Raw genomic sequence first — 188,700 nt, 5'->3', positions numbered from 1 at the left:
GAGCCGACCGGTACTAATCGCCCGATTGGCTTGATCGCTCTCGTGATCCGTGTCCGGACTGGTTCGGCAGCCGCAAAGGCTGGCGAAGCCAGAGATACGGTCATAAACAGACCAGCAGCAGACGCTGCCACCAACATGCTTGCCGAACCGGACACACGCGCCTCGCAACCCGCGACGGCCAGGTCCGAAACGAATTGCGATGCGCCGGTCTGGTGGCCTGAGCGGCGTGCCCAGAACCCGATCCCATCTCGAACTCGGCCGTTAAACACGCCAGCGCCCATGGTACTGTGTCTCAAGACACGGGAGAGTCGGTCGCCGCCAGACCCGCCCATCGCAATCATCATTCCCTCGACACGAACACCGATCCGGCCCCCGGACACGGCGCACGCTCACACAGAGCCCGCGTCGACCCGGACCAGCCGCACAGACTTGGCGCGGGGTGGAGCAGCCCGGTAGCTCGTCAGGCTCATAACCTGAAGGTCACAGGTTCAAATCCTGTCCCCGCAACCAACGTCATCCGAGAAAGCCCGCTGCGCCGAACGCGCAGCGGGCTTTTTTCATGGCCCGATGCCGCGTCTCACCGCGCCCCGACAGGTCGCCGGCTGCGCCGCTCCGCCTTCCGGGTCGCTGTCTCCCGCAGGTGCTGCTCAATGGCGTCGTTGGCGCGGCCGCGCATGTGGCGGATGGCGTCCACGTCGTCAAAAGTCTCGGGGAAGCGCCGCGACAGCCACAGATAGGCGCTGGCGAGCTTCACGGTCCGCTCCTGGTAGTCGAGCGCGCCCGAGAGGTTGCCGCGCAGAGCCGGGACCGTGAGGCCGGCGGCGCGCGCCTGGCACCAGCGCTCCAGCAGCCCCATGGCGATCTCATCGCGCCGGTCGATCGGGCAGACCGAGAAGGCGAACTTCTCCTCGATCGGCAGCCGCGCCCGGTCGACGATCCGGGCGACCTCCAGCACCTCCTCCAGGGCTGAGGGCTGGAACGGCGAGCCCGCGTAGAAGGTCGCCCGGGCGAAGTGGGTCAGCACCTCGTGCAGGCTGTGCGTGCGCATCTCCTCGGCCACCGAGCGGATCGCCCCGAGATCCGGGCGGACGAAGAAGCGCGTGTCGGCGGCCGGCGCCGTCGGGGCACCCGAGAGGGCGGTGCGGATCGGCTCGGCGGCGTACGGGTCGGTCGCCGCCACGTAGCCGACATCCTGGTGGCCGTAGCGGCCGGCCCGGCCGGCGATCTGCCGGATCTCGGAATGGGTCAGCGCCCGCTCGGCGGTCCCGTCCCACTTGCGCACCGCCGAGAACACGATCCGCTTCAGCGGGCCGAGATTGAGCCCCATGCCGATCGCGTCGGTGGTCACCAGCACGTTGGCCTCCCCGCTGCGGAAGCGCGCGGCCTCGGCCCGGCGGACCTCCGGCGACAGGGCGCCGTAGATCGTCGCGACCCGGTGACCGCGGGCGACGAGGACCTCGCGATTCTCGTGCACGGCCCGGCGCGAGAAGGCGACCACCGCGTCCCCGGCCTCGACCTTCTCCAGCGGCACCGGCTCCTCCAGCAGCAGGAGCGGCGACTTGCGGGTGAAGGGGATCACCTCCAGGGACTCGTTGGCGGCCTCGGCGGCGCGGCGGACATAGGACAGGGCGTCGTCCGAGCCGCAGACGATCACGGTCCTGGCGGCGACGCCGAACAGCGCGTTGGTCCAGGCCCAGCCGCGGTCGGGGTCCGACAGCATCTGGATCTCGTCGATCACCGCCACGTCGATCGGCCGGGTCAGGTCGGCGGTCTCGATCGTGCGGGCGATGTGGGTCGGGTTCGTATCGCCCAGCACCTCCTCCCCGGTGACCATGCCGGCGCGTAGGCCACGCTCGCGCAGGGTCTCGTAGTTCTCCAGCGCCAGCAGCCGGAGCGGCGCGAGGTAGGCCCCGGTCTCGGCCGCGCTCAGGTGCTGCAGCGCCGCGTAGGTCTTGCCGGAATTGGTCGGCCCCATGTGGAACACGATCTTCCGGTCGAGGCGCCGGGCGGCGGTGAACCGCTCGATATAGGCGCCGAAGCCGACCTGATCGCGCAGCCGCCGCAGGCGCGAGCCCTCGCGCGCCACCGCCTTGGCGTGGCGGCGGACGGGGGTGAGCGTGTCGTTGAGGCCGCGGGCGAGCTTCGGGCCGTACGTGAAGACCCGCGACCGGAGCGAGCGGTCCATGTGGGCGATGTAGGCGGCGGCGTCCGCCCCGACCTCGCGCAGGTCGACGAGGAGCTGCGCCCGCAGCCGGTCGACCGGCTTGTGCAGGGCGCGGGTCGCCTGGAGGGCCGTGCGCGCCACGGCGTCGCGCAGGGCCTCCAGGCGGTGCGTCGGGTCGTTCCGGGCGGCCATGCGGGCGAGGATCTCGGCCGCCTCCGGCTCGGGGGCCACGTCGAGGCGCAGGTCCAGGCGGCCGTTGTCGAGGAGCGGGATCTCGGTGCGGATCAGCCAGGTGATGCGGTGGTCCTTGGTGACCACGGCCCGGAGATTGGGGATCGCCTTCCGGATCGCCGGGATTCCGGTCTCCGCGAAGGCCCGGGCCGCCCGCATCTCCCGGAGCGCCCGGGCGACGCGGTCATCGTCGACCTCGGCGCCGTAATCGGGCAGGTCGAGCTGGGCGAGCAGCCGGTCGAGGTCGACCGCCTCCGGGGCGACGCCGAGCCGCCCCAGGGACTCGATCAGGCTCTCGATCGTCGGGCGGAGACGCTTGCGCGCCATGCGGTCACCTTCGGCAGAAGCGTCTGACGCCAACCCCGACGCGGTCGGGGGCGTTCCGGATCCGATCCATGCGCCGGACGGAGGCGGCACGCCATCCCTGATGCGCGTCTCCGCCGTCTTTGGGAGCGCAGCGAAGCAATCCAGTCGGTGCCCTCCGGACGGAAGGCGCGCAGCCCTGGGTCGCTTCGCTGCGCTCGCGATGACGGAGCGTTACGGATGCCGCGCCGCCTCGGCGAGCCAGCCGCAGAAGGCCCGGACCGCCGGATCCTCCGCCCGCGGCTCGGGGACGTAGGTGTAGTAGCTCCGCGCGGGCAGGGCGGGGCCCGGGAAGGGCAGGGTCAGGCGGCCGGCCGCGACGTCGTCGGCGATCAGCCGCTCGGGCCCCATGGCGACGCCGAGCCCGTCGAGGGCGGCCTGGAGGGTCAGGTAGAAGTGCTCCAGCGTCACCGTGGCCCGCGGCGCCAGGTCCGGGACGCCCGCCGCCCGCAGCCAGTCGGGCCAGACCCGCGGCAGCGTCGCGGCGTGCAGCAGCGTGTGCTGCCGGAGATCCTCCGGCACCCGGAGCGGCAGCCGGCGCAGCAGGTCCGGGCTGCAGACCGGGATGCGCCGCTCGGACAGGAACGGCTCCGCGCGGTGGCCCGGCCGGCTGTCCGGCCCGCCCCGGATCGCCACGTCGAACGGCTCCGCCAAGCTGGCGAGGGGCACGTTCGAAGTGGTCAGCCGCACCTCGATCGACGGGTTGGCCCGCTGGAAGCCCGACAGGCGCGGGATCAGCCAGCGGAGTGTGAAGGTCGCCAGCGCGTTCACGTGCAGCAGGCGCGGCCGTCCGCGCTCGGCCTGCCGGGCGGTGGCCAGGGCGATGCGGTCGAGGGCGGCGCCGATCTCGGTGGCGTAGGCCGTGCCGGCCTCGGTGAGGACCACGCGGCGGTTGTGGCGCTCGAACAGCGGCAGCCCGAGCCAGCCCTCCAGCGCCTGGACGTGCCGGCTCACCGCCCCGTGGGTGACCCGCAGCTCGTCCGCCGCGCGGGTGAAGCTCCCGTGCCGCGCGGCCGCCTCGAAGGCCTTCACGGCGTTGAGCGGCGGCAGGCGACGGTGCATGGGTCAGGTTTCCTCACGCGAGCGTCAGCATAAGTCGTTTGTCAGCTCCGGGCCAGGGCGCCATCCTGATGCCGCACCACGAAGGATGGCTGGATGTCCGTCGCGTCCGATCTGACCGCGTCTTCCGAAACCGCGTCTTCCGAAACCGCGTCCTCCCGGGCCGCGTCCCTGCCGGACGCCCGGCGCACGCTGGTGGCCACCGGCGTGAACCACGCGCTGCACGACGGCTACACGGACCTGATCTACGTGCTGCTGCCGGTCTGGCAGGCGGAGTTCGGCCTCGACTACGTCGCCCTAGCGTTCCTGCGCTCCCTCTACAACGGCGCCCTGGCGGCGCTGCAGATGCCGGCGAGCCGCCTCGCCCAGGCCTGGGGTGCCCGCACCGTGCTGGTGCTCGGCACCGTGCTCAGCGCGGCCGGCTACGCGATCGCCGGCGCCTCGGGCGGCCTCGTCGGGCTCGGGATCGGGCTCCTGCTCGGCGGCGCCGGCAGCAGCACCCAGCATCCCCTGGCGTCCGCGGTGATCGCCCGGGCCTACGGGCCCGGGGCCCGCGGCCCGCTCGGCACCTACAATTTCACCGGCGATCTCGGGAAGGCGGCGGTCCCGCCCCTGGTCGGCCTGCTGCTGACCCTGACGGGCTGGCGGCACGCGCTCTGGGTGATCGCCGGCGCCGGGATCGTGGTCGCGCTCGCGGTCGCGCGCCTGCTGCCGCGTGAGCCGGCGTCACGCAGCGGCGGCGCCGCTGCGCGTCCGGCGCCCCATCCGTCTGCGACCGGGTCGGGGAGCGGCACGGGCTTCCGGCTGCTCGTCGCCATCGGCATGCTCGACAACGCCGCGCGGCCGGCCTTCCTGCTCTACCTGCCGTTCCTGCTGCAGGAGAAGGGCGCGGCGCTGACCACGGTGGGCCTCGCCCTGTCGCTGGTCTTCGTCGGCGGCGCGCTCGGCAAGGCGGTCTGCGGGCGCCTCGGGGAACGCCTCGGCGTGACCCGGACCGTGATCCTCACCGAGACCGGGACGGCACTGGCGATCCTGGCGGTGATCGTGCTGCCGCTGGCTCCCGGGCTGATCCTGCTGCCGCTGCTCGGCGTGATGCTGAACGGCACCTCGTCGGTCCTCTACGGGACCGTCCCGGAGCTGGCGCCCGGCGGCCGGGTCGAGCGGGCCTTCGCGGTGTTCTACACCTGGACGCTCGGCGGCAGCGCGCTGGCGGCACCGCTGCTCTACGGGCGGCTCGGCGACGCGGCCGGCCCGCACTGGGCGGCCGTGGCGGCGGCCGGGACGGCGCTCGCCGTGGTGCCGCTGATGCTGGCCCTGGCGCCGCGCCTCGGGGCGGCGCACCGGCAGCGGGCCTGAGGCGCGCCGTCCGCTCGGATCACCCGTCATCGCGCGCGCAGCGAAGCGACCCGGGGATGCGCGACGCCGAGAACCGCGGTACAACTCTGGATTGCTTCGCTCCGCTCGCAACGACGTTCGCGTCAGGCGTTTCCGAGGGTGCTGACCCGGACGGCCTCGGACCGGCCGTCCACCGCCACGTCCCGGATCTCCGCCGGCGCCACGCGGGCCGCCGCGTAGACCGCCTCCGACACCACCGCCACGCAGCCGAGGACCTTGGTCAGGCCCTGGAGCCGGGCCGCGACGTTGACGGTGTCGCCGAGCGCCGTGAACCGGGCATCGGTGGCGTCGCCCATCTCGCCGACGATCGCCGGGCCGGCATGCACGCCGATCCCGTACCGGAGGGTGTGCTCCAAGTCGGCCGCCAGGAGCCCGTTCAGCGTGTCGACCGACTCGGCGATGAGGTCGATCGCCTTCAGGGCCTCCCGGGCGGCCGCCTCGGCCTCCGTCTCCAGGCCGAACAGGGCCAGCAGGCCGTCGCCGAGGAACTGGTTGGTCGAGCCGCCGGCCTCGCGCACGGCGTCGCCGACCGCGCCGAGGAAGCGGTTGATGATGAACACCGTGTCGTAGGGCAGGCGCTCCTCGGCGAGCCGCGTCGAGCCGCGCAGGTCGACGAACATCGCCACGATGAAGCGCTCCTCGCCCGACTGCGCCCGGTCGAGCAGGTCGGCCTGGCGCATCCGCGGCTGCGGCGGCAGCAGCGGCACCACGGCCATGTCGGTCTCCGGCCGGAACTGGCAGGCGAGGCGCACCCCCGGGCCGGCCGCGATGCGCTCCAGCACCGCCCGCTCGGTGCGGCCGGGCGCCGGCGCCCCGTCGCTGCCGTCCGTCACCCGGATCCGGCAGGTCGAGCACCGGCCGCGGCCGCCGCAGACGCTGGCGTGGGGGATCCGGTTGCGCCGGCTCGCCTCCAGCACGCTCGTGCCGCGGGGTACCCGCACCACCCGTCCGTCCGGGTAGCTGAGCCGGATCGTGCCGCGCTTGATCTCGGCGAGCGTCCGCGCGCCGCGGGCCGCGATCACCGCCGCCACGAGGCCCGCGTAGGTCCCGAGCAGCCCGTCCCGGACGGCGGCGAGCCGCGCCACTTGGTCGGGCAGCCCGACATGGACCGGCTGGAGCGCCGCCGCGCGCCACGCCGGATCCTGCGCCAGGGTCATGACCATCCGGCCGCCCTGCGCGAAGCCCAGCAGCGACAGGACCGGCACCAGCACCGCGAGCGCCAGCAGCCAGGGCGCCATGCGGTCGAAGCCGGGCTTCAGCCGCAGCCAGAAATACAGGCCCATGCAGCCGTGGATCCAGGCGACGACCAGGACCGTGACCTGCATCAGGCCGAGGATCGGCGAGGCGATCCAGAAGGCGTAGAGTTCCTGCGCGTAGCCCTTGTCGAGCCCCTCGGTGACGAAGGAGACCCGGGTCCCGACGATGTGGCTGATGAGCAGCGGCGGGATCAGCAGGCCCGAGACCAGCTGCAGGGTCTCGGACGGCCGCCAGTGGAAGAAGCGGGCCGCGTAGAGGGCCTGGAGCCCGAGCAGCAGGTGGACCACCAGGGCGCCGTAGAGCAGCGTCAGGCCGACGGGGTTGAGCCAGACGGCCGTGACGAGGTCGAGGCCGTCCTCCATGGCGTCGAGGGAGACGTTGCCCAGGGCGTGGTTCAGCAGGTGGGTCAGCACGTAGCCGAACAGGATCAGGCCGCTGGCCAGCCGGAGGCGCCGCAGGTTCAGGCGGAGCCGCGCGGCGCGCGGGGCCGATCGGGGTTGCGCGCTCGACTCGGCGGACCGGAGCGTCGCGATCGAGGCTGTGCGCACCATGCTGGAGGTCCGAGGGGATCGGTTCTGGGCCCGCCATTCACGGGCCCCTCGTACCAGCAAGACTTCCGTTGCGTCCGATTTATTTCTAATCGCCCGCGTTTCGCCGGATCCCGGCGACGCGGATCGCGCGGGGCCGCCCGCGCCGGAGCCCCGATGCTGGACACCTTCTTCGCCCGCCGCGCCGCCGCGGTGGCCTCCGACCTGATCGGCGCCCGCCTGTTCGTCGGCGCGGCCGGCGGGATCATCGTCGAGACCGAGGCCTACGACAGCACCGATCCGGCCTCCCACAGCTTCCGCGGCCCGACCCGGCGCAACGCCAGCATGTTCGGCCCGCCGGCCCACGCCTACGTGTACCGGTCCTACGGGATGCACTGGTGCCTGAACCTCGTCTGCGAGCCCGGCAGCGCCGTGCTGCTCCGGGCCCTCGCGCCGACCGAGGGGCTTCCCGCCATGCGGGCGCGCCGCGGCCTGGAGGATCCGCGCCTCCTCTGCGCCGGCCCCGGCCGCCTCTGCCAGGCCCTCGGCGTCACCGACGCGCTCGACGGAGCACCCCTCGCGCGGGCGCCGTTCCGGTTCGAGCCGCGCGCCGCGGGCGATTCCGGGGGCGTCGACGTGGTCAGCGACCGGCGCATCGGCATCACCCGCGGCGCCGAGACGCCCTGGCGCTTCCTGCTCGCCGGCTCCCGGTTCGTGAGCCGCCCGGCGCGGAAGGCAGGGCCGGCCATAGGGTGAGGGCGGCCGCCCGCCGCGCGTCACCTCGCGCCCCGCCGCGGCTGCCGGGAACTTGGGCATCCGCCTGCGGTTCCCCGGTCGTGGACGAGGGAGCCCCAGCATGCTGGCGATGAACTACCGCGGGCCGTACCGCGTGCGCGTCGATCGCCAGCCGATCCCCGTGTGCGAGCATGTTGAGGATGCGATCATCCGAGTTACGCGAACCTGCGTCTGCGGATCTGATCTTCACCTGTACCATGGAATGGTGCCGGATACGCGCGTCGGCACGACGTTCGGCCACGAATTCACGGGCGTTGTTGAGGAGGTCGGCTACGGCGTGCGCAATCTCGCCGTCGGCGACCACGTGCTGGTCCCGTTCAACATCGCCTGCGGCCGCTGCCATTTCTGCAGGCAGGGGCTGTTCGGGAACTGTCACGAGGCGAACGCGCAGGCGACCGCGGTCGGCGGCATCTACGGATACTCGCACACCGCCGGCGGCTACGACGGCGGCCAGGCCGAGTACGTCCGGGTGCCCTACGCCGATGTCGGCCCGTGCAAGATCCCCGCGACGATGGACCTCGACGACGCGGTGCTGCTCACCGACGTCGTGCCGACCGGCTATCAGGCGGCCGAGATGGGCGGGATCCAGCGCGGCGACACCGTCGTGGTCTTCGGCGCCGGACCGGTCGGCATCATGGCGGCGCGCTGCGCGTGGCTGTTCGGGGCCGGCCGCGTGATCGTCATCGACCACGTCGAGTACCGGCTCGACTTCGCGCGGCGGTACTGTCCCGCCGAGGTCTACAATTTCCGCTCGATCGGGGATCCCGTGGTCTTCCTGAAGAAGACCACCGATTCCCTCGGGGCCGACGTCTGCATCGACGCGGTCGGCGGCGACGCGGCGGGGAGCGCCCTGCATACCCTGATGGGGACCAAGCTGAAGCTCGAGGGCGGCTCGGCGGTGGCGCTCCACTGGGCGATCAACTCGGTCAAGAAGGGCGGGATCGTCTCGATCGTCGGGGTCTACGGGCCGACCGGCAACCTGATCCCGATCGGCAACGTCCTGAACAAGGGCATCACCATCCGGGCCAACCAGGCCTCGGTGAAGCGCCTGCTGCCGAAGCTGATCGCCCATATCGAGGCGGGCCGCCTGAACCCCAAGGAACTGATCACCCACAAGGTGCCCCTCGAGGAGGCCGCGGATGCCTACCACCTCTTCTCGGCCAAGCTCGACGGCTGCATCAAGCCGGTCCTGGTCCCCCCGACGGCACGCGCGTGAGGAGGGGGCGATGAGAAACCGTCCGATCGATCCGTCGACGGTCCCGGGCTGGGGCGTCGACGCGGATCCGCAGAACGATCCGACCTACCCGATGCGCGACATCGCGCGCGACGACAGCCGGGGCATGAACTGGACGCGGCCGCCGCAGCAGCGGGCGCGTGTCGAGGTCCTCACCTCGATCGAGTACAACGCCCGCCCGGCGGTCGTCGGCACGTCGACCCCGCCGCGCGGCGTGAGCGGCGTCATCCGCCGGCAGGCGTTCCGCTACAGCGAGTCCTAGTGGGCGCACTGGCTGATGCTGATGGCCGCCGACCGGGTGAACGTGGTCGAGGGCGTGGTCGACGACCTCGCGCGGGGCCGCGTCCCCAACGTCCCGGCCGAGATGGGCGCCCGGGCCGAGCTGGCCCACAACCGGTCCGGGCTGGCGGCGAAGCTCGCGCTGACCGGCGCGGCGATCGGGCTCGGGATCCTGGTCTCGCGCCTGGCCCGGGCGCAGCGGCGCTAGGGCTGCCCCGGAGCCGCTCCGTCCCGGGTCCGCCCCCGGCGCCCCGGGACGACGGCGCGGGGAACGGCTTTCGCGGCGGGTCCTCCCTCGGCTAGGACAGCGGGGCGCGCAGCCCTCCGGGTGCCTGCGGCGAGCCCGGGGGGACCATGGCGGCCAAGGATGAAGCGACGTGGCGGGTCGGCGTCCTGTTCTCCCGCAGCGGGGTGAGCGGCATCACCGAGACCGAGCACTTCCTCGGCACCGCCCTGGCGATCGAGGAGATCAACCGGGCCGGCGGCGTGCTCGGGCGCCCGATCGAGCCCGTCTGCTACGACCCCGCCGGCGACAACGACGCCTACCGCACTCTGGCCCGGCGGATGCTCGCCGAGGACGGGGTCGAGGTGGTGTTCGGCTGCTCGCTCTCGGCGAGCCGGAAATCGGTGCTCTCAACCGTCGAGCGGCACAACGGCCTGCTCTGGTACCCGTCGATCTACGAGGGCTTCGAGTACTCGGAGAACATCATCTACACCGGCGCGACCCTCAACCAGAACGTCTTCGCATTGGCCGACTACCTGATGCAGGAGCACGGGCCGCGGATCTTCCTGATCGGCTCCGACTACATCTACCCGCGGGAATCGAACCGGGTCATGCGCGACCTGATCGAGGCGAAGGGCGGGATCATCGCGGGCGAGCTGTACGCGGCCCTCGACGCGGACGACGCGGCCCACGCCGCCATGATCGCGGCGATCCGCGACGCCGCCCCGGACGCGGTCTTCTCCACGGTGGTGGGGCGCGGCGCCGAGCGGCTCTACCGCGCCTACGCCGCGTCCGGCATCGACCGCGCCCGCTGCCCGATCGCCAGCCTCACCCTGGCGGAGGGCCAGATCCGCGCGATCGGCCCCGAGCACTGCACCGGCCACGTCCTCGCGGCGCCGTATTTCGGGGCGCTACCCGGCGAGGAGAACCGGCGCTTCGTCGCCGCCTTCCAGGCCCGGTTCGGGCCTGAGCGCCCCACCAGCATGTGGTCGGAGACCGCCTACGCGCAGGTCCACCTCTTCGCCCGGGCGCTCGCGGAGGCCGGCACCCTCGACGCCGAGCGCCTCGGCGCGGCGGCCCTGCGGCAGCGCCTCGCGGCGCCGGAGGGCGAACTCGCCTTCGACGGCGAGACGCGCCACATCTGGCTCACCCCCGGCATCGGGGTCGCCCGCGCGGACGGGCAGTTCGACGTGGTCTGGCGGGCGCGCCGGCCGGTGCGGCCCGACCCGTACCTCGCGTGGTCCCGGTTCGAGACGAACTGGCTGGAGGAGGGGCTCGCCGCGTGACCGCCCCCGCCCGCAAGATCCTGGACGACCTGCGGCGCGCCCGCGCCCTCGTCATCCATCCCCGGGACGAGGAGGCCGCCGCTTTGCTGGAGCAGCTCCGCCGCCTCGGCTGCGCGGTCTCCCTGGCGTGGCCGCCGCCCGCCGCCCTGCCGGCCGACATCGACACGCTGTTCATCCAGCTCGACGACGCCCAGGTGATGCACCTGCTGCCGTCGATCGAGGCGATCGAGCCGGCGGTCATCGCCATCGTGGCCTACGAGAGCCCGACCTCGCTCAAGGCGATCGCGGACGTCAACGCCCACGGCGTGCTCAACAAGCCGCTCCACCCGCGGGGCGTGCTCACCCAGTTCGCCCTGGCCCGCTACCGGCGCGGCTACGAGGGCCGGCTCACCAGCAAGATCAACCGGCTGGAGGAGACCATGAAGGGCCGCCGCACCGTCGAGAAGGCGGTCCGGCTGCTCGTGGACCTGAACCGGATCGACGAGGACGCCGCCTACAAGATGCTCCGGGACCGGGCCACCGCCGCCCGTGTGCCGATGGCGAGCGTGGCCGAGAGCGTGGTCTCGGCCCACGAGGCGATGAGCGGACTCGGCCTGCGCATCGCGTTGGCGGAAAAGACTTGATCGCAGCAGCCTGCCGCATTTATGGTCTTGCGGTCTGTTTCGGGGTGCGTATCGTAGTCTAACCGGGCAAGGTTGCCCCGCAGCAGCAGTGCTGCACGACATCACGGCTTTGAAGCCTCTGGTTCGCGGATGATCTGTCTCCGCGCCCAGGGGCTTTTTGCGTTTCGGAGCTCTCATGGTCCAGGCGAACGATCCCGCGCGCCCGCCGATACGGGTGTCGTGCATCCAGTTCGAGCCGGAATTCGGCGCGGTCGACGCGAATATGGCGCGCGCGTCGGACCTCGTCCGCGCGGCCGCCGCCGAGGGCGGCCGGCTGATCGTGCTGCCGGAACTCGCGAGCACCGGCTACGTGTTCGAATCCGCCGCGGAGGCCGCCGCGCTGGCCGAGCCGGTGCCGGACGGCCCGACCACCCGCGCCTGGGCGGCGCTCGCCGCGGAACTCGGCGTGCACATCGTGGCGGGGATCGCCGAATCCGCCGGCGAGACCCTCTACAACGCCGCCGTGATCGTCGGGCCCGAGGGCTACATCGGCACCTACCGCAAGGCGCATCTCTGGGATCAGGAGAACGTGTTCTTCGCCAGGGGCGATCTCGGCTTCCCGGTCTTCGACACGGCGCTCGGCAAGGTCGGCGTCGCGATCTGCTACGACGGCTGGTTCCCCGAGACCTTCCGGCAGCTGGCGCTCGCCGGCGCCGAGATCGTCTGCATCCCGACCAACTGGGTGCCGATGCCCGACCAGCCCGCGGGCGAGGCCGCCATGGCCAACACCCTGCACCGGGCCGCCGCGCACTCGAACGGGATCTTCATCGCCTGCGCCGACCGGGTCGGAATCGAGCGCGGCCAGCCCTTCGAGGGGCAGAGCCTGATCATCGGTCCCAAGGGCTGGCCGCTCGCCGGACCGGCGAGCCGCGACCGCACCGAGACCGTCTCGGCGCTGGTCGACCTCGACGCGGCCGGGCGCAAGGACCTCAACGCGTTCAACTCGCTCCTGCGCGACCGCCGCGCCGACATCTACGGCTGAGCCCGCTTCGCACCGTCGTCATCCAAGGAGTTCGTTCATGGTGAAATGGTCCCTCGTCGGCGCCGCGGCGCTCGCCCTCGCCGCCGCGCAGGCCGCCACGGCCGCGCAGGCCGCCGACGGCAAGCCGATCGTCATCGGCATCCCGATCGGCCTGTCGGGCGCCAACAGCGTCGTCGCCCCCTCGGTGGTGCAGTCGGCCGAACTCGCCGTGGAGGAGATCAACGCCAAGGGCGGCGTCCTCGGCCGCAAGCTCGTCCTGGAGGTGGCCGACGACGCCTCGGGGGCGGCCGGCGCCCAGAAGGCCTTCGACAGCCTGATCTACCAGAAGAAGGTCGACGTCCTGATCTCGATGGAGACGAGCGCGGCCCGCAACGCCGGCCTGCCCGCCGTCACCAAGGGGAAGGTGCCGTACATCTACACCTCGTTCTACGAGGGCCATTCCTGCAACAAGAACATGTTCGTGGACGCCTGGGTGCCGGAGCAGCAGGTGCCGCCGGTGGTGGACGCCTTCAAGGCGAAGGGCGCCAAGACCTACTTCCTGATCGGCAGCGACTACGCCTTCGGCCGCGGCATGCTGGGCTTCGCCAAGAGCTACGTCGAGAAGACCGGTGGCAAGGTGGTCGGCGAGGAGTACCTGCCGATGGACGGCAGCGACTGGACGGCGATCATCTCCAAGCTGAAGGAGGCCAAGCCCGACGCGCTGATCACCTCGACGGCGGGCGGCGCGCCGAACGTGACGCTGACCAAGCAGTTGCGCGGCGCGGGCGTGTCGCTGCCCTTCGCGAACCTCGCGCTGGACGAGGGCACCGCCAAGAGCATGGGCGCGGACGCCGAGGGCGTCTACCTCTCGGCCTCCTACGTCACCGGGATCGACAGCCCGGAGAACAAGGCGTTCCTGGCGGCGATGCAGAAGAAGTTCGGCGCGGAGCTGCGCACGCCCAACGACCTCTCGGTGCCGGAATACGAGGCGATCTACCTCTACAAGGCCGCCGTCGAGAAGGCGGGCGGGACCGAGACCGCCAAGGTCCTGGAGGCGCTGCCGAGCGTGAGCTTCACCGGGCCGCGGGGCACGATCACCATGAGCAAGCAGCACCACGCGCCGCTGACCATGTATCTCGGCCAGATCCAGAAGGACGGCACCGTGAAGGTCGCCGGCACCTTCAAGGACGTCGATCCCGGCGAGCAGTGCCCGAAGCTGCAGTGAGGGGCGGGGCACGAGGCCTCGCCCGGGCGGGCGACGATATCCACCCGTCTCGCGCCGACGTCGATGACGGAGCGCCACGTGCCCCCTCTCCCGTGCGGGAGAGGGTTGGGGTGAGGGATTAGACGCTCCAGGATCGAGCGCGCCGTCGTCGCGCTGTCTTGGACGAGACTTCTCCGGAGAGGTCACACCCCTCACCCTGTCCCTCTCCCGCACGGGAGAGGGGACCCGCGCCCGGTCCGGAAGCCGCGGTGCCGTGGTCGATACGTGACTCGGCAAGCCCGCAGAGGGGGAGGGGACCGTCGTCACCCGCCAAATCCCTCCCTCAGCCCGCGACGACACGCGCACCCGGAAACCCCGATGCTGCTCACCCTCGACATCCTGACCACGGCGGCGATCCTGTTCATCGTCGCGATCGGCCTCCTGGCGATCTTCGGCGTGCTCAAGATCATCAACTTCGCCCACGGGGCGTGGCTGACGGTCGGCGCCTACTGCGCGGTGGTGACCGCCCGGCTCGGGCTCAACCCGTGGCTGGCCCTGCCGCTCGCCTTCGTCGTCGGCGCGGCGCTCGGCGGACTGGCCGAGCACTTCATCATCCGCCCGCTCTACCGGCGGCCGCTGGACGCGATCCTCGCCACCTGGGGGCTCGGCATCGTGGTCGGGCAGCTCATCACCCTGGCCTTCGGCCGGGACGTCCAGCTCACCCCGAACCTCTACGCCGGCACCGTCGCGTTCCTCGGCGTCGACTACTCGGCCTACCGCCTCGTGGCGCTCGGCATCGCGCTGGCGATCGGCACGCTGTTCGCGCTCACCATCGAGCGGACCCGGCTCGGCCTCTCGGCCCGGGCGGTGATCATGAACGAGACCCTGGCGCGCAGCCTCGGCATCGACACGGGCCGGGTGCGCCTCGTCGTGTTCATGCTCGGCGCCGGCTTCGCGGGCCTCGCCGGCGTCCTGCTGACGCCGCTCACCAGCGTCGACCCCAACATGGGCGTCTCCTGGCTGATCGGCGCCTTCATGCTGGTGATGGTCGCCGACGCCTCGTACCTGGCGCTCGCGGCGGCCTGCCTGGTCTTCGGGGCCGCGCAGGTCCTGATCAGCACCTTCGTGAGCCCGATCCTGGGCAGCATCGCCGTCGCGGTGCTCGCCGCCCTCGTGCTGCGGATCAGCCCGAAAGGTTTCTCCCGTGCTTGAGACCCTGCCCGCCACCGAGCCCGCCACCGAGCCCGCCACCGAGCGCGCCGCCGCGGCGCCCCGCGGACGCCGCCTGTCCCGCGCCGCGCCCTTCGTGGTCGCGGGTCTGGCGGCGCTGACCCTCTGGATCGCGCCGCTCGTCCTCGACACCTTCGCGGTCAACGTCCTGACCCGCTCGATGATCTACGCGGTGCTGGCCGTCACGGTGGACCTGCTCTGGGGCTTCGCGGGGATCCTGACCTTCGGCCAGGCGGCGTTCTTCGGCATCGGCGCCTACGCCACCGCGATGATCCTCGCCGCCTACGGGGCGACGCCGCTCGGGATCGCCGCGGCCATCGCGGCGGCGCTCGTCGCGCCGGCCCTGCTCGGCCTCGCGGTCGGCTGGCTGTCCTTCTACCACCGCTCGACCCCGCTCTACGCCTCGGTGATCTCGCTCGTCGTCCCGATCGTCGTCGTGCAGCTCATCTACGCGGGCGGGGAATGGACCGGCTCCAGCAGCGGCCTCGTCGGCTTCGACGTGCTGCCCTTCGAGACCGAGGGCTATTTCCGCCTCGCGGCCCTGTTCCTGATCGCCGTCACGCTGGCGGCCTGGATCCTGGTCCGGGCCGATGCCGGCCGTGCCCTCGTGGCGCTCCGGGACAACGAGGCGCGCTGCGCCTATCTCGGCCTCAACCCGCGGCGCCTGCAGATCCGGCTCACCGCGTCCCTCGCCGCGGTGGCGGGGCTCGCGGGCTTCCTGTTCGCCAACGCCTCGGGCGTGGTCGCGCCCGAGAATGCCGGCTTCCTGTTCGGCACCGAGCTGGTCATCTGGGTGGCGCTCGGCGGCCGCGGCACGCTGCTCGGCCCGGTGCTCGGCACCGTCGCGATCGACTACCTCGCGGCGAATCTCTCGGGCGACCTGCCGTTCCTCTGGCAGCTCCTCCTGGGCTCGGCCTTCGTGGTCATCATCATCCTGCTGCCGGGCGGCCTCGCCGACCTCGTCGGCCGCCTCTGGCGGGCGCTGCCGGTGGGCCGGCGGCAGCCGGCGCCGCCGCGCCTCGTCGCGCGGGCGGCCGGGACCGAGGCGGCCGGGCCGGAGGTGACCGGGACCGAGGCGACCGGGACCCCGATCCTCAAGGTCGAGAACCTCGCCAAGGCCTACGGCGCCCTGACGGTGCTGGAGGGCATCGACCTCGAGATCCGGGCGGGCGAGCTCGTCAGCCTCGTCGGGCCCAACGGCGCCGGCAAGACCACGCTGATGCGCTGCCTCAGCGACGGCACCGAGCCGTTCAAGGGCGCGATCGCCGTCGGCGGTACGCCGATCACCGGGCTGACGCCGAACCGGATCGTCGGCCTCGGCGTCGGGCGCAAGTTCCAGGTGGCGAGCGTGTTCGAGAGCCTGTCGGTGGCCGACTGCCTCCGCCTCGCCCGGGCGTCCCACGACGGCCTGAGCCCGGTCGGGCGGGCCGAGACGCTGGGCCTGCCGCAGCCGGCCCTCGACGTCCTGCGCATGACCGGCCTCGACCGCCAGCTGACGCAGCCGACGCGCCTCCTGTCCCACGGCCAGAAGCAGGCGCTGGAGCTCGCCATGGTGGTGGCGCTGGAGCCGCGACTGATCCTGCTCGACGAGCCCACCGCCGGCCTGACCAAGGCCGAGCGCACCACCATCGGGACCGTCCTCAAGGCGCTCACCGCCGAGGGCCGGATCGCCGCCGTGCTGGTCGAGCACGACCTCGACTTCGTGCGCGAGATCTCGTCCCGGATCGTGGTGCTGCACCAGGGCCGGCTGGTCCTGGACGGCACGGTCGAGGACGTCGTGGGCTCCGAACTGGTCCGGACCATCTACTCGGGAGGCGCCCATGGGTGAGGCAGCACGGCAGATCGCGCCGGCGGGGGCCGCCCTCGCCCTCGACGGGGTGTCGAGCGGCTACGGCGCCGTCGCCATCGTGCGGGACGTGTCCCTCTCGGTCGGGCCGGGGGAGATCGTGGCGCTGCTCGGCAAGAACGGCATGGGCAAGACCACGCTGCTCAAGACCGTCCTGGGCATGGTGGCCCTGCGCGGCGGCGCCATCACGGTCGGGGGCCAGGCGCTCGCCGGCCTCGCGCCGGCCAAGCTCAACGCGCTCGGCGTCGGCTACGCGCCGCAGGAGCAGCCCCTGTTCCAGGACCTGTCGATCCGCGACAACCTGCGCCTCGCGGTGCCCTCCGACCGGATGCTGCCGGAGGCGCTGGAGCGGCTGTTCGGCCATTTCCCGTTCCTGAAGGATCGGCTGGCCCAGCGGGCCGGCACCCTCTCGGGCGGCGAGCAGAAGATGCTGATCCTCGGGCGCGCCCTGATGCTGCGCCCGCGCCTCCTACTGATCGACGAGATCTCCGAGGGCGTGCAGCCCTCCATGGTCGAGCGCCTGCGCGGCGTGCTCCAGGCCGAGCGGGCCGCGGGCGTGTCCATGCTGGTGGTGGAGCAGCACGTCGCCTTCGCGCTGGCGCTCGCCGACCGCTACGCGGTGCTCAAGCTCGGCGAGATCGTCGACAGCGGTCCGGCGCAGGCGCCGGACGCGCGGGCACGCGTCATCGACCATCTGGCGGTGTGAGGTCGACCCGGATCCGCCACCGTCATCGCGAGCGCAGCGAAGCGACCCAGGGTCGCGCCACGCTCCCGGACGGGGCGCTGCTGGATTGCTTCCCTGCGCTCGCAAAGACGGTGGTGGATTGGGAGCAGGGAGGAGGAAGCCGAAAGCGCATGAGAGAACTCAACACCTTCTCGATCGCCGCCCGCTGCCCGCGGACCGGCCAGCTCGGCGTCGCGGTGGCGAGCGCAGTCCCGGCGGTGGGCGGCCTGTGCCCGTTCCTCAGGGCCGGGATCGGGGCCGTCACCACCCAGTCCTGGGTGAACCCCTACCTCGCCGCCCGCATCCTCGACGGGCTGGCCGGCGGGCAGGATCCCGACGCCGCGCTGGCGGCGGCCCTCGCCACCGACGACCGTCCGGACCTGCGCCAGCTCGGCCTCGTCGACGGGCAGGGGCGGGCCGCCGCCTGGTCCGGCGCCGGATGCACGCCGGCGGCCGGCCACCGCACCGGGGCCGGCTACGCCGTCCAGGGCAACATGCTCGCCGGGCCGGGCGTTGTCGACGCCATGGCGGAGGCCTTCGAGGGGAGCGACGCCCAGGATCTCGACGAGCGGCTGATGCGCAGCCTGGAGGCCGGCGACGCGGCCGGCGGCGACCGGCGCGGCAAGCAGTCGGCGGCGCTCAAGATCGTCGCCGGCGAGGATTACCCGCACCTCGACCTGCGGGTCGACGAGCACGCCGAGCCCGTGGCCGAGCTGCGTCGCGTTCTCCTGGTCGCCCGCCGTCAGCTCGTGCCGTTCGTGGCCGGCATGCCGCGGAAGGACGGCCCGGCCGGCGCCCTGCCGGACGACGTCGTGGCGATGCTGCTCAGGCCCCCCGCCGAGCGGCCGGGCGCCGCCGGGGATGCAGCCCCCGACCTGCTGCGCGACGTCGTCGGCCTGCGCCAGGAGCCCCGGCGGGTCGCGCACCTGCTGGCCCAGTTCGCGCCGGTGCTCGCCGAGATCGCGCGGCTCCGCGACCTCGACCTCGCGGACATCCACCCGCCGGTCGTGTTCGATCCGACGCTCCCCTACCGCCGGGTGCCCCATGACGACCGCCGCGACTGACCCCCTCTGGCAAGCCCCGATCACCGAGCTCGCGCGGCGGATCGCGGCGCGGGAGCTGTCGAGCGCCGAGCTCGTCGGCGCCAGCCTCGACCGGATCGCGCGCCTCGACGGCGCCCTGAACAGCGTCGTCCACCTCTCGCCCGCGGCCCTCGACGCCGCGCGCGCGGCCGATGCCGAGATCGCCCGGACGGGGCCGCGCGGCCCGCTCCACGGCATCCCGATCGCCGTCAAGGACAACTACACCACCGCCGACATGCCGACCCGGGCCGGCACGGCGGTGGAGGCCCTGACCTTCCCGGCGGCCGACAGCCACGCCGTGGCGCGGCTGCGGGCGGCCGGCGCGGTGATCCTCGGCAAGACGCGGATGCACGAATTCGCCTGGGGCATGGTCACGCCGCCGACCCGCAACCCCTGGGACCCCGACCGGGTGCCCGGCGGCTCCAGCGGCGGCTCGGGCGCGGCGGTCGCGGCCCGCCTCTGCCCGGCCGCCCTCGGCTCGGACACGGGCGGCTCGATCCGGATCCCGGCCGCCCTGTGCGGGATCGTCGGCCTCAAGCCGACCTACGGCCGGGTCGGCCGGTCGGGGATCGTGCCGCATTCCTGGTCCCTCGACCATGCCGGGCCGCTGACCCTGACGGTGGCCGATTCCGCCCTGATGCTGCAGGCGCTCGCCGGCCCGGATCCCGGCGATCCCGCGGCCAGCGCGGCCCCGGTCCCCGACTACACGGCCGGGCTCGACCGGCCGATCCGGGGCCTGCGGGTCGCGGTGATCCGCAACCACTTCTTCGACGCAATCGACGACGACGTCGCCGCCGCCGTCGAGGCGGCGCTCCGCTTCCTCGAAGACCGGGGCTGCGCGGTGCGCGACGTCGCGGTGCCGTCCCTGCGCCACGGCCTCGGCGCCATCTACGCCATCGAGCTCGCCTCCTCGACCGCCTACCACGACCGCAGCCTCGCCCGGGGCCACGTGGCGGGCTTCGCCGCCGACGTCCGCGACCTCGTGGAGATGGGCCGGCTCGTGACCGGGCCGGACTACCTGCGGGCCGAGCAGGTGCGGGCCCTGATCATGGACGAGATGGCCGCCGTCCTGGCCGAGGCCGACGTGATCGTCGGCCCGGCCTCGCCGCTGACCGCGTGGCGGACGGACGAGTCCGCGGTGACGCTCGGCGGGCGCGCGGAGAGCGTGCTGGCGGCCTCCTGGCGCCTGACCTACCCGTTCAACCTCGCGGGCCTGCCCGCCATCGCGCTGCCCTGCGGCTTCGACCGGCGCGGCCTGCCGATCAGCCTCCAGATCGCCGCCCGGCCCTTCGCCGAGGCCGAGATCCTGCGCGTCGCCCACCAGTACGAGCGGGCGCACGACTGGTGGTCCCGGGTGCCGCCCCTGGCCGGCTGAGGCGCCGCTCCCGTCCCGACCAGCTGAGCGGGACGGGAGCGGTCGATTGTACACAACCAATACCGTGCCGCATCGCGAATATCCGCGTGATCTACCGATCAATGCGCGTGGAACCCTTTTTCCGCCGCTGCCGTTGCTGGCTTCGATTGAAGTCAGGAGGCCAACCATGCGGACCATCATTCTCTCGGGCGCCCTGTTCGCGGCCCTGTGCGGCGCGGCGAGCGCCGAGGAGACCACCGTCATCCGCCGCGACGGGCCCGCCGTCGTCGACCACCGCGACACCGTCGTCGAGAAGCGCGAGGTCACCACCGGCAGCGTCGATTGCGGTTCGAAGACCGTCCACAAGGAGGACGGCATGGGCAACTCCAAGACCGTCCACAAGGAAGGCTGCAACTGATCCTGGGCGGACAGCCGCGCCCTGACGACCCTGGAGATCTCAGCATGACCAACAAGCTTCTTCTGTCGCTGGCGACCGCCGGCCTCCTCGCCCTCCCGGCGGCCGCCCAGGCGCAGGGCACCCTGCGGGGCGCGGCCGAGGGTGCGGCGGTCGGCGCCGACGCGGCCGGCCCGGTCGGCGGCATCGTCGGCGGCGCGGTCGGCGCGGCGACCGGCACGGTCGGCGGCATCCTGGGCGTCGACGACCGCCCGCGGTTCCGCAGCTACGTCCGCGAGCGCGGCGCGCGCTCCTACAGCTGGGGCGGCCCGGTCCGGGTCGGCACCGTGCTGCCGGAGGACAGCGTCACCTACTACGACGTGCCCACCGAGTACCGGGTGCGTCCGGGCTACCGCTACACCATCGTGAACGACCAGCCCGTCCTGGTCGATCGCGGCCACCGCATCGTCGAAGTCATCGACTGAGGGGGGGCGGGGCGCCGGTTCGTCCGGCGCCCTCCGGCATCGTGACTCCTCCCGAACCCGCGGTGAAGGATCGGGAGACCTCGCCGTCTTTGCGAGCGCAGCGAAGCAATCCAGGGTCGCGCAGCATCGGCAAGCGTGGCGCCGACGGGATTGCTTCGCTGCGCTCGCAAGGACGGCCGACGCACGGATATCCCTGAGCGCGCGTCAGCCCCGCAGGAGTGCCGCCTCGGGCAGATGCAGCGTGATCCGGTACTCGGCGGCGTCGTGGCTGCGCGTCACGGTCGCTTCGAGCTGGCGCAGCGACATCTCCACCAGCATCGTCCCGAAACCTCGTCCGGGCCTCGGCTCCGGGACACGGGCCATCCGCTCGCACCAGTCCAGGACGAGTCCCGCCTCCTGCCGGTCCCAGGTGACCGACAGCGCGCCGTCGTCGGCCCCGAGCGCGCCGTACTTCACCGAGTTCGTCGCCCACTCGTGCAGGATCATCGCCAGCGACGACACGTGCCGCCAGTTGATCGCCACGAGGGGGCCCTCGATCACCGTGGGGACGTGGTCGCGGTACGGGCGCAGGGTCGCGCCGATCAGGCCCGCGAGATCGCTCATGCCCTGGCCGTCGGACGGGTCGGCCAGGGAATGCGCCCGCCCGAGGGCCGAGATGCGGTCGCGCATGTCGGTGGCGAAGACGCCGATCTCCCGGTGCGTGCGGGCGCCCGCCGAGATCATGCCGCCGATGATCGCGAACAGGTTCTTCACCCGGTGGTTCATCTCCCGCAGCATCAGGTCGCGGGTCTCGGCGAGCGCGTATTCGGGCGACACGTCGATGCAGACGCCGACGATCCGCTTCCGGTCGCCGCTCCGGGTCAGGCGCCCGTAACTGCGGATGTGCCGCGGCGCGTGGTCGGCGGCGCGCACGCGGATGCGCGCCTCGAACTCGTTGAGCCCGTGCGCCGCCTCGGACAGCGCCGCCTCGAAGCCGGGACGGTCCTCGGGCAGCACGCTGGCCGCCAGGGACGCGGTGGGGTGCGGGGTGTCGGGAGCGAGGCCGAACATCGTGCCGGCGATGCTGTCGACCACGACGGTCCCGGCATCCGGGCTGTATTCCCAGACGCCGATGCCCCCGGCCTTCACGGCCAGTTCCAGCCGCTCGCGCTCCGCGGCGAGCTGGCGCTCCAGCGACAGCGCCTCGGTGATGTCGGTGAGCACCAGGGTGGCGCCGTCGACGCTGCCGTTCTGCAGGCGGTAGGGCAGCACCCGCAGCGAGAGCGTGCGCTCCCCGTCCCGGGTGGCGACGCGCCGCTGGATCACCGAGCCGCCGGCGCAGACCTCCTGGGCGTCGTGCAGGTACTCGTGCCCGGCGAGCCGGCTCGACACGTCGGCGAGGGGGCGGCCGCGATCGCCCGGCTGCAGCGGGAAGATCGTGGTGGCCGACGTGGTGAAGCTGCGCACCCTCAGCTCGCGGTCGAGCACCACGACGGCGAGGTCGGTGGATTCGAAGAAATTGCGCAGGTCGGCATTGGCGATGGTGAGCTGCTCGACCTTGGTCTTCAGCTCGTCGTTGACCGTGGACAGCTCCTCGTTCGTCGACTGGAGCTCCTCGTTCATCGACATCATTTCTTCGTTGGAGCTCTTCAGCTCCTCGTTCGTCGTCTCCAGTTCCTCGACCGCCGAGCGCAGCTTGTAGCGGGTGCGCAGCAGCTCCTCTTCCAGCGCCTCGACGTGGTCGCCGCCGGCATCCATCTCGATCAGGTCGAGGTCGTCCGCCGCCCGGAAGGCGCCGGTGTCGCGCAGCACCAGGAGCATCGAGCCGTCGGGCAGGGGATCGCAGATCAGCTCCACCGGCTGGACGCCGTATTCCGAGCGGATCTCCACGTCGCGGACGACCACGCGCTTGCGCGCGTCGCGGGTCTGGCGGAGCAGCGGGCCGATGACGTCGCGCAGGCCCGGGCGCGCCAGGGTGATGGCGCTGGTGCCGCCGGTCCGGGTCACCGGGAAGTCGAAGTAGCGGCTCAGGCGCCCGTAGGCGGCGATGATGCCGCCGTCCTCGTTGAGCACCATGCTGGGCGGGGCGTAGCGCTCCATGACGCGGCGCACCGCCACGGTCTCGTCGGCGATCGAGGGCTCGCCGCGCCGCTCCTCGCGCCCGCCGCGCCGGGCCTCGCCCCGGCGGGCGCTCCCGGGCAGGTCGATCGGGTATTGCGGCGCGCCCGGCGGCCGCTCGAACAGGCGGGCGTGCTGGTCAATGACCGGGAACAGGTGCTCGAAGCGGCTGACGCTCTCCGAGGGGCCGAGGAACAGGTAGCCCCCCGGCCGGACCGCGTAGTGGAACAGCGGCACCACCGATTGCTGGAGGCGCTCGTCGAAGTAGATCAGCAGGTTGCGGCAGGACAGGAGGTCGACCCGCGAGAAGGGCGGGTCCTTGACTAGGCTGTGGCTGGAGAAGCGGATCAGGTCGCGGATCTCGGCCGCGACGGTGAAGCGCTCGGCGTGGAGGACGACGTAGCGCTCCCGCAGATGGGCCGGGATGTCGGCGAGCGCGGCGGCCGGGTAGGTCGCCTCCCGGGCGATCTGGAGCATGCGCTCGTCGATGTCGGTGGCGAAGATCTGGACCGCCGGCGGCAGCCCGAGGCGGCGGGCGGCGTCGGCGAACAGCATGGCGATGCTGTAGGCCTCCTCGCCGCTGGAGCAGCCCGGGATCCAGACCCGGATGTCCTCCTCGGGATCGCGGGTGCGCAGCAGGGGCTCCACCACGCGCTCCCGGAGGAGCTCGAACATCTCGGCGTCGCGGAAGAAGCGGGTGACGTTGATCAGGAGGTCGCGGAACAGCGCCTCGCACTCGGTCTTGTCGGCCCGGACGCGGCCGAGATAGGCCCGGCCGGACTCGAGCCCGAGGACGTGCATGCGCCGCTCGACCCGCCGGACCAGGGTGGTCCGCTTGTAGCCGGCGAAGTCGTGGCCCACCGCCGCGCGGATGACCCGGCAGAGGTCGTCGATGTGGTCGGCGACGAGGCGGGACTCGGCGTCGACGGCGTCGGTGCCGCGGCGGCGGAAGAAGGTGGTGAGGCAGTCGACGATCTCGCCCGGCGGCCGCACGAAGTCGACGAGGCTGGTCCCGACCGCCGAGAGCGGCATGCCGTCGTAGCGGGCGGTGTCGGGCTGCTGCACCACGCAGACGCCGCCGTGCTCCTTGATCGCCCGCAGGCCGGTCGTGCCGTCGGCCCCCGTGCCCGACAGGATCACGCAGGCGGCGTTGGCCTGCTGGTCGACCGCGAGCGACAGGAAGAAGTCGTCGATCGGCCGGCGCAGGCCCCGCGGCTGGACGAAGTGGGTGAGTTCGAGGACGCCGTTCTGGATGACGAGGCCGCGCCCGGGCGGGATGATGTAGACCTTGTCGCCCGCGATCCGCTCCCCGCCCTCGCACTGGAGAACCTCCAGCTCGGTCTGCCGGTCGAGGAGCTGCGCCAGCATGCTCTCGTGGTTGGGGTCGAGGTGCTGGACGATGACGAAGGCCATGCCGGTCGGCGGCCGGGCGCGCGCCAGCATCTCCCGCAGGGCCTCGAGGCCCCCCGCCGAGGCGCCGATGCCCACGACGGGCCCGGCGAAGGGCGGGGCCGTCACCGTGCCGGCGCCGTCCAGGACCTCCGAGGCCTCGCCGCCGGGGGCGCTAAGGAAATCCTGGTGCATCGAGATCCGCGAGCGTGAGCTTGGCCTGCGCGACCGTGGCGACCGTGTTGGCGATCGTCATCAGCGAGCCCTCGATGACGAGCCCACTCTCCGCAAGCGTCGGGGTCAGCCGGGACAGGGTCCGGCCCAGTTCTGCATCGTAGGCGGAAAGCAACTCAGGTTGCGAGCGGCTGACGTCGAATTGGGATGCGAAAAGGTAGCGCACCTCGCCCGAGAGCGCCTTCAGTTTGGACATGTACAGAAGGTTGACGAAGGGCTTCCCGTCCTTGCGGAAATTCACGATCGGCGTGCGCACCGTGTCCTGACGGTCGTTCTCCAGGAAGGCGTGGATCTTGGCCCGCGCCTCCCGGTTGTCGGCGTCGCGCTGGAGGAGGCGGCAATTGCGCCCGACGACCTCCGCGCCCGTGTAGCCGGTGAGCTGGTGGAACCGCTCGTTCACCAGGAGCAGGACGTTGTCGTCGCCCGCCGCGGCCAGCGCCAGGGCGATGTGGGATTTCTCGAAGAAGGTCGTGAGTTCGGCCGGGATGGTCTGCGTGTCCACGGTAGCTTCCCTGTCGCCTCCGTTCGGCGCGGCCCTGCCGGTCCGCTCCCGGGCCTGCCCGCCCGCCGGGCCCCGTGCCGAGGACGCCCGCGATGGTGCCCGCGAGGTCGCCCTCATGGGCGCGCCGGCGCGGTATGGCAATGACGCCCGGGCCGGAGAACCCGTTCCGCGCGGGCCTGCGACGCCGTGTGCCGGAGGCGAACCGCCCGCCCGGGCCTCCGGGCCTCAGCCCTCGCCGCCGATGATGCCGCGGATGCGGGTGGCGAGCGCCTCCAGGGCGAAGGGCTTCGTCATCACCTGCATGCCGGGGCCGAGATGGCCGTGGTTGAGGGCGGCGTTCTCGGCGTAGCCGGTGATGAACAGGACCTTCAGGTCCGGGCGGTGCTGGCGGCCGGCATCGGCCATCTGGCGGCCGTTCATGCCGCCGGGCAGGCCGACATCGGTGATGAGCATGTCGACGCGCACGTCCGACTGGAGGACCTTCAGCCCCGAGGCGCCGTCCGCTGCCTCGATCGCCGCGTAGCCGAGATCCTCCAGCACCTCGGTGACCAGCATCCGCACGGTCGGCTCGTCGTCCACAACCAGGACCGTCTCGCCCTGCTCGGCGCGGGGCGCGTGGGCGAGGTCCGGCAGGCTCACCTCGGCCTCCGCCTCGCCGAGATGGCGGGGCAGGTAGAGGCAGACCATCGTGCCCTGGCCGACCTCCGAGTAGATCCGGACCTGCCCGCCGGACTGCTTGGCGAAGCCGTAGATCATCGACAGGCCGAGGCCCGTGCCCTCGCCGATCGGCTTGGTGGTGAAGAACGGGTCGAAGGCCTTGGCGACCACGTCGGGGGTCATGCCGGTGCCGTTGTCCGAGACGCAGAGCGTCACGTACTGCCCCGGCTCCAGCTCGCGCTCCTGGGCGGCCCGGTGGTCGAGCCAGCGGTTGGCGGTCTCGATGACGATGCGCCCGCCCGCCGGCATCGCGTCCCGGGCGTTGATGCAGAGGTTGAGCAGCGCGTTCTCGAGCTGGCTCGGATCGACCAGCGTCGGCCACAGGCCGCCGGCCCCCACCGACTCGATCGCCACCGCGGGGCCGACCGTGCGGCGCACGAGCTCCATCATGCCCTCGACCAGGCGGTTCGCGTCCGTCGGCTTCGGGTCGAGGGTCTGGCGGCGCGAGAAGGCCAGCAGGCGGTGGGTCAGGGCGGCGGCGCGCTTGGCCGCGCCCTGCGCCGCGCCGATGTAGCGGTCGAGGTCGCCGACCCGCCCCTGCAGCATCCGGGTCTGCATCAGCTCCAGCGAGCCGACGATGCCGGCCAGCATGTTGTTGAAGTCGTGGGCGAGGCCGCCGGTGAGCTGGCCGACCGCCTCCATCTTCTGCGACTGGCGGAGGGCCTCCTCGGCGCGCATCAGCTCGGCCGTCCGCTCGGCGACCCGCTGCTCCAGGGTCTCGTTGAGGCTGCGCAGCGCCGCTGCGACGCGATCCCGCTCGGCCTCGACGGCGCGGCGCTCGTCCACGTCGATCAGGACCCCGGGGAAGCTCAGGGGCGTGCCGTCGGGCGCGTGGTCGACGCGGCCGTTGGCCTCCAGCCAGTAGTAGCGCCCGTCGGCGCGGCGCACCCGGTACTGGTGCGCGTAGGCGCCGCCCCGGGCGACGGCCGCGTTGATGGCCGCGGCCAGCCCGGGCTGGTCGTCCGGATGCACGGTCGCGACGATCCGGGCGAGCGGGATGCCGTCCCGGCCCAGCGCCGGGTCGAGGCCGAAGCTGCGGGCGAAGCCCTCGTCGACCGTGAACCGGTCGCTCGGCAGGTCCCAGTGCCACGTGCCGATGATGGCGCCGGCCGCGAGGGCGAGCTGCACGCGCTCGATGTTGGTCCGGGCGAGCGCCTCGCTGGCGCGCAGGGCGTCCTCCGCCTGCCGGCGCGCGGTGATGTCCCGGAACAGCACCGAGACCTGGCGCCGGCTCGCCGGCCCGATCCGGGCGGCCGAGACGTCGATGAAGCGGTCGGCCTGGGCGAAGAAGCGCTCGAACCGGATCGGGACACCGGTGCGGAGCACGCCGCCGTAGAGTTCGAGCCAGGCCTCCGCGTCCTCGGCCGACACGAGGTCGCGCAGCGTCCGCCCGACGATGCCGGCGATGCCGGTGTGGCGCTCGTAGCCGGGATTGGCCTCGACGTGGACGTAGTCGCTGAGCGGGCCGTGCGGGCCGTCGAAGAACTCGATGATGCAGAAGCCGTCGTCGATGGCCTCGAACAGCGTCCGGTAGCGCTCCTCGCCGGCGCGCAGGGCGTCGCGGGCCTCGCGCTGCTCGGTGATGTCGCGCGCGACCCCGGAGAACCGCACCGGCCGCCCCGCGGCGTCGCGCTCGATCTCCCCCTGCCGGGCGATCCAGCGGATCTCGCCGGTATCCGGCCGCCGGATCCGGTAGGCGACGTCCCGCGGGGCGTCGCCGCGGCGCCGGCTCGCCGCCGTCGAGACGAGGGCCTGGTCCTCCGGTAGGATCAGCGCCTCGACCAGCTCGGCCGGGTAGGTGTCGCGCTCCGGCAGGCCGTAGAGCCGGCAGAATTGCGGGGTCGGGTGCAGGAGCCCGTCCGCGACCCCCACGGTGAACAGGCCGATCCCGCCCGCCTCCTGCGCCCGCAGCAGGCGCGCCTCGGCCTCCCGGAGGGCGAGGCCGGCCCCGGACAGGTCGGCGGGGGGCTGCGGGAGCGTCGGGGCGTCCGCCTCTGCGCCGGTGGCGGCCGCCCGCGCCCGGAGTCCGGCGGCCTCCGCCTCCAGCGCGCGGGCGCGCCGCAGGAGCGCCTCGGTCCCCGTCTCGTCCACGCTCAGGGCCCGTGCGTCGCGATGGACTCCCCCGCCGGCCGCGCGGGGCGGTCGGGGCGGATCGCCAAAATCGGGAGGGCGGGGGATACGGGCACGGGGCTGGCGCTGCGACAGAGGGGCGGGGCGTGGGCGCCTTCTGCCGGAAACGGACCTGGGACGCCACGGGACCGGACCATAACGCGCGGAAACCGCTAAGGCTGCGTCGGCCGGCCCGGCGGGCGACGGGGGCCGCCGGCTACGGCTCGGCGAGGCGGCAGGTGGCGCTGCTCGCGCGGGGCCAGCCGTAGTAGATCGTCTCGGCCTGCACGTCGGCGAGGCTCACGACCTCCGGCACCGAGGCCTGCTGCGTGTCGAGCACCGTCCCGCCGGCCCCCGTGAAGGTGCAGAGCACGGTCACGTTCGTCGCGAGGTCCGGGCCGGTGTTGCGCAGGTTGACCATCGCCCGCTGCGGCTCGTGCGAGTCCGGCGGCGTGTGCAGCCGGGTCTCCCGCAGGACCAGGGCGGCGTCGGCCCGCGCCGGCGGGGCGAACGCGACGATCAGGCCGGCAGCCAGGAAGGCGCCGGCCCACCGCGACGACTGCATCCTGCGCATGGTCGGTCCATCCTCTCTTCGTGCCGGGCCTCGGTGCCGGATCCCGGTACAGGGTCCCGGGCCCGGCACCCGCCTCGATCCAACTTGTAACCCGGGTTCCGGGTTCGGCGTCAGCCGCCGCGCGCCCGACGCGAGGCCGCCCCTGGGACCGGGCCGATCCATCCTCAGTTGCGCAGCGGCTCGGCGTCGATCTGCATCCGGTAGATCGTCGTCGGGAACTTGACCGTCGAGGCCGCGCCGCCGCTCATCGCCGGCGTGCGGTTCATCTGCGCCGCCGGGATCCACAGACCCCCCTGCTCGTCGATCCACATCGCGTCGACCCAGACGAGCCGCGGGTCCTGCACCAGCGTGCTCACGGTCCCGTCCGGCGCGATCTTGAGGATCCGCAGGCCGTCCGTGTCGCTCGCGTAGATGGTGCCGCCCGCGTCGATGGCGGTGCCGCCCGTCGCCACCGTGGCGGCGTGGAGCTTCACGTGCCGGGCGCGCTCGTCGTCGCTCACGGCCGCGTCGTCGAGGTACCGGGTCTCGATGCTGTAGAGCGGCCCGGTGCACGCTTGGTAGTAGAAGGTCTTGCCGTCCGGCGAGACTTCCAGCTGGTCGGCGTGGATGAAGAGCAGCTTGTCCTTGTCGTCCCGGAGCACGCGGCCCTGGCCGGTCAGCGGGCGCTGCGCGATCGTCGACCAGTGTCCGTCGAGCACCCGCCGGAGGCCGCCGGTCTCGCGGTCGAGGACGATCAGACCGGGCTGGCCGGCATCCGTCAGGTAGATGTGGCCGCCGTTGAACCGGAAATCGTCGATGAAGCTCTTCTCGGTGGTCGCCGCCTGCAGCGGGTAGACCCTGCGCACGGCGTTCGTGGCGAGGTCGATCTGCACGAGCTTCGGGCCGCCCGGCAGCGGCGCAGCGCCCATGCCGGACGCGCCCTTGTCGACCACCCAGAGATTCCCGTCCGGCCCGATCCGGATGGCGTTGACCGCCACGAAGGCCTTGGCCGGGTCGTCACCCGTCTTCCAGGCGTTCCAGGCCGCGTCGGGGTACGGGACCGCCTTGCCGTCCCGCCACTCGCCGAGCTCGATCCCCTTGTCCTTGCTCTGCCGCTGGAACGGCGAGAACAGCCGGCCGTCCGCGGACCGGGTGATGCCGTTGAAGACGAGGTCGTTCGACTCCACCATCGGCTTCAGGGCGTCGGACCCGGCCGGCGCCTCGGCGGCGCGGCCGGGCGCGCCGAGGCCGGCGGCCAGCAGGAGGGCGAGGAGCGTGGCGCGCATGGTGGGTTCCCGGTCCGGCGGTGAGGCGTCTCGCCCGGTAAGCCCGCGGGGCGCGCGGTGTTCCGGGCCGATCCCATCGGCCGCAGCCGGAAGGCCGGACGCGGGCCGCGCCGAGGCCGCCTGCGACGCTTCGCCGGGGCTGGATCCCGCCGGTTTGAGAACATATAGTGAACAAAGGAGCAGCGCCGCGCGGGGCGGCCGAGGAGGAGCGAGGGATGGCCAAGTACCGGTTCCACTGCACCAACGGCCTCGAATGCGTGTTCGACGCCCGCGGCACCGAGGTGCGCGCGACGGCGCGCCTCGTCGACCGCGCCCGCAAGGTCGCCTCCGACGTCCGGCGCTCGCTGGCCAACCGCACCGACTGGGCCGAGTGGCGGGTGAGCGTGCACGACCTCTCGGGCCGGCGGGTCCTGGTGCAGCCCTTCGTGCAGCCCTTCGAGAAGGCGTCGGGTCGCGCCAGGGCGGCCTGAATGGCGACGCCGATCAGGACGGTCGCGCAGGGGTCCGGTGCCGCGGCCGCGGAGCCGGATCAGACGATCCGCCCGCTGAGCCTTGCCGAGTTCATCGGTCAGCGCGCGGCGCGGGCGAACATGCAGGTGTTCATCGAGGCGGCGAGGAAGACCGGGCAGGCGCTCGACCACGTGCTGTTCGTCGGTCCGCCGGGGCTGGGCAAGACCACGCTGGCGCAGATCGTGGCGCGCGAGCTCGGCGTGAACTTCCGCTCGACCTCCGGGCCGGTGATCGCCAAGGCCGGGGATCTGGCCGCCCAGCTCACCAACCTGGAGGAGCGCGACGTCCTGTTCATCGACGAGATCCACCGGCTCAACCCGGCGGTCGAGGAGATCCTCTACCCGGCCATGGAGGATTACCAGCTCGACCTGATCATCGGCGAGGGCCCGGCGGCGCGCTCGGTCAAGATCGAGCTGCCGAAGTTCACGCTCGTTGGGGCCACGACGCGGGCGGGGCTGCTGACGACGCCGCTGCGCGACCGGTTCGGCATCCCGATCCGGCTGGAGTTCTACGAGATCGATGAGCTGGAGCAGATCGTGGCGCGCGGCGCGCGGGTGCTGGGTCTGGGCATGTCGGCGGAGGGCGCCAACGAGATCGCCCGTCGGGCGCGGGGCACGCCGCGGATCGCGGGGCGGCTCTTGCGGCGGGTGCGGGACTTCGCGGTGGTGGCGGAGGCCGAGACGGTGACGCGGGCGATCGCCGACCGGGCGCTGCAGCTCTTGGACGTGGACGGTGCGGGTCTCGACGTGATGGACCGCAAGTACCTGAGCCTGATCGCGCGCGCGTTCGGGGGCGGGCCGGTGGGGATCGAGACGATCGGGGCGGCGCTTTCGGAGCCGCGGGACGCGATCGAGGACATCATCGAACCCTACCTGATCCAGCGCGGCTTCGTGCAGCGCACACCCCGCGGACGCGTCCTCACCCGACACGCCTACCGGCATCTCGGCCTGCCGGAGCCGGAGCCGGCCCCGGTCGCCGCCTGAGCGCCGGCCGAATTGCCGGATCCCGTCACGGGCCCTAGCTTCCCTCGGCACAGCGGAGGCGCCCGCGATGATCGATCTCTACGCCTGGAACACCCCCAACGGCCGGAAGATCAGCGTGGCGCTGGAGGAGATGGCGCTGCCCTACCGGGTCATCCCGGTCGACATCACGCAAGGGGCGCAGCACGCGCCGGACTTCCTGGCGATCAGCCCGAACAACCGCATCCCCGCCATCGTCGATCCGGACGGGCCGGACGGGTCCCCGATCCCGGTGTTCGAGTCCGGGGCGATCCTGCTCTACCTCGCCGAGAAGACCGGCCGCTTCCTACCCGAGGACCGGCGGCAGCGCGTCGCCGCCCTGGAATGGCTGATGTGGCAGATGGGCGGCTTCGGGCCGATGCCCGGCCAGGTCCACCACTTCCTGTCCGTCGCGGAGGCCGACCGCGCCTACGGGCTCGCCCGCTACAGCAAGGAGACGCACCGGCTCTACGGCGTGCTGGACCGGCGCCTCGCGCAGGTCGCGTACGTCGCGGGACCGCTCTCGGTGGCGGATTTCGCGATCCTCGGCTGGGCGTGGCGCCACGAGCGCCACCAGGTCGACCTCGCCGACTACCCGCAGGTCCGGCGCTGGTACGACCGGATGATGGAGCGCCCCGCCGTGCAGCGGGGCTTCGCCGTCCCGCTGAGCTGAGGCGGGGCGCCCCCTGGTCCGGCGTTTGCGACGCCGGGATCCACCGTTCGGGGAGTGACTATGAGGCGACGCACCTTCCTGGCCGCGGGGGCCGCGGCCCTGGCGGCCCCCTCCGTCGGGCGGGCGCAGGGCGCCCGGGTCCTGCGCATGGTCCCCCAGGCGAACGTCACCTCCATCGATCCGATCTGGACGACGGCGATCGTGACCCGCAACCACGCCTACGTGGTCTACGACACGCTGTTCGGCCTCGACGCCGACCTGCGGCCGCAGCCGCAGATGGCGGCCGGCCTCAAGGTCGAGCAGGACGGGCGCCGGGTGACGATCCCCCTGCGCGCGGGCCTGCGCTTCCACGACGGCACGCCGGTCCTGGCGCGGGACTGCGTCGCCAGCATCCGGCGCTGGGCGGCCCGCAACGGCTTCGGCCAGACCCTGATGGCCGCCACCGACGAGCTCGCCCACGACGGCGACACCGACATCGTGTTCCGGCTGAAGGCACCGTTCCCGCTCCTGCCGCAGGCGCTGGCGAGCGTGAGCCAGCCGGCCTTCGTCATGCCCGAGCGGGTCGCCCAGACCGACCCGTACAAGCAGATCACCGACGCCACCGGCTCCGGGCCGTTCCGCTGGAAGGCCGACGAGTTCAACTCGGGCAGCCTGATGGTCTACGAGCGCCACCCCGGCTACGTGCCGGCGCCCGGCACACCGAGCCTGACGGCCGGCGGCAAGGTCGCCCATTTCGACCGGATCGAGTGGCGGATCATCGCCGACGGCGCCACCGCGGCGGCGGCCCTGCAGAACGGCGAGATCGACTGGTACGAGCAGCCGCCGCCCGAGCTCCAGCAGCTGCTCGCCCGCAACCGCGACATCGTGGTGGAGGGCCTCGACCGGCTCACCAACCCGGCGATCCTGCGGATGAACCACCTGCAGCCGCCCTTCGACGACGTCGCGGTGCGCCGGGCGGTGCTGCCGGCGATCGTCCAGAGCGACTTCATGGCGGCGATCGTCGGCGACGATCCCGGGGCCTACGACGACCGCTGCGGGATCTTCACGCCCGGCACACCGATGGCGAGCCAGGTCGGCCTGGAGGCGCTCACCGGGCCGCGCAGCCTGGAGGCGGCCCGCGCGGCGCTCAGGGCCTCGGGCTACGACGGCGCGAAGATCCGGCTGATCGGCCCCACGGACCTGCTGGCGCCCGCGGCGCTGACCCAGGTCGCGGCCGACCTGCTCCCCCGGATCGGCTTCAACGTCGACCTGGCCCTGAGCGACTGGGGCACGGTGATCCAGCGGCGCGTCTCCCGCGAGCCCGTCGAGAAGGGCGGCTGGTCGGTGCTGCTCACCACCTTCTCGTCCTTCGACAACGCCGACCCCGCCGCCCTGCAGCCGCTCCGGGCCAGCGGGCCGAACGCGTGGTTCGGCTGGCCGTCGGTGCCGCGGCTGGAGGCGCTCCGGACCGCGTGGTTCGCGGCCCCCGACGCGGAGGCGCGCCGGGCGATCTGCGCCGACATGCAGCGGATCGCCCTCGAGGAGGTCGTGTTCGTGCCGGTCGGCTCCTACCGCTCGATGACGTCCTACCGGCGCGACCTCACGGGCCGCCTCCCGGGCTTCCCGATCCTCTGGAACCTCCGGCGCGCCTGAGGGCGCGGCTCCGCCTCGCGCCGGGGCCGCCTCAGGCCCTCCGGCGCACCGTGCCGGCCGCTGCCTCTGCCGCTGCCTTCGCTTCCGCCGCGCCCTCGCGCTCCAGCCGCTCCAGCAGGTCGCCGAGGGGCATCGGGCGGCCGATGTGGTAGCCCTGGGCGTAGCGGCTGCCGTGCCGCCGCGCCACGTCGAGCTGCGCCTCCGTCTCGATCCCCTCGACGATCCCGTCGAGGCCGAGGTTGCGGCACAGGTCCAGGATCGTGGAGACGAGGCTGCAGCCCCGGTCGGTGTCGATGTCGGCCATGAAGCCGCGGTCGATCTTGATCTTGTCCAGCGGCAGGCGGTGGACGTAGCCCAGGCTGGAATAGCCGGTCCCGAAATCGTCGAGCGCGATCTTGATGCCCAGGCTGCGCAGGGTGGTGATGGCCGCCTTGGCGTGGTCGAAGTCGCGCATCAGGGCGGTCTCGGTCAGCTCGAGCGTCAGGCGGCGCGGGTCGATGCCGCTGCCCCGCACCGCCGCCAGGATCGACAGGACGGTCTCGGGCGAGGCGAGGTCGTGGGCGGACAGGTTGAAGGACAGGCCGGTCCCGGGCGGGAGCTGCGCGCAGTCGGCGAGCGCCTTGCGCAGGAGCAGCAGCGTCACCGTGTGGATCATGCCGCCGCGCTCGGCGGCCGCGATGAAGCGGTCCGGCGCGACGCGGCCCAGCGTCGGGCTCGTCCAGCGCGCCAGACCCTCCACGAAGGCGGTCCGCCCCGTGGCGAGGTCGAGGACCGGCTGGTAGTGCAGCACCATCTCGGCGGCGAGGTCCGCCGTCCGCAAGGCCGTCTCCACCGCCTGCTCGGCGCGGATCGCGTCCTTGTGCTCCTGCGAGAACAGTGTCGTCGCGCCGCGCCGCTGCTCCTTGGAGTGGTAGAGCGCGTAATCGGCGCGGTCGAACAGGGCGTCGGCGTCGTGCGAGACCCGGCAGGGCAGGGCGAGCCCGCCCGAGCAGCCGGTGACGACCTGGATGTCGCCGATCCGGATCGGCCGCTGCAGCGCCGTGCAGACGCCGTCGCAGAAGGCGAGCGCCGCCGCGGCCGAAGCCGGCGCGCGCAGGATCACGCCGAACTCGTCGCCCCCCAGCCGCGTCACCACCACGTCCGCCCCCGCGAAGGCCGCGAGGCGCCGGCCGGCCTCCGCCAGGACGCGGTCGCCGACATTGTGCCCGTAGGTGTCGTTGATCGGCTTGAACCGGTCGAGATCGAAGATCGCCAGGGCGAAGGCCATGTCCGCCCCGGAGGACGACCGGAGCGCCTCGTCGAGCTTCTGGAAGAAGTAGCGCCGGTTGGGGAGGCCGGTCAGGCTGTCGGTCTGGGCGAGGCGTGCGTTCTCCTCCGAGAGCCGGCTCGCCACGGCCTGGGACGCGACGAGGGCGACGAAGGCCCGGTAGTTGGTGTTGAGGATGCGGACCATCACGGCCGTGACGAAGGCCGTATTGGCCGCGATGGCGAGGAACACGTGGTTCCCGCTCGTCACGCAGCAGAACAGGAACACGCCCATGACGATGCCGGTGACCAGGAAGGCCGCCAGCGGCAGGTAGGTCAGGCAGAAGATGCAGGCGATCACCGTGACGGCCACGAAGATCGCGACGTGGCCCTGCTCGTAGGGGCCGCCGAACGTGTTCAGGACCATCGCCCAGATCACGAAGGCGACGGAGAAGAAGACCGTGAGCACCGTCGTCCGCCGCAGGTGGCGGGCGGCCTGCGCCTCGTCCAGGGCCTCGGGCCTCAAGCGCCACCAGTGGATCGCGCGCAGGAGGCACAGCGCGATCACGGTCCCCGGGATGCCGAGGGTCAGGTAGGCGGGCGCCAGACCGTAATGCGTCACCGCGAGGGCGCCGGCATTGACCGAGAGCAGTCCGTAGAGGGACGGGATATGCTTCTGCAGTTCCGCGAGCTGACGCATGGCCGTCAGACCCGGGGCGGATGCGGTCGACCTCCCGATCAATATCGAGAAAGGATATTTCGGACGGTTCATCGAAGCTGCGTCTGAGAGATTGCCATATTATTATACTCCTAACATTAAAGAGATATTTAAGCCGCGAGCTGTCACGGCGGTCGTCCACGGCTCTATTCCCCGCGCCGGACCGCCGCATCGCGGCGCTCGGGAGACAATCCGCCGGGCGGGCGAGCCGACGATTTACCGCTTTCGTCCCAAGTTGAGCGGGAAGTGATCCGGTTCGACTTGTATCGAGGATCGTACAATTGCCTCGCTGCTCCATCTGCTCTTCCAGGGACTGGTGGATGGGGGTCGGCCGGCCGCCTCGCGTGCCGTCGGCGCCGATTGCCCGGACAGGACATCCCGGCGATGATCGTCGTCGCGGCCGCGGCCGCGGGGCTCAGGAGAGGCCGATGAGAATCCGTGTCCGCGTCGCCCGGCTGGCGATCCTCGTCGGCGGGCTGCTCGTGGCCGCCGCGCCCGCGCAGGCCGAGACGATCGACGTGACCTTCGCCTGTCCGAACGGTCGGACGCTGGCCGTCACCTTCCTGAACGCCGCGGGGCCGGAGCGGGCGGTTGTCCGGCCGGACAACGGCGCCGCCGTCACCCTGCCGGTGCAGCTGAGCGGGTCGGGGTTCCGCTACGCCGACGCCACGCACGAGCTGCGGGGCAAGGGGCGGTCGGTCACGTGGACCGACGGCGCCGGCACGCCGGTCACCTGCACCGACCGGACGCCGGCCGACGCCAAGCCGCGCTAGGCTGCCCGAGGGATGCTCGGGGGGGCTCGGGGCGCGTGCCGGACCCTGGCCCGGCAGCGCCGGACCCGCTAGGAACCGCCCGTCCCGGAGATTGAGGCGTCGGCGTCCCGCCGCGCGTCGCCCGCGACGCGGAGACGTTCCTTGCCCGCGCCCGCGCCCCCGTCGCGCTTCGACGCCGTCCTCCTCGACCTCGACGGCACCCTCGTCGACAGCCTGGCCGATCTCCGGACGGCCCTGAACGCCACCCTGGCGCGGGAGGTTCTGCCGCCGGTCGGGACCGCCGCGATGCGGGCCATGGTGGGCGACGGCGCGGTGGCGCTGCTGCGGCGCGCCCTGCGGGCTTCGGGCGGCGATCCGGAGCGGGCGCCGGACCTGCTCCCGGCCTTCCTGGCCGTGTACGAGCCGCTCGCGGCCGCCGGCACCGCCCTGTTCCCCAACGCCGCCGCGGCGGTCCGCGACCTCCGGGCGGCGGGCTACGCGCTGGCGATCGTCACCAACAAGCCGGCCCGCGCCACCGGCCTGATCCTCGACGCGGTGGGGCTGGCGCCGCTGATCGACACGGTCGTGGGCGGCGACACGCTGCCCGAGCGCAAGCCCGATCCCGCGCCGCTGCGGGAGGCCCTGCGTCGCCTGCGGGTCGAGCCCGGGCGGGCCGTCATGGTCGGCGACATGCACCACGATATCGCGGCCGCCCGCGCCGCCGGCACCGCCGCCATCCTGGCCCGCTACGGCTACGGGCGCCCGGACGACGCGCGGACCGCCGACGCCGTCCTCGACGACATCGGCGGCCTGCGGGCGATGATCGGGGCGCTGCCCGCGGGCGGCACCCCGGCCTCCTAGGGGGCTCCTAGCGGCTTGCCGCGAGGTCGAGGCGGGCGGGGGCGCCCGGCGCCCGGGCCTGCCGCTCGAGGACGGCGCGGGCGCTGTCGGCGAGGACGAGCCACGCGCCGGCCATGAGGGTGACGTCCTTGAGGACGAGACGGCCGGCGCCCGAGAGGTAGGGGAAGCCGTGCTCGGCGTCGCCGAGCGCGGCGACCCAGGCCTCGGGGGTGGTCACGAGGAACGACAGGGTCACCACCGGGGTGAGGAAGGCCAGCACCGCGCCGGCCAGACCCAGCCGCCGCGACGCCAGCCCGACGAGGACGAGCAGGCCGATCAGCAGCTCGACCGTGCCGAGTCCGCGGGAGAACGCGTAGGTGTGGTTGGCCGTCTGCCACGCGCGGGCGGCGAGGTTGAGCTCGCCCTCGTGGGTGAGGTGCTGCGCGTACTGGTCGGGATGGGCGTAGAAGAACGCCATCACCGGGCTGTTGGCGACGAAGGGCGTGATGCTGTCGGCCTCGTAGGGCACGAACTTGAGCGCGCCGATCCAGAGGAAGATGACCGCGATGGCGACCCGCATGGCCTGGAGGCCGAGGCGGTTCGAGCCCGGCCCGGAGACGAGGCCGAGGACGCGGCGAACCTGCGTGTTCATGGCACGATTCCTTGCTCAATCGGATGGGGGGAGGGGCTACGCCTCGGCGGAGGCCGCGAAGGCGTCGAGCGCGCGGGTCGCGTAGACGACCGCGGCACCGGCATTGAGGCTGGTGGCGACCCCGAGGGCCTCGGCCAGCTCGGCCTCGGTGGCGCCGAGCTTGCGGGCGGCGTCGGTGTGGACCGTGATACAGCCGTCGCAGCGCAGGGAGATCGCCACCGCCACCGCGATCAGCTCACGGGTCTTGGCGTCGAGCTGGCCGGTCTTCTGGCCCGCCGTGCTGAGGGTGCCGTAGCCCCGCACCGTGTCGGGGCTGAGCTTGGCGAAGTGTCCGACGCCGGCGGTGACCTGCTGGCGGTAGCTGTTCCAATCGATCATGTGCATGACGACCTCCTTCGTGATGACGAGGAAGGTAGTCGGGGCCGGCCGCGCCCTCGATGACCGCGCGGCGCAGGCCGATGACCGGGCGGATCAAACCGCCTGCGGGGGCGCCTCGGCCTGCCGCGCCTGTCCGGGGCGGATCCCGTACTTGCGCAGGAACGCCCGGCTGAGCGCGGGCGCGGACTGGTAGCCGACCTCCGCGGCCAGACGGTCCAGCGGGACCGTCTCGGTGCGCAGGCGGTGATGGGCGAGCCCGAGCCGCAGGTCGGTGAGGAATTCCAGCGGGGCGACGCCCGCGGCGGCGCGGAAGGCGCGCACGAGGCTCGCCCGCGACGCGGCGGCCGTCGCGGCCAGTTCGTCCAGCGTCCAGGGATGCACCGGGTCGCGCACCATCGCGAGTACCGCCCGGGCGGTGAGCGGCTGCCCCAGGAGGCGCAGCAGGCCCTCGGCCGGGGCCGACGCCTCGAGATGCGCGCGGAGCATCATCATGAACAGCGCGCTCGCGAGGTTCTCGGCGACCGCGACCGACCCGGCGCGGAGGTCGTTCAGCTCCTCGCGGATGCCCGCCAGGAGCGGCGCGAACCGGGTGGCCAGGGGCTCGGTGCCGACGCTCAGGACGAGGAGGTCGGGCAGGGCGGTCACGATCAGGGTCTGGGGCGCCGCCTCGAAGGCCAGGCGGCCGCAGATCAGCTCGACGTCCGGCTCGGCCCCGACGGTGGTCTTGAACCGCAGATCGTGCGCGTGGCGGACCGCGACGGGCAGGGGCGTCGACGGCGGCGGCCCCGCGCCGTGGAACAGGTGCGCGTCGCCGCGCGGCAGGAGCAGGATGTCCCCGGCCGCGACCTGCAGCGGCGCGCCCCCGGGCCGCCGCAGCGTGGCGCGGCCGCGCGTCACGAGGTGGAAATAGGCCTGCCGCGTCGGCTCCGGCGCGTGCGGGGCGGCCCAGTCGCCGCCGAACCGGCAGACGTCGTCCAGGTGCGGTTGCACGCGCAGCAGCGGCGCGAGGCCGCTCAGCGGATCGTCGATTCCGGCGGTTCCGTGTGCGTCCGCGCGGCGCCCGATCGGTCCGGCCATGCTCCCCGCGCTCCGGAATGCCCTCCGAGCCCGGCATAAGGGCGCGCGGCGGCCTCGACCAGGGGTGTTCGTCCGCCGCGCCGGTTCAGGCCGCCGCGATGGCCTTCTCGACGAAGGCGGTCACGCCGGCGATGTAGCGCTGGATCGGGATCCCGCGCTTCCGGTGCTTGGCCCGCTTCACGTACCAGTCCTGCAGGAGCGGCTTGATCAGCGCCGCGGTGAGATCGACGTCGGCGACCGCGAAGACGCCCGCCGCCGCCCCGCGGGCGAGGACTTCGGCGAAGATGCGCTCCGTGGCGGCCTCGCTCTCCGTCGCCATCGTCCGGGCGGGGGCCGGGAAGCCCTTCGCCTCCATGAACGCGAAGACGAACCAGGGCTGCATCGCCTCGGTCAGGCGGATATGGGTCTCGATCAGCCAGCGCAGATGCGCGGCCGGATCCGCCGCGAGCCCCGCCGGGGCCTGCCGCAGGACCGCCTCCGCCGTCTCGGCCACCTCGGTGAGGATCATCACCAGCAGCGTGTTCTTGTTGTCGAAGTACGAGTAGAGCCCGCCCATGCTGAGCCCGGAGGCCCGGGCGAGGTCGCGCAGGCTCGTCTCGTGGAAGCCCTGCCGGCTCGACAGCTTCAGCACCGCCTCGATGATCCGCGCGAGGTTGGCGACGGCGACGTGGTCCTTCCGGACGCTGATCCGGTCCCGGTGCCGCGCCAGGATCCGCGCGCAGATCGCCTCGGTGGCGTAGGCGTCCTTCGCCGGAAGGTGCGCCGGAAAGTTCGCCGGAAGAGCGTCTGCGGGGCTCATCGATCCATCGTCGCTCCGTCGTCGTTTCGTCGTCGCGCCAGCCCGCGGTGGCCACGACCGGGAGCGGCTCCCGAGGTCTAGTCCGTTGCCAGGCGCGAATCCAGGCGATAAAAAGCGAGCGCTCGCTCGATTTTCGTCGTCGGCACCGACCCAGGAGGTGGGCCCGTGGATTTCACCATCTCCCCGCGCGTCGAGGATTACCGCGCCCGGATCGCGGCCTTCGTGGACGCGCACATCCTGCCGCTGGAGGCGGATCCGGCGGCCTATGACGGCCACGGCAACATCAGCCTCACCGAGCTGACGCGGCTGCGCGGACTCGCCCGCGCAGAGGGCCTGTGGTGCCTGCAATTGCGGCCCGAGACCGGCGGCGCCGGGCTCGACAAGGTCGGCATGGCGGTCTGCTACGAGGCCATGAACCGCTCGATCTTCGGCCCGGTCGTGTTCAACTCGGCCGCGCCCGACGACGGCAACATGATGGTGCTGGAGAAGGTCGCGACCCCGGACCAGAAGGCGCGCTGGCTCGCGCCGATCGTGGACGGGCGCGTCCGCTCGGCCTTCGCCATGACCGAGCCGCATCCCGGCGGCGGCTCCGATCCCGGCATGATCCAGACCCGGGCCGAGCGCCGCGGCGGCGGCTACGTGGTCACTGGCCGCAAATGGTACATCACCGGCGCCGAGGAGGCCGAGCACTTCATCCTGATGGCGCGCACCTCCGACGACGCGCGCAAAGGTCTGACCGCCTTCCTGTTCCACAGGGACCAGCCCGGCTGGCGGATCCTGCGCCGCATCCCGATCATGGGGCCGGAGGAGCATGGCGGCCACTGCGAGCTGCTGTTCGAGGGCCTGGAGATCCCGGCCGAGAACGTCCTGATGAATGAGGGCGACGGCCTGAAGCTCACCCAGATCCGCCTCGGGCCGGCGCGGCTGACCCACTGCATGCGCTGGCTCGGCCTGTCGAAGCGCTGCGTCGAGATCGCCCGGGCCTACGCGGCCGAGCGGCACGGCTTCGGGATCCGGCTGGCCGACCGGGAGAGCATCCAGCTGATGCTGGGCGACCTCGCCATGCGGATCGAGATCGGCCGCCTCCTGGTGATGAAGGCCGCCTGGGCCCTCGACCGGGGCAGCTTCGCCCGGAAGGAGGTGTCGATGGCCAAGGTCCACGTGGCCAACCTCCTGCACGCGGCCGCCGACACGGCGATCCAGATCAACGGCGCGCGGGGCTACTCCACCGACACGCCCCTCGAGTGGATCTACCGCTACGCCCGGCAGGCGCGCCTCGTGGACGGGGCCGACGAGGTCCACAAGATGGTCCTGAACCGCAATCTCGAGGCCGAGGGCGACGCCTTCTGGTCGTGGGACGTCGGGGCCTGAGCGTCGGGGCCTGAGCGTCGGGGCCTGAGCGGGGCCGACACCGTCCGCCCGCCGCGCGGGGCGCGTCGGCAGGCCGAGCCAGACAGGGAAGCCGAGAGGAAGCCGAGAGTATGACCGAGGTCGTGATCACAGGCGCGGTGCGCACCGCGATCGGCACGTTCGGCGGCGCGCTGGCCGGCACGCCGCCCTCCGTCCTCGCCGCACGCTGCGTCGCGGAGGCGCTGCGCCGCGCCGGGACCGCGCCCGAGACGGTCGGGCACGTGGTCCTCGGCAACGTCATCCCGACCGAGCCCCGGGACGCCTACATCGCCCGCGTCGCGGCGATGGAGGGCGGGATTCCCGAGGAGGTGCCGGCCATGACGGTCAACCGCCTCTGCGGCAGCGGCCTGCAGGCGATCGTCTCGGCCGCGCAGTCCATCCTGCTCGGCGACGCCGAGACGGCCGTGGCCGGCGGCGCCGAGAGCATGAGCCGCGCCCCCCACCTGCTGACCACCGGGCGGACCGGGTCGCGCATGGGCGACGCCGTGCTGGTCGACTACATGCTCGGCGCGCTGACCGACCCGTTCGGCAACGGCCACATGGGCGTCACCGCCGAGAACGTGGCCGCGCGCTACGCCGTCCCCCGCGACGCGCAGGACGCCTTCGCGGCCGAGAGCCAGGCCCGCGCCGCGCGGGCGATCCGCGAGGGCCGGTTCCGGGAGCAGATCCTGCCGATCGAGGTCCAGCGCCGGCGCGAGACGGTGGCCTTCGACACCGACGAGCACCCGAAGGCCACGACCGCCGAGGACCTCGCCAAGCTGCGCCCGGCCTTCTCCAAGACCGGCAGCGTCACGGCCGGCAACGCCTCGGGGCTGAACGACGGCGCGGCGGCCCTCGTCCTGTCGAGCGCCGCGCGGGCCGCGCGCGACGGCGCGACGCCCCTCGCCCGCATCGTCGGCTACGCCCACGCCGGCGTGGACCCGTCCGAGATGGGCATGGGCCCGGTGCCGGCGGTGCGGCGGCTGCTGGAGCGGACCGGCCTGCGGGCGGCGGATTTCGACGTCGTCGAGTCGAACGAGGCCTTCGCGGCGCAGGCCTGCGCGGTTTCCCGCGCCCTCGACCTCGATCCCGACAGGGTCAACCCGAACGGCGGCGCCATCGCCCTCGGTCACCCGATCGGCGCCACGGGGGCGATCATCACCGTCAAGGCCCTCTACGAGCTGGCCCGGACCGGCGGCCGCTACGGGCTCGTGACCATGTGCATCGGCGGCGGCCAGGGGATCGCCATGGCCCTCGAGCGCGTCCCGTGACGCGGTCCTGAGGCACCATGCTGGACGCGGATCAGAGGACGGCGCTCTGCGCCTGGATCGGCCGGACCCTGGGGGCCGGGTCGGTCGCGCTCGACGACGCCCGGCCGCTGACCGGCGGCTCGATCCAGGAGAACTGGAAGCTGTCGTGCCGGGTCGACGGCACGCCCCGGAGCTTCGTCCTGCGCAAGGACGCGGCCGCCACCATCGCGTCGAGCCGCTCGCGGGCGGAGGAGTTCCGGATCCTGCGCGCCGCCTTCGCGGCCGGCGTGCGGGTGCCGGAGCCGGTCGGCTTCTGCGCGGATCCGGGGGTGGTCGGGGCGCCCTTCGCGCTGATGGGCCTCGTCTCCGGGATCGGGCTGGGGCCGCGGGTGGTCAAGGACACGAGCCTCGGCGGCGACCGCGCGGCCTTGGCCGAGCGGCTCGGCCGCGAGCTCGCCCGGACGCACGGCATCCTGCCGGTGGCCGGCCCGGGAACCGCCCCGGCGGACGACCTCGCCTTCCTCGGCGCGCCCGAGCCGGAGCCGGCCCTGGCCGAGATCCGCGCGCTCCGGGCGAGTCTCGACGGGATCGGCGCCGCGCGCCCGGCCCTCGAATGGGGCCTGCGCTGGGCCGAGCTCCACGCGCCGCCCTGTCCCCGGCCGGTCCTGGTCCACCGCGACTTCCGCACCGGCAACTACATGGTCGATGCCGAGGGCCTGACGGCGATCCTCGACTGGGAATTCGCCGGCTGGGGCGACCCGGTCCAGGATATCGGCTGGTTCTGCGCCGCCTGCTGGCGCTTCGGCCGGCCCGACCTGGAGGCCGGCGGCATCGCCCCGCGGGCCGCCTTCTACCGCGGCTACGAGGCCGAGAGCGGGCGCGCGATCGAGCCGGAGGCGGTGCGCTACTGGGAGGTCATGGCGCATCTGCGCTGGGCGGTGATCGCCCTGGAGCAGGGCCACCGCCACGTCTCCGGTCAGGAGACGTCGCTGGAGCTGGCGCTGACCGGCCGGATGGTGCCCGAACTCGAGGCCGCCATCCTGCGCGAGACCGCGCCCGAGCGGTGGGGAGCCCGATGAGCGAATCCTTCCCGGACGCGCCCGCGGGCGCCGCCCTCCTGTCGGTCGCCCGGCAGAGCCTCCTCGACGAGGTCGCGCCGGCCCTGTCGGGGCGCCAGCGCTACGTCCTGCTGATGGCCGCCAACGCGATGGGCGTGGTCATGCGGGAGATCGCGCAGGCGGGCGCGGCGGCCGGGGCCTGGGAGCGGGCGCTGGGCGGCGCCGGATCGCCGGCCGAGCTGGTCGCGGCGCTCCGCGCCGGCCGGCGCGACGGGGACGCGGCGCTCCACGCCGCGCTCGTCGAGACGACACGGATCGCCGCCGGCATCTGGAAGGCCCCGGGCTAGCGATCCCGGGCTCCGGATCCGGGCGTCAGTAGGTGCGGCCGGTGCCCCGGCGCCGGTCGTAGCGGCGCCCGAGATAGGCGATGAGCTTCGGCACGATGAAGGTCGTCAGGAGCTTGCGCAGCATCGGTAAACCCTCCGTCAGCGGGTGCGGCGGACGAGCCATCCCGCCGCGAAAGCGACGGCGGCGAGGCCCAGCAGGGTGTTGGTGCGGTTGGCGTCGGCCGTGCGGATCGCCTGCCGGCCGTAATCGGCGCCGCGGCGGCGCGCGTCCCGGGCGCGGTCCCGGCCCGCGTCGATCAGGTGGTCGGCCCGTCTCCGGGCGGCCTCGGCCAGATGGCGGCCGTTCTCCGCCAAGTCCTCCGTGAGGTCCTCGGCGCGGTCGCGGGCGCGGCCGTAGGCGTACTGCGCCCCGCCGGCCACTTGGTTGACGGCGCCGCGCACTTGGCGTCCCGGGTCACCGGTCAGGCCGCCCAGGGCGGTCTGGGCGCGGCCCTTGAGGTGGCGGGACGCGCCGCGGATCTGGTCGCGGTTCATGCAGCTCTCCTGGTGTCGGGGGAATGGAGCCCCGCCTCGGCCGGGGCGGCGGCGCCGGGGAGCCGGCGCCGCGGGACGGATCAGTGCTTGCCGGTGATCTTGTCGGCGACGGACTTGGCGCCGTCCTTGACGTCGCCGACGGTCTTCTGCGCCTCGCCCTTCAGCTCCTGCGCCTTGCCCTCGGCCACCAGCTTGTCGTTGCCCGTCGCCTTGCCGGCCGCCTGCTTGACGTTGCCCACCGCCTCGTTGGCCAGGCCCTTGATCTTGTCGGTCGTGCTGCTCATCGCGTGTGCTCCTGCTTCGCTGGTGAGGCCGGTCTCCCCGGCCGGTGGTGGCCCCCGCGATCGGCGCGGGGGCCGGTGAAGGTGTCAGAGGGAGGTGTCAGACGCGCCGGGTCTCGTATGCGCCGAGCAGGGTCGCGGGCTTGGGCGCACCCATCCGGCCGCCGACATACGCCGCCAGCGCACCCAGGATCAGCGCCAGCGCGGCGTAGAACGCGCCCTGCGTGGCCGCCGACTTCGCCGTCACGGCAGCGGCCTCGGCCTTCTGCTTGGCGCTGGCCACCGCCTGCTCGTACTGCTTCTGGTAGTCGTCGATCTGCGCCTTGGCCTGATCCGGCGTGATGCCCTGCGCCTTGGCCAGGGCGTCGGCGGCGCGGGTCTTGGCCTGCTCCTTCTGGGCCGGGTCACCGGTCAGGACCGCCTTCACCGCCGCCACGGCCGCGTCCTTGGCGGCCTGCGGGTCCTGGCCCGCGGCCTGCTGACGGACCTTGTCCTCGATGCCGTCGAGCGGGTTCGAGATCTTCGACAGCGACGGCGCCGCCGCCTGGGCGGCGGTCTGCACCGTGCCGCCGACGAGGTTGCCGGCGCCGCCGAGCGCGCTCGAGACGGTGCCGAGCGTGCCGCCGACCAGGCCGCTGGCGGCCGAGGTCAGCATGTACAGCACCACCAGAGTGGTGACCGCCCAGGAGACCAGCCCGTGCAGGGCGGCCGCGCCCGGAAGGGCCTTGCCCGAGAGCCGCCCGGCGATGAGGCCGCCGGCCAGCGAGGCGACGAGGCCCGAGGCGACGAACCACGCGCCCGCGCCCATGGAGACGGTGGAGGCGGAGGGATTATCGGCGGCGGTCGTGCCGACCGAGGCCAGCCCGACGCCGACACCGACGAGGTTGATGATCACCTGGGTGACCAGCGCGGTCACGGCGCCGGCGAAGATGGCGCCCCAGGAGACTTGGTTGAGCAGGACGGCGCGCGTGTCGGCGTGCGCGTCCGGGGCGAGGGGCGTTGCAACGGTCTGGATGGTGGTCACGCTGTCACTCCGGTGGTGGATCGCTGAAATTCGTGGGGCCGCCGGCCCCCGGAAGGAAGGCCCGGGGGTTGCCGGGACGCGGCTCAGTCGCGGCTCAGTCGCGGCTCAATCGCGGCGGGCGCTGACGAGCAGGCCGAGGCCGAAGCCCGCGATGCCGGCGATGAGCAGGGCGGCGAGCGGATACTCGGCGACCTGCTGGCCGACCTCGCGGGTGCCGCGGCGCAGGGCGTGGCTGCCGCGCGCGTAGGCGTCCTCGGCGTAGTCGTACGCCTCCTCGGCGGCGTGGCGGACGCCGCGCTCGGCGCGGGCGTACTGATCCTGCGCGGCGCCCTGGGCGCGGCGGGCGCGGGCCTCGACGTCGTCGGCCCCGAGATCGTCGACGGCGTCGCGGACCCGGCCGCCGAGGTCGCGGGCCGCGTCGGCCACGTGGTCGGCCGCGTCGCGCACGGTGTCCTTGGCCTGGCTGTAGAGGGTCTCGGCCTGTCCGGCGGCCTCGTGGGCGCGGCCCTCGACCGAGTCCCGCCGCGAGCCGGTCAGGTCGCCGAACGCGCCCTGCACCTTGCCGCCGAGTTCCCGGGCCGCGCCTGTGATCCGATTGGTATCGACCATGTCGTTCTCCTTCGTCGTCGCGTCGGCGACCGCCTCCGCGATCGCGCTCGTCGTGGGGGCGCCTCACCGTGAGGCGCCGGGTGACGTCCGTCAGCGCGGGCCGGAGCCCGCGGGCCCGGAGCCGGCCTTCGATCCGGGCGCGTCGCGCTTCTGGCGCCGGCCCTCGGTCTCCGTCCGGGCATCGCCGGTCAGCTTGCCGATGGCCTCCTTCACCGAGCCCTTGAGGTGCTCGGCGGACGGTGTCTTCCTGTCTTCGGTCATGGGCGCCTCGTCATGCGTGAGAAAACCCTTGCCGAGCAGAAGATGTACGCCGGGCGCGCCGGATCAATGGTGTGGTTGTACCAGTATGGCGGTATTCATCCGTCGGAGATGTTCAGGGGAAAGCCGTTCTCGCGCCCCCAAACGACTGCCTCGCTGCGCTTGTGGATGCCGATCTTGCGGTACAGGGCGGCGCCGTGATTGCGCACCGTGTTGCGCGACAGCCCGAGCTTGCGCGCGATCGCGTCGTCGCCGAGCCCCGCGCAGATCAGGTTGAGGATCTGGCGCTCGCGCACGGTCAGGTTCGGCGCCGCCGCGTCGCCGCCCTCCCGGGCCGGCCGGCGCAGGTTCGCCAGCTTCTCGATCAGCCCGCGGCTGAACCACGACGTGTCGGCCATCACCGTCTCGATCGCGTCGAACAGCTCCCGCTCGGAGTGCTTGCGCGCGGTGATGTCCTGCAGCACCAGCAGAACGAAGGCCGTCTCGTTGATCTCGACCCGCTCGGCCGAGACCAGGCAGTCGAGGTTCGCGCCGCTCTCGTGGCGCAGGCACACCTCGAGACCCAGCACGTAGCCCTGCCGCTCCAGGGCGGCCTCGACCTGCAGGCGCTGCTTCTCGGCGACCCACAGGCCGGCCTCCTCCAGCGAGCGGCCGATGACGCGGTCCCCGCCCAGGCCGAAGACCCGGCTGAACGCCTCGTTCACGCCCGTGACCTGGCCGTCCTCGGCCCGCACCAGCACGGTCGGGATCGGCGTCATCCGGAACGCCTTGGCGAAGCGCTCCTCGCTCTGGCGCAGGGCGGCCTCGGCCTTCCGGCGCAGTTCCAGGTCCGCGAAGGTGAACAGCATGCAGGGCTCGTCGCCCATCTCGATCGGCTGCCCGGCGACGATCACGAAGCGGCTCCCGCCGTCGGGCAGGTCGAGGCAGGCCTCCATCTGCGGGATCGTGCCGCCCGCGTTGAGCCGCGCGACGGCGAGGTCGCGGTTGCGCGCGCCGGCCAGGACGTCGACCTCGTAGACGCTGCGGCCGATGACGGCGTCGCGGGTGTGGCCGGTCATCTCCAGGAAGCCGTGATTGACCTTGACGTGGCGCAGGTCGGACAGCCGCGTGATCACGGCCGGGGCCGGGTTGGCGTTGAAGGTGCGCTCGAACCGCTCCTCGGCCTCGAACTGGTCGGAGACGTCCTTCAGGATCAGCGCGAGGCAGCTCGGGTTGCCGTCCCGGTCCGTGGCCACGAGGCTGCGCAGCGAGTGCACGAAGTCCATGTCGGGCTTGTCGGCCCGCCGCACCTCGACCACCACGTCGTGGAAGCGCTCGCCAGCGATCACGCGCTCGATCGGGTACTGGTTGGGCGTGATGTGGTTGCGGTAGCGGAGGCAGAAGCGGTCGCGATAGGCGTCGACGGTGGAGCCGAGCTCGTCGAGGCTCTCGGCACCGTGCATCGCCAGGGCGGCCGCGTTGGCGTAGGCGATGGTCTGGTCGGGCTCGACCAGGATCACGCCCTCGCTCAGGCCGGCGATGATCTGCCGGAGCTCATGCCTGTCGACGCCCGCCGTCACAGCTTCTGCACCCCTTCACGCGGTCACTGCCCTGTCGGCAGCGGGGCACAAACGGGTTGCGCACAAGCCGGTTCCCTCATCTAAGTTATTTTCCTGGTATACGCGCACCATTGACGCGGGCGTTTTGAGCCAAAGATAAATGCTCGCAACGCCGCGACGCCGTTCCCGTGCGCTCTCGGCCCCCCTTCCCAGAAGACGTGGCCATGCCGACCGTGCAGGATATTGACCGACTAGTGCGGGGGCCCGCCGAACACGGGGACGTGATCTCCGCACCGGGTGCGACATCATGTGCGGGTCGGCGCGAGAATTTTCCAGAAGTTGCAGAACTTGAGGAAACTTCGCGTCTAAGACGCCTGCTCGACCGCCTGTCGGAGGCCGCGGACGCCGCGGAGGCCGAGGGGCAGGTCCCGGTCGGCTTCGGGGCGGCGCTGGTCGACGCCGTGCCGGACCTGCGCCGCCGCGCGCTGACGCTGACCCGCGACGCCATCGCGGGCGATGTCCAGGGGGACGACCTCGTCCGGCTCACCCTCCTGAAGGCCTGGGAGCGCCGGGCGGCGTTCCGGCCCGGAACCGGGATGCCCGCATGGCTCGACACGTTCCTGCGCAGCCGCCCCGCGGGCGGCCGCGCCGGGCCGACCGGCCTGTCGCGGAACGGCGTGTCTGCCGGGATGGCCCGCTGAGACATGTCGGCGCGTGGCATCCCGCGGAGCCGGTGAGAAACACGGCGTACTGGTAAAAATATCTCATTCCCACGAATGTGTTAGGCCCCATATCGCGGTCGTGGAACGCGCCGTGCGCCGTCGGGCGCCGCCGGGTTCCGCGCCCCTTTTCCGAGGTTGTGCCGGGCGGATGGCCCTCTTGTCCGGCACGGCCGCGAGGCCGGGCGCCCGCGCCGCTCCGGGCGCGCGTCCGGCCCGTTGCCCTTTCACCCCGTGCTCCGGCTCCCGACGCTCCGTCGGGCGACCGCACCGACTGACGGTCCGCCCGCGCGCCGTGCCGCGCGACGGATCCGCCCGGCACGGAGGAATCCCATCCGAGATCCGAGACCATCACTGAGGAGACGATGACCCGACTTCGCGCCGCACGGCTCGCGCCCGCCCTGATCCTGACCGCCTGCATGACCGTCTGCGCCGCGACGGGAGCCTCCGCGGCCAACCGGTTCGACGGGTCATGGTCGGTCATCGCCACCGCGGAGAGCGGGAGCTGCACGGGGCCCTACAGCTATCCCATCGTGATCCGGGACGGGACCGTGGACGACGTCGGCGGCAACGGCGTCGACGCCTCCGGCCGGGCCGGGCCGGACGGCCGGATCACCGGCACGATCCGCAAGGGGCTGGCCAGCGTCTCGGTCACGGGCCGCCTGCGCGGGTCCGCCGGGACCGGCCGCTGGACTTTGTCCGGGCTCGGTGCCTGCGCGGGGCGCTGGACGGCCCGCCGCACCGGCTAGGGAGAGCGGGCGGTCGGCCCCTTTCCGGCCCCTTTCCAGCCCTTTTCCGGCCGAGGCGCGGCGGTCACACGGTCAGGACGGCCCAGCCGTGGGCCGGAAGGGTCACGCGGGCGCCGGTGCTGCCGGCCTCGGCGAGATCGCCGGTGCCGGCCTCGATCGCCCGGGCTTCCGGCACCGGCAGCGTCGCGTCCGCGTCGGCGAGGTTCAGGGCCGTCAGCACCCGCGCGCTCCCGTCGCCCAGCGCGAGCACGATCTGCGCGTTGGCGAGGTGCAGCGCCCGCGCCCGCGCGCGGTGGAGCCCGGCGTGGCGCCGCCGGAGGGCGATCAGGTCCCGGTGCAGCCGGTAGATCGGCCAGCCGTAGGTAGCGAGATCCGCGGGCGTCGGCGGGAAGGCCGGCCGGATGGCGTCGTCGCCGCCGACCCGCTCCTCCTTCACGCCGCGGAAGGCCTGCTCGTCGCCGGCGTAGATCGAGGGCGTCCCGCCGCAGGTCAGCAGGATCGCCAGCGCGTGCGGCAGGTGCCGCTCGTCGGTGAGCCGGCTCGCGATGCGCGTCACGTCGTGGTTGCCCACGAAGGTCAGGGGCGCGAACCTGTCGAGAAGGCTGTTGTGCCGGTCCAGGGCGTGGGCCAGCTCGAACAGGTTGCGATCGTTGAGGGCGCTCCAGATCGCCTTCCAGAGCTCGTACTGGGTCACCGAATCCATGCCGGTGTCCTGCACGATGCGGGCGTAGTCGCCGTGGATCACCTCGCCGACGATGTAGGCCTCCGGATGCGCGAGGCGGACCTGCCGCAGCACGCGCGCCCAGAAGCGCGGCGGCACCGCGTAGGCCGCGTCCAGCCGCCAGCCGTCGGCGCCCCGGGCGAGCCAGTGGCCCATGACGGCGGCGACGTGGTCGGCGATTCGCGGGTCGTCGTGGTTGAGCGTGACGAGCTGCCGGTGCCCCTCGAAGCAGGCGTAGTCCGGCTCGATGCCCGGGCCGGAGCCCCGCGGCCAGGACAGCCGGAACCAGCCGGCCCGCTCGGATTCGGGCCCGTGCCGCAGGACGTCCTGGAAGGCCGGGTGCGCCCGCCCGATATGGTTGAACACGCCGTCGAGCAGGACGCGGAGGCCGCGGGCCCTGGCCGCCGCGACCAGGGCGTCGAAATCTGCCGCGTCGCCGAGGCGCGGGTCGATGCGGAAATGGTCGACCGTGTCGTAGCCGTGCGTGGAGGCCGCGAAGATCGGCCCGAGCGCCAGCCCGGACGCGCCGAGCTCGACCGCGTAGTCGAGCCAGCCGTGCAGGTGGGCGAGGCGGTGCGTGACCGGTGCGGCCGGATCGGCTTCGTCGGGGGCTCCGACGAAGCCGAGGGGAAAGACCTGCCACCAGACTGCCTGTTCGATCCAGGACGCCACGCGACCTCCTCCGTCTCCGATCGGGACCGAACCCTGCCGCGCCGCGATGGTTGCAGGCTCGCCGCCGGCCCGGACGCGGCCTCGGCTCGCGGCGGGGGATCTCCGGGCAGCCCGGACCGAGACCTGGAGCCAGGCGCGGTCACGGGTCGGGATGTGGGATCGGGCAGGTGGCGCGGGGCGGGAAGAGATCTCCGCGGACCGGCGCTAAGTCCCGGCCGCGCCAGCGCTATCGCTGCGGAACCGGGACGCTGTCTTGTCACCAGGAAAGCCTGGTGGAGCTGAGGGGATTCGAACCCCTGACCTCCGCAGTGCGATTGCGGCGCTCTCCCATCTGAGCTACAGCCCCGTCGAGGCGCCGGCCTTGTAGGCGCGGGCGGCTCAGCCTGTCAATTCCCTGTTTCAACGTCGCCCGCCGCGCGCCGCTCCGGCGCTGGGGTGCGGGCGGCCCGAAGGATACGCGCGGACCCGCATGAACGCCCTGATCTGGCTCTTCGACACGGTCGTCCAGCTTTTCATCTACGTCCTCATCGCAAGCGCGGTTCTCAGCTGGCTCGTCGCGTTCAACGTGGTGAACGTGCGCAACCCGATCGTCGCGCAGATCGGCGAGGTGCTCTACCGGCTGACCGAGCCGGTGCTGCGGCCGATCCGCAACCTGCTGCCCAATCTCGGGGGCGTCGACATCTCGCCGATCATCCTCATCCTGCTGCTGCTGTTCATCAGCCGTCTGCTGCATGAATACGCCGTGCCCGCAGCTTACGTTTACACGCAGTAGGGTCGAACGCCCGTGAAGACGAATCCCGGCCGCTTCTTCGAGGATTTCCGCCTCGGCGAGACCATCCGCCACGCCACCCCGCGCACCGTGACGGTGGGCGACGTGGCGCTGTACACGGGCCTCTACGGGCCGCGCTTCGCCGTGCAGTCGTCGGACGCCTTCGCCCGGGCCATCGGCTACCCGAAGAGCCCGCTCGACGACCTGCTCACCTTCCACATGGTGTTCGGCAAGACCGTCCCGGACGTCTCCCTCAACGCGCTGGCCAATCTCGGCTACGCCGAGGGCGGGTTCCGGCGGCCGGTCTACCCGGGCGAGACGCTCTCCACCGTGTCGGAGGTGATCGGCCTCAAGGAGAGCTCGAACCGGCAGACCGGCGTGGTCTACGTCCGCTCGGTGGGCTCCGACGAGCGCGGCGAGACCGTGCTGAGCTATTGCCGCTGGGTGCTCGTGCGCAAGCGCGACCCCGAGGCGGCGATCGCCGAGGAGCACGTGCCGAGCCTCGCCAAGGTGGTCGACCCGCAGGATCTCGCGGGCGCGCTGCCGAAGCTCTCGGCCGCCGCCTACGACACCGACCTCGCCGGCAGCCCGCACCGCTTCGCGGATTACGCGGTGGGTGAGAAGATCGACCACGTCGACGGCATGACCGTCGAGGAGGCCGAGCACCAGATCGCCACGCGCCTGTTCCAGAACACCGCCAAGGTGCATTTCGACGGGCTGGCCGCCAAGGACACCCGCTTCGGCCGGCGCCTGATCTACGGCGGCCACGTGATCTCGCTCGCGCGGGCGCTGAGCTTCAACGGGCTCGGCAACGCCTTCGCCCTCGCGGGCATCAACGCCGGCCGCCACGTGGCGCCGCTCTTCGCCGGCGACACGGTCTATGCCTGGAGCGAGGTGCTGGCGACCGCCGATGTCGGCCGCGACGATGTCGGGCTCCTGCGCCTGCGCACGGTCGCCACCAAGAACCAGCCCTGCGGCGCCTTCCCGGACCGCGCCGGCGACGGCTACGACCCGGCGGTGATCCTCGACCTCGACTACTGGGCGTTCGTGCCGAAATAGGCGGCCGCGCCCCGGACGGCACCGCTCGGCGAGGCCGACGGGGGCGCGCCTCAGCGAATCCCGCCGCCAACCACGCCCGCCTCGACCGCGAGCGACAGGCGGTCCGTGACCGCCCACTCGACGCCCACGCCGGCCACCGGCCGGACCGCGATGTCCTGGCGCGCGAACGGCAGCGACCCCGGGGTCGGCCCGACGCGCAGCGTCTGGTGCAGGGCCAGGGCGCCGGTCTTGGCGTAGACCAGCACGTCCGGCGCGACGAGGGTGCCGACCTTCACCTCCAGGGATCCGGCGAAGTCGTTGGAATAGGCGAGCCGCCCGTAGCCCGGCGTGAGGTTGCCGCCGAGGCCGGCGAGATAGTCGAACCCGCCGCTGATGCCGTAGAGGATCGGGCCCTCCTGCCACATCCGGCCGCCCTCGAACCCGATGGTCGGCCCCGAATAGCTGCCGAGATGCCGGGACGTGCTGACCGCGTAGCCGGTCGACAGGCGGGCGTAGGAGCCGGTCCAGCGGCCGTACGCGTCCTCGGGCATCTGCGGCCACGCGAAGGAGGGCAGCGGCGCGAAGCCGATGGACGGCCAGAACAGCGCCTGGGCGGCGGCGGGACCGGCCGGGAGGCAGCAGGCCCCGAGCACGAGGCCGGCCGCGAGGCGGCGGAACGGACGGGAATCGGCGCGTCTGCTCATGCCGCCATCCTACCCGAAGGCACCGGATCGCGACAGGCTTGGCCGTGGCCGCCCGCGGGATCGTGCGCGCCCCGCCCGCCGCTGACCGGGCGCTCAGATTTTTCCGTCGAGGCCCATCTGGTAGTACTTGTGCGTGATCTTGTCCTGGTTCTCGAGGAGCCAGTCGATCGAGGGCTCGTTGGTCATGGCCTTGCGGATGGCCTCGGTCATGCCCCGGCGCTGGATGTCGAACAGCGCCTTGTGGTCGACGTGCTGGGCCTCGATGACGCCGGGGCTGAGCCAGACCGAGCAGATGATGCCGAGGTCGTTGGCCTTGTGCTTGGGGATGTAGCCGGCGCGCACGGCGTCCAGCACGCCGTTGGCGATGGCGAACTGGACGGTGCCCATCAGGATCGAGGTGTACTTGCTCTCGGTGACGCTGACCTTGGACACGCACAGGGTGACCGGGCGGACCATGATGTCGGTGTTGAGCAGGGCGAAGACGCGGCTGTGGCCGACGACCTGATCGCCGGTCAGCGTGGCCAGGGCGGTGCCGACCGGCCCGTCGAGTTCGCCGATGATGACCTCGGGCTCGGAGGCGGTGTTGGGCGGCCCGCCCGCGACCAGGGCCTCGCCGGCCCGCAGGATGATGCGCTCGTTCATGCTGTCCCTCGTGGCGGTCGGGCGATCCGGCTCTGCCCGACGGCGCGGCTCCTAACACCGGCCCGCCGCGCCTGTCGACGCGGGCGGGCGCACGCCACCGGCTGCGGCTCCGCGGCGCGGGAGGAGGGGGCGGCCGGAGGGGGGCGGCCGTCGCGGCCGCCCGCCCGGTCAGTCGCGCACGATGACCTTGGTGCCGACGCGGACCCGGTCGTAGAGGTCGGTCACGTCCTTGTTGGTCATGCGGATGCAGCCGGACGAGACCGCCGCGCCCATCGTCTCGGGCTCGTTCGAGCCGTGGATGCGGTAGAGCGACGAGCCGAGATAGAGGGCGCGGGCGCCCAGCGGGTTGTCCTGGCCGCCGGCCATGTATCGCGGCAGGTCGGGGCGGCGGGCCAGCATCTGCTGCGGCGGGCGCCAATCCGGCCACTCCTTCTTCATGGTGACGGTCTTGGTGCCGGACCACGAGAAGCCCTGCCGCCCGACGCCCACGCCGTAGCGGACCGCCGCGCCGCCGCCGAGCACGTAGTAGAGCCGGCGCTGGCGGGTCGAGACCACGATCGTGCCGGGCTTCTCCTTGCCGGTCCACGCCACCGTCTCGCGCGGGATCGCCTGGCTGCGGAAGATGTTGAGGAAGTCCGCGATCGGACCCCTGTCCAGCGGGTTGGCGGCCGCCGCCGGGGCGCTCCCGAGCAGCAGGCCCGCGAGCCCGAGTAGCGCGATCCGTCTCGCCATGGTCTTCCGTCCTCCGTTCGTCGCGGCGCGGGGACCCGCGGGTCTTCGCGGGTCTTCGCGGATCTCGGCGGGTCTTCGCAGATCTCGGCCAAGCCCGCGCGGAACCCCTGCGCGCATGGGGCGAGCCGGCCCGGACTTCACGGCAAGGTTGAGGCCGGGCCGCCGGTATGGCCACTTCCGGGCGCAGCTGTGTGCTGCGCGCAACACTGGGCGGGTGGCGCGACGCCGTGGGTGATTGCGCGCGGCGACAGCCGTGCTTATCTCAGACTCGTGATCCGATCCGCCGCTCTCCTGACCCGCCGCGCCGCGGGCCTGCCGGACCGCCTCGCCCGGGGCCTCGCCGCGCTGGCGCTGCTCGTGCTCGCGACGGCCGCGCTGGTGGCCGCGCCCGCGCGGGCCGAGGCCGCGCGCCCGGAGGGCCCGGCCTGCGCCATCGCGAGCCCGCGCCTGACGATCCTGTCCGGCACGCCGGACGCGCAGCCCGAGGCCAAGCGGTCCGAGGCCAAGCGTTCGGTCTTCGGCCGCACCGATCTCTGCGCCGCCGACAGCGAGATCCTCACCGAACTGGGGCTGCCGCGCCCGCCGGTCGACGCGCCGCGCCCCCGTCACACTGTCAACGCATCGTTCGACTACAGGTCCGACAGCGTACCGGCCTCCGCGCCGGACGGTTCGCCGCACCGGCCTCCACGCCGGGCCTGACGCGCGCGCCGGTCTCGCGGCCGGCATGATGGCGCGCCCGTCCTGATCTTCGTCCGACCGGCCTCGTGACCGGTCCCGGGATCTGACTCGACGATGCGCGGGCCCACGCTCCGCGCCAGCCTCAGCAGACGCATGCTTTCAGGAGCGTCGGTAATCGTGACCCGCACTTTGTCCGCCAGAATCCCGTCGTCGTTCCGCGCCTCGGCCCGCGCGACCGCCCTCCTGCCCGCGGCCCTGCTCCTGCTGGGTGTCGCCGCCTGCAACCCGAAGCAGGTCGCCGCGCCGGCCCCGCCGGTGCCGGAGGTCGGGTTCGTCAAGGTGGAGCCCCAGGCGATCCCCTACCTGCGCGACCTGCCGGGCCGCGTCGCGCCGATGCGCATCGCCGAGGTCCGCTCCCGGGTCTCCGGGCTCGTGGTCAAGCGGCTCTTCGAGCAGGGCAGCCAGGTCAAGGAGGGCGACATCCTCTACAAGATCGACCCGGCACCCTACGAGGTCGAGCTCGCCAGCGCCGAGGCGGCCCTCGCCCGCCAGGAGGCCGCCCTGGTGCTCGCCCGCCAGCAGGCCGACCGGCTCGAGCAGCTGCTCTCCCGCGCCACCGCGAGCCAGGCGCAGTACGACGCCGCCTTCGCGGCCAAGAAGCAGGCGGAGGCCGAGGTGGCCGGCGCCAAGGCGACCCGCGACCGCGCGCAGCTCAACCTCGGCTGGACCGACGTGCGCGCGCCGATCACCGGCCGCATCGGCCGGGCGCTGCTCACCGAGGGCACGCTGATCGAGCCGGGCTCTACGGGCGCGCTCGCCACGATCCAGCAGCTCGACCCGATCTACGTCGACATCACCCAGTCGGTCGGCGAGCTGAACCGCCTGCGCCGGGACCTCGCGAGCGGCGAGCTGGCGCGGCTGGAGGACAACACCGCCAACGTCCACCTGATCATGGATGACGGCTCCCTCTACCCGCTGGCGGGCCGGCTGCTGTTCTCGGACGTCACCGCCGACCCGAGCACCGGCCAGGTGACGCTGCGGGTGCAGTTCCCGAACCCGCACGACGAGCTGTTCCCCGGCATGTACGTGCGGGCGCGGATCAAGCAGGGCATCGATTCCGACGCGATCGCGGTGCCGCAGCAGGCGATCCAGCGCACCGACGACGGCCGCGCCGAGGTCTGGATCGTGCGCGCCGACGAGACCGTGATGCGCCAGCCCGTCGAGGTCGGGCCGGTGGTCGGGCAGAACTGGCTGATCCGCTCGGGCCTCAAGGCCGGCGAGCGCGTCATCATCGACGGCTTCCAGAAGATCACCGTCGGCGCCAAGGTGAAGCCCCTCGACCAGACCCCGGTCCACGGCGAGACCGGACCGAAGCACGACACCGACGAGGCGCCCGACGTGCCGGGCGACAAGGCGGAGGTCACCCCGCGGGCCGCCGCCGTCCAGCAGCGCCACTGAGTCCGGGAGAGCCCGATCATGGCACGCTTCTTCATCGACCGCCCGGTCTTCGCCTGGGTGGTGGCGCTGTTCATCTGCCTCGGCGGCGCGCTCGCCATCCCGAACCTGCCGGTGGCGCAGTACCCGGTGATCGCCCCGCCCTCCATCGCCCTGTCGACGGCCTATCCCGGCGCCTCCGTGGAGAGCCTCTACATCGGCACCACCCGGCTCATCGAGGATGAGCTGAACGGCGCCGCCAACATCATGAGCTTCGAGTCGACCACCGACTCGTTCGGCTCGGTCAACATCACCGCCACCTTCCAGCCCGGCACCGACCCGTCGCTCGCCTCGGTCGAGGTGCAGAACCGGCTGAAGCGCGTGGAGGCGCGTCTCCCGGCCGAGGTGCGCCAGCAGGGCATCCTCGTGGAGGAGGCCTCGGCCGCGACCCTCAACATCATCACCCTGGTCTCGAAGGACGGGTCGATGGACGAGGTCGGCCTCGGCGACTTCCTGATCCGCAACGTCATCAACGAGATCCGCCGCATCCCCGGCGTCGGCCGCGCGACGCTCTACTCGACGGAGCGGTCGCTGCGCGTCTGGGTGGATCCCGACAAGCTGCGCGGCCTCTCGCTCAGCGCCTCGGACGTCACCGACGCGATCCGCAACCAGAACGTCCAGGTCGCCTCCGGCTCGGTCGGCGCGCAGCCCAGCCCGACCCGGCAGGCGCTCACCGTGCCGATCATCGTGAAGGGCCAGCTCGGCACGATCGAGGAGTTCGGCGCCATCGTGCTGCGGGCCAATCCCGACGGCTCGAACGTGCGCCTGCGCGACGTCGCCCGGATCGAGCTCGGCGGCGACGCCTACCAGTTCTCCACGCGCCTCAACGGCGGCCCCGCCGCCGGCATCTCGGTGACGCTCGCCCCCGACGGCAACGCGCTCGAGACCGCCAAGGCGATCCGCGCCAAGATGGTGGAGCTGTCCCAGTTCTTCCCGCCGGACCTGAAGTGGGACATCCCCTACGACATCACCCCGGCGGTGGAGGCCTCCATCGAGAAGGTGCTGCACACGCTGGTCGAGGCGGTGGTGCTGGTCTTCCTCGTGATGTTCCTGTTCCTGCAGAACATCCGCTACACCCTGATCCCCACCATCGTGGTGCCGATCGCTCTCATGGGCACGGTCACGGTGATGTGGATCTCGGGCTTCTCGGTGAACGTGCTCACCATGTTCGGCATGGTGCTGGCCATCGGCATCCTGGTCGACGACGCCATCGTGGTGGTGGAGAACGTCGAGCGGATCATGAACGAGGAGGGGCTGCCCCCCAAGGAGGCCACCAAGAAGGCCATGGGGCAGATCACCGGCGCGATCATCGGCATCACCCTGGTGCTGATCGCCGTGTTCATCCCGATGGCGTTCTTCCCCGGCTCGGTGGGCATCATCTACCGGCAGTTCTCGATCGCGATGGTGACCTCCATCGCGTTCTCGGCGCTGCTCGCCCTGTCGCTGACGCCGGCGCTCTGCGCGACCTTCCTGAAGCCGATCGAGAAGGGGCACGGCCACGCCAAGGGCGGCGTGTTCGGGATGTTCAACCGCTTCGTCGATCGCGAGACCGCCCGCTACGGGCGCGGCACCGCGGCGTTCATCCGGAAGTCCGGCCGGGTGATGCTGGTCTACGTCGCGCTCGTGGCGGGCACGGCCTACGCCTTCGTCAACCTGCCGGAGGGCTTCCTGCCGGTCGAGGACCAGGGCTTCTTCACGGTCGACATCCAGACGCCCCCGGGTGCCTCCTACAACCGCACCCAGGAGGCGGTGCGCAAGGTCGAGGAGCACCTGCTGGCGCAGCCCGGCGTCGCCACCGTGACGATGCTCAACGGCTTCTCGTTCTCGGGGCAGGCCCCGAGCACCAGCCAGGCCTTCGTCACCCTCAAGCCATGGAGCCAGCGCGACGCCAAGAACTCGGCCGCCGCGCTCGTGGCCGGCACCAACGCGGCCCTCGCCACGTACCGCGACGCCACGGTGGACGCGCAGGAGCCGCCGCCGGTCGACAACCTCGGCAACGCGGCGGGCTTCTCGTTCCGCCTTCAGGACCGGGCCAACCGCGGCTACGCGGCCCTGCTGTCGGCCCAGGAACAGCTCCTGAAGCTGGCCTCGCAGAGCCCGGTTCTCCAGAAGGTGAAGATCGAGGGCCTGCCGCCGACCCCGCAGGCGGAGCTGGTGATCGACCGCGAGAAGGCGGCCGCGCTCGGCGTGAAGTTCGAGGACATCAACAACACGATCCAGCTCAACCTCGGCTCGGTCTACCCGAACGACTTCCCCAACCGGGGCAAGATGCAGCGGGTCTACGTGCAGGCCGAGCAGCTCCAGCGCATGAACGCATCGGACATCCTCAACTACGCGGTGAAGAACGCCACCAACACGATGGTGCCGATGTCGTCCTTCGCGGAGCTGAAATGGAGCATGGGGCCGAGCCAGATCGTCGGCTTCAACGGCTATCAGTCGGTGCGCTTCACCGGCGAGCCGAACCCCGGCTACACGTCGGGCGACGCCATCGCCGAGATGGAGCGGCTGATGCTGCAGCTGCCGAAGGGCTTCGGCTACGCCTGGACGGGTCAGTCCTACCAGGAGAAGCAGGCGGGCAGCCAGGCGAGCCTGCTGCTCGCCCTGTCGGTGCTGATCGTGTTCCTGTGCCTCGCCGCGCTCTACGAGAGCTGGGCGATCCCGGTCTCGGTGATGCTGGTGATCCCGCTCGGCGTCATCGGCGCGGTGGCGGCCGTGTACCTGCGCGGCATGCCCAACGACGTGTACTTCAAGATCGGGCTGATCACGATCATCGGCCTCTCGGCCAAGAACGCGATCCTGATCGTGGAGTTCGCCAAGGACCTCTGGAAGCCCGGCACCTCCGTGGTGCGGGCCGCGGTCGAGGCGGCGACGCTCCGGTTCCGGCCGATCGTGATGACCTCGCTCGCCTTCATCTTCGGCGTGGTGCCGCTGGCCATCGCCACCGGCGCCGCCTCGAAGAGCCAGCAGGCGATCGGCACCGGCGTGATGGGCGGCATGATCACCGCGACCGTGCTGGCGGTGTTCTTCGTGCCGGTCTTCTTCGTCGTCGTCATGCGTCTGTTCCGGCGCAAGGCGGTGGCGGAGGGCGAGGCGGCGGAGGCCGAGACGCGGCACGAGCCGGCGCGGGTGGCGGCCGAGTAGGCCGGCGCCGGCCGCGCGGTGCGGCGTCCGGTCGACGTCTTCGCTGGATGCCGCCCGCTCCGTCATCACGAGCGGAGCGACGTGACCCAGGGCAGCGCGCCGTCGCGCGGCGCCGCCCTGGATGGCTTCGGTGCGCTCGCCAAGACGGGGCGCGTCGAAGCCGCGATTCTGTAACGGGGATGAAGCGGGGAAAACGCGCTTCGGAACGCGCTTCGGAAGACACGAGATGTCGCGCCCCCGCGACAGGCTCGGCCCTCGTCTTGTATACAGATGGTCCGATGCTTGCTGACGCCGCGGTGGACACCGCCGGGGCAGCCGGCCGGTGGCGCATTCACGGTCTCGGAGATCCGCTTGTCCCGCTCAGCCCTGAAGACCCTCGCCCGCGGCGTGGCCGCGAGCACGGTCGCGACGTTCGCGTTCGCCGCGCTGCCCGCGCAGGCCGCCAACGTCTTCCGCTTCGCCTTCCAGGGTGACCTGAAATCCCTCGACCCGTACTCCCTCAAGGAGAGCTTCACGGAAGGGATGCAGCAGGCGGCCTACGAGTCCCTCGTCACCCTCGACAAGAACCTGAAATTCGCCCCCGGCCTCGCGGAATCCTGGGAGACGCCCGAGCCGACCCGCTGGCGCTTCCACCTGCGCAAGAACGTGAAGTTCCACGACGGCACGCCGTTCACCGCCGACGACGTGATCTTCTCCGCCCAGCGCGTCCGCGCCCCGGGCTCGAACTTCACCACCAACGTGCCCGCCGACGCCGAGTTCGTGAAGGTCGACGACTTCACCGTCGACATGGTGCTGAAGAAGCCGAACCCGATCGCCATCGCCCAGTTCCCGACCTGGGTGATCATGTCGAAGGCGTGGTCCGAGAAGAACGGCGTCGTGCAGCCGACGCCGCCCAGCGCCACCAGCCCGAGCTACGCCACGCTGCACGAGAACGGGACCGGCCCGTTCGTGATCACCGAGCACCAGCCCGGCGTGAAGACCGTCTTCAAGAAATTCGACGGCTACTGGGGCAAGGTGGAGTCGAACCTCGACGAGGCGATCCTGACCACCATCGCCAACCCGGCGACCCGCGTCGCCGCGCTCCTCTCCGGCGAGGTCGACTGGATCGACCCGGTGCCGCTGCAGGACCAGCAGCGGGTCAACGCCAGCGGCACCGCCACCGTGATGGCCGGCCCCGAGCTGCGCACGATCTTCCTCGGCATGGACCAGGACCGGGACGAGCTGAAGGATTCGAGCGTCAAGGGCAAGAACCCGTTCAAGAACATCAAGGTGCGCGAGGCCTTCTACCTCGCCATCGACGAGGACACGATCGCCAAGCGCGTGATGCGCGGGCAGGCGGTGCCCTCCGCGCTGATGATTGCCCCGGCCCTCTACGACCGCGGCGCCGAGTTCAAGCGCCCGGCCACCGACCTCAAGAAGGCCAAGGAGCTGATGGCCCAGGCCGGCTACCCGGACGGGTTCTCGCTGACCATGGACTGCCCGAACGACCGCTACGTCAACGACGAGGCGATCTGCCAGGCGGTGGTCTCGATGCTTGCCCGCATCAACGTCAAGGTGAACCTGAACGCCCAGCCGAAGGCCAAGTACTTCGCCAAGGTGCTGGCGCCGGCCTACGACACCTCGTTCTACCTGCTGGGCTGGACCCCGTCCTCGCTGGACAGCCACAACATCCTCTACGAGATCGTCGGCTGCCGGAAGCCCGGCGACAAGTCGGGCCGGGGCAGCTGGAACCTCGCCGGCTACTGCGACCCGAAGATCGACGCGATCGCCGACAAGGTCGAATCCGAGACCGACAAGACCAAGCGCGACGCCCTGATCAAGGAGGGCTTCGACGTCCTCAACGCCGACTGGGGCTACATCCCGCTGCACCAGCAGGCGCTGGCCTGGGGCGTCTCCAAGAAGGTCCACCTGACCCAGCGCGCCGACAACCTGCTGCTGCTCTACTGGGTGTCGAAGGACCCGCAGTAGGGGCCGGGGCGTGCTCGCCTTCCTGCTGCGCCGGGTGATCCAGGCGGCCGCGGTCCTCGCGGTCGTCGGGCTCATCGCCTTCGCGATGTTCCGGTTCGCGGGCGACCCCGTGAACCAGATCGTCGGGCCCGACACCACCGTGGCCGAGCGGGCCCAGATCCGGACGGATCTCGGCCTCGACGACCCGGTCCTGGTCCAGTTCGTCCGCTACGCCGGCAACGTGGTGCGGGGCCAGTTCGGCATCTCGTACCAATTCCGGCAGCCGGTCTCGCAATTGCTCGCCGAGCGCATGCCGGCGACGCTGGAGCTCGCCTTCTGCGCCACGATCTTCGCCCTCGTGGTGGGGATCCTGATGGGCGTCTACTGCGCGCTGCGCCGGGAGTCCTGGCTCGCCGGGCTGTTCCAGGCGGTCTCGCTGATCGGGATCAGCCTGCCGACCTTCCTGATCGGCATCCTGCTGATCTACCTGTTCTCGGTGACGCTGGGCTGGCTGCCCTCCTACGGGCGCGGCGACACGGTGCGGCTCGGCTGGTGGACCACCGGCTTCCTGACCGCCTCCGGGCTCAAGGCGCTGATCCTGCCCTCGGTGACGCTCGGCCTGTTCCAGATGACGCTGATCATGCGGCTGGTCCGCGCCGAGATGCTGGAGGTGCTGCGCACCGACTACGTCCGCTTCGCCCGGGCGCGGGGGCTCACCACCCGGGCCGTCCACCTGCGCCACGCGCTCAAGAACACCCTGGTGCCGGTGATCACCATCGCGGGGCTGCAGCTCGGCTCGGTCATCGCCTTCTCGATCATCACCGAGACGGTGTTCCAGTGGCCCGGCATGGGCCTGCTCTTCGTCCAGGCGGTGCAGAACGTCGATATCCCGATCATGTCCGCGTACCTGCTGCTCGTCGCCCTGATCTTCGTGACCATCAACCTCGTGGTCGACATCCTCTACACGGTGGTGGACCCGCGCCTGCGGCTGCCCGCCGGGCGGACGGCGTGAGGTCGAACATGACGGACTCCTCCGCCTGGCCACCCCGTCATCGCGAGCGCAGCGAAGCGACCCAGGGTAGCGCGCGTCCGGTCGGCGTGGCGCTGCTGGATTGCTTCGCTCCGCTCGCAAAGACGACAGGTGCCTCCCTGAGCTTCCCAATCGGACACGGCGTGAGAGGCGGCCGATGAGCGGATACGACCTCGACGCGGGCGACGCCCCGCCGGTCCCGCTGCCGGAGGCGAAGCCCTCGCGGCTCGCGCGCTGGCGCGATTCCGACCTGCTGGCGAACTTTTTGCGCTCGAAAACCGCTGTGGCGGCGCTGATCGCCACGCTGCTGATGGTCGGCCTCGCCTTCGCGTCGCCGTGGATCGCCCCGCAGAACCCCTACGACCCGGCCCAGCTCGACCTGATCAACTCCAACCTGCCGCCGATCTGGCAGGCGGACGGTCAGGCGCCGTTCTATCTCGGCACCGACGACCAGGGCCGGGACGTGCTCTCGGCGGTGCTGTACGGCCTGCGCCTGTCGCTGATCGTCGGCGTGCTCGGGGTGCTGACCTCCGGGATCCTCGGCATCGCCCTCGGCCTGATCGCCGGCTACGCGGGCGGCTTCCTCGACACACTGATCATGCGGGTCGCCGACGTGCAGCTCACCTTCCCGGCGATCCTGATCGCCCTGGTGGTGGACGGCGTCGCCAAGGCGAGCTTCGGCAGCGCCCTCGACGTCGGGCCCTTGATCGGGCTGATCGTGGTCTCGATCGGCCTGTCCTTCTGGGTGCAGTACGCCCGGACCGTGCGCTCCTCCGTGATGGTCGAGAAGGGCAAGGACTACGTCCAGGCGGCGCGGCTGATCGGCCTGTCGCCGCCGGTGATCATGGTCCGCCACGTCCTGCCGAACGTCACCGGCCCGGTCTTCGTGATCGCGACGATCAACCTCGCGCTGGCGATCATCACCGAGGCGACGCTGTCGTTCCTCGGCACCGGCCTGCCGGAGACCATGCCGTCGCTCGGCACGCTGATCCGCACCGGCAACCGGTTCCTGTTCTCCGGCGAGTGGTGGATCGTCGCCTTCCCGGGGCTGGCGCTCGCCGGGCTCGTCATCGCCATCAACCTCCTGGGGGATTGGCTGCGCGACGCGCTCAATCCGAAGCTGCAATGATCGGGCATCGTCATCGCGAGCGCAGCGAAGCGACCCAGGGCAGCGCGACATTGGTGACCATGGCGCCGCTGGATTGCTTCGCTCCGCTCGCAAGGACGGGAGTGGCCGTCCGACGGCCCGACGCCGGAACGGCCAAGGCATGACCGACACCATCCTCTCCGTGCGCGACCTGACGGTCGCCTTCGACACCCGCCGCGGGCCGCTCACCGCCATCGACCGGGTCTCGTTCGACATCGGCCGCGGCGAGATCCTGGGCGTGGTCGGCGAGTCCGGGGCCGGCAAGTCGGTGACCGGCTCGGCGGTGATCGGGCTGATCGACCGCCCCGGCCGGATCGCCGGCGGCGAGATCCGCCTGCGGGGCGAGCGCATCGACAATCTCTCCCCCGAGGCGATGCGGCGGGTGCGCGGCAAGCGCATCGGCATGATCTTCCAGGATCCGCTGACCTCGCTCGACCCGCTGTTCCGGGTCGGCGACCAGATCGTCGAGACCCTGCGCACCCACACCGACCTGTCGGCCAAGGCCGCCCGCACGCGCGCCATCGACCTGCTGGCCGAGGTCGGCATCCCGGCGCCCGAGCGGCGGATCGACGGCTACCCGCACGAGTTCTCCGGCGGCATGCGCCAGCGGGTGGTGATCGCGCTGGCGCTCGCGGCCGAGCCGGAGCTGATCATCGCCGACGAGCCGACCACGGCGCTGGACGTCTCGGTCCAGGCCCAGATCATCACGCTGCTGAAGCGCCTGTGCCGCGAGCACGGCACCGCGGTGATGCTGGTCACCCACGATATGGGCGTGATCGCCGAGGCCGCCGACCGGGTGGCGGTGATGTATGCCGGGCGGGTGGCCGAGATCGGCCCGGTCGCCTCGGTGATCGCCAAGCCGCACCACCCCTACGCGGTCGGCCTGATGGGGGCGATCCCGACCCTCTCGCAGGAGGCCGACCGGCTGAGCCAGATCCCGGGCTCGATGCCGCGGCTCACCGCCATCCCGAAGGGCTGCGCCTTCAACCCGCGCTGCCCGAAGGTCTTCGCCCGCTGCCGGGTCGAGCGGCCCGAGCCGATCCCGGTCGACGCGAGCCGGGTGGCCTGTCACCTGTACGATGCAGCGGAGCGCGCAGCGTGAGCGCCTACGTCGAAGTCACCGACCTGCGCCGCCAGTTCGACGTCTCGAAGCCCTGGCTCAACCGGGTGATCGAGCGCGAGCCGCGGAAATTCCTCACGGCGGTCGACCGCGTCGGCTTCGAGATCCGGAAGGGCGAGACCTTCGCGATCGTCGGCGAATCCGGCTCCGGCAAGTCGACGGTGGCCCGGATGGTGGTCGGCCTGCTGCCGCCCACGGCCGGCGAGGTGCGGATCACCGGCGTCTCGATGACCGACCCGCGCCAGGCCGCGGCGCGGCGGCGCCTGCGCGCCCGGATCCAGATGATCTTCCAGGACCCCTACGCGTCCATGAACCCGCGCTGGCGGGTCGGGAAGATCATCGCCGAGCCGATCCGGGCCTTCGACCTGATCCAGGGGGAGGGGGCGATCCGCGCCCGGGTCGGCGAGCTTCTGGGACTTGTCGGCCTCCACGCGGATGATTCCAAAAAATACCCGCACGAATTCTCAGGCGGGCAGCGCCAGCGGGTGGCGATCGCCCGGGCGCTGGCGAGTCAGGCCGAGTTCCTGGTGGGCGACGAGCCGACCTCGGCGCTCGACGTCTCGGTGCAGGCGCAGATCCTCAACCTGATGCGCGACCTGCAGGACCGGCTGGGGCTGACCTACCTGTTCATCTCCCACAACCTCGCCGTGGTCCGCCACATGGCGACCCGCGTGGGCGTGATGTATCTCGGCCGCCTCGTGGAGGTCGCGTCCGCCAGGGACCTGTTCGCGACGCCGCGCCACCCCTACACGCGGATGCTCCTCGACGCGGTGCCCGACCTCGCCCATGTCGGCCGCGCCCGGGTGCCGGTCTCCGGCGAGATCCCGAACCCGATCGACCCGCCGCCCGGCTGCACCTTCAACCCGCGCTGCCCGCTCGCCAACGACCGCTGCCGGACCGAGGTGCCGGCGCTCCTCGACGGCGTCGCCTGCCACGCCGTGCAGGAGGGGCGGGCCTGACAAGCGGGCCTGACAAGCGGGCCTGACATGCGGGCCCGGGGGCTGCCCCGGGCGGCCGTTGCGCTCGGCCCGCGCAGGCGCTATGGGCCGTCCCCGATGGGGATGGAGTTCCCCGAAACCGCCCGTCAGGGCTGATGACTCCTACCGCGAAACCGGCGGTGGGAGTGCGTCTTGCAAGCACCCGCCGCGACGGCGGGTTTCTCATGCCCGCCCGACGCACTGGAGCGCGCATGTCCTTCACCACCTGCATCCTGGTCATGATCGGCGGTGCCCTCGGCACCCTGGCCCGCTACGTCGTCTCGGTGCTGGCGCTGCCCATCAGCCGCGACCTGCCCTGGGGCACGATCCTCATCAACGTGACGGGCTCGTTCATCATCGGCCTGTTCGGCACGCTGACCCTGGCGCATGGGCGCTTCCCGGTCTCCGAGAACGTCCGCCTGTTCGTGATGATCGGGCTGTGCGGCGGCTACACGACCTTCTCGTCGTTCAGCCTCCAGACCCTCGACCTCATGCGGAGCGGCGCGGTGGTCCGGGCCATGGTCAACGTGTTCGCCTCGGTGGTGCTCTGCGTCCTCGCGGTCGCGCTGGGCCACGTCGTGGCGGCCCACTGGAACGGCGGCGCCGTGCAGATCGCCCAAGTCAGCATCGAGGAGGACGGCTGACCGGGCGGCGGCCGCGCACATCGGCGCGGCCCGGCCCTCACGCGTCGCGCCACTGGGCGAAGGTCGCCGCCTGCCCCACCGGCGCGCCATCGCGGTCGAGCTGCCAGACCACCGCCTCGTCGATCCAGAAGCGCCGGCCGTCCTTGGCGATCCGCAGGCCGCGATAGCCGCGGCTGAAGCCGTCCCGGGTGACCGCGTCGAGGAGCCGCTGCCGCTCGGCCCGCTCGGGAGCCTCGGCCGAGAGCCGCGAGGGCAGGCCGACGAGCTCGTCCCACGCGTAGCCGAAGCAGGCCTGCGCGGTCCGGTTGGCGTAGACGAAGCGCGGATCCGCGCCCCCGTCATGGGCGAGCACCGCGAACGGGGCCGCCGCGTAGAGCCAGTCCGCGTCCGCATCCGCCGGCACCAGAGGCTCGCCGAGGCGCCGCGCGTAGCTGCCGGTGAGCAGGGCGAAGAAGTCCGGGTCGTGCGAGAGGTCCGTCATGATCCGCTACAGGACTGGGTCGGCGTCGATGCGCATGCGCAGGATCGCGTAGGGCGGCTGCTGCAGGTCCCGCCCGCGGTTGAATTCCGGCCGCCGGTTGACCTGGGCCGCCGAGATATAGAGCCACCGGTCCGGGGTGATCCAGAACGTGTCGGCCCAGACCAGCCGGTCGTCGGCGGCCAGCACCTCGACGGTGCCGTCCGGCAGGCGCCGGCCGACCGCGTTGTGCTCCTGCAGGCTGAGATAGACCCGGTCCTGGGAATCGGTGGTCAGTCCCCCGGTCATGCCCTTCTCGCCGAGATCCTCGACGGCGGCGGCCACGGCCGCGTCCGCGACGCCCGGATCGCGCAGGGCCGCGGTCTCGACCGCGTAGAGCCGCCGGCTCATCAGCGGCGCGTAGTAGAGGCGGCGGCCGTCCGGGCTGATCGCGATGCCGTTGGCGCCGCCCTTCGGGCTCTTCTCGGGCGCGTCGCCCTTCCGCTCCATCACGGGGCGGCGCTCCACGAACTTGACCAGGCCCTCCTCGGACCGCGTGCTGACGTGGTCCGCGAGGCGCCGCACCACCCGCCCGCTGTCGAGGTCGACCGCCAGGATCGCGCCCGCGCCGGACTGGCCCTGGTCGGTGACGTAGGCCAGAGCCCGCCCGTCGCGCACGTCGACCCGCAGGTCGTTCAGGGAGGAATCCGGGCCGATGCCCGCGTCGAGGGGGATCGTCCGGCGGACGCTGTTCCGGCCGATATCGATCGCCAGGATCTTCGCGCCGCCCGGCACCGGCCGCCCCTTGCCCGCGGGCAGGCCGGCATCGAGGATCCAGAGGGTGTCGTCGCGGTCGAAGACGCCGTTGGGGACGTGGAACAGCGACGCCTGCGGCGCCCCCGGATCCGGGCGGTTGGTCGCCGCGTCCGGGTAGGGCTTCACCGACCCGTCGGGCAGCACCTCGCCGAGGGTGATCGGCTCCGCGCCGGTGAAGCGCGGCATCATCACGAAGATCCGGCCGCCCCGGGCGATGGCGAGCCCCGTGGGGGTCGAGGGCGCGTCCGCCGCGATGGCGAGCTCCAGCGTCCCCACGGGCCGGCTCGTCGGGGGCGACGGCGTCGCGGCGCGCGCCGCGGGGGCGGCGAGGGCCAGGAGACCGGTTCCGAGCAGGCGGCGGCGGTCGAGGCGCATGGGGATCCTGTCGCGGAGCTTGTCGGGGCGAGGGTCTTGGCGCGCCGCTCAACCTGTGGGGATGCCGGCCCAACGCGCGGGCCCGGCGCGCGATCCCGCGATGCGGTATCGCGGCGGCCTCGCGGCGGAATTCCGGGACCGGTCCCCGGGCCCGGTGATCGGGAGCCGCCTCGGGGCGGTCCACAGGTGCCGGGGCGCGACGCTGGCTCCGGCCCACGCCGTCACGCTAAGCACGGTCGTGTCGGGCGTTCGATTCGGCGCCGCACGGGCCGCGGCCCGGCTGGCAGATGTGGAGAGGTGGGACACGCATGGATCCCGAAGGATCCGAACCGGCGCCGGAGACCGCGCCCCGGCCCGCCGCCGGGCCGCTGCGGGTCCTCGCCCTGGCGGTGCAGAAGGGCGGGACGGGCAAGACCACCCTGGCGGCCTCCCTGGCCGTCGCCGCCGCGGAAGCAGGTGAGCAGGTGACCGCCCTCGATCTCGACCCGCAGAGCTCGCTGGCCGGCTGGGGGGCCCTGCGTAAGGCCGACGGCAGGAGCGACCGCGCGCGCGACGCCGTCGCGGTCGACCGGGTCCAGCCCTGGGAGATGGGCCAGCTCTCGGAGATCCTCGGCATCCTCGCCGAGCAGGGCACGACCCTCGCCGTCCTCGACACCGCCGGCAGCGCGTCCGGCCTCGCCCCGGCCCTGAAGGACGCCGATTTCGTCCTGATGCCGGTCCGCCCCTCCCGGCTCGACATCGTGGCCGCCCGGCCGACGCTCCAGGCGCTGGTCGGCCTCGGCCTGCGGGAGCGGCTGGCCCTGGTGCTGAACCAGTGCCCGCCGCCGCCCTCGCCGCGCACCAGCGCCTACGCGGCGCAGCTGCGCGCCCTGGGCGTCCTGGCCGAGCCCGGGATCATCCACCGGGTCGACCACCAGGACGCCCTGGCGACCGGGCTCGGCGTCACGGAATTCGCCCCCGGCAGCCAGGCCGCCGAGGAGGTTCGGGCGCTCTGGGCCTGGGTCGACGGGAAGATGCGGGCGGCGCCCGCCCGCTGAGATCGGGCCGCTGCCGGGATCAGCCCTGGCCGAGGGCCGCGAGGATCCGCGCCCAGGAGCGCGTGCCCTTGTGGAAGCTCGTCAGGTCGTACTTCTCGTTCGGCGAGTGGATCCGGTCGTCGTCGAGGCCGAAGCCGATCAGCAGGGTGTCGCGCCCCAGGATCCGCTTGAAGTCGCCGACGATCGGGATCGAGCCGCCTGCGCCCACGGTCACCGCCGGCACGCCCCACTCGTCCTGCAGCGCCGCCTTGGCGGCGCCGAGCTGCGGCATGTCGAAGGGCAGGCTGATCGCCCGCGAGCCCTTGTAGGTGATGACCTCGACCTGGCAGTCGGCCGGCACCCGCGCGCGCACGAAGGCCTCGAAGCTCTCGGCGAGCCGCTTCGGGTCCTGGTCGTCCACGAGGCGGAACGAGACCTTGGCGGAGGCGGTGGAGGCGATCACCGTCTTGGTGCCCTCTCCCGTATAGCCGCCGATGATGCCGTTGGCGTCGCAGGAGGGGCGGGACTGCACCAGCTCGATCGGCATCCGCCCGCGCTCGCCCGCGGGCTCCTTGAGGCCGATCGGCCCGAGCAGCGTCTCCGGCGTCAGGCCGAGGCCGCGCCACTGCTCCAGCACCTCCGGCGGGCGCTCGTGCACGCCCTCGTAGAAGCCCGGGATCGTCACCCGCCCGTCGGCGTCGTGCAGGTCGGCGATGATCTTCGACAGAACGTGGATCGGGTTGCGCGCCGCGCCGCCGAAGAAGCCGGAATGCAGGTCGCGGTCGGCGCAGGTGACCTTCACCTCGAAATAGGCGAGCCCGCGCAGCGACGACGTGATGGCCGGGGTCTTCCGGTCCCACATGCCGGTGTCGCAGACCAGCACCACGTCGCAGCCGAGTCTCTCGCGATTGGCCGCGACCCATTCGGGCAGGCCTTGTGATCCACTCTCCTCGGCGCCCTCGATCAGGATCGTGACGCCGCAGGGCAACTCGCCGTGCATGGCGATATAGGCCCGGCATGCCTCCACGAAGGTCATCACCTGACCCTTGTCGTCGGAGGCGCCGCGCCCGACGATCGTCTTGCCGCCCTGGCCGTCGTCAGCGATGTGCGGCTCGAAGGGCGGCGTCTTCCACAGGTCGAGGGGATCGACCGGCTGCACGTCGTAATGGCCGTAGAACAGGACGTGCGGCGCTCCCGGCTTCGGCCGGTGGGCCAGGACCACCGGGTGGAGCGAGGTCTCCTCCACCGAGGTCTCGAAGCCCAGCGCGGTCAGGTCCTGGGCGAGCCAGGCGGCGGCCTCGCGGCAATGCCCGGCATAGGCGGGATCGGTGGAGATCGACGGGATCCGCAGGAAGGCGAACAGCCGCTCCAGGGCGTTCTCCAGGTCCGTGTCGATGTCGTTGAGGATCGCGTCGAGCGCGGCCATCGGTGGCTCCGGGGTGCGGCGTGGACTCTGCGGGAAGGAGGGTTAGCCGAGGCGGGGTGGGGCCGGCAATGTCGGACGGTGCGGCGGCCGATATGCGCGCCGCAGGCGCGCCACCCTCGCTCACGGGTTGAGACGGCGCGCTCCGGAACAGGCGCAGATTGGAATGGTTATCGACCGGAAGCCCAGGCCGCGGCCCGCGCGTCGCTGCCGGTCGCTGCCCCGGACCGATCCGCTCCCGCCCGGCCCCGGCCGGCCCAGACCGTGGACGACATCATGCGCCTCGAGACCCAGCCGCCGGTGTCGGCGGACACACCGATCGGCATCACGCTGACGATCAACGGGCAGCGGCGCGAACTGCAGGTCGCGCCGTGGACCACGCTCCTCGACCTCCTGCGCGAGCGGCTCGACCTCACCGGCACCAAGAAGGGCTGCGACCACGGCCAGTGCGGGGCCTGCACGGTGCTGGTGAACGGCACCCGGGTGAATTCCTGCCTGACCCTGGCGGTGATGAAGGACGGCGCCGAGATCACCACGGTCGAGGGGCTGGCCGCCCTCGGCGACCGGGCGAGCAGCAACGCCCTCCACCCGATCCAGGAGGCGTTCATCGAGCACGACGCCTTCCAGTGCGGCTACTGCACGCCGGGCCAGCTCTGCTCGTCGGTCGGCCTGATGAACGAGGGCCACGCCCACACCCGGGACGAGATCCGCGAGGCGATGAGCGGCAATATCTGCCGCTGCGGCGCCTACACCAACATCGTCGACGCCATCGAGAACGTCATGCAGGGAGGCGCCCGATGAACCGCTTCGACTACGTCCGCGCCGGCACGGTGGCGGAGGCGGTGCAGGCCTTCGGGGCCGGGGCCCGCTTCATCGCCGGCGGCACCAACCTGATCGACCTGATGAAGTACGAGGTCGAGAAGCCGGGCCGGCTGATCGACATCACCCGCCTGCCCCTCGACCGGATCGAGGACAGCGGGGACGGCCTGCGGATCGGGGCGCTCGTGACCAACGCCAAGGCGGCCTACGACGACCGGGTCGCGGCCCGGTACCCGCTCCTGCGCAACGCCATCCTGGCCGGCGCCTCGGCGCAGCTGCGCAACGCCGCCTCCACGGGCGGCAACCTGCTCCAGCGGACCCGCTGCTACTATTTCTACGACGTGGCCACGCCCTGCAACAAGCGTGCGCCCGGCTCCGGCTGCCCGGCGATCGGCGGGATGAACCGCATCCACGCGATCTTCGGGACGAGCGCGCACTGCATCGCCACCCACCCCTCCGACATGTGCATCGCGCTGGCCGCCCTGGAGGCCACCGTGCGGGTGAGCGGGCCGCAGGGCGACCGGTCGATCCCGTTCTCCGAGTTCCACCGCCTGCCGGGGGATTCGCCCGAGCGGGACACGAACCTCGCACCCGGCGAGATCATCGTGTCGGTCGACCTGCCGGAGAGCCGCTTCCCGCAGCACTACACCTACCTGAAGCTGCGCGACCGCCTGTCCTACGCCTTCGCGCTGGTCTCGGTGGCGGCGGCCCTGGAACTCGACGGCGACCGGGTGAAGACCGCGCGTCTGGCGCTCGGCGGCGTCGCCCACAAGCCCTGGCGCAACCGCGAGGCCGAGGCCCTGCTGGAGGGCCGGCCCGCGACCCGCGAGAGCTTCCAGGCGGCGGCCGACCTGATCGTCGCGGAGGCCAAGCCCCAGTCGGAGAACGGCTTCAAGATCGATCTCGCCCGGCGCGCCATCGTGCGCGGCCTCGAGCAGGCCGCCGCCGGCACGCCCCAGTCGCTCAGCGACAAGCGCATCCAGTAGGTTCTGCCATGACACAGACCTTCAGCTCCACCGGCCGCGACACCTTCGTCGGCAGCCCGCGCAGCCGCATCGACGGGCCCGCCAAGGTCACCGGGCTCGCCAAGTACGCGGGCGAGTTCGCCGCGCCCGACCTCGCCTACGGCGTGGTCGTGTCGAGCTCGATCGCCAAGGGCCGGATCACCGCCATCGACGCCGCCGAGGCCGAGGCGGTACCGGGCGTCCTCAAGGTCCTCACCCACGAGAACCGGCCGCGCACTGCGTGGCGGGACAAGAACTTCCAGGACCAGGTGGCGCCCCCCGGCTCGCCGTTCCGCGCCCTCTACGACGACCTGATCGTGTTCAGCGGCCAGCCGGTCGCCCTGGTGGTGGCGGAGGATTTCGAGACCGCGCGCTACGCCGCGTCCCTCGTCCGCGTGAGCTACGCGATGGAGGAGCCCGGGACCGACCTGGAAGCCCTGCGCGGCACCGCCTACGACCCGCCCTACAAGCGCACGGGCATCAAGCCGCCGCCGGAGCCCTGGGGCGACGCCGACAAGGCGTTCGGCAGCGCGCCGGTCCGCGTGCAGGGCGCCTACAGCCTCGCCGACGAGCACCACAACCCGATGGAGCCGCACGCCTCCACGGTGGTGGTCGAGCAGGACGGCACCTACACGGTCTACGACAAGATCCAGGGCGTCTCGAACAGCCACCAGTATCTCACCAACGTCTTCGGCCTGAAGCCCGATCAGGTCCGGGTGCTCAACCCGTATCTCGGCGGCGGCTTCGGCTCGGGCCTGCGCCCGCAGTACCAGCTGTTCCTGGCGATGCTGGCCGCCCAGGAGCTGAAGCGCTCCGTGCGCGTGACCCTGACCCGCGACCAGCTGTGGAGCTTCACCTACCGGTCGGAGGCGCTGCAGACGATCGCGCTCGGCGCCGAGCCGGACGGGAGGCTGACGGCCCTGCGCCACGACGCCGTCCAGGGCACCTCGCAGTACGAGGATTACCAGGAGGTCGTCGTCAACTGGTCGGGCGTCCTCTACCGGTGCGACAACGTCGCCCTCGGCTACCGCTTGGTGAAGCTCGACACGCCGACGCCCGGCGACATGCGCGCGCCCGGCGCGGTGACCGGCGTCTTCGCCATCGAGACCGCGATGGACGAACTCGCCTACGCGACCGGGCTCGACCCGATCGAGCTGCGGCTGAAGAACTACGCCGAGTCCGACGCCACCGCCGAGGGCAAGCCCTTCGGCTCGAAGGAGCTGAAGAGCTGCTTCCGGCAGGGCGCCGAGCGGTTCGGCTGGGCGAGGCGCAGCCCTGAGCCCCGCTCCATGCGCGAGGGCCGGGAGCTGGTCGGCTGGGGCGTGGCCACCGGCATCTGGGAATCGATGATGATGCAGTCGAGCGCCATCGCGACCCTGACGCCGGACGGCCGCCTGACGGTCGGCAACTCCACCGGCGACATCGGCACCGGCACCTACACGATCCTGACGCAGATCGCGGCCGACACGCTGGGCCTGCCGATGGACGCGGTCACCACCAAGCTCGGCGACACCCGCCTGCCGGAGGCCCCGGTCGCCGGCGGCTCGTGGACGGCCGCCTCCTCGGGCACCGCCGTGATGAAGGCCTGCCGCAACGTCGGCGCGCAGGTGTTCAAGCTCGCCCGCGCCATGGAGAACTCGCCGCTGGCCAACGTCGACTTCGACCGCGCCGTGTTCGCGGACGGCCGCATCGCGGTCGCGGGCGATCCGGGCCGCAGCGTGTCGCTCGTCGAGGTGCTCCAGGCGGCGGGCGTCGACAAGGTCGAGGCCGTCGAGGAGGCCGGGCCCGACAAGGACTTCAATCAGAAATACGAGGCCTACACCCACTCGGCGATCTTCGCCGAGGTGAAGGTCGACGAGGAGCTGGGTCAGGTCCGGGTCACCCGCATCGTCTCGGCGATCGCGGCCGGCAAGGTGCTGAACCCGAAGACGGCGCGCAGCCAGATCCTCGGCGGCGTCGTGATGGGGATCGGCTCGGCCCTCGAGGAGGAGTCGATGCTCGACCACCGCATCGGCCGGTTCATGAACCACAATCTCGGCGAGTACCACGTGCCGGTCCACGCCGACATCTACGACATCGACGTGATCTTCGTGGAGGAGGAGGACAAGGCGAACCCGCTGGGCGTGAAGGGGCTCGGCGAGATCGGCATCGTCGGCACCGCGGCCGCCATCGCCAACGCGGTCTTCCACGCCACCGGCAGGCGGGTGCGCGACCTGCCGATCACCGTCGACAAGCTCCTGTGAACAGCGGATGTTTCACGGGAAACATTGACGGTTCGGCAAGGAGTCGCGCGGGTCACGCCGGGCCGCGCCGTCAGCGCGAGCGCAGCGAAGCGACCCAGGGCGACGCGACATCGTCGAGCGTGGCGCTGCCTGGGTTGCTTCGCTGCGCTCGCAAGGACGAGGATGCGTCCGAGCCCTGCGAATAGGGACGGCGTGGAAATTTCCGTGAGCCCCCTGCTGGAATCCTGGCGCTTCTGGGCGCTCGCCGCCGCCGGCTTCGCGGCGCTGACCGCGATCCTCGCCAAGGTCGGGGTCGCGGGCGTGCCGTCGGACGTCGCGACCTTCGTGCGCACCGCGGTGATCCTGGTCTTCGCCGGCGCGATCGTGGTCGCCTCCGGGCAGGCCGGCGGCCTCGCGCAGGTCTCCGGCCGGAGCCTCGTCTTCCTCGTCCTGTCGGGGCTCGCCACCGGGGCGTCGTGGCTCTGCTACTTCCGCGCGCTGTCGCTGGGCGACGCTGCCCGGGTCGCGCCGATCGACAAGCTCAGCGTCGTGCTGGTGGCGATCCTCGGCGCCACCCTGCTCGGCGAGACCCTCAGCCTCGCCGCCTGGGCCGGCGTCGCGCTGATCGCGGCGGGCGCGGCCCTCGTCGCCTCCGGACTGTGAGACCGTGCGCGCTGGCGCACCGATCCCTTAACGCGATGCGCGCATCCTGCGGTTGCCTCGCGAAAGGGGACCGTCATGGAATGGGTTTATCGCGGCTTCGAGACCTCGATGCTCGGTCTCGCTCTCTGTCTCGGACTCGGCGCCTGCCTCACGCTCGGCACCGCGCGCGTGCCGGCCGGAACGCTCTCCGTCACCCTGCCGATGCTCACGGTGACCGCCCCCGCGCCCTGAGGCGCGGGACCGGTCCGGCGGGGCGTCAGGCGGCGCCCTTCACGGCGCGGAACATGAAGCCCCGCGCCTCGGCGTCCATCTCCGCCTTGAAGGCGTGGCGGCCCTTCAGCGCCTCGGCGGCCTGGGCAGCCGGCCGCGCGTTGAGCGCGTCGAGGTGGCGCTTGACGTTGGGCAGGTCCCCGAAGGCACCCTCGCCGAGGACGAAGGGCACCATCCGGGCCCAGCCCCAGACCGCCATGTCGACGATCGTGTAGGTGTCGCCCAGCACGTAGGTGCGGTCGGCGAGGCGCTGGTCGAGGATGCCCCAGTGCCGGCGCGCCTCGAAGGCGTAGCGCTCGGTGGCGTAGGCGCCCCCGTCCTGCGCGAAGTGGCGGAAATGCACGCACTGGCCGGAGAACGGCCCGATGCCGGTCGCCACGAACATCAGCCAGGACAGCATCTCGCCGCGGACCGGCTCGCCCTCCGGCAGGAACCGGCCGGTCTTGCCCGCCAGGTACATCAGGATCGCGTTCGAATCGAACACGGTGACGTCGCCGTCGACGATCGCCGGCACCTTCCCGTTCGGATTGACGGCCGTGTAGGCCGGATCGAACTGCTCGCCCCTGCGGGTGTCGACCGGCACCGGCTCGTAGGGCAGCCCCATCTCCTCGAGGCAGAGGGCGACCTTCATGGGGTTGGGGCTGAGATTGTAGAAGAATCGAATCACGGCGCTCTCCCTGAACGACCCGGGCAGGATGTCCGGGCCCCGCGCCCGCACAAGGCGCGGCCGCGCAGGGCGGCTATTCCGCGACGATCTTGTAGCCGCGACCCGGCACCAGCGCGGCGCCCCGCTCCAGCCCGTTGAGGACGAGGAACCGGTCGAGCGCCCGGTCGGGCACCGCCATGCGGCGGGCGAGGTCCTCGGCGCTGGTCGAGGTCGCCTGGACCACCTGCAGCCGCAGGGGGCGCAGGACCGCCTCGTCGGGCGACACGGCGACGAGGGTCGCGGTCCAGCGGCGGAAGGCCGGGTCGGGATCGGTGGCGCCCTTGGCGGCCATGATCATCCGGTAGGTCGAGTCGCCGATCCGGATGGCCGCGAGGCGGAAGGTCCACTCCTTCCCCCGCGACAGCGCGAAGGCCGCGGGGTGGCCCGCGACGTCCCGGGTCTCGAAGCCGGCCGGGTCGAGGGCGTCGTTCCAGCTCGCCTTGAGCACCGCCTCGAGGGGCTGGCCGTCCTTGGCCTCGATCTGGTCGAACAGCAGGCGCCGGGCGCCGTCCGGGGTGGTCCCGAGCACCGCCGAGCGGGTGTTCTCCAGGGTGAAGCCCTCCGGCACCTCGAAGGCGATGCCGAGGCCGGGATGGATGAAGCGGTGCCCGCGCACCGCGCCGTCGCGCGGGTTGTCGCCGTAGGCGAGTCCGTCCACCGCCGCGAGGTAGGCGGCGCGGTCGTCGGTGCCGATGCCCGGCGCGCCGATGCGGCGGGCCGCGCGGGTCACCTGGGTGATGCGCTCGGCCGTGCCCGGATGGGTCGCCAGCATGTCGGGCGCGGCGGCGCTGCCGGCCTTCAGCCCCGTGGAGCGGTTGAGCGCGGCGAGGAAGCGCCCGGCCGCGAACGGGTCGTAGCCGGCCTTGGCCAGGGTGCGCACGCCGGTGGCGTCCGCCTCCAGCTCCTGCTCGCGGGAGAACCGGGCGAGGGCGAAGCGCGACTGGCTCTGCAGCTGCGCGCCGGTATCGGGGTCGTTCAGCACGTCGGCCACGACGCGGCTGACGAGCGCCGAGCGCAGCTCGAGCTCGCTGCGGGCCGTGGCGTGGTTGAGGGTCACGTGGGCCATCTCGTGCGCCAGCACGGCGGCCACCTCGGAGGTGTCGCTCGCCAGGGCCACGAGGCCGCGGGTGACGTAGAGCCGCCCGTTCGGCAGCGCGAAGGCGTTGACCACCGGCGAGTCGAGGAGCGTCACCGTGTAGGCCTGGTCGGGCCGGTCGCTGGCCTTCACGAGGCGGTCGGTCACCTCGGTCAGCATCCGCGTGACGTTGGGGGCCCGGGCCTCGCCCCCGAAGGAGGCCACGAGCTTGAGGTGGTCGGCATCGGCGGCGCGCTCGCGGCCGGTGGTGCGCGGCGCCTCCGCGGGCACCCGCACCACGGCCGGCCGCACGGTCGCCTCGGTCTGGTCGGCCACGCAGGCGCCGAGCAGCAGGGCGAGGCCGCCCAACGCCGCCGCGCCGAGGGTGCGCCGCCCCGCCGCGCGGGTCCGCCCCGCGCCGATGTGCCCCGTGATCCCGCCCATCGCGATCAGCGCCGCAATCCCCGTTCCCCCTCCGGATCGGCCTCCGGCCGGTCCGTCTCCTCGAGCGTCTCGAGCCCGTCGAGGGCGACCTCCAGGGTCGGACCGCGCCGGACCTCCAGGAGGCCGCGCACCCGCACGCGCCGGCCCTCGAGCGAGGCCGCACTCAAACCACGGGCGCGCATCATTCGCCAAGTGCGTTTCGATACCGTCACCGTGAGGCCGTCCGTGCCGCGGGCCGCGAAATCGAGATAGGTGCGCGCGCCGCGCTCGCCGACATGGCGGATTCGGCCCTCCGCGACGACGAAATGTCCGACCTTCTCCCGGAGCCCCGGGCCGTCCCCCGCCGCAGGGCGCGCCGCGCCCCAGAGGCCGAGCCCGCGCGCGCGGGCGGCCGCCTCCACGAGGCGCAGGCCGGGCCGGCACAGCGAATCGGCCTCGCCCGCGTCCGCGTATGCCAGCCCGGCCCCGATGAGGCCGCCCGCCAGATCCGCGCCCGCCAGATCCGCGCCCTCCGCGATGTCGCCCTCCGCGACCAGGAGGTCGGCCCGCGCGCGGTCCCACCGGTCGGGCTGCCCGCGGGGAACCACCGTGACCCGGGTGCCCCGCCGGGTCTCGAGCCAGGCCCGCGCGGCGGACGCGGCCTCCGGCGTGTCCGGCCAGCGCAGCGAGTCCAGCACCGCCCGGAGGCCCGAGACCATACGGATCTCCCCGCGGGGCCCGATTTCCGCCACCACCTCGTCGCGCGCCGGCCCGGTCGCGCACGCCGACGGCCCGGCGCCAGGCGCGGCGCGTGCCGGACAGGGCGCCGCCGCGGCGAGCGCCGCCGCCATCAAGGTCGCCATCGAGGTCGCCAGCGGGCGTCCCCGCACGACCGCCGCGCCCCCGCGCATCGGTTCCCCCCGCGATCGCGGGCTCCGGCACCGCGCCGCCCCACCGGTCGCGGTTGGCCTCGGCCGGCGAGAATGCTATGGAGCGCCGGTCGTCTCCGTAGCTCAGCTGGACAGAGCACAGGTTTCCTAGAAGGTTCAATTGGGCGTCGCGCCGGGAAACCGCGCGACGGATCCGCTCAAAGTCGGGGAAAGCTTCCGGCATCGACGCGCCGCCGTCCGATGCTCTGCCGATCCCGAGCCAAGCCCGCGCGGCGCCCCGGCGTTCTGCGGGAAGGTGTAGAGACTAGACGGGCGGCACCTACCGGTTGGATGCAGTCCAGCCCACGGTGAAGGGATAGTCCAGGCCACGAACGCGGACCTTCGGGGCGCGGCGGCGAAAGCCGAAGTGGTATGAAACCTGGGGTCGCAGGTTCGAGCCCTGCCGGGGACACCAAGTTGTCTATTCTTGCAGATCTCCCGGCCGCAGAGCCGTGAGCAAATCGTCCACCACGTCGAACGCCTGCCGGTGACAAGTACCGAGGGGCGCGCTAAGCTTTGCCGCCAGGATTCATGGCAGGGGGTGGACGAGCACTTCATGGCGGGCCAGAAGACCGATCAGCGCGACGTCTATGTCGGGCAACGCATCGCCGAGCAGCGCCGCAAGGCATCGCTCACACAGCGCCGCGTCGCGCAGAGCTTCGGTATGTCTGCAGCTCAGCTCCAGAAGTACGAGAAGGGAACCAACCGGATCAGCGCCGTCCATCTCGACATCTTCTCGCGCATGACCGGCGTGCCGATGGATTACTTCTTCAAAGGGATGCCCCGGAACGATGACTTCATCGCGCCGGGCTTCAGCGAGCGCGAGCAGTCGACCCTGTCGGAAGCCGGGTTGAAGGGGCTGGCGGAAGTCGTGGGCCGCCACATCACCGAGAACTTCTCCGAGGAGGCGCGCCGCGACGTGGCCGACGCCATCCGGGCCCTCGAGAGCAAGCTCGGCGGCTGAGGGCGAGGGCGGGCCCCGGGGCGCCGGGTGATCGTTTTTCCGGTCGCTTCGTCCGGTATAGCGGATCCGTTCGTTCCTCCATCTTGACCGGCCCCCGGCCGGGTGCGAGAACCCCGGCCCCATGAAGGGTCAAACGCCGCGATCGCGACGGCGTACCTCTGCAGCCGAGGCCGTCCGATGCCGCGTTCCAACTACCTGTTCACCAGCGAGTCCGTGTCCGAGGGACACCCCGACAAGGTCTGCGACAGGATCTCGGACACCGTGGTCGACGCCTACCTCGCGGCGATGCCGGAGGCGCGGCTCGGCGTCGAGACACTCGCCACGACCAACCGCATCGTCATCGCCGGCGAGGTGCGCGGACCCGATTCGGTGACCTTCAAGGACCTCGAGGCCCTGACCCGCGAGGCCGTGAAGGACATCGGCTACGAGCAGTCGGGCTTCCACTGGAAGAACAACGACGTCGCGATCCACCTGCACGCCCAGTCGGCCGACATCGCCCAGGGCGTGGACGCGGCCGGCAACAAGGACGAGGGCGCGGGCGACCAGGGCATCATGTTCGGCTACGCCGCCGACGAGACGCCCGAGCTGATGCCGGCGCCGATCTTCTACGCCCACAAGATCCTCAAGGACCTCGCCGACGCCCGCAAGGCGAAGCAGGGCGACGCCGCCAAGCTCGGCCCCGACGCCAAGAGCCAGGTCACGGTCCGCTACGAGAACGGCCGCCCGGTCGAGGTGACCCAGATCGTGCTGTCGACCCAGCACCTCGACGAGTCCCTCGATTCCGCGGACGTCCGCGCCATCGTCGAGCCCTACATCCTGAAGGCGCTGCCGCAGGGCTGGGTCAACGAGGGCACGGTCTGGCACGTGAACCCGACCGGCAAGTTCGTGATCGGCGGCCCGGACGGCGACGCCGGCCTCACCGGCCGCAAGATCATCGTCGACACCTACGGCGGCGCGGCCCCGCACGGCGGCGGCGCGTTCTCCGGCAAGGACCCGACGAAGGTCGACCGCTCGGCGGCCTACGCGGCGCGCTACCTCGCCAAGAACGTGGTGGCCGCGGGCCTCGCCAGCCGCGCCACGATCCAGCTCGCCTACGCCATCGGCGTGTCGAAGCCGCTCTCGATCTACGTGGACCTGCACGGCACCGGCACTGTCGACGAGGCCAAGCTCGAGGCCGTGCTGATGGACGCCATGGACCTGTCGCCCCGCGGCATCCGCACGGCGCTCAGCCTGAACAAGCCGATCTACGCGCGCACCTCGGCCTACGGCCATTTCGGCCGCGCCCCCGAGGCCGACGGCGGCTTCTCGTGGGAGCGCACCGACCTCGCCGGCAAGCTGAAGTCGGCGCTGGCCTGAGGGCGGCTTCCGCTCGGCCCCGGGCCGACGCGCGGGCCGGAGATCGGCGGCGCGCCGGGGTGACGTGAATGCGGTGCGGGCGGTGCTTTGAGCGCCGCCCGGTCCCGGATGCTCCGCGGCCCCGCGGCCCGCGTTCCCGATCGGGCGCTGGCGGCGCGGTGCGTTCGGCGCTGCGGCGACCGCGCGGGTGCCGCGCCACCCGATCGTGCCGCGTCGCGGCGTGCCGGGCGTGCTGTCCCGGACGGCATCCCACCGACGCGCCCCGTCTCCGGTCGTGACCCGGGACGCGTCCCATCTCCGAGGTAGACTGAGCCGGTGGACACCGACGCCCCTGGACGCTCCGACCACCCGGTCGAGGAGCTGGAGCGCGCCTTCTTCGGGCGCCGCAAGGGCAAGCGCCTGCGCGGGCAGCAGGAGCGCCGGCTCGCCGAGCTGCTGCCGAGCCTGCGGGTCGACCTGCCGCCGGGCGACGCGATCCTCGATCCGCGCGCGCTGTTCCCCGCCATGCCGGCGCCGCCGGAGGCGCTGTGGCTGGAGATCGGCTTCGGCGGCGGCGAGCACCTCGCCGCCCAGGCGGCCGCGCATCCGGCCGTCGGCATCATCGGCGCCGAGCCGTTCGTCAACGGCGTGGTCAAGCTGCTGGCGGCGATCGAGGCCCGGGCGCTGCGCAACGTCCGCATCCGCGACGAGGACGTGACCGCCCTGCTGGCGCGCCTGCCGGATGCCTGCCTCGACCGGGTCTACCTGCTCTATCCCGATCCCTGGCCCAAGCGGCGGCAGCGCAAGCGCCGGTTCGTCTCCGACGCGTCGCTCGCCGAGATCGGCCGGGTCCTGAAGGACGGCGGCCTGTTCCGCTTCGCCAGCGACATCGACGACTATGCCGGCTGGACGCTCGTCCGGGCCGCGCGGTGCCCGGTCCTCGCCTGGACGGCGCGGGACGCGCGGGACTGGACGCGGCCGTTCCCGGGCTGGCCCGGCACGCGCTACGAGGCCAAGGCGCTGGCAGCGGGCCGCCGGCCCACCTATCTGGAATTCGCCCGCCGCCCCCGCTGAGAGCCCCCGCGGTCGGGTCGCGCGGGTGCCCGGTCGCCGCAGGCGGAGCGGAACGCCTTGCCACAGTCACGCTCGGGCGCCATCCTCAGGGCCCGCCGCGGTCCGGGATCGTGGCGGGAGGGGGCTCATCTCCGGCGGGAGCGCGCCACGGCGCGTTCGAGGATTCTTCCGAGTGAATGAGAGGGTGGGTCAGGACCCGGCGGCGGAGGACCCGTTGCGCGCCGGCTTCGACGAGGCCGCGATCGGCCTCGCCGTGCTGTCGGCGGACGAGGCGGGGATCGTCGCCGCCAACCGGGCCCTGCACGATCTCGCCGGCTGGCCGCCCGGCACCCTGCCCGGGCGCGCGGCCGCCGAACTCCTGGGTGAGGGGCCGGAGGGGCTCCGGGACGGTCTCCAGGTCTGGCGCCGGGCGGACGGCACGCCCCTCGACGTGCGGGTCCGGCGCGCGGGCCGGACCCTGGCGGTCGAGACGGTCGACGTGGACGCGGCGGCCCATTCCGAGGCGAACCGCGAGGCCCTCGCGGCCGCCGGACTCGGGGAATGGCGCTGGGACCGCGCGACCGGCCTCCTCACCCTGTCGCGCCGCGCCGCCCGCATCCTCGAGCGGCCGCCGGGCCGCTCCGTCTCGTGGGAGGAGCTGAAGACCGGCCTGTCGCCGGCGGAGCTCGCGCGCCTGAGCGCGCTGATCGCCGAGGCCGACGGGACCGACGAGCCCTACCAGTTCGACACGGCCACGACGGTGGCCGGGCGGACCGTGATCCTGCGGGTGCGGGGGCAGGCCGTGCCGGGCCCCGACGGCGCGCCGATCGGCATGGTCGGCGTCCTCCAGGACATCACCACGCGGGTCGAGGCCCGGGACGAGATCCTGTCCCGCGACCAGCGCCTGCGGGTCGCCACCACGGTCGCCCGGCTCGGCATCTTCGAGTGGCACATGCTCGAGGACCAGGCGATCTGGGAGAACGAGCACATGTACGAGATCTTCGGGCACGCGCCCGAGGACGGGACGATCGGCAAGACCGAGTTTCTCAACGACATCCTCCACCTGGACGACCGCCCCGCGGTCCGGCGGGCGATCTCCAAGGCGCTGCGGGAGGACGGGGACCTGCACATCAGCGGCCGGATCCGGCGCAAGTCCGACGGCGTGTGGCGCACGATCGACATGGCCGGCCGGTTCGAGCGCGACGCCCCCGGCCGCCTGCCGCGCCGCCTGATCGGCGTCGTCGCGGACGTGACCGACCGCCGGGTCGCGGAGGAGCGCCAGAGCCTGCTGATCCGCGAGCTGCACCACCGGGTGAAGAACACGCTGGCGACCGTCCAGGCCATCGTGGGCTCCACCGCGCGGACGGCGTCCAGCATCGAGAGCTTCTACGAGGCCTTCGTCGGGCGGATCAAATCCCTGGCGCACACGCACTCGGTGCTCACCGAGGACACGTGGCAGACGGCGTCGATCGCCAATCTCCTGCGCAACGAGCTGAAGCCCTACGCGGAGGTGGCCCCGGACGGCGCCGCCGAGGGGCGCATCAGCCTCGACGGGCCGGCGATCGACCTGCCCTCCGAGATCGCGGTGCCGATCGGCATGGCGATCCACGAGCTGACCACCAACGCGGCGAAGTACGGGGCCCTGTCGAACCGCACCGGCCGGGTGGCGGTGGAATGGTCCCTGGAGCCCGGCGGCCCGGCCGGGATCCTGCGGTTCTCCTGGCGCGAGACCGGCGGGCCGCCGGTCGCGCCGCCGAGCCGCCAGGGCTTCGGCTCGCGCCTGCTGCAGCGGGTCCTGATCACCCAGGTCCAGGCCGAGGTGACCACCGACTACGCCCCCGGGGGCTTCTCCCTGACCATGCGGGCCCCGATCCCGCCGCGCAACGACAGCCTCAACCCGCTGGTGTGACGCCGCGGCCGTCCCCGGGGCGGGTTCAGGCCGCGCCGCGGGTCCCGGACTCGCCGCCGCCGTCCACGAAGGCCTTCAGCTCGTCGAGGGACGCGAAGGTGAAGCGGCCCTGCGGCGTCTCCGCCTCGATCGAGCCGTCCTCGAACATCACGTAGGTGTTGCCGCCGGAGGCGTAGCGCCCCACCACGGTGCGCGGGGTGGCCGGCTGGTCCGGCTCGGGCTCGGCGGGCGTGTCGAGGCTCGGGCGCAGGGCCGGCGGCTCCTCCGCGGCTGCCTTCTCGGGCTCTTCCCGCGGCGGCGGCTCGGGGGCGGCGAACAGGTCGTCCTCGGGCGCGATCGCGCGCTCGGTCGGCGCGTCCGGCTCGGGGCGGCGGTCCGCCTCCGGGACGAGGACGGGCGGGACCGCGTGCGCCGGCTCGGCCGGAACCGGCTTCGGCGCTTCGACCGCGCCGGGTTCCGAGAAGGGGGCGCGGGCCTCGTCGGCCCGGAGTTCCAGGCTCGGCTCGATCCGGGGACGCTCGGGATCGAAGGACGGCTCGACCACCGACGGCACGATGAAGGCGGGCGCCGCCGGCAGGACCGGCGGCAGCCGGGTCCGGGCCTCGTCGACGGGGGCCGGTGCCGGCGCCGCGGCGGGGGCCGGCCGCGCGCCGGCCGCCGGGGCGCGCCCGAGCGCGCGCTCCACCCGCCGGAACCCGAGCGCCACGACGCCGAGGCCGAGCAGCACCGCGCCCGACGAGGCCGCGACCGACCCCGCGATCACCATCGCGAGCCCGCTCTCCAGACGCACGTACGGGAAGCCCTGGATCACGGCGGCGCAGCCCCCGATGATCATGGCGGCGGCGAGCGCGAACAGCGCAGCGATCATGGTACTCTCTGACACGGGCCGGCTGACGGCCGGCGCTCAAGGCGTGCCGCACAGTAAGGCCTAGCCGTCATATTGCAAAACTCGGGACCGAGATGCGGGGGAAACCGGAATAGTCCGGATCTGCGCCGGCTATCTCCGGGCCGGCCGAGCCGCCGCGTGCCGGCGATCTGCGGAACTTCCCGCGCCGCCGTGGCGGAACGGCGTTGCCGTCCCGCGGCCACCGACTTACCTAGCGGGCTCTCGACTCGGGAGCCCCCGCCGGGGACGAGGCCGCCCCCTGCTTAGCGGAGAAAGACGCGATGACCTTCACCCTGCCGGAACTGCCCTACGCCTACGACGCGCTGGGGCCGTACATGTCGAAGGAGACCCTCGAGTTCCACCACGACAAGCACCACAAGGCCTACGTCGACACGGGCAACAAGCTGCTTGAGGGTACGGATCTCCAGGGCAAGAGCGTCGAGGAGATCGTCAAGGCCGCCTACAACACGAATCAGCCGCTCTTCAACAACGCCGGCCAGCACTACAACCACATCCACTTCTGGCAGTGGATGAAGCCGAACGGCGGCGGCGCGATCCCGGGCGCGCTGGCCAAGAAGATCGACGAGGATCTCGGCGGCGCCGAGAAGTTCAAGGCGGACTTCATCCAGGCGGGCGTCGGCCAGTTCGGCTCGGGCTGGGCGTGGCTCGCCGTCAAGGACGGCAAGCTCGCGATCATGAAGACCCCGAACGGCGAGAACCCGCTGGTCCACGGCGCCAAGCCGATCCTCGGCGTCGACGTGTGGGAGCACTCCTACTACATCGACTACCGCAACCGCCGTCCCGACTACCTGAAGGCGTTCATCGAGAACCTCGTGAACTGGGAGCACGTGGAGAAGATGTACGCCGAGGCGACCCGCTGAGGCGTATCGCCGGTGCCGCGGATCCTGTGTCCGCGGCACCCTTGAGGTGGCGCACGAAACCGGCTCTTGATGCGCGCGACGCCGGCTGACCCGGTGCAGATGGGGCCGGCCATTTCCTCTCGATCGACACGCGCGACGCTTCGACCGTGCTCCCGCCCGCCCCCGTTGCGGGGGGGGGTGGTGGGCGAGCGCCCCAACCCATGATCCGCTCGATCCTGTCGGTCGGCGGCTGGACCCTGGTCTCCCGCGTCACCGGCTTCGCCCGCGACGTGGTCATGGCCGCCGTGATGGGCGCCGGGCCGCTGGCGGACGCCTTCGTGGTCGCCTTCCGGCTCCCGAACCATTTCCGCGCGATCTTCGGCGAGGGCGCGTTCAACACCGCCTTCGTGCCGGCCTATGCCGGGCTCGCGGAGGCCGGCGAGCCCGGGGCGGCGCACCGCTTCGCCGACCGCGTCTTCACCCTGATGCTGATCGTGCAGCTCGTGCTGCTCAATCTCGCCCTGCCGGCCATGCCCTGGGTGGTCCACGCCCTGGCGCCGGGCTTCGCGGAGGACGGCGAGCGCTTCCAGCTCGCCGTGGCGCTGACCCGCATCACCTTCCCGTACCTGCTGTTCATGACGCTGGTGACGCTGCTGTCGGGCATCCTGAACGCCCACCGGCACTTCGCCGTGGCGGCGGGCGCCCCGGTCCTGCTCAACCTCGCCATGCTGGCGGCCCTGGGGTTGAGCTTCCTGTTCCCGAACGCGGCCTACGCCGCCGCCTGGGGCGTCGCGGTCTCGGGCGTGCTCCAGTTCGGGCTGCTGTGGTGGGGCTGCCGCCGCGTCCGCGTGATGCCGGACCTCGCGGTGCCGCGCCTCGATCCCGCGCTCAAGCGCTTCTTCGTCGTGCTCGGGCCCGCGGTGATCGGCTCGGCCGGCTTCCAGATCGCGGCCTTCGCCGACACGATCATCGCGAGCTGGCTGCCCACCGGGGCGGTCTCGGCACTCTACTACGCCGACCGGCTCTACCAGCTGCCCTTCGGCGTCATCGCCATCGCGGCCGGCACCGTGCTGCTGCCCGAGATGAGCCGCCGGATCGCGGCCGGCGACGTCGCCGGGGCCCACGCGGCCCAGAACCGGGCCGCGGGCTTCTCCCTGGCCCTCTCGGCGCCGTTCACCGTGGCGTTCCTGACCATCCCAGGCCTGATCATGGCGGCGCTGTTCCAGCGCGGCGCCTTCAGCGCCGAGGACGCGGCGCGGGCGGCCTCGGTGCTGGCGGCCTACGGCCTCGCCCTGCCGGCCGTCGTGCTGGTGCGCAGCGCCGTGGCGAGCTTCTACGCCCGCCAGGACACGAAGACGCCGCTCTGGGCCTCCCTGACCGCGATCGGCGTCAACGTCGCCCTGAAGCTGTGGCTCACCGGCCCCTACGGCGTCACCGGCCTCGCGCTCGCCACCGCGGTCGCCCAGTGGGTGAACCTGCTGCTGCTGCTCGTCCTGGCCAAGCGCCGGGACTGGACGGCGCCGGGGCGCACGCTCGGCCTCACCGTCGCCGGGGTGGCGCTGGCCTGCCTCGGGCTGGCGGCGGTCGCCGTCTACGGGCAGGGGCTCGTCCAGGCGCTGGTGCCGGCCCTGCCGCACGGGCGCGACCTCGTCGTCCTGGCGGTGCTGGGGCTCGTCGGGGCGCTGGTCTACGGCGGCCTGCTGGCGGGCCTGCTGCACCTGTTCGGCCTGCGCCTGCGCCGGGCCTGAGTGACCCGGCCGGGCTCGCCGCCGCGCGGGTCCGGCCCCAGATCGGGCGAGAGCACCCAGTGAGGACCGCCATGACCGACGCACCGAATCCCCTCGCGGGCGTGAAGGCCGCGGTGTTCGACGCCTACGGAACGCTGTTCGACGTGAACGCCGCGGTCCAGCGCTACGCCGAGGCGGTGGGTCCGGACGCCGCCCACCTCTCCGAGGTCTGGCGCAACAAGCAGCTCGAGTACAGCTGGACCCTGTCGCTGATGGGCCAGTACGCCGCCTTCTGGGACCTCACCGTGCGGGCCCTCGACTACGCCCTGGCGGTCCACCCGAACGTCGATCCCGGCCTGCGCGAGCGGCTCCTCGACGCCTACCGGGACCTCGAGGCCTACCCGGAGGTCCCGGGCGTGCTGGCGGCCCTGCGCAAGCGCGGCATCCGCACCGCCGTCCTCACCAACGGCAACGCCGCCATGGTCGACCGGGCGGTGGCCTCCGCGGGGCTGGCCGACCACCTCGACGCGGTCCTCTCGGTGGACGACGCGCAGGTGTTCAAGACCCATCCCGACGCCTACCGGATCGCCCTGACCCGGCTGGCGGTGGGGCAGGGCGACGTGCTGTTCTGCTCGTCGAACCGCTGGGACGTGGCGGGGGCGGGGGCCTTCGGGTTCCGGACCGCCTGGGTCAACCGCAGGGGCCTGCCCGACGAGTACGCGGATCTGGCGCCCACGACGGTGGTGGGATCTCTCGACGGGCTGCTCTGAGGGGGGATCTGCGGCAGTCGCGCCCGGCGCGGGAAGTGCCCATTCCGTCCTCGCGAGCGCAGCGAAGCAATCCAGGGACACGGCTACTTCCGGGCAAAGCGCGCTGCCCCGGGTTGCTTCGCTGCGCTCGCGAGGACGGCAGCGCCTCGCCTCGGGCCGGAGCGACCGCGGGCCGCCTTATCCGACACACAATTCAATTGGCCCACTTCGCGGATTCTTAATCCTCCCGGTGTTGGATCATCCTCAACACGAACGGGAGATGTTTCGCGTGTCCTTGAACGGTTCCTTCACGACGATCCGCGCTGGGGCCGCAGCCCTCGCGGTCACCCTGGTGCTCGGGGCGGTCGCCCCGGCCACCGCCCGCGACCAGACCGGCGCCATCGTCGGCGGCCTCGCGGCCGGCGTCGTCGGCGGCATGGTCGGCAGCGCCCTCGTCAACGGCGCGAACCCGCCGCCCCCGCCGCCGCCGGAGTACCGCCCGCGCCGGGTCGTGGTCGAGGAGCCCGAGACCATCGTGGTGCGCGAGCGCCGCGGCCCGATCTGCCACTACGAGCGCCGCAAGGAGTGGCTCGGCGACGGCGAGTTCACCTACCGCCGCGTCGAGGTCTGCGAGTAAACCGCATCCGCGGTTATCGGATCGGCGCCGCGTCCCCCGGGGGCGCGGCGCGTCTCATTTCACGACCAGCCAGTCCTCGACCACGAGGGCGTCGAGGCCGGTGGTGTAGAACATCAGGATCGCGTCCTCCGCGCCGTGGAGGATCGGCTTGCCCATCACGTTGAAGCTCGTGTTGAGCAGGATCGGCACGCCGGTGATCGCCGCGAAGGCGCCGATCAGGGCCGCGTAGGCCGGATTGCGCGCCGCCGTGACGCTCTGGAGCCGGCCGGTGCCGTCTTCGTGCACCACCGCCGGCACCCGGGCGCGGACCGCCTCGCGCCAGACCAGGGTCCGCTCCATGTAGGGGCTGTCGGCGTAATCCTCGAACCAGTCCGGCCCGGCCTCCGCCAAGATCGACGGCGCGAACGGCCGGAACGCCTCCCGGTACTTCACCTTGGCGTTGAGCGCGTCCTTGGCGCCTTCCGGCCGCGGATCGGCCAGGATCGACCGGTTGCCGAGCGCCCGGGGCCCGAACTCCGCCCGGCCCTGCACCCAGCCGACGAGGCCGCCCTCGGCCAGGATCCGCGCCGCCGCGCGGGTCGCCTCCGCGTGGCCGACGCGCCGGGCCCGGGGCTCCTGCTCGGCGAGCCGCTCCATCGGCGCCGTGGAGACCCGCGAGCCGAGATAGGGCGTGAGCGGCCGGGCGGCGGGCGGCGGACCGGCCCAGTCCGGATGGTCCTCCGCGTAGGCGAGCCACGCCGCGCCGACCGCGTTGCCGTCGTCCGCCGGGGCCGAGGGCACGTGCAGCCGGGTGAAGCCGGAGCGGCCGAGCACCCGGCCGTTGTAGGAGGAGTTCAGCCCGCAGCCGCCCGCGATCACGAGGTTCTCGGACGGCGCCAGGGCCTCGGCCTCGGCCACCAGCGCGTCCATCAAAGTCGCGAACAGGTCCTGGCCGCAGCGGGCGAGGTCGGGCCAGCCGTTCTCCAGGGCATCGGCCGGGCGGCGGGCGCGGATCTCCGCGGCGACCGCCCGGATCGTCTCCGCGTCGGCGTAGCGCAGGCGGTGGCCCTCGACCGTGCAGAGCCGGCCGAGCAGGGCGGCGAGGTCCGGGTCGGGCCGGCCGTAGGGGGCGAGCCCCATGATCTTCCACTCCTCGCCCTTCACCTGATCGAAGCCGGCGAGGTCGGTGATCAGCCCGTACAGGAAGCCCAGCGAGCCGCGCCCGCGGTGGCGGCGCAGCTCCGTGATCCGGCCGCCCTCCAGGCGGTAGATCGCCGCCGCACCGGTCTCGCCCATGCCGTCGACCACCAGGGCGGTGGCCGTCTCGAACGGGCTGCCCCAGAGGCCGTAGGCGGCGTGGCACAGGTGGTGCGGGTAGCGCCGCTGCCCGGCGATCGTCGCCCGGGGCGCCGCGCCGGTGATCCGCGCCTCCTGGTTCAGGGCCAGCAGGGTGCCGTGGCCGGCCCGCTCCTGGGCGCCGTGGAGGTCGGCGATGAACACCCGCTCGGCCTGCTCGGGCACGAAGGAGCGGTTGAGCGCCGTGGTGTGGGTGGCGAGCGCCATCAGGTCGAAGGCCCCGGCGCCGGCCTGGCCGCGCAGGAAGTCGGTGAATTGCGGGCCCCAGGTCGAGGCGACGACGAGTTCCGAGCCCGGCGGGACGTGCGCCTTCAGCAGTGCGGCCATCTGCGACGGGGCGTCCGGCTCGCAGTTCGGCGCGCGCTTGTACTGCAGGGCGCGCTCCGCCGCCTCGGCGAAGAGCAGGGTGCCGTCGGGGCCGACCAGGGCGAGGGCCGGGTCGTGGAAGGTGGTGGCGAGGCCGAGATAGAAGCGCATGCCCACGGGGGGTAGCGCATTTTCGCGCCGGACGGAGCCCGGCACGTGGAAGAGGTGCCGTCCTTGCGCCGCCGTCATTGCGAGCGGAGCGAAGCAATCTAGACGGCGCCACGCTTCCCGATGTTCCGCTGCACTGGGTTGCTTCGCTGCGCTCGCAATGACGAAGCGCGCCGCCCGCTAATGAGGGGCGACGCGGCGCTTCGCGACGAGGAGGATCGCCGCGCCGGCGAGTCCCGATAGGGCCGAGCCCGCGAGCACGCCGAGCTTCACGGCGGTCTCGTGCTGCGGGTCCGGGAAGGCGAGGCCGCCGATGAACAGGCTCATGGTGAAGCCGATGCCGCACAGGACCGCGACCCCGTAGACCTGCCCCCAGCCGGCCCCGGCCGGGCGCTTGGCCCATCCCAGCGCCACGGCCAGCCGCAGGCTCGCGAACACGCCGGCCTGCTTGCCGAGGAACAGGCCCGCCGCGATGCCGAGCGTCACCGGCTGGAGCAGGGCCTCGGGGGTGAGGCCGGAGAGGTCCACGCCGGCATTGGCGAAGCCGAAGACCGGGACCACCCCGTAGGTGATCCAGGGGGCGAGGGCGTGCTCCAGCCGGTGCAGGGGCGAGTGCGCGTCCTCCGGCCGGCCCGGGCTGACCCGGATCGGGATCGTGAGCGCGAGCAGCACCCCCGCGATCGTCGCGTGGATCCCGGAGCGCAGCACGAGGACCCACAGCACGAGGCCGAGGAGCCCGTAGGCCGGGAGCCACCCGATCCCCGCCCGGTTGAGGCCGTAGAGGGCGGCCAGCACCGCGGCGGCGAGCGCCAGCATGGTGAGGTCGAGGCCGGAGCTGTAGAACAGCGCGATCACCACCACGGCGCCGAGGTCGTCGACGATGGCGACCGCGCTGAGGAAGATCTTGAGGGAGACCGGCACCCGCGACCCGAGGAGCGCGAGGACGCCCAGCGCGAAGGCGATGTCGGTGGCGGCCGGGATCGCCCAGCCCCGCAGGGTGCCGGCCCCGAGATTGGTGAGCGCGTAGAATGCGGCCGGGACCGCCATGCCGCCGAGCGCGGCGACGCCGGGCAGGACCCGGTCGGGCCAGGTCCGCAGCCGCCCGTCGAGGGCCTCGCGCTTGATCTCCAGGCCGACCAGCAGGAAGAACCCGGCCATCAGGCCGTCGTTGATCCAGTGCTGCACGCTCATCGGGCCGAGTTCGGCGTGGAGGGCGTGCGCGTAGGTGTCCGCGAGCGGCCCGTTGGCGACGACCAGCGCCAGGGCCGCCGCCGCCATCAGGATCAGCCCGCCCGCCGCCTCGCCGGCGAGCAGCGTGCGGATGATCGAGAGGGGGCGGGGCCTCCGCCTCGGAGGGGCGCGGTCAGGGGCGGGCGAGGTCATCGCGACACGCCTTGCCGCGCATCGGAGACGCGCGCAACCGCGCGGCCGCGACCGTTACGACGTCCGCCCCAGGGCCGCGCGGATCAGCGCCAGCCCGTCCGCGCTCGACCACGCGGCCGGCCCCTTCATCACCCCGATCGTGCAGCCCTGCGCGTCGACCAGCATCGTGGTCGGCAGGCCGGGCGACTGCGTGTCGCGCTGGAGGATCGGCAGCACGCGGCCGCCGGGATCGGCGTAGAAGGCGAGGTCGTGGATGCCCGCCTGCTTCAGCCATTCCGACGGCTTCTCGAGGTTGCGCGTGTCGACGTTGATCGCGACGACCTGGAAATCGGGGCCGCCGAGCTGCGCCTGGAGCCGGTCAAGGGCCGGCATCTCGGCCTTGCAGGGCGCGCACCACGTCGCCCAGAGATTGACGAGGAGCAGCCGGCCCCTGAGGTCGGCGAGGCCGGTCTCGGCGCCGTCCGGCCCCTTGAACCGGATGTCCGGCGCGGGCCGGGCCTGCGGCGGGGCCTGCATGGCGGCGACCTCGCCCTTCGCGGCCGCATCGACCCGGGCGAGCGCCGGCTTGGCGGCGGCGCAGGGCTGAAGGGCGCCGCCCGTGTTGCCGGGCAGGAGACCGCTCCCGTATAGGGCGAGGCCGAGGACGGCGAGCGCGGCGACGCCCGCGCCGGCCAGGATGGGCGTGCGGCCGGGCATCAGGCTCGGGCCTCGGGACGGTCAGGGCGCGGAAGGATCGACATGAGCAACCGGATGTGGGGCGGCCGCTTCGCGAGCGGCCCGGCGGAGATCATGGAGGAGATCAACGCCTCCATCGGATTCGACAAGCGCCTCGCGCCCCAGGATATCCGCGGCTCGCTGGCGCATGTGGCGATGCTGGGCCAAGCCGGCATCCTGCCGGCGGAGGATGTGGCCGCGATCGAGGCCGGGCTCAAGTCCGTGCGCGACGAGATCGAGGGCGGCACCTTCGCGTTCAAGCGCGAGCTCGAGGACATCCACATGTCGGTGGAGAGCCGGCTGACCGAGATCGTCGGCCCGGCCGCCGGGCGCCTGCACACGGCGCGCTCGCGCAACGACCAGGTCGCCACCGACATGAAGCTGTGGGTGCGCGACACCCTCGATTCCCTCGACCAGCAGGCCGCCGACCTGCAGCGCGCCCTCAGCCAGGCGGCGCTGAAGCACGCCGGCACCGTGATGCCGGGCTTCACCCATCTCCAGTCGGCCCAGCCGGTGACCTTCGGCCATCACTGCCTCGCCTATGTCGAGATGCTGGCCCGCGACCGGGGCCGGTTCCGCGACGCCCGGGCGCGGCTCAACGAGTGCCCGCTGGGCGCCGCCGCGCTCGCCGGCACCTCCTTCCCGATCGACCGGCACGCCACGGCGGCGGCCCTCGGCTTCGACCGGCCGACCGCCAACTCCCTCGATTCGGTCGCCGACCGCGACTTCGCCCTGGAGGCGCTGGCGGCGGCCTCGATCTGCGCCGTGCACCTGTCGCGCTTCGCCGAGGAGCTGGTGGTCTGGACCTCGGCCCAGTTCAACTTCGTGCGGCTGTCGGACGGGTTCACGACCGGCTCGTCGATCATGCCGCAGAAGCGCAACCCCGACGCCGCCGAGCTGGTGCGGGCCAAGAGCGGCCGGATCATCGGCGCGCTCACCGGCCTGCTCATCGTCATGAAGGGCCTGCCGCTCGCCTACTCGAAGGACATGCAGGAGGACAAGGAGGGCACCTTCGACGCCCTCCAGGCCCTGTCCCTGTGCCTCGCCGCCATGACCGGCATGGTGAAGGACCTGGAGCCCAACGCCGAAGTGCTCGGCCGCGCCGCCGGCTCCGGCTACGCCACCGCCACCGACCTCGCCGACTGGCTGGTGCGCGAGCTCGGGCTGCCGTTCCGTCAGGCGCACCACGTCACCGGCCGCCTCGTCGGCGCGGCCTCCGCCAAGGGCGTCGGCCTCGAGGCGCTGTCGCTGCCCGAGATGCAGGAGGCGGAGCCGCGGATCACCGAGGCGGTCTACGCGGTGCTGGGCGTCGAGAACTCGGTGGCGAGCCGCACCAGCTACGGCGGCACCGCGCCCGACAACGTCCGGCGCCAGGCGCAGGCCTGGATCGAGCGGCTGGGCTGAGCCGTCGCGGCCGACGGCGACCGGCGCCGGCTGGCGCTTCGCGCCGCTAGCCCCTGAGGGTTGCCGGGGGCCTGCGGCCCGCCGATCCGACCGTGGGGTGGCCCCCCGGTCGCCTCGGATCGGGGAACGGGCCCCCGCTCATCCACAGGACCGCTCAAAATTGTGCATTGCAACCCTCGGCCCGCCCGCGCGTTCACCGTCTGGCTAAGTCCGCTCAGCTACAAGCTTCGCCGTCTGGATCGGAGTTCGCAGGATGCCTGTCGAGAGTTGGCTGAACACGGAGGAGGTGCCGGATTTCGCGGCGCACGCCACGGCGATGATCGACGCCGCCCTGACCGGTTCCGGCCTGACGCGCGAGTCCTACTGGGCCGCCGTGCGCAAGGGCTACAACACCCCCTACAACGATCCGCCCCGCAAGGCCGCTCCGCCGGTCCGGCCGAACGCGATCGCGGTGCCCGCCGGCCCGGCGGTCGAGGCACTGCCGGTCCCGGCCGGCGTCATCGCGGCCCGGGCGACGGAAGCCCGCGCCGTCTGATTGTCGACGGATCCCGCCTCGCCATCTTGCCGACGTTTTACGCAAGCTTCACTAATCCCGAACCCCGGTCCGGCTCCTGACGGAGCCGCCCGTCGTCAGGAAGTGAAGATGGTCCGCGTCCCCCGCTCGCTCCCGGTCGGAGCTCTCGCCCTGCTCGCCTCCGGGCTGGTTACCGGCCTCGTCGGAGGTGTGCTCGGCGGGACCTGCCTGGTCGCGACGGCGGCCCACGCCCAGGACGCGGCGGCGGCCCCGGACGCCGGCGGTGGCGACGCGGCCCCGTCGCGGCGCGGGCGGCGGCACGGCCGCGAGCGGAGCAAGCGCGCCGAGAAGAAGACCGCGACCCCGCCGGGGATGCAGCAGGCCACCCCGGTGGCGATCTTCGGCGACTGGAACGTGTTCGTGAACGGCGACGGCCGCAACAAGCTCTGCTACGCGATCGCGCAGCCGCAGACGCGCTCGCCCAAGACCCTGAAGCGCGACACCGCCTACCTGTTCGTGAGCGTGCGCAAGGGCGAGAACATCCAGAACGAGGTGGCGGTGATGCTGGGCTTCCCGTCGAAGCCCGCGGCCTCCCAGGTCAAGCCCGGCTCCGCGGCCGCGCCGACCGACCCGAGCCTCAACCTCGGCGCCAGTCGCTACGGCCTCGTGGTCAAGGACGGCAATGCCTGGCTGCAGAACCCCGCCGAGGAGGCGCGGGTCGTCTCCGAGATGAGCGCCCGCAACCCGAAGATCATCATCAAGGCCACGTCGCTGCGCGGGAACCCGACGAGCGACGAGTACGCGCTCGGCGGATTCGCGGAGGCCATGAAGCGCACCCGGGACGAGTGCAGCAAGTAGTGGGCGGGTCAGGCCCGCCGCAGCGCGGGCCGGTGCGCCCGGTCGGGGGGCCGGGTCCGGGCGCTCATGCGCGCGCGGGCCGCGCGGGCGGCCTGCTCGGCCGTGCGGAACACGGCGCCGTCGAGCCCGTCGAAATCGCGCGCGGACGAGAAGAACCGGACGCCGCGCCCCTCGGGGACGGCGATCCCGGCGGTGACCTCACCGATCTCGATCACCCGGGCGGGTTCGCTCGGGCCGAGGGCCGGGTCCGCGAGGTCGGGACGGTCTTCGGGTTTGTACTCTGCGAGGCTGTGCATCGGATCGGGAACTCCCTGGGCCGGCCGGTCGCCGTGCCGGATCGCGTTGGCTGCTGCGGAGGATCGACGGGGCTCAGCGTCGACAGCGCCGGCGGGCGGCGGGGCAGCAGGGGGCGATCGGGAGCGGGTATCGAAGGGACGATGTGCGAGTGACCATCGGACGTCCTCCAGACTGAAGGACCGCGCGGCGCGGGGCCGGCGCAGTGCTTTAGCGTTTGATCACGCGGCGCAAGCTACGCTTCTCAAAGGACCGCGGCCGGCCCTGTCGCGCACCCGAGGTGCGCGGCCGGGCCGGCACCCCTGAAGATGGGCGCTGCACGGCGCACCGTCAACGGAACGGACTTCCGATTTCGAGGGCCGGCCTGGCAGGAAGCCGGTCCCGGGCACGCGTCCGGGAGGCGGATCGTTCAGGCCGCGGCGATCACCGCGGCGAGGTCGGAGAAGTCCGAGAAGATCCGGGCCGCGCCGGCCTCCGCGAGCCCGGCGCCCGCCGGGTCGTGACCCCAGTGGCCGCCGCCGGTGAAGCCCGCGACCCGCATGCCGGCGCTCCGGGCCGCCGTGACCCCGGGAACGCTGTCCTCGATCACGAGGCAGGCCGCCGGAGCGACGCCCATCCGCTCGGCGGCGAACAGGAACAGGTCGGGGAAGGGCTTGCCCCGCGCCACCTGCGCCGAGGAGAAGACGCGGTCGCCGAACAGGGGGAGCAGCCCGGTCAGCGTCAGGGAGTGGCGCAACCGCACCGGGTCGCTGCTCGACGCGACGCAGACCGGCAGGCCCACGGCGGCGACCGCCTCGGCGACGCCGCGCATCGCCCGCAGCTCCGCGTCGAACAGCGCCAGGGTCTCGGCCTTCACCGCCTCGACGAAGCCGTCCGGGGCGGTGACGCCGTAGTCGCTCGCGATATGCGCCATGATCGAGGGCATCGCGGTGCCGGTGAAGCGCGCCCGCACGGTGGCGAAGTCGATGTCCACGCCGATCCGGTTGAGCCCGGCCGTCAGGCAGGCGAGGCTCAGGGGCTCGCTGTCCACCAGGACGCCGTCGCAATCGAAGATCACGAGGCCGAGATTCGTCGCGCGCGCGTCCAAGGTCGACCGTTCCCGCACGGCCCGCCGCCGCCGGGCGACCCTGTGGCACGGGCCCGAGGGCCCCGCAACCGCGCGGATCGACGCTCGCCCCGGGCGCTTGCACCTTGCGGCGCGGCCCCATACTCCCGGGGCGGGCGCGCCGATCCGGCACCCACGGCCCGTAAGGCAAGGCTCAGAAGGCCCCGCGATGTTCCGCTTCCTGGCCCGCGTCCTGGGCTTCCTGCTGATGGCCGGCGGCTTCGTCGCGCTGGTCTACGACGGTGCCCGCTCCATCGCCAACAACGGGCTGCGGGTGACGCCGCTCTCCGACGTGATCGCCACCCTGTTCAAGGACAAGGCCAGCGCCCTGCAGGGCAGCGTGGAGGGGGCGGCGCCCTGGCTCTGGCACATCCTGGGCCTGCCGCTCACCCTGGCGCCGGCCTCCCTGATCGGCCTCGGCCTCGGCGCGGTCCTGCTCTGGCTCGGCCAGCCGGGCCGCGAGCCGATCGGGTTCCTGACGAAGCCCTGATCCTCCCGGCGGCCTAGCGGGCGGCGAGCTTGGCCTCGGCCTCGGCCAGGGCGGCCTTCAGCCGCTCGATCTCGGCGGTCAGCGCGTAGTGCTCGCTGACGTCGAGCTGCGAGGCGAAGAAGTAGACCACCCGTCCCGCCTCGTCCCGCACAGGTCCGACGTAGAGGGCGTTCTGGAAGGTCGAGCCGTCCCTGCGGTAGTTGAGGAGGTCGACCCGGATGTCCTCCTCCCGCCGGACGGCCGCGCGGAGGCGGTCGACGGCTGCCGCCTCGGTGTCGGGCCCCTGCAGGAAGCGGCAATTGCGGCCGACCACCTCCATCCGGGTGTAGCCGGTCAGCTTCAGGAAGGCGTCGTTCACGAAGACGATCGGGTTATCGTGCTGGGCCGGATCGGTGATGATCATCGGCATCCGGGTCGCCCGCACGGCGGCCGCGAAGGGATCGCCCCGGTGCGCCTCCGCCTTGAGGTCGTCCGGCACGTGGCTCGTGGCGGTCCCGCCCGTCTCCATCCGGATCAGCCCCTCACAGCGTCGCGCAGGGCGGCCGTCCGACCCGCGTCGTCGGGGCACCAAGCCGGAATTTGCCCGCGCGGTCCAGTCTCTCGCGGCGCGGTTCGCGGAGGGCGGGCGCCGAACGTCGTCCGGCGGTCCCCGCCTTCCCGTATCGGGCGGCGCCCGAGACCGGGAGGCGGGCCGCTGGCGCACCGCTTCGCGGGGGCCTGCCACCAGCAGGCCCCGGCCAAGAAGCTGGCCAAGAACCCGGTCGAGAACCCGGTCGAGAACCCGGTCGAGAACCCGGCCGGCTGTTGCGACCCGGCGGGAACCGGCGGCGCCGCCCGAGCCTCACGGGCTCCGGCCGTCGGGCCGCGTCTGCGGGCCCGGCGCCGGGGCGCCGGCGGCGCCGCCCCGCAGGGGCGGCGTGCTGTTCGGGCTGCGCAGCACGATCAGGACGCTGCCGAGGACCGAGAGGGCGAGGGCGGTCGCGAGGAGGATGAAGAGCCAGCGGGGCATCCGGGGCGGTTAGCACATCGGAGCCGGCGCGCCGAGCGGCCCGGCCGGTGACGGGCCGAACCAGCGGCCCACCGCCTCCCGCAGGCCGTCGAGGGCGGTTGCCGCGCCCGTCCAGGCGACGCAGCCGTCGGGGCGGACCAGCGTCGAGGGCCCGTCCGGGACCGCCACGCAGGTCACCCGGCCCGTCGCCGCGGCGACCATCCGGGAGGCCGCGCCGTCGGCGCTGCCGTCGACGAGGAGGCCCCGGCCGTCCTGCATCGCACCGTAGAGCGTCGCGCCGCCGGCGCCGAGCAGCCCGTCGCCGGCCATCCGGCCGACCGCGTCCTCGGGCGAGCCGAGATCGTACCGGGCGCTCAGGCCGCGCATCAGGCCGCCGAGGATCCGGCTGACCTCGTCGCTCTCCAGGAGCCGCGCCATCAGGTCGCGCAGCGCGCCCGATTGCGGATCGGGCCGCAGGATCGCCGCCTGGGCGCGGGTGTTGGCCGTGACGGCCTCGGCCACCGGGCGCCGCTCGGCCGTGTAGGTATCGAGCAGGGTCTCGGGCATCTCCCCGCGCAGCACGGCGGCGAGCTTCCAGCCGAGATTGGCGGCGTCGCCCAGGCCGAGGCTCAGGCCCTGGCCGCCGAAGGGCGCGTGGGCATGCGCCGCGTCGCCGGCGAGCAGCACGCGGCCCCGGCGGTAGGTGTCGACGAGGCGCGTGTTGTCGGCCCACCGGTTCGCGACCGCGACCCGGGCGACGCGGACGTCCGTGCCGCTGACCCGGCGCAGCGCGGTCTCGATCTCGTCGCGCGTGACGGGCGCCTGCCGGTCGGCCGGCGGGCCGCTGAAATCCAGCATGAACAGGCGGCGCGGGAACGGCCCGTGGCCGTAGACGCCCCCCGGCCCGCGGTGCCAGCCGACCGGCAGCGCGCCGGCGGGATCGTCGAGATCGGCGATCGCCTGGTACATGGTGAGCGTCGGCGGCGTGCCGGGGAAGGCGAAGCCGGCCATCTTGCGGACCGCGCTGCGGCCGCCGTCGCAGCCGACGAGATAGGCGCAGCGGACGCGCGCGTCGCCCGTCGGCGCGGTCCAGGCCACCTCGACCCCGTCGGCCGCCTCCGTGAAGCCCGTGAGCGTGCAACCGCGGCGCAGGTCGATCCCGAGCGCCGCGGCGCGGTCGAGCAGCATGGCTTCGAGGCTCTGCTGATCGACCGCGCGCATGCGCCGGTCCGGCTCCGCCTGCGGGCCGCGGCGGATGAACAGGAAGCCGAAATGGCCGCTGAACTGCGCCCCGCGCGGGCCGCCGCCGACCTGACCCGGCAGGCGGTCCATCGCCGCGAGGCTCCGCGCCTCGGCGGCCTCGATCGCCGCGCCCATCCCCCGCCGCTGCAGCGCCTCGACGCCCAGGGGGCCCAGCCCCAGCGCCTTGATGGTGGTGCTCGGCTCGGTGAGGCGCTCCAGCACCCGGACGCGCGCGCCCCCGAGGGTCAGCTCGATGGCGGTGAGGAGCCCCACCGGCCCGGCTCCAACCACGACGATGTCGACAGGCCTGTGCATGGACTTAATCCATTTCTATACTAAGTCTATGAATGGATGTGGTATGGAGCGGCGCCTGTCAACGCCTCCCGACCGCCGGTCCCGCAAGCGCCTCGCCACCCGGCAGGCCATCTCCGACGCCGCCACGCGGCTGTTCCTGGAGCGCGGCTTCGACGCCGTGACGGTGGATGAGATCGCGGCGGCTGCGGATGTCGGCCGGATGACCGTGTTCAACCACTTCCCCCGCAAGGAGGACATGTTCTACGACCGCGATGAGGAGGGGCGCGCACGCCTGCGCGAGACCCTGCGGCAGCGCGATCCCCGGGTCGCGCCGGTCGAGACGCTCCGCCAGCTGGCGCACCGGCTGGTGACGGGCCGGAACCCGGTCGTGGAATTCTCGGCGCGCAGCGGCGCCTTCGTCGCGACGGCGGCCGGGAGCGAGACGCTCAAGGCCCGGGCCCGGGCGATCCGGGACGAACTCGCGGGCGTGGTGCGGGTCGCGCTCGCCGAATCCGTCGGGCGCGGGCCGGACGATCCCGACGCCGACCTGGCGGCCGGCCTGCTGCTGGCGACCTGGAGCGTGGCCTTCCTCCGGGCGCACCGGACCTTCCGGGCGACGCGGCGGACGGAGGCGGCGAATGCCGCCTTCCTGGCGGTCATCGACCGGGGGACGGCCAGCCTCGCGGCGGCGCTGGCCGGCACGCCCTACGCGGAGGCGGCCGCGCCCTGAGCGGCGACCATCCCCGGGGTCCCGGCCTACGGTGCCTTCAGTACCGCCCGGCAGGCGGCGGGCAGCGCCGCCATGGTCATGGCGGGCTTGGCCTTCGGCGGCGTCTTCGGGGGCTTCGGGTGGAGCACCGCGTCCGAGAACCAGTAGCTGAGGTCGTCGCAGCCGTCGCCCGGCGGCGGCGCGCCCTGGGGCTGGCAATCCTCCTGGCCGGCCGGGCAGGAAAGCCGGATATGGTAGTGGTAATTGTGCCCGTACATCGGGCGGACCTTGGACATCCAGCGGCTGCCCGCGGCGTCGCGGCAGAGGGCCTTCTTGATCGCCGCGTTGACGAAGATGCGCTCCACCTCCGGCTGCTCGGCGGTGATCTTGATCAGCTGCAGGTGCGTGGGCGTCCAGACCTGGGGATCGATGTCGAGGCGGTCGCGGCGGACCATGTCGGTGGCCGAGGTCTCCTCGCGCTCCGCCCGGCTCATGCGGTGGTCGGGCATCGGCGTCAGCCAGACGTCGGCGTCGATGCCGATCTGGTGCGAGGCGTGGCCGGTGATCATCGGGCCGCCGCGGGGCTGGGCCATGTCGCCCACGAGGAGGCCGGGCCAGCCGACCCGGGCGGCCTTCTGCGACAGCCGCTCGATGAAGTCGACGAGGTAGGGCGTGCCCCACATCCGGTTGCGGGACGGGCGCATGACCTGCCAGTTCGGCCCGTCGAGCGGCAGCGCCTCGCCGCCGGCGAAGCAGCCCTTGGCGTAGAAGCCGTAGATGTGGGCCGGACCGGAGGACGCCTTGGTGACCCGCCCGAACAGGGCCTTGGCGGGCGTCGAGGGCGCGTCCGGATTCTCCAGGGGCGGCAGCGGCTTCGGATTGACGCTGCCGCGATCCTGGGCCTGCGCGGCGGCGGGCAGGAGCAGGGCGGCGAGCACGAGGCTCTGGGCGAAACGCGGCATCGGCATGCGGGGGCTGTTCGTCCGGCTGGAGAGGGCGGGCGCGGGCGCCCGCCGGAACGTGGCCCAGGGGCGGGGCGTTTTTCGGGCAGACGGCGCGCGTCGCGCGGAAACGGTCGGGAGGCGGCGATGACGGCCTTGGGAACGGGAACGGACACCGGTCAGCCCGGCACGGCGAACCCGGCCGGCCGGGAGCCCCGCCGCCTGATCGCCAGCGATCGGGTCATCGGGACGGATGTCCGCCGGCCCGACGGGACACGGGTCGGACGGATCGAGCGGCTGATGCTCGACAAGGTCTCGGGCCGGGTCGCCTACGCGGTGATGAGCTTCGGCGGGTTCCTGGGCCTCGGCGAGGACTTCTACACGCTGCCCTGGTCGGTGCTGCGGTTCGAGCCGCAGCAGGACGCCTACGTGGTCGACATCACCGAGGCGCAGCTGCGCGCCGCCCCGGCCCGCACCCCCGAGGGCACCGATCCGGCCGCGGACGGCGCCTGGGAGGAGCAGATCCACCGCTACTACGACGCGGCGCCCTACTGGGGCATATAGGCGGCGCCGCGACCGTCTGCGGGTCTCAGCGGACGTGGCGCGTGACCGGCCCGCACCAGCCGGGCAGGTAGTCGGCGTCCTTGGACTTGGCCAGCGACATCGCCCGCTCCAGGGCCGAGGAGAAGTCGTTCTCGATCCGCTTCTCCTTGATGTTCCGCCGCAGGAAGTCGGCCCAGAGAAACTCGCTGAACGGCGTCGTGTCCTTCGCGAAGCCGCCGGCCCGGCGCAGCTCGCCGGCGAGGCTGCGATAGGGGTCGTCCACCAGGGCGTCGACGGATTTCGGGATGTCGTCGAAGTGCTGGCGCACGCCGTCGGCGTCGTAGGGGTGGGTCCAGGACTTGTGGTCGCAGACCGTCCAGAACGCGTCCTTGTCGAGGTAGTGCAGGTCGGCCACCACGGTGACGAGCACGTTCTCGACGCCCTCCTCGTGCAGGGCGCGGGACAGGTGGTGGTGATCGATGATGTAGTGGCGCTTCTTCGGCCCGAGCAGCGTCGGGATCATGTGGGCGCCGAGGAATTCCTTCTTCTTCTCGCCGTCGTACTCCCGCCAGCGCCGCCGCTTCTCCGCCACTTCCCGGTAGCCCACGGTCATCTGCGTCGGGCGCAGCTCCGCGATCGGGATGGTCTTGAGCAGCGGCTCTCTACTGGCCATGGGGTCTCCTTCGTGCGTGGATTTGTCACGCGATCGTCAGACACCTATTCAGGATCGGGAGAGCGGCCAGGGCGCGCGGCGCTCACGTTTCCGGCATCGCGCGGACGGCCTCCAGCACGAACACGCGGATCGCCGAGGACAGGTTCTGGCCGTCGCGGCCGGCGTCGATGTGCCCGATGAGGGCCTGGACCGACTGGCCCCGCGCCTCCGCGATCGCCCGCAGGGCCGCCCAGAACGGGTCCTCCAGGGACACGCTGGTCCGGTGGCCGGCGATCATCACGGAGCGCTTGGTGATGCCCGGGCTCATGGCGAGGCGGCTGCGCGTCCCGTCCTCGCGAGCGGAGCGAAGCGATCCAGGGCAGCGCGACCCTGGTCGGCGTGGCGCGACTGGATCGCTTCGCTCCGCACGCAAGGACGGTGGGGCTGCTGCATCCGGATTTGCTCTCAGTCCGCCGGATCGGGCTCGCCCCGCTCCAGGCGGTGGCCCTCGTGCCGCTCGGTCTCCAGGGCCTTGCGGCGCTGCTGGAGGGTTCTGGCCTTCTTCGGCTGCCCGAAGGCGATCCGGTTGGCCTCGGCCTTCGTGTCGGCCTCGGCGCGGGCCTTCGCCTTTCGGACCTGACGCAGGTTGATGATCTCGGCCATGGATCGCCTCCCGGCAATGGCGGCCGGCGCGGGACATCCGCGCCGGCCAAATACCCAAGAAACTAATCGGCGCTGGGGGCCAGCATGGTCTCCGGCCGCACCACGCGCTCGAACTCCGCCTCGGTCACGTAGCCGAGGCGGAGGGCCTCCTCCTTGAGGGTCGTGCCGTTCTTGTGCGCGGTCTTGGCGATCTCGGCGGCCTTGTCGTAGCCGATCGAGGGGGCGAGCGCGGTGACCAGCATGAGCGACCGGCTCATCAGGTCGGCGATCTTGTCCTCGTTGGCCTTGATGCCGACGACGCAATTGTCGGTGAAGCTCACCGCCGCGTCGGCGAGCAGGCGGATCGACTGCAGCACCGCGTTGGCGATCACCGGCTTGAACACGTTGAGCTCGAAATTGCCCTGGGAGCCGGCGAAGCTCACCGTGGTGCCGTTGCCGATCACCTGGGCGCAGACCATCGTCAGGGCCTCGCACTGGGTCGGGTTGACCTTGCCGGGCATGATCGACGAACCGGGCTCGTTCTCGGGGAGCGACAGCTCGCCGAGGCCGGAGCGCGGGCCCGAGCCGAGGAAGCGGATGTCCTGGGCGATCTTGAACAGGCCGGCGGCGAGCGCCGAGAGGGCGCCCTGCGTGAACACCAGGGCGTCGTGTGTCGCGAGCGCCTCGAACTTGTTCTCGGCCGACGTGAAGGGCAGGCCGGTCAGCTCGGCGACCTTGGCGGCGAAGCGCTCGGCGAATTCCGGATGGGCGTTGAGGCCGGTGCCGACCGCCGTGCCGCCCTGGGCGAGCGCCAGCACCCCCGGCAGGGTCGCGGCGACCCGCGAGCCGCCGAGGGCGACCTGCGCGACGTAGCCGGAGAATTCCTGGCCGAGGGAGACCGGCGTCGCGTCCTGCAGGTGGGTGCGCCCGATCTTGACGATCGCGTCGAACGCCTTGGCCTTGGCGTCGAGGGCGGCGTGCAGGTGGGAGAGCGCCGGCAGCAGGCGGCCCTGGATCTCGCGGGCCACCGCGATGTGCATGGCGGTGGGGAAGGTGTCGTTGGACGACTGGCCGCGGTTGCAGTGGTCGTTCGGGTGGACCGGCGACTTGCCGCCGCGCTGGCCGCCCAGCCGCTCGTTGGCGAGGCTGGCGATCACCTCGTTGGCGTTCATGTTCGACTGGGTGCCCGAGCCGGTCTGGTAGATGACGAGCGGGAACTCGTCGTCGTAGCGGCCCTCCACGACCTCGGCGGCCGATGCCGCGATGGCGTCGGCGAGCTTCGGGTCGAGGGCGCCGAGATCCTTGTTCACCAGGGCGGCGGCCTGCTTCACCACCCCGAGGGCGTGGACGAGCGGCGCCGGCATCCGGTCGGTGCCGATCTTGAAGTTCTGGATCGAGCGCTGCGTCTGCGCGCCCCAGTAGCGATGCGCCGGGACCTCGATCGGACCGAAGGTGTCGGACTCGGTGCGGGTGGCGGTCTCGGTGGGCGACATCGTGGCCTCTACGTCTGGTGCAGTGCGGTGCCTACTTAAATGAGGCGCGGGTGAATCGCGATGCCGGTTTTCCCCGGTGCGCCGACAAGGGCGGGGCTCTGTTCCCGCCGGACAAGGAGCCGATGAGCGCCACGATCGATCTCTCCGAACCGATGGCCGGCACCCGGTTCCGCCCCGTCGTGCCGCCGCCGCTGAAGGAGCCGCTCGGCCTGTTCGAGTTCCTGCGGGCGGCGCGCAAGAACCCGATCACCACCTGGATGGACGCGCATTTCAAGCTGCCGGTCGTGGCGGCCGAGGGCGCGATGGGCCGGATCACCCTGGTGAGCGACCCGGCGCTGATCCGCTACCTGCTCATCGAGAACCCCGACGGTTACCGCAAGGACGACCTCCAGCGCCGCGTGCTGGCCCCGGGGCTCGGCAACGGCCTGCTCAGCGCCGAGGGCGACGAGTGGCGGCTCCAGCGCCGGACGCTGGCGCCGATCTTCAACGCCCGCACGGTCCAGGGCTTCTCCGACGCGATGAACGCTGCCGGGGCGCGGCTCGGCCGCCGCCTCGTCCGCCGCGACGGCAAGCGGGTCGACGTCGCCCTGGAGATGACCCGCGTCACCCTCGACGTGCTGGAGCGGACGATCTTCACGCAAGGGCTGCCGAGCGATCCCGACGCGCTGGGCCGCGCGATCACGCGCTTCCTCGAGGCCGTCGGGCCGATCGACCCCCTCGACGTGTTCGGCGTGCCCGATTTCGTGCCGCGGATCGGCCGCCTGCGGGCGCGCCCGGCGGGGCGCTTCTTCGCCGAGGTGGTCGACGAACTGATCGCCCGGCGGAAGGCGCTGATGACGGGGGGCGAGGCGCCCCGGGACCTGCTGACGCTGCTGCTCGCCGCGCAGGATCCCGAGACCGGCAACGGGCTCTCGGACCTCGCCGTGAAGGCCAACATCGTCACCTTCATCGCCGCCGGCCACGAGACCACGGCCAATTCCCTGACCTGGGCGCTCTACTGCCTGTCGCAGGATCCCGCCGCGCAGGCGCGGGTCGAGGCCGAGGTCGACGCGGCCGGGCCGGGGGATTTCGCCGTCGAGCGCCTGCCCTTCACCCGGGCGGTGATCGAGGAGGCGATGCGGCTGTTCCCGCCGGTCCCGTTCCTCAGCCGGCAGGCGGTCCGCGACGACCGGCTCGGCCGGATCAAGGTGCCGCGGGGCTCGCTGGTGATGGTGGCGCCCTGGGTGCTCCACCGCCACCAGCTGCTCTGGGATGACCCGGAGGCCTTCGTGCCGGAGCGGTTCCTGCCCGAGAACCGGGACGCGATCCCGCGCTTCGCCTACCTGCCGTTCGGGGCGGGGCCGCGGGTCTGCATCGGCCAGAGCTTCTCGATCCAGGAGGCGGTGATCGTGCTGGCCCACGTGGTCCGGGCGGTGCGCTTCCGGCTGCCGGCGGATCACCCCGCGGTCACGCCGCTCCACCGGGTGACGCTCCGGCCGGAGCACGGCTTGCGCATGGAGGCGGCGGCGCGGGACTAGTCGCCCCGCCGCGCCTCGAGCCTGCGCGTGTTGCGGTCGTAGATCCGGCTCGCGATCCAGACACCGACGAAGATCGTCGCCGACATGGCGAGGGCCAGCGCGAGGATCTGGTTGGCATAAGCTTGGGTCATGCGATCAATCCTCCGGACGCAGGAATCTGATCATGAGCTGACCCATGAGATGTAGGACGATCGCCGCGATCAGCAAAGTCCAGCCGCCATCGGCGACCAGATCGAGATGCCGCTGCGCGAGGGGATTGATGACCGCGATGCCGATCGTCGCGATGGCCGACGAGTTCAGCAGGGTCGCGGCTAGCTTGAGACCCTCGTTGAAGCGCTTGGCGCGATGCTTCCGCTCACTCGCCGACAGCATCGGCTGCGCGACCGTGTCGTCCACCGCTTGAACCCCCCGGCCGTCGAGTCGGCCAGGGGCGATCTCAGCTCTTCTTGCGGAAGGCGTCCAGGCTCACGACCTCGGCGCTGCCCTCCTCGCCCTCCTTCTTGGCGGCGGGGCGGGGGGCCTTGTCGTCGGTCTTGCCGGCGTCCTTCTCGCCCGGGGCGGCGGGCGCGGGCAGCCCCTTCGGCGCGCCCGCGCCGATCGTCGCGAGACCGGCGCTCTTGGGCCGCACCTCGCCGGGTTCCGAGCCGGCGCCGCGGGGACCGGGCTTGGCCGGGGCGGCGTTGGCCTCCTCGGGGGTCTCGCCGGCCTCGCTGAGGTCGAACTTCAGGCCGAACTGCACGGAGGGGTCGAAGAAGCCCGACAGGGCGTCGAACGGCACCAGCAGGCGCTCCGGCACGCCCGAGAAGGACAGGCCGACCTCGAAGGCGTGCTCGGTGACGTTGAGGTCCCAGAACTGGTGCTGCAGGACGATCGTCATGTCCTGCGGGTACTTCTCGCGCAGGGCCTGCGACATCCGCACGCCGGGGGCCTCCGTCCGGAACGAGACGTAGAAATGATGCTCGCCCATCAGCCCCTCGCGGGCCGCGTCGGTCAGGACCTTGCGCACCACGCCGCGCAGGGCGTCCTGTACCAGGAGGTCGTAGCGGATCAGGTCGTCTGCCATCTGCGGTCGCGCTCTCGCCCGGTCTGCCCGGCGCCCCGCCGCGGATGGCCGGACCGAGGACTGAAGTGGAGGCTTCTGTTGCCAGGCGCCTCCGAACCCCGCCTATGCGGAGCTACCCGCTAGGACTTCAGGTCGATATTGGGGACCGCTTACGCGGCCACCGCCACCGGAGCAAAGTTGTCGTTGGCAACTATTGCAAAGGCCCGATAACGGCGGAACCATGCCGAGCGAAAGCTCAACCTTTACGCCCTCGTCGATCCTATTTCGCCCCCGCCGAAGCCCCGGTTCCGATCACGCCCCTTGCGGCAGCATGTCCTGGGCTCGGGTGGAGGCGCCGGGTACCGCCCCCGGGTCCGATAGGTTTATTGCGAAGAACGTTTATCGCCATAGCCGGCCTCGCGACCGGCTCCCGAGATATAGAGGGGATCGGTCCGGTTTTGAAGCCCGATCGTGTCGCGCCGCCGCCTCATTTGGAGCCTCCGGGGGAGGCTGTTGCCGGAAGTGCGCAGTCGCGCGCCGCCGTCCCCGGTGCGCGGGGCCCGCTCGAGCGCGCCTGGGGCGCGACGTGGCGGCTCGGCGCCCTGGTCGCCCTCGTGGTCGTCTATCTCGGCGCGGCGAGCCTCCTGTCCCTCGCCACGGTGCGCGTCGGCTTCGACCTCTGGAGCGGGATCGACCCGTTCCTGCCCCCCGAGCGGCGCCCGTTCCTGGGCGCGGTGGAACTCGCCCACCGGGCCTTCGCGATCGACGCCCTGCGCCAGGTCTACCTCGCCGCCCTGGTGCTCGGCGGCGCGTGGTGGCACGACCGGTCCGGTTGGCGCCGCCGCCTCGCCCTCGACCGCGAGCGGCCGAACGGCATGCGGCCGGTCGCGCTGCTGGGCCTCCTCCTCGTGTGGCCGGTGCTGCACATCGCCTGGGTCACCGGCACGGCGGAGCTGTTCGGCGCGAGCTTCGGCCAGCACGTGCGGCTGTCGCCGTTCATGAGCCAGGCGGCGGTCGCGGCCTGGCTCGCCTATCTGGCGATCCTGGCGCCGGTGGCCGAGGAACTGCTGCTGCGCGGCGAGGCCTTCGCCCGCGCCCGGGCGGCCGTCGGACCCGCGGGGGCGATCCTGGTCACCGCGCTCATCTTCGCCGCCGCCCACATCTCGTCCTGGGGGCTCGCCCGGCCGGTCTCGCTGCTGCCCCTCGCCCTGGCGCTGGGCTGGCTGCGCTGGCGCACCGGCCGGCTCTGGCCCGGCATCGCCCTGCACGGCTGGTCGAACCTCGCCCTGGTGACCTACCTGCTCTGGCCGGTCTGAGGGCCGGTCTGAGGGCCGGTCTGGGGCCGGTCTGGGGCCTGTCCGAGGCCGGCCTGGCCGACAGGGCGCCGCGCGCAGGCCTGCGCCGGAGCGGCTCCCGCGCGACGGCGGTGGACATATGGCGGCGGCGCGCTTGCCGGCCGGCGCGCCGGCGCGCAGGAATGGGCGATGGACGCTTATCACGACCTGCTCCGGCGCATCCTCGACGCGGGCGTCGCCAAGGACGACCGCACCGGCACCGGCACGCTCTCGGTGTTCGGCCACCAGATGCGCTTCGACCTGTCGGCGGGCTTCCCGCTGGTCACCACGAAGCGGCTGCACCTGCGCTCGATCATCCACGAGCTGCTCTGGTTCCTGGCGGGCGACACCAACGTGGCGGCGCTGAAGGCGAACGGCGTGACGATCTGGGACGAGTGGGCGGACGAGCGCGGCGATCTCGGCCCGGTCTACGGCAAGCAGTGGCGCTCCTGGGAGAAGCCCGGCGGCGGCACGGTCGACCAGATCGCCGGGGTGCTCGACGAGATCCGGCGCAACCCCGATTCCCGCCGCCTGATCGTGTCGGCCTGGAACCCGGCCGACCTCGACCGGATGGCCCTCGCGCCCTGCCACTGCCTGTTCCAGTTCTACGTCAGCGAGGGGCGGCTCTCCTGCCAGCTCTACCAGCGCTCGGCGGACGCCTTCCTGGGCGTGCCGTTCAACATCGCGAGCTACGCGCTCCTGACCCACATGATCGCCCAGGTGGCCGGCCTCGGGGTCGGCGACTTCGTCCACACCTTCGGCGACGCGCACCTCTACAGGAACCACCTGGAGCAGACCCGCACCCTCCTGGCCCGGGAGCCGCGCCCGCTGCCGCACCTGCGGCTCAACCCGGAGGTGCGCGACCTCTTCGCCTTCCGGTTCGAGGACATCGCCATCGAGAACTACGACCCGCATCCCGCCATCGCGGCCCCGGTGGCGGTATGAGCCCGATCGTTTCCCTGGTCGCCGCCGTCGCCCGCAACGGCGTGATCGGCCGCGACAACGGGCTCGCCTGGCATCTCTCCAGCGATCTCAAGCGCTTCAAGGCCCTGACCATGGGCAAGCCGATGCTGATGGGCCGGCGCACCTGGGATTCGATCGGCCGGCCCCTGCCAGGGCGCCGCACCCTGGTGCTGACCCGGGACACGGGCTTCCGCGCCGAGGGGGTCGAGACCGTCCACGACTGGGACTCCGCGCTGGCCGCCGCCGGGGCGGAGCTGATGGTGGTCGGCGGCGCCGAGATCTACGCGCTCGCGCTCCCGCACGCCGACCGGCTCCACCTCACCGAGGTCGAGGCCGAGCCCGCCGGCGACGTGCGATTCCCCGCCTTCGACCGCGCCCGCTTCCGGGAGACGTTCCGCGAGGCGCACCCGGCGGGCCCGCGGGACGAGCACGCCTTCGCCTTCGTCGACTGGGAGCGCGCACGCTGAGGCGCGCCGCCGCATTTGCGTTCCGCGCCGCGCATGCCCACCTGCCAGCCTTGACAGCACGGGGCGTGCGCCCGCAGGTGCCTGTCGGGTGCGCGCGCTCACGCCGGGCCTGCACATCCTGCGGGAAGATGCGCGTGCGGGCCCTCGAGGCCTCCAGCCGGGAGCGGTCGCGGTGCGATCGGTCCGGATGGTCGGGACTAGGCGGGCGAGCGTGGCCGTTCAGGCAGGGGGCGCCGGTCGGGACGTGGGCCGGGCGCGGACAGGCAGGAGACGACGGCTAGGATGCCTTGGAGCAATCAGAGCGGCGGCGGGGGGCCCTGGGGCCGGCCCGGCGGTAACGGCGGTGGTCCCTGGGGTGGCGGCAGCGGCGGCGGCGGTGGCAAGACGCCGCCGAACCTCGAGGACCTGCTCCGGCGCGGGCAGGACCGCCTGCGCGGTCTGATCCCGGGCGGCGGTGGCGGTTCGGGCGGCGGTTACGGCGGCGGCTCGACCGGCGTCGGCGGCGGCCGCAGCGCGGCGGTGATCGCCGTCCTGGCCGTCGCCATCTGGCTCGCGACCGGCTTCTACACCGTCTACCCCCGTCAGGTCGGCATCGAGACCATCTTCGGCCGCTACGTCGGCACCAAGGGCGAGGGCCTGCGCTACAACTTCCCCTATCCGATCGGCGGGGTGGTGAAGCCGGATGTCGGCTCCCAGAACTCGATCCAGATCGGCTTCCGCGCCGGCCCGAACGGGCAGGGCCGCAACCGCGACGTGCCGGACGAGAGCCTGATGCTCACCGGCGACGAGAACATCGTCGATCTCGACTTCGAGGTGCAGTGGCGGGTCAACCCGCTGAAGGCCTCCGACTTCGTGTTCAACCTCCAGAATCCGGAGGGCACCATCAAGGCGATCTCCGAGAGCGCGATGCGCGAGGTGATCGGCCGCCGCAACATCCAGGCGATCCTCACCAACGAGCAGTCGAGCATCGCCCAGGAGGTGAAGGAGATGGTCCAGAAGGCGCTCGACGAGTACGGCGCCGGCGTGCGCATCGAGGTGGTGCAGCTCGTCTCGGTCAACCCGCCGCCGGAAGTGCGCCCCGCCTTCATCGACGTGAACGCGGCCCAGCAGGACGCCGACACGGCGCAGAACGAGGCCAAGACCTACGCCAGCCGCGAGGTGCCGCAGGCCCGCGGTAAGGCGTCCCAGATCGTCCAGCAGGCCGAGGCCTACCGGACGAAGGCGACCGCCGACGCCACCGGCCAGGCCGCGCGCTTCAGCGAGGTCTACGCCTCCTACAAGGCCGCCCCGGCGATCAGCCGCGAGCGGATCTTCCTGGAGACGATGGAGAAGGTTCTGGGCTCCGTGAACAAGGTGATCATCGACCAGAACGGGACGCAGTCCGGCGGTGCCACCGCGGCCGGCGTGCTGCCGGTCCTGCCGCTCTCCGAGTTCGGCGCCCGCGCCCAGACCCAGACGGGAGCTGCCCGATGAAACAGGCTCTCCGCACCGGCCTGATCGTGGTCGCGGCCATCGTCGCGATCGGCCTCTACGCCTCGATCTTCACCGTCGGCCAGATGCAGCAGGCGCTCGTCCTGCAGTTCGGCCGCGTCCGGGCCGTCCTCAACGCCACCGGCGAGGACAAGCCCGGCCTGTACTTCAAGATCCCGTTCATGGAGAACGTGGTCGTCTTCGACAAGCGCGTGCTCGACCTCGACCTGCCGGTCCAGACGGTGCTCACCGCCGACCGGCAGAACCTGGAGGTGGACGCCTTCGCCCGCTACCGGATCGTCGATCCGCTGCGCTTCTACCAGGCGGTGGGCAATATCGGGCTGGCCAACCAGCGGCTCGCGAGCTTCACCAATTCCGGCCTGCGCAACGTGCTCGCCCGCTCGACCCGCGACGCGATCGTGAAGACCGATCGCGGGCAGCTGATGCACCAGATCCAGGAGGACGTGAACCGGCAGGCCAAGGCGCTCGGCATCGAGATCGTCGACCTGCGCATGACCCGCGTCGACCTGCCAGCGCAGAACTCGGCCGCCGTCTACCGGCGGATGAAGACCGAGCGCGAGCGCGAGGCCGCCGACATCCGCGCCAACGGTGACCAGATCGCCGCCACGATCCGCGCCAAGGCCGACCGCGAGGTCACGGTCATCCTGGCCGAGGCGACGCAGAAATCCGAGCAGCTGCGTGGACAGGGTGACGCGGACAAGAACCGCATCCTCGCGGACGCGTTCGGGAAGGACGCGGATTTCTTCAGCTTCTACCGCTCGATGCAGGCCTACGAGAGCGGGCTGAAGGGATCCGATACCCGCCTGGTGATCAGCCCGAACACGGACTTCTTCCGCTTCTTCAGCGATCCGCAGGGCCGGGCACCCGCCCCGGCCGCCCGCGGGCCGCGCGGGCCGGCCGATCCGAGCGCCACCACGGGCTCGACGACCGGCTCCACGGCGGGGACGGCGCGCTGAGGGGGCCCGTTGGCGCCCCGGCGCCCGGGGATTACCGTGCAGGACAACCCGCGGGCGATCGACCATCGGTCGAGGCCCGCGGGACCGGAAACGCGTTCATGAAGAGGTCGACCATGCACCCCGTCGCGAGCGCCCCCGAGGCGCCGTTCGACCGCGCCCCGGCGCGGCCCCGCTCCCGCGCCCGCGCGGTGATGGCCTCGATCCTGATCGGCGCCTCGGTCACCGTCTCCGTGGCCGCGACCGCCCTGCCGGTGCCGGCCTTCGCCAAGGGGCCGGCCTCCCTCGCCGATCTCGCCGAGCAGGTCACCGACGCGGTGGTGAACATCTCCGCGTCCACCACCGTCGAGGCCCGGGCCGGCCGTGCCGGGCCGCAGGTGCCCCCGGGCACCCCGTTCGAGGACCTGTTCGAGGAGTTCTTCAACCGGCGCGGCGGCCGCGGCGGCGGCGGCGGCGGTGACGGCGACGGGCCGCGTCAGCAGCGCAAGTCGAACTCCCTCGGCTCCGGCTTCATCATCGATTCCGCCGGACTCGTGGTGACGAACAACCACGTCATCGGCGACGCCAACGACATCCAGGTCATCCTGCACGACGGCACGAAGCTGAAGGCCGAGATCGTCGGCAAGGATTCGAAGATCGACCTCGCCGTCCTGCGGGTGAAGCCCCCGGCCGACCGCACGCTGAAGGCCGTGCCGTTCGGCGATTCCGACAAGATGCGGCCCGGCGACTGGGTCATCGCCATCGGCAACCCGTTCGGGCTCGGCGGCTCGGTCTCGGCCGGCATCGTCTCGGCGCGGGGCCGGAACATCGAGTCCGGACCCTACGACAACTACATCCAGACCGACGCGGCCATCAACAAGGGCAATTCCGGCGGCCCGCTGTTCAACATGGACGGCGAGGTGATCGGCATCAACACGGCGATCCTGTCGCCGACCGGCGGCTCGGTGGGCATCGGCTTCGCGGTCCCGTCGGGCACGGCCAAGCCCGTGATCGACCAGCTCCGCGACTTCGGCGAGGTCCGCCGCGGCTGGCTCGGCGTGCGCATCCAGAACGTCGACGACACCACGGCCGAGGCGCTCAACCTCAAGGGCGGCGCGCGGGGCGCCCTGGTGGCCGGCGTCGACGAGAAGGGACCGGCCAAGACCGCCGGGATCGAGGTCGGCGACGTGATCCTGAAGTTCAACGGCGCGCCGGTGAAGGCCTCGGGCGACCTCCCGCGCATCGTCGCCTCGACCCCGGTCGGCCAGAAGGTCGACGTGGTCGTCATGCGCAAGGGCGAGGAGGTGACGAAGCCCGTCACTCTCGGCCGCCTGGAGGACGGCGACAAGCCGCAGCTCGCCAACCTGCGCCAGCCGGAGCCCGAGAGCGCGACCCGGCAGGCGCTGGGCCTCAACCTCTCCGGCATGACCGACGAGCTGCGCAAGAAGTACTCCATCAAGGACACCGTGAAGGGCGTGGTCGTCACCCGGGTCGACCCGAACTCGACCGCCGCCGACAAGCGGATCCAGCCCGGCGAGGTGATCGTCGAGGTCGGCCAGGAGTCGGTCAGCACCCCCGCGGAGGTGACCAAGCGGATCGACGCCCTCAAGAAGGACGGGCGCAAGTCGGTGCTGCTGCTGGTGGCGGGCGCCACCGGCGACGTGCGCTTCGTGGCCGTCGGCCTCGACTGAGCGGCCTCATCGCGTTGCCGAGGGCCGTCGCTCCGCGGGGAGCGGCGGCCCTCGCGCGTTCAGGGCTCCCAGATTGACGCTGCGCCGCGGCACGGCACACTGGGGCCGCGAGTCGGTGCGGCTCGGGCGGGTTCGGACCCATGACGGCCGTTGCGTTCGACACCCTGAAATTCGCCCGCGCCCTGCGGGAGAAGGCGAAGCTGTCGCCCGAGCAGGCGGAGGGCCTGGCCGACGCGCTGGTGGACGTCTTCGACGGGAATCTGGCGACGAAAGCCGATATCCACGAGCTGCGAGCCGATATTCAGATGGTCCGTGGTGACATCGAGGCCCTGAAAATCCAGAGCCGTGCCGACACCGAAGCGCTTCGGCTCGCCACCCAGGGGGATATCGAAAGCCTTCGCGTGACGACCAAGGCCGACAGCGACAATCTCCGGCTCTCGACCGCCTCCGATATCGAGACGCTTCGCCTCTCCACGACGGCTGGCCTCGAAGGCCTACGGATGGAGATCAAAGCAGGCCTGGACAGTCTCCGCCTCGAAACGAAGGCCGACATCGAGGCCGTGAAGGGCGCGATCGCCTCCGCGAAGGTCGAGACGGTGCGCTGGCTCGTCGGCGCGATCGGCTTTCAGACGCTCGCCGTGCTCGGTGCGGTCATCGCCCTGACCCGCACCCTCCACTGAGCCTCACCCCACGAACTCCGCCGCCGCGTAGCCCTGCAGGTACAGGAGCGCGGTGAGGTCGCCGTGCTCGACCCGGACCCGCGCCGCGGCCGCGACCGCGGGCTTGGCCCGGAACGCCACCCCGAGGCCGGCCTCGCCCAGCATGTCGAGGTCGTTGGCGCCGTCGCCGACCGCGAGGGTCTCGGCGGCGCCGAGGCCCAGCTGCCCGCGCAGCGCGATCAGCGTCGCGCGTTTCTCGGCCTTCCCGACGATCGGGTCCTCCACCAGGCCGGTGAGCCGCCCGTCCGCCACGCCCAGCACGTTGGACCGGTGCTCGTCGAAGCCGATCATCGCGGCGATCGGGCCGGTGAACAGGGTGAAGCCCCCGGAGACCAGGCAGGTCTGGGCGCCGTGCGCCCGCATCGTCCGCACCAGCGTGCCGCCGCCCGGGGTCAGAGTCAGGTGCTCGGCGATCAGCCCGTCGACCGCGCCGACCGGGATGTCCTTCAGGAGCGCGACGCGCTCGCGCAGGGCCGGCTCGAAGGCGATCTCGCCCCGCATTGCCCGCTCGGTGATCGCCGCCACGTGGTCCTTGAGGCCGAGCGTCCCGGCGAGCTCGTCGATGCATTCCTGCTCGATCATGGTGGAATCCATGTCGGCCAGGAACAGGCGCTTGCGCCTGTGCGCGTCGGCGGGCAGCACCGCGAGGTCGATCGGCTCGCCGGCCAGCGCCGTCCGCAGCCGGTCGGTGAGGGACGCGGCGGCCGCGGGCTCGCCCGGCACCAGCAGCTCGGCCGCCACCTCGCCGTGCAGGATCCGGGGCTGGTGCTCCGTCCGCAGCACGGCGCGCGTCTCGGCCAGCACCGCGTCGGTGATGGACGGCCGATCCGGGTTTGCTATCAGGACCGCGACCAGCATCGTGGAGTTTCGCCTTGCCGCCAGACCGGGGGGAAGCCGGGGGGCGCCCGGCCGCGGTCCTCATCGCAGGGCCCACCGCGTCGGGCAAGTCGGCGCTGGCCGCCCGGCTGGCGGAGCGTCACGGCGGCGTGGTGATCAACACCGATTCCATGCAGGTCTACGCGGACCTGCGCCGCCTGACCGCCCGGCCCGACCCGGACGAGGAGGCGCGGGTCCCTCACCGGCTCTACGGCCACGTCGACGGCGCCGTGAACTATTCCGCGGGGCACTTCTCACGGGACGCGGCGGCGCTGCTGGCGACGCTCGGCGGGCGCCTGCCGGTCTTCGTCGGCGGCACCGGCCTGTACTTCCGGGCGCTGGAGCAGGGGTTTTCGGAACTGCCGCCGGTGCCCGACGTCGTGCGGCGGCAGGTGCGGGACGCGGCCGAGGGCCGCCCGACCGAGGCGCTGCACGCCGAACTCGGCCGGCACGATCCCGAGGGGGCTGCCCGCCTGCGGCCGAGCGACCGGATGCGGGTGATGCGCGCCCTGGAGATTTTTCTCGCGACGGGCCGGCCGATCGCCAGCTTCTACGGCGATCCCGTTCCCGGCCCGCTCGCCGGGCGGAACCTCCAGAGAATCTTCCTGGCACCCGACCGGGCGGTGCTGCGGGCCCGGATCGACGCCCGCTTCCGGACCATGATCGCCGAGGGGGCGCTGGACGAGGTCGCCCGCCTGCGCGCGCGCGATCTCGACCCGATGCTGCCGGTGATGCGCGCCCACGGCGTGCCGGGCCTGATCGCCCACCTCGACGGGGCGATGAGCCTCGAAGCGGCGATCGTCCGGGGGCAGGCGGACACGCGGGCCTACGCCAAGCGCCAGGTCACGTGGTTCCGCCACCAGATGGGGGAGGCGTGGCGCTGGGTGGATCCGGAGGCGGCGGAGGTCGAGGCGCTGTTCTGAGGCGAGCGCCCGACCCGCCGGGCGAGCCCGGCGCGCCTTGCGCCGCGACCGGTGCGGCCCCCTCTCGCGCGGGAGAGAGGGCCTGTCGCGTCCGTCTTGCCCGGTCCTCGGGCTCCGAAGGCTGAGAGCCCTCAGCGCTCCAGCCGCGCCACGAGGCTCGACGTGTCCCAGCGGTTGCCGCCCATGGCCTGCACCTCGGCGTAGAACTGGTCGACGAGGGCCGAGACCGGCAGCTTGGCGCCGTTGCGGCGGGCCTCGTCGAGCAGGATGCCGAGATCCTTGCGCATCCAGTCGACCGCGAAGCCGAAGTCGAACTTGCCCGCGTTCATGGTCTTGCCGCGGTTCTCCATCTGCCAGGAGCCGGCGGCGCCCTTGGAGATCACGTCGAGCACCGCCTCGACGTCGAGGCCGGCGCGCTTGGCGAAGTGGACGCCCTCCGACAGGCCCTGGACGAGGCCGGCGATGCAGATCTGGTTGACCATCTTGGTGAGCTGGCCGGCGCCGGCCGGGCCCATCAGCCGGCAGGCGCGGGCGAAGGACCCGATCGCGCCCTCGACCTTGGCGTAGGTCGCCGCGTCGCCGCCGCACATCACGGTGAGCACGCCGTTCTCGGCGCCCGCCTGGCCGCCGGAGACCGGCGCGTCGATGAAGCCGAGCCCCTTGGCCTCGGCCGCCGCGGCGAGCTCCCGGGCGACCTCGGCGGAGGCCGTGGTGTGATCGACGAACACCGCGCCGGGCTTCATGCCGGCGAGCGCCCCGTCGTCGCCCAGCACGACGCTGCGCAGGTCGTCGTCGTTGCCCACGCAGGCGAACACGATCTCGGCGCCCTCGGCGGCCTGCCGGGGCGTGGGCGCGTGGGCGCCGCCGTAGGTCTTCACCCAGGCCTCGGCCTTCGGGGTGGTGCGGTTGTAGACGGTGACGTCGTGGCCACCCTTCTTGGCGAGGTGTCCGGCCATCGGGCCGCCCATCACGCCGAGACCCAGGAATGCGACCTTCGCCATTGTCGTGCGCTCCTCGCGGGCCCGACCGCGCCGGCGCCCTTCCATCTCCGACGGCGGGCGGCGACGGAGCTCGGCAGCCGGGCCGTGAAGGGGGTCGGGGCCGTGCCGGGGGACCCGATGTGACAGATTGGGCGTCGTGCCGCCGCCGACGCTGCATCACAGCTCGGATCGCTTGCGTCAACGCCGGACCAATAGGATAACCCGCCCGTGTAGCCCGGGACCACGAAGTCCCAGCCGGAGCCCCCCGCGCGTGGCCCCGCGCGCGAGGCGTTCGGTCAGGGAGTGGGACATGGGTTCGGCGATCGGCAGGCACGGGCCCTGGGCCCTCGTGGGGGCGCTCGGCGCCGCGGCGCTGGCGATCGTGGCGAGCCAGCGCGGCGAGACGATCAATGCCCTCTGGATCGTGGTCGCGGCGGTCTGCGTCTACCTCATCGCCTACCGCTACTATTCCCAGTTCATCGCCGACAAGGTGATGCGGCTCGACCCGAAGCGCGCGACCCCCGCGGTGCGCCACAACGACGGGCTCGACTACGTGCCCACCAACCGCGGCGTCCTGTTCGGCCACCACTTCGCGGCGATCGCGGGCGCGGGCCCGCTGGTCGGCCCGGTGCTCGCCGCCCAGATGGGCTACCTGCCCGGCATGCTGTGGATCCTGGCCGGCGTGGTCCTCGCGGGCGCCGTGCAGGACTTCATGGTCCTGTTCGTGTCGATGCGCCGGGACGGCCGCTCGCTCGGCGAGCTGATCCGGGCCGAGCTCGGCACCGTGCCGGGCATCATCGCCCTGTTCGGCACCTTCCTGATCATGGTGATCCTGCTCGCCGTGCTGGCGCTGATCGTCGTCAAGGCGCTGGCCGAGAGCCCCTGGGGCACCTTCACGGTGATGTCGACGATCCCGATCGCCATGCTGATGGGCGTCTATTCCCGCTACATCCGCCCGGGCAAGATCGGCGAGGTCTCGATCCTCGGCTTCGTCCTGCTGATGCTCGCCATCGTCGCCGGCGGCTCGGTGGCGGCGAGCCCGGTCTGGGGGCCGGCCTTCACCTTCACGGGCCCGCAGCTCTGCTGGATGCTGATCGGCTACGGCTTCGTGGCGTCGATCCTGCCGGTCTGGCTGCTGCTGGCCCCGCGCGACTACCTGTCGACCTTCCTCAAGATCGGCACCATCGTGGGCCTCGCGCTCGGCATCGCCTTCGTGGCGCCGCACATGCAGATGCCGGCGGTCACCAAGTTCGTGGACGGCACCGGCCCGGTCTGGGCGGGCAGCCTGTTCCCGTTCCTGTTCATCACCATCGCGTGCGGCGCGGTCTCGGGCTTCCACGCCCTGATCTCGTCGGGCACCACCCCGAAGCTGATCGCCAGCGAGTCCGACGCCCGCTTCATCGGCTACGGCGGCATGCTGATGGAATCCTTCGTGGCGATCATGGCGCTGGTCTCGGCCTGCGTGATCGACCCGGGCGTCTACTTCACCATGAACTCGCCCGCGGCCCTCGTCGGCACGACGCCCGAGACCGCCGCCGCCGCCGTGACCAAGCTCGGCTTCGCCACCACCCCGGAGGTGATCACCCAGACCGCCGCCGACGTCGGCGAGCACACGATCATCTCGCGGGCCGGCGGCGCGCCGACCCTCGCGGTCGGCATGGCCCACATCATCTCGTCCGCCATCGGCGGCAAGGCGATGATGGCCTTCTGGTACCATTTCGCGATCCTGTTCGAGGCGCTGTTCATCCTCACGGCGGTGGACGCGGGCACCCGCGCCTGCCGGTTCATGGTGCAGGATCTCGTCGCCTTGGCGATCCCGTCGTTCAAGAACACCACGTCGTGGGGGCCGAGCATCGCGGCGACCGCCATCTCGGTGGGGGCCTGGGGCTACTTCCTCTACCAGGGCGTGACCGACCCGCTCGGCGGCATCAACACCCTGTGGCCGCTCTTCGGCATCTCGAACCAGATGCTGGCCGCGGTGGCGCTGACCCTCTGCACGGTGGTGATCTTCAAGATGAAGCGCGAGCGCTACGCGTTCGTGACCATCATCCCCACCGCGTGGCTGTGCATCTGCACCCTCACGGCCGGCTGGCAGAAGATCTTCTCGGCCGACCCGAAGATCGGCTTCCTGGCCCACGCCGAGCGCTACGCGGCCGCCGCCGCCGAGGGCAAGATCCTGGCACCGGCCAAGAACGCCGACCAGATGAGCCAGATCATCCTCAACGACCGGATCGACGCGGTGCTGGCGGCCCTGTTCATCGGCCTCGTCGTCGCCATCGCGGGCTTCGGCATCGCCGCCTGCGTGAAGGCGTGGCGCGCGGACCGCTGGACCGCGCTGGAGACCGAGCCGCACATGGTCCCGGCGGAGTAGGAGGTCCCATGCTGCCGTCGTCGAACCTGCGGGACCGGATCCGGACGCTGTCCAAATGCGTCTGCGACGGCGCCCGCCTGATGGTCGGGCAGGGGGACTACGCGGCCTATGCCGAGCATGTCCGCCGCACCCATCCCGACCAGGCGCCGATGAGCGAGGTGGAGTTCTTCCGCAACCGGGAGAACGCCCGCTTCGGGGTCGGCAACACCGCGGGCTTCCGCTGCTGCTGACAGGCGGCCGGTGAGCCTGGTCGTCCTTGCTTCGCTGCGCGCGCGATGACGGCGGCGTGTCCTCGCCGCGGACCGGGCCCCGCTCGCTGCGCGGACCCGATCGGGCCCGGCCGGCGTTCTCCACGCCGGAGGGCCGCCCGGCCCTCGCCAGATGCGGAAGGCCGATGACCGACCAGAGCGTGCAGGACCCGATCGAGCCCCGGGCCGTCAACACCGCCCATGCCTGGGAGCGGGCCTACTGGGCGCGCCGGTTCATGGTCCCGGTGGAGCAGGTCGAGGCCGCCGTGGCGGCGGTCGGCGACGATCCGGCCCGCGTGGCCGCCCATCTCGGGCGGGACTGGCCGGGCCACGAGCCCGCCACCTGATCCCGCCGCGCCAGGACTAGTCCTCCGCGATCCCGGGCTTAAGCTCGGCCGCATCTTGACTCCGCCGCCACAATATCCGCCATCTCAGGCCCGACGGGAGGTCGGCATGAGCATTTTCCAGGACGCCATCCTTCGGTTCGGCCGCACGATCATGTCGTACGCGGGCGACGCGGTCTTCCTGCAGGCCGCGGTCTCGTCCGCCGCCAACGTCATCGTGGCCGATGGCGACGTGGGCGAGGAGGAGATCGAGTCGGCGATCACCGGCATCCGCGCCAACCCGATCCTCGAGAAATCCTACGACACGCTGCGCGTCGAGCAGGAGCTCTACGAGGCGATCACCCGGGCCAAGACCCGGGCCGGGCGGCTGGAGAACCTGCGCCATGTCGGCGCCATCGCGGATCGGCCGATCGAGCAGCGCCAGGACGTGTTCCTGATCGGCGCGGACGTGGCCGATATCGACGGCATCAGCGAGGTCGAGCACAAGGCGCTCGACGAGATCGCCGGGGCGCTGCAGGTCGACAAGTCCGCCCTGCTGCGCTGATCCGGCCGGCCCGTCGCCCGGCAGGCCCCGGGACGGCGCGCCGGGACCGCTCTCCCCGTCCGGCGCCCGCATCCCGAGGTGACGCGGCCCGGCCCCCCGTGCCGGGTCTTCGCGGACGCCGGAGCGGGCGCGAGGCCGCCGCCATCCCGAACCTGCGGCGACGCGGCCCGTCCCTTGCCTGACCGGACGTGATAGCGAAACAGTCCGGGTTTAGCCGGTGAGCCGGTATACAACGCGGAGTTGCCGGCCCGGGGCCGGACGGCGGAGACCGCATGGGCCTCGTCCTCTACGCGCTCAAGTTCCGGATCACGACCTACGTGCTCGCGGTCCTGATGATGCTCGGCGGCGTCGGGGCGATCGTCGTCGCGCCGAAGGACGTGCTGCCGGTCGTCGACATCCCGGTCGTCGTGGTGGTCTGGACCTATACCGGCCTCTCGGCGCCGGAGATGGAACAGCGCATCACGACCTACGCCGAGTACGGCATCTCCAACAACGTCAACAACATCCGCCGCATGGAGTCGACGACGCTCCAGGGCACGGCGGTGCAGCGGATCTACTTCGAGCCCACCGTCAGCCTTAATCTCGCCATCGCCCAGGTGGTGTCCTCGACCAACTCGATCCGCGCCGTGATGCCCCCCGGCACGCAGCCGCCGGTGATCGTGCGCTACTCCGCCTCCTCGGTGCCGGTGATCCAGCTCGCCCTGACCTCGGCCAAGGAGAGCCTCAACCAGGTCTACGACTACGCCCAGTACCGGATCCGCCAGACCCTGGCGCAGGTCCCGGGCTCGACCCTGCCGTCGCCCTTCGGCGGCGCGCCCCGGCAGATCATGGTCGACCTCGACCTCAACGCCCTCCAGGCGCTCGGCCTGACGCCGCTCGACGTCACCAACGCCATGACGGCCCAGAACCTGACCGTGCCGTCCGGCCTCGCCAAGATCGGCGAGCAGCAGTACCCGGTCCAGCTCAACGGCACCCCGCCGTCGATCGAGACCCTGAACCTCGCGCCGATCAAGGTGGTGGCCGGCCAGCCCGTGCTGGTGCGCGACGTCGCCTATGTCCGCGACGGCGGCCCGCCGCAGGTCAACGTGGTCAGTTCCGACGGCCAGCAGGCCGTGCTGATGCAGATCATCAAGAACGGCAACGCCTCGACCCTGAGCGTGGTCAACAACGTCAAGGCGGCGATGCCGACGATCCGCGCCGCCGCGCCCGAGGGGCTGGCGATCAAGCCGCTCTTCGACCAGTCGGTCTACGTCTCGAACGCCATCGAGGGCGTGCTCCACGAGGCGTTGACCGCGGCGGCCCTGACCGGCCTCGCCATCCTGCTGTTCCTCGGCTCCTGGCGCTCGACGATCATCGTGCTGATCTCGATCCCGCTCTGCGTCATGACCTCGCTCGCCGTGCTGGCGGCGCTCGGCGAGACCATCAACGTGATGACGCTGGGCGGCCTGGCGCTCGCGGTCGGCATCCTGGTGGACGACGCCACGGTGGCGATCGAGAACACCTACCGGCTGTTCGAGGAGGGCGAGGAGTTCCGCGAGAGCGTGGTTCACGGCGCCGCCGGCATCGCCAAGCCGGCGCTGATCTCGACGCTGGCGATCTGCGCGGCCTTCACGGCCGTGTTCGCGCTCACCGACACGCCGAAATACCTGTTCACCCCGCAGGCGCTCGCGGTCGTGTTCGCGATGCTGACCTCCTACCTGCTGTCGCGGACCCTGGTGCCCCTCCTGATCGACGTGATCGTGGCGCCGGAATACTGCCAGAAGCACGCGAAAGACCGGGACGCGCACCCGGCGCAGCACGCGGCGCCCCGGCGGGGCCGGATCGCCCGGGCCGTCGGCCTCGTGGGCGCCCCCGCGCTGCGGCTCGCCGGCCGGATCCACGGCGCGTTCGAGCGCGGCTTCGCGCGGTTCCACCGGGGCTATGTCGGGCTGCTCCACGCGGTGCTGCGCCACCGCGTCGTCACCGTGGGCGCCGTCGGCGGCGTGCTCGGCATGACCGGCGTGCTGTTCGTGTTCGTCGGCCAGGACTACTTCCCGCAGATCGAGGCGAGCCAGATGACCATGCATCTGCGCACCCGCGTCGGCATGCGCATCGAGACCGCCCGGCAGGTCTTCGCCGAGGTCGAGGACACCGTCCGCGAGGTGATCCCGGCGGGTGAGGTCGACCAGATCCTCCAGAACATCGGCCTGCCGTCGAACAACTACAACTTCGCGTTCTCGGACGGCTCGTTCGTCTCCTACAATGACGGGCAGATGCTGATCAGCCTGAAGGAGGGGCACGGCCCGGTGGCGGGCTACATGAAGCGCCTGCGCGAGGTGCTCATGAAGCGCTTCCCCGACGTGGTCGTCTACTTCCAGCCCGCCGACATGATCACCCAGATCCTGAACTTCGGCGTCCTCACGCCGATCGACGTGCAGGTCTCCGGTCGGCACAAGGAGAAGGACCTGGAGGTCGCCCAGCGCATCGTGCAGCGGCTGAAGCACACGAAGGGCCTCGTCGACGTCCACCTGCAGCAGATCGTCAACGAGCCGCAATTCTACGTCGACGTCGACCGGCGCCTCGCCTCCGAACTCGGGCTGACCGAGCAGCAGGTGGCGCAGAACATGAACATCTCGCTGTCCGGCAGCTACCAAGTCACGCCGAACTTCTGGCCGGACCCGAAGACCGGCATCCCCTACCAGCTCTGGGTGCAGACGCCCGAGTACCGCAACAGCTCGCTCACCGACCTGCGCAACACGCCGATGTTCGTGCGCGCCGCCGCGACCTCCGGCTCCGGCCCCGGGGTGCTGACCCTGCTGTCGAGCCTCGCGGACATCCGCCGGACGCCGACGCAGACCATGATCAGCCACGTCAACATCCAGCCGACCTTCGACATCTTCGCCTCGGTGCAGGACCGGGACCTCGGCTCGGTCGCGCGCGAGATCGACAGGATCGTCGAGGACGAGCAGAAGAACCTCGAGGCGCCGGACAAGATCGTCGTCCGCGGCCAGATCGAGAACATGCGCTCGGCCTTCTTCCGCCTGGAGATCGGCCTCGGCATCGCGCTGATCGCCGTCTACCTGCTGATGGCGGTGAACTACCAGAGCTGGGGCGACCCGTTCGTGGTGATCGCCGCCCTGCCGATGGCCTTCTGCGGCATCACCTTCGCGCTGTTCGTGACCGGCACGCCGTTCTCGATCCCGTCGATCTTCGGGGCGATCATGTCGGTGGGCATCGCCTCGGCGAACTCGATCCTGCTCGTCACCTTCGCCAAGGAGCACCGGGAGGAGACCGGGTGCAGCGCCCTGGAGGCGGCGATCACCGCGGGCGAGACGCGGCTGCGGCCGGTGCTGATGACCGCCTCGGCGATGTTTCTGGGGCTCATTCCGATGGCCTTGGGCACCGGCGAGGGCGGTGAGCAGAACGCCGCGCTCGCCCGCGCGGTCATGGGCGGCATCGCCTTCGCGACGCCCGCGACCCTGCTGCTGGTGCCGTTCCTCTACGTGCTGATGCGCGGCGGCCCGGCGCGGCCGGTGCAGGATTACCTGGAGTCGGAGGGCCGCCCGGCGGCGGCGTGAGGGACGGCGGCGCGTCGCGCGCCGCGGCCGGTGTCGCTGGCACGATCCGGATGCCTGACCGTCGGATCCCGGTCGGGGGGGATGCCCTTGCGGGTCGCTCACCCCTCCTTGAAGCCGTATTCCGGCGTGTCGTCGTCGTTGCCGTAGTACTTGTACGGCAGGAACTTGCCCGACATGGTGAGCTTCACGCGGTCGCCCTTGTTGTTGGCCTCCCGGGCCATGTCCATGTTGAAGTCGATCGCCGACATGATGCCGTCGCCGAACTCCTCCTGGATCAGCTCCTTGAAGGTCGTTCCGTAGACCATCACCAGCTCGTAGAACCGGTAGATCAGCGGGTCGGTGGGCGGCATGGACGGGATCGAGCCGCGATAGGGCGGCTCGTTGAGCATCCGCTCCTCGGCGGCGGTGAGGCCGAAGAGCTCGGCCGCCCGCTTGGCCTGGGCCTTCGGGAGCTTCATCTGGCCCATGCAGGCCGCGGTGATCAGGAACGGCGACAGGCCGCCGATCTCCGCGTGGATGTGCTTCCAGCTCCACCCCTTCTCGCGCTTGATGTCGAGAAGCTTCTCGGTGAGGTCTTCGCGCTTCATCGTCGGCTCCCGGATCTCGATCTGCGATGGGTCCGGTGAGGCCGCGCGCTCCGCGGCCCCACCCACCCGGTGCGGGTGCGCGTCCGGACCGCGACCGGTGAGGGGGGACGGTCGCGTCCGGACGCGGACATCCGCCGGGCGTCGTCGCGGCGCGCCTTCGGGAGCGGTGCCGGCCGACGGGCGGACAGCCTCACTCGGCAAAGGGTGTGCCAGAAGGGATGCCGGAGAAATCGCTCGGTCTGCCAGAGGTTTGGGTCGCCGGATGTCGCTCACGACATCTCGTCGGAAACGAGATATCGTGAGCCAATGACGATATCTCGTGAGTCCGGTGCCGCCGGAAGCTTCGGGCCGGTCTTCGAGGCGAGCCCGGATCCCATGCTGGTCCTCGCGCCGGAGGAGGACCGGGTCGCGGACGCCAACCCGGCGGCGGCGCGCCTCCTCGGCTACGGCCGCCCGGCGCTGCGCGGCGCACGGGCGAGCGCCCTGTTCCCGGGCCAGCTCCCGGCGCTCACGGTCTTCACCGAGGCCGCGCTGGCCAGGGGGCACTGGTGGACGCGCACATTGGCGCCGCGCGACGCGGCCGGACGCGACCTGCGGGTCGAGACCGCGGCCTTCCCGCTCCCGGGCGACGCGATGCGCCTCCTCGTCACCCTGGCGGACCCGGACACGCTCCACCGCCGCCAGGTCGACGGCGAGGCCGAGGCCCACATGCGCGCCGGCCTCTCGGAGTGGCAGCGCGTGGAGCGCATCTTCCGCGACATCGAGCGGGGCAACCAGCTGATCCTGCGCGCGGCCGGGGAGGGGATCTACGGCGTCAACGCGGAGGGCGTGACCACCTTCGTCAACCCGGCCGCCGCGCGCATGCTCGGCTGCGAGGCCGCCGACCTCGTCGGCCGGGACATGCACGCCGCCGTGCACCACACCCGCCCGGACGGGAGCCACTACCCCCACCGCGACTGCCCGATCTACGCGGCGTTCCGGGACGGGACCGTGCATCAGGTCGATCACGAGGTCTTCTGGCGCGCCGACGGCACCGCCTTCCCGGTCGAGTACACCTCGACGCCGATCCGCGACCGGGGGCGCCTGCTCGGCGCCGTCATCGTGTTCCGCGACATCAGCCAGCGCCGTGAGGCCGAGGCCCGCCTGACGAGCGCACTCGCCGAGGTCGATTCCCTCCGGGAGCGCCTGGAGCTGGAGAACGCCTACCTGAAGGAGGAGATCCGGGCCGAGCGCCAGCACCAGGGCATCATCGGCCGCTCGCCCGCCATCGCGGCGACGCTCCGGCAGGTCGACCGCGTCGCCGCCACCGACGCCACCGTGCTGATCACCGGCGAATCCGGCACCGGCAAGGAGCTGATCGCCCGGGCGATCCACGAGGGCAGCCGCCGCAGTGCCCGCCCGATGATCCGCGTCAACTGCGCGGCGATCCCCCGCGAGCTGTTCGAGAGCGAGTTCTTCGGCCACGCCAAGGGCAGCTTCACGGGAGCGCTGCGCGACCGGATCGGCCGGTTCGAACTCGCCGACGGCGGCACGCTGTTCCTCGACGAGGTCGGCGAGATCCCCCTCGACCTCCAGGGCAAGCTGCTGCGCGTCCTGCAGGAGCGCTCGTTCGAGCGGGTCGGCGAGGCGCGCACGCGGGCGGTGGACGTGCGCGTGGTCGCGGCCACCAACCGGGACCTGCGCGCCGAGATCCGGGCGGGCCGCTTCCGGGAGGACCTCTACTTCCGCCTCAACGTCTTCCCGATCCAGGCGCGGCCCCTGCGCGAGCGGCCCGAGGACATCCCGCCGATCGCCCAGCACCTGCTCCGGGTCGCCGCGCGCCGCCTCACCGTCCCGGAGCCGCGCCTCACGGAGGGCGATGTCCGCCGCCTCTGCCGCTATTCCTGGCCCGGCAACGTCCGGGAACTGGAGAACGTGATCGAGCGGGCGGTGATCCTCTCCGCCCGGGGGCGCCTCCGCCTCGACCTGCCCGACGGTGAGGCGACCGGACCCGCGGACGCGGCCAGCCCGGCCGCGCCGCCCGGGGGGCGGCCCGCCACCGAGGCCGAGCGCCGGGCGCGCGACCGCGCCGAGATCGTCGCGGCCCTGGCGCTGGCGGGCGGCCGGATCTCCGGACCGGGCGGCGCGGCCGCGCTCCTCGGCCTTCGGCCGACGACGCTGGCCTCGCGGATCAAGGCACACGGGATCCCCCGCGGCTGATCCGGCGGGCCCTTGATCCGATCTTAAGGCCGCTGTGCCAAAGCTCGCGCCGGGCTTTCCCCGCGAAGGCGCAGCGTCCCCGACCGATGCACGACCTCTCCGATCCCGTCACTCTCCCGGCCGGCACCGTCCTGTTCGAGGAGGGGGCGATCGGGCACTGCGCCTACCTGATCCTGAGCGGGCGCATCGCGATCTTCCGGCGGCGCGACGGCGGTGAGGCCGTGCTCGCCCGGCGCGGCCCCGGCGAGATCTTCGGCGAGATGGCCATCCTCGACGCCCTCCCGCGCTCCGCCGGCGCGCGCGCCGAGGCGGATAGCGTGCTCGTCCCGGTGGACGCGGCGCAGATCCGCCAGCGGCTCGCCGGCGCCGATCCGATCCTGCGCCTCTGCCTCGAGGGGCTCATCGCCCGGTTTCGCGAGACCCTGCCCCGCCTCGGGCCGGCTTCCGCCGAGGGGCTTCAGGCGCCGCCGTCGCCCTCCGCCCGCGCCGATTTCGACGCGACGGTCGCGTCGCTCGCGCAGGAGCGCGCCCTGCGGCGCGCCCTGGCCCGAAACGAGTTCGCGCTGTTCTTGCAGCCGATCGTGCGGCTCGCCACCGGGCGCCTCGCCGGCTTCGAGGCCCTGATCCGCTGGCACGATCCCGAGCGCGGGCTCGTGCCCCCCGCCGCCTTCATTCCGGCCGCCGAGGCGAACGGCCTGATCCTGGCGATCACCGCCTGGGTGATCGACGCGATCGGCCGGATCGTGCCCCGCATCCTGCAGGCCGGCCTGCGCGCGCCCGCCTCCGTCGAGCCCTCCCTGTTCGTGAGCTTCAACGTCACGGCCCAGGATCTCACCCGCGCGGACATACCGGGCCTCGTCGACGCGATGCTGCGCCGGACCGGCCTCGCGCCCGGCGCCCTCAAGATCGAGGTCACCGAGAGCGCGCTGATGCAGGATCCGGCCGGGGCCGCGGCCGCCCTCGCGCGCTGTCGCGCCGCCGGCCTCGGCATCGCGGTGGACGATTTCGGCACCGGCTACTCCTCGCTCAGCCATCTCAGCACCCTGCCGATCACCACGCTCAAGGTGGACCGGGCTTTCGTCCGGGCAATGCTGGCGGAGCCGCGCGATCGCCGGATCGTCCAGACCATCCTGCGGCTCGCCGAGGAGATCGGGGTGGCGGCGGTCGCGGAGGGCATCGAGGGCCGCGCCGAGGCGGAGGCTCTCGCGGCGATGGGCTGCGCCCTGGGCCAGGGCTACCATTTCGGCCGCCCGATGCCGGAGGCAGACGCCCTCGCGGCGGCGGCGGCCTGGAACGCCGAGGCGTGGCGCGTCGGGCTCTCCGGGGAGGCTGATCCGGGGCGGCACGGGTTCCACGTCCGGGCCTGACGGATTCCCGGGCCCGGCGCGGTCTTTCGCCACCCCCGCGAGCGTGGTTTCGATGCACCGGGCGGGCGGGAAGCGCGCGGCTCCGGGCGGAAACGCTTGCATCCGGTGCGTGTTTTCGGACCATGCGTCTTCGGGTCTCGGAGGCGGGCTTTGGGCGGAGACGAGCGGGACGGGCAGATGGCCGAAGGGGCTGCGGGGGCATCCGCGCATCCGGCGCCCTGGGAATTCGTGCTGCCGGAGGAGACGGCCACCGAGGATCTCGGCCTGTTCCTGTCCGAGTTCCTGATGCCCGGGGACGTCGTGGCTCTGTCCGGCGGCCTGGGTGGTGGCAAGACCACGCTCGCCCGCGCGGTCATCCGCGAGCTCGCCGGCGACCCGCGCCTGGAGGTGCCGAGCCCGACCTTCACGCTGATCCAGCCCTACGCGGCCCGCGACGGCCGGCCGATCGTCCACGCCGACCTGTACCGGCTGCGCGACCCCGACGAGTTGGTGGAACTCGGCTTCGACGAGATGGCTGAGGGCGCGATCACCCTGGTGGAGTGGCCCGACCGGATGCCGCCCCGCGCCGGCCCGGTGCTGACCGTGGACCTGTCCCTGCGGGCGGAGTTCGGCCCCGAGGCGCGGCTCGCGCGGATCGACGGCACCGGCGGCATGCGCGCCCGCCTCGACCGGGCCCGCGCGGTGCGCCGCCTCCTCGACCGCAGCGGCTGGGACATCGCCGAGCGGACCTTGATGCAGGGGGACGCCTCCTCCCGCGCCTACGAGCGCCTGACCAAGCCCGACGGCACCAGCGCCGTGCTGATGATCGCGCCGCCGCGACCCGACGGGCCGCCGGTGCGGGACGGCAAGCCCTACAGCGCGATCGTGCACCTCGCCGAGAGCGTCCACGCCTTCGTCGCCCTCGACCGCGGCCTGCGGGCACTCGGCTTCTCGGCCCCGAAGATCTACGGCGAGGACCTGACCGAGGGCCTGCTCATCCTGGAGGATCTCGGCAGCGAGCCGGTGATCGAGGGCGGCGCCCCGCGGCCCGAGCGCTACGCCGAGGCGGTGCGCGTGCTGGCCAAGCTCCACGCCAACCCGCTGCCCCCGGTCCTGCCCGTGGCCGAGGGGATCGAGCACAGGCTGCCGCCCTACGACATGGAGGCGCTGCTGTTCGAGGCGGAGCTGATGCCCGAATGGTACGCCCCGGCGATCCGGAACGTCAGCCTGTCGGCGGAGGCGCGGGCGGCCTTCGTCGATCTGTGGCGGGGGGCGCTCCAGGGCGCGATCCCGGACCGGCCGACCTGGACCCTGCGCGACTACCATTCCCCGAACCTGATCTGGCTGCCCGAGCGCGACGGGCTGGAGCGGGTCGGGCTGATCGATTTCCAGGACGCCGTCATGGGCCACCCGGCCTACGACGTCGCCTCGCTGCTGCAGGATGCCCGGGTCGATTCCAGCGCGGAGTTCGAGCTGCGGCTCCTCGGCCTCTACGCCCGCGAGCGCCGCGGCCGGGACCCGACCTTCGACGTCGGCGCCTTCGCCACCGCCTACGCGCTGCTGGCGGCCCAGCGGGCCACCAAGATCCTCGGCATCTTCGCGCGCCTCGACCGGCGCGACGGCAAGCCCGGCTACCTCGCCCACCTGCCGCGGATCGAGGGCTACCTCGCCCGCAACCTCGCCCATCCGGCGCTCGCCGGTCTGCGGGCCTGGCACGCGGACCATCTGCCGGGCCTCGTCGCCCCGGCGCCCGACCCCTGACCACCGGATTCCCGACCGCATGAGCGATCCCAGCCCCGCCGTCAGCCGCGCCTTCGTCCTGGCCGCGGGCCTGGGCAAGCGCATGCGGCCGGTGACCGCCACCGTGCCGAAACCCCTGGTGGAGGTGTCCGGCAAGGCCCTGCTCGACCACGCCCTCGACCGGGTCGCCGAGGCCGGGATCGGGAGCGCAGTCGTCAACGTCCACTACCTCGCCGACCTGATCGAGGGGCACCTCGCGCGCCGGGCCGAGGGGGCGGCCCCGGGACCGGCCACGACCGTCTCCGACGAGCGCGCGGCGCTGCTGGAGACGGGCGGCGGCATCCGCAAGGCGCTGCCGCTCCTGGGCGACGCGCCGTTCGTGGTGCTGAACTCGGATTCGTTCTGGCTCGAGGGGCCGACCTCCAACCTGCGCCGGCTGATCGAGACCTGGGACGGGGACCGTATGGACGGCCTGCTGCTGGTAGCACCGACCGCCACCAGCCTCGGCTACGAGGGCGCCGGGGATTTCGTGATGGATCCGGACGGCCGCCTAGAGCGCCGCGGCGAGCGCGCGGTGGCGCCGTTCATCTACGCGGGGGTGGCGATCCTCACGCCGGGCCTCTTCGCCGATACGCCGGAGGGCGCGTTCTCGCTCAACCTGCTGTTCGACCGGGCGATCGCGGCGGGGCGGCTGTTCGGGATGCGGCTCGACGGCCAGTGGCTGCATGTCGGCACGCCGGAGGCGATCCGGGCCGCGGAGGAGCGCGTCCGCGCGAGCGCCCGGGCCCCGTAGAGAGCCGGATCCGGGGCACGACGCGCGGAGCGCGAAGTCCTTGTCCGAAGTGTCTTGCCAAGCCGGATCTGAGCCTCTAGAAGCCCCTTCACACCGGCGGGCCGAGAGCCCGCCGCCGTGTCAGGCGCCCGTAGCTCAGCTGGATAGAGCACCAGACTACGAATCTGGGGGTCAGAGGTTCGAATCCTTTCGGGCGCGCCATCTAACCTATTCTTATACATCGCGATTTCCTTTCAGTGCCTTCGGTTTCGGAGGCGCAGTTTGCAGTTGGTTTGCAAATTTGGTTCGCGGTGAGTTCTCCCAGTTGAAGATGGCTTGGTCCGCGAGCGCCCGAGTTCGGGCGAGGTAGCGGTCGAGGATCACGGTCACCGTCTTGAGCGAGTGGCCGGTGATGGTCGCGATCTGCTGCGGGTTGCATCCAGCCTCCGACAGCATGGTCACGGCCGTTCCGCGGAGATCGTGGAAGTGCAGGGCTACCGGCTCATCAAGGCCGGGCAGGCTGATCCGGCTGAGGCCTGCTTCGGCTGCTGCCTCCTCCCAGAGCCGGGCAAAGTAGCGCTTCTGGAGCGCCCTTCCGGTCTTGGTCGTCAGCACCAACGGCGAGCCGCGAGGCATACCGTCCAGCATGCGCCGCAGCGCCTGCGTGCAGGGGATGGTGATCAGTGGCGCCACTCGGCCGCCGCGAGCGCTCTTGCCCTGCCGTAGGGTAATCGCGGTCCCATCGTAGGCAGACCAGGGCAGGCGCAGGATGTCCGCCTGCCGCTGACCGGTGTGCAGGGCGATGATGAGCGCGCGTTGCAGCTCGATCGGCGCCACCTGCATGAATGCCGCGATGTGCTCGGGCAGCCATACGATCTCGGAGCGATCGGCGTGGTAGAGCCGCTTGAAGCCGCGGACGTGATTGGCCTGGATCCGGCCGTTCTCCTGAGCCCAGGTCAGCATGGCCGAGATGACGGACAGCCGGTTGTCGCCCTCGCGCTCACCCGAGGCGCGAGCGACCTTCACGCGCCAATCAAGGAAATCGCGCCGCACGCTGGGCTCGTTCAAGGCCTCGATCGGCATGTCGCCGAACTGGGGCTCGGCCTTGGTCAGCATGCGCTTGTATTCGCGCTGTGTCCCGGCCGAGAGCTTCGTCTCGAACTCGGGTGAGGCGGTGAACTCGCGCACCAAGCCGTTGAAGGTTTCGCCCGAATGCCGAGCCTTGAGCGTGCGTTCGGCTTCGGCGTAGCTCAGGATAAAGGCTCGCTCGCCCGGCTCACCTTCGAGCCGCATCCCGGTGGCGCGGTGATACCAGTAGGCCCGCCGCGTTCCATCCTTGAGCGTCTTGTAGGTGGCGAAGACGCCCGGGTAGTCAGCTCGCACCACGGCTCGCCCTCCAGGCCTCGAGCTTCGTGAGCGGCTGAGCAGGATCGTCTCCGGAGACGACTACGATGCGGCCGGTGCTGGGGTCGATCTCGACGCGCCCGACCTTGAGCCCGGCGGCCTGAGCGCCCTTCACAGCGCGGGCGATTGCGGCCTGGGTGATGACCGGGCGTCGCGGCATCATCAGTCCTTCTGCTTCACGACACGCCAGAGTGGGCAGCCAGCACGATCAAGGATCGTGTCCGCCAAACTGCGCAGGTTGAGGACTACGGTTGCGGGCGGGACCGAATCGGAGGCGAAATAGGCGTCGACGGCGCTGACGAACTCGTGGCCGTTGCCATCCCAAACGAGATACCAGCGGTCGAAGCCGGGCGGGGCACGAACCGGCGGCTCGTTGGCTAAGCCCTCGGGATCTTCGACGGCCCCCTCGATCTTGGCGAGTGCCATCACGATGATGGCCGAGGCGCTATCTGCGATCGCGGCGCTCGCGCTGGGGGGCACCTTGAAGGCCGCCAGGCTCTGCATGACGAGTAGCTTCGCCAAGGCGCGAGCATCTTTGCGCTCGTGCCCGGGATTGGACTTGGCGTCGTGATCCGCTCGACGAAGATTGCGCTGCTGGGTCGTGCTGACGCCGGTGATCGCCTCAGTACCGCTAGCGGAAAAGGTCACCGGTTCGAAACGAATGGTCACGTTTCAACCTCTCGATCGTGTAGCCATACACGAACCTGGCACATTGGCGATTTCGTGTAAAGCCACACGATGCGAGGTGTCCTCAGCGTTCAAGATCGCCGCCGCCTCCGCGCAGCCACACGATCTGGGAGACGTGCCCTTCAGGTGCTCCGAGGCTCGGCTCCGCGTCGCCGCCGTCCTCGGCGTCCGCATCACTGTCGATCTCGTCCAGAGCCGCGACAAGGTGGTCGACCGCGTCGAGGGCCAGGGCCAGTGCGCCCTCGATGCGGGCCCGGGTGTCAGGGATCATCGGCCGCTGACGGCGGCGGAAAGGGATGACGTTGCTCATTGGGCGGAACCCCAGGTGGCGCAGATTTCGGAAATGAGCTCGGGGTGCTCCTCCACGCCGCCGGTTAGCACCATGTGCGTGAGGAGTGTGTTCGCCCGCTCGGCTTGATCGCCGCGATCGTCGGGCTGCCGGCGCGAGATCTCGGCTGCAACGGCCGAACTGAAGCGCTGGAGGCGATCGGTCTCCCAGTTGATCAGGTCCCCCGCATCTGTTCGGCCTCTGCCATCTGCAGCCAGGAAGCACGGCGAATTTTCTGAGGAGGCCAGAAGCTCCCAGGCTCGGACCAACACGGAATAGAGGCGGGCGAGCTGAGACACAGGAAGCGATGAAAGGTCTGGCCGGACGGGAGCGCACGCTCGAACCGGCTGAGTCTCGCCGACAGCTACTCGAGCTGCACCCTGCTGGATCTGCCTGAGCACGTTCCAGTGACTCGCGAGCGGGCCCTGCGCCGAGATCGGCCGACGTGGACCGGAGTCCTCGCTGTCCAGGCGCGCCAGCAAGAGCGCCTTGATACCGAGGCCAGCGACCGTATCGGCTGGTAGGCGTACGATCTGCTCTGCGAGTCCGGTGCAGGCGAGATACTTGGCCTCGGCGCTATCCGGCGCATCCTCAACCGCCCATGCGGCCATGAACTCGGCCCCGAGGGCGAACAGCGCGGCGTCAGGATGCGGCTCCATCGAAGGCTGGTCGAGCTGCTGAATCGCCGCCGTGACGGTGGAAAGCGCCCTCTCGCCATCGGTCGGCTGCGCGTGAGTGGAGGTTTTCCGGATTGCCTCTGAGAGGTAGGCCGCTAGCGCGGCCGTACCGGCAAGCGTCGTCGGTTGCGCTGAGAACAGGGCCTTGTAGGCTGTGATCTCCCGCTGGCCCGGCCTGTCCGAGGCAGCCACAGCCTCGCGGTAGCCGGGCGCGTCGACCTCCATTTCGCACCAGACCGCGGATAGGCGGTCCCACTCCGCGTAGGCGGACCGGTGCTCCTCAATCAGGGCGTGCACGGGATCTGGCTCAATCGGCTCAGGGCGCTTTATGAACCGCCCGGCGGCGTCCCGGGCTCGAGCAGCACGCTGGCGGAGATCGGAGGCCGGCTCGACAGCCCTGGCGGTGTTCGACTTCCTCATGGCCCTCTCCCTCAAGCGAGAGGGATGAAGCCGTAGGCGAACACGCCCCCGGCGATGATGAGGGCGGCGGTGACGAGCTCCCCGGCTAGGTCGAGGAAGCGCGGGGCCCGGACGTGTTCGGTGTCGGGCCGTACGGGCGCGACGGCCTCCCAGGCCTCGACCGTGCCGGGGACGAGCTCGTTGGCCTCCAGCGTCGGCTTGGCGCGATTGTAGTGGGCCGCAGGCGAGCGAGAGCGTTCACCGGCGTGCGCCGGTGCTGTAGAATGACGGGTAGCCATGATCGTCTCCAGAGGACGGGCGTGGTCAGGGCCGATCAGGAGGGTGCAACCTCTTGGTCGGCTCGAACATTTCTGCTATCATCAAAGAACGATGTCAATAGCCGATAGCAGAAAACCGCGGGGGCGCCCGCCTACTGGGATCGGCAAGGCGATTGGCCTGCGCTTGTACCCAGAGCTTGAGTCATCTCTCGACGCCTGGATCGAGGCCCAGCCCGATCCGAAGCCGTCGAGGCCGGAAGCGATCCGCGAGGCCCTGGCGGAGCACCTGAAGGCGAAGGGCTTTCTGAAGGGCGAAGCCAAGCCTGATGTCTAAGCTGCCATTCAATGCCCGCGGCCAGCTGTCGACACCGACCGCGAGAGGTGCAGCCCGTCAGAAGCAGGCAGAGCATGCTCAGCAGGAACTTGACGCTGAGAAGCGTGAGCTGGAAGAGCGGACGGCCGAGTTGCGGGCGATGCGGCTCGCCCAGGAACATTCCGAGCCCAAGACACCCAAAGACTGCCGGCGTCAACTTCGTTGACGAGAACGGCGAAGGGCCGGGCGTTCGACTACCAAAGGCGACATACGATACAACCTAGAGCGCCCCGCCTACTGACGTAGCGGAAATTCGCCCTAGATCTCTGGTCCACAGGCTCAAGAGATGTAAATGCCGCAAATTGATGTTTCTTGGCTTCATCTAACCGATCTACACGTCGGGATGACTGAGCAAAAATGGCTCTGGCCAACGGTGAAGCATGCGCTATTCGATGATATCGCGCGCATTAGAGAAAATGTTTCAGATATAGATCTCGTGATATTCTCTGGAGATCTTGTCCAAAGAGGAATACAGGACGAGTTCGAAAGACTTGACCAAATTCTGAGCGAGCTTTGGGAGAAATTTGTCTCACTAGGCTGCAATCCTTCGTTATTCCACGTGCCCGGCAATCACGATATCGCACGACCTGCAGCGCGAGATCCAGATTTTCTGAATATCAGCCGATGGTGGGATGATCCGGCGATACAGATTGAGTTTTGGAAGAACGAGTTTGGGTACTTCGAAAAACTTAAAGGGTTGTTTTCCAGTTATACCGCATGGTCAGACAAACAAATTGCGGGATCTGGGGTGCCCACTATCGGAGGTACAAAGGGCATCCTGCCGGGCGATCAAGCGGCCATCCTAATCAAGGACGGATGTCGGATCGGCTTGATAGGACTAAACTCGACTTGGCTACAGTTCTCAGCCGGTGATTTGCGTGGCAAGCTTTCACTTGAGCTGCGGCAACTGCAGGAGATCACCAACGGTGATCCGAGATCTTGGTGTGATGCCAACCATTCAAATATCCTGGTGACACACCAACCAGTTAGCTGGCTGCACCCTAATGTTACCCCAGTCTGGGAAAGCGAAATCAATCCGCCAGGGCGATTTGACGCGCATCTTTATGGGCATATGCATGACCCTGAAGCAAGTTCGATCTCAACATTTGGGTCATCACACAAGGTGAGCATCCAAGGGCCCTCTTTGTTCGGCTTAGAATATCTTGCCGATGGCAAAACCAACCGGGCTCACGGATATTCGTTGTTTCGTCTTCAAGAAACTGACGGGCATCGATCGTTGCGTATGTGGCCGCGGACGCTTAACCGCTCAGGATCTGGTACTAACCGAATCATACCAGATTATAGATTTGAACTAGAGCGTGAGAGCATCCTGTTATTCGATCGACAGGTCGCTACGCCGCGTCTTGTGGCTCCAAGCGCAGCGGCTGTCGTTACTGCCGAGGATGAGCCGACCGAAAAGGCCGCGACCGTAGCTGAGACCGCGATTGGCGTCCTAAAGTACCATCTCGCACATGATCCTGCGCACGATACCGTTCGGAAACTCGATCAACACAGAGTTAAGCGGGCTTTGGTCCGCGATCGGATGTGCTGGATAGTATCTGAATGGGGCATGGGCGCAGATGAATTCATATCTTCCTTGTTGGATAAGGAAGATCGGTCTAACACGCCGACCTTTAAGCTCAGTATACCTGATTTTGCAGATCGTGAGCAGTTGTCTTCATCGCTCAAGGAGCTGTATGGCTTTAGTGTTGAACGTCTGATTGACCAACTAGCCGAGCTAGGCCGATGTATACTTATATTCGATGACGTTGATGCTGGAAAGTTGCCGCCGCCCGGAGAACTCAATACGGAAGAGCGGCTTGAACATCTGTGCAAAATCGCGCTAGAATATTGTCAAGAATTAAAGATTTTGCTTAGATCAAGATCTGTGCCGGTTCGAGCCAAAAGCACCTCTGTTCAACTTCGAGAATTCGACGCAGTTGATTTGCGAGGCTATGTTATTGCGAAAAAAGGAGAGTTTTCCGAGCTGTGTCTTCTTGGATCACTGCAAACTCTGCTAAGACATACTGACGGTGTGCCGGTTCGCCTCGACTCCGCGCTAGAAGAGCTTGAAGTTGTCCCCCTATCTGAACTCATAAATTCGAATAGCGATCTTGTGAGCGAGGCTCTTGCTTCTGCTCCTTCGGACGAGACCGCAACCCTCGTAAGAGTCTTGAAAGATTTAAAAGAGTCTGCGAATCACGTATCCCAGCGCTCCTATGAGTTATTAAAAGTTCTAAGTATCTTTCCGCGCGGTGAGCAACTGTCGAGAATTGCCAGATTTCGTGGATCTCACGCCTTCTATCCGCAGAACGCTACCGAGTTATTGAAGCTCTCACTGATAGAGTCTACGACAACGCATCTAGTCGGCTTGGGCCGATCGGGAGAAACATCTAAAGTCTTGCTCGCGCCGCGCCTCATACGCGAACGCGTACGAGATATGCTCAGCGATGAAGAATATCAGTCAATGAATCGCAGGGCGGCCGAACTCTATTTCGGCAGCGAATGGGAGAGTGGAAATTTCAGGCCGCCACCAGCGTACCGCTTTGACAACCCGCATTGCGGAAGTTCGGAAATTCAGAACGCGAATGCTATTGCAATTCGCGCACTCAAAGATGCCCGAGATTTCGGTGGTGAGCGTGAGACAGGAGCCGCTTTAAGTCTGGCAACTTCCTATACTCGCGCCCTGATAAGGGGGGATCATTTTTGGAGTGCCGCGGTTTTTCTGGACGACTATTTCTCGATAGTACCTGAGCACGGCTTCGATCAAAGAAGGAATGCTCTCAAGGCTCTGCATGCTCAGGCCCTTCGAATGATCGGTGAGCTGGAACGCTCTCGCGACATACTTGTTGATTTGGATCTCGAGGATTTTGATAATAACGGCAAACAAAGCGCCTTAGTCGATCTGTTATTGTGCTATCAAGTTCTGCGCGACGAGGATCAAGCAAAGTCTGTTGGTGAGCGTATACTGTCGATAGACCGACAAAACCCGTTTGCTTGGCAGGCAAGGAGTGTATTGCTGGAGATGCAGCCCCCTTCGCCAGAGCGCACACGCAAATTGCGCATCCTAGGTAACTTCTGCCGTAAAAATGACGCCAACAGGGTTGCTGACGAAATAGCGCTCACCCTAGCTCGCGAGTCGAAGGAAGATGTTGCCGCGAAAATAAAGATACTTGAGTCGGTAATCTCAAATACTTCAACAAAGAAGGGCTTTTATACCAGACTAAGAGCTAGCATGCAGTTGGCTGAAATTTCGTTCAAAGAAAAGGGTCGACTTGATCACGGCGATCAATCCGGGATGATTGTAGCCTATCACTATTTATTCAATGAAAATCTTTCGATATTATTCAATAAGTGCCACGACCTGTTGTGGGATGATTTTGAGATTAAGGGAGATATACAGAATTTGTCGAAATTGTTTAGGCATAGCTCTTTGTCTTGGCGTCTGCAGGGGCGCGATGATACAGAGATGAAATACCTGAAGAAAGCACAGCGCTTTATAAGCGGGAATGCATCGATCGCAAAAATTGCGGGGACTCGTGAGCTTGCTTATTACGAGTCAAGAGCGGCCGCATTGTTAAGTTAGAATTTTTGACTGTCGGTGCTGCGATGGCGGGTACGCTGGTTTATCCGCCATCGCATGTCATTATCTGCGCTACATGCACCCGGCGATACTATCGGAGCCAAAACGGCAGTAGCTCGCCCCTGCTCGGATCGATCGTCTTTCCGACTGAATCGCGTCAACGGCGGACGATCTGGAATGAAATGGAGCCAAGCTCGATCACGGTGAGCTTTTCGAAGCCGTCTTCGCAAGGGTTCCGCTGATTCCAGCTGTCTCACTAGGCAGCCGTTTCCCCCTGGCCGCGGTGAGAGGGACCGCCGGCACTCATGACTCTGAGGAGGGGTTGGCTCAGCCCCTGGATAGAGCTGCCGACTGCCGGTGATAGCCTCCGCCGGCTGGGCGTCCGCCGTGACCATGCGAGGCCGGCGGATCTGGGTCAGGGCCGCCCGATGGGCAGGCAGCCGAAATCCTCCGGCCGGAGCGGTCGACGTGCCGGCGCGGGCCCCGCGGCCAGGACGCGGGGGGCGGTCGGCGGCGCTGCGGATCGCGAGAGATGCACCAGGGCGGCGTTCAGACCGTCCAAGGCAGCCGCAGCATCGTTGAAGGCCGCTGCGACGCCTACGGCCGCCAGGGCGGCTTCCATCGCCGGCAGCGCTATGGCCTCGAAGCCGAGGCGCAGCATAAACCGCTGATCGGCATCGAGCGCCGTCGCGCCATCCTTGTGTCGCGAGCCGTAGCCGACCTTCAACAGGCGCTGGAGGCTCGCTCTCATCCGCGGTTCGGTCTTGCCATAGAGCCCGGCGCGAAGGCTCGGGATGTAGCCCTCGACCGCCATCTTCGCGCCCTGCTGCAACCAAGGCAGCCACTCTTCGGCCTGCGCGATCAGGTGCGCATAGCAGCCCGCTTCGGCCTGATCTGCGAAACAATCCTTTGCGACATGCTCAGGCACGGGCGAGGACCCTTCTGGGCTACGCCATCGCGGCGCTGCGCTGCTGACTAGGTAGGCCGGCCACGGCCAGGCGCGGCGGCTCCAGGCGCGCCGCGCACACAGCTCAGACAGCGAGCGCCTGGCTGTCGTGCGAAACCGTCATGAAGTCCGCCATGCCGGCGATCGGCCCGTCGAAGGTGCCGAACGCCTAGTCAGCTGCGCGACGACTGACGGCGGCAACTCTGCTCACTCGGGCGGATCACGACCTATGACGACGCGAACAAGCTGCCTGCCTATGATCAAAAAGGCTGTGCCGTGCTATCGCCGCAACAGTGCAATTTATCGGTGGGCGAATCAAACTAAGCATTGTCTATGCTGGATACAGTTATAGCGTGCAGCGCACTGAATGATCTGCGTTGCACAAGGTGCCCGGTCATGTTGGGTAAAATATTCAGACATATGTCCGCCGCATTGATAACGGTATTGGCATCCGGGTGCGGCACTTATACTCCCTCCATTCAGGAGTTCTGGGGCGCCAGTGGCGACACTGACGATAAGCTTTCACTAGTAGTCCAGCAGGTGAAGTGTGAGCTTAGAAGGGCATTTCAGACGGAGATCTTGAATGACAAAGCGACAGCCGCGGATGGGCCATTGCCACGGCAGCTCGATTTCTTTGAAAAAGGCTGGGGTGTAGATGTGTTTCTGACGTTCACAATTGATGAGAAGAGTAGTTTCAACCCGTCTATCTCCTTTACTCCTCCGATCTTGGACGGTGTCGCCAGGTATCCCGGAGGGATAATCGGAAAAGCATCTCAATCGCAGGCGCAATCTCTAGGAGCTCAGGTCTCTTCGCAAGCAAACCGAGTAGACAAACTACATATATTTTACACGATAGCTGATTTGGCTTATGGTGGCCGGTTTCCGAGTCGTAAAGAGTTAGAGCAAACGGATTGTATCACTAAAAACGCGAGCGGAACTTTGTTCTTATCTAGTGACTTGAAATTTCACGAATGGTTTCGAGCGATCGTGAAGCTTCAGGTGTTTAAGCAGGGCAACCTCGATCAGAAAAATTCTTTCGCTACTCAAGGTGTGATAGCGCATAACATCAAATTTCAGATTGTTTCGACAGGCAATTATACACCGTCGTGGAAGCTCGTGGAATTTTCGGCTAACACGAGTAATTCACCATTCCTATCCGCGACTCGAGATCGGACCCAGGAGATCGACATCACCATGGGTCCACTGGCGGAGAGTGGTGGGTTGAAACAAAAGGCGCTTAATACGATTCTTGCATCGGAGCTTAGATCTAGTCTGAATAGTGTTTTTCGGCTAAATCAATAGGCAATTTTAATTTCGCGAGCACATGGGGTGTCTGATGATCTACGGCCTCCCGGAGACGAAGGCAGAACTACGAGGATTTGCCTGCGGCGAGATCCAGAGTATATACTTTTCACTTGATAGGAAGAAAAAAACAGATTGGAGAAGGCGCGCCGCCAGGACGGGTTGCATTCGTTATTGGATAGACGGTGATACAGTCGAAATAAGAACTTATGACGAACTTGGTAATGACTGGACTTTATCTTGCCGTTGGTTTGATAAGGTTGTTGGACTTGTTGACATGACCGCAAATGTTGTTGCGAGCTACGTGGCCAACAATCCTGTGCCGGCAGGCGAACTGGCTGGATTGCTTGCCTCTGTGCACAAGACGTTCTGTGATGTTTGTGCGCCAAATTTAGATGTGGCGACTGAGAGCCCTCGGAAACTTACCCGCGCAGAGGTTCGGAAGTCGGTTACTACTGACGCGCTGATCAGCTTTGAGGATGGTAGATCCTACAAGACGCTCCGTAGGCACCTCACGATACGGGGTCTCACACCGGATGATTATCGAGCGAAATGGGGACTCCCAAAGGACTACCCCATGACGGCACAAAGCTATTCCGAGCAGCGGTCGGCGCTCGCTCTTAGTTTGGGTCTTGGGAAGACGCGCCGTAACGCAGGTTCTGGCGCTAATTCAGCCGATATCATCCACAAGGAGAGGCGTGGCTCGACTTCGCGCAAGTTAAAGGGGAGGTCGGATAAGTGAGGATGTATACTCTGCGCGCCGTGAGGCGGACTGCCGATCGATATACCCTTCCTGCGCGCGGCCGACGAGCGTAAGCTACTATTCGATCGCGCGAAACAGCTCCTCGGCGCTCGTCTGCCACAGCTCGCACTGATCCTCGAACCGCCGCATGATGCGCGTTTTGATCCGGGCCCCACGGATGGTCGTGATCTGGACGAAGGCGCCAAGGTAGCGCTCTGGCATGGCAGCCTGCGCCTTGATCAGCGCGGCCGCCGCGGCCGCCGCCAGGGCGGCAGGCCGATCTCGCCGAGCACGCCGGATCCAACAGCTGCGGGCAAGGCACAGGCTTCTAAGATGGTCGCCCCGACCGGCCGGTACATCCGCGGTCCGGCCGGGGCATCAGCGCCGGGGCGCTGAACGGAATGGGGGTGCCGGCCGCGCCCGTACTCACTCGGGCCGCCGGCTCTCGCTGTTCTCTCGGACACCTGCGAGTGGTCCGCGCCGGGTATGCACGCCCCGGCAGGAAGGCGTCAGCTCTGAGCCGGAGCCGGGAAGCTGCCGGTGATCAGGGCCTGCGACCGCTTCACCGCCAGCGCTAGGCGCTTTTCGGCACGGGCGGTGAGCATATTGCGGATGAAGTTGTCCCGGTCCTCACTGGAGACGAGCACCTCGGCATCCATCCGATCGAAGATCTGGGCGGCCACCGCGAACGAACCGACCAGGAACCGGCCCTCAGGCATCACCGGCGTTACGGCGGTGGGCAGTCCCCACACCCGACGCAGCTGCTCCGGACCGAAGGGACCGCTCCCGATGTACTGGCCGGTGGTGTCCTTCATGGCCACCATGCGGATCCAGTCCATGGTGTTGAGCACCATGCCGGTGGCCGGCAGCAGGGACTTCTCGGCCTGCCCGATCGCCATCAGCAGGGTGTCGGCCCGCGTCGGGCTCGCGATACTCGTCAGCAGGGCCGTGTCGAAGGCGGTCGCCTGCGGCAGCAGGCCGAGCAGGTTCTGGCCGGTGCCGTCGCCGAGCAGGAGCTGACGCTCCTCGGCCTCGTCCAGGCCGTAGACGAGTTCGCCGTCGAGAGTGGAGCGCAGCGCGGGCACGTCGTCGAAGAGCTGCCGCGAGATCGGAATCCAGTGCGCGATCGTGCGCACCGCGGCCTCGGCCTCCTCGTAGCTGATCACCGATTCCGGCTTCAGCGCGCCTTCGGCCACCGGGGCGGCGTTGTTGGTCCGCAAGGTCTGCCGGACGAACTGGACCAGGTTGCTCTCGGTCTCGCCCGGGGCGAGCAGTCCGCGGACCGTCATCGGCCGCTGTGGCAGGGCGACGATGCCGGGCTGACGGGCCGGAGTGACGAGGGCGCCACCGGAGCCGGTCGCCGATGTCAGGGCCTTCACCTCGACGCGGGCGGTGCCTCGCAGGCCGCCGGAGACGAAGCCCTTGAAGCCCTCGCTCTCGGTGAGCTTGTTGCCCCAGCTCTCGTCCTGCGGCGCGGTGCCGCCCGGACCGCTGCGGCGCGCGAGCTTCTGCTCGACGTCGAGGAGCCGGGAGTCTTGCTCCTCGATCCGCTGCTTGGACTTCTCAGCGAAGCCCTTCACCTCGCCGAGGATTCGGGTCATCTCGCCCTGGATCTGCGCAAGGCCGGGGTCGCCACCGCCGCCGGCATCCTTCCGGCCGTACTCGCGGTGCGCGGCGGTGAGGCCGAACGAAGCGGCGACGAGATCGACGGGCGACAGGCCGACCAGGTGCGTTGCGTGATGCGCCAGCGTCGCCGCGTGGGCGTCGGGCATGGCGAGGAGGACGAGGCAGGCGATCGCCAGCCCGGCAAGTCCGAAGTGTCGGGAGGTGTTTCGGGTGAACATGCGGTCCTCACGGACGATCCCACCCGTGCCGGGCAGGTTCAACTCGGGAAGCCAGAGGATCAGGGCGAGCCCATCAGCCTTCCAGCGCGACAAAACGAGGGCTCACGCCCGTCGAGTTCTGCCCTTCACCAAGCCCGGACTCACTCCGGTAACCGGAAGGTCTACCCGCATCCACGCCAGTCTCACACCGGCCCTTCACGCGAGGATCGCATCGCACCGCGATAGACGATAGCTAAATTTCTACGGCGAGCGATCGGTTCCGTCAATGTCGCGGCGGCGAGGCTTCTCCGGCTGCGGACAGCAGCGCGGCGCCGGCGGCGTAGAGCTTCGATCCGGCTCGGATCTGCCCCTCGATGCTGACCGCCAGGGCGCCGCCGACAGCGAGCGCGGCCTCGGCCACGTCGAGCGGATCGGCGCCATCAGCGATCATCCTTCGGAAAACATCCCGCATCTCGCGATGCAGGGGCATGTCGGACAGGTCCTCGGTCAGCATCAGGGTCGTCTCCGGTGGCGCTTGGTCAGACGCGCTGAGTTTTTGGAGTGAAATCGCGTTTTCGGCTCAAAAAATCCGAGCCAAGAATTTTTTGCGCGGATGAGATCCCATCCGGTCGCCAACCCCTAGGCTGGCGAGTTTCGACCCGCCCTCGGGGGGCGAAAGCTTTTTACAAGAGGCTTGAGTCGATCGACCTTTTGCGCTCCGATGCACGCTGATTACGGGGGGATGATTGCTCATGATCCGAGTAGCTCCGGCTGCGATGCTGATACTAAGTCTTCTTACTACGACGGGGCACGCCGAGGCGCTGAGGCGGATGAGGCAAGCACAAGACGTTTTCTGCGGTGGACAGTACGGGCAGCACTTCAATCCGGGCAGTATCTGCACTGGAGCCTGCGGGAAGGCATCCTGTAACGTCCTCAGGTGCGGAACGGACGGTAGATTCCACGCACACGCTCAGTGCTGGTTTACGATCGGAAATGGTTGTCCGGCTCCGTGCTGATCAAAGACTGTGGATCATCGGCCTGCCCCATCATGAATCTCGGATCCGGACTTGGTTAGATCGGCCAGCCAAGCCTCGGCCTTCCGCCGGGTCTCCAGCGCCTGGACGACGCGGACCTGCTGCTCACGGTAGCGTGCCAGCGTCTCACGACAGGTGGCCAGGACTTCGCTGATCTCCGGCAAGAACACGCTCTCACGGCGGATCCGCTGGCACGCTGCGGCCACCACGGCGGGCGGGAAGCCCTCGTCCCTCAGGTCGTAGATCAGCGCCTCGAGGTAGACGGGGAGGTTGTGGGGCAGCTTCACCCGGGTATCGATCAAGGCAGCCAAGCAGGCCTCGATCACGCCCTCGTCGGGCTCTGCCGCTAAGGCCTCGTCGAGTGCGTCGCCGATCGCTCGCAGAGCAGGCATCGGCGCGGCACCGGCGAGCATCTCGCTGAGCGCCTCTCGGCAGACCTGATCGCAAAGGGCCCGCATTTCGGGCGAGGCATCTGAGGGCGTGGCCCGCAAAGCTGGGATGAAGGTCCGCGTGATTCCCCGCTCGTTCCGGCGCAGCAGCCGCTCGACGTGCAGCAGGGCTGGCAAGTTTGATCGATCGACGGCGCGACGCTCCAACGGGACGACTTCGCTGGTCTGGCGCTTGCGGTCAGCCATGGCCTAATCTCCGAGCTCTGCGCGCCAGGAGGTAGGCCGTGGCGCTGGGCCGGTCGTTTGCGGGTGAGGGTGTGTGGCCCGGCTGGAATCGGCTTGGCGGCGCCGGCTCGTCGGCCCAATGGCCGCCGTTCAGCCACGTGGTCGGGACCTTCGTGAACTTGGGATCCTGGCCAGCCCGGGCAGTGGCGTAGCGCTGGGCTCCGGCGATTAGCTCCTCGACCGTGGCCTGTCGGTTTTTCAGGACCCGATCGAAAGCCTTCCGGGCGGCGATCTTTCCATCGCGCCGCGGGTACGTCTCCCACCACTCGTCGAAGGGCGAGGGGGTAGGGGGAGACTCTTCCCTGTTTCCTTTCCCTGTATCTTTCCCTGAGTTGGGTGCACCACCGTGCACCGGGGGGAGTGCATCACCGTGCACTCCGGGGGTGCATGGCGGTGCACCGGGGGGAGTGCATGGCGGTGCACCGGGGGGGAGTGCATCACCATGCACCGGGGGTGCCTCGTCGACACGGTCAAAATTGATGACGAAGCCGTTCGTGACGAAGCCCTGCGCCGCCGCCGGATCGCCCCCTTTGACCCGTGCCAGCGATACCCAGCTGCCGGCCTCCAGCTCCTGCACGGCATAGATCACCGATCGACGCTTCAGGGCCACGCCGTCGGCGATCGTCTGATATGACGGCGAGCAGCGGCCCGTCTGCGCGCTGTGATGGTAGAGCAGCCGGGCCGCCACCAGCTTCGCCGTGGCGGACAGATCCGCGTCCGCGAGGATCGCCTGCAGCAGCTGCCATTTCTGGAGGAGCGTCACGGCTGCCATCGATCAGGCCTCCTGCACCATGCGGTCCACGGCGAGGAGCTCGTCGGCAATCTCGATTGCGCGCAGCGCTTCCTCGGTGGTGCAATCGGGCCAAGTCCGCCAGATCCAATGCACCGTGCCCCGGGTGCTCATCAGCTCTGGCGGATTCTCGACCAGGACGCGGGCGATGATGGGGGCGAGGTCGCGGCGAATCATGCCCGGCCTCCTCGGAGAAAGGCCCGCGCCTCGGCGCGCCCGGCGACCACGGTCAACACCATGCCGCGGCAGTCGAGGACCGCCGTCAGGGCGCTTGCCAGGGCCCGGTGTTCGGCCCTATCCCTGTGTACGGTTTCTTTGCGGGAGCCGACCTTCTCAGCGCCGTTCCGGGATCCGACCCCCGGGGCGGCGTTCTCGTTTTTCGGCTTCAGCAGGCTCGGATTTTGGTTTGCAACAGGGGTGCTAACCCCTTGATCCATAACAGGCTGGCGAGTGCCCGGTTTGCAGAGATCTTGAATATTTCCAGCGCCCGGCCCCAATCTACGAATCTGGGGGTCAGAGGTTCGAATCCTTTCGGGCGCGCCACTCAAATCAAGTGCTTAGCGGATGCCGGGGCAATGCCCTTTCCCGCTGACGACTGTCGGACGACCAACCCACGAAGTCTCTGAACTCGCGACGAGAGCGTGTTTGGTCCCGGCTTTTGGTGGAGCGGGTCGAGCCTGAAGTGCTCTGATTCTGCGGCCCAGGCTTTGCTGATAGCCTCGTAGCTCGACCGACAGCACGGTCGAATGCCGCTCCTTCGGCCCAGTACGCTGATCGAGGACGGACGTGCGCGTCTTCCACTTCGCCACGGCTTTCAGGTCGATGCCGTAGCGCTCGGCCAGCGTTCGATCAGGCGCAGCTTCAGCACGACCTGCTCCCCGCTCGTCTTCTGACCTCGCCGCATGTCCGACGCCTTCGGTCCTGGCTGATCCTCTCAATCAGCCCGGTCCAAAGCCAGCCGGTCAGGTCAGATTCGCAGCGACGCGCTTGGTGTGCCGTCCGCGATGAGAACAGGTCGCGGGCGCGAGCCTCGCCGCCCTCACGGATTCGTCGGCGCGGCGTCCGAGGCTACGCGTACACGCGAAAGTAATCGACGCGCATATGGGTGAGCTTCTGCGCTTCGGTCAGTTGAGGGGCCGGAACATCCGTCCGCAACGCCAATGTGAGGAGCGGCCAGAAGACGTCGCCGGCTTGTTCCATCTCCGACGCGCGGGTGAGTGTCCAGATATTGAGCTGGTTCGTCTTAGGATTGATGATTGGCTTGCGCTCGAAATAAGGAATGCATTGACCGTCCTGGATCAGCACGCCGTACCGGCAGTACTGTTCGGTCATGTCGACGGGCGTGGGAACGCCGGTGCCTTCGTTGTGCTCGCCGGGCTGCCCCCATTCGTGCAGGTACGCGCCGTAGAGCTTCGGCTCGAAACCCTTATGCTCGACGATATCGACCTCTATGCTCCGTTTGGCATTGGTGATGCCATCCCGGTTGAGAAGCCAGAACGCCGGCCACGTGAGCGGATGCCGCGGAAATCTCATCCGCGCTTCGAGATAGCCTTGGCGCCAGCCGACCGATACGACACCGCTGCGGCTGCCGGTCTGCAAATTTCCGGAAATCCACTGATAGTCGGGTGTGTTGTTTCCATAGTAATTCACGACGCTCATCTTGCGTCCGATGTATTTCGCGGAAATCTGGAGGGCCGTGCCGCCCGTGGCCTCCGCATCCGCGACGATCTCGTAGGGTTTGAAGCCTTCCGCCCCGGCAAGGGGAGCGAAGGCGGAACGGCCGTAGAAACCGGACGGCCCAGTCGTGGCCTTCGGTCCGCCATTCCAGATCCGTCCGTTGATCTCCGCGAAGGGCTCATCGAAGACGAGCGTGCGGCCCTGCGTCGGATCCACGGAGGCGTCGATCGCCGCGCTCGAGCGGCTGGTCGGCAGCAGGGACGCGGCCGCGCAGATCGGTAGATCCCGGAAGCACGATTTCAGCAGATCGCGGCGTACCCAGCGAGGTTTCGTCATGGCTCAGGCTCCGAGTTCCGGCGTGGCAAGTGAGAGAGAACTTCGCGGCACGAACCTCCCTTTCGCGGCGACGCCATGATCTGGGACGTGCCGGTGCCCGGCGGCGCGCCGCTGTGGTGAGGCTGACGGCTTTCAGGACCGGTTTCGCTCCCGTGTTTCCGCTCGCAGGATGTCCAGCGCCATGGCGCGGGCCCTGGCCATTCCGTAGCGGTGTCGATACCCGGCCTGCCGCAGACGATCGTTGGGGAACCGCATCCTCCAGAGAGGATTGCGCAAGGGCAGCGTCCGGTTGCGCAGGAAATCGTGGAGCCAGTCGACGAGGGCCGGCATCGGGATGACCCGGAAGCGGGGATCGCGGCTTATCGCGAACGCCCGCCGCATGAAGTCGCCGATCCGCGCATCGCGCGCCTCGTGATCGGAGAGATTGAAGACCTGGACCTCGCCCGCCGGCCAAGCCCCGGTCAGGGACCGCGTCATCGTCCAGATCGCCGCGTCCGTGACGTCCCGGACGTAGACGTGATGGGAGGGCCGATGCGCTGCGAAGAGGCGCTTCGAGAGGCTCCAGTCGCGCAAGCCGATGAGATTATGGAGATCGACGACCACCGTCGGGCGCAGGATCACGTAGGGAAGGGTCGAGGCGATCCGCCTGATGGCCTCTTCGCCGGCGAGCTTCGTTCGACCGTAGGCGCGAACGTAGTCCAGGGCCCAGTATTCGGATTTGACGTCGACGCTGCTGGTGAGAACCGGCGCCGTCTCCGTCATGGTGCGCGCGCGGCCGCTGCCATACACGGAGACGGTGCTCATGTAGCAGAAGGCCCGGACGCCGTCCCGCTCGGCGGCTTCGGCCAGTCGCCGCGTCGCCTCGACATTGATGGCCTGCATCCGATCCTGCTTCCCGAGCTCGGCGGCGAGATGCATGACGGCCGTGCAGCCGTGGACGAGGCCGGCGTAATCCTGATCCGCCGTGAAGTCGAAGGTCCGCCACTCGACCCGACCCGTGCGCGGCTGCGCCTCGGTCAGGGGCTGGGACGTGACGGCCCTGACCGCGTAGCCGCGTTCCTGCAGGTCCTCCACCAGGATGCGGCCGATCCGCCCCGTCGCCCCCGTCACGAGGACGCGGAGATCGCCCGGGACGGGCGGAGACGTTCGGAGGTCGGGGACCACGGTGTCGCGCTGCTCCCGGACCTTCAGCAGGTCGGCGAGGCGGATCGCCAGAGCGACGATCATCTGCGTGGGATTGCAGTGGCCTCCTGTCGGGAACACCGAACTTCCCGTGACGAACAGGCCGTCGATCCCGTGAACCTGGCCGCGCGCATCGACGACGCCCCTGGCGGCATCGTCGGACATGCGGGTGGTGCCGGTCGGGTGGGCGACATCGACGAAGCTGAGCGGGATCGGCGCCTCTTCGCGCACCCAGTCTGCCAGCTCGGGCACGGGCAGGCCCAGGCGGGCGAACTCGGAGACGACGAGCCGCGCCGTCTCGCGCATCGTGCGGCCTTCATCTTCGTGACTGCGCCAGTCGATCAGGGGCAGCCGGCTGCCCAGGTGATCCCTCTGATCGGACAGCATGACCCGGCTCTCGGGATCCGGCCGCTGCTCGACCATGCATTCGAGGCTCAGCTCGGAGAGCTTCCGCGGAAAGCCGTTGCGCGCGATGAAATGGTCCCGGCAGCCGCGCAGGAGCAGCGGCAGGTTCGACGTCAGCGTCAGGATGTCCTTCGCCCGCGGCTTGCCGACCAGAATCCTCCGGATCGCGTCGCCCGGGTCGTCGGGGGCGAGCGTCTCCCCGAGCCAGACCGCGCTGTTCAGGAGCTGACGACTTCGCTGGACGTCCGGGCTCAGGCGGAGCCCGCCCCGGAACAGCCGATCCTCGATGGTGTAGCGGCCGAACCGCCGCTGCAGCGCGCGCGATCGGTGAGGGTCGAAATGCGCGACCGGCCCGCGCAGGTGATCCATCAGGTAGCGACCCACGCGGTCGAACCTGTTGCCGAGGCCGCCCGGGACCTGATGATCGGAGGCGAGGAGGAGCCGCGCATTCTCGATCCCGCCGGCACACAGGACGACATGGCGGGCCGGCAGCTTGACGATCGCGCCGTCGGGCGCCGCGACTTGGACGCCCTGTACCCTGTCGCCCGTCCCGTTCACGTCGATCGCGACGACGGTCGCGCCGCTGATCAACGTGACGTTCGGGCCCAACTTCTCGTCCAGTTTCCGCCCGAAGCGCGTGTACTCGAACGGATAGGCTTCCGCGTCGTCGCGGCTGAACTGCCAGAAGAAGGGCAGGAGCATCCGAGGATCCGGCTCGGACCAGGCCGGCTGCGAACCGAACAGGTCCCAGAAGCGCGCGTCGCTGAAATGGTTGCCGTAGGCGAGCCCGAGATACTTGGCCGTCCGCTCGAGATAAGGATCGAGTGCGTCGCGCTGGAACGGCCACCCACTCTCCGGGACCCAGGCACGCTGCTCGAAGTCGATGGTGTCGAAAGGGGCGCACCGGCCGCCCCACGTGTGCGAGCTACCACCCACGATCCGGTTCCGGACGGCCCACTGGGTCGCGCGCGGCCGGCCGACATTCACGATGGCGTCCAGCGCGTCCGCGCTCTCCATCCGGTCGAGGCCGCCGCTCTCCAGCAGCACGACCCTCAGGCCGCCGCCGGACAGCTCGCGCGCCAAGGTGCTCCCGGCCGGGCCCGTCCCGACAATGCAGACATCGCAAGCCGCATCCAGAAGACCCTCGATTTCACGTGCGGCACGCAGTTGGATCACGGTGGGCGGCTCCCGGGCTCATTCCATCGAGACTACCGTCGCGCACTTATTGCTGAAGCGCGGACGTGGACGATCGACGCGTTGAGGAGGCATGAATATGCTCAGTGTCCGCTTGCCATGACGCCGGATCGTCAGTGATTCTTCGGGCACGACGCGGATATGGACCAGCGATAGATCCGTCGACGAGCGGGCGCGACGGTTGCGCGCGGTCGTGAGGACGGCGATCCATGACGCTCCGCGGCGCGGTCCGGACGTTGTCGGCCGGTGGTGCGGCTCTCCCGTGCGACGCGCGCCTATCGCCCCGTACCGGCCGGCCGGCGCATCGCGGCTGCGAACCCTGACGCGCTCGGCGGGCCGCCGCGTCGATGCTGCTTCCGCGGCGCGCGCGACGACTTAGAGCCGTGCCCGATCGCGTTGCAATCGGGCACGGCTCTAAACCTTTGTCTTGACGCGCTCTCTCACGCCGAACCGGTATCCACTTCGGCGGAGAGCGCTCTAGGGTCGAGGTGGAGGATGGGCCGGGCCGCTGCGCGACCGGGGGCTGGCCGAGGTTCAGCATGCCGATTGCCGGATCGCGTCGGCGTGAATGTGCACGATCCTCTCGGCACTGTACTGGTCGATGTGAAGCTTCCTGAATTCCGAAAACGATCTCTCCAGGATTATATTGTCGCAGTAATACTCCATGGATTCTATGAGCGCCTCCTCGTCGTCGGGTGGGATCAGGCGCCCGAGACGTCGGTCGACCAGGATGTCGCTGGGGCCGAATTCGCAATCGGTGGATATGACGGGCAGTCCGCACCGGAGGGCTTCGCAGATCGCCAGCGACCAGCCCTCCCATCGAGACGTCGCGACGAAGACATCACTCGCGAAGAGCGCCCGTTGCGGGTTGTCCGGGTAGTGGACGAGCCGGACGACCTCGGACAGGCCGAGCGCCTGAATCTGGTCCGCCAGCGCCGCTTTGTCGGATCCGTGGCCGACCAAGTTGAGCCGCACGTTCCTGCGCCGCTCGTACAATCGCGCGAACGCGCGCACCAGAAGGTCCTGACCCTTCTGGAAGGCGTAGCGTCCGACATTCACGAAGGTGATGACGGCGGGGTCGGGCCGGATGTCGGCGTCCGACGCTTCGAAGTGCCTGACCGGGTTGGGAACCCAGTACATTGGCCGTCTGCAGTTGAAATCGGCCTCGAACGCCCGGAGCTGCCGCGGCGACGTGCCGAAAACGGAAGCGATCCGCGGGAGGATGTAATGCTTCAGGAGGAAGAACTTGACCTTCGATTTCAGGCTGGCGGATTCGCGCCGCGGGTTGCCGTGCAGGTGCATCGTGATCCGCTGCGGGATGCCCAACCGGGCGAGCCAGAAGATGACGGTCGGCTCGATCTGCGGGACGATGACCAGATCGTAGCGGCCTCCTTTGCTGACATCCCTGAAGATCCGCAGGAGGTGCAGGCGCGATGTGACCGGCCGGAAGACGCTTCTGTAAGGCCGCGGTTCCGCCGGGTAGTTCGCGTGCTGCGTGACTCGCAGCACGTCGACGGCGAACTCGGTGCCGCACTTCTGCGCGAGTTCCCCGCCGATCGTGTCGACCACTCGCTCGATGCCGGCGAAGACGGAAGACCCCGGCTGTAGATAGAGGATCTGGACCTTCTCACGATCTCCGGCCGCCATCCCAACCAACTCCTTCCGTTCGAAGCTCCGGCGATCCGGGCGCGGGCCCGTCGACGATGCCGGAGTCCGACTCACGCGCGATTGAGGACGGCGCCGATCACGTTCGCGCCGGCACCGATCAGGCCGTTCACCGCGTCCGACAGCTCGTCGACGGTCGTCCGCCCGGCCTCGGCAACGATCACCACGACATCCGCTCGACGGGCCGAGACCCGGGACTCGGCCGAGACGGAGAGCGGCGGCAGGTCGAGGATGACGTAGCCCCCCCGGCGCATCTGGTCGATGACGCTCTGGAAGACCGAGGAGCTGAGGGAGATGCCGGTGCCGACCGCCGTGTACGGCGACCGCGACGGCAGGACCGAGACGCCCCCGAAATCCACGAACTTGGCGAGGGCCAGATGGCTCGGATTGATGATCAGGTCGGCGAGACTCGCGCCGACCCCGGCCTTGGAGTCCGGGGTCAGGAAGAAGGTTCCGGCGCCGTGGATATTCGTGTCGATCAGCCGGGCGGTCCGGCCACCTTCCTGCAGCAGGCGCGCCAAGCTCAGGCCGATCAGGGTCGTGCCGGTGCGCGGGGTGCAGCCGACCAGGGCGATGACACAGTCGGAATCGTGGCCGCGCGCGGAGAGGGCCAGCTGGATCGACGTCCGAAGGTCGCGGACGCCCGTTGAGAATTTGACGTTGAGGAACCACGGCGCGTTGACGTTGCGCAGATCCACGGTCTCGCGGCGCCCCTCGGCCGTCTTGCGCAGGACCTCGGGCATCACGGCGAGGCAGGGGATGCCGGCCCTCTGGACGAGATCCTGCGGCGTCCGGATCCGGCGGTCGAAGGCCTGCAGCAGCGCCACGGCCAGGAAGCCGCCGACGAGGCCGATCATCGCGCCGAGGCCGAGGATCAGGGTCTTCCGCGGGGCCGAGGGTTTGAGGGGCTGCAGCGCCGCGCCGATCACCCGCGCGTCGGCATCGGGCGTCGGCGCGTCCGGCAGCGTGCCCTCGGTGACGGCCGCCGCGGCGGACCGCGCCTGGGAGGCGAGGGCATTGACGCGACCCTGGAGGAACTCGGCGCCGTTCTTGGCCGCATCGGCCTTGGCAGCGATGGATTGCAGGAGATAGGCCGAGACGGCCGCGTTCGCGACGCGCCGCGCCAGGTTCGGGTCTCTGGACGTGTACGAGACCTCGACTACGTACGACTGTCCGACCCGCCTGACGGTGAACCGCTCGGCGAAGTTCTCGAACTTCCTCTGCTGCAGGATGGCTGCCGTCGACGGCGGGGCGGTCCGCAGCCCCGACAATTCGGACGCGCCCGGGCCCGGCTCCTTCGGGCTCTCGGCTTCCGGAGGACCGAATTCCGGATTGTTCGCCAGCTGGAGACTGTTGAACACGTTCGCCAGCAGCCGTTCCGAGCGGAGGACCTGGAGCTCACTCTCGGCCCGGCCCACATCGAGGCTCGGCATCAGGGCGCCATCGGAGGAGCCCGAGCCCACCGGGCGCCGCGGCTCGAGCAGCAGCACAGCGGTCGCCGTGTAGAAGGGGGTCGCGGTCACCGTGTAGAGCGCCGCGCAGCCGATGCAGAAGACCACCCAGACGGCCACCGCCAGTTTGTGCCGGCGGGCCGCCTTGAGGGCCGCCGAGATGACGGCCAGCGGGCCGTCCTGCACGCCGATGGAGGTCGTCTCCGGAAAATGGGAGACCGATTGGGACTGGTCCGGCGGGATCCGGTTGGTGTTGTGGATGTTCATCTCACACTTTCCGTCGGATCTTCAGGGCCCGCTCGGGCTCCAGCCGTCCCAGGAGCACGTCCGCGGCGCCGCGCAGATTGCCGCGCAGCCGGCCGCGCCGGTCGATGAACGGCTCGGGGGCCGCGAAGCGCGTCACGTTGCTGAGAACGTTGCGGGTAATCTGGCCGAAGACTTGAGACAGGGTCATCGTACCCTTGCGCAGCATGTATAGCGGGTTGACAATCTGCGAATAGCCGAGCCGATCGCCGGAGATGCGGCCGCCTTTCACGCCCATATGGACGCCGCGGGCCTCCATGCATTTGACGAGCCGGCCGCCTCGGGCCGCCAGGGCCGCGCCGAAATCGCGGTCCTCGAGCCAGCCGTACAGGACGAGCCGCTCGTCGAAGCGCAGCGTGCCGATGGCCGAGCGACGGAACGCCATGTTGCAGCCGTACGGGCTGAAGGCCTCGACGGGCGCCGCCGGCTCGACCGGAGCCAGCGCGGCGAGCATCCGGTCGACCTCGGTGAAGCGCAGTCCGGGCCCCTTGATGCCGTCCGCGACGACGTCGCCCGTCAGGCCGACGATGTCCGGCTCGTCTTCGAAGCGCTGCGCGGCTGCCGCGAGCCAGCCGGCCTCGGGGACGAAGTCATCGTCGAAGAAGACCACGATATCGATCGCCTCCGGCAGCGCGGCGAGGGCGGCATTTCTCTGAGTGGCGAGGCCGGGACGCCCCGTGACCACCGTCACGCCGGGCCACGCGGCCGCCTCGCCGGCATCGTCCGGGGTGACGCAGGAGATCAGGATGGCGGCGGGCTTCAGGGTCTGCCGATCCAGGATCCGCCGCAGCGTGCCGGTCACCACCTCGGGACGGCCCAGCGTCGCGATGGCGACGGCGATGCTGGGCGGAGATGGCGGTGCCGCGGATCGCGCGGCAGGGCGCGCGGCGGGGCGCGCGGTCGGCCGCACCTTCGGCGCCCGCATGAGATCGAGGTAGCCCTGCGCCGAAGCCTCCCACGAGAAGAGGGCGGCCTGATCGCGACCGCGGCCGATCAGGTCCGATCGCAGGTCCGGGCTCGCGGCCAGGGCGCGGATCTGGTCGAGCCAGCGTTCCGGCCGGTCCGGCGGAGCGAGCAGGGCCGCCGACCCGCAGATCTCCGGCAAACTCGCGCGGTCGGTCGAGACGACGGGGCAGCCGCGTGCCATCGCCTCCAGCGCCGGAAGCCCGAATCCCTCCGTGAGGGAGGGGAAGGCCAGGCACAGGGCGCGCTCCATCAGGTAGGCGAGGTCGTGGTCGGTGACGAAGCCGAGGTGGCGGACATTCTCGCCGCGCCGCAGGTCCTCGGCGGCGTAGATGGTCGCCTGGCCGCCCGCCACCACGAGGTCGAGCCCGAGTTCGCCCAAGGCGGGCGCCAGTTTGAGCAGCAGATCGAGGTTCTTGTGGCGGGCGCGGGACCCGAGGGCCAGCACGAAGGGGCGCTCCAGGCCGTCGGCGTCCCGGTCCAGGGCCGCCGGCGCCCGGACGGCCTGTCGCGGATCCCAGGCGTGCACGTGCTCGTGCCCGTTCGGGAGCACGACGATGTCGGAGGCTCTCACCGAGAGATGGTTGGCGATCTGTCCGGCCGAGAAGCTCGAGACGGTGGCGATCCGCGCGGCACGGCGCGCCAGAAGCGGCTGGAGCGTCCTGTAGAAGGTCCGGAACGACGCGCTGTAGCTCTCCGGCGCGTTGAACACGTTCGCGTCGTGGATGCAGACGACCTGATCGGCCTTCAGCGCGGGGGCGGTGTTGCAGAGGTTGAGCAATCGGCCGGACCAGGCGCGCGGCAGGACGAATTGCTCCCAGGCATGCCCACCCGCCGGTCCGACGGTGCGGAGCGGCGTGCCTGCGAGACGGGGATCCTCCGCATCCGGCACGGACAGCAAGGGGGCGCTCTCGCCACGAGCGGTCAGGGCCGCGCTCAGCGCCCGGGTGACGTTCATCGCGTAGCGCTGAACCCCGGTCATCGGCTGGGTGAGGAACCGACCGTTGATTCCGAACGATCCGACTGCCGTCATGCTGTCGCTCTACTCCTGTCGGAGCCCCGATTCGCGGATCGAATACGAGAACAAGAGTGTTCCACCTTTCGCGTGAGCGGCGCGGTCGGACCCGCGATCCCAGGAACCGGGATCGCGCATGACCCCGCGCGTGCGCAGAATTCGCGTACGTAATAGAGGCAAAAATCCGGGACGCTAATTATTTTATAGGCAGCATTCTGATTCTCGACAGGAAAATCCAAGTTCAGTAGCCGAGGCCCGAACGCTGCATTCGACGACACGGAGAGACCTCAGTTCGCGCCAGAGGCCTGCCGGCGCCACAGGGGCGGCTCCGCGCGCGCCTCGGGCGCGGGCTCGCGGCGGCGGACGAGACGGGACGTGGCCTCCCTTCGAAGGGCGCGACCGGCGTAGACGGCCTCGATCATGGGAAGCAGGAACCGGCCGGCCCGCGGGAAGAAGCGGAGAAGCGCGCCCTCGCGCCAGAGACTGTCGCGGATCTGCTGCGCGGGTCGGGCCGGCCGCGGTGTGGCGTACTGCGCGCTCAGCTCGACGCGTCCGAAATCGCGGGATCTGCCGCCGAGACTCAAGGTCGAGACGGTCCGGTCATCCGGCCAGATGATTGCCTTCTTCAGGGCCGCCCAACCCCGCGCCGCGTCGTCCGGGATCGCCGCGACGCTCTCGGAGCGAAGATCGTCGATGTGGGCCAGAACGCCGGTGAAGAGGTCCGGCCGCGTCGATGCGATCCGCGCCTCCCAGCCGTCGTCCTGAAGATTGGCCCGCGGCGGCGATCCCGGGACGGCCTGGGCGAAGGTGCGGACGCTCGGCAGGTCCGGTTCCAGGCAGGCCTCGATCAGGTGCCAGAAGCGCAGCACCGACGTGCGCGCGTCCCAGGGCTTGTACCAGTCGCTCTCGACACTCAGGCCGAACGTGCGGCGGAAATGCGGTGTGGCGAGGCGCTTGTAGTTGCAGCGGGCGAGCTGGAGCCCTGACCACGTCCGCTCCGGCAGGCCCTCCTGAAGCATGCGGACCGTGCTGCCGTAGAGCCCGGTATCGACCAGCACGCAGTGGCGCGCCGGGCCGGCGCAGGCCTCGAGATGCGTGCGGAAGCGGGCATCCTGTTGGGCGACCGCGGCGTGAAGGCGGGCCACGCCGGGCTGGTTGCCGGACAGCAGCGCGGTGAAAGCCCCCTCCTCGAAGGGCTCATCCCAGGACGCCGGAAGGGCCAGATCGTCGCGTTGCGCCAGCGCCGCCGCGATCTCCGCCATCGACCGGCCGCTGAACTCCCGACCGAGTTCGGAGAGCATGCCGGGGCTCGGCGGATCGAAGGCGGTGCGGGCGGCCACGAGGCGCGAGACCATCAGGGCCGCGCGCGGGAGGTTCTGTGGCAAGCCGGTTCGCTGGAGGAAGCGCTCGTAGACGAGTTGCAGGCGCAGGCCACCCCGGGCGCAGAACAGGAGGACGGTCCTGTCCGGCGCGAGGAAGCGTTCCGCGAGCCAGAGGCGCAGGCAGAACTCGGCGAGGATCGGGCCCAGCACGCGCTGGCCGAACGCGACCGCGTCGTCGCCCGCGGGGCCGCGTGCGGCGTCGGTCGCGCTCACGGCCCGATCCTCCTGGCCCCGCTGCGGGCGGCACCGATCCAGTGCCGGTGCATCACGCGAGCGCGGACGGCATCGAGGCGGCGACGCAGCACCACGTGGCGCGGCCGGAGCAGTTGTGCCGTCCTCAGGCCCGCGGCGGCGGCCATCGTCACGTCCGCCAGCGTGTCGTCGCCGAGGTGGAGGATCTCGGCCGGGGGCACTTTCTCGCTCCGGAGAACGACATCGAAGAGCGCCCGTGTCCGCTTGGTCGCGTCGTGGTCGGCACTGGTGTAGATGCGCGCGATGGGATGGTCGGGAGCCAGCGCGTTCAGCAGATGCGCGATCGTCTCGCCGCGGTGGTACGTATCGCTCACCGCGATGATCCTGCCTCCGGCCCGCGCCCGGCCCCTCAGCCACGTCATCAGCCGGGTGTTCGCGCGCAACTGAGCGCGTTCGACCGTGATCTCGGCCCGATACAGAATATCCGCGGCCCGATCATCGAGGCCGAGGACGCGCGTCATGGCCGCGAGCATGTCGGAGAAGCGCACGTCGCCCGAGGGATTGGCCAAGTCGAGCGCCCGGTAGGCCGCTCGCTGCACCTCCAGGCGCGCGGCGTAGATCGCGCCCGGACGGCGCGCCACGCCGTGCTCCGCCGCGAGCAGCTGCGACGCGACGGCCGCGATCTCGTGGAAGCGGCAGCGCTCGGACCGGTGATCGCGCAGGAGCAGCGTGTCGAAGACGTCGCAGGATACGATACGGGCTGCCGTCTCGGGTAGGTGCATGATGGCTAGATCTCTCCCGATCGATGGCGATCGAACCTGATGCCTGCCCGCCGGGCCGCGTCCGGCGGATCCCTTCTGCAATGACGGTGCCGTGACGGCACCACGCTGCGCGCGATGTCCATCCTCCAACGAGTATAGCAACAATCTGTCCCGTCCGACATCAATGAAGGCGTGCTGCTACGGCCATAAGAATTGACGAGGCGACCGCGCACCCCCCGAAAAGGCGGGTTGATCGGCCCGACCGAGGGGGAATTTCCGGGAAAGGGGGCCTTAGTGGAGCTTGGGGGCGCCCAACAAGACCGCCGTTCGGAGTAGGTCCGGGGGATCAAAGGTACGACCGCCCGCGCTGGGAGGGCGGCCGGCGCCGTCGGCCGCGACGGATCGACCGACAGGCTCGACTTGCCTGGATGTCACCTCGATCTCGCGCCTCATCCGGGGTTCAACACGTTCCTGGAAGCCCGGCTCGGGCCGGAAAGGGATGGACCTCGATCGATTCTCGATCACGGAGAATTGACTATTGTCATCGAGACAACGTGAAATGCTGAGCTCGTCAGCGATAAGTCCGGCAATTAGACTTGGGTTGTGACTGCGTCTTCATGTATCGATTGTGGATCTCGGCGGGATGCCGTGCTAGCCAACATCCTGTTGAGCGCTCGAGACAGTGAGAGACGGGAGCGCGGAGCGACGAGCGAGAAAGACGTCTGTCGTGGTCAAGGATCCTAAGCTCGCAGTCATTATTACATGTTTCAACTACGAAAGTTTTGTCGATAAAGCGATTCAGAGTGTCGTCGACCAGCACAACGATTCTTGTGAGATCGTCGTGATAGACGATGGATCGACGGATGACTCATGGTCGATTATCCAGCGGTCCGGCGTCGCGGCATTCCGGATCCCGAACGGCGGTCAGAGGGCGGCCTGCCTGTACGGATTGGCCAAGACTTCTGCCCCGTTTCTGCTCTTCCTCGACGCGGACGACGAGCTTCTGCCGGGTGCTCTCGACCGTATTCTCGCGGAACTAGATCCGACTGTCGCCAAACTTCAGTTCTGTCTGAGATGCGTCGACTCGACGGGGGCGATCCTGGCGGACCCATACCCCGCTCTCGGCGCGTTCCGCGGGCAGGACAGGACTGTCGGCGACATCCTGCGCTCAGGCGTCTACCAGACGCCGCCCACGTCCGGGAATGTCTTCCGCCGCGATGTCTGCGATCTGCTCCATCAATGCGCGTACGACCAAGCTGTCGATGGCGTGATCCTGTTGGCTGCCCCGTTCATGGGCGAGATCGTCAGCCTTTCCGAAAGTCTCGGGCTCTACCGTGTCCATGGCCGCAATGACTCCGGTCTGGGCCGCGTCCCGCAGGCGGCCACCGTCGAGCGGGATCTTCAGCGTTTCCAGTCACGTCTGAGGCATCTGCGCGGTCTTCTTCACGACTGGCGTCCCGGGGTCTCCCTCGTCGAGCCAGAGCAGACATACTATTTTCAGTTCCTCAAGTTCTGCATGGCGATCCTCCGGGGTGTCCGGTACGGTGGCAGGCCGTTCCTGGGCCTGATCAGATCTGTCCTGATCGAGCCGCGTTCCCTGAAGTGGAAAATGGCGAATGCGCTCTTCGTCGTCGCGACGTTTCTCGCGCCCGTTCGCTGTGCGCAGGCATTGCTCGCCTTCCGCTTCTCGCCCAAGCGCCGGCCGGTCCGACAGATCCTGCGCGCCACGATCGGTGCGGGGCATTGTTGAAAATCAGTAATGCGCCGGATTTTTCTGTTGCGCCCGGTCGCGCTTTTACACCTAGATGGCTCCGGAATATGTGGCGGCTCTCCTGTTCGGCCAGGGTCGTATCTCCCGCCTAATCGGCGCCGCGGCTTGCATGGAGTCCAGCGCAGGCCGGGGCTCGGATCCGACACGAGCGCTCGTAAGTCATGCGTATTCTCCATCTGCTGAATCACACGCGCCGACTGAACGGCCATGTCCACGCGGCCGTCGATCTCGCGTGCCAACAGGCGCAGGCCGGACACCGGGTCGCGATTGCCAGTCAGGGTGGGGATTTCGATGCGCTGCTCCGGTCCAACGGCGTCGAGTCGATCTTCGCGAGCCACGCGCGCACGCCGGCCCGGATCCTGACGTCGTTCCTCGGATGTGGCGGTGTGCTCCGGCGTTGGCGTCCCGATGTCGTCCACGCCCATATGATGACCAGCGCCGTGCTGGCTTGGCCGACCTGCAAGCTGCTGCGCGTTCCCCTCGTGACGACCGTCCACAATGAGTTCGAGAAGGGTGCCGTCCTCATGGGCCTTGGGACCAGGGTCATCGCTGTGAGCGGCGCGGTCGCCGCGTCGATGCGGAAGCGCGGCATCGCGGCTTCCCGCATCGACGTCGTGCTCAACGGGACCATCGGCTCAGCCCGCATGCGTGGTCGGTCCGAGGAACCGCAGGCTCTGGATCATCCCGCCATCGTCTTCGTCGGAGGCCTGCATCCCCGGAAGGGATTGCCCGATCTGCTGCAGGCCTTCGACAAGGCGTTCCCCCACAATCGCGCCATGCGGCTCTACGTCGTCGGCGGCGGTCCTCACCGGGACGCCTACGAGCAGACCGCGCGCACGCTGGCCTGCGCGGATGCCATTACCTTCGCCGGGCCGCGGGACGATCCGTACCGCTGGATGCTGGGCGCCGACATCTTCGTGCTCCCGTCCCACGCCGATCCGGCACCGCTCGTGCTCTCCGAAGCCCGGGAGGCGGGCTGCGCGATCGTCGGCGCCGACGTCGACGGGATTCCCGAGCTGCTCGACGGGGGAAGGGCGGGCATTCTGGTCCCGGCAAACGATCCGGACAAGCTTGCGCAGGCGCTGATCACGCTCACGACCGATCCGGGCGCCCTGGGCGCTTTGAGAGCGAAGAGCCAGATCAACCTGGATCACCTGCGGATCGCACGGGTGGCCGACGAGACCTTGACCGTCTATCGGCGCGCTGCCGGCATCGCGGGGTGATGCGCGTCCCGGTGCGCGGAAGCCGGACACGGCTCCCACAACGCACCGCGGGCGCGGCTCGATCGCAAGCTGACCAAATTAGCTAGATTGATGCCGCCGCCGGATGCTGGTTCAGGACTGCCTTGCAGAGCGTGTCAGGATCGGAATCGCCATGTTGCTCAGATCCGGATCCATGTCGTGACCACGAGGCACGACGTCGTTCCGGGCCGGTGTGGCGCCGGTCAGTCCTCCGTGGGACACGTTCATGCTCGCCTCTAAGACGCTGCGCGGCGCCGGATGGAGTGTCGCCGCACGGATCTCCGCGCGCGCGATCGATCTCGGCACGCTGCTCGTCCTCGCACGGATCCTGTCGCCCGCCGATTTCGGCCTGACGGCCATCGCCGCGTCCCTGATCTCGATCGTCGAGATGATCCTCGAGATCCCGCTGGTTCAGGCCCTGTTGCGTCTGCAGAAGATCGAGAAATCGCATCTGGATACTGCATTCACGCTGGGCCTTCTCCGGGGCGGGGTCATCGCCGTTCTGATGATGGCCGCCGCTTGGCCGGTCGCCCACATCTACGACGACGTCCGACTGATCCCCATCACGCTCGCGCTCGCCTCGGCCCCGATCGCGCGAAGCCTCTACAGCCCGGCCATGGTACACCTGTTCCGCAAGATCGACTTCCGTGCGTCGTTTCTCGCGGATTTTTCCGGAAAAGTGGCCGCGGCCCTGATCTCGATCGGGTCTCTCCACTTGGGAGCCGGCTACTGGGCCCTGGTGATCAACCCGGCTGCATCCGCGATCCTGCCGACCATCCTGTCCTACGTGCTGGCGCCTTACCGACCGGGGCTCTCCCTGGCGCGGCTGAGTGCCTTCTCGGCGTTCACAGGCTGGTTCACATCCTCACAGATCCTCGCTGCCTTCAGTTGGCAGTTCGATCGCATGTTCCTCGGTTACCACGTCGACAAGGCCGTACTCGGCCGCTACGGGGTGGCGAGCGATTTCTCCGTCCTCCCGACCCAGAGCGTCATCGGTCCGGCTATGCGGCCGGTCATGGCCGCGTTCGCGACGATGGCCGATGACCGCCTCCGCTTACGAGCCGCCTTCCTGAAGGCGGCTCGACTCACGATGATCATCGCGCTCCCGGCTGGCGTGGGCATCGCACTGACCGCCGACCAGATCGTGAGCGTCATCCTCGGTGCGCAATGGATTTCCGCAGCGCCCTATCTGCGATGGCTGTCGCTGGCCGTCATGTTCACCGCCTATTACCAACCTGTCTCAACGCTCTGCCTCGCGATGGACGAGCCGAACGTGATGCTCAAGATCACGCTCCTCGAGTCGGTGGCGAAGGTCTTGAGCATGACACTGGGATTCTATCTCGGCGGCGTGATGATGATGATCTACGCGCGCCTTGCCGCGGCCCTGTTTCACTTCCTGATCAGCGCGATCTACGCGCGGCGTCTCGTCGGTGCCGGTGTGGCGGGGCAGATCCGTAATCTCTGGCAGATTGGCCTCTCCTGCGCGGCGATGGCGGCCGCCGTCCTCGCGCTGCGGGCCGCCTTGAGCCGCCTGGATATCGGCTCGGCCGGGCTTCTCGCGGCCCTGATCCTCGGCGGCGCGGCGGCTTACGGCGTGAGCATGCTGCTGCTCGGCTTTCGCCTGCGGACCCTGCGTCCATGAGGCCGGTCGCGCGAGGGCCAGCGGCGAAGAACGCAGAACTTACAGCCGCCATGGGGCTGATCCACGAGATTGCGGAGGGTATAATTTTGGCCGCGCTCACTTCAAAGGCTCGGATGAGCAGCGGCCGCAAGACAGACCTCGGGTCGTTAAATCTTGGCTAACTTGGCGGCGTCTGCTACCTTTCGATGTGGCCCTCGGGATTCTGTGCTACGGATACCGTAGGGCGATCGCAGCGCGCAGACTTATACTCAAGATTTGGCTCTGGTCGGGGAGAATTTGATGCGTCTGCGTCTAGTTGCGGCGGCGTGCGTCCTGCTGTTCGGCAGCCCGCACGCGAATGCGGCCGCCGACGAAGCCGGTCGATATCTGCTCGGCCCTCAGGATCATCTGACGATCCGCGTCTATGATTTGCGTCGCAACACCGGCGAAGCGTACTCGTGGACGGCACTGAACGGTCAGTTCGTCGTTGCAGCGGACGGAACCGTGTCCATGCCACTGATCGGCCAGATCAAGGCGGCGGGCGGCACGCCGATCGATCTCGCGAACGCCATCGGTGTCGCTCTGAAACAGGTCGCCGATCTCGCGGAGAAGCCCGCTGCATCGGTCGAAGTCGCGACCTACCGTCCCTTCTACATCATCGGTGCGGTCCAGCAGCCCGGCAAGTACGAGTATCAACCCGGCCTGACCGTACTACAGGCCGTCAGCACGGCTCAGGGACTGATGCGCGGCACCGACCCGCGGAGTATCCAGCGCGACGCGGTCACAACGCGGGGCGAGTTGCGAAATCTGGCCGCGGAGCGGGTCGCCTTGGCCGCCAAGCTGGCGCGTCTCGAAGCGGAGGTCGGCGGCGCGGAGACGATCGCGTTCGGCGGCGAGCTGAAAGGCACGGTGGACAGGATTTACGCGGAGCAGGCCGTCCGCGGTGAGCAACTCCTGTTCGACACGCGTCGGAACGCGCTGAAGGCCGAGATCAAGTCGATTGAACAGTCGATCGCCAGCTTTCAAAATGAAATGAGCACGCTCGATAATAAATCTAAAACGCTGGACCGCCAGATCGAGCTCAGTCGCGGTGAGCTCGGCCTGATCAACGATCTGGTCTCGAAGGGACTCACGATCGCGCCGCGCAAGCTGGCTGCGGAGCAGAGTCAGGCGTCGTTCGAGAGCAGCCGACTCGACGTGCAGGTCGCCATGCTGCGCGCTCAGCAGAGCCTCACGCGCGCCGAGCGCGACATCATCGACCTCAAGGCCCGGTTCCGCCGCGAAGCTCTGTCGGAGGCCGCGGATGCCCGTCAGAAGCTCGCCTCGATCGACGAGAAGGCGCGGACAGCCGAGCGGCTCGCGGCCGATGCCGAGTCTCAGATGGTCGGCAGCACCGACGACGCGGCAGAAGCCGTGAGCGCGCGCTACGAGATTACCCGGAAGCAGGGGGTGAAGGCGGGCACATGGCTCGCCTCCGAGGAGGCCGTCGTCGAGCCCGGCGACGTCGTGCGGGTGACGCTCGTGCGCCAGCCGGCCGACAAGGCCGGGGAGACGCGGCCGTCCCCGTCGCCGCGGCCCGGATCATCGGGCGCTCCGGTGAGCCGCGGTCCGGCCGCTTCGGATGCGCCACTGCGGCCAACCGAGAGCGCGAATCGCTGAGATGGCCGATGCGTGCGCGTCGCATCGATCCGGGCGGTGACCAGACGACGCGATCGCCCGATCCCGGCCCGGCACGACCGCCGGGGGTGCCGGTGCGTCGCCTGAGTGCCACCGCCGCTCCGCCGTCGATCATGCCTGGATCAGCCTGACATGAGCTTCGAACCAATAGGCGCCATCGCGGTCGTCATCGGCCTGTTCTGTCTGCTGTTCGGCAGGGAATCGGTGGTGATCGCCTTCGTGGTGTTCTGCAATCTCGGCTCAGCCGCGGCACTCCTGCTGGGCGGCGCCAACGTGCAGCCGGCGCATCTCTTCCTCGTGTTCCTGATGATCGCGACACTGTTCCACCGCAACATCTCGACACAGGTCCTGAGTTCGTTCCGCCTGCCTGAACCGGGTTTCTGGCTTCTCTGTCTCACTCTCTACGGGGTGGCGAGCAGCTACATCCTGCCGCGGCTCTTCGCGGGGCAGACCTATATCGTGCCGCTGGGAACGTCGTCACACCTGATCACGAGCGACGGCGTCGTTCCCCTGGGACCAGTATCCAGCAATTTCACGCAGCCGATCTATCTCATCGGTGATCTGGTCTGTTTCAGTATCATCACCGCTTTCGGATCCTCGAAGAACGGGATTGAGACGCTCGCGAAAGCGCTCATCCTCTACGCGGCTGCCAACATATGTTTCGGCATCATCGACGTGCTCACGGCGGCAACGGGCACGCAGGAGGCCCTGCAATTCATTCGCAACGCTCAGTACACGTTCCACGATGAGGAGAGTGTCGGCAGTATGCGGCGGATCATCGGGGCTTGGCCGGAGGCGTCGGCCTTCGCGGGAATGACACTGGGAGGTTGCGGGTTCACGGGCATGCTGTGGCTCTGTGGCCGCAAGCCCTTGGTCACGGGACCTCTGGCGTTGATCTCGCTGTTGTTCGTGATCCTGTCGACATCCTCGACCGGCCTGGTCGGCGCCGCGGTGCTGATCCCGATGCTCTACACGATCGCGTTGCTGCGATGCAGCACGCGTCGTCAGGACCGCTTCAGCGCCTGGCTGGTGGTCGCGGGTCCGTTGGTCGCCTGCGTCCTCGTGCTCCTGGCCTTCTCGGTCGGCGGCGTGGCTGAGCGCGTCTACGATTACGTCGATACGCTTGTCCTGAGCAAAGCCGAGACGAGTTCGGGTGTTCAGCGTTCGGCCTGGAACGCCTATGCGTGGCGGAACTTCATCGACTCGAGCGGCCTGGGCGTCGGCCTCGGAACCAATCGCACATCGAGCTTTCCGCTCGCGGTGCTGTCGAATGTCGGGATTCCGGGAGCCGTCTTCTACGTGCTTTTCCTGGCGTCGGTGTTCGGATTTCGGCGCGGAGCGCCGCGGACCTACGCGAGCGACATCCGTGCTGCTGGCCGCGTCGCCTGCCTGTCCCTTCTCCCTGGCAGCCTCATCGCGGGCCCGACCGTCGATCAGGGCTTGATATTCTACATCTTCGCCGCCACCGCCTGCGCCTATCCCGCACGTCATCCAGTCGGGCGTATCGGTGTCTCCGCAACTCCGATCGAGCCGGCCGCGGTCGCGATACGGTCGCGGCTCGCCGAACCGGCTCGCCATTCGGCTCAGAACGTATCACTCGGCACGTGAGGGCGGCCCCGGAGGCCGATGGCCGGACCGAGGGCTGGGCGTTGCTGCCGTCCGGCACCGGGGACTGCCGTTCCGTGTTCCGCTCCGGGAGCAAAACCACGGGCCGCGCCGGCGCGCCGCGACGGCCGTGCAGGGACCTCGAAAATGGCCCGGGGGCGCGGGGGACGCTCAAGGTATGCTGGGTGGATCCACTGCCTCGAAGCCATTGATCAAATGGCTCATGGGACATCTGTCGTTTTCGTTGTTGACTTTACCCTGCTGAAGGGCGGCCAATGCTGCCTCTGTCGGCCGCAAGGCGCGGAGCGCCTGTCCGCTCGTTCAGAACGGGGACAGATCCATAGTGCGATCGTCAGGTGATGTTTCGGTCCGCGCGCATAGTGTGTTTGCAAATTCTGCTCAGTTAACGGTAGTCATGACTGGGTTCCGAACTGATCCTATGGTATCGATCCGCAACTTCCGATCTGATTCGAGTGTCGGCGATGATCATCGTGCTCGGCGCGGCCGACCATCATGCTCCGGCATCGTCCTCCATCGCCTGACGCCGTGGCCGATGCAAAGCGAATCATGACCGTTTCTTCAGCCTTCGATTGTCATGGGCACTCGGGAGACGAGATTTTCGATGCGATCGTATTAGGGGCCGGTATTACAGGCCTCGTATCGGCTTCAATTCTTCACGATCTCGGCTGTCGAAATATTGCCGTCATCGACGAATTCGAAAATATCGGCGGCAATCATATCGACCGGTCCATCAATGGATATACATTCGACATCGGAAGTCTAATATTTCAGGACGATTCGCCGCTGCTGAAGTATTTTCCAGAGTTGCTGGAACATTACGTTCCGATCAAGCCGACGTGGGGAAAGCTAACACCCCAGGCTTTCGTCACCTCCTACCCGCTGTCGATCCGGGACGACATCGTCCGGGCCGGTCCATGGGGCATCTTCAGGATCGTGCTATCGGCCGCTTTCTCGCGCGTGGCGCGGCGCAGAATCGGGAATGCGCGGGAGTTTGCTCGCTACTGGATCGGTGATTATCTGCTCAGAAGGTCCGGCCTCGAGAGCTACATGAAGCGGTTCTTCGGCGTTCCGGCCGACTGGGTCGATCTGGAATTTGCCGAGAAGCGGATGCTCTGGATCAAGGAGCACGCCAGCCCGCGCGTCTTGTTGCGCTATGTCCGCCGGCATCGCGCGCCGGGTCCGACCAACAGGCAGTTGGCGCGACCCCGCGAAGGCTTCAATGCCCTCTACGAAGTGGCCGCCCGGACCCTGCGGCAGCGCGGTTCGGTCTTTCATCTGGGCGAGCGGATCGAATCGATCACACGGCGCGGGACGCAATTCGATGTCCGCACAGGTGGCCGCCGTTTGACCGCCCAGCGACTCATCTCGACGATCCCCATTGCGCGGGCGTTGGCCCTCTGCGGAGTCCGAGAGGATCCCGGTCTCGCCTCGGTAACGCTGATCAGCCTGTATTTCAGCTTCGACGGGAATCGCGGCTTCGACTGTTCGATCCTCTACAACTTCGCGCATGACGGCGCTTGGAAGCGGCTCACGATGTATTCCGATTTCTACGGTCGGGTGGAGGGGCGCGAGTATTTTGGAGTCGAGGTCATCGCTGGTCACGCGAACGATTCCGTGACGATCGCCGAGCAGGATTTTCGGGCACATGTCGCCAAGAACGGGCTCTTCGCCGGTGATCTGGTTTGTGAGGGCAGCCAAGTGGTGCCCTGTGCCTATCCCATCTACACCGGGCAGGCCCATGAGCGGGTGTCGCGCGCGCTCGCCCAACTCGCCGACTTCGGGATCGAGTCGTTCGGACGACAGGGCGGTTTCGACTACCAGCCGACGGCCCGTGTTTCGACGCTCAACGCGGCGGCTCACCTGATGCCGACAAGAACATCGGACGCTTAGTCGAGTCGATTCTGCCGGCGGGCGCCGCGCGCCGCCCTCTGAGACCGGGGCCTCCCCCGCCTCGGTCGTGACCTCGGCGGTTCGGCGAGGAGGCCGGGGCCGCCGACGCGGGGCCGTCTCACTGGACCAGATAGGCGCGGCTCGGCTCACGCGGAGGACGAGGGGCCGCCAAGCGCTCGCGCGCGAGGACCCCGTCGACGAAACGGCTGATCTCGTCCGCGAAGCGGCCGACACCGAAGTCGGCTGCGCGGCGGACGAGGCGCTCTGGCTCCACCCCGATCGCCCGACAGCGCTGGACGGCATCGATCAGCGCGTCGACGGACTGCTCGTGGAAGAAGGTGCCGGTCACGCCGTCGATGACCGTCTCGGTGACACCACCCTTGCCGAACGCGACGACCGGCCGTCCGCTCGCCATGGCCTCGACCGGGACGATGCCGAAATCCTCTTCTCCGGGGAAGATCAGGGCTTGGCACCGTGCGTAGTGGTGTTTCAGGACCTCGAAGGGCTGCGGCCCGAGGATCTTGATGTGCGGACCGGCCATGCTGCGCAGTTCACGCAGCATCTCGCCGCCGCCGATCACCACGAGCGGCTGCCCCAACCGGTTGAAAGCCTGGATCGCCAGTTCCGGCCGCTTGTAGCGAACCATTTCGCCGACCATCAGATGGTAGTCACCGCGCTGGCCATCCGGAGCGATCTCGAAGGCCGCCGTGTCCACGGGCGGATGGATGACCTTGGCTTGGCGTCGATAGTAGGTCTCGATGCGTCGCGCGACCGTGTCCGAGTTGGCGATGAACTCGTGGACCCGGCCCGCCGAGACCGCGTCCCAGTTGCGCACGTAATGGGCCACCGGCGGCATCAGCAGGCGCGTGAGCAGCCCCGTCCGCTCGCGATAATCGTGGTACATGTTCCAGACGTACCGCATCGGTGAGTGACAGTAACAGATATGAAGCGCGTCGGATGGCGGGATGATCCCCTTCGCCGGACCCGATTCGCTGCTGATGATCAGATCGTATCCCCGCAGATCGAGCTGCTCGAGGGCCATCGGCATCAGGGGTAGATAGGATTTGTATCGGCTGGTCGCGAACGGCAATCGGCCGATGAACGAGGTCCTGACCCGGTGCGCCCTGATGGTCGGCGACATGGATTGCGGGGCGTAGGCGTGCGTGAAGATGTCGGCTTCCGGATAGAGGTCGCAGAGCGCCTCGACGACCTTCTCGCCGCCGCGCATCCCGATGAGCCAGTAATGGACGATCGCGACTCTCATCGCTCGGAACCTGCTTCCCCGATCGCCGCGCAGCTCTCACCGAGTCGCCCGGTGGATGTCCGATCGGTCGCTGGCAGGCAGCTGCTCCACAGGCAAGGGACCATGATTGCGCTATTCTCAGTCTTGATCGGAAACGTGCGCCTTCGGCTGGACCTGTGTGGTTCGAGCCTCGGGAGCCGCGGGGATTGATGACTTTCAGACGGGATCGACGGGTCTCACGCCATCCGCTGCGGATGGACGTTGCAGGCAGGCCCGGTCGACTTGGCGGGTATGCTCCGGGGCCGCATCAGGCTCCGCGCTCCCACCCGTCGGCCGAACAGGCGCAGACCACCCGGCGTGCCGCGCCACCCGGCACTCTGTTCTCTCTCGGCGCATGCATCATGAGTGGCCCCAATCCGTACTGGCTCCGGCATTGTGGCCGCTCCTGCACGTTGGATGCCGCTTAGCCATCCGCAGGATACTGAGTTCGCCCATCCGGGTCACGCTGCGGAACCCGCCGCCATAGGGATTAGTCCCGCGGCATCGCAATAGGGCCGCGCACGCACGGTCCGTCGCGGCGCGGCGGCCGATGCCACCGATCCGGCACGCGTCTCATCCCGCTGACCGCGCCTGAGGTACTGTATCGGAAGTCCATCCATAGAGCGCGCCCCGCACCTTGTCATGATCGCCCTCGGCGCGAAATTGATTTCGTCGCGCCATTCAGCAACATCCCGGCGATCGCCGCCGCAGCGATCTCCCGGAATGCCTGCGGCGGGACGTCTGGACATTGCACCGCGATCCCATGCGCGAGCGTCCCGGTCCGGACGGGTGGCCCGCGCGCGCGGGAGAAGCACAGAGCTGCAAGTGGCTCAGCTCTCGACCATCAACCGTGGGAACGCGCGGCATTCCTCGGGCCGGACGGACGCAGTGCACAATGATGGGTGAGCATCCGGCCAAGGTCGGTGTCTCGTGACATTGCTTGGATTGCGGCATCGAGGCGGATTCGTGTCTGGGTCGAGAGGCAGAGGCCCGGTGCCACTGTGCTTCATCCTGCGGGATCGAAATCTATTCTTGCATTTTTGGGCGGAAAATATACTGACATTTAGGGTACGGTTAAGCTTGAAACAGGCGCGATGATTTGATATCCCGTCGTTAACAATTGATTAACCGTTGCTGCGCCTGGCGGCCACCTGCCGTCACGAGGAGCCAGAACATGCTGCGCGACGTCGGCCCACCGCTTCAGCCTGCCTTGCGTGCGCCGCAGTACGGTGTCGAGCTGGCGGACCAAGTGGGCGATGCCGCGGAGGCTGTCGCGGAGGCCGTTCTGCCAACGGCGCCGTTCGTGGCGCGCGGCCTGCGGTTGGGTTGGGCGGCCAAGCGCGGGCTCGACATCACGGTGGCGGCCACGGCCCTCTTCCTCTTGCTGCCGTTGCTGATCCTGATCGCCGCCCTCGTGTATGCCGGTGATCGCAAGGCGCCGATCTTCCGCCACATGCGGGTGGGCCGGGACGGTCGCCGCTTCGGGTGCCTGAAGTTCCGCTCCATGGTGACGAATGGCGACGCTGTTCTGGCGGCCCATCTGGCCGCCAATCCTCTGGCCCGGGCCGAGTGGGCGGCGACGCACAAGCTCAGCGACGACCCGCGCGTCACCGCCGTCGGCTACGTGCTGCGCAAGACCTCGCTCGACGAGCTGCCGCAGCTCTGGAATGTGCTGCGCGGCGAGATGAGCTTGGTCGGTCCGCGCCCGATCGTGCCGGCCGAAGTCGCCCGCTACGGGCGGGCATTCCCCACCTGTTTCGCCGTGCCGCCGGGCGTGACGGGGCTGTGGCAGGTCTCGGGCCGCTCCGACACGACCTATGCCGAGCGCGTCGCGCTGGATCTGGACTATGCCACCCGGTGGACCTTGCACCGGGATCTCGCCATCATGCTGCGCACCGTTCCCGCGGTTCTGGCGCAGCGCGGGAGCCGATGAGGCGCGGGTGGTCCCCGAGCCGCCCCGCGCCGGGGCGCGGCGTGCTCCGGCCCTGCGCGACGGCGCAGCACGAACCGCGCACCCAGATCCGGTTCGGGGCAGCACTTTGCTGGTCCGACAGATGAGGGCCGGATCGGATTGTGGCGGGTGCCAGCGATGACCGAACGAGACCCGTACCGCCACGAGGATCCGATCTGGTACGATCGGATCGAGGCGGATGAGCCGCCTGGCGTCATCCTCGATCTGCTGGCGCACGCGTTCGTGCCGATCATGGCGGCTCTCGGTGCGGTGAGAGCGCTGTACTGGCTACCGACTCGACTGTGGTGCCGGGCCGCGCGCTCGATCCTGCGCGATCGGACCACCGCTGCGAAGCGGCTCTGAGCCGAGCGCAGCATCGTCACAGTGAAGCGTTCGCCGGGCTCGAGCGGCCTGTCGTGATACGTCATCCGCCGATGGACCCGCGACGCGGCCTCCAGCCGTCCGAGCTCCGGTGAGCGTGATGCCACGCTGAACGCGCATCTGAGCGTCCGTTCACCCCCCACCTCTCGGGCACGCAGGCCGGTTATGTCCGGAGCATACCGAACTCGGAGCCGCGGCGCCGGTTGCGGGAGCTTCATCAGGTCGAGATTGACAATATTAACGCTATGAAGTAGCGCTATTGACCATTCTGAAAATTGACAGACGTGATGGATCCCGAACGGGATCAGATGTCATTTGCCCATATCGAGTGGCGAGTGCTTGTATGAGGTTCTCGGAGGCAGGGGCTGCCATTCGGCGCTGGCACTTTGGCTGGCCGCCGCGCACGCGCAGGATGACCGCCAGCGAGCGCTCCCTCTCGGTCGGTGCCTGCCAAACGTGCGGGGCAAAGGTGGAGATCTCCAACGCATACTGCGTTCCCTGCGCCACAGAATACGCCGACTGCGATGTCGCATATTTTGATCGATGGTTGCTGGTCTTTATCTGGGTTGCTGCAAGTGTAACGCTGTTCGGCGCAATCTATTTTATGTTGAGACTCTTCGGTGTTGTATCGTAGAGATGTTCACGATCCTTCGTCGCTCGGCTTTCGCGTCATCGCCGACGTCGGATTGTGGAGCGGTCGGAAGGCTCACCGATCGGAGCGGAACGGCGCAAGCGGCATTCTCAGGATTCGGTGCGCGATGCCGCGCCATCGATTCGAGATCTGGGACGTATAGGTCCCTGGTCAGGAAAGGTGGCACGTTCCCGGTATCGGATGGCGATCGCGTCGATGCGCCGGCTGTCAGGTTCGTGCACGCTCCTGTCCCGGACCCAGGGCCCTGGCTCGGCGACCACGGGTGGGCCGGCGCTCGAGCGTTGGTATGCGGTCCGCCCAGCTCGATATGCCGGTGGATGAGAGATCTGAGTACCTCTATCGGGTGATGGACGCCGGCCATTGCTCGGTAGAATGGCTGTGGGACCCGCTGTTCAGGGCGCGATCACGGCTGACGATACAATCGAGCCGGGTCTGAACAGGTTGCGGGTAAGGGTGAGGGCAGGATGCGCGGCTTGGTTTCGACTGCGACGCTCTCCGGAGTGCTGGCGCTTGTCTTCAGCATGCCCGCATCGGCGGCTTCCGATATCACGGTCGCTGCCATCGCCACCGGTCGGCTCTATGTTGTCGGGACGACCGATCGCCCGCACACGGCCGTGATTTTGGACAACCGGTTCAAAACCGAATCCGACGAGAATAGGAAGTTTCAGTACGAGTTGGTGTACCATCCCGCCAATTGTGTGGTTTCCGCCGCAATCGATGGGACGATACATGAAGCGGTTGTCAGCAATTGTGGGCAGCAGGTGGTGCCCGGAACTTGGCTGGACCCGAAGCCCGCGATGACCAGGCCGACTCCTCTGGAGCGGGTGCTCTCACCGACGGTCGAGGTGCCCTCCACCGTCTTCTGTCCCTCAGTTCAGACAGAGCGCTCGCAGGATCCGGCACGCATCGAGCTTGCTGACCGCACGCCACCGGTCTTCACCGTCGTGACGGGGATGAATTTCTCGCCGCGCTACTGACGCTTGGCAGCAGGTGTGAAGAAGGCGGAGAGGATGGGTGCGGCGCATCGTCGGGATCCTCCCCGGAAGGAGTCCGCTAACGGACTTCTGTGCGGCGTCGGCTGACGGAGCGCACGGCGAAAGCGATGGCCGCTTCGCCGGCTTGGGGGCCGTAGTCGGGACCGGCGTGGCGGGTGAGAACGCACCGAGGCGTGCCGGTCGATACGGAGAACTCGCCGTTCACTCTCGAGCCGCGTCGAAGAGCGACGTCAGCATCCTGAGCATACGCTCTTCGCGGCGGCGTGTCCGCCCTTCAGGAGCGCCGCCATCGCCGCTTCGCGATTGTACTCCGACATGATCCTCTTGGTGGCGAGATCCTTATCGAAGCCGGGAATGTTGTCTTTCTGTGTGGCCGAGGCTTCTCCGACGCCGGCACCGTTCGACATGCGGGACAGGCCGGAATAGATCGGCGGCTTCGTCAGATTCTCCGGACGGAGACTCTTCCAGCTCATGCGGTTGCGCATCGAGGAATCGAGAACCGCCAGAGGGTTCACACCGTTCTGGCCGATCTGCGCGTCCGTGAGCTTCAGAGTGCCGGGAATGACGACGGGGAGCGGATCGATATCGCGCTCAGCACGCGGTGCCGCGGCGCCCACGAGCGGGCCCGTCGACGCGGTTGCCGCAGGCATCGCGGTCGGGGGCGGCAAGGCGCTGTAGGCAGTCGGCATCAGCGGCGCGTGGGAGCACGCGCCTAGAGTGAGCACCGCCACGAGCGTTCCGATTCGTCTGAAAGCCATGGTCGCCCTCGCGCTGCGCCAGGCCATTCTAGCCAAGCTTGCACATGACATACCAGTGTTGGGCGGGGTGAGTCCAACCCCTATAAACTGGCTACAGCAATCTCCGAAGTACGCAATGACCAAAAGTAGTATAGGGGCTCAGTGGCCATTCTTGCCGACGGATCCCGGCGATGGGCTCCGTCTCGCGACAAGTGACTTTCGGCCCTGATATGAACAGCTTCGATTTCCGTGCATCTAAGACAAATCGAATTTCGATGATGTATCTAACGCAGTAGATTCGTCGATTGAAGCGCACAGCTACGCTCTCGGTTGTCCCTGTTCTTCATGCGAAATTGGTTGCGGTGTTCGGGTCGGAAGGTGTCCGTGCCCGCGAGAGCGGGGTCGCGGGTCTCCGGGCAGTTAAAGATAGCCCCGATAGATCGTCCTCGCCGTCGAAGAGGCTGCGCCTACTGGCTCAGTTGGGCACGAGATCGCCACAGTTCGGCCGAGCACGTTCGATCTGTGAGCATTCATGATGCTGCCTGCAGGTAGGACGCCACGCGACACGCAGGTTGGGGGCGGCCCGGGCGGTGCGGGGCAAGCCGACGACGTCAATTGACCGAGTCGGCCGCCGCACGAGCGCGCGGCGGGCAGGCAGGGGCCGCGCAGATCCGCACCGCGCTCCGTCGGTCACCGTCCCCGGAACGCGGCGTCCAGCGCGTGCGAGACACGCGCCAGGATCCCGGCGCGGGCGGCGGCGTCGGAGCCAATATGCGGGTCGCGCTGCACGCACGGGTCCGCGTAGGTGAACGGCGTGGCGTCCGGGCCCGCCACGAGGGCGCCGTCCGCCGCCTCGCTTATCGCGCAGGCGCGGACGGTCTGCGCGCCCTGGGCGACCACGGGCTGGGTCGGCCCGGCCGGGTTGTCGAAGACGTGCTGCGCTCCGGGAAAGACGGTCAGGTCGACATCGGCGCCGGCCGCCCTCAGCCGCTCCGCGTAGGCCGCGCAGGTGGCGGCGGGATTGTAGTCGTCGCCCCCGCCACCGAAGATCCGGATCGGCCGATCCGCCACGGCCGTGTCGTCCCGGAAGCGGATCGAGCAGTCCGGGTACACCGGCAGGTAGAGGGCGGGAATCACGCCGGAGCGGTTCCAGGCCGCGTCGAAGCGCTTGAGGCTGGCGTAGAGCGCGGCCTGCCCGCCGCGCGAGAAGCCCATCACGGCGATCCGCGCCGGGTCGACCCGCGGATGCTTCGCCAGCACGCCCAGCGCCCGGTAGATGTCGAGGATCAGGTTCGTGCGCGCCAGGAGGCTCTGGTCGGTGTTGACGCTGGTCAGGCCGCGCCCGGTGAAGCCGTCGATCGCGAAGGTCGAGATCCCGCGCGCCGCCAGCGCCCGCTGCCAGAACTCGATGTTGCCGCCCAGGCCCCCAGAGCCGTGCATCAGGATCACGGTCGGCAGGCGCTCGGTCCCCCCCTTGGCGATGCGCAGGATCCCCGCGACCGTGACCGGCTTCGCTCCCGCGGACGTGCCGGTGAGGAACTGCCGGTCGGTCAGCGTCAGGCTCTCGAACGGGTGAACCTCCACGCGGGCGGCGTAGCTGCCGAGATCGGCGACGCCGTCCGCTGCGGGCCCGGCGGAGGCCGCCGGCGTGATGCCGGCCAGCAGACAGGCCGCCAGGAACAGGATCGATCGCCGCATCGGAACGCTCCGCCACCGGGCGGCAGCCTATCAGCGGCGCGGGCGGCCTGTCGCCGCGCGAGGGACCGGAACCGGTTTCCTCTCGCTGCCCGATGTCAGGCCCCGGGGGCGAGGGCTACGCGGCCGCGCGGTCGGCCAGGTAGGCGCGCCAGCCGCCGAAGCGCGTGATGTCGGCCGCCCCGTCGAGGCCGGCTTGCTCGACCAGGAAGCCCTTGGGCGCCGTGCCGTCGGCGAGCCGCAGCGTGCCGATGCCGAGCGGTGCCGGGATGGCGGCGACGAAGCGTCCGAACGCGGCGGGCGGCAGGGCCCACACCTCAGTCTCGATGGGGGCCCCGTCCCCGGCCGCCACCCGGAGCAGCCCCGGGCGCTGCGGCGGGCCGCCCGGCAGGGCGTAGAGGCGATAGTCCCGGGCTGTCGGCACGGCGCGCAGGAAGCGCCCGCCGCAGCCGGCCAGCTCGCGGTTCAGCGGCAATCCCGAGAGATGCGCCCCGACGACCGCCAGCTCGATCGCGTCGGGTCCGGCCGCGGCCGGCCCCGGCTCCACGACCGGCACCGGCATCGTGCCCGCGCCGATCCGCGGCGCCGAGGCCGCGTGCAGGCGTGCCCCGAGGGCGGCGAGGAGCCCGTCCGAGCCGCGCGGCGCCAGCAGGGTGATGCCGGCGGGGAAGCCGTCGGCGCGGGGCCGGCCCGGCACCGCCAGGGCGCACCAGTCCAGCAGGTTGACGAAGTTGGTGTAGGTGCCGAGCTCGCTGTTCGGCCCAATCGGGTCGGCCGCGACCGCCGCGCAGGTCTGCGGGCGCGGGTAGGTCGGCACGGCGAGGACGTCGATCCGGTCCCAGACCGCGTCCGCGGCCCGGCGCAGCGCCGCGAGGCGGTAGAGGCCCGCGAAGGCGTCGGCCGCGCTGTGGCGCTCGGCGGAGGCGATGACCGCCCGCGTCGTCGGGTGGAGGATGTCGGGGCGCGTCTCCATCACCGGGCGGATCGCCGCGTAGCGCTCGGCGACCCACGGGCCGTCGTAGAGCAGGGCCGCGACGGCGAACATCGGCGCGAGATCGACCGGCGCCGCCGCCCCGGCGAGGGCTTCGAGATCGGCGACCGTCGCCGCGAAGGCCGCCTCGGAGAGCCCGTCGCCGCCGAAGCGGAGGCTCGCCCCGTCCGGGAGCCCGAGGCGCAGGCCCGGCGGGAGGGCGGCGGGGGCGGCCGGCACCGGCAGGGCCCGCGACCAGGGATCGGCGGCATCCGGACCCAGCATGACCCGGAAGGCCGCGTCGGCGTCGGCCACGGTGCCGGCGAAGACCGAGAGCGTGTCGAGGGTCCGGCAGGCCGGCAGCATCCCGCGGCTGGAGATCGCCCCGAGGGAGGGCTTCAGCCCGACGACGTTGTTGAGCGCCGCCGGCACCCGGCCCGACCCCGCCGTGTCGGTGCCGAGCGCGAAGGCGACGATCCCATGAGCCACCGCCACGGCCGAGCCGCTGCTGGACCCGCCGGGCACGTAGGCCGGATCGATCGCGTTGCGCGGGGCCGGGTAGGGGGTGCGCAGGCCGACGAGCCCGGTGGCGAACTGGTCGAGGTTAGTCTTGCCGATCAGGATCGCGCCGGCCGCGAGGAGATGCGCCACCGCGGGCGCGGTCTCGGCGGGGGTGTGGGCGAAGTCCGGGCAGGCGGCAGTGGTCGGCAGCCCGGCGACGTCGATGTTGTCCTTGACGGCGAAGGGCACGCCCCAGAGCGGCATCGCCGCGGGGTCGAAGGGCGGGAGCGCCGCCGCGGCTTCGCGAGCATCCGCCTCCGGGACGAGCGCGAGGAAGATGCCGGGATCGTCCACCGCGGCGAGCCGCCGGTAGGCCTCGGCCACGACGGCGCGCGAGTCGAGGCCTTCGGCGTAGGCCGCGTGCAGGAGCGGGATGGTCGGGAAGGGGGGCACGGTCATTCCTCGCAGCGAGGCTCAGGATTCGTCGCCGGTGGCGCGGTACCAGTCGAGGATCTCGACCCCCTGCATGAACACCGCGTCGTCGCGGGCCAGGACGGCGTCGAGCAGCCGCTCCAGCAGGCCGATCCGGTGCGGCACGCCGGTGATGTAGGGGTGGATCGCGAAGCCCATCACCTTGGCCCCGCCGAGGGGGCCGGAGCCGGCGGCCTCGGCCGCGAGCCGGTCGAGATGGGCGAGCGCCCGCTCCACGAACTCGTCGGCCCGGTGGTGCTGGATGGCCAGAAGCGGGATGTCGTTGAGCTCGACCGAGTAGGGGAGGGCGACGAGGTCGCCCGTGCGCGTCGCCACCCGGCAGGGGCGGTCGTCGACCACGAAGTCGCCGACGTACTCGAGGCCGGCCACGCGCAGGTGGTCGGGCGTGTCGAGGGTCTCGGTGAGGCCCGGTCCCAGCCAGCCGCGCGGCGGGCGCCCCGTGGTCTCGGTGATCGCCGCGATGGTGCGGGCGATCATCGCCGGCTGGTCCGGGATCCGGTGCGTCGGGACCTGGTGGAAGCCGTGGGCCATGAACTCCCAGCCGGCCGCGTGGGCGGCCTCGGCCACGCGGGGATAGGTCGTGCAGACCGAACCGTTGATCGACAGCGTCGGGCGGATTCCGCGGCTGGCGAAGGCCTCGAGGAAGCGCCAGAAGCCGACCCGCATCCCGTACTCGTGCCACGCCCAGTTGGGGATATCCGGGAGCAGGCTCGCGGCGGTCGGCGGCACCAGGATCTGGCGCGGCATCGGGTTGTCGATCAGCCAGTGCTCGACGTTGACCACCGGCCAGACCGCCACGTGCTTGCCGCCCGGCAAGGTCAGGCGCGGCCGGTCCACGGCGGCGCGGTAGGCGAGGCGATTCTCGGGCCGGCGGGGATCGTCGGGCGCGGTGTCCATCAGGCGGCGGCCCGCGGGGCGTGGTGGCTGTGGAGCTGGGCCGCCAGCATCCGGCGCAGGTCGTTGAAGGCCGGGCTCGACACGTCGCGCCGCCGCGGCAGCTCGACCGGGTGGATCGCCTCGATCCGGCCGGGGCCGGGCGACATCATCACGATGCGGTCGGCCAGGAAGATCGCCTCCTCGATGGCGTGGGTGACGAACAGGATCGTCAGCCCCGTCCGCGACCACAGGTCGAGCAGCTCGTCCTGCAGCCGCTCGCGGGTCATGGCGTCGAGCGCCCCGAAGGGCTCATCCATCAGCACCACCTCGGCCTCGTTGGCGAGCACCCGGGCGATGGCGACCCGCTGCTTCATCCCGCCCGAGAGCTGGTGCGGGTAAGCGTCGGCGAAGGCCTGGAGGCCGACCAGGGCGATGTAGCGCTCGGCGGTGTCGCGCACCTCGGCGGCGGGCCGCCCGCGGGCCTTCGGGCCGAAGCCGATATTGTCCCGCACCGTGAGCCACGGGAACAGGCCGTAATCCTGGAAGACCATGCCGCGGCTCGGCCCCGGCCCGGCGATCGGCTTGCCCCACATCAGGGCCTGCCCGGCGGTCGGGGCCTCGAACCCGGCGGCGACCCGCAGCAGCGTCGACTTCCCGCAGCCCGAGGCGCCGAGCAGGCAGACGAACTCGCCGCGGGACACCGTGAGGTTCGCCTCGCGCAGGGCCTCGGTCCGGCGGCCGCCCGCCGTGTAGGTCTTGGAGACCGCCCGCATGTCGAGGATCGGGATCGTCGGATCAGCCATGATTCGGGCTCCAGGCGAGCAGCCGGCGGCCGAGCTGCATGACCAGCCAGTCGGAGACGAAGCCCGCGACCCCGATCACCGCCATGCCGCAGATCACGATCTCGGTGCGCGAGAGCTGGCGCGCCTCCATGATGATCGCCCCGAGGCCGGTCTGGACGCCGGTCATCTCGCCGACCACGATCACCACCCAGGCGAAGCCGAGGCCGAGCCGCAGGCCGGTGAAGATCGACGGCAGCGCCGCCGGCAGCACCACGCGGACGAACTGGGCCGGCCCGGTGCAGCCCAGCATCGCTGCCGCCTCGAACAGGCGCGGCTCAACGGAGCGGACCCCGAACACGGTGTTGACCAGGATCGGGTAGAACGCCCCGAGGAACACGAGGAAGAAGGCCGAGCGCGGCCCGAGACCGAACAGGATCATCGCCAGCGGCAGCCACGCGGTGACCGGCACGGGCCGCAGGACTTGCAGGACGGGATCGAGCAGCGCCCGGATCAGCGGCACGCGGCCGATCAGCAGGCCGAGCGGCAGGGCGGCGGCGGCCGCCAGCGCGAAGCCGCCGTAGACCCGGCTCAGCGACGCCGCGAGATGGGTCCAGAGCGTGCCGCTGAACGCGTCGTCGTTGACGCCGCCGACCGCGAGATCCCGCATCTCGGCCCAGACCTCCGCGGGGGGCGGGATCAGGCTGTAGGGCCGGCCCGCGGTGGTGACCTGCCAGACCGCGACGAGCGCGGCCGGCACCACGCAGGCGAGCGCCAGCCGGCGCAGGTGGGCGAGCCCGGGCCCGGATCCGGCCCGGCGGGCGGGCGCCGGCGTCACCGCCGCCGGCAGGGCGCCGGCCTCGATCCCGGTGCTCACGCCCGCCCCAGCGCGTCGACGAAGCGGGTATCGATGAAGCCGGGCTCCGGCAGCCGCTTGATCTGCTTGAGCGCGAGCATGTGCTGCGCGTAGGCGTCGGCCTGCCGGATCTCGTTCGGCCCGAGGCGCCAGGTCAGCTCGACGTTCGGGGCCGAGAGCTCGAGCGCCTCGCGCTTCTGGCCGAGCTTCGCCACCGCCATGGCGATCATCGCGTCGCGGTCGCCGGCCGCGAAGTCCGTCGCCTTGCGGTGGATCTCCAGCATGGTCCGGACGAGGTCCGGCCGCTCGGCCAGCGTGTCGCGGTGGGCGCCGAACACCATGTTCAGCGCGCCCATCTCGGTGCCGTAGGGGTACTCGACGAGCTGGCCGACGCCCGAGGCGAGGCTGACGCCGGGGCCCGGCTCGGCGCCGACATAGGCGTCGACGTCGCCGCGGGCGAGGGCGATGTGCATCTCCGAGAAGGAGACGCGCACGGGGGTGATGTCCTTCACCGAGAGCCCCTCCATGCGCATCCGCTCCAGGACGAAGACCTCCTGGGTGCTGCCGGGCCAGATCGCGACGCGCTTGCCGCGCAGGTCCTTGATGGCGTGGATGTCGGAGCCCTTCTTGGCGATCACCGCCATCCCGCGGTTGCAGGTGGAGGCGATGACCACGAGCGGCTCGCCGGCGGCGGCGCCCAGCGTCGCGGCGGCGATCCCGAAGGTGCCGAAATCCACCGACTTGGTGACCACGGCGTTCTTGCACTCGGTCGGGCTCTCGAAGGGCACAACCTCCACATTCACCCCGGGCGGGGTGAAGCGCGCGTAGAAGCTCGGCGCGATCGAGTGGATCAGCTTGAGGGAGCCCATCCGGATCGTGACGGGCGCGCCCTGGGCGCGGGCCCGGGCCAGGGGTCCGAGGGCGAGGCCGGCCCCGAGACCGGCCAGGAGGGTGCGGCGGCGGATCATCGAACGGCTCCTGAAGGGTCCCGATGTGCCGAGGCTACGGGCACCACCTGTTGCGAGGAAGTGCTATTTTCTGAGTATGCCGTTGCCATAAACGCAACGGCCGGGCAGGATAGGGGCGTGAAGCACCTGCGCACCGTCACCTACGTCGCCGAGGTCGCCCGCGCCGGCTCGATCCGGCGCGCCGCGGAGCGCTTGAACCTCACGCCCTCGGCCCTGACCCGGCAGATCCAGGATCTCGAGTACGAGCTCGGCACGCCGATCTTCGAGCGCCTGCCGCAGGGGATGCGGCTCAACGCGGCCGGCGAGCTCTTCGCCCGGCACATCCGCGACCAGGCCGCCGATCTCGATCGGGTCCGCTCGCAGATCGCCGACCTGTCGGGCGTGCGGCGGGGGCACGTGGCGCTCGCCTGCAGCCAAGCCTTCGTCACCCAGGTGGTGCCCGAGGAGGTCGAGGCCTACCGCGCCCGCTTTCCGCAGGTCGGCTTCACCGTGCAGGTCCGCGACCACGCCCAGGCGGTCACCGCGCTCGCGGCTTTCGAGGCCGACCTCGCCCTGATCCTGCAGCCGCCGCCCTCGGCGGAGCTGCACCCGCTCTATTCCGGCCATCAGACCCTGTGCGCGCTGATGCGCAGAGGCCACGCGCTGGCGGCGGAGAGCGGGCCGGTGCGGCTGCGCGACTGTCTCGCGCACGCCCTGGCGCTGCCCGACCGATCGCTCGCCATCCGCCACCACATCGAGCACGCGCTGGCCCGGCGGGGCGTCGAGCTGCGGCCCGTGGTGGAGTCGGGCTCGCTGGAGTTCCTGCGCAACCTCACCCTGCGGGAGGATGTGGTGAGCCTGCAGGTGCCCAGCGGCATCCCGGAGGATCCGCGCCTGCACAGCCGGCCGATCGACACCCGCGACCTCACCCCGATGACGCTGATCCTGGCGCAGCTGCGCGGGCGCTCGCTGTCGGTGGCCGCCGCCAAGTTCGCCGATCAGCTCGTCGTCCGGCTGAACCGGGAAGGGGCCTGACCGGCGCCCCGCTCAGGCGGGCAGGCCGGCTTCGGCCAGCGCCTCGGCGTATCGCTGCCCCAGGGCGGCGACCGGGAAGGGGATCCGCGCCAGGAAGCCCGAGACCGTCAATCCGGGCTCGATCGCCAGGAGCTCGGCGACCGCCGGCCGGGCGCGCTCCGGCTGGCCGAGCCCGACATGGGCCACGGCGAGCGCCCGCAGGGCGACGGCGAAGCGCCGGTTCTGCGCCAGCGCCCGCTCAGCCCACCGGATCGCCTCGGGATAGTCGGCCTCGCTGACCGCCGCGACCGCCATCACGCCCGACATCAGCCAGCCGCGCGGATCCCGCGGGTTGAGCTGCAGCGCCCGCTCGACCATGGCGCGTCCCGCCTCCGCGCGGCCGCACATGGTCTCGATCCAGCCCGCGAGGGTGAGCGCCAGGGCGGAGTTCGGGTTGACGAGCAGCGCGCGGCCGAACAGGTCGCGCGCCCGGTCCCGCCCGGTCTCCGACATGTTCCAGACCGCGAAGGCCGCCATCCACAGCACCTGCGCGTCCCCGGGCGCGCGCTCGACCGCGCCCCAGGCCAGCCGCACGGCCGCCGCGCGCTCCGCCTCGCCCTGCGCGATCCAGCCCTGGAAATGGCACTGCGCCCGGCAATAGGCCGCCGCGGCCATCGCCGGGGCGTAGCCCGGGTCGAGCGCCAGGGCCTCGTCCAAGTGATCGAGCGCCGCCGCCATGCCGGCGGCGGTGAAGTCGGCGAGCCGGGCATTGGCCCGGAGCAGCCGGTCGTAGGCGTCCGGATGGGCCGGCGCGTCGCGGCCGAGCCGGCCGATCTCCGCCAGCTGGAGGGTGGGCTCGATCGCGGCGGCGGCGCGCGCGGCGACCTTCTCCTGCAGGGCGAAGACGTCGTCGAGCCCGCCGTCGAAGCTGTCGGCCCAGAGATGGGCGCCGGTCCCGGCATCGACCAGCTGGCCGGTGATTCGCAGGCGCGACCCGCCGCGGCGCACGCTGCCGGCGACCACGTAGCCGACGCCGAGCTCCTGCCCGACCCGGCGCACGTCGATCGCCGCGCCCCGGTAGGTGAAGGTCGAGTTGCGCGCGATCACGAACAGGCCGCTAACGCGGGACAGCGCCGTGATGATCTCCTCGGTGATCCCGTCGGCGAAGTAGGCCTGCTCCGGATCCGCGCTCATGTTGGTGAAGGGCAGGACCGCCACCGCGGGTAGGCGCGGCCCGGTGCGCCACGTGACGCTCGCCTCCGCCGCGTCTTCCGGAGCGATCCCGGGCGAGACCTCCGATGCGGCCTCCCGCACGGCGCCGACGAAGCGCACGCCCTTGCGCGGGAGCGTCCGGATCCAGCGCTGCTCGGTTCCGGTGTCGCCGATCGCCGTCCGGGCCGCGTTGATCCGGCTGCCGAGGGTCGCCTCGGAGACGATGCGCCCGTTCCAGACCGCCCCCAGCAGGTCGTCGCGGCTCACCACCCGGTCGCGCCGCTCGATCAGCACCCGCAGGAGGTCGAAGACCTGCGGCTCGACGGCGATCTCGGCGCCGTCCCGGCTGAGCTCGCGCCGGGCAGAATCGAGGGTAAAGGGTCCGAACCGGTAGATCACGGGGCGTTCCTGGGCGGGGCCATGTCCTCGTTCCGCGCCCTGCTCACCGAACCGGTCTCCGCGGTGGAGGGCGCTCTAGCACGGGCCCGGGCGGGCATAAATCATGGGCCTCTGAAGGTGTCCTCAAGGTCCTCTCAAAGCGCGGTGTCGAGCATCGGGATAGATTTCGCTCCATCGAAGACTTTCCGACGAGGGAGCCGTCCATGGCCCGCGAGACCGATCCCGACACATCCGCCTGGAGCCGCCGCCGCCTCCTGAAGAGCGCGGTAGCCACCGCCGCCCTCGCCGAGCTCGGCCTCGGCCGGACCGCGCGGGCGCAGGGCGGCTCGGCCCCCGGCGCCCCGGTCCCCGGCGCCATGCCGGGCGTCCTGAAGCAGGTCGAGGCCGGCGTGCTCGACGTCGGCTACGTCGATGCTGGTCCCGCCGACGGGCCGGCGGTCATCTTGCTGCACGGCTGGCCCTACGACATCCACGCCTTCGCGGAGGTCGTTCCGATCCTCACGGCGGCCGGGCACCGGGTGATCGTGCCGTACCTGCGCGGCTACGGCACCACCCGTTTCCTGGCGTCGGACACGGTCCGGAACGGCGAGCAGGCGGCGCTCGCGGTGGACGTCATCGCCCTGATGGACGCCCTGAAGATCCCCCAGGCCGTCCTGGGCGGCTTCGACTGGGGTGCGCGGACGGCCGACATCGTCGCGGCGCTGTGGCCGGAGCGGTGCCGGGCGCTGGTGGCGGTCAGCGGCTACCTGATCGGCAACCAGGAGGCCGGCAAGAAGCCGCTGCCGCCGCGGGCCGAGCTGTCCTGGTGGTACCAGTTCTACTTCGCCACCAGCCGGGGGCGGGCCGGTTACGAGGCCTACCGCGCCGACTTCGCCAAGCTAATCTGGCAGACCGCCTCGCCGCGCTGGCGCTTCGACGACGCCACCTTCGCGCGGAGCGCCCCGGCCCTCGACAACCCGGATCACGTCAGCATCGTCATCCACAATTACCGCTGGCGGATGGGCCTCGCCGAGGGCGAGCGCCGGTACGACGCGCTGGAGAGCCGCCTCGCGCAGGCGCCCACGATCGGCGTGCCGACCATCACCCTGGAGGGCGACGCGAACGGCGCCCCGCATCCGGACCCCGCCAGCTACGCGGCCAAGTTCACCGGACGCTACGCGCACCGACTGATCACCGGCGGGATCGGCCACAACCTCCCGCAGGAGGCCCCGCGCGCCTTCGCGCAGGCCGTGATCGACGCGGCCGCGGCCTGACCGCGCCGGCGCGGCCGGATCATCCCCGGACACACGATCATCCCGAGACGATGACGGAGGTTGCCATGCGGTTCCTGGCTGTCGCGCTGCCGGCCCTGCTCGCTGCGGGCCTGATTTTGGGAGGCTCCGCGGTGCGCGCCGTGGATGCCGGGACCGTCCCGGCGGCCTCGCCGATCTACGGCGTCACCGTCCCGGACGGGTACCGCGACTGGCAGCTCGTCGGCGTCGCGCAGGAGACCGGGGCCCTCGACGAGCTGCGCGCCGTGGTCGGCAACGCGCGGGCGCTGGACGCCTACCGGTCGGGCACCCTGCCGTTCCCGGACGGGACGGTGCTGGTGAAGCGCGCCTGGACGCGGGTGCCGTCCGCGGAGTTCGCCCCGGCCTTCGTGCCCGGCGGCGCCACGACGGTTCAGGTCATGGTGAAGGATTCGCGGCGCTACGCGGCGACGGGGGGCTGGGGGTTCGGGCGCTTCGTCGACGGCAAGCCCGCGGACGCGGCCCAGCACGAGACCTGCTTCGCCTGCCACAGCGCCAATGTCCGGGACCACGACTTCGTGTTCACGCGGCTCGCGCCCTGAGGCCGGCCGCCGCCCGTACGGACGCCCGGACGGACGCCACGACGCCCCTGTCAGCGCGCGGCTTCCCTCAACGTCCGCTCGCTGTCGCGCCTTGCGTCTCCCGTCAGCCGGCGCCTACACCTTTGCCGGCTCAAGCTCGGCCCGGACCGGGCGAGACATGACGGCGCCGGCCCGAGGCACGGCCCCGCAGGGAGGATAGCGCGTGACGATCGCCCGATACGGCGCAGCCCTGGCGCTGCTCTGCGGCTTCGGTTCCCTCTCGCCCCTCAGGGCCGACGAGTGCCCCAACCGCGGCCAACTCGACGACGCCTACTGCGACGCCAACAAGGACCTCGTCGCCGACGTCCCGTCCAAGACCCGCGACCCGAGCGTCATCGTCTTCGCCTACACGCCGGTGGAGGATCCCGCGGTCTACGAGAACTCGTTCAAGCCGTTCACGACCTACCTGAGCCAGTGCACGGGCAAGCGCGTCGTCTACTACCCGGTCCAGTCGAACTCCGCCGAGATCGAGGCGATGCGCTCCGGCCGGCTCACGGTGGCGGGCTTCTCGACCGGGCCCCTCGGCTTCGCGGTGAACATGGCCGGCGCGATCCCGTTCGCCGCCAAGGGCACCGAGAAGGGCGCCGAGGGCTACAACCTGATCGTCGTGGTGAAGGCGAGCAGCCCGTACAAGACGCTGGCCGACCTCAAGGGCAAGCGCGTGGCCCACACGGCGCCGTCGTCGAATTCCGGCAACCTCGCGCCCAAGGCGCTGTTCCCCGAGCAGGGACTGAAGCCCGGCGAGGACTACAAGCTCATCTACTCGGGCGGCCACGACAAGTCGGCGCTGGGCGTCGGCACCGGCGACTACGACGCCGCCCCGGTGGCCTCGGACGTGTTCTACCGGATGGTCGCCCGCGGGACGATCAAGGGCGACGATTACCGGGTGATCTACACGAGCGAGAAGTTCCCGACCTCGGGTTTCGCCTACGCCCACGATCTCAAGCCGGAACTCGCCGAGAAGCTGAAGCAGTGCTTCTACGACTTCCGCTTCCCGCCCGACATGGTGAAAGATTTCGAGGGCGACGACCGGTTCGCGCCGATCACCTATCTCAAGGACTGGGCGATCGTCCGCAAGGTCGCGGAGGAATCGGGCACGCCGTACAACAAGGTCGCCTACGAGCGCGAGGCCGCCCGCGAGGCCGAGGCAGCGCGCAAGAAGGCCGCGGGCGCCCCTAAGCCGTGACTCAGGCCGTGACGCAGGCCGTGACGGCGGGGAGCGCGGCGCGCGCGGTGGCGGCCGGACCCGAGGGCGATCCCCGGGCGGAGGATCCGCGCGCGCTGGTGATCCGCGGGCTGACCAAGGCGTACCGGGCCGGCCAGCCGGTCCTGAAGGGCATCGACCTCGTGGTGCCGGGCACCGGGCTCACGGCGATCATCGGGCCGTCCGGTACCGGCAAGAGCACCCTGATCCGCTGCATCAACCGGCTGGTCCAGCCGACCTCAGGGGAGATCCTGTTCCGCGGCGAGGACCTCGCCCGGCTCTCCGGCCCCGCCCTGCGCCGGGCGCGCCGCCGGATCGGGATGGTGTTCCA

At 70.6% G+C, this 188,700-nt stretch carries 173 protein-coding genes, 3 tRNA genes, 1 rRNA gene, 1 other RNA gene and 1 riboswitch (1 of these 179 only partly in view); of the genes, 98 read left to right on the top strand and 80 right to left on the bottom strand.

Going from position 1 to position 188,700, the window contains the following annotated elements; all coding sequences use genetic code 11:
• Positions 1–208: 208 nt before the first annotated feature.
• Together rrf and ACQKQD_RS13605 are read left to right on the top strand one after the other, a co-directional pair.
• Positions 209–324: ribosomal RNA gene (gene rrf, locus ACQKQD_RS13610) — 5S ribosomal RNA — on the top strand.
• Between the two features lie 109 nt (positions 325–433).
• A tRNA-Met gene (locus ACQKQD_RS13605) sits at positions 434–510 on the top strand.
• A gap of 67 nt (positions 511–577) precedes the next feature.
• Here ACQKQD_RS13605 and ACQKQD_RS13600 read toward each other — a convergent pair.
• Positions 578–2,722 carry a helicase-related protein gene (locus ACQKQD_RS13600; RefSeq protein WP_427508605.1) on the bottom strand — a complete coding sequence of 715 codons (2,145 nt, stop codon included), beginning with the start codon at positions 2,720–2,722 and terminating at the stop codon, positions 578–580.
• 210 nt (positions 2,723–2,932) lie between these two features.
• Entirely contained in the window at positions 2,933–3,820 is an 888-nt protein-coding gene (gene gcvA, locus ACQKQD_RS13595) for a transcriptional regulator GcvA (protein WP_427508604.1), read from the bottom strand.
• A gap of 93 nt (positions 3,821–3,913) precedes the next feature.
• On the opposite strand from gcvA, the gene ACQKQD_RS13590 reads away from it, so the two are divergent.
• Positions 3,914–5,173, top strand: a complete 1,260-nt coding sequence (locus tag ACQKQD_RS13590) for an MFS transporter (RefSeq protein WP_427508603.1) — start codon at positions 3,914–3,916, stop codon at positions 5,171–5,173.
• Between the two features lie 122 nt (positions 5,174–5,295).
• On the opposite strand, the gene ACQKQD_RS13585 is transcribed toward ACQKQD_RS13590, so the two are convergent.
• Positions 5,296–7,020: an adenylate/guanylate cyclase domain-containing protein gene (locus ACQKQD_RS13585; protein WP_427508602.1), complete on the bottom strand. Its 1,725-nt coding sequence runs from the start codon at positions 7,018–7,020 to the stop codon at positions 5,296–5,298.
• A gap of 153 nt (positions 7,021–7,173) precedes the next feature.
• On the opposite strand from ACQKQD_RS13585, the gene ACQKQD_RS13580 reads away from it, so the two are divergent.
• The 15 genes from ACQKQD_RS13580 (at position 7,174) to ACQKQD_RS13510 (ending at position 20,755) form a co-directional block, all read left to right on the top strand.
• Entirely contained in the window at positions 7,174–7,752 is a 579-nt protein-coding gene (locus tag ACQKQD_RS13580; RefSeq protein WP_427508601.1) for a DNA-3-methyladenine glycosylase, read from the top strand.
• A gap of 100 nt (positions 7,753–7,852) precedes the next feature.
• Positions 7,853–9,007 (top strand): zinc-dependent alcohol dehydrogenase, encoded by a 1,155-nt coding sequence (locus ACQKQD_RS13575; RefSeq protein WP_427508600.1) that lies wholly within the window; start codon positions 7,853–7,855, stop codon positions 9,005–9,007.
• A gap of 10 nt (positions 9,008–9,017) precedes the next feature.
• On the top strand, positions 9,018–9,287 hold the full coding sequence (locus ACQKQD_RS13570; RefSeq protein WP_427508599.1) for a hypothetical protein: 270 nt from the start codon (positions 9,018–9,020) through the stop codon (positions 9,285–9,287).
• A 15-nt stretch (positions 9,288–9,302) separates the two neighbouring features.
• Positions 9,303–9,512 (top strand): hypothetical protein, encoded by a 210-nt coding sequence (locus ACQKQD_RS13565; RefSeq protein ID WP_427508598.1) that lies wholly within the window; start codon positions 9,303–9,305, stop codon positions 9,510–9,512.
• Between the two features lie 146 nt (positions 9,513–9,658).
• Positions 9,659–10,813 (top strand): transporter substrate-binding domain-containing protein, encoded by a 1,155-nt coding sequence (locus ACQKQD_RS13560; protein ID WP_427508597.1) that lies wholly within the window; start codon positions 9,659–9,661, stop codon positions 10,811–10,813.
• On the top strand, positions 10,810–11,436 hold the full coding sequence (locus tag ACQKQD_RS13555; protein ID WP_020096063.1) for an ANTAR domain-containing response regulator: 627 nt from the start codon (positions 10,810–10,812) through the stop codon (positions 11,434–11,436). Before ACQKQD_RS13560 ends, ACQKQD_RS13555 begins: the two co-directional genes overlap by 4 nt.
• 175 nt (positions 11,437–11,611) lie before the next feature.
• Positions 11,612–12,457 (top strand): nitrilase family protein, encoded by an 846-nt coding sequence (locus ACQKQD_RS13550; RefSeq protein WP_100253383.1) that lies wholly within the window; start codon positions 11,612–11,614, stop codon positions 12,455–12,457.
• A gap of 37 nt (positions 12,458–12,494) precedes the next feature.
• Positions 12,495–13,661, top strand: a complete 1,167-nt coding sequence (locus ACQKQD_RS13545; protein WP_132368915.1) for a substrate-binding protein — start codon at positions 12,495–12,497, stop codon at positions 13,659–13,661.
• Positions 13,662–14,018: 357 nt separating this feature from the next.
• Positions 14,019–14,852 carry a branched-chain amino acid ABC transporter permease gene (locus ACQKQD_RS13540; RefSeq protein ID WP_020096060.1) on the top strand — a complete coding sequence of 278 codons (834 nt, stop codon included), beginning with the start codon at positions 14,019–14,021 and terminating at the stop codon, positions 14,850–14,852.
• Between the two features lie 4 nt (positions 14,853–14,856).
• Positions 14,857–16,698, top strand: a complete 1,842-nt coding sequence (locus ACQKQD_RS13535; RefSeq protein WP_427508610.1) for an ABC transporter permease subunit — start codon at positions 14,857–14,859, stop codon at positions 16,696–16,698.
• Positions 16,691–17,422 carry an ABC transporter ATP-binding protein gene (locus ACQKQD_RS13530; protein WP_427508596.1) on the top strand — a complete coding sequence of 244 codons (732 nt, stop codon included), beginning with the start codon at positions 16,691–16,693 and terminating at the stop codon, positions 17,420–17,422. Before ACQKQD_RS13535 ends, ACQKQD_RS13530 begins: the two co-directional genes overlap by 8 nt.
• A gap of 149 nt (positions 17,423–17,571) precedes the next feature.
• On the top strand, positions 17,572–18,504 hold the full coding sequence (locus ACQKQD_RS13525) for a DUF1028 domain-containing protein (protein ID WP_427508595.1): 933 nt from the start codon (positions 17,572–17,574) through the stop codon (positions 18,502–18,504).
• Positions 18,485–19,897, top strand: coding sequence for an amidase (locus ACQKQD_RS13520; protein WP_427508594.1), 1,413 nt, complete (start codon positions 18,485–18,487; stop codon positions 19,895–19,897). Before ACQKQD_RS13525 ends, ACQKQD_RS13520 begins: the two co-directional genes overlap by 20 nt.
• A 166-nt stretch (positions 19,898–20,063) precedes the next feature.
• A complete protein-coding gene (locus tag ACQKQD_RS13515) occupies positions 20,064–20,294 on the top strand; it encodes a hypothetical protein (protein ID WP_020096055.1) in 231 nt (76 codons plus the stop codon).
• A gap of 44 nt (positions 20,295–20,338) precedes the next feature.
• Positions 20,339–20,755, top strand: coding sequence for a DUF1236 domain-containing protein (locus tag ACQKQD_RS13510; RefSeq protein WP_020096054.1), 417 nt, complete (start codon positions 20,339–20,341; stop codon positions 20,753–20,755).
• A gap of 204 nt (positions 20,756–20,959) precedes the next feature.
• Here the strand turns inward: ACQKQD_RS13510 and ACQKQD_RS13505 are convergent, their stop codons facing one another.
• The 5 genes from ACQKQD_RS13505 to ACQKQD_RS13485 form a co-directional block, all read right to left on the bottom strand.
• Positions 20,960–24,436 (bottom strand): CheR family methyltransferase, encoded by a 3,477-nt coding sequence (locus tag ACQKQD_RS13505; RefSeq protein ID WP_091928231.1) that lies wholly within the window; start codon positions 24,434–24,436, stop codon positions 20,960–20,962.
• Positions 24,417–24,977 carry a PAS domain-containing protein gene (locus tag ACQKQD_RS13500; RefSeq protein WP_020096052.1) on the bottom strand — a complete coding sequence of 187 codons (561 nt, stop codon included), beginning with the start codon at positions 24,975–24,977 and terminating at the stop codon, positions 24,417–24,419. The genes ACQKQD_RS13505 and ACQKQD_RS13500 overlap by 20 nt, the downstream gene beginning before the upstream one ends.
• Before the next feature lie 225 nt (positions 24,978–25,202).
• Positions 25,203–27,785, bottom strand: coding sequence for a PAS domain-containing protein (locus ACQKQD_RS13495; RefSeq protein WP_091981481.1), 2,583 nt, complete (start codon positions 27,783–27,785; stop codon positions 25,203–25,205).
• Between the two features lie 235 nt (positions 27,786–28,020).
• Complete coding sequence (locus ACQKQD_RS13490) at positions 28,021–28,377, bottom strand: hypothetical protein (RefSeq protein WP_091981479.1); 357 nt, start codon at positions 28,375–28,377, stop codon at positions 28,021–28,023.
• 164 nt (positions 28,378–28,541) lie between these two features.
• Positions 28,542–29,642 carry an SMP-30/gluconolactonase/LRE family protein gene (locus ACQKQD_RS13485; RefSeq protein WP_427508593.1) on the bottom strand — a complete coding sequence of 367 codons (1,101 nt, stop codon included), beginning with the start codon at positions 29,640–29,642 and terminating at the stop codon, positions 28,542–28,544.
• A gap of 215 nt (positions 29,643–29,857) precedes the next feature.
• On the opposite strand from ACQKQD_RS13485, the gene ACQKQD_RS13480 reads away from it, so the two are divergent.
• From ACQKQD_RS13480 to ACQKQD_RS13465, 4 genes are all read left to right on the top strand, one after another.
• Complete coding sequence (locus tag ACQKQD_RS13480) at positions 29,858–30,112, top strand: DUF6894 family protein (RefSeq protein WP_020096048.1); 255 nt, start codon at positions 29,858–29,860, stop codon at positions 30,110–30,112.
• On the top strand, positions 30,113–31,135 hold the full coding sequence (gene ruvB / locus ACQKQD_RS13475) for a Holliday junction branch migration DNA helicase RuvB (protein ID WP_427508592.1): 1,023 nt from the start codon (positions 30,113–30,115) through the stop codon (positions 31,133–31,135).
• A gap of 67 nt (positions 31,136–31,202) precedes the next feature.
• A complete protein-coding gene (locus tag ACQKQD_RS13470; RefSeq protein WP_020096319.1) occupies positions 31,203–31,823 on the top strand; it encodes a glutathione S-transferase N-terminal domain-containing protein in 621 nt (206 codons plus the stop codon).
• A gap of 60 nt (positions 31,824–31,883) precedes the next feature.
• On the top strand, positions 31,884–33,455 hold the full coding sequence (locus ACQKQD_RS13465) for an ABC transporter substrate-binding protein (RefSeq protein WP_091981473.1): 1,572 nt from the start codon (positions 31,884–31,886) through the stop codon (positions 33,453–33,455).
• Positions 33,456–33,486: 31 nt separating this feature from the next.
• Here ACQKQD_RS13465 and ACQKQD_RS13460 read toward each other — a convergent pair whose 3' ends face one another.
• On the bottom strand, positions 33,487–35,400 hold the full coding sequence (locus ACQKQD_RS13460; RefSeq protein WP_427508591.1) for a putative bifunctional diguanylate cyclase/phosphodiesterase: 1,914 nt from the start codon (positions 35,398–35,400) through the stop codon (positions 33,487–33,489).
• A 446-nt stretch (positions 35,401–35,846) separates the two neighbouring features.
• On the opposite strand from ACQKQD_RS13460, the gene ACQKQD_RS13455 reads away from it, so the two are divergent.
• Both ACQKQD_RS13455 and gph read left to right on the top strand, forming a co-directional pair.
• Complete coding sequence (locus ACQKQD_RS13455) at positions 35,847–36,191, top strand: MliC family protein (protein WP_091928236.1); 345 nt, start codon at positions 35,847–35,849, stop codon at positions 36,189–36,191.
• A 141-nt stretch (positions 36,192–36,332) separates the two neighbouring features.
• Positions 36,333–37,031 (top strand): phosphoglycolate phosphatase, encoded by a 699-nt coding sequence (gph, locus tag ACQKQD_RS13450; RefSeq protein WP_427508590.1) that lies wholly within the window; start codon positions 36,333–36,335, stop codon positions 37,029–37,031.
• Between the two features lie 7 nt (positions 37,032–37,038).
• Here the strand turns inward: gph and rclC are convergent, their stop codons facing one another.
• The 4 genes from rclC to ACQKQD_RS13430 form a co-directional block, all read right to left on the bottom strand.
• Positions 37,039–37,662 carry a reactive chlorine resistance membrane protein RclC gene (gene rclC / locus ACQKQD_RS13445; RefSeq protein ID WP_020096314.1) on the bottom strand — a complete coding sequence of 208 codons (624 nt, stop codon included), beginning with the start codon at positions 37,660–37,662 and terminating at the stop codon, positions 37,039–37,041.
• 36 nt (positions 37,663–37,698) lie between these two features.
• Positions 37,699–38,046: a carboxymuconolactone decarboxylase family protein gene (locus ACQKQD_RS13440; RefSeq protein WP_020096313.1), complete on the bottom strand. Its 348-nt coding sequence runs from the start codon at positions 38,044–38,046 to the stop codon at positions 37,699–37,701.
• 87 nt (positions 38,047–38,133) lie between these two features.
• On the bottom strand, positions 38,134–39,117 hold the full coding sequence (locus ACQKQD_RS13435) for a cupin domain-containing protein (RefSeq protein WP_427508589.1): 984 nt from the start codon (positions 39,115–39,117) through the stop codon (positions 38,134–38,136).
• An 85-nt stretch (positions 39,118–39,202) separates the two neighbouring features.
• Positions 39,203–39,916: a TetR/AcrR family transcriptional regulator gene (locus ACQKQD_RS13430; protein ID WP_427508588.1), complete on the bottom strand. Its 714-nt coding sequence runs from the start codon at positions 39,914–39,916 to the stop codon at positions 39,203–39,205.
• Positions 39,917–40,081: 165 nt separating this feature from the next.
• Here ACQKQD_RS13430 and ACQKQD_RS13425 point away from each other — a divergent pair, with 165 nt between their 5' ends.
• From ACQKQD_RS13425 to ACQKQD_RS13410, 4 genes are all read left to right on the top strand, one after another.
• On the top strand, positions 40,082–41,287 hold the full coding sequence (locus tag ACQKQD_RS13425; RefSeq protein WP_427508587.1) for an acyl-CoA dehydrogenase family protein: 1,206 nt from the start codon (positions 40,082–40,084) through the stop codon (positions 41,285–41,287).
• Between the two features lie 110 nt (positions 41,288–41,397).
• A complete protein-coding gene (bktB, locus tag ACQKQD_RS13420) occupies positions 41,398–42,576 on the top strand; it encodes a beta-ketothiolase BktB (protein ID WP_427508586.1) in 1,179 nt (392 codons plus the stop codon).
• Between the two features lie 17 nt (positions 42,577–42,593).
• Positions 42,594–43,634, top strand: coding sequence for a phosphotransferase family protein (locus ACQKQD_RS13415; protein ID WP_427508585.1), 1,041 nt, complete (start codon positions 42,594–42,596; stop codon positions 43,632–43,634).
• Complete coding sequence (locus tag ACQKQD_RS13410; protein ID WP_056524493.1) at positions 43,631–43,960, top strand: DUF6285 domain-containing protein; 330 nt, start codon at positions 43,631–43,633, stop codon at positions 43,958–43,960. Before ACQKQD_RS13415 ends, ACQKQD_RS13410 begins: the two co-directional genes overlap by 4 nt.
• Positions 43,961–44,098: 138 nt before the next feature.
• Here the strand turns inward: ACQKQD_RS13410 and ACQKQD_RS13405 are convergent, their stop codons facing one another.
• The 6 genes from ACQKQD_RS13405 to ACQKQD_RS13380 all read right to left on the bottom strand — a co-directional run bounded on the left by ACQKQD_RS13405 (position 44,099) and on the right by ACQKQD_RS13380 (position 48,225).
• The gene (locus ACQKQD_RS13405; protein WP_427508584.1) at positions 44,099–44,494 is read right to left on the bottom strand and encodes a CsbD family protein; all 396 of its coding nucleotides are present in this window, start codon (positions 44,492–44,494) and stop codon (positions 44,099–44,101) included.
• A gap of 80 nt (positions 44,495–44,574) precedes the next feature.
• Positions 44,575–44,778, bottom strand: coding sequence for a CsbD family protein (locus ACQKQD_RS13400; protein ID WP_020096305.1), 204 nt, complete (start codon positions 44,776–44,778; stop codon positions 44,575–44,577).
• Between the two features lie 97 nt (positions 44,779–44,875).
• Positions 44,876–45,799: a hypothetical protein gene (locus ACQKQD_RS13395; protein ID WP_020096304.1), complete on the bottom strand. Its 924-nt coding sequence runs from the start codon at positions 45,797–45,799 to the stop codon at positions 44,876–44,878.
• Positions 45,800–45,904: 105 nt separating this feature from the next.
• The gene (locus tag ACQKQD_RS13390; RefSeq protein WP_427508583.1) at positions 45,905–46,408 is read right to left on the bottom strand and encodes a CsbD family protein; all 504 of its coding nucleotides are present in this window, start codon (positions 46,406–46,408) and stop codon (positions 45,905–45,907) included.
• A gap of 90 nt (positions 46,409–46,498) precedes the next feature.
• Positions 46,499–46,669 (bottom strand): CsbD family protein, encoded by a 171-nt coding sequence (locus ACQKQD_RS13385; RefSeq protein ID WP_020096302.1) that lies wholly within the window; start codon positions 46,667–46,669, stop codon positions 46,499–46,501.
• Between the two features lie 95 nt (positions 46,670–46,764).
• Complete coding sequence (locus ACQKQD_RS13380; RefSeq protein WP_427508582.1) at positions 46,765–48,225, bottom strand: helix-turn-helix transcriptional regulator; 1,461 nt, start codon at positions 48,223–48,225, stop codon at positions 46,765–46,767.
• Positions 48,226–48,485: 260 nt separating this feature from the next.
• Between ACQKQD_RS13380 and ACQKQD_RS13375 the strand changes: the two genes are divergently transcribed.
• Positions 48,486–48,905: an RNA polymerase subunit sigma-70 gene (locus tag ACQKQD_RS13375; RefSeq protein ID WP_244540840.1), complete on the top strand. Its 420-nt coding sequence runs from the start codon at positions 48,486–48,488 to the stop codon at positions 48,903–48,905.
• A 383-nt stretch (positions 48,906–49,288) separates the two neighbouring features.
• Positions 49,289–49,672, top strand: coding sequence for a hypothetical protein (locus ACQKQD_RS13370; RefSeq protein ID WP_427508581.1), 384 nt, complete (start codon positions 49,289–49,291; stop codon positions 49,670–49,672).
• 64 nt (positions 49,673–49,736) lie between these two features.
• On the opposite strand, the gene ACQKQD_RS13365 is transcribed toward ACQKQD_RS13370, so the two are convergent.
• A complete protein-coding gene (locus tag ACQKQD_RS13365; RefSeq protein WP_427508580.1) occupies positions 49,737–51,065 on the bottom strand; it encodes an alpha-amylase family glycosyl hydrolase in 1,329 nt (442 codons plus the stop codon).
• 270 nt (positions 51,066–51,335) lie between these two features.
• A tRNA-Ala gene (locus tag ACQKQD_RS13360) sits at positions 51,336–51,411 on the bottom strand.
• Between the two features lie 123 nt (positions 51,412–51,534).
• Between ACQKQD_RS13360 and ACQKQD_RS13355 the strand changes: the two genes are divergently transcribed.
• Positions 51,535–51,837, top strand: coding sequence for a YggT family protein (locus ACQKQD_RS13355; RefSeq protein ID WP_020091350.1), 303 nt, complete (start codon positions 51,535–51,537; stop codon positions 51,835–51,837).
• A gap of 12 nt (positions 51,838–51,849) precedes the next feature.
• Positions 51,850–52,893 carry a MaoC family dehydratase gene (locus ACQKQD_RS13350; protein WP_043353002.1) on the top strand — a complete coding sequence of 348 codons (1,044 nt, stop codon included), beginning with the start codon at positions 51,850–51,852 and terminating at the stop codon, positions 52,891–52,893.
• Positions 52,894–52,943: 50 nt separating this feature from the next.
• Here the strand turns inward: ACQKQD_RS13350 and ACQKQD_RS13345 are convergent, their stop codons facing one another.
• The 3 genes from ACQKQD_RS13345 to ACQKQD_RS13335 form a co-directional block, all read right to left on the bottom strand.
• Complete coding sequence (locus ACQKQD_RS13345) at positions 52,944–53,576, bottom strand: outer membrane protein (RefSeq protein ID WP_427508579.1); 633 nt, start codon at positions 53,574–53,576, stop codon at positions 52,944–52,946.
• 93 nt (positions 53,577–53,669) lie between these two features.
• Positions 53,670–54,218 (bottom strand): formaldehyde-activating enzyme, encoded by a 549-nt coding sequence (locus tag ACQKQD_RS13340; RefSeq protein WP_012321386.1) that lies wholly within the window; start codon positions 54,216–54,218, stop codon positions 53,670–53,672.
• A 168-nt stretch (positions 54,219–54,386) separates the two neighbouring features.
• The gene (locus ACQKQD_RS13335; protein ID WP_020091347.1) at positions 54,387–54,950 is read right to left on the bottom strand and encodes a L,D-transpeptidase; all 564 of its coding nucleotides are present in this window, start codon (positions 54,948–54,950) and stop codon (positions 54,387–54,389) included.
• 270 nt (positions 54,951–55,220) lie between these two features.
• Between ACQKQD_RS13335 and ACQKQD_RS13330 the strand changes: the two genes are divergently transcribed.
• From ACQKQD_RS13330 to crcB, 9 genes are all read left to right on the top strand, one after another.
• Entirely contained in the window at positions 55,221–55,649 is a 429-nt protein-coding gene (locus ACQKQD_RS13330; RefSeq protein WP_020091346.1) for a hypothetical protein, read from the top strand.
• A gap of 156 nt (positions 55,650–55,805) precedes the next feature.
• Entirely contained in the window at positions 55,806–57,086 is a 1,281-nt protein-coding gene (locus ACQKQD_RS13325; RefSeq protein WP_026604651.1) for an efflux RND transporter periplasmic adaptor subunit, read from the top strand.
• A gap of 18 nt (positions 57,087–57,104) precedes the next feature.
• Positions 57,105–60,263 carry a multidrug efflux RND transporter permease subunit gene (locus ACQKQD_RS13320; RefSeq protein ID WP_091979691.1) on the top strand — a complete coding sequence of 1,053 codons (3,159 nt, stop codon included), beginning with the start codon at positions 57,105–57,107 and terminating at the stop codon, positions 60,261–60,263.
• Between the two features lie 351 nt (positions 60,264–60,614).
• Positions 60,615–62,231: an ABC transporter substrate-binding protein gene (locus ACQKQD_RS13315; protein WP_427508578.1), complete on the top strand. Its 1,617-nt coding sequence runs from the start codon at positions 60,615–60,617 to the stop codon at positions 62,229–62,231.
• Positions 62,232–62,241: 10 nt separating this feature from the next.
• A complete protein-coding gene (locus ACQKQD_RS13310) occupies positions 62,242–63,222 on the top strand; it encodes an ABC transporter permease (RefSeq protein ID WP_020091342.1) in 981 nt (326 codons plus the stop codon).
• 175 nt (positions 63,223–63,397) lie between these two features.
• Entirely contained in the window at positions 63,398–64,369 is a 972-nt protein-coding gene (locus ACQKQD_RS13305; protein ID WP_020091341.1) for an ABC transporter permease, read from the top strand.
• Between the two features lie 139 nt (positions 64,370–64,508).
• On the top strand, positions 64,509–65,489 hold the full coding sequence (locus ACQKQD_RS13300; RefSeq protein WP_056524459.1) for an ABC transporter ATP-binding protein: 981 nt from the start codon (positions 64,509–64,511) through the stop codon (positions 65,487–65,489).
• Positions 65,486–66,466 (top strand): ABC transporter ATP-binding protein, encoded by a 981-nt coding sequence (locus ACQKQD_RS13295; RefSeq protein ID WP_056524456.1) that lies wholly within the window; start codon positions 65,486–65,488, stop codon positions 66,464–66,466. Before ACQKQD_RS13300 ends, ACQKQD_RS13295 begins: the two co-directional genes overlap by 4 nt.
• Before the next feature lie 89 nt (positions 66,467–66,555).
• A riboswitch (Fluoride riboswitch) is annotated at positions 66,556–66,617 on the top strand.
• A 79-nt stretch (positions 66,618–66,696) separates the two neighbouring features.
• Complete coding sequence (gene crcB, locus ACQKQD_RS13290) at positions 66,697–67,128, top strand: fluoride efflux transporter CrcB (protein ID WP_427508577.1); 432 nt, start codon at positions 66,697–66,699, stop codon at positions 67,126–67,128.
• A gap of 37 nt (positions 67,129–67,165) precedes the next feature.
• On the opposite strand, the gene ACQKQD_RS13285 is transcribed toward crcB, so the two are convergent.
• Together ACQKQD_RS13285 and ACQKQD_RS13280 are read right to left on the bottom strand one after the other, a co-directional pair.
• Entirely contained in the window at positions 67,166–67,609 is a 444-nt protein-coding gene (locus ACQKQD_RS13285; RefSeq protein ID WP_427508576.1) for an MEKHLA domain-containing protein, read from the bottom strand.
• A gap of 6 nt (positions 67,610–67,615) precedes the next feature.
• Complete coding sequence (locus ACQKQD_RS13280) at positions 67,616–68,776, bottom strand: SMP-30/gluconolactonase/LRE family protein (RefSeq protein ID WP_427508575.1); 1,161 nt, start codon at positions 68,774–68,776, stop codon at positions 67,616–67,618.
• A 308-nt stretch (positions 68,777–69,084) separates the two neighbouring features.
• Between ACQKQD_RS13280 and ACQKQD_RS13275 the strand changes: the two genes are divergently transcribed.
• Entirely contained in the window at positions 69,085–69,813 is a 729-nt protein-coding gene (locus ACQKQD_RS13275; RefSeq protein WP_056524449.1) for a ParA family protein, read from the top strand.
• A 19-nt stretch (positions 69,814–69,832) separates the two neighbouring features.
• Here the strand turns inward: ACQKQD_RS13275 and ACQKQD_RS13270 are convergent, their stop codons facing one another.
• Positions 69,833–71,218, bottom strand: a complete 1,386-nt coding sequence (locus tag ACQKQD_RS13270; protein WP_042672005.1) for a M20/M25/M40 family metallo-hydrolase — start codon at positions 71,216–71,218, stop codon at positions 69,833–69,835.
• Positions 71,219–71,491: 273 nt separating this feature from the next.
• On the opposite strand from ACQKQD_RS13270, the gene ACQKQD_RS13265 reads away from it, so the two are divergent.
• From ACQKQD_RS13265 to ACQKQD_RS13245, 5 genes are all read left to right on the top strand, one after another.
• Positions 71,492–72,016 (top strand): (2Fe-2S)-binding protein, encoded by a 525-nt coding sequence (locus ACQKQD_RS13265; protein WP_427508574.1) that lies wholly within the window; start codon positions 71,492–71,494, stop codon positions 72,014–72,016.
• On the top strand, positions 72,013–73,020 hold the full coding sequence (locus tag ACQKQD_RS13260) for an FAD binding domain-containing protein (protein WP_091927861.1): 1,008 nt from the start codon (positions 72,013–72,015) through the stop codon (positions 73,018–73,020). Before ACQKQD_RS13265 ends, ACQKQD_RS13260 begins: the two co-directional genes overlap by 4 nt.
• 8 nt (positions 73,021–73,028) lie before the next feature.
• Positions 73,029–75,281 (top strand): xanthine dehydrogenase family protein molybdopterin-binding subunit, encoded by a 2,253-nt coding sequence (locus ACQKQD_RS13255; protein WP_427508573.1) that lies wholly within the window; start codon positions 73,029–73,031, stop codon positions 75,279–75,281.
• Between the two features lie 204 nt (positions 75,282–75,485).
• Complete coding sequence (locus ACQKQD_RS13250) at positions 75,486–75,923, top strand: EamA family transporter (protein ID WP_100252899.1); 438 nt, start codon at positions 75,486–75,488, stop codon at positions 75,921–75,923.
• Between the two features lie 75 nt (positions 75,924–75,998).
• A complete protein-coding gene (locus ACQKQD_RS13245; protein WP_020091329.1) occupies positions 75,999–76,154 on the top strand; it encodes a hypothetical protein in 156 nt (51 codons plus the stop codon).
• 25 nt (positions 76,155–76,179) lie between these two features.
• Here ACQKQD_RS13245 and ACQKQD_RS13240 read toward each other — a convergent pair whose 3' ends face one another.
• The 3 genes from ACQKQD_RS13240 to ACQKQD_RS13230 all read right to left on the bottom strand — a co-directional run bounded on the left by ACQKQD_RS13240 (position 76,180) and on the right by ACQKQD_RS13230 (position 79,308).
• A complete protein-coding gene (locus ACQKQD_RS13240; RefSeq protein ID WP_091676440.1) occupies positions 76,180–76,860 on the bottom strand; it encodes a glutathione S-transferase family protein in 681 nt (226 codons plus the stop codon).
• A gap of 73 nt (positions 76,861–76,933) precedes the next feature.
• A complete protein-coding gene (locus ACQKQD_RS13235) occupies positions 76,934–78,418 on the bottom strand; it encodes a M48 family metalloprotease (protein WP_091927864.1) in 1,485 nt (494 codons plus the stop codon).
• A 5-nt stretch (positions 78,419–78,423) separates the two neighbouring features.
• Positions 78,424–79,308, bottom strand: a complete 885-nt coding sequence (locus ACQKQD_RS13230; protein WP_427508572.1) for a thermonuclease family protein — start codon at positions 79,306–79,308, stop codon at positions 78,424–78,426.
• A gap of 574 nt (positions 79,309–79,882) precedes the next feature.
• On the opposite strand from ACQKQD_RS13230, the gene ACQKQD_RS13225 reads away from it, so the two are divergent.
• From ACQKQD_RS13225 to ACQKQD_RS13210, 4 genes are all read left to right on the top strand, one after another.
• The gene (locus ACQKQD_RS13225; RefSeq protein WP_012321411.1) at positions 79,883–80,290 is read left to right on the top strand and encodes a helix-turn-helix domain-containing protein; all 408 of its coding nucleotides are present in this window, start codon (positions 79,883–79,885) and stop codon (positions 80,288–80,290) included.
• Positions 80,291–80,467: 177 nt separating this feature from the next.
• Entirely contained in the window at positions 80,468–81,646 is a 1,179-nt protein-coding gene (gene metK, locus ACQKQD_RS13220) for a methionine adenosyltransferase (RefSeq protein WP_020091324.1), read from the top strand.
• Between the two features lie 315 nt (positions 81,647–81,961).
• Complete coding sequence (gene trmB / locus ACQKQD_RS13215; RefSeq protein WP_427508571.1) at positions 81,962–82,699, top strand: tRNA (guanine(46)-N(7))-methyltransferase TrmB; 738 nt, start codon at positions 81,962–81,964, stop codon at positions 82,697–82,699.
• Positions 82,700–82,871: 172 nt separating this feature from the next.
• Positions 82,872–84,587: a sensor histidine kinase gene (locus ACQKQD_RS13210; protein ID WP_427508570.1), complete on the top strand. Its 1,716-nt coding sequence runs from the start codon at positions 82,872–82,874 to the stop codon at positions 84,585–84,587.
• Between the two features lie 25 nt (positions 84,588–84,612).
• Here the strand turns inward: ACQKQD_RS13210 and ACQKQD_RS13205 are convergent, their stop codons facing one another.
• Positions 84,613–85,455, bottom strand: coding sequence for a hypothetical protein (locus tag ACQKQD_RS13205; RefSeq protein WP_427508569.1), 843 nt, complete (start codon positions 85,453–85,455; stop codon positions 84,613–84,615).
• A gap of 299 nt (positions 85,456–85,754) precedes the next feature.
• Between ACQKQD_RS13205 and ACQKQD_RS13200 the strand changes: the two genes are divergently transcribed.
• The 4 genes from ACQKQD_RS13200 (at position 85,755) to ACQKQD_RS13185 (ending at position 89,446) form a co-directional block, all read left to right on the top strand.
• Positions 85,755–86,354 (top strand): superoxide dismutase, encoded by a 600-nt coding sequence (locus ACQKQD_RS13200; RefSeq protein WP_020091320.1) that lies wholly within the window; start codon positions 85,755–85,757, stop codon positions 86,352–86,354.
• Positions 86,355–86,554: 200 nt separating this feature from the next.
• Complete coding sequence (murJ, locus tag ACQKQD_RS13195; RefSeq protein ID WP_100252904.1) at positions 86,555–88,081, top strand: murein biosynthesis integral membrane protein MurJ; 1,527 nt, start codon at positions 86,555–86,557, stop codon at positions 88,079–88,081.
• 71 nt (positions 88,082–88,152) lie between these two features.
• Entirely contained in the window at positions 88,153–88,830 is a 678-nt protein-coding gene (locus ACQKQD_RS13190) for a haloacid dehalogenase type II (protein ID WP_020091318.1), read from the top strand.
• A 259-nt stretch (positions 88,831–89,089) separates the two neighbouring features.
• A complete protein-coding gene (locus ACQKQD_RS13185; RefSeq protein WP_042673343.1) occupies positions 89,090–89,446 on the top strand; it encodes a hypothetical protein in 357 nt (118 codons plus the stop codon).
• Positions 89,447–89,500: 54 nt separating this feature from the next.
• On the opposite strand, the gene ACQKQD_RS13180 is transcribed toward ACQKQD_RS13185, so the two are convergent.
• From ACQKQD_RS13180 to tlpA, 3 genes are all read right to left on the bottom strand, one after another.
• Positions 89,501–91,258, bottom strand: a complete 1,758-nt coding sequence (locus ACQKQD_RS13180) for a carbamoyltransferase family protein (RefSeq protein WP_091927869.1) — start codon at positions 91,256–91,258, stop codon at positions 89,501–89,503.
• Positions 91,259–91,435: 177 nt separating this feature from the next.
• Positions 91,436–92,638 carry a Na+/H+ antiporter NhaA gene (gene nhaA / locus ACQKQD_RS13175; protein ID WP_091675543.1) on the bottom strand — a complete coding sequence of 401 codons (1,203 nt, stop codon included), beginning with the start codon at positions 92,636–92,638 and terminating at the stop codon, positions 91,436–91,438.
• 54 nt (positions 92,639–92,692) lie between these two features.
• On the bottom strand, positions 92,693–93,334 hold the full coding sequence (gene tlpA, locus ACQKQD_RS13170) for a thiol:disulfide interchange protein TlpA (protein ID WP_020091314.1): 642 nt from the start codon (positions 93,332–93,334) through the stop codon (positions 92,693–92,695).
• Between the two features lie 42 nt (positions 93,335–93,376).
• Between tlpA and argH the strand changes: the two genes are divergently transcribed.
• From argH to ACQKQD_RS13155, 3 genes are all read left to right on the top strand, one after another.
• A complete protein-coding gene (gene argH / locus ACQKQD_RS13165; protein ID WP_020091313.1) occupies positions 93,377–94,756 on the top strand; it encodes an argininosuccinate lyase in 1,380 nt (459 codons plus the stop codon).
• A gap of 253 nt (positions 94,757–95,009) precedes the next feature.
• Positions 95,010–95,291: a hypothetical protein gene (locus ACQKQD_RS13160; protein ID WP_042673334.1), complete on the top strand. Its 282-nt coding sequence runs from the start codon at positions 95,010–95,012 to the stop codon at positions 95,289–95,291.
• A gap of 108 nt (positions 95,292–95,399) precedes the next feature.
• The gene (locus ACQKQD_RS13155; protein ID WP_020091311.1) at positions 95,400–96,128 is read left to right on the top strand and encodes a hypothetical protein; all 729 of its coding nucleotides are present in this window, start codon (positions 95,400–95,402) and stop codon (positions 96,126–96,128) included.
• Positions 96,129–96,136: 8 nt separating this feature from the next.
• Here the strand turns inward: ACQKQD_RS13155 and ACQKQD_RS13150 are convergent, their stop codons facing one another.
• Positions 96,137–96,424 (bottom strand): hypothetical protein, encoded by a 288-nt coding sequence (locus tag ACQKQD_RS13150; RefSeq protein ID WP_091675555.1) that lies wholly within the window; start codon positions 96,422–96,424, stop codon positions 96,137–96,139.
• Between the two features lie 407 nt (positions 96,425–96,831).
• Positions 96,832–97,509, bottom strand: coding sequence for an HAD family hydrolase (locus ACQKQD_RS13145; protein WP_427508568.1), 678 nt, complete (start codon positions 97,507–97,509; stop codon positions 96,832–96,834).
• A 187-nt stretch (positions 97,510–97,696) separates the two neighbouring features.
• On the opposite strand from ACQKQD_RS13145, the gene ACQKQD_RS13140 reads away from it, so the two are divergent.
• Positions 97,697–98,017 carry a hypothetical protein gene (locus ACQKQD_RS13140; protein ID WP_020091308.1) on the top strand — a complete coding sequence of 107 codons (321 nt, stop codon included), beginning with the start codon at positions 97,697–97,699 and terminating at the stop codon, positions 98,015–98,017.
• A 13-nt stretch (positions 98,018–98,030) separates the two neighbouring features.
• Here ACQKQD_RS13140 and ACQKQD_RS13135 read toward each other — a convergent pair whose 3' ends face one another.
• The 3 genes from ACQKQD_RS13135 to ACQKQD_RS13125 form a co-directional block, all read right to left on the bottom strand.
• Positions 98,031–98,525, bottom strand: a complete 495-nt coding sequence (locus ACQKQD_RS13135) for a PAS domain-containing protein (RefSeq protein WP_020091307.1) — start codon at positions 98,523–98,525, stop codon at positions 98,031–98,033.
• Between the two features lie 333 nt (positions 98,526–98,858).
• Positions 98,859–99,026: a hypothetical protein gene (locus ACQKQD_RS13130; protein ID WP_175556360.1), complete on the bottom strand. Its 168-nt coding sequence runs from the start codon at positions 99,024–99,026 to the stop codon at positions 98,859–98,861.
• A 9-nt stretch (positions 99,027–99,035) separates the two neighbouring features.
• Positions 99,036–100,562, bottom strand: a complete 1,527-nt coding sequence (locus ACQKQD_RS13125; RefSeq protein ID WP_427508567.1) for an FAD-dependent monooxygenase — start codon at positions 100,560–100,562, stop codon at positions 99,036–99,038.
• A gap of 43 nt (positions 100,563–100,605) precedes the next feature.
• Here ACQKQD_RS13125 and ACQKQD_RS13120 point away from each other — a divergent pair, with 43 nt between their 5' ends.
• Positions 100,606–101,271 carry a TetR/AcrR family transcriptional regulator gene (locus tag ACQKQD_RS13120; protein WP_427508566.1) on the top strand — a complete coding sequence of 222 codons (666 nt, stop codon included), beginning with the start codon at positions 100,606–100,608 and terminating at the stop codon, positions 101,269–101,271.
• 26 nt (positions 101,272–101,297) lie between these two features.
• Here ACQKQD_RS13120 and mepA read toward each other — a convergent pair whose 3' ends face one another.
• Positions 101,298–102,218, bottom strand: coding sequence for a penicillin-insensitive murein endopeptidase (gene mepA, locus ACQKQD_RS13115; protein ID WP_427508565.1), 921 nt, complete (start codon positions 102,216–102,218; stop codon positions 101,298–101,300).
• Positions 102,219–102,338: 120 nt separating this feature from the next.
• Here mepA and ACQKQD_RS13110 point away from each other — a divergent pair, with 120 nt between their 5' ends.
• Positions 102,339–102,755, top strand: coding sequence for a PRC-barrel domain-containing protein (locus ACQKQD_RS13110; RefSeq protein ID WP_427508564.1), 417 nt, complete (start codon positions 102,339–102,341; stop codon positions 102,753–102,755).
• Between the two features lie 25 nt (positions 102,756–102,780).
• Here the strand turns inward: ACQKQD_RS13110 and ACQKQD_RS13105 are convergent, their stop codons facing one another.
• The 4 genes from ACQKQD_RS13105 to fumC all read right to left on the bottom strand — a co-directional run bounded on the left by ACQKQD_RS13105 (position 102,781) and on the right by fumC (position 105,521).
• Positions 102,781–103,407: a ParB-like protein gene (locus ACQKQD_RS13105; RefSeq protein WP_020091301.1), complete on the bottom strand. Its 627-nt coding sequence runs from the start codon at positions 103,405–103,407 to the stop codon at positions 102,781–102,783.
• Positions 103,408–103,489: 82 nt separating this feature from the next.
• Complete coding sequence (locus ACQKQD_RS13100; protein WP_020091300.1) at positions 103,490–103,714, bottom strand: ribbon-helix-helix domain-containing protein; 225 nt, start codon at positions 103,712–103,714, stop codon at positions 103,490–103,492.
• 137 nt (positions 103,715–103,851) lie between these two features.
• Positions 103,852–104,049 carry a DUF4169 family protein gene (locus ACQKQD_RS13095; protein WP_042672647.1) on the bottom strand — a complete coding sequence of 66 codons (198 nt, stop codon included), beginning with the start codon at positions 104,047–104,049 and terminating at the stop codon, positions 103,852–103,854.
• Between the two features lie 62 nt (positions 104,050–104,111).
• A complete protein-coding gene (fumC, locus tag ACQKQD_RS13090) occupies positions 104,112–105,521 on the bottom strand; it encodes a class II fumarate hydratase (protein WP_020091298.1) in 1,410 nt (469 codons plus the stop codon).
• Positions 105,522–105,643: 122 nt separating this feature from the next.
• Between fumC and ACQKQD_RS13085 the strand changes: the two genes are divergently transcribed.
• Positions 105,644–107,038, top strand: a complete 1,395-nt coding sequence (locus ACQKQD_RS13085; RefSeq protein ID WP_026604646.1) for a cytochrome P450 — start codon at positions 105,644–105,646, stop codon at positions 107,036–107,038.
• On the opposite strand, the gene ACQKQD_RS13080 is transcribed toward ACQKQD_RS13085, so the two are convergent.
• The 4 genes from ACQKQD_RS13080 to ssrA form a co-directional block, all read right to left on the bottom strand.
• Positions 107,035–107,169 (bottom strand): hypothetical protein, encoded by a 135-nt coding sequence (locus ACQKQD_RS13080; protein ID WP_280142566.1) that lies wholly within the window; start codon positions 107,167–107,169, stop codon positions 107,035–107,037. The two genes, ACQKQD_RS13085 and ACQKQD_RS13080, sit on opposite strands and share 4 nt — an antisense overlap.
• A gap of 4 nt (positions 107,170–107,173) precedes the next feature.
• On the bottom strand, positions 107,174–107,434 hold the full coding sequence (locus ACQKQD_RS13075; protein WP_020091295.1) for a hypothetical protein: 261 nt from the start codon (positions 107,432–107,434) through the stop codon (positions 107,174–107,176).
• A 40-nt stretch (positions 107,435–107,474) separates the two neighbouring features.
• The gene (locus ACQKQD_RS13070) at positions 107,475–108,101 is read right to left on the bottom strand and encodes an SspB family protein (RefSeq protein WP_020091294.1); all 627 of its coding nucleotides are present in this window, start codon (positions 108,099–108,101) and stop codon (positions 107,475–107,477) included.
• Between the two features lie 64 nt (positions 108,102–108,165).
• Positions 108,166–108,547, bottom strand: a transfer-messenger RNA (tmRNA) gene (ssrA, locus tag ACQKQD_RS13065).
• Here ssrA and ACQKQD_RS13060 point away from each other — a divergent pair.
• From ACQKQD_RS13060 to ACQKQD_RS13030, 7 genes are all read left to right on the top strand, one after another.
• On the top strand, positions 108,539–109,396 hold the full coding sequence (locus ACQKQD_RS13060) for a CPBP family intramembrane glutamic endopeptidase (protein ID WP_427508563.1): 858 nt from the start codon (positions 108,539–108,541) through the stop codon (positions 109,394–109,396). The two genes, ssrA and ACQKQD_RS13060, sit on opposite strands and share 9 nt — an antisense overlap.
• Positions 109,397–109,564: 168 nt before the next feature.
• Entirely contained in the window at positions 109,565–110,359 is a 795-nt protein-coding gene (locus ACQKQD_RS13055; RefSeq protein WP_100252911.1) for a thymidylate synthase, read from the top strand.
• Positions 110,356–110,844, top strand: a complete 489-nt coding sequence (locus ACQKQD_RS13050; protein ID WP_020091291.1) for a dihydrofolate reductase — start codon at positions 110,356–110,358, stop codon at positions 110,842–110,844. Before ACQKQD_RS13055 ends, ACQKQD_RS13050 begins: the two co-directional genes overlap by 4 nt.
• A gap of 282 nt (positions 110,845–111,126) precedes the next feature.
• The gene (gene hflK, locus ACQKQD_RS13045; RefSeq protein ID WP_020091290.1) at positions 111,127–112,317 is read left to right on the top strand and encodes an FtsH protease activity modulator HflK; all 1,191 of its coding nucleotides are present in this window, start codon (positions 111,127–111,129) and stop codon (positions 112,315–112,317) included.
• Positions 112,314–113,291 carry a protease modulator HflC gene (hflC, locus tag ACQKQD_RS13040; protein WP_020091289.1) on the top strand — a complete coding sequence of 326 codons (978 nt, stop codon included), beginning with the start codon at positions 112,314–112,316 and terminating at the stop codon, positions 113,289–113,291. The genes hflK and hflC overlap by 4 nt, the downstream gene beginning before the upstream one ends.
• Before the next feature lie 113 nt (positions 113,292–113,404).
• Positions 113,405–114,958 (top strand): DegQ family serine endoprotease, encoded by a 1,554-nt coding sequence (locus ACQKQD_RS13035; protein ID WP_091979704.1) that lies wholly within the window; start codon positions 113,405–113,407, stop codon positions 114,956–114,958.
• Between the two features lie 140 nt (positions 114,959–115,098).
• Positions 115,099–115,638: a coiled-coil domain-containing protein gene (locus ACQKQD_RS13030; protein WP_427508562.1), complete on the top strand. Its 540-nt coding sequence runs from the start codon at positions 115,099–115,101 to the stop codon at positions 115,636–115,638.
• A gap of 3 nt (positions 115,639–115,641) precedes the next feature.
• Here the strand turns inward: ACQKQD_RS13030 and serB are convergent, their stop codons facing one another.
• Complete coding sequence (gene serB, locus ACQKQD_RS13025; protein ID WP_103985940.1) at positions 115,642–116,535, bottom strand: phosphoserine phosphatase SerB; 894 nt, start codon at positions 116,533–116,535, stop codon at positions 115,642–115,644.
• A gap of 14 nt (positions 116,536–116,549) precedes the next feature.
• On the opposite strand from serB, the gene miaA reads away from it, so the two are divergent.
• The gene (miaA, locus tag ACQKQD_RS13020; RefSeq protein ID WP_427508561.1) at positions 116,550–117,476 is read left to right on the top strand and encodes a tRNA (adenosine(37)-N6)-dimethylallyltransferase MiaA; all 927 of its coding nucleotides are present in this window, start codon (positions 116,550–116,552) and stop codon (positions 117,474–117,476) included.
• Positions 117,477–117,607: 131 nt separating this feature from the next.
• On the opposite strand, the gene ACQKQD_RS13015 is transcribed toward miaA, so the two are convergent.
• A complete protein-coding gene (locus tag ACQKQD_RS13015) occupies positions 117,608–118,477 on the bottom strand; it encodes an NAD(P)-dependent oxidoreductase (protein WP_020091284.1) in 870 nt (289 codons plus the stop codon).
• Between the two features lie 289 nt (positions 118,478–118,766).
• On the opposite strand from ACQKQD_RS13015, the gene ACQKQD_RS13010 reads away from it, so the two are divergent.
• From ACQKQD_RS13010 to ACQKQD_RS12990, 5 genes are all read left to right on the top strand, one after another.
• On the top strand, positions 118,767–120,827 hold the full coding sequence (locus ACQKQD_RS13010; protein WP_020091283.1) for a carbon starvation CstA family protein: 2,061 nt from the start codon (positions 118,767–118,769) through the stop codon (positions 120,825–120,827).
• Between the two features lie 8 nt (positions 120,828–120,835).
• The gene (locus ACQKQD_RS13005) at positions 120,836–121,057 is read left to right on the top strand and encodes a YbdD/YjiX family protein (RefSeq protein WP_020091282.1); all 222 of its coding nucleotides are present in this window, start codon (positions 120,836–120,838) and stop codon (positions 121,055–121,057) included.
• A gap of 164 nt (positions 121,058–121,221) precedes the next feature.
• A complete protein-coding gene (locus tag ACQKQD_RS13000; protein ID WP_091675589.1) occupies positions 121,222–121,422 on the top strand; it encodes a DUF3606 domain-containing protein in 201 nt (66 codons plus the stop codon).
• Positions 121,423–121,528: 106 nt separating this feature from the next.
• Positions 121,529–121,963, top strand: coding sequence for a tellurite resistance TerB family protein (locus ACQKQD_RS12995; protein ID WP_020091280.1), 435 nt, complete (start codon positions 121,529–121,531; stop codon positions 121,961–121,963).
• 272 nt (positions 121,964–122,235) lie between these two features.
• A complete protein-coding gene (locus ACQKQD_RS12990; protein ID WP_427508560.1) occupies positions 122,236–125,520 on the top strand; it encodes an efflux RND transporter permease subunit in 3,285 nt (1,094 codons plus the stop codon).
• 98 nt (positions 125,521–125,618) lie between these two features.
• On the opposite strand, the gene cynS is transcribed toward ACQKQD_RS12990, so the two are convergent.
• The gene (gene cynS / locus ACQKQD_RS12985) at positions 125,619–126,107 is read right to left on the bottom strand and encodes a cyanase (protein ID WP_029358676.1); all 489 of its coding nucleotides are present in this window, start codon (positions 126,105–126,107) and stop codon (positions 125,619–125,621) included.
• A gap of 306 nt (positions 126,108–126,413) precedes the next feature.
• Between cynS and ACQKQD_RS12980 the strand changes: the two genes are divergently transcribed.
• From ACQKQD_RS12980 to ACQKQD_RS12960, 5 genes are all read left to right on the top strand, one after another.
• The gene (locus ACQKQD_RS12980) at positions 126,414–128,306 is read left to right on the top strand and encodes a sigma 54-interacting transcriptional regulator (RefSeq protein WP_091927886.1); all 1,893 of its coding nucleotides are present in this window, start codon (positions 126,414–126,416) and stop codon (positions 128,304–128,306) included.
• An 86-nt stretch (positions 128,307–128,392) separates the two neighbouring features.
• A complete protein-coding gene (locus ACQKQD_RS12975; protein WP_427508559.1) occupies positions 128,393–129,673 on the top strand; it encodes an EAL domain-containing protein in 1,281 nt (426 codons plus the stop codon).
• Between the two features lie 177 nt (positions 129,674–129,850).
• Positions 129,851–131,413, top strand: a complete 1,563-nt coding sequence (tsaE, locus tag ACQKQD_RS12970; RefSeq protein ID WP_427508558.1) for a tRNA (adenosine(37)-N6)-threonylcarbamoyltransferase complex ATPase subunit type 1 TsaE — start codon at positions 129,851–129,853, stop codon at positions 131,411–131,413.
• A 19-nt stretch (positions 131,414–131,432) separates the two neighbouring features.
• The gene (locus ACQKQD_RS12965) at positions 131,433–132,185 is read left to right on the top strand and encodes a nucleotidyltransferase family protein (protein WP_427508557.1); all 753 of its coding nucleotides are present in this window, start codon (positions 131,433–131,435) and stop codon (positions 132,183–132,185) included.
• Between the two features lie 124 nt (positions 132,186–132,309).
• Positions 132,310–132,386, top strand: a tRNA-Arg gene (locus ACQKQD_RS12960).
• Positions 132,387–132,398: 12 nt separating this feature from the next.
• Here the strand turns inward: ACQKQD_RS12960 and ACQKQD_RS12955 are convergent.
• The 6 genes from ACQKQD_RS12955 to ACQKQD_RS12930 form a co-directional block, all read right to left on the bottom strand.
• Entirely contained in the window at positions 132,399–133,550 is a 1,152-nt protein-coding gene (locus ACQKQD_RS12955) for a tyrosine-type recombinase/integrase (protein ID WP_427508556.1), read from the bottom strand.
• Positions 133,537–133,731: a hypothetical protein gene (locus ACQKQD_RS12950; RefSeq protein ID WP_427508555.1), complete on the bottom strand. Its 195-nt coding sequence runs from the start codon at positions 133,729–133,731 to the stop codon at positions 133,537–133,539. The genes ACQKQD_RS12955 and ACQKQD_RS12950 overlap by 14 nt, the downstream gene beginning before the upstream one ends.
• Positions 133,731–134,237, bottom strand: coding sequence for a hypothetical protein (locus tag ACQKQD_RS12945; RefSeq protein ID WP_427508554.1), 507 nt, complete (start codon positions 134,235–134,237; stop codon positions 133,731–133,733). The genes ACQKQD_RS12950 and ACQKQD_RS12945 overlap by 1 nt, the downstream gene beginning before the upstream one ends.
• 82 nt (positions 134,238–134,319) lie before the next feature.
• Positions 134,320–134,565 carry a hypothetical protein gene (locus ACQKQD_RS12940; protein ID WP_427508553.1) on the bottom strand — a complete coding sequence of 82 codons (246 nt, stop codon included), beginning with the start codon at positions 134,563–134,565 and terminating at the stop codon, positions 134,320–134,322.
• Positions 134,562–135,680, bottom strand: coding sequence for a hypothetical protein (locus ACQKQD_RS12935; RefSeq protein WP_427508552.1), 1,119 nt, complete (start codon positions 135,678–135,680; stop codon positions 134,562–134,564). The genes ACQKQD_RS12940 and ACQKQD_RS12935 overlap by 4 nt, the downstream gene beginning before the upstream one ends.
• An 11-nt stretch (positions 135,681–135,691) precedes the next feature.
• Complete coding sequence (locus ACQKQD_RS12930; protein WP_427508551.1) at positions 135,692–135,958, bottom strand: hypothetical protein; 267 nt, start codon at positions 135,956–135,958, stop codon at positions 135,692–135,694.
• A gap of 163 nt (positions 135,959–136,121) precedes the next feature.
• Here ACQKQD_RS12930 and ACQKQD_RS12925 point away from each other — a divergent pair, with 163 nt between their 5' ends.
• The gene (locus tag ACQKQD_RS12925; protein WP_427508550.1) at positions 136,122–136,271 is read left to right on the top strand and encodes a hypothetical protein; all 150 of its coding nucleotides are present in this window, start codon (positions 136,122–136,124) and stop codon (positions 136,269–136,271) included.
• A 331-nt stretch (positions 136,272–136,602) separates the two neighbouring features.
• On the top strand, positions 136,603–139,896 hold the full coding sequence (locus ACQKQD_RS12920) for a metallophosphoesterase family protein (protein ID WP_427508549.1): 3,294 nt from the start codon (positions 136,603–136,605) through the stop codon (positions 139,894–139,896).
• A gap of 412 nt (positions 139,897–140,308) precedes the next feature.
• On the opposite strand, the gene ACQKQD_RS12915 is transcribed toward ACQKQD_RS12920, so the two are convergent.
• Positions 140,309–140,821: a hypothetical protein gene (locus tag ACQKQD_RS12915; RefSeq protein WP_427508548.1), complete on the bottom strand. Its 513-nt coding sequence runs from the start codon at positions 140,819–140,821 to the stop codon at positions 140,309–140,311.
• A gap of 597 nt (positions 140,822–141,418) precedes the next feature.
• On the opposite strand from ACQKQD_RS12915, the gene ACQKQD_RS12910 reads away from it, so the two are divergent.
• Together ACQKQD_RS12910 and ACQKQD_RS12905 are read left to right on the top strand one after the other, a co-directional pair.
• Positions 141,419–142,141 (top strand): hypothetical protein, encoded by a 723-nt coding sequence (locus ACQKQD_RS12910; protein WP_427508547.1) that lies wholly within the window; start codon positions 141,419–141,421, stop codon positions 142,139–142,141.
• Between the two features lie 277 nt (positions 142,142–142,418).
• Complete coding sequence (locus tag ACQKQD_RS12905; RefSeq protein WP_427508609.1) at positions 142,419–142,883, top strand: MucR family transcriptional regulator; 465 nt, start codon at positions 142,419–142,421, stop codon at positions 142,881–142,883.
• A 78-nt stretch (positions 142,884–142,961) separates the two neighbouring features.
• Here ACQKQD_RS12905 and ACQKQD_RS12900 read toward each other — a convergent pair whose 3' ends face one another.
• The 13 genes from ACQKQD_RS12900 to ACQKQD_RS12840 form a co-directional block, all read right to left on the bottom strand.
• A complete protein-coding gene (locus tag ACQKQD_RS12900) occupies positions 142,962–143,105 on the bottom strand; it encodes a hypothetical protein (protein ID WP_427508546.1) in 144 nt (47 codons plus the stop codon).
• A 287-nt stretch (positions 143,106–143,392) separates the two neighbouring features.
• Positions 143,393–144,820: a phage major capsid protein gene (locus ACQKQD_RS12895; RefSeq protein WP_427508545.1), complete on the bottom strand. Its 1,428-nt coding sequence runs from the start codon at positions 144,818–144,820 to the stop codon at positions 143,393–143,395.
• A gap of 169 nt (positions 144,821–144,989) precedes the next feature.
• A complete protein-coding gene (locus ACQKQD_RS12890) occupies positions 144,990–145,220 on the bottom strand; it encodes a hypothetical protein (protein ID WP_427508544.1) in 231 nt (76 codons plus the stop codon).
• Positions 145,221–145,736: 516 nt separating this feature from the next.
• Positions 145,737–146,375 carry a hypothetical protein gene (locus tag ACQKQD_RS12885; protein WP_427508543.1) on the bottom strand — a complete coding sequence of 213 codons (639 nt, stop codon included), beginning with the start codon at positions 146,373–146,375 and terminating at the stop codon, positions 145,737–145,739.
• A complete protein-coding gene (locus ACQKQD_RS12880) occupies positions 146,368–147,186 on the bottom strand; it encodes a helix-turn-helix domain-containing protein (RefSeq protein WP_427508542.1) in 819 nt (272 codons plus the stop codon). The genes ACQKQD_RS12885 and ACQKQD_RS12880 overlap by 8 nt, the downstream gene beginning before the upstream one ends.
• Positions 147,187–147,189: 3 nt before the next feature.
• Positions 147,190–147,381 (bottom strand): hypothetical protein, encoded by a 192-nt coding sequence (locus ACQKQD_RS12875; protein WP_427508541.1) that lies wholly within the window; start codon positions 147,379–147,381, stop codon positions 147,190–147,192.
• 891 nt (positions 147,382–148,272) lie between these two features.
• Complete coding sequence (locus ACQKQD_RS12870; protein WP_427508540.1) at positions 148,273–149,217, bottom strand: glycoside hydrolase family 16 protein; 945 nt, start codon at positions 149,215–149,217, stop codon at positions 148,273–148,275.
• 132 nt (positions 149,218–149,349) lie between these two features.
• Positions 149,350–151,980, bottom strand: coding sequence for an FAD-dependent oxidoreductase (locus ACQKQD_RS12865; RefSeq protein WP_427508539.1), 2,631 nt, complete (start codon positions 151,978–151,980; stop codon positions 149,350–149,352).
• A 552-nt stretch (positions 151,981–152,532) separates the two neighbouring features.
• Positions 152,533–153,645: a glycosyltransferase gene (locus tag ACQKQD_RS12860; RefSeq protein ID WP_056524834.1), complete on the bottom strand. Its 1,113-nt coding sequence runs from the start codon at positions 153,643–153,645 to the stop codon at positions 152,533–152,535.
• A 71-nt stretch (positions 153,646–153,716) separates the two neighbouring features.
• Positions 153,717–155,381 (bottom strand): Wzz/FepE/Etk N-terminal domain-containing protein, encoded by a 1,665-nt coding sequence (locus ACQKQD_RS12855; RefSeq protein WP_427508538.1) that lies wholly within the window; start codon positions 155,379–155,381, stop codon positions 153,717–153,719.
• Position 155,382: 1 nt separating this feature from the next.
• Entirely contained in the window at positions 155,383–157,413 is a 2,031-nt protein-coding gene (locus ACQKQD_RS12850; protein WP_205833888.1) for a glycosyltransferase, read from the bottom strand.
• A 269-nt stretch (positions 157,414–157,682) separates the two neighbouring features.
• Positions 157,683–158,990, bottom strand: coding sequence for a glycosyl transferase (locus ACQKQD_RS12845; RefSeq protein WP_026604637.1), 1,308 nt, complete (start codon positions 158,988–158,990; stop codon positions 157,683–157,685).
• Positions 158,987–159,895, bottom strand: a complete 909-nt coding sequence (locus ACQKQD_RS12840; RefSeq protein ID WP_427508537.1) for an HAD family hydrolase — start codon at positions 159,893–159,895, stop codon at positions 158,987–158,989. Before ACQKQD_RS12840 ends, ACQKQD_RS12845 begins: the two co-directional genes overlap by 4 nt.
• 562 nt (positions 159,896–160,457) lie before the next feature.
• Between ACQKQD_RS12840 and ACQKQD_RS12835 the strand changes: the two genes are divergently transcribed.
• The 6 genes from ACQKQD_RS12835 to ACQKQD_RS12810 all read left to right on the top strand — a co-directional run bounded on the left by ACQKQD_RS12835 (position 160,458) and on the right by ACQKQD_RS12810 (position 169,556).
• Positions 160,458–161,480 carry a glycosyltransferase family 2 protein gene (locus tag ACQKQD_RS12835; protein ID WP_020091244.1) on the top strand — a complete coding sequence of 341 codons (1,023 nt, stop codon included), beginning with the start codon at positions 160,458–160,460 and terminating at the stop codon, positions 161,478–161,480.
• Positions 161,481–161,662: 182 nt separating this feature from the next.
• Entirely contained in the window at positions 161,663–162,724 is a 1,062-nt protein-coding gene (locus ACQKQD_RS12830) for a glycosyltransferase family 4 protein (RefSeq protein ID WP_427508536.1), read from the top strand.
• Between the two features lie 244 nt (positions 162,725–162,968).
• Positions 162,969–164,384 carry a lipopolysaccharide biosynthesis protein gene (locus tag ACQKQD_RS12825; RefSeq protein ID WP_427508535.1) on the top strand — a complete coding sequence of 472 codons (1,416 nt, stop codon included), beginning with the start codon at positions 162,969–162,971 and terminating at the stop codon, positions 164,382–164,384.
• A gap of 279 nt (positions 164,385–164,663) precedes the next feature.
• On the top strand, positions 164,664–166,022 hold the full coding sequence (locus ACQKQD_RS12820; protein WP_091675635.1) for a polysaccharide biosynthesis/export family protein: 1,359 nt from the start codon (positions 164,664–164,666) through the stop codon (positions 166,020–166,022).
• A 150-nt stretch (positions 166,023–166,172) separates the two neighbouring features.
• A complete protein-coding gene (locus ACQKQD_RS12815) occupies positions 166,173–167,648 on the top strand; it encodes an O-antigen ligase family protein (protein ID WP_427508534.1) in 1,476 nt (491 codons plus the stop codon).
• Between the two features lie 564 nt (positions 167,649–168,212).
• Positions 168,213–169,556, top strand: a complete 1,344-nt coding sequence (locus ACQKQD_RS12810; RefSeq protein WP_026604634.1) for an FAD-dependent oxidoreductase — start codon at positions 168,213–168,215, stop codon at positions 169,554–169,556.
• 118 nt (positions 169,557–169,674) lie between these two features.
• On the opposite strand, the gene ACQKQD_RS12805 is transcribed toward ACQKQD_RS12810, so the two are convergent.
• Complete coding sequence (locus ACQKQD_RS12805; RefSeq protein WP_020091237.1) at positions 169,675–170,820, bottom strand: glycosyltransferase; 1,146 nt, start codon at positions 170,818–170,820, stop codon at positions 169,675–169,677.
• A 1,192-nt stretch (positions 170,821–172,012) separates the two neighbouring features.
• Here ACQKQD_RS12805 and ACQKQD_RS12800 point away from each other — a divergent pair.
• From ACQKQD_RS12800 to ACQKQD_RS12790, 3 genes are all read left to right on the top strand, one after another.
• Positions 172,013–172,771, top strand: a complete 759-nt coding sequence (locus ACQKQD_RS12800) for a sugar transferase (RefSeq protein ID WP_020091236.1) — start codon at positions 172,013–172,015, stop codon at positions 172,769–172,771.
• 156 nt (positions 172,772–172,927) lie between these two features.
• On the top strand, positions 172,928–173,152 hold the full coding sequence (locus ACQKQD_RS12795; RefSeq protein ID WP_091979601.1) for a hypothetical protein: 225 nt from the start codon (positions 172,928–172,930) through the stop codon (positions 173,150–173,152).
• Between the two features lie 1,134 nt (positions 173,153–174,286).
• Positions 174,287–174,799 carry a hypothetical protein gene (locus ACQKQD_RS12790; RefSeq protein ID WP_026604632.1) on the top strand — a complete coding sequence of 171 codons (513 nt, stop codon included), beginning with the start codon at positions 174,287–174,289 and terminating at the stop codon, positions 174,797–174,799.
• A gap of 248 nt (positions 174,800–175,047) precedes the next feature.
• On the opposite strand, the gene ACQKQD_RS12785 is transcribed toward ACQKQD_RS12790, so the two are convergent.
• The 7 genes from ACQKQD_RS12785 to ACQKQD_RS12755 form a co-directional block, all read right to left on the bottom strand.
• The gene (locus ACQKQD_RS12785) at positions 175,048–175,548 is read right to left on the bottom strand and encodes a hypothetical protein (RefSeq protein ID WP_427508533.1); all 501 of its coding nucleotides are present in this window, start codon (positions 175,546–175,548) and stop codon (positions 175,048–175,050) included.
• Between the two features lie 696 nt (positions 175,549–176,244).
• Positions 176,245–177,252 carry a dienelactone hydrolase family protein gene (locus ACQKQD_RS12780; protein WP_427508532.1) on the bottom strand — a complete coding sequence of 336 codons (1,008 nt, stop codon included), beginning with the start codon at positions 177,250–177,252 and terminating at the stop codon, positions 176,245–176,247.
• A gap of 115 nt (positions 177,253–177,367) precedes the next feature.
• Positions 177,368–179,179, bottom strand: a complete 1,812-nt coding sequence (gene atzF, locus ACQKQD_RS12775; RefSeq protein WP_427508531.1) for an allophanate hydrolase — start codon at positions 179,177–179,179, stop codon at positions 177,368–177,370.
• Between the two features lie 15 nt (positions 179,180–179,194).
• Complete coding sequence (locus ACQKQD_RS12770; protein WP_427508530.1) at positions 179,195–180,109, bottom strand: polysaccharide deacetylase family protein; 915 nt, start codon at positions 180,107–180,109, stop codon at positions 179,195–179,197.
• Entirely contained in the window at positions 180,109–180,891 is a 783-nt protein-coding gene (locus ACQKQD_RS12765) for an ABC transporter ATP-binding protein (protein ID WP_020091230.1), read from the bottom strand. The genes ACQKQD_RS12770 and ACQKQD_RS12765 overlap by 1 nt, the downstream gene beginning before the upstream one ends.
• Complete coding sequence (locus tag ACQKQD_RS12760; protein ID WP_427508529.1) at positions 180,884–181,744, bottom strand: ABC transporter permease; 861 nt, start codon at positions 181,742–181,744, stop codon at positions 180,884–180,886. Before ACQKQD_RS12760 ends, ACQKQD_RS12765 begins: the two co-directional genes overlap by 8 nt.
• Positions 181,741–182,691 (bottom strand): ABC transporter substrate-binding protein, encoded by a 951-nt coding sequence (locus ACQKQD_RS12755; RefSeq protein WP_020091228.1) that lies wholly within the window; start codon positions 182,689–182,691, stop codon positions 181,741–181,743. Before ACQKQD_RS12755 ends, ACQKQD_RS12760 begins: the two co-directional genes overlap by 4 nt.
• Positions 182,692–182,808: 117 nt before the next feature.
• Here ACQKQD_RS12755 and ACQKQD_RS12750 point away from each other — a divergent pair, with 117 nt between their 5' ends.
• Positions 182,809–183,705, top strand: coding sequence for a LysR family transcriptional regulator (locus ACQKQD_RS12750; RefSeq protein WP_020091227.1), 897 nt, complete (start codon positions 182,809–182,811; stop codon positions 183,703–183,705).
• Between the two features lie 12 nt (positions 183,706–183,717).
• On the opposite strand, the gene ACQKQD_RS12745 is transcribed toward ACQKQD_RS12750, so the two are convergent.
• A complete protein-coding gene (locus ACQKQD_RS12745) occupies positions 183,718–185,295 on the bottom strand; it encodes a winged helix-turn-helix domain-containing protein (RefSeq protein WP_427508528.1) in 1,578 nt (525 codons plus the stop codon).
• A 203-nt stretch (positions 185,296–185,498) separates the two neighbouring features.
• Here ACQKQD_RS12745 and ACQKQD_RS12740 point away from each other — a divergent pair, with 203 nt between their 5' ends.
• From ACQKQD_RS12740 to phnC, 4 genes are all read left to right on the top strand, one after another.
• Positions 185,499–186,548, top strand: a complete 1,050-nt coding sequence (locus ACQKQD_RS12740; protein WP_042671107.1) for an alpha/beta fold hydrolase — start codon at positions 185,499–185,501, stop codon at positions 186,546–186,548.
• 65 nt (positions 186,549–186,613) lie between these two features.
• Entirely contained in the window at positions 186,614–187,126 is a 513-nt protein-coding gene (locus ACQKQD_RS12735; protein WP_427508527.1) for a cytochrome P460 family protein, read from the top strand.
• A gap of 202 nt (positions 187,127–187,328) precedes the next feature.
• Positions 187,329–188,351 carry a phosphate/phosphite/phosphonate ABC transporter substrate-binding protein gene (phnD, locus tag ACQKQD_RS12730; protein WP_427508526.1) on the top strand — a complete coding sequence of 341 codons (1,023 nt, stop codon included), beginning with the start codon at positions 187,329–187,331 and terminating at the stop codon, positions 188,349–188,351.
• Positions 188,348–188,700, top strand: the 5' end (the start) of a protein-coding gene (gene phnC, locus ACQKQD_RS12725) for a phosphonate ABC transporter ATP-binding protein (protein ID WP_427508525.1). It continues 493 nt past the right edge of the window; the window shows 353 of its 846 coding nt (coding positions 1–353); the start codon lies at positions 188,348–188,350; the stop codon falls past the right edge of the window. Before phnD ends, phnC begins: the two co-directional genes overlap by 4 nt.

Origin of the sequence: Methylobacterium sp. NPDC080182 (assembly GCF_050281105.1) — a bacterium.
Taxonomy (GTDB): Bacteria; Pseudomonadota; Alphaproteobacteria; order Rhizobiales; family Beijerinckiaceae; genus Methylobacterium.
This window is presented reverse-complemented; position numbering and strand designations above follow the sequence as displayed.

Bases quoted from the DNA above. Each gene is read 5' to 3' on its own strand.
- ACQKQD_RS13600 (WP_427508605.1), bottom strand. From the start codon at position 2,722: ATGGCGCGCAAGCGTCTCCGCCCGACGATCGAGAGCCTGATCGAGTCC.
- gcvA (WP_427508604.1), bottom strand. From the start codon at position 3,820: ATGCACCGTCGCCTGCCGCCGCTCAACGCCGTGAAGGCCTTCGAGGCG.
- ACQKQD_RS13590 (WP_427508603.1), top strand. From the start codon at position 3,914: ATGTCCGTCGCGTCCGATCTGACCGCGTCTTCCGAAACCGCGTCTTCC.
- ACQKQD_RS13585 (WP_427508602.1), bottom strand. From the start codon at position 7,020: ATGGTGCGCACAGCCTCGATCGCGACGCTCCGGTCCGCCGAGTCGAGC.
- ACQKQD_RS13580 (WP_427508601.1), top strand. From the start codon at position 7,174: ATGCTGGACACCTTCTTCGCCCGCCGCGCCGCCGCGGTGGCCTCCGAC.
- ACQKQD_RS13575 (WP_427508600.1), top strand. From the start codon at position 7,853: ATGCTGGCGATGAACTACCGCGGGCCGTACCGCGTGCGCGTCGATCGC.
- ACQKQD_RS13570 (WP_427508599.1), top strand. From the start codon at position 9,018: ATGAGAAACCGTCCGATCGATCCGTCGACGGTCCCGGGCTGGGGCGTC.
- ACQKQD_RS13565 (WP_427508598.1), top strand. From the start codon at position 9,303: ATGCTGATGGCCGCCGACCGGGTGAACGTGGTCGAGGGCGTGGTCGAC.
- ACQKQD_RS13560 (WP_427508597.1), top strand. From the start codon at position 9,659: ATGGCGGCCAAGGATGAAGCGACGTGGCGGGTCGGCGTCCTGTTCTCC.
- ACQKQD_RS13550 (WP_100253383.1), top strand. From the start codon at position 11,612: ATGGTCCAGGCGAACGATCCCGCGCGCCCGCCGATACGGGTGTCGTGC.
- ACQKQD_RS13545 (WP_132368915.1), top strand. From the start codon at position 12,495: ATGGTGAAATGGTCCCTCGTCGGCGCCGCGGCGCTCGCCCTCGCCGCC.
- ACQKQD_RS13540 (WP_020096060.1), top strand. From the start codon at position 14,019: ATGCTGCTCACCCTCGACATCCTGACCACGGCGGCGATCCTGTTCATC.
- ACQKQD_RS13530 (WP_427508596.1), top strand. From the start codon at position 16,691: ATGGGTGAGGCAGCACGGCAGATCGCGCCGGCGGGGGCCGCCCTCGCC.
- ACQKQD_RS13525 (WP_427508595.1), top strand. From the start codon at position 17,572: ATGAGAGAACTCAACACCTTCTCGATCGCCGCCCGCTGCCCGCGGACC.
- ACQKQD_RS13520 (WP_427508594.1), top strand. From the start codon at position 18,485: ATGACGACCGCCGCGACTGACCCCCTCTGGCAAGCCCCGATCACCGAG.
- ACQKQD_RS13515 (WP_020096055.1), top strand. From the start codon at position 20,064: ATGCGGACCATCATTCTCTCGGGCGCCCTGTTCGCGGCCCTGTGCGGC.
- ACQKQD_RS13510 (WP_020096054.1), top strand. From the start codon at position 20,339: ATGACCAACAAGCTTCTTCTGTCGCTGGCGACCGCCGGCCTCCTCGCC.
- ACQKQD_RS13505 (WP_091928231.1), bottom strand. From the start codon at position 24,436: ATGCACCAGGATTTCCTTAGCGCCCCCGGCGGCGAGGCCTCGGAGGTC.
- ACQKQD_RS13490 (WP_091981479.1), bottom strand. From the start codon at position 28,377: ATGCGCAGGATGCAGTCGTCGCGGTGGGCCGGCGCCTTCCTGGCTGCC.
- ACQKQD_RS13485 (WP_427508593.1), bottom strand. From the start codon at position 29,642: ATGCGCGCCACGCTCCTCGCCCTCCTGCTGGCCGCCGGCCTCGGCGCG.
- ACQKQD_RS13480 (WP_020096048.1), top strand. From the start codon at position 29,858: ATGGCCAAGTACCGGTTCCACTGCACCAACGGCCTCGAATGCGTGTTC.
- ruvB (WP_427508592.1), top strand. From the start codon at position 30,113: ATGGCGACGCCGATCAGGACGGTCGCGCAGGGGTCCGGTGCCGCGGCC.
- ACQKQD_RS13470 (WP_020096319.1), top strand. From the start codon at position 31,203: ATGATCGATCTCTACGCCTGGAACACCCCCAACGGCCGGAAGATCAGC.
- ACQKQD_RS13465 (WP_091981473.1), top strand. From the start codon at position 31,884: ATGAGGCGACGCACCTTCCTGGCCGCGGGGGCCGCGGCCCTGGCGGCC.
- ACQKQD_RS13460 (WP_427508591.1), bottom strand. From the start codon at position 35,400: ATGCGTCAGCTCGCGGAACTGCAGAAGCATATCCCGTCCCTCTACGGA.
- ACQKQD_RS13455 (WP_091928236.1), top strand. From the start codon at position 35,847: ATGAGAATCCGTGTCCGCGTCGCCCGGCTGGCGATCCTCGTCGGCGGG.
- rclC (WP_020096314.1), bottom strand. From the start codon at position 37,662: ATGAACACGCAGGTTCGCCGCGTCCTCGGCCTCGTCTCCGGGCCGGGC.
- ACQKQD_RS13440 (WP_020096313.1), bottom strand. From the start codon at position 38,046: ATGCACATGATCGATTGGAACAGCTACCGCCAGCAGGTCACCGCCGGC.
- ACQKQD_RS13435 (WP_427508589.1), bottom strand. From the start codon at position 39,117: ATGGCCGGACCGATCGGGCGCCGCGCGGACGCACACGGAACCGCCGGA.
- ACQKQD_RS13430 (WP_427508588.1), bottom strand. From the start codon at position 39,916: ATGAGCCCCGCAGACGCTCTTCCGGCGAACTTTCCGGCGCACCTTCCG.
- bktB (WP_427508586.1), top strand. From the start codon at position 41,398: ATGACCGAGGTCGTGATCACAGGCGCGGTGCGCACCGCGATCGGCACG.
- ACQKQD_RS13415 (WP_427508585.1), top strand. From the start codon at position 42,594: ATGCTGGACGCGGATCAGAGGACGGCGCTCTGCGCCTGGATCGGCCGG.
- ACQKQD_RS13410 (WP_056524493.1), top strand. From the start codon at position 43,631: ATGAGCGAATCCTTCCCGGACGCGCCCGCGGGCGCCGCCCTCCTGTCG.
- ACQKQD_RS13405 (WP_427508584.1), bottom strand. From the start codon at position 44,494: ATGAACCGCGACCAGATCCGCGGCGCGTCCCGCCACCTCAAGGGCCGC.
- ACQKQD_RS13400 (WP_020096305.1), bottom strand. From the start codon at position 44,778: ATGAGCAGCACGACCGACAAGATCAAGGGCCTGGCCAACGAGGCGGTG.
- ACQKQD_RS13390 (WP_427508583.1), bottom strand. From the start codon at position 46,408: ATGGTCGATACCAATCGGATCACAGGCGCGGCCCGGGAACTCGGCGGC.
- ACQKQD_RS13385 (WP_020096302.1), bottom strand. From the start codon at position 46,669: ATGACCGAAGACAGGAAGACACCGTCCGCCGAGCACCTCAAGGGCTCG.
- ACQKQD_RS13370 (WP_427508581.1), top strand. From the start codon at position 49,289: ATGACCCGACTTCGCGCCGCACGGCTCGCGCCCGCCCTGATCCTGACC.
- ACQKQD_RS13355 (WP_020091350.1), top strand. From the start codon at position 51,535: ATGAACGCCCTGATCTGGCTCTTCGACACGGTCGTCCAGCTTTTCATC.
- ACQKQD_RS13345 (WP_427508579.1), bottom strand. From the start codon at position 53,576: ATGAGCAGACGCGCCGATTCCCGTCCGTTCCGCCGCCTCGCGGCCGGC.
- ACQKQD_RS13340 (WP_012321386.1), bottom strand. From the start codon at position 54,218: ATGAACGAGCGCATCATCCTGCGGGCCGGCGAGGCCCTGGTCGCGGGC.
- ACQKQD_RS13335 (WP_020091347.1), bottom strand. From the start codon at position 54,950: ATGGCGAGACGGATCGCGCTACTCGGGCTCGCGGGCCTGCTGCTCGGG.
- ACQKQD_RS13320 (WP_091979691.1), top strand. From the start codon at position 57,105: ATGGCACGCTTCTTCATCGACCGCCCGGTCTTCGCCTGGGTGGTGGCG.
- ACQKQD_RS13305 (WP_020091341.1), top strand. From the start codon at position 63,398: ATGAGCGGATACGACCTCGACGCGGGCGACGCCCCGCCGGTCCCGCTG.
- ACQKQD_RS13300 (WP_056524459.1), top strand. From the start codon at position 64,509: ATGACCGACACCATCCTCTCCGTGCGCGACCTGACGGTCGCCTTCGAC.
- crcB (WP_427508577.1), top strand. From the start codon at position 66,697: ATGTCCTTCACCACCTGCATCCTGGTCATGATCGGCGGTGCCCTCGGC.
- ACQKQD_RS13285 (WP_427508576.1), bottom strand. From the start codon at position 67,609: ATGACGGACCTCTCGCACGACCCGGACTTCTTCGCCCTGCTCACCGGC.
- ACQKQD_RS13280 (WP_427508575.1), bottom strand. From the start codon at position 68,776: ATGCGCCTCGACCGCCGCCGCCTGCTCGGAACCGGTCTCCTGGCCCTC.
- ACQKQD_RS13275 (WP_056524449.1), top strand. From the start codon at position 69,085: ATGGATCCCGAAGGATCCGAACCGGCGCCGGAGACCGCGCCCCGGCCC.
- ACQKQD_RS13270 (WP_042672005.1), bottom strand. From the start codon at position 71,218: ATGGCCGCGCTCGACGCGATCCTCAACGACATCGACACGGACCTGGAG.
- ACQKQD_RS13265 (WP_427508574.1), top strand. From the start codon at position 71,492: ATGCGCCTCGAGACCCAGCCGCCGGTGTCGGCGGACACACCGATCGGC.
- ACQKQD_RS13260 (WP_091927861.1), top strand. From the start codon at position 72,013: ATGAACCGCTTCGACTACGTCCGCGCCGGCACGGTGGCGGAGGCGGTG.
- ACQKQD_RS13255 (WP_427508573.1), top strand. From the start codon at position 73,029: ATGACACAGACCTTCAGCTCCACCGGCCGCGACACCTTCGTCGGCAGC.
- ACQKQD_RS13245 (WP_020091329.1), top strand. From the start codon at position 75,999: ATGGAATGGGTTTATCGCGGCTTCGAGACCTCGATGCTCGGTCTCGCT.
- ACQKQD_RS13235 (WP_091927864.1), bottom strand. From the start codon at position 78,418: ATGGGCGGGATCACGGGGCACATCGGCGCGGGGCGGACCCGCGCGGCG.
- ACQKQD_RS13230 (WP_427508572.1), bottom strand. From the start codon at position 79,308: ATGCGCGGGGGCGCGGCGGTCGTGCGGGGACGCCCGCTGGCGACCTCG.
- ACQKQD_RS13225 (WP_012321411.1), top strand. From the start codon at position 79,883: ATGGCGGGCCAGAAGACCGATCAGCGCGACGTCTATGTCGGGCAACGC.
- metK (WP_020091324.1), top strand. From the start codon at position 80,468: ATGCCGCGTTCCAACTACCTGTTCACCAGCGAGTCCGTGTCCGAGGGA.
- ACQKQD_RS13205 (WP_427508569.1), bottom strand. From the start codon at position 85,455: ATGATCGCTGCGCTGTTCGCGCTCGCCGCCGCCATGATCATCGGGGGC.
- ACQKQD_RS13200 (WP_020091320.1), top strand. From the start codon at position 85,755: ATGACCTTCACCCTGCCGGAACTGCCCTACGCCTACGACGCGCTGGGG.
- murJ (WP_100252904.1), top strand. From the start codon at position 86,555: ATGATCCGCTCGATCCTGTCGGTCGGCGGCTGGACCCTGGTCTCCCGC.
- ACQKQD_RS13190 (WP_020091318.1), top strand. From the start codon at position 88,153: ATGACCGACGCACCGAATCCCCTCGCGGGCGTGAAGGCCGCGGTGTTC.
- ACQKQD_RS13185 (WP_042673343.1), top strand. From the start codon at position 89,090: ATGTTTCGCGTGTCCTTGAACGGTTCCTTCACGACGATCCGCGCTGGG.
- ACQKQD_RS13180 (WP_091927869.1), bottom strand. From the start codon at position 91,258: ATGCGCTTCTATCTCGGCCTCGCCACCACCTTCCACGACCCGGCCCTC.
- nhaA (WP_091675543.1), bottom strand. From the start codon at position 92,638: ATGACCTCGCCCGCCCCTGACCGCGCCCCTCCGAGGCGGAGGCCCCGC.
- tlpA (WP_020091314.1), bottom strand. From the start codon at position 93,334: ATGCCCGGCCGCACGCCCATCCTGGCCGGCGCGGGCGTCGCCGCGCTC.
- argH (WP_020091313.1), top strand. From the start codon at position 93,377: ATGAGCAACCGGATGTGGGGCGGCCGCTTCGCGAGCGGCCCGGCGGAG.
- ACQKQD_RS13160 (WP_042673334.1), top strand. From the start codon at position 95,010: ATGCCTGTCGAGAGTTGGCTGAACACGGAGGAGGTGCCGGATTTCGCG.
- ACQKQD_RS13155 (WP_020091311.1), top strand. From the start codon at position 95,400: ATGGTCCGCGTCCCCCGCTCGCTCCCGGTCGGAGCTCTCGCCCTGCTC.
- ACQKQD_RS13150 (WP_091675555.1), bottom strand. From the start codon at position 96,424: ATGCACAGCCTCGCAGAGTACAAACCCGAAGACCGTCCCGACCTCGCG.
- ACQKQD_RS13140 (WP_020091308.1), top strand. From the start codon at position 97,697: ATGTTCCGCTTCCTGGCCCGCGTCCTGGGCTTCCTGCTGATGGCCGGC.
- ACQKQD_RS13135 (WP_020091307.1), bottom strand. From the start codon at position 98,525: ATGGAGACGGGCGGGACCGCCACGAGCCACGTGCCGGACGACCTCAAG.
- ACQKQD_RS13130 (WP_175556360.1), bottom strand. From the start codon at position 99,026: ATGCCCCGCTGGCTCTTCATCCTCCTCGCGACCGCCCTCGCCCTCTCG.
- ACQKQD_RS13125 (WP_427508567.1), bottom strand. From the start codon at position 100,562: ATGCACAGGCCTGTCGACATCGTCGTGGTTGGAGCCGGGCCGGTGGGG.
- ACQKQD_RS13120 (WP_427508566.1), top strand. From the start codon at position 100,606: ATGGAGCGGCGCCTGTCAACGCCTCCCGACCGCCGGTCCCGCAAGCGC.
- mepA (WP_427508565.1), bottom strand. From the start codon at position 102,218: ATGCCGATGCCGCGTTTCGCCCAGAGCCTCGTGCTCGCCGCCCTGCTC.
- ACQKQD_RS13110 (WP_427508564.1), top strand. From the start codon at position 102,339: ATGACGGCCTTGGGAACGGGAACGGACACCGGTCAGCCCGGCACGGCG.
- ACQKQD_RS13105 (WP_020091301.1), bottom strand. From the start codon at position 103,407: ATGGCCAGTAGAGAGCCGCTGCTCAAGACCATCCCGATCGCGGAGCTG.
- ACQKQD_RS13100 (WP_020091300.1), bottom strand. From the start codon at position 103,714: ATGAGCCCGGGCATCACCAAGCGCTCCGTGATGATCGCCGGCCACCGG.
- ACQKQD_RS13095 (WP_042672647.1), bottom strand. From the start codon at position 104,049: ATGGCCGAGATCATCAACCTGCGTCAGGTCCGAAAGGCGAAGGCCCGC.
- fumC (WP_020091298.1), bottom strand. From the start codon at position 105,521: ATGTCGCCCACCGAGACCGCCACCCGCACCGAGTCCGACACCTTCGGT.
- ACQKQD_RS13085 (WP_026604646.1), top strand. From the start codon at position 105,644: ATGAGCGCCACGATCGATCTCTCCGAACCGATGGCCGGCACCCGGTTC.
- ACQKQD_RS13080 (WP_280142566.1), bottom strand. From the start codon at position 107,169: ATGACCCAAGCTTATGCCAACCAGATCCTCGCGCTGGCCCTCGCCATG.
- ACQKQD_RS13070 (WP_020091294.1), bottom strand. From the start codon at position 108,101: ATGGCAGACGACCTGATCCGCTACGACCTCCTGGTACAGGACGCCCTG.
- ACQKQD_RS13055 (WP_100252911.1), top strand. From the start codon at position 109,565: ATGGACGCTTATCACGACCTGCTCCGGCGCATCCTCGACGCGGGCGTC.
- ACQKQD_RS13050 (WP_020091291.1), top strand. From the start codon at position 110,356: ATGAGCCCGATCGTTTCCCTGGTCGCCGCCGTCGCCCGCAACGGCGTG.
- hflK (WP_020091290.1), top strand. From the start codon at position 111,127: ATGCCTTGGAGCAATCAGAGCGGCGGCGGGGGGCCCTGGGGCCGGCCC.
- hflC (WP_020091289.1), top strand. From the start codon at position 112,314: ATGAAACAGGCTCTCCGCACCGGCCTGATCGTGGTCGCGGCCATCGTC.
- ACQKQD_RS13035 (WP_091979704.1), top strand. From the start codon at position 113,405: ATGCACCCCGTCGCGAGCGCCCCCGAGGCGCCGTTCGACCGCGCCCCG.
- ACQKQD_RS13030 (WP_427508562.1), top strand. From the start codon at position 115,099: ATGACGGCCGTTGCGTTCGACACCCTGAAATTCGCCCGCGCCCTGCGG.
- serB (WP_103985940.1), bottom strand. From the start codon at position 116,535: ATGCTGGTCGCGGTCCTGATAGCAAACCCGGATCGGCCGTCCATCACC.
- ACQKQD_RS13015 (WP_020091284.1), bottom strand. From the start codon at position 118,477: ATGGCGAAGGTCGCATTCCTGGGTCTCGGCGTGATGGGCGGCCCGATG.
- ACQKQD_RS13010 (WP_020091283.1), top strand. From the start codon at position 118,767: ATGGGTTCGGCGATCGGCAGGCACGGGCCCTGGGCCCTCGTGGGGGCG.
- ACQKQD_RS13005 (WP_020091282.1), top strand. From the start codon at position 120,836: ATGCTGCCGTCGTCGAACCTGCGGGACCGGATCCGGACGCTGTCCAAA.
- ACQKQD_RS13000 (WP_091675589.1), top strand. From the start codon at position 121,222: ATGACCGACCAGAGCGTGCAGGACCCGATCGAGCCCCGGGCCGTCAAC.
- ACQKQD_RS12995 (WP_020091280.1), top strand. From the start codon at position 121,529: ATGAGCATTTTCCAGGACGCCATCCTTCGGTTCGGCCGCACGATCATG.
- ACQKQD_RS12990 (WP_427508560.1), top strand. From the start codon at position 122,236: ATGGGCCTCGTCCTCTACGCGCTCAAGTTCCGGATCACGACCTACGTG.
- cynS (WP_029358676.1), bottom strand. From the start codon at position 126,107: ATGAAGCGCGAAGACCTCACCGAGAAGCTTCTCGACATCAAGCGCGAG.
- ACQKQD_RS12980 (WP_091927886.1), top strand. From the start codon at position 126,414: ATGACGATATCTCGTGAGTCCGGTGCCGCCGGAAGCTTCGGGCCGGTC.
- ACQKQD_RS12975 (WP_427508559.1), top strand. From the start codon at position 128,393: ATGCACGACCTCTCCGATCCCGTCACTCTCCCGGCCGGCACCGTCCTG.
- tsaE (WP_427508558.1), top strand. From the start codon at position 129,851: ATGGCCGAAGGGGCTGCGGGGGCATCCGCGCATCCGGCGCCCTGGGAA.
- ACQKQD_RS12965 (WP_427508557.1), top strand. From the start codon at position 131,433: ATGAGCGATCCCAGCCCCGCCGTCAGCCGCGCCTTCGTCCTGGCCGCG.
- ACQKQD_RS12950 (WP_427508555.1), bottom strand. From the start codon at position 133,731: ATGATGCCGCGACGCCCGGTCATCACCCAGGCCGCAATCGCCCGCGCT.
- ACQKQD_RS12940 (WP_427508553.1), bottom strand. From the start codon at position 134,565: ATGAGCAACGTCATCCCTTTCCGCCGCCGTCAGCGGCCGATGATCCCT.
- ACQKQD_RS12935 (WP_427508552.1), bottom strand. From the start codon at position 135,680: ATGAGGAAGTCGAACACCGCCAGGGCTGTCGAGCCGGCCTCCGATCTC.
- ACQKQD_RS12930 (WP_427508551.1), bottom strand. From the start codon at position 135,958: ATGGCTACCCGTCATTCTACAGCACCGGCGCACGCCGGTGAACGCTCT.
- ACQKQD_RS12920 (WP_427508549.1), top strand. From the start codon at position 136,603: ATGCCGCAAATTGATGTTTCTTGGCTTCATCTAACCGATCTACACGTC.
- ACQKQD_RS12905 (WP_427508609.1), top strand. From the start codon at position 142,419: ATGACCGCAAATGTTGTTGCGAGCTACGTGGCCAACAATCCTGTGCCG.
- ACQKQD_RS12900 (WP_427508546.1), bottom strand. From the start codon at position 143,105: ATGCCAGAGCGCTACCTTGGCGCCTTCGTCCAGATCACGACCATCCGT.
- ACQKQD_RS12890 (WP_427508544.1), bottom strand. From the start codon at position 145,220: ATGCTGACCGAGGACCTGTCCGACATGCCCCTGCATCGCGAGATGCGG.
- ACQKQD_RS12885 (WP_427508543.1), bottom strand. From the start codon at position 146,375: ATGGCTGACCGCAAGCGCCAGACCAGCGAAGTCGTCCCGTTGGAGCGT.
- ACQKQD_RS12880 (WP_427508542.1), bottom strand. From the start codon at position 147,186: ATGGCAGCCGTGACGCTCCTCCAGAAATGGCAGCTGCTGCAGGCGATC.
- ACQKQD_RS12875 (WP_427508541.1), bottom strand. From the start codon at position 147,381: ATGATTCGCCGCGACCTCGCCCCCATCATCGCCCGCGTCCTGGTCGAG.
- ACQKQD_RS12870 (WP_427508540.1), bottom strand. From the start codon at position 149,217: ATGACGAAACCTCGCTGGGTACGCCGCGATCTGCTGAAATCGTGCTTC.
- ACQKQD_RS12860 (WP_056524834.1), bottom strand. From the start codon at position 153,645: ATGGCGGCCGGAGATCGTGAGAAGGTCCAGATCCTCTATCTACAGCCG.
- ACQKQD_RS12855 (WP_427508538.1), bottom strand. From the start codon at position 155,381: ATGAACATCCACAACACCAACCGGATCCCGCCGGACCAGTCCCAATCG.
- ACQKQD_RS12850 (WP_205833888.1), bottom strand. From the start codon at position 157,413: ATGACGGCAGTCGGATCGTTCGGAATCAACGGTCGGTTCCTCACCCAG.
- ACQKQD_RS12830 (WP_427508536.1), top strand. From the start codon at position 161,663: ATGCGTATTCTCCATCTGCTGAATCACACGCGCCGACTGAACGGCCAT.
- ACQKQD_RS12825 (WP_427508535.1), top strand. From the start codon at position 162,969: ATGCTCGCCTCTAAGACGCTGCGCGGCGCCGGATGGAGTGTCGCCGCA.
- ACQKQD_RS12820 (WP_091675635.1), top strand. From the start codon at position 164,664: ATGCGTCTGCGTCTAGTTGCGGCGGCGTGCGTCCTGCTGTTCGGCAGC.
- ACQKQD_RS12815 (WP_427508534.1), top strand. From the start codon at position 166,173: ATGAGCTTCGAACCAATAGGCGCCATCGCGGTCGTCATCGGCCTGTTC.
- ACQKQD_RS12810 (WP_026604634.1), top strand. From the start codon at position 168,213: ATGACCGTTTCTTCAGCCTTCGATTGTCATGGGCACTCGGGAGACGAG.
- ACQKQD_RS12805 (WP_020091237.1), bottom strand. From the start codon at position 170,820: ATGAGAGTCGCGATCGTCCATTACTGGCTCATCGGGATGCGCGGCGGC.
- ACQKQD_RS12800 (WP_020091236.1), top strand. From the start codon at position 172,013: ATGCTGCGCGACGTCGGCCCACCGCTTCAGCCTGCCTTGCGTGCGCCG.
- ACQKQD_RS12795 (WP_091979601.1), top strand. From the start codon at position 172,928: ATGACCGAACGAGACCCGTACCGCCACGAGGATCCGATCTGGTACGAT.
- ACQKQD_RS12790 (WP_026604632.1), top strand. From the start codon at position 174,287: ATGCGCGGCTTGGTTTCGACTGCGACGCTCTCCGGAGTGCTGGCGCTT.
- ACQKQD_RS12780 (WP_427508532.1), bottom strand. From the start codon at position 177,252: ATGCGGCGATCGATCCTGTTCCTGGCGGCCTGTCTGCTGGCCGGCATC.
- atzF (WP_427508531.1), bottom strand. From the start codon at position 179,179: ATGACCGTGCCCCCCTTCCCGACCATCCCGCTCCTGCACGCGGCCTAC.
- ACQKQD_RS12770 (WP_427508530.1), bottom strand. From the start codon at position 180,109: ATGGACACCGCGCCCGACGATCCCCGCCGGCCCGAGAATCGCCTCGCC.
- ACQKQD_RS12765 (WP_020091230.1), bottom strand. From the start codon at position 180,891: ATGGCTGATCCGACGATCCCGATCCTCGACATGCGGGCGGTCTCCAAG.
- ACQKQD_RS12755 (WP_020091228.1), bottom strand. From the start codon at position 182,691: ATGATCCGCCGCCGCACCCTCCTGGCCGGTCTCGGGGCCGGCCTCGCC.
- ACQKQD_RS12740 (WP_042671107.1), top strand. From the start codon at position 185,499: ATGGCCCGCGAGACCGATCCCGACACATCCGCCTGGAGCCGCCGCCGC.
- ACQKQD_RS12735 (WP_427508527.1), top strand. From the start codon at position 186,614: ATGCGGTTCCTGGCTGTCGCGCTGCCGGCCCTGCTCGCTGCGGGCCTG.